The organism is Streptomyces sp. NPDC036822 (assembly GCF_055609145.1).
In genome coordinates this window covers 1-224,837 of record NZ_JBVJPY010000004.1, presented here as the reverse complement: position 1 = coordinate 224,837, position 224,837 = coordinate 1, and the positions used below count along the sequence as shown (strand labels likewise).

Annotated in this window: 208 protein-coding genes, 1 tRNA gene and 2 pseudogenes; 79 read left to right on the top strand and 132 right to left on the bottom strand. The window is 72.8% G+C overall.

Annotated features, from left to right (window positions below):
• Positions 1–17 precede the first annotated feature (17 nt).
• Positions 18–476, bottom strand: coding sequence for a YchJ family protein (locus ACZ68P_RS11640; RefSeq protein WP_471005204.1), 459 nt, complete (start codon positions 474–476; stop codon positions 18–20).
• A 141-nt stretch (positions 477–617) separates the two neighbouring features.
• Here ACZ68P_RS11640 and ACZ68P_RS11635 point away from each other — a divergent pair, with 141 nt between their 5' ends.
• Complete coding sequence (locus ACZ68P_RS11635; RefSeq protein WP_471005203.1) at positions 618–2,408, top strand: hydroxysqualene dehydroxylase; 1,791 nt, start codon at positions 618–620, stop codon at positions 2,406–2,408.
• 32 nt (positions 2,409–2,440) lie between these two features.
• On the opposite strand, the gene ACZ68P_RS11630 is transcribed toward ACZ68P_RS11635, so the two are convergent.
• Positions 2,441–2,830: a VOC family protein gene (locus ACZ68P_RS11630; protein ID WP_471005202.1), complete on the bottom strand. Its 390-nt coding sequence runs from the start codon at positions 2,828–2,830 to the stop codon at positions 2,441–2,443.
• 17 nt (positions 2,831–2,847) lie between these two features.
• Between ACZ68P_RS11630 and ACZ68P_RS11625 the strand changes: the two genes are divergently transcribed.
• A complete protein-coding gene (locus tag ACZ68P_RS11625; protein WP_471005201.1) occupies positions 2,848–4,191 on the top strand; it encodes a 6-phospho-beta-glucosidase in 1,344 nt (447 codons plus the stop codon).
• Between the two features lie 58 nt (positions 4,192–4,249).
• Complete coding sequence (locus ACZ68P_RS11620) at positions 4,250–6,211, top strand: M64 family metallopeptidase (RefSeq protein ID WP_471005200.1); 1,962 nt, start codon at positions 4,250–4,252, stop codon at positions 6,209–6,211.
• A gap of 195 nt (positions 6,212–6,406) precedes the next feature.
• On the opposite strand, the gene ACZ68P_RS11615 is transcribed toward ACZ68P_RS11620, so the two are convergent.
• From ACZ68P_RS11615 to ACZ68P_RS11605, 3 genes are all read right to left on the bottom strand, one after another.
• Entirely contained in the window at positions 6,407–7,213 is an 807-nt protein-coding gene (locus ACZ68P_RS11615; RefSeq protein ID WP_471005199.1) for an SAM-dependent methyltransferase, read from the bottom strand.
• A 78-nt stretch (positions 7,214–7,291) separates the two neighbouring features.
• Entirely contained in the window at positions 7,292–7,528 is a 237-nt protein-coding gene (locus ACZ68P_RS11610) for a DUF397 domain-containing protein (protein ID WP_137992288.1), read from the bottom strand.
• The gene (locus ACZ68P_RS11605; protein WP_471005198.1) at positions 7,529–8,392 is read right to left on the bottom strand and encodes a helix-turn-helix domain-containing protein; all 864 of its coding nucleotides are present in this window, start codon (positions 8,390–8,392) and stop codon (positions 7,529–7,531) included.
• 244 nt (positions 8,393–8,636) lie between these two features.
• Here ACZ68P_RS11605 and ACZ68P_RS11600 point away from each other — a divergent pair, with 244 nt between their 5' ends.
• The 3 genes from ACZ68P_RS11600 to ACZ68P_RS11590 are packed head-to-tail and all read left to right on the top strand — an operon-like array spanning position 8,637 to position 10,250.
• Positions 8,637–9,119 carry an ATP-binding protein gene (locus ACZ68P_RS11600; RefSeq protein ID WP_471005197.1) on the top strand — a complete coding sequence of 161 codons (483 nt, stop codon included), beginning with the start codon at positions 8,637–8,639 and terminating at the stop codon, positions 9,117–9,119.
• 5 nt (positions 9,120–9,124) lie between these two features.
• Positions 9,125–9,571, top strand: coding sequence for a hypothetical protein (locus ACZ68P_RS11595; protein WP_471005196.1), 447 nt, complete (start codon positions 9,125–9,127; stop codon positions 9,569–9,571).
• Positions 9,540–10,250, top strand: coding sequence for a class I SAM-dependent DNA methyltransferase (locus ACZ68P_RS11590; protein ID WP_471005195.1), 711 nt, complete (start codon positions 9,540–9,542; stop codon positions 10,248–10,250). Before ACZ68P_RS11595 ends, ACZ68P_RS11590 begins: the two co-directional genes overlap by 32 nt.
• 87 nt (positions 10,251–10,337) lie before the next feature.
• On the opposite strand, the gene ACZ68P_RS11585 is transcribed toward ACZ68P_RS11590, so the two are convergent.
• From ACZ68P_RS11585 to ACZ68P_RS11495, 19 genes and pseudogenes are all read right to left on the bottom strand, one after another.
• Positions 10,338–10,422, bottom strand: a tRNA-Leu gene (locus ACZ68P_RS11585).
• Between the two features lie 259 nt (positions 10,423–10,681).
• Positions 10,682–11,764 carry a sugar phosphate isomerase/epimerase family protein gene (locus ACZ68P_RS11580; protein WP_471005194.1) on the bottom strand — a complete coding sequence of 361 codons (1,083 nt, stop codon included), beginning with the start codon at positions 11,762–11,764 and terminating at the stop codon, positions 10,682–10,684.
• Between the two features lie 50 nt (positions 11,765–11,814).
• Positions 11,815–13,221 carry a nucleotide pyrophosphatase/phosphodiesterase family protein gene (locus ACZ68P_RS11575; RefSeq protein ID WP_471005193.1) on the bottom strand — a complete coding sequence of 469 codons (1,407 nt, stop codon included), beginning with the start codon at positions 13,219–13,221 and terminating at the stop codon, positions 11,815–11,817.
• Positions 13,218–14,387, bottom strand: coding sequence for a metabolite traffic protein EboE (eboE, locus tag ACZ68P_RS11570; protein WP_471005192.1), 1,170 nt, complete (start codon positions 14,385–14,387; stop codon positions 13,218–13,220). Before eboE ends, ACZ68P_RS11575 begins: the two co-directional genes overlap by 4 nt.
• 12 nt (positions 14,388–14,399) lie before the next feature.
• Positions 14,400–15,248: a TatD family hydrolase gene (locus ACZ68P_RS11565; RefSeq protein ID WP_471005191.1), complete on the bottom strand. Its 849-nt coding sequence runs from the start codon at positions 15,246–15,248 to the stop codon at positions 14,400–14,402.
• On the bottom strand, positions 15,248–15,802 hold the full coding sequence (locus ACZ68P_RS11560) for an EboA domain-containing protein (protein WP_471005190.1): 555 nt from the start codon (positions 15,800–15,802) through the stop codon (positions 15,248–15,250). Before ACZ68P_RS11560 ends, ACZ68P_RS11565 begins: the two co-directional genes overlap by 1 nt.
• Positions 15,796–16,722: a sugar phosphate isomerase/epimerase family protein gene (locus tag ACZ68P_RS11555; protein ID WP_471005189.1), complete on the bottom strand. Its 927-nt coding sequence runs from the start codon at positions 16,720–16,722 to the stop codon at positions 15,796–15,798. Before ACZ68P_RS11555 ends, ACZ68P_RS11560 begins: the two co-directional genes overlap by 7 nt.
• The gene (locus ACZ68P_RS11550; protein WP_471005594.1) at positions 16,719–17,882 is read right to left on the bottom strand and encodes an SCO3242 family prenyltransferase; all 1,164 of its coding nucleotides are present in this window, start codon (positions 17,880–17,882) and stop codon (positions 16,719–16,721) included. Before ACZ68P_RS11550 ends, ACZ68P_RS11555 begins: the two co-directional genes overlap by 4 nt.
• Before the next feature lie 311 nt (positions 17,883–18,193).
• Positions 18,194–19,306: an inositol-3-phosphate synthase gene (locus ACZ68P_RS11545; RefSeq protein WP_471005188.1), complete on the bottom strand. Its 1,113-nt coding sequence runs from the start codon at positions 19,304–19,306 to the stop codon at positions 18,194–18,196.
• Between the two features lie 172 nt (positions 19,307–19,478).
• Positions 19,479–19,664 (bottom strand): annotated as a pseudogene (locus ACZ68P_RS11540) (3-keto-alpha-glucoside-1,2-lyase-like domain-containing protein); the annotation flags it as partial.
• A gap of 348 nt (positions 19,665–20,012) precedes the next feature.
• Positions 20,013–21,017: a sugar phosphate isomerase/epimerase family protein gene (locus ACZ68P_RS11535; protein ID WP_471005187.1), complete on the bottom strand. Its 1,005-nt coding sequence runs from the start codon at positions 21,015–21,017 to the stop codon at positions 20,013–20,015.
• A gap of 13 nt (positions 21,018–21,030) precedes the next feature.
• Entirely contained in the window at positions 21,031–22,230 is a 1,200-nt protein-coding gene (locus ACZ68P_RS11530) for a Gfo/Idh/MocA family protein (RefSeq protein WP_471005186.1), read from the bottom strand.
• 70 nt (positions 22,231–22,300) lie between these two features.
• Entirely contained in the window at positions 22,301–23,338 is a 1,038-nt protein-coding gene (locus ACZ68P_RS11525) for a substrate-binding domain-containing protein (RefSeq protein ID WP_471005185.1), read from the bottom strand.
• Positions 23,339–23,454: 116 nt separating this feature from the next.
• Complete coding sequence (locus tag ACZ68P_RS11520) at positions 23,455–24,459, bottom strand: ABC transporter permease (RefSeq protein ID WP_471005184.1); 1,005 nt, start codon at positions 24,457–24,459, stop codon at positions 23,455–23,457.
• Positions 24,456–25,976, bottom strand: a complete 1,521-nt coding sequence (locus ACZ68P_RS11515) for a sugar ABC transporter ATP-binding protein (RefSeq protein ID WP_471005183.1) — start codon at positions 25,974–25,976, stop codon at positions 24,456–24,458. Before ACZ68P_RS11515 ends, ACZ68P_RS11520 begins: the two co-directional genes overlap by 4 nt.
• 324 nt (positions 25,977–26,300) lie before the next feature.
• Entirely contained in the window at positions 26,301–27,482 is a 1,182-nt protein-coding gene (locus tag ACZ68P_RS11510; RefSeq protein ID WP_471005182.1) for an ROK family transcriptional regulator, read from the bottom strand.
• A 459-nt stretch (positions 27,483–27,941) separates the two neighbouring features.
• Positions 27,942–28,586 carry a class F sortase gene (locus tag ACZ68P_RS11505; RefSeq protein ID WP_471005181.1) on the bottom strand — a complete coding sequence of 215 codons (645 nt, stop codon included), beginning with the start codon at positions 28,584–28,586 and terminating at the stop codon, positions 27,942–27,944.
• Positions 28,587–28,759: 173 nt separating this feature from the next.
• Entirely contained in the window at positions 28,760–29,473 is a 714-nt protein-coding gene (locus ACZ68P_RS11500) for a hypothetical protein (RefSeq protein ID WP_471005180.1), read from the bottom strand.
• A gap of 201 nt (positions 29,474–29,674) precedes the next feature.
• On the bottom strand, positions 29,675–30,622 hold the full coding sequence (locus ACZ68P_RS11495; RefSeq protein WP_471005179.1) for a beta-ketoacyl-ACP synthase III: 948 nt from the start codon (positions 30,620–30,622) through the stop codon (positions 29,675–29,677).
• A gap of 422 nt (positions 30,623–31,044) precedes the next feature.
• Here ACZ68P_RS11495 and fdhD point away from each other — a divergent pair, with 422 nt between their 5' ends.
• Positions 31,045–31,893 carry a formate dehydrogenase accessory sulfurtransferase FdhD gene (gene fdhD / locus ACZ68P_RS11490; RefSeq protein WP_471005178.1) on the top strand — a complete coding sequence of 283 codons (849 nt, stop codon included), beginning with the start codon at positions 31,045–31,047 and terminating at the stop codon, positions 31,891–31,893.
• Between the two features lie 88 nt (positions 31,894–31,981).
• On the opposite strand, the gene ACZ68P_RS11485 is transcribed toward fdhD, so the two are convergent.
• The 3 genes from ACZ68P_RS11485 to ACZ68P_RS11475 all read right to left on the bottom strand — a co-directional run bounded on the left by ACZ68P_RS11485 (position 31,982) and on the right by ACZ68P_RS11475 (position 34,197).
• Positions 31,982–32,365, bottom strand: a complete 384-nt coding sequence (locus tag ACZ68P_RS11485; RefSeq protein WP_365714639.1) for a (2Fe-2S) ferredoxin domain-containing protein — start codon at positions 32,363–32,365, stop codon at positions 31,982–31,984.
• Positions 32,362–32,883, bottom strand: coding sequence for an isochorismatase family protein (locus ACZ68P_RS11480; protein ID WP_471005177.1), 522 nt, complete (start codon positions 32,881–32,883; stop codon positions 32,362–32,364). The genes ACZ68P_RS11485 and ACZ68P_RS11480 overlap by 4 nt, the downstream gene beginning before the upstream one ends.
• 273 nt (positions 32,884–33,156) lie before the next feature.
• Entirely contained in the window at positions 33,157–34,197 is a 1,041-nt protein-coding gene (locus ACZ68P_RS11475) for a bile acid:sodium symporter family protein (RefSeq protein WP_471005176.1), read from the bottom strand.
• Between the two features lie 115 nt (positions 34,198–34,312).
• On the opposite strand from ACZ68P_RS11475, the gene ACZ68P_RS11470 reads away from it, so the two are divergent.
• The 3 genes from ACZ68P_RS11470 to ACZ68P_RS11460 all read left to right on the top strand — a co-directional run bounded on the left by ACZ68P_RS11470 (position 34,313) and on the right by ACZ68P_RS11460 (position 38,542).
• Positions 34,313–35,179, top strand: a complete 867-nt coding sequence (locus ACZ68P_RS11470) for a LysR substrate-binding domain-containing protein (protein WP_471005175.1) — start codon at positions 34,313–34,315, stop codon at positions 35,177–35,179.
• A 411-nt stretch (positions 35,180–35,590) separates the two neighbouring features.
• The gene (locus ACZ68P_RS11465) at positions 35,591–37,420 is read left to right on the top strand and encodes an AMP-dependent synthetase/ligase (protein WP_471005174.1); all 1,830 of its coding nucleotides are present in this window, start codon (positions 35,591–35,593) and stop codon (positions 37,418–37,420) included.
• Positions 37,421–37,747: 327 nt separating this feature from the next.
• Complete coding sequence (locus ACZ68P_RS11460) at positions 37,748–38,542, top strand: aldo/keto reductase (protein ID WP_471005593.1); 795 nt, start codon at positions 37,748–37,750, stop codon at positions 38,540–38,542.
• A 246-nt stretch (positions 38,543–38,788) separates the two neighbouring features.
• On the opposite strand, the gene ACZ68P_RS11455 is transcribed toward ACZ68P_RS11460, so the two are convergent.
• Positions 38,789–39,745, bottom strand: coding sequence for an NADP-dependent oxidoreductase (locus tag ACZ68P_RS11455; protein ID WP_471005173.1), 957 nt, complete (start codon positions 39,743–39,745; stop codon positions 38,789–38,791).
• 102 nt (positions 39,746–39,847) lie between these two features.
• Between ACZ68P_RS11455 and ACZ68P_RS11450 the strand changes: the two genes are divergently transcribed.
• Together ACZ68P_RS11450 and ACZ68P_RS11445 are read left to right on the top strand one after the other, a co-directional pair.
• On the top strand, positions 39,848–40,942 hold the full coding sequence (locus tag ACZ68P_RS11450; RefSeq protein WP_471005172.1) for a GlxA family transcriptional regulator: 1,095 nt from the start codon (positions 39,848–39,850) through the stop codon (positions 40,940–40,942).
• Positions 40,939–41,403 (top strand): RICIN domain-containing protein, encoded by a 465-nt coding sequence (locus tag ACZ68P_RS11445; RefSeq protein ID WP_471005171.1) that lies wholly within the window; start codon positions 40,939–40,941, stop codon positions 41,401–41,403. The genes ACZ68P_RS11450 and ACZ68P_RS11445 overlap by 4 nt, the downstream gene beginning before the upstream one ends.
• Before the next feature lie 60 nt (positions 41,404–41,463).
• On the opposite strand, the gene ACZ68P_RS11440 is transcribed toward ACZ68P_RS11445, so the two are convergent.
• Positions 41,464–42,396, bottom strand: coding sequence for an AraC family transcriptional regulator (locus ACZ68P_RS11440; protein ID WP_471005170.1), 933 nt, complete (start codon positions 42,394–42,396; stop codon positions 41,464–41,466).
• An 83-nt stretch (positions 42,397–42,479) separates the two neighbouring features.
• Between ACZ68P_RS11440 and ACZ68P_RS11435 the strand changes: the two genes are divergently transcribed.
• From ACZ68P_RS11435 to ACZ68P_RS11425, 3 genes are all read left to right on the top strand, one after another.
• Positions 42,480–43,436, top strand: coding sequence for an NmrA family NAD(P)-binding protein (locus ACZ68P_RS11435; protein ID WP_471005169.1), 957 nt, complete (start codon positions 42,480–42,482; stop codon positions 43,434–43,436).
• Positions 43,437–43,712: 276 nt separating this feature from the next.
• Entirely contained in the window at positions 43,713–44,132 is a 420-nt protein-coding gene (locus ACZ68P_RS11430) for a helix-turn-helix transcriptional regulator (RefSeq protein WP_365714647.1), read from the top strand.
• 10 nt (positions 44,133–44,142) lie between these two features.
• Positions 44,143–44,556: a VOC family protein gene (locus ACZ68P_RS11425; protein WP_471005168.1), complete on the top strand. Its 414-nt coding sequence runs from the start codon at positions 44,143–44,145 to the stop codon at positions 44,554–44,556.
• A gap of 10 nt (positions 44,557–44,566) precedes the next feature.
• Here the strand turns inward: ACZ68P_RS11425 and ACZ68P_RS11420 are convergent, their stop codons facing one another.
• On the bottom strand, positions 44,567–45,313 hold the full coding sequence (locus ACZ68P_RS11420; protein WP_471005592.1) for a class I SAM-dependent methyltransferase: 747 nt from the start codon (positions 45,311–45,313) through the stop codon (positions 44,567–44,569).
• A gap of 32 nt (positions 45,314–45,345) precedes the next feature.
• A complete protein-coding gene (locus ACZ68P_RS11415) occupies positions 45,346–45,651 on the bottom strand; it encodes a 4a-hydroxytetrahydrobiopterin dehydratase (RefSeq protein WP_471005167.1) in 306 nt (101 codons plus the stop codon).
• 92 nt (positions 45,652–45,743) lie between these two features.
• Here ACZ68P_RS11415 and ACZ68P_RS11410 point away from each other — a divergent pair, with 92 nt between their 5' ends.
• The gene (locus tag ACZ68P_RS11410; protein ID WP_471005166.1) at positions 45,744–46,568 is read left to right on the top strand and encodes a helix-turn-helix domain-containing protein; all 825 of its coding nucleotides are present in this window, start codon (positions 45,744–45,746) and stop codon (positions 46,566–46,568) included.
• Here ACZ68P_RS11410 and ACZ68P_RS11405 read toward each other — a convergent pair.
• A complete protein-coding gene (locus ACZ68P_RS11405; protein ID WP_471005165.1) occupies positions 46,558–46,971 on the bottom strand; it encodes a hypothetical protein in 414 nt (137 codons plus the stop codon). The genes ACZ68P_RS11410 and ACZ68P_RS11405 overlap by 11 nt on opposite strands.
• Positions 46,972–47,298: 327 nt before the next feature.
• Here ACZ68P_RS11405 and ACZ68P_RS11400 point away from each other — a divergent pair, with 327 nt between their 5' ends.
• Positions 47,299–48,453 (top strand): low temperature requirement protein A, encoded by a 1,155-nt coding sequence (locus tag ACZ68P_RS11400; protein ID WP_471005164.1) that lies wholly within the window; start codon positions 47,299–47,301, stop codon positions 48,451–48,453.
• Positions 48,454–48,514: 61 nt separating this feature from the next.
• Here ACZ68P_RS11400 and ACZ68P_RS11395 read toward each other — a convergent pair whose 3' ends face one another.
• From ACZ68P_RS11395 to ACZ68P_RS11375, 5 genes are all read right to left on the bottom strand, one after another.
• The gene (locus ACZ68P_RS11395; protein ID WP_471005163.1) at positions 48,515–48,994 is read right to left on the bottom strand and encodes a GNAT family N-acetyltransferase; all 480 of its coding nucleotides are present in this window, start codon (positions 48,992–48,994) and stop codon (positions 48,515–48,517) included.
• 283 nt (positions 48,995–49,277) lie between these two features.
• On the bottom strand, positions 49,278–49,433 hold the full coding sequence (locus ACZ68P_RS11390; RefSeq protein WP_471005162.1) for a hypothetical protein: 156 nt from the start codon (positions 49,431–49,433) through the stop codon (positions 49,278–49,280).
• A gap of 640 nt (positions 49,434–50,073) precedes the next feature.
• Positions 50,074–51,429 carry an amino acid permease gene (locus ACZ68P_RS11385; RefSeq protein WP_471005590.1) on the bottom strand — a complete coding sequence of 452 codons (1,356 nt, stop codon included), beginning with the start codon at positions 51,427–51,429 and terminating at the stop codon, positions 50,074–50,076.
• A gap of 210 nt (positions 51,430–51,639) precedes the next feature.
• A complete protein-coding gene (locus ACZ68P_RS11380; protein ID WP_471005161.1) occupies positions 51,640–53,787 on the bottom strand; it encodes a phage holin family protein in 2,148 nt (715 codons plus the stop codon).
• Between the two features lie 243 nt (positions 53,788–54,030).
• Positions 54,031–54,435: a hypothetical protein gene (locus ACZ68P_RS11375; RefSeq protein WP_471005160.1), complete on the bottom strand. Its 405-nt coding sequence runs from the start codon at positions 54,433–54,435 to the stop codon at positions 54,031–54,033.
• Positions 54,436–54,845: 410 nt separating this feature from the next.
• Between ACZ68P_RS11375 and ACZ68P_RS11370 the strand changes: the two genes are divergently transcribed.
• Positions 54,846–55,625, top strand: a complete 780-nt coding sequence (locus ACZ68P_RS11370; protein WP_471005589.1) for an MBL fold metallo-hydrolase — start codon at positions 54,846–54,848, stop codon at positions 55,623–55,625.
• The gene (locus ACZ68P_RS11365) at positions 55,622–56,266 is read left to right on the top strand and encodes a DedA family protein (RefSeq protein ID WP_471005159.1); all 645 of its coding nucleotides are present in this window, start codon (positions 55,622–55,624) and stop codon (positions 56,264–56,266) included. Before ACZ68P_RS11370 ends, ACZ68P_RS11365 begins: the two co-directional genes overlap by 4 nt.
• A 70-nt stretch (positions 56,267–56,336) precedes the next feature.
• Here the strand turns inward: ACZ68P_RS11365 and ACZ68P_RS11360 are convergent, their stop codons facing one another.
• From ACZ68P_RS11360 to ACZ68P_RS11350, 3 genes are all read right to left on the bottom strand, one after another.
• Positions 56,337–57,365 carry an MBL fold metallo-hydrolase gene (locus ACZ68P_RS11360; RefSeq protein ID WP_471005158.1) on the bottom strand — a complete coding sequence of 343 codons (1,029 nt, stop codon included), beginning with the start codon at positions 57,363–57,365 and terminating at the stop codon, positions 56,337–56,339.
• 70 nt (positions 57,366–57,435) lie between these two features.
• The gene (locus ACZ68P_RS11355) at positions 57,436–58,668 is read right to left on the bottom strand and encodes an aminotransferase class I/II-fold pyridoxal phosphate-dependent enzyme (protein ID WP_471005588.1); all 1,233 of its coding nucleotides are present in this window, start codon (positions 58,666–58,668) and stop codon (positions 57,436–57,438) included.
• Positions 58,669–58,860: 192 nt separating this feature from the next.
• On the bottom strand, positions 58,861–60,711 hold the full coding sequence (locus ACZ68P_RS11350; protein WP_471005157.1) for a transketolase: 1,851 nt from the start codon (positions 60,709–60,711) through the stop codon (positions 58,861–58,863).
• A gap of 189 nt (positions 60,712–60,900) precedes the next feature.
• On the opposite strand from ACZ68P_RS11350, the gene ACZ68P_RS11345 reads away from it, so the two are divergent.
• Entirely contained in the window at positions 60,901–61,818 is a 918-nt protein-coding gene (locus ACZ68P_RS11345; protein WP_471005156.1) for a class I SAM-dependent methyltransferase, read from the top strand.
• A gap of 115 nt (positions 61,819–61,933) precedes the next feature.
• Positions 61,934–62,284: a VOC family protein gene (locus ACZ68P_RS11340; protein ID WP_471005155.1), complete on the top strand. Its 351-nt coding sequence runs from the start codon at positions 61,934–61,936 to the stop codon at positions 62,282–62,284.
• A gap of 31 nt (positions 62,285–62,315) precedes the next feature.
• Here the strand turns inward: ACZ68P_RS11340 and ACZ68P_RS11335 are convergent, their stop codons facing one another.
• Positions 62,316–63,239: an arginase family protein gene (locus ACZ68P_RS11335; RefSeq protein WP_471005154.1), complete on the bottom strand. Its 924-nt coding sequence runs from the start codon at positions 63,237–63,239 to the stop codon at positions 62,316–62,318.
• 91 nt (positions 63,240–63,330) lie between these two features.
• On the opposite strand from ACZ68P_RS11335, the gene ACZ68P_RS11330 reads away from it, so the two are divergent.
• Positions 63,331–63,669: a DUF6204 family protein gene (locus ACZ68P_RS11330; protein ID WP_471005587.1), complete on the top strand. Its 339-nt coding sequence runs from the start codon at positions 63,331–63,333 to the stop codon at positions 63,667–63,669.
• Here ACZ68P_RS11330 and ACZ68P_RS11325 read toward each other — a convergent pair.
• Both ACZ68P_RS11325 and ACZ68P_RS11320 read right to left on the bottom strand, forming a co-directional pair.
• Positions 63,657–64,218, bottom strand: a pseudogene (locus ACZ68P_RS11325) (GNAT family N-acetyltransferase). The gene ACZ68P_RS11330 and the pseudogene ACZ68P_RS11325 overlap by 13 nt on opposite strands.
• 148 nt (positions 64,219–64,366) lie before the next feature.
• The gene (locus ACZ68P_RS11320) at positions 64,367–65,794 is read right to left on the bottom strand and encodes an MFS transporter (protein WP_471005153.1); all 1,428 of its coding nucleotides are present in this window, start codon (positions 65,792–65,794) and stop codon (positions 64,367–64,369) included.
• Positions 65,795–65,962: 168 nt separating this feature from the next.
• Here ACZ68P_RS11320 and ACZ68P_RS11315 point away from each other — a divergent pair, with 168 nt between their 5' ends.
• Positions 65,963–66,712: a GntR family transcriptional regulator gene (locus tag ACZ68P_RS11315; protein WP_471005152.1), complete on the top strand. Its 750-nt coding sequence runs from the start codon at positions 65,963–65,965 to the stop codon at positions 66,710–66,712.
• Positions 66,713–66,878: 166 nt separating this feature from the next.
• Entirely contained in the window at positions 66,879–67,970 is a 1,092-nt protein-coding gene (locus ACZ68P_RS11310; protein ID WP_471005151.1) for an adenosine deaminase, read from the top strand.
• Between the two features lie 267 nt (positions 67,971–68,237).
• Here ACZ68P_RS11310 and ACZ68P_RS11305 read toward each other — a convergent pair whose 3' ends face one another.
• From ACZ68P_RS11305 to ACZ68P_RS11280, 6 genes are all read right to left on the bottom strand, one after another.
• Positions 68,238–69,203 carry a S66 peptidase family protein gene (locus ACZ68P_RS11305; RefSeq protein WP_471005150.1) on the bottom strand — a complete coding sequence of 322 codons (966 nt, stop codon included), beginning with the start codon at positions 69,201–69,203 and terminating at the stop codon, positions 68,238–68,240.
• Positions 69,200–71,188: a S9 family peptidase gene (locus tag ACZ68P_RS11300; protein WP_471005149.1), complete on the bottom strand. Its 1,989-nt coding sequence runs from the start codon at positions 71,186–71,188 to the stop codon at positions 69,200–69,202. Before ACZ68P_RS11300 ends, ACZ68P_RS11305 begins: the two co-directional genes overlap by 4 nt.
• Positions 71,189–71,198: 10 nt before the next feature.
• The gene (locus tag ACZ68P_RS11295) at positions 71,199–72,536 is read right to left on the bottom strand and encodes a M20/M25/M40 family metallo-hydrolase (RefSeq protein WP_471005148.1); all 1,338 of its coding nucleotides are present in this window, start codon (positions 72,534–72,536) and stop codon (positions 71,199–71,201) included.
• Positions 72,529–73,362, bottom strand: coding sequence for a M55 family metallopeptidase (locus ACZ68P_RS11290; RefSeq protein WP_471005147.1), 834 nt, complete (start codon positions 73,360–73,362; stop codon positions 72,529–72,531). Before ACZ68P_RS11290 ends, ACZ68P_RS11295 begins: the two co-directional genes overlap by 8 nt.
• Before the next feature lie 78 nt (positions 73,363–73,440).
• On the bottom strand, positions 73,441–75,858 hold the full coding sequence (locus tag ACZ68P_RS11285) for an MFS transporter (RefSeq protein WP_471005146.1): 2,418 nt from the start codon (positions 75,856–75,858) through the stop codon (positions 73,441–73,443).
• A gap of 267 nt (positions 75,859–76,125) precedes the next feature.
• Positions 76,126–76,569 carry an SRPBCC family protein gene (locus ACZ68P_RS11280; protein WP_471005145.1) on the bottom strand — a complete coding sequence of 148 codons (444 nt, stop codon included), beginning with the start codon at positions 76,567–76,569 and terminating at the stop codon, positions 76,126–76,128.
• Between the two features lie 148 nt (positions 76,570–76,717).
• On the opposite strand from ACZ68P_RS11280, the gene ACZ68P_RS11275 reads away from it, so the two are divergent.
• Together ACZ68P_RS11275 and ACZ68P_RS11270 are read left to right on the top strand one after the other, a co-directional pair.
• Entirely contained in the window at positions 76,718–77,746 is a 1,029-nt protein-coding gene (locus ACZ68P_RS11275) for an Rv2578c family radical SAM protein (RefSeq protein ID WP_471005144.1), read from the top strand.
• Positions 77,747–77,805: 59 nt separating this feature from the next.
• Positions 77,806–79,404: an alpha/beta hydrolase gene (locus tag ACZ68P_RS11270; protein WP_471005143.1), complete on the top strand. Its 1,599-nt coding sequence runs from the start codon at positions 77,806–77,808 to the stop codon at positions 79,402–79,404.
• 116 nt (positions 79,405–79,520) lie between these two features.
• Here ACZ68P_RS11270 and ACZ68P_RS11265 read toward each other — a convergent pair whose 3' ends face one another.
• Positions 79,521–80,120 carry a HEAT repeat domain-containing protein gene (locus ACZ68P_RS11265; RefSeq protein ID WP_471005142.1) on the bottom strand — a complete coding sequence of 200 codons (600 nt, stop codon included), beginning with the start codon at positions 80,118–80,120 and terminating at the stop codon, positions 79,521–79,523.
• A 268-nt stretch (positions 80,121–80,388) separates the two neighbouring features.
• Here ACZ68P_RS11265 and ACZ68P_RS11260 point away from each other — a divergent pair, with 268 nt between their 5' ends.
• The 9 genes from ACZ68P_RS11260 to pssA all read left to right on the top strand — a co-directional run bounded on the left by ACZ68P_RS11260 (position 80,389) and on the right by pssA (position 91,324).
• Positions 80,389–82,176 carry a 3-hydroxyacyl-CoA dehydrogenase family protein gene (locus ACZ68P_RS11260; RefSeq protein WP_471005141.1) on the top strand — a complete coding sequence of 596 codons (1,788 nt, stop codon included), beginning with the start codon at positions 80,389–80,391 and terminating at the stop codon, positions 82,174–82,176.
• Between the two features lie 109 nt (positions 82,177–82,285).
• Entirely contained in the window at positions 82,286–83,140 is an 855-nt protein-coding gene (locus tag ACZ68P_RS11255) for a TetR family transcriptional regulator (RefSeq protein WP_471005586.1), read from the top strand.
• A gap of 430 nt (positions 83,141–83,570) precedes the next feature.
• Entirely contained in the window at positions 83,571–84,908 is a 1,338-nt protein-coding gene (ccrA, locus tag ACZ68P_RS11250) for a crotonyl-CoA carboxylase/reductase (RefSeq protein ID WP_471005140.1), read from the top strand.
• A gap of 14 nt (positions 84,909–84,922) precedes the next feature.
• Positions 84,923–86,935: a protein meaA gene (locus ACZ68P_RS11245; protein ID WP_471005139.1), complete on the top strand. Its 2,013-nt coding sequence runs from the start codon at positions 84,923–84,925 to the stop codon at positions 86,933–86,935.
• Complete coding sequence (locus ACZ68P_RS11240; RefSeq protein WP_365714680.1) at positions 86,932–87,894, top strand: HpcH/HpaI aldolase/citrate lyase family protein; 963 nt, start codon at positions 86,932–86,934, stop codon at positions 87,892–87,894. The genes ACZ68P_RS11245 and ACZ68P_RS11240 overlap by 4 nt, the downstream gene beginning before the upstream one ends.
• A 5-nt stretch (positions 87,895–87,899) precedes the next feature.
• A complete protein-coding gene (locus tag ACZ68P_RS11235) occupies positions 87,900–88,424 on the top strand; it encodes a MaoC family dehydratase (RefSeq protein WP_471005138.1) in 525 nt (174 codons plus the stop codon).
• A gap of 2 nt (positions 88,425–88,426) precedes the next feature.
• Positions 88,427–89,632, top strand: coding sequence for an acyl-CoA dehydrogenase family protein (locus ACZ68P_RS11230; RefSeq protein ID WP_361849648.1), 1,206 nt, complete (start codon positions 88,427–88,429; stop codon positions 89,630–89,632).
• 176 nt (positions 89,633–89,808) lie between these two features.
• Positions 89,809–90,465 (top strand): phosphatidylserine decarboxylase, encoded by a 657-nt coding sequence (locus ACZ68P_RS11225; protein ID WP_365714682.1) that lies wholly within the window; start codon positions 89,809–89,811, stop codon positions 90,463–90,465.
• Positions 90,458–91,324, top strand: a complete 867-nt coding sequence (gene pssA / locus ACZ68P_RS11220; protein ID WP_365714816.1) for a CDP-diacylglycerol--serine O-phosphatidyltransferase — start codon at positions 90,458–90,460, stop codon at positions 91,322–91,324. The genes ACZ68P_RS11225 and pssA overlap by 8 nt, the downstream gene beginning before the upstream one ends.
• A 216-nt stretch (positions 91,325–91,540) precedes the next feature.
• On the opposite strand, the gene ACZ68P_RS11215 is transcribed toward pssA, so the two are convergent.
• Entirely contained in the window at positions 91,541–92,554 is a 1,014-nt protein-coding gene (locus tag ACZ68P_RS11215) for a GNAT family N-acetyltransferase (protein ID WP_471005137.1), read from the bottom strand.
• A 64-nt stretch (positions 92,555–92,618) separates the two neighbouring features.
• Between ACZ68P_RS11215 and ACZ68P_RS11210 the strand changes: the two genes are divergently transcribed.
• Positions 92,619–93,491, top strand: coding sequence for an NAD-dependent epimerase/dehydratase family protein (locus tag ACZ68P_RS11210; RefSeq protein WP_471005136.1), 873 nt, complete (start codon positions 92,619–92,621; stop codon positions 93,489–93,491).
• A 60-nt stretch (positions 93,492–93,551) separates the two neighbouring features.
• On the opposite strand, the gene ACZ68P_RS11205 is transcribed toward ACZ68P_RS11210, so the two are convergent.
• Genes ACZ68P_RS11205 through ACZ68P_RS11185 form a run of 5 tightly spaced genes read right to left on the bottom strand, consistent with a single transcriptional unit; the run spans position 93,552 to position 98,439 of the window.
• A complete protein-coding gene (locus tag ACZ68P_RS11205; protein ID WP_471005135.1) occupies positions 93,552–94,826 on the bottom strand; it encodes an ABC transporter substrate-binding protein in 1,275 nt (424 codons plus the stop codon).
• Positions 94,823–95,926 carry a branched-chain amino acid ABC transporter permease gene (locus ACZ68P_RS11200; protein ID WP_471005134.1) on the bottom strand — a complete coding sequence of 368 codons (1,104 nt, stop codon included), beginning with the start codon at positions 95,924–95,926 and terminating at the stop codon, positions 94,823–94,825. The genes ACZ68P_RS11205 and ACZ68P_RS11200 overlap by 4 nt, the downstream gene beginning before the upstream one ends.
• Entirely contained in the window at positions 95,919–96,809 is an 891-nt protein-coding gene (locus ACZ68P_RS11195; protein ID WP_471005133.1) for a branched-chain amino acid ABC transporter permease, read from the bottom strand. Before ACZ68P_RS11195 ends, ACZ68P_RS11200 begins: the two co-directional genes overlap by 8 nt.
• A complete protein-coding gene (locus ACZ68P_RS11190; protein WP_471005132.1) occupies positions 96,806–97,624 on the bottom strand; it encodes an ABC transporter ATP-binding protein in 819 nt (272 codons plus the stop codon). Before ACZ68P_RS11190 ends, ACZ68P_RS11195 begins: the two co-directional genes overlap by 4 nt.
• A complete protein-coding gene (locus tag ACZ68P_RS11185; RefSeq protein ID WP_471005131.1) occupies positions 97,621–98,439 on the bottom strand; it encodes an ABC transporter ATP-binding protein in 819 nt (272 codons plus the stop codon). Before ACZ68P_RS11185 ends, ACZ68P_RS11190 begins: the two co-directional genes overlap by 4 nt.
• 249 nt (positions 98,440–98,688) lie before the next feature.
• Here ACZ68P_RS11185 and ACZ68P_RS11180 point away from each other — a divergent pair, with 249 nt between their 5' ends.
• On the top strand, positions 98,689–99,888 hold the full coding sequence (locus ACZ68P_RS11180; RefSeq protein WP_471005130.1) for an RsbRD N-terminal domain-containing protein: 1,200 nt from the start codon (positions 98,689–98,691) through the stop codon (positions 99,886–99,888).
• Positions 99,889–100,412: 524 nt separating this feature from the next.
• On the opposite strand, the gene ACZ68P_RS11175 is transcribed toward ACZ68P_RS11180, so the two are convergent.
• Positions 100,413–101,579: a glycerate kinase gene (locus ACZ68P_RS11175; RefSeq protein ID WP_471005129.1), complete on the bottom strand. Its 1,167-nt coding sequence runs from the start codon at positions 101,577–101,579 to the stop codon at positions 100,413–100,415.
• Positions 101,580–101,830: 251 nt separating this feature from the next.
• Between ACZ68P_RS11175 and ACZ68P_RS11170 the strand changes: the two genes are divergently transcribed.
• Positions 101,831–102,394 carry an NUDIX domain-containing protein gene (locus ACZ68P_RS11170; protein WP_471005128.1) on the top strand — a complete coding sequence of 188 codons (564 nt, stop codon included), beginning with the start codon at positions 101,831–101,833 and terminating at the stop codon, positions 102,392–102,394.
• Between the two features lie 69 nt (positions 102,395–102,463).
• Positions 102,464–103,180, top strand: a complete 717-nt coding sequence (locus ACZ68P_RS11165; RefSeq protein ID WP_471005127.1) for an SIR2 family NAD-dependent protein deacylase — start codon at positions 102,464–102,466, stop codon at positions 103,178–103,180.
• 38 nt (positions 103,181–103,218) lie between these two features.
• Here the strand turns inward: ACZ68P_RS11165 and ACZ68P_RS11160 are convergent, their stop codons facing one another.
• Both ACZ68P_RS11160 and ACZ68P_RS11155 read right to left on the bottom strand, forming a co-directional pair.
• Positions 103,219–103,713, bottom strand: a complete 495-nt coding sequence (locus tag ACZ68P_RS11160; RefSeq protein WP_471005126.1) for a methylated-DNA--[protein]-cysteine S-methyltransferase — start codon at positions 103,711–103,713, stop codon at positions 103,219–103,221.
• 15 nt (positions 103,714–103,728) lie between these two features.
• Positions 103,729–105,204: an AlkA N-terminal domain-containing protein gene (locus ACZ68P_RS11155; RefSeq protein ID WP_471005125.1), complete on the bottom strand. Its 1,476-nt coding sequence runs from the start codon at positions 105,202–105,204 to the stop codon at positions 103,729–103,731.
• Positions 105,205–105,401: 197 nt separating this feature from the next.
• Between ACZ68P_RS11155 and ACZ68P_RS11150 the strand changes: the two genes are divergently transcribed.
• Positions 105,402–108,158 (top strand): SpoIIE family protein phosphatase, encoded by a 2,757-nt coding sequence (locus ACZ68P_RS11150; protein ID WP_471005124.1) that lies wholly within the window; start codon positions 105,402–105,404, stop codon positions 108,156–108,158.
• Positions 108,159–108,185: 27 nt separating this feature from the next.
• On the opposite strand, the gene ACZ68P_RS11145 is transcribed toward ACZ68P_RS11150, so the two are convergent.
• From ACZ68P_RS11145 to ACZ68P_RS11090, 12 genes are all read right to left on the bottom strand, one after another.
• A complete protein-coding gene (locus ACZ68P_RS11145) occupies positions 108,186–110,258 on the bottom strand; it encodes a SpoIIE family protein phosphatase (protein WP_471005123.1) in 2,073 nt (690 codons plus the stop codon).
• A gap of 118 nt (positions 110,259–110,376) precedes the next feature.
• Complete coding sequence (locus ACZ68P_RS11140; protein ID WP_471005122.1) at positions 110,377–110,904, bottom strand: O-acetyl-ADP-ribose deacetylase; 528 nt, start codon at positions 110,902–110,904, stop codon at positions 110,377–110,379.
• 52 nt (positions 110,905–110,956) lie between these two features.
• Positions 110,957–112,378: a phytoene desaturase family protein gene (locus tag ACZ68P_RS11135; RefSeq protein WP_471005121.1), complete on the bottom strand. Its 1,422-nt coding sequence runs from the start codon at positions 112,376–112,378 to the stop codon at positions 110,957–110,959.
• 168 nt (positions 112,379–112,546) lie between these two features.
• Positions 112,547–113,170: a class I SAM-dependent methyltransferase gene (locus ACZ68P_RS11130; protein ID WP_471005120.1), complete on the bottom strand. Its 624-nt coding sequence runs from the start codon at positions 113,168–113,170 to the stop codon at positions 112,547–112,549.
• 211 nt (positions 113,171–113,381) lie between these two features.
• Positions 113,382–114,914, bottom strand: coding sequence for an NCS1 family nucleobase:cation symporter-1 (locus tag ACZ68P_RS11125; protein WP_471005119.1), 1,533 nt, complete (start codon positions 114,912–114,914; stop codon positions 113,382–113,384).
• A 74-nt stretch (positions 114,915–114,988) separates the two neighbouring features.
• Positions 114,989–115,990: a TIGR03842 family LLM class F420-dependent oxidoreductase gene (locus ACZ68P_RS11120; protein WP_471005118.1), complete on the bottom strand. Its 1,002-nt coding sequence runs from the start codon at positions 115,988–115,990 to the stop codon at positions 114,989–114,991.
• A gap of 11 nt (positions 115,991–116,001) precedes the next feature.
• Positions 116,002–117,405 (bottom strand): dihydropyrimidinase, encoded by a 1,404-nt coding sequence (hydA, locus tag ACZ68P_RS11115; protein WP_471005117.1) that lies wholly within the window; start codon positions 117,403–117,405, stop codon positions 116,002–116,004.
• Positions 117,406–117,521: 116 nt separating this feature from the next.
• Positions 117,522–118,802 carry an aspartate aminotransferase family protein gene (locus ACZ68P_RS11110; protein ID WP_471005116.1) on the bottom strand — a complete coding sequence of 427 codons (1,281 nt, stop codon included), beginning with the start codon at positions 118,800–118,802 and terminating at the stop codon, positions 117,522–117,524.
• The gene (locus tag ACZ68P_RS11105; protein ID WP_365714704.1) at positions 118,799–119,641 is read right to left on the bottom strand and encodes a nitrilase-related carbon-nitrogen hydrolase; all 843 of its coding nucleotides are present in this window, start codon (positions 119,639–119,641) and stop codon (positions 118,799–118,801) included. The genes ACZ68P_RS11110 and ACZ68P_RS11105 overlap by 4 nt, the downstream gene beginning before the upstream one ends.
• A 245-nt stretch (positions 119,642–119,886) precedes the next feature.
• Entirely contained in the window at positions 119,887–121,356 is a 1,470-nt protein-coding gene (locus ACZ68P_RS11100; protein WP_471005115.1) for a UL36 very large tegument protein, read from the bottom strand.
• A 109-nt stretch (positions 121,357–121,465) separates the two neighbouring features.
• Positions 121,466–121,846: a PPOX class F420-dependent oxidoreductase gene (locus ACZ68P_RS11095; RefSeq protein WP_471005114.1), complete on the bottom strand. Its 381-nt coding sequence runs from the start codon at positions 121,844–121,846 to the stop codon at positions 121,466–121,468.
• 33 nt (positions 121,847–121,879) lie between these two features.
• Positions 121,880–122,131 (bottom strand): helix-turn-helix domain-containing protein, encoded by a 252-nt coding sequence (locus tag ACZ68P_RS11090; protein ID WP_365714707.1) that lies wholly within the window; start codon positions 122,129–122,131, stop codon positions 121,880–121,882.
• Between the two features lie 32 nt (positions 122,132–122,163).
• On the opposite strand from ACZ68P_RS11090, the gene map reads away from it, so the two are divergent.
• Entirely contained in the window at positions 122,164–122,931 is a 768-nt protein-coding gene (gene map, locus ACZ68P_RS11085) for a type I methionyl aminopeptidase (RefSeq protein WP_471005113.1), read from the top strand.
• A 64-nt stretch (positions 122,932–122,995) separates the two neighbouring features.
• On the opposite strand, the gene ggt is transcribed toward map, so the two are convergent.
• Entirely contained in the window at positions 122,996–124,837 is a 1,842-nt protein-coding gene (gene ggt / locus ACZ68P_RS11080; protein WP_471005112.1) for a gamma-glutamyltransferase, read from the bottom strand.
• A gap of 104 nt (positions 124,838–124,941) precedes the next feature.
• Between ggt and ACZ68P_RS11075 the strand changes: the two genes are divergently transcribed.
• Positions 124,942–125,682 (top strand): hypothetical protein, encoded by a 741-nt coding sequence (locus ACZ68P_RS11075; RefSeq protein ID WP_471005111.1) that lies wholly within the window; start codon positions 124,942–124,944, stop codon positions 125,680–125,682.
• Here ACZ68P_RS11075 and ACZ68P_RS11070 read toward each other — a convergent pair.
• Positions 125,654–126,922 carry a cytochrome P450 gene (locus ACZ68P_RS11070; protein WP_471005110.1) on the bottom strand — a complete coding sequence of 423 codons (1,269 nt, stop codon included), beginning with the start codon at positions 126,920–126,922 and terminating at the stop codon, positions 125,654–125,656. The genes ACZ68P_RS11075 and ACZ68P_RS11070 overlap by 29 nt on opposite strands.
• A 408-nt stretch (positions 126,923–127,330) precedes the next feature.
• On the opposite strand from ACZ68P_RS11070, the gene ACZ68P_RS11065 reads away from it, so the two are divergent.
• Positions 127,331–128,494, top strand: a complete 1,164-nt coding sequence (locus tag ACZ68P_RS11065) for an Ig-like domain-containing protein (protein WP_471005109.1) — start codon at positions 127,331–127,333, stop codon at positions 128,492–128,494.
• Between the two features lie 125 nt (positions 128,495–128,619).
• Positions 128,620–130,167: an alpha/beta fold hydrolase gene (locus tag ACZ68P_RS11060; protein ID WP_471005108.1), complete on the top strand. Its 1,548-nt coding sequence runs from the start codon at positions 128,620–128,622 to the stop codon at positions 130,165–130,167.
• A gap of 58 nt (positions 130,168–130,225) precedes the next feature.
• Here ACZ68P_RS11060 and ACZ68P_RS11055 read toward each other — a convergent pair whose 3' ends face one another.
• The 14 genes from ACZ68P_RS11055 to ACZ68P_RS10990 all read right to left on the bottom strand — a co-directional run bounded on the left by ACZ68P_RS11055 (position 130,226) and on the right by ACZ68P_RS10990 (position 142,428).
• Positions 130,226–131,098 (bottom strand): amino acid ABC transporter permease, encoded by an 873-nt coding sequence (locus ACZ68P_RS11055; RefSeq protein WP_471005107.1) that lies wholly within the window; start codon positions 131,096–131,098, stop codon positions 130,226–130,228.
• On the bottom strand, positions 131,095–131,739 hold the full coding sequence (locus tag ACZ68P_RS11050; RefSeq protein ID WP_471005106.1) for an amino acid ABC transporter permease: 645 nt from the start codon (positions 131,737–131,739) through the stop codon (positions 131,095–131,097). The genes ACZ68P_RS11055 and ACZ68P_RS11050 overlap by 4 nt, the downstream gene beginning before the upstream one ends.
• A gap of 16 nt (positions 131,740–131,755) precedes the next feature.
• Positions 131,756–132,670, bottom strand: a complete 915-nt coding sequence (locus ACZ68P_RS11045) for a glutamate ABC transporter substrate-binding protein (RefSeq protein WP_471005105.1) — start codon at positions 132,668–132,670, stop codon at positions 131,756–131,758.
• A gap of 15 nt (positions 132,671–132,685) precedes the next feature.
• The gene (locus ACZ68P_RS11040; RefSeq protein WP_471005104.1) at positions 132,686–133,432 is read right to left on the bottom strand and encodes an amino acid ABC transporter ATP-binding protein; all 747 of its coding nucleotides are present in this window, start codon (positions 133,430–133,432) and stop codon (positions 132,686–132,688) included.
• A 130-nt stretch (positions 133,433–133,562) separates the two neighbouring features.
• The gene (locus tag ACZ68P_RS11035; protein WP_365714719.1) at positions 133,563–134,000 is read right to left on the bottom strand and encodes a DUF6278 family protein; all 438 of its coding nucleotides are present in this window, start codon (positions 133,998–134,000) and stop codon (positions 133,563–133,565) included.
• A gap of 145 nt (positions 134,001–134,145) precedes the next feature.
• Positions 134,146–134,925: an exodeoxyribonuclease III gene (locus tag ACZ68P_RS11030; protein ID WP_471005103.1), complete on the bottom strand. Its 780-nt coding sequence runs from the start codon at positions 134,923–134,925 to the stop codon at positions 134,146–134,148.
• Positions 134,926–134,964: 39 nt separating this feature from the next.
• Positions 134,965–135,597, bottom strand: coding sequence for an MBL fold metallo-hydrolase (locus ACZ68P_RS11025; RefSeq protein ID WP_471005102.1), 633 nt, complete (start codon positions 135,595–135,597; stop codon positions 134,965–134,967).
• A 39-nt stretch (positions 135,598–135,636) separates the two neighbouring features.
• Positions 135,637–136,935, bottom strand: coding sequence for a bifunctional 3-oxoadipate enol-lactonase/4-carboxymuconolactone decarboxylase PcaDC (pcaDC, locus tag ACZ68P_RS11020; protein ID WP_471005584.1), 1,299 nt, complete (start codon positions 136,933–136,935; stop codon positions 135,637–135,639).
• Positions 136,936–136,976: 41 nt separating this feature from the next.
• The gene (locus ACZ68P_RS11015) at positions 136,977–137,555 is read right to left on the bottom strand and encodes a hypothetical protein (protein ID WP_471005101.1); all 579 of its coding nucleotides are present in this window, start codon (positions 137,553–137,555) and stop codon (positions 136,977–136,979) included.
• Positions 137,552–138,727 carry an ROK family glucokinase gene (locus ACZ68P_RS11010; protein ID WP_471005100.1) on the bottom strand — a complete coding sequence of 392 codons (1,176 nt, stop codon included), beginning with the start codon at positions 138,725–138,727 and terminating at the stop codon, positions 137,552–137,554. Before ACZ68P_RS11010 ends, ACZ68P_RS11015 begins: the two co-directional genes overlap by 4 nt.
• A 36-nt stretch (positions 138,728–138,763) precedes the next feature.
• A complete protein-coding gene (locus tag ACZ68P_RS11005) occupies positions 138,764–139,591 on the bottom strand; it encodes an ATP-binding cassette domain-containing protein (protein WP_471005581.1) in 828 nt (275 codons plus the stop codon).
• A complete protein-coding gene (locus ACZ68P_RS11000; RefSeq protein ID WP_471005098.1) occupies positions 139,558–140,607 on the bottom strand; it encodes an ABC transporter permease in 1,050 nt (349 codons plus the stop codon). The genes ACZ68P_RS11005 and ACZ68P_RS11000 overlap by 34 nt, the downstream gene beginning before the upstream one ends.
• Positions 140,604–141,623, bottom strand: a complete 1,020-nt coding sequence (locus tag ACZ68P_RS10995; RefSeq protein WP_471005096.1) for a sugar ABC transporter substrate-binding protein — start codon at positions 141,621–141,623, stop codon at positions 140,604–140,606. The genes ACZ68P_RS11000 and ACZ68P_RS10995 overlap by 4 nt, the downstream gene beginning before the upstream one ends.
• Positions 141,624–141,708: 85 nt before the next feature.
• Positions 141,709–142,428, bottom strand: a complete 720-nt coding sequence (locus ACZ68P_RS10990) for a GntR family transcriptional regulator (protein ID WP_471005579.1) — start codon at positions 142,426–142,428, stop codon at positions 141,709–141,711.
• Positions 142,429–142,586: 158 nt separating this feature from the next.
• Between ACZ68P_RS10990 and ACZ68P_RS10985 the strand changes: the two genes are divergently transcribed.
• Positions 142,587–143,597 carry a Gfo/Idh/MocA family protein gene (locus ACZ68P_RS10985; RefSeq protein WP_471005094.1) on the top strand — a complete coding sequence of 337 codons (1,011 nt, stop codon included), beginning with the start codon at positions 142,587–142,589 and terminating at the stop codon, positions 143,595–143,597.
• Between the two features lie 68 nt (positions 143,598–143,665).
• On the opposite strand, the gene ACZ68P_RS10980 is transcribed toward ACZ68P_RS10985, so the two are convergent.
• The 4 genes from ACZ68P_RS10980 to ACZ68P_RS10965 are packed head-to-tail and all read right to left on the bottom strand — an operon-like array spanning position 143,666 to position 147,169.
• Complete coding sequence (locus tag ACZ68P_RS10980) at positions 143,666–144,082, bottom strand: PaaI family thioesterase (protein WP_471005092.1); 417 nt, start codon at positions 144,080–144,082, stop codon at positions 143,666–143,668.
• 4 nt (positions 144,083–144,086) lie between these two features.
• The gene (locus ACZ68P_RS10975; protein ID WP_471005090.1) at positions 144,087–145,265 is read right to left on the bottom strand and encodes a cytochrome P450 family protein; all 1,179 of its coding nucleotides are present in this window, start codon (positions 145,263–145,265) and stop codon (positions 144,087–144,089) included.
• 9 nt (positions 145,266–145,274) lie between these two features.
• The gene (locus ACZ68P_RS10970) at positions 145,275–145,943 is read right to left on the bottom strand and encodes a response regulator (protein ID WP_471005088.1); all 669 of its coding nucleotides are present in this window, start codon (positions 145,941–145,943) and stop codon (positions 145,275–145,277) included.
• Complete coding sequence (locus ACZ68P_RS10965; RefSeq protein ID WP_471005086.1) at positions 145,940–147,169, bottom strand: sensor histidine kinase; 1,230 nt, start codon at positions 147,167–147,169, stop codon at positions 145,940–145,942. The genes ACZ68P_RS10970 and ACZ68P_RS10965 overlap by 4 nt, the downstream gene beginning before the upstream one ends.
• 145 nt (positions 147,170–147,314) lie before the next feature.
• Here ACZ68P_RS10965 and ACZ68P_RS10960 point away from each other — a divergent pair, with 145 nt between their 5' ends.
• Positions 147,315–147,536 (top strand): hypothetical protein, encoded by a 222-nt coding sequence (locus ACZ68P_RS10960; protein ID WP_471005084.1) that lies wholly within the window; start codon positions 147,315–147,317, stop codon positions 147,534–147,536.
• Positions 147,537–147,688: 152 nt separating this feature from the next.
• Here the strand turns inward: ACZ68P_RS10960 and ACZ68P_RS10955 are convergent, their stop codons facing one another.
• Positions 147,689–148,624: a DMT family transporter gene (locus tag ACZ68P_RS10955; protein ID WP_471005082.1), complete on the bottom strand. Its 936-nt coding sequence runs from the start codon at positions 148,622–148,624 to the stop codon at positions 147,689–147,691.
• Between the two features lie 243 nt (positions 148,625–148,867).
• Between ACZ68P_RS10955 and ACZ68P_RS10950 the strand changes: the two genes are divergently transcribed.
• The gene (locus ACZ68P_RS10950; RefSeq protein ID WP_471005080.1) at positions 148,868–149,608 is read left to right on the top strand and encodes an SDR family NAD(P)-dependent oxidoreductase; all 741 of its coding nucleotides are present in this window, start codon (positions 148,868–148,870) and stop codon (positions 149,606–149,608) included.
• A gap of 296 nt (positions 149,609–149,904) precedes the next feature.
• Here ACZ68P_RS10950 and alc read toward each other — a convergent pair whose 3' ends face one another.
• Complete coding sequence (gene alc / locus ACZ68P_RS10945; RefSeq protein WP_471005078.1) at positions 149,905–151,020, bottom strand: allantoicase; 1,116 nt, start codon at positions 151,018–151,020, stop codon at positions 149,905–149,907.
• Position 151,021: 1 nt separating this feature from the next.
• Positions 151,022–152,356, bottom strand: coding sequence for an allantoinase AllB (allB, locus tag ACZ68P_RS10940; RefSeq protein WP_471005076.1), 1,335 nt, complete (start codon positions 152,354–152,356; stop codon positions 151,022–151,024).
• Between the two features lie 336 nt (positions 152,357–152,692).
• On the opposite strand from allB, the gene ACZ68P_RS10935 reads away from it, so the two are divergent.
• Complete coding sequence (locus ACZ68P_RS10935; RefSeq protein ID WP_471005074.1) at positions 152,693–153,502, top strand: IclR family transcriptional regulator; 810 nt, start codon at positions 152,693–152,695, stop codon at positions 153,500–153,502.
• 65 nt (positions 153,503–153,567) lie between these two features.
• On the opposite strand, the gene ACZ68P_RS10930 is transcribed toward ACZ68P_RS10935, so the two are convergent.
• Positions 153,568–154,251, bottom strand: coding sequence for an ABC transporter ATP-binding protein (locus ACZ68P_RS10930; protein ID WP_471005072.1), 684 nt, complete (start codon positions 154,249–154,251; stop codon positions 153,568–153,570).
• The gene (locus ACZ68P_RS10925; RefSeq protein ID WP_471005070.1) at positions 154,248–155,333 is read right to left on the bottom strand and encodes an ABC transporter permease; all 1,086 of its coding nucleotides are present in this window, start codon (positions 155,331–155,333) and stop codon (positions 154,248–154,250) included. Before ACZ68P_RS10925 ends, ACZ68P_RS10930 begins: the two co-directional genes overlap by 4 nt.
• Before the next feature lie 112 nt (positions 155,334–155,445).
• Here ACZ68P_RS10925 and ACZ68P_RS10920 point away from each other — a divergent pair, with 112 nt between their 5' ends.
• Both ACZ68P_RS10920 and ACZ68P_RS10915 read left to right on the top strand, forming a co-directional pair.
• A complete protein-coding gene (locus tag ACZ68P_RS10920) occupies positions 155,446–156,612 on the top strand; it encodes a sensor histidine kinase (protein ID WP_471005068.1) in 1,167 nt (388 codons plus the stop codon).
• A complete protein-coding gene (locus ACZ68P_RS10915) occupies positions 156,609–157,235 on the top strand; it encodes a response regulator (RefSeq protein WP_471005066.1) in 627 nt (208 codons plus the stop codon). Before ACZ68P_RS10920 ends, ACZ68P_RS10915 begins: the two co-directional genes overlap by 4 nt.
• Positions 157,236–157,811: 576 nt before the next feature.
• On the opposite strand, the gene ACZ68P_RS10910 is transcribed toward ACZ68P_RS10915, so the two are convergent.
• On the bottom strand, positions 157,812–159,176 hold the full coding sequence (locus ACZ68P_RS10910; RefSeq protein ID WP_471005064.1) for a pyridoxal phosphate-dependent decarboxylase family protein: 1,365 nt from the start codon (positions 159,174–159,176) through the stop codon (positions 157,812–157,814).
• A gap of 201 nt (positions 159,177–159,377) precedes the next feature.
• Positions 159,378–159,701 carry a DUF5955 family protein gene (locus ACZ68P_RS10905; protein ID WP_471005062.1) on the bottom strand — a complete coding sequence of 108 codons (324 nt, stop codon included), beginning with the start codon at positions 159,699–159,701 and terminating at the stop codon, positions 159,378–159,380.
• A 175-nt stretch (positions 159,702–159,876) separates the two neighbouring features.
• Here ACZ68P_RS10905 and ACZ68P_RS10900 point away from each other — a divergent pair, with 175 nt between their 5' ends.
• The 3 genes from ACZ68P_RS10900 to ACZ68P_RS10890 all read left to right on the top strand — a co-directional run bounded on the left by ACZ68P_RS10900 (position 159,877) and on the right by ACZ68P_RS10890 (position 163,804).
• Positions 159,877–160,512: a nucleotidyltransferase family protein gene (locus tag ACZ68P_RS10900; protein WP_471005060.1), complete on the top strand. Its 636-nt coding sequence runs from the start codon at positions 159,877–159,879 to the stop codon at positions 160,510–160,512.
• A gap of 224 nt (positions 160,513–160,736) precedes the next feature.
• Positions 160,737–162,368: a malate synthase A gene (gene aceB / locus ACZ68P_RS10895; RefSeq protein ID WP_471005058.1), complete on the top strand. Its 1,632-nt coding sequence runs from the start codon at positions 160,737–160,739 to the stop codon at positions 162,366–162,368.
• A 281-nt stretch (positions 162,369–162,649) separates the two neighbouring features.
• Positions 162,650–163,804, top strand: coding sequence for a GDSL-type esterase/lipase family protein (locus tag ACZ68P_RS10890; protein WP_471005056.1), 1,155 nt, complete (start codon positions 162,650–162,652; stop codon positions 163,802–163,804).
• A 54-nt stretch (positions 163,805–163,858) separates the two neighbouring features.
• On the opposite strand, the gene ACZ68P_RS10885 is transcribed toward ACZ68P_RS10890, so the two are convergent.
• Together ACZ68P_RS10885 and ACZ68P_RS10880 are read right to left on the bottom strand one after the other, a co-directional pair.
• The gene (locus ACZ68P_RS10885) at positions 163,859–165,709 is read right to left on the bottom strand and encodes a hypothetical protein (protein ID WP_471005054.1); all 1,851 of its coding nucleotides are present in this window, start codon (positions 165,707–165,709) and stop codon (positions 163,859–163,861) included.
• Between the two features lie 54 nt (positions 165,710–165,763).
• Positions 165,764–166,810 carry a fibronectin type III domain-containing protein gene (locus ACZ68P_RS10880; protein ID WP_471005052.1) on the bottom strand — a complete coding sequence of 349 codons (1,047 nt, stop codon included), beginning with the start codon at positions 166,808–166,810 and terminating at the stop codon, positions 165,764–165,766.
• Between the two features lie 118 nt (positions 166,811–166,928).
• Here ACZ68P_RS10880 and ACZ68P_RS10875 point away from each other — a divergent pair, with 118 nt between their 5' ends.
• Both ACZ68P_RS10875 and ACZ68P_RS10870 read left to right on the top strand, forming a co-directional pair.
• Positions 166,929–167,507 (top strand): hypothetical protein, encoded by a 579-nt coding sequence (locus ACZ68P_RS10875; RefSeq protein ID WP_471005050.1) that lies wholly within the window; start codon positions 166,929–166,931, stop codon positions 167,505–167,507.
• Positions 167,504–168,139, top strand: a complete 636-nt coding sequence (locus tag ACZ68P_RS10870; protein WP_471005048.1) for a TIGR03086 family metal-binding protein — start codon at positions 167,504–167,506, stop codon at positions 168,137–168,139. Before ACZ68P_RS10875 ends, ACZ68P_RS10870 begins: the two co-directional genes overlap by 4 nt.
• Positions 168,140–168,233: 94 nt before the next feature.
• Here the strand turns inward: ACZ68P_RS10870 and ACZ68P_RS10865 are convergent, their stop codons facing one another.
• The 9 genes from ACZ68P_RS10865 to ACZ68P_RS10825 all read right to left on the bottom strand — a co-directional run bounded on the left by ACZ68P_RS10865 (position 168,234) and on the right by ACZ68P_RS10825 (position 176,282).
• The gene (locus ACZ68P_RS10865; protein ID WP_471005046.1) at positions 168,234–168,893 is read right to left on the bottom strand and encodes an aspartate/glutamate racemase family protein; all 660 of its coding nucleotides are present in this window, start codon (positions 168,891–168,893) and stop codon (positions 168,234–168,236) included.
• A 56-nt stretch (positions 168,894–168,949) separates the two neighbouring features.
• Entirely contained in the window at positions 168,950–170,401 is a 1,452-nt protein-coding gene (locus ACZ68P_RS10860) for a nucleobase:cation symporter-2 family protein (RefSeq protein WP_471005044.1), read from the bottom strand.
• Positions 170,402–170,702: 301 nt separating this feature from the next.
• The gene (locus ACZ68P_RS10855) at positions 170,703–172,091 is read right to left on the bottom strand and encodes an 8-oxoguanine deaminase (protein ID WP_471005042.1); all 1,389 of its coding nucleotides are present in this window, start codon (positions 172,089–172,091) and stop codon (positions 170,703–170,705) included.
• Between the two features lie 73 nt (positions 172,092–172,164).
• Entirely contained in the window at positions 172,165–173,589 is a 1,425-nt protein-coding gene (locus ACZ68P_RS10850) for a nucleobase:cation symporter-2 family protein (RefSeq protein ID WP_471005040.1), read from the bottom strand.
• Positions 173,590–173,661: 72 nt separating this feature from the next.
• On the bottom strand, positions 173,662–174,585 hold the full coding sequence (pucL, locus tag ACZ68P_RS10845) for a factor-independent urate hydroxylase (RefSeq protein ID WP_471005038.1): 924 nt from the start codon (positions 174,583–174,585) through the stop codon (positions 173,662–173,664).
• 5 nt (positions 174,586–174,590) lie between these two features.
• On the bottom strand, positions 174,591–174,980 hold the full coding sequence (gene uraH, locus ACZ68P_RS10840) for a hydroxyisourate hydrolase (RefSeq protein ID WP_471005036.1): 390 nt from the start codon (positions 174,978–174,980) through the stop codon (positions 174,591–174,593).
• A complete protein-coding gene (gene uraD / locus ACZ68P_RS10835) occupies positions 174,977–175,492 on the bottom strand; it encodes a 2-oxo-4-hydroxy-4-carboxy-5-ureidoimidazoline decarboxylase (protein WP_471005034.1) in 516 nt (171 codons plus the stop codon). The genes uraH and uraD overlap by 4 nt, the downstream gene beginning before the upstream one ends.
• A 155-nt stretch (positions 175,493–175,647) precedes the next feature.
• Positions 175,648–175,986: a helix-turn-helix domain-containing protein gene (locus ACZ68P_RS10830; protein WP_365714821.1), complete on the bottom strand. Its 339-nt coding sequence runs from the start codon at positions 175,984–175,986 to the stop codon at positions 175,648–175,650.
• A gap of 44 nt (positions 175,987–176,030) precedes the next feature.
• Positions 176,031–176,282 carry a YkoF family thiamine-binding protein gene (locus ACZ68P_RS10825; protein ID WP_471005577.1) on the bottom strand — a complete coding sequence of 84 codons (252 nt, stop codon included), beginning with the start codon at positions 176,280–176,282 and terminating at the stop codon, positions 176,031–176,033.
• A 210-nt stretch (positions 176,283–176,492) separates the two neighbouring features.
• Between ACZ68P_RS10825 and ACZ68P_RS10820 the strand changes: the two genes are divergently transcribed.
• The 4 genes from ACZ68P_RS10820 (at position 176,493) to ACZ68P_RS10805 (ending at position 181,050) form a co-directional block, all read left to right on the top strand.
• A complete protein-coding gene (locus ACZ68P_RS10820) occupies positions 176,493–177,326 on the top strand; it encodes a TIM barrel protein (protein WP_471005032.1) in 834 nt (277 codons plus the stop codon).
• A gap of 39 nt (positions 177,327–177,365) precedes the next feature.
• Entirely contained in the window at positions 177,366–178,256 is an 891-nt protein-coding gene (locus tag ACZ68P_RS10815; protein WP_471005030.1) for a 2-hydroxy-3-oxopropionate reductase, read from the top strand.
• A 164-nt stretch (positions 178,257–178,420) separates the two neighbouring features.
• Positions 178,421–179,878 (top strand): catalase, encoded by a 1,458-nt coding sequence (locus ACZ68P_RS10810; protein ID WP_471005028.1) that lies wholly within the window; start codon positions 178,421–178,423, stop codon positions 179,876–179,878.
• A gap of 506 nt (positions 179,879–180,384) precedes the next feature.
• A complete protein-coding gene (locus ACZ68P_RS10805; RefSeq protein ID WP_471005026.1) occupies positions 180,385–181,050 on the top strand; it encodes a GmrSD restriction endonuclease domain-containing protein in 666 nt (221 codons plus the stop codon).
• Between the two features lie 223 nt (positions 181,051–181,273).
• Here ACZ68P_RS10805 and gcl read toward each other — a convergent pair whose 3' ends face one another.
• Entirely contained in the window at positions 181,274–183,052 is a 1,779-nt protein-coding gene (gcl, locus tag ACZ68P_RS10800) for a glyoxylate carboligase (protein ID WP_471005575.1), read from the bottom strand.
• 224 nt (positions 183,053–183,276) lie between these two features.
• Here gcl and ACZ68P_RS10795 point away from each other — a divergent pair, with 224 nt between their 5' ends.
• Positions 183,277–184,476 (top strand): hypothetical protein, encoded by a 1,200-nt coding sequence (locus ACZ68P_RS10795; RefSeq protein WP_471005024.1) that lies wholly within the window; start codon positions 183,277–183,279, stop codon positions 184,474–184,476.
• 52 nt (positions 184,477–184,528) lie between these two features.
• On the opposite strand, the gene ACZ68P_RS10790 is transcribed toward ACZ68P_RS10795, so the two are convergent.
• The 14 genes from ACZ68P_RS10790 to ACZ68P_RS10725 all read right to left on the bottom strand — a co-directional run bounded on the left by ACZ68P_RS10790 (position 184,529) and on the right by ACZ68P_RS10725 (position 199,067).
• Complete coding sequence (locus tag ACZ68P_RS10790; protein WP_471005022.1) at positions 184,529–185,086, bottom strand: GOLPH3/VPS74 family protein; 558 nt, start codon at positions 185,084–185,086, stop codon at positions 184,529–184,531.
• A 6-nt stretch (positions 185,087–185,092) separates the two neighbouring features.
• Positions 185,093–186,220: a DUF6421 family protein gene (locus tag ACZ68P_RS10785; protein WP_471005020.1), complete on the bottom strand. Its 1,128-nt coding sequence runs from the start codon at positions 186,218–186,220 to the stop codon at positions 185,093–185,095.
• An 11-nt stretch (positions 186,221–186,231) separates the two neighbouring features.
• Entirely contained in the window at positions 186,232–186,639 is a 408-nt protein-coding gene (locus ACZ68P_RS10780; protein WP_471005018.1) for a rhodanese-like domain-containing protein, read from the bottom strand.
• Positions 186,640–186,688: 49 nt separating this feature from the next.
• Positions 186,689–187,630 (bottom strand): NAD(+) diphosphatase, encoded by a 942-nt coding sequence (nudC, locus tag ACZ68P_RS10775; protein WP_471005017.1) that lies wholly within the window; start codon positions 187,628–187,630, stop codon positions 186,689–186,691.
• A gap of 56 nt (positions 187,631–187,686) precedes the next feature.
• The gene (locus ACZ68P_RS10770) at positions 187,687–188,028 is read right to left on the bottom strand and encodes a hypothetical protein (protein WP_471005015.1); all 342 of its coding nucleotides are present in this window, start codon (positions 188,026–188,028) and stop codon (positions 187,687–187,689) included.
• A 2-nt stretch (positions 188,029–188,030) separates the two neighbouring features.
• Positions 188,031–189,281, bottom strand: coding sequence for an ATP-grasp domain-containing protein (locus ACZ68P_RS10765; protein ID WP_471005013.1), 1,251 nt, complete (start codon positions 189,279–189,281; stop codon positions 188,031–188,033).
• On the bottom strand, positions 189,278–190,558 hold the full coding sequence (locus ACZ68P_RS10760; RefSeq protein WP_471005011.1) for an MFS transporter: 1,281 nt from the start codon (positions 190,556–190,558) through the stop codon (positions 189,278–189,280). Before ACZ68P_RS10760 ends, ACZ68P_RS10765 begins: the two co-directional genes overlap by 4 nt.
• 42 nt (positions 190,559–190,600) lie before the next feature.
• Positions 190,601–191,875, bottom strand: a complete 1,275-nt coding sequence (locus ACZ68P_RS10755; protein ID WP_471005009.1) for an ATP-grasp domain-containing protein — start codon at positions 191,873–191,875, stop codon at positions 190,601–190,603.
• Positions 191,876–191,895: 20 nt separating this feature from the next.
• Positions 191,896–193,227 carry a diaminobutyrate--2-oxoglutarate transaminase gene (locus ACZ68P_RS10750; protein ID WP_471005007.1) on the bottom strand — a complete coding sequence of 444 codons (1,332 nt, stop codon included), beginning with the start codon at positions 193,225–193,227 and terminating at the stop codon, positions 191,896–191,898.
• A 35-nt stretch (positions 193,228–193,262) separates the two neighbouring features.
• Entirely contained in the window at positions 193,263–194,582 is a 1,320-nt protein-coding gene (locus tag ACZ68P_RS10745; protein WP_471005005.1) for an ATP-grasp domain-containing protein, read from the bottom strand.
• 7 nt (positions 194,583–194,589) lie between these two features.
• Complete coding sequence (locus tag ACZ68P_RS10740; RefSeq protein ID WP_471005003.1) at positions 194,590–196,101, bottom strand: phosphoribosylamine--glycine ligase; 1,512 nt, start codon at positions 196,099–196,101, stop codon at positions 194,590–194,592.
• A 4-nt stretch (positions 196,102–196,105) separates the two neighbouring features.
• Entirely contained in the window at positions 196,106–197,323 is a 1,218-nt protein-coding gene (locus ACZ68P_RS10735; RefSeq protein WP_471005001.1) for a fatty acid desaturase, read from the bottom strand.
• 31 nt (positions 197,324–197,354) lie between these two features.
• On the bottom strand, positions 197,355–198,146 hold the full coding sequence (locus ACZ68P_RS10730; protein ID WP_471004999.1) for a HalD/BesD family halogenase: 792 nt from the start codon (positions 198,144–198,146) through the stop codon (positions 197,355–197,357).
• 90 nt (positions 198,147–198,236) lie between these two features.
• The gene (locus ACZ68P_RS10725) at positions 198,237–199,067 is read right to left on the bottom strand and encodes a methyltransferase (protein WP_471004997.1); all 831 of its coding nucleotides are present in this window, start codon (positions 199,065–199,067) and stop codon (positions 198,237–198,239) included.
• A 757-nt stretch (positions 199,068–199,824) separates the two neighbouring features.
• Between ACZ68P_RS10725 and ACZ68P_RS10720 the strand changes: the two genes are divergently transcribed.
• Together ACZ68P_RS10720 and ACZ68P_RS10715 are read left to right on the top strand one after the other, a co-directional pair.
• Complete coding sequence (locus tag ACZ68P_RS10720; RefSeq protein WP_471004995.1) at positions 199,825–200,550, top strand: TIGR04222 domain-containing membrane protein; 726 nt, start codon at positions 199,825–199,827, stop codon at positions 200,548–200,550.
• A 22-nt stretch (positions 200,551–200,572) separates the two neighbouring features.
• Positions 200,573–201,118: a GNAT family N-acetyltransferase gene (locus ACZ68P_RS10715; protein ID WP_471004993.1), complete on the top strand. Its 546-nt coding sequence runs from the start codon at positions 200,573–200,575 to the stop codon at positions 201,116–201,118.
• A gap of 55 nt (positions 201,119–201,173) precedes the next feature.
• Here ACZ68P_RS10715 and ACZ68P_RS10710 read toward each other — a convergent pair whose 3' ends face one another.
• Positions 201,174–202,796, bottom strand: a complete 1,623-nt coding sequence (locus tag ACZ68P_RS10710) for an AMP-binding protein (protein WP_471004991.1) — start codon at positions 202,794–202,796, stop codon at positions 201,174–201,176.
• Entirely contained in the window at positions 202,793–204,511 is a 1,719-nt protein-coding gene (locus tag ACZ68P_RS10705; RefSeq protein ID WP_471004989.1) for an AMP-binding protein, read from the bottom strand. Before ACZ68P_RS10705 ends, ACZ68P_RS10710 begins: the two co-directional genes overlap by 4 nt.
• A gap of 127 nt (positions 204,512–204,638) precedes the next feature.
• Here ACZ68P_RS10705 and ACZ68P_RS10700 point away from each other — a divergent pair, with 127 nt between their 5' ends.
• Entirely contained in the window at positions 204,639–205,433 is a 795-nt protein-coding gene (locus tag ACZ68P_RS10700; protein WP_471005573.1) for a helix-turn-helix transcriptional regulator, read from the top strand.
• 198 nt (positions 205,434–205,631) lie between these two features.
• On the opposite strand, the gene ACZ68P_RS10695 is transcribed toward ACZ68P_RS10700, so the two are convergent.
• Positions 205,632–206,747 carry a winged helix DNA-binding domain-containing protein gene (locus ACZ68P_RS10695; protein WP_471004987.1) on the bottom strand — a complete coding sequence of 372 codons (1,116 nt, stop codon included), beginning with the start codon at positions 206,745–206,747 and terminating at the stop codon, positions 205,632–205,634.
• A 307-nt stretch (positions 206,748–207,054) separates the two neighbouring features.
• Between ACZ68P_RS10695 and ACZ68P_RS10690 the strand changes: the two genes are divergently transcribed.
• The gene (locus ACZ68P_RS10690) at positions 207,055–208,179 is read left to right on the top strand and encodes a magnesium and cobalt transport protein CorA (protein ID WP_471004985.1); all 1,125 of its coding nucleotides are present in this window, start codon (positions 207,055–207,057) and stop codon (positions 208,177–208,179) included.
• 53 nt (positions 208,180–208,232) lie between these two features.
• Here ACZ68P_RS10690 and ACZ68P_RS10685 read toward each other — a convergent pair whose 3' ends face one another.
• Positions 208,233–208,367, bottom strand: coding sequence for a hypothetical protein (locus ACZ68P_RS10685; RefSeq protein ID WP_471004983.1), 135 nt, complete (start codon positions 208,365–208,367; stop codon positions 208,233–208,235).
• Positions 208,368–208,451: 84 nt separating this feature from the next.
• Here ACZ68P_RS10685 and ACZ68P_RS10680 point away from each other — a divergent pair, with 84 nt between their 5' ends.
• The 5 genes from ACZ68P_RS10680 (at position 208,452) to meaB (ending at position 214,933) form a co-directional block, all read left to right on the top strand.
• A complete protein-coding gene (locus ACZ68P_RS10680; protein WP_471004981.1) occupies positions 208,452–208,877 on the top strand; it encodes a hypothetical protein in 426 nt (141 codons plus the stop codon).
• A 118-nt stretch (positions 208,878–208,995) separates the two neighbouring features.
• Positions 208,996–209,526 carry an LppU/SCO3897 family protein gene (locus ACZ68P_RS10675; RefSeq protein ID WP_471004979.1) on the top strand — a complete coding sequence of 177 codons (531 nt, stop codon included), beginning with the start codon at positions 208,996–208,998 and terminating at the stop codon, positions 209,524–209,526.
• Between the two features lie 426 nt (positions 209,527–209,952).
• A complete protein-coding gene (locus ACZ68P_RS10670; protein WP_471004977.1) occupies positions 209,953–211,761 on the top strand; it encodes a methylmalonyl-CoA mutase subunit beta in 1,809 nt (602 codons plus the stop codon).
• Positions 211,761–213,935 (top strand): methylmalonyl-CoA mutase, encoded by a 2,175-nt coding sequence (gene scpA / locus ACZ68P_RS10665; RefSeq protein ID WP_471004975.1) that lies wholly within the window; start codon positions 211,761–211,763, stop codon positions 213,933–213,935. Before ACZ68P_RS10670 ends, scpA begins: the two co-directional genes overlap by 1 nt.
• Positions 213,932–214,933: a methylmalonyl Co-A mutase-associated GTPase MeaB gene (gene meaB / locus ACZ68P_RS10660; RefSeq protein ID WP_471004973.1), complete on the top strand. Its 1,002-nt coding sequence runs from the start codon at positions 213,932–213,934 to the stop codon at positions 214,931–214,933. Before scpA ends, meaB begins: the two co-directional genes overlap by 4 nt.
• Positions 214,934–215,031: 98 nt before the next feature.
• Here the strand turns inward: meaB and ACZ68P_RS10655 are convergent, their stop codons facing one another.
• A complete protein-coding gene (locus tag ACZ68P_RS10655; protein ID WP_365714792.1) occupies positions 215,032–215,256 on the bottom strand; it encodes a hypothetical protein in 225 nt (74 codons plus the stop codon).
• Positions 215,257–215,597: 341 nt separating this feature from the next.
• Between ACZ68P_RS10655 and ACZ68P_RS10650 the strand changes: the two genes are divergently transcribed.
• The 5 genes from ACZ68P_RS10650 (at position 215,598) to ACZ68P_RS10630 (ending at position 219,335) form a co-directional block, all read left to right on the top strand.
• On the top strand, positions 215,598–216,032 hold the full coding sequence (locus tag ACZ68P_RS10650; RefSeq protein ID WP_471004971.1) for a hypothetical protein: 435 nt from the start codon (positions 215,598–215,600) through the stop codon (positions 216,030–216,032).
• A gap of 315 nt (positions 216,033–216,347) precedes the next feature.
• Positions 216,348–216,551, top strand: coding sequence for a cold-shock protein (locus ACZ68P_RS10645; RefSeq protein WP_030693997.1), 204 nt, complete (start codon positions 216,348–216,350; stop codon positions 216,549–216,551).
• Between the two features lie 298 nt (positions 216,552–216,849).
• Positions 216,850–218,325 (top strand): DEAD/DEAH box helicase, encoded by a 1,476-nt coding sequence (locus tag ACZ68P_RS10640; RefSeq protein WP_471004969.1) that lies wholly within the window; start codon positions 216,850–216,852, stop codon positions 218,323–218,325.
• A gap of 305 nt (positions 218,326–218,630) precedes the next feature.
• Complete coding sequence (locus ACZ68P_RS10635; RefSeq protein WP_471005572.1) at positions 218,631–218,966, top strand: CBS domain-containing protein; 336 nt, start codon at positions 218,631–218,633, stop codon at positions 218,964–218,966.
• A gap of 57 nt (positions 218,967–219,023) precedes the next feature.
• Entirely contained in the window at positions 219,024–219,335 is a 312-nt protein-coding gene (locus ACZ68P_RS10630) for an SCO5918 family protein (protein WP_471004967.1), read from the top strand.
• A gap of 129 nt (positions 219,336–219,464) precedes the next feature.
• Here the strand turns inward: ACZ68P_RS10630 and ACZ68P_RS10625 are convergent, their stop codons facing one another.
• Complete coding sequence (locus ACZ68P_RS10625) at positions 219,465–219,824, bottom strand: hypothetical protein (RefSeq protein WP_471004965.1); 360 nt, start codon at positions 219,822–219,824, stop codon at positions 219,465–219,467.
• A gap of 248 nt (positions 219,825–220,072) precedes the next feature.
• Here ACZ68P_RS10625 and ACZ68P_RS10620 point away from each other — a divergent pair, with 248 nt between their 5' ends.
• From ACZ68P_RS10620 to ACZ68P_RS10610, 3 genes are all read left to right on the top strand, one after another.
• On the top strand, positions 220,073–220,465 hold the full coding sequence (locus tag ACZ68P_RS10620; RefSeq protein ID WP_471004963.1) for a helix-turn-helix domain-containing protein: 393 nt from the start codon (positions 220,073–220,075) through the stop codon (positions 220,463–220,465).
• A gap of 124 nt (positions 220,466–220,589) precedes the next feature.
• A complete protein-coding gene (locus tag ACZ68P_RS10615; protein WP_471004961.1) occupies positions 220,590–221,108 on the top strand; it encodes a GNAT family N-acetyltransferase in 519 nt (172 codons plus the stop codon).
• Positions 221,109–221,316: 208 nt separating this feature from the next.
• Positions 221,317–221,925, top strand: coding sequence for an SGNH/GDSL hydrolase family protein (locus ACZ68P_RS10610; protein WP_471004959.1), 609 nt, complete (start codon positions 221,317–221,319; stop codon positions 221,923–221,925).
• Positions 221,926–222,040: 115 nt separating this feature from the next.
• On the opposite strand, the gene ACZ68P_RS10605 is transcribed toward ACZ68P_RS10610, so the two are convergent.
• Together ACZ68P_RS10605 and ACZ68P_RS10600 are read right to left on the bottom strand one after the other, a co-directional pair.
• Positions 222,041–222,544, bottom strand: a complete 504-nt coding sequence (locus tag ACZ68P_RS10605; RefSeq protein ID WP_471004957.1) for a DinB family protein — start codon at positions 222,542–222,544, stop codon at positions 222,041–222,043.
• A gap of 114 nt (positions 222,545–222,658) precedes the next feature.
• On the bottom strand, positions 222,659–223,603 hold the full coding sequence (locus ACZ68P_RS10600; protein ID WP_471004955.1) for an NAD(P)-dependent oxidoreductase: 945 nt from the start codon (positions 223,601–223,603) through the stop codon (positions 222,659–222,661).
• A gap of 49 nt (positions 223,604–223,652) precedes the next feature.
• Between ACZ68P_RS10600 and ACZ68P_RS10595 the strand changes: the two genes are divergently transcribed.
• Positions 223,653–224,060 (top strand): MerR family transcriptional regulator, encoded by a 408-nt coding sequence (locus ACZ68P_RS10595; RefSeq protein ID WP_471004953.1) that lies wholly within the window; start codon positions 223,653–223,655, stop codon positions 224,058–224,060.
• A gap of 424 nt (positions 224,061–224,484) precedes the next feature.
• A partial coding sequence (locus ACZ68P_RS10590; protein ID WP_471004951.1) for an acyl-CoA dehydrogenase family protein occupies positions 224,485–224,837 on the top strand: 353 nt, incomplete at its 3' end.

Here is a 224,837-nt window from a genome sequence, read left to right as displayed (position 1 = left end):
CGCGCCGGGGTGCGGCCTCAGTCCGCGTCGACGAAGTCCCCGTCGACGTACACCCATCCGCCCTCGTGGCGCGTGAACCGGCTGTGCTCGTGGAGGGAACCCGGCGTGCCGCCCTGGGTGTAGCGGGCGAGGAAGGTCACCGTTCCCCGCTGGTGGAACGCCGTGCCGTCGGTCGTCTCCCGGATCTCGAGTCCCGTCCAGCGCAGTGTCGGGTCGAAGTCCACCTCGGCGGGGCGTGTCCGCGGCGCCCAGGTGCGCAGCAGGTACGCCTCGTCGCGGACGACGAAGGCGCTGTAGCGGGAGCGCATGAGGAGTTCGGCGGTGGGAGCCGCCGCGGCACCGGAGTGGAAGCGGCCGCAGCATCCTCCGTACGGCGCGGCGAGACCGCAGGGGCAGGGCGAGTCCGCGGTCACGGACGGTGCGGCGGTCATGGACGGGGCGGCGGGCTTCTTGGGGCGGGTGGCGCGTCGGGACATGGGCCCATTGTCGCCCGGGGTGGGAGGGGCGGGATCGCGCCATGTGTACGGGCGGGCTCGCACGACGCTTCCGGGGGCAGGTGGGCGCCCGTATGCTCCTGCGCCGGACGTGAGGGTTACCACCGGTAAAGGGGTTGGGGCATGGAGCGTGCGTCGAGTTCACGTCGGACCTTCGTGGCGGGCGCCGCCGCCGTCACCGGCGGGGTCGCACTCGGCGCCGTACCCGCGGCCCGGGCGCGGGCGCGGACGCCGGCGGCCGTGGCGGGGACGCCGGTGTCCGTCGCCGTCCTCGGCGGCGGGGTCGCGGGACTGACCGCCGCGCACGAACTGGCCGAGCGCGGCTTCGACGTCACCGTCTACGAGCGCCGGGCGCTCGGGGGCAAGGCCCGCTCCATGGACGTCCCCGGCAGCGCGCGCGGCGGCCGGCGGCCGCTCCCCGCCGAACACGGCTTCCGGTTCATCCCGGGCATCTACCACAACCTGCCGGACACGATGCGGCGCATCCCCTTCCCCGGGAACCCCAACGGCGTCTGGGACAACCTCGTCGCGCCCGCGGAGATGGCCTTCGCCCGCACCGGCCGCGAGGACCTGCGCATCCCCCTGCCGTGGCCGGGCCACCGCCCGGCCGAGCTGACCCTCGACGAGATCCGCAGGGCGCTGACCGGCCTCATGGAGACGGCGCGTTCGATCCCGCTCCACGAGGCCGCGTACTTCGTGAACCGTTTCCTCGTCTTCCTCACCAGCTGCGACGAGCGCCGCGACGACACCTGGGAGCGGACCCCCTGGTGGGACTTCCTGCGGGCCGAGCGGATGAGCTACGACTACCAGCGCATCCTGGCCGTCGGCCTCACCCGCAACATCGTCGCGACCAAGGCCGAGGAGGCCAGCACCCGCACGGTCGCCACCCTGCTGGAGGCCTTCGCCTTCAACGCCCTGGGGCGGGGCGCCGACGGGCCGCTCGACCGGATCCTCGACCTGCCCACGAACGAGGCGTGGATCGACCCGTGGGTCGCCCATCTGACGTCGCTGGGCGTGGAGTTCCGCGTCGGATGGACCGTTCGGGAGATGGCCTACGACTCCGGGGCGGGGCGGATCTCCGCCGCGGTCGTCGAGGATCCGCAGGGCGTCCGCCGCTCGGTGACCGCCGACCACTACGTCTCCGCGATGCCGGTGGAACACGCCCGGCGGACCTGGGGCGCCGCGCTGCGGGCCGCGGATCCGCAGCTGGCGCGGTGCGACCGTCTGGAGACGGACTGGATGACGGGCATCCAGTTCTATCTGACCGAACGCGCCCCGCTGCTCGCCGGGCACGCCAACCTCATCGACTCGCCCTGGTCCCTGACCTCGATCCAGCAGGCGGGCCACTGGCCGTCCCGGGACTTCCCTGCGGACTACGGCGACGGCGCGGTCGTGGACTGCCTCTCGGTGGACATCTCGGAGTGGGACCGGCCCGGCATCCTCTACGGCAGGACCGCCAAGCAGTGCACCCCCGCCGAGGTCGCCCGGGAGGTGTGGGCCCAGCTGAAGGCCGCGTTCAACGACACCGGCCGTACGGTGCTGAAGGACAGCGCCCTGCACTCCTGGTTCCTCGACCCCGGCGTCGACGGCCTCGGCACCCCGAACCCGACCAACGACGACCAGCTCCTCATCCACCCGGTCGGCACTTTCCACAACCGCCCGCAGGCCGCCACGCGGATCCCGAACTTCTACCTGGCCGGCGACTACGTGGCCGTCGACATCGACCTGGCCACGATGGAGGGCGCCAACGCCTCCGCCCGCCAGGCCGTCAACGCCCTGCTCGACCGGACGCGCTCGTCCGCCACCCGGTGCACGGTCACGCCGCTCTTCCGCGCCCCCGAGCTGGAGGGCCTCAAGCGGCACGACCGGCTGCGCTACACGCTGGGCCTGCGCAACGCGCTCGACGTGGGCTGAGGGCCCGCGGCCGCCCCGGGGCGGCCGCCCCCTCAGGGCCGGTGGCGCAGCGGATGCCCCTCGGGCACCTCGACCACCGCGATCCGGACGCCGTCGGGGTCCGCGAGCCACATCTCGACCAGCCCCCAGGGCTCCGTCACCGGCTCCCTGATCACCTCGACGTCCTTGCCCCGCAGCTCCTCCCGCACCGCCCGCACGTCGGCCACCTGCATCCAGAGCCGCAGCTCGGGCGGTGCGGCCGGTGCGGCGGCGGCCCGCCCCGACACCTCCAGGAAACCGCCGCCGAGGAAGTAGACCGTCCCCCGCTCCGGTCCTGTGCCGAACTCGCGGTACACCGCGAGACCGAGCGTCTCGCCGTAGAAGCGGCGGGACCGCTCGGGATCGGCCGGGCGGAGGAGAATCCTGCTGCTCAGTACATGCATCCGAGTAGCGTACGACCATGAAACTGACGATTCTCGGAGGCGGCGGATTCCGGGTGCCGCTCGTGTACGGCGCCCTCCTCGGGGACCACGCGGAGGGCAGGGTCGGCCATGTGACGCTGTACGACCTCGACGCCGGGCGGCTCTCGGCCGTGGCCCGGGTCCTCGCCGAGCAGGGGGCCGGGATCCCGGACGCGCCTGAGGTGTCGGCGACGACGGATCTGGACGAGGCCCTGCGCGGGGCCGACTTCGTCTTCTCCGCGATCCGGGTCGGGGGCCTCGAAGGGCGGGCGGCCGACGAGCGGATCGCGCTCGCCGAGGGGGTGCTCGGCCAGGAGACGGTCGGGGCGGGCGGGATCGCGTACGGGCTGCGGACGGTGCCGGTCGTGACGCACATCGCCCTGCGGATCGCCGAACTGGCCCCGGACGCCTGGGTCATCAACTTCACCAACCCGGCCGGTCTGGTCACCGAGGCCATGTCCCGGATCCTGGGAGACCGGGTCATCGGCATCTGCGACTCCCCCGTGGGCCTCGGCCGCCGGGTCGCCCGCATCCTCGGCGCCGCCCCCGACGAGGCGTGGATCGACTACGTCGGCCTGAACCACCTCGGCTGGCTGCGCGGCCTGCGCGTCGGCGGCCGCGACCTCCTGCCCCGGCTGCTCGCGGACGACCAGGCCCTCGGCTCCTTCGAGGAGGGCAGGCTGTTCGGCCCGGAGTGGCTGCGCACGCTGGGCGCAATCCCCAACGAATACCTCCACTACTACTACTTCAACCGCGAGGCGGTGCGCGCCTACCGGGAGGCGGAGCGCACCCGCGGCGCGTACCTCCGGGAGCAGCAGGCCGGCTTCTACAAGGAGATGGGCAAGCCGGACACGCCCGCGCTGGCCACCTGGCGGCGTGTCCTCGCCGACCGGGAGGCGACCTACATGGCGGCCAACCGGGAAGCGGCGGGCGTCGGCGAGCGCGACGAGGACGACCTGGAGTCCGGAGGCTACGAGAAGGTGGCGCTTGCCCTGATGCGGGCGATCGCGCGCAACGAACGCGCCACGCTGATCCTCAACGTCCGCAACCGCACGACCCTTTCGGTGCTCGACGCGGACGCGGTCCTCGAGGTCCCCTGCGTCGTGGACGCGGCCGGCGCGCACCCGGTCTCCGTGGCCCCGCTGCCGTATCACGCGGTGGGCCTGGTGACGGCGGTGAAGGCGGTCGAACGCGAGGTGCTCGCCGCCGCCGAGAGCGGGTCGCGGGGCACCGCGGTCAAGGCGTTCGCCCTGCATCCGCTGGTCGACTCGGTGTCGGTGGCACGCCGCCTGGTCGACGGCTACACCGCGGAGCACGCCGGACTGTCCTACCTCCGAAGCTGAGCCGTACGGCCGACGGACATCTTTACGACCCTGGGGGCACGGCATACGCTCGCGCCCCATGACCTTTCCTGGCACACGCCTGCGCAGGGCGACGGCCGGCCTCGGCGCGGCCGGTCTGCTGACCACCGCTCTGGTGGCGGCCGGACCGGCCGTCGCCGGACCGGCCACCGTCGCGGGCTCCGGCTTCTCGCCTTCCCCCGCCCCCGGACCGGGCTCGGCCTCGGGCTCCGTCACGGAGGGAGCGACCGTCGTCCCCGTCCAGACCACCGGCCCCGCCGACAAGCGGTTCAACCTCGTGGTCATGGGCGACGGTTACACAGCGGACCAGAGGGGCGAGTTCCGGTCGGACGTCGACAAGCACCTGAGCGTCCTGTGGAGCATCGAGCCCTTCGCCTCGTACCGCTCCTACGTCAACGTGTGGGCGGTGGAGGTCCCCTCACCCGAGTCGGGCGTGGACTGCGACCCGGGCCTCGACGCGCCGGCGCGCGACACCCCGCTGAACATGGGCTTCTGGGGCGGCTGCGATCCGGGCAGCGTCCAGCGGCTGCTCACGGTCGACAGCGGCCGCGCCGCCGCGCTCGCGGATCTCGTCCCGGGCACCAGCGGCGCCAACCGGCAGATCGTGGCGCTCGCCAACAGCGACACCTACGGGGGCGCGGGCGGCAGCTACGCCACCGCGTCCGGCGGCAACGCGCTCTCCTCCCTCATCACCCCGCACGAGATCGGCCATTCGCTGGGCAAGCTGCAGGACGAGTACGACTACTACGCCCGGGGCGTCCCCGGCGGCGCGTACTCCGGCCCGGAGCCCGCGTCGGCCCATCACACGCTGCTGACCGAGCGGGAGATGCGCGAGCGGCGCGCGAAGTGGTGGCGGTGGCTGGGCGAGGAGAGCGAGTCGGGCGGGACCATCGGCCGCCACGAAGGCGGGCTGTACAGCACCCAGGGGGTCTGGCGTCCGAGCCGGCACTCCCTGATGAAGACCCTCGGCTACGCCTTCGACCAGGTGGAGCGGGAGGTGATGGTCCAGGCGATCTCGGCGAAGGTGAACCTGATCCAGGACCACACGCCGAACACCAAGCCGATCGGGGCCGACCGCACGGTGTGGGTGGACCCCCTGCACCCGGTCGGGGGCCGGCTCGACGTGGTGTGGCGGCTGGACGGCCGGCCGTTGCGCACCGGGGGCGCGCGCACGGTGGATCTGCGCCCGCTCGGCCTCTCCCCCGGCACCCACGCGCTCACGGCCACGGTGACCGATCCGACCCCGTTCGTCCGGGACCCCGCGGTCCGGGCGTCGGCCGCCCTCACCCGTACCGTCGGCTGGACCGTGGACACCGCGCTGACCACCCCCCGGGACGACGCCAGGGCCGCCTTCGCCGGCCACACCCCGACGGAGTCGCCGGTCGGCGCGCGGTCGGTGGTGTACGCCGACACCACCCATCCCACGCACCGCACGCCCTCCGTGCGGTGGGCCCTGGACGGGCGGACGGTCGCCGTTCGGGGCAACGACCGTGATCTGGACCTGTCTTCGCTGCGGCTCGCTCCCGGGACGCACACGCTGACGGCCCGCATCCCGGGGACGACGGCGGAGTTGAGGTGGACGGTGGACGCCCGTCCGGCCTCGGTGTCGTACGAACTGTCGCCGCCGCTGCGGACGGTGGAGCGCCCCGGACGCCCCGTCGAGTACGTCTACGACGGGGAGTTCACGATGAGGCTGTCGGCCCGGGACGACCGGGAGGGCTCCGTGGTGAGCCAGTTCCGCGTGGACGGCGACGGCTGGTACACGTACTACGGCTGGCCGACGGACGCCGACGGGCCCTTCCGTTTCTCCCCGAGCGGCACGGTCGTCGACGACCTCGTCCACGGCAAGCTCGGCCGGAGCCGCGCCGTCCCCTGGGACGACGCGACGCCGGACTACGGCACGCACCGCGTGGAGTACCGCACGATCGACGCGGCAGGGAACATCGGCCCGGCGAAGAGCTTCCTGGTCACACTGGTGAAGCCGGGGAGCCGGGCCTCGTGACCCGCGGCACGACCCACGCACCGGCCGAGGGGGCCTGACCGACGAGAGGGCACTGACCGACGACGAAGCCCGCGGGCCGTGGGGCCCGCGGGCTTCGTCGGACCGGCGGTAGGCCTCTGGCAACCGTACGGACCGGTCGTACGGCCGGAGCCGGACGTCGGCACCTGCGGTCGAGGCGTGCGGCCGGACCGTCGGTCAGAGCTTGCGGGCGACGCCGGCCCAGCCCGGGATCGGGTCGTCCCCCTGCACCGGAACGGGCTCGCCCAGCTCCGGGTGCCATTCGGCGGTGAGGGTGACGCCAGGCTCGACCGGCTCCATGCCGGCGAAGAACGCCGCCAGTTCGTCGCGCGAGCGCGGGCGCAGGGTCAGTCCCCGCGCCTTGTACATGGCGGCGGCCCGCGCCGCGCCCTCGGGGTCGAAGTCCCCGGTGACGTGGGAGAGGACGAGGTAGCTCCCCGGTGCGAGCTTCTCGACGATCTTGCCGACGAGTTCGTAGGCGCCGTCCTCGTCCCCGACGAAGTGCAGCAGGGCCAGCATCGAAAGGGCGATGGGCTGGTCGAAGTCAAGGACCTTTCCAGCCCTTTCGAGGATGACCTCGGGCTCACGGGCGTCCGCCTGGATGTACTCGGTGGCCCCTTCGGGCGTCGAGCGCAGCAGGGCGGCCGCGTGCGCGAGGACGATCGGGTCGTTGTCGCAGTAGACGATCCGCGACTCCGGCGCGACCTGCTGGGCTATCTGGTGCAGGTTGGGCTCGGTCGGGATGCCGGTACCGATGTCCAGGTACTGGCGTACGCCGTTGGCGCCCAGCCAGCGGATGGCGCGGTGCATGAAGGCCCGGTTGACGCGGGCCATGTCCCGGCCCCGGGCGTCGACGGTGAGGAGCTGGCGGGCCATCTCCTCGTCGACGGGATAGTTGTCCTTGCCGCCCAGGAACCAGTCGTACATCCGCGCCGGATGCGGCTTGCTGGTGTCGATCCGTACGGCTGCGGGGTCCTGGGTCATCGGCGCTCCTGGTCGGCGGAGAGGAACTGTGGTCGGTGGAGCAAGAGTTACGCGACGGTAGGGGTGTGACGGAAGAGGTCAGGTCAACAGAAAGTCGGCTTGACCGGATTTCGCTCCTTGAATGAAGGCGGCGATCTCCCCGTGCGTGTAGATGAGCGCTGGTCCCTCAGGGTCTGCGGACTGTCGCACGGCGACTCTGCCGTCGGCCAGCTTCATGGCCTCCACGCAGTTGCCGCCGTTGCCGCCGCTCCACGGCTTGTGCCATCCCTCGGCACCGAGATCCGCGGCGGGCATGCCGTTGTATATGCGATCCATTCACAGCTCCTTGCGGAGATCCCGGAAGATCTCCTTCGTACGTTGTGCAGTCGCGGCCTGGGCCGCCATGCGGTCCATGACCTCGAGATGGGAGGCCACCTCCGGGCGCGCGTCGAGGTAGACGGCGCCGGTCAGGTACTCGCTGTAGACCATGTCCGGGAGTTCGGGCATGGCGAAGCGGAAGAGGACGAACGGTCCGTAGGTGCCGGGGTGGTGGCCGGACGCGAACTCCGCGATCTGCAGGGTGACGTTCGGCAGCTCGGACGCTTCGAGCAGCCGGTCGAGCTGGTCGCGCATCACCTGGGGCCCGTCGCCGACCGGTCGGCGGAGCACCGTCTCGTCCATGATCACCCAGAACTTCGGGGCGTCGTCCCTGGTCAGCAGGGACTGACGCTCCATCCGCAGGGCTACATGTCGCTCGATGTCCTCGGCATCACTGCCGCCCACCGCCCCGCTGCGCAGAATGGCACGGGCGTACGACTCGGTCTGGAGAAGACCGGGGATGAACTGTGGTTCGTAGGCCCGGATGAGGCTCGCGGCCCCCTCCAGGCTGACGTACATGGAGAACCAGCCGGGCAGCACGTCATGGAACCGCTGCCACCAGCCGGGAAGGTTCGCCTCCTCGGCGAGGGCGATGAACCCCTCCGCCTCGGATTCGGCGATGCCGTACGCCTTCAGCAGCAGCTGGACGTACGGAATCTTCAGCGCGACCTCCGCGGTCTCCATCCGCCGGATGGTGGCCGGGGCGACCCGGAGGACCTTGGCGGCTTCCTCCCGTTTCAGGCCGGCCCGCTCGCGCAGGTCCTGAAGCCGCTTGCCGAGAACGACCTGTCCCACCGTGGGGGCGGACCGCGGCTCGCTCACTCTCAGACCTCCCCGACGCGCTGTTTGGACCGAGTGTGCCATGAAGAGAGGACAGAGAGAACACGGCACTTTGCAATTTTCAGAGTGCCACTTGCCAAGTGTCCGCTTCGGGAGCAGAGTATTCCGGTGAACCAGTACGCGCTGCTGCCGCGCGCCGCCGCGGTGGGGGCGACGTACGGCACTGCTTACCCACTGTTGTGAGGAACCGGTCGTGGCTTCTGGTAACGCGCTCCCCTCAGGCCTTATGAGCCCTCGCGTCACGACCCAGCGCCCACGGACCGATACCGCTCGCAGCGCTTCCCCTCGCACCGGCGCCCCGCGCGCCGACATCCGCCGCTTCGCCTTCGAGCTGCCCGCCCGCACGGTGTCGGTGGCACGCGCCCGCAGACTGGCGGAGGAACGCCTCATTCTGTGGGGCTGCGATCCGGAGATACGCGACACGGTGACGCTCATCGTCTCCGAACTGGTCACCAACGCGGTCGTGCACACCGCGAGCACCCACGTCGTCTGCGAACTCCGCGAGGGCGAGGAGCAGTTGCGCATAGCGGTACGCGACGAGGGCGGACCCGCCGATCCGCGGATACGCGACTGCGGCGAGGAGGAGCGGGGCCGGGGCCTGGTCCTCGTGGACGCCTTGTGCAGCGCCTGGGGCGCGGACAGCACCGGTCACGGGACCGCCAGAATCGTCTGGGCGGAACTGGCCCACGGCACGGGGCAGTCGTGCTGAGGTCGATGGCGACGCTGCTCACGCCGCGCTCCCGCCGCTCCCCCGACGCCGGATCGACGCGCCTGGTCGTCCCCCCGCAGTTCCGTACGGCACTGGGCTGCGACGCCGTCGGCGTTCCGGCCCGCTACGGCTTCCGGGTGCTGTCCCGGCTGCCCGCGAAGGGCTGTGTGTACGCGGACAGTGACTGGTGGTGGTGGCTGGTCCCCGCGGGCTCCGACCTGGATCTGAGGTGGCCGCTGCCGGCCTGCTACGCCCCGGAGGCGGAGATCCCCGACCGGGGGCCCCGGCTGATCCACCACCCGGACGGCACGTCGCCGTACACGCCGCCGATCCCCCTCTATCTGCTCGCCTGCCAGCTGACGGGCACGGCCCCCTCCTGGCCGCCCCTGCGCAGGCCCGCCGACGGCGTAGTGTCGGCCCATGTTCTCCCCCCAGGGCCCGACAGCCCGTGAGCTGGTGGTGCAGGCGCTCTCCTCGGTGGAGCGCGGCTACGACCTGCTGGCCACTCGGTTCGACGCGACCCCCTTCCGCACCTCTGACCGGCTGCTTGCCGCGGTGAGCGACACGCTCCGCCCCCTGGGGCCCTTCGGGTCGGGCCTCGACGTGTGCTGCGGTACCGGCGCCGGCCTCTCCGTCCTCGACGCGGTGTGCACGGACGGGATCACGGGCGTCGACTTCAGTACGGGCATGCTGGCCGAGGCGCGCCGGGCCCATCCGGCGGCCGCCCTGGTCCGTGCGAACGTGCTGGCACTGCCCTTCAGCTCGGCCTTCGACCTGGCGGTCAGTTTCGGCGCCTTCGGCCACTTCCTCCCCGAGGAGCAGGGGCCGCTCTTCGCCCAGGTCCACGCCGCCCTCCGTCCGGGCGGCACGTTCGCCTTCCCCCTGCCGGCCCCGCCGCCCGTCGGTTCGCTGCCGTACTGGACCCTCTTCGGCTTCGACGCCGTCATGCGGGTACGGAACGCGGTGCGGCGGCCGCCGTTCGTCATGTACTACCGGACCTTCCGCCTCGCGGACGTCCGGGCGAACCTGGAGCGGACGGGGTTCACGGTGGAGCTGCTGCCGATGGAGCCCCTGGGGCGCCGGGACGACGGGAGCCCGCAGTGCCGTCTGGTGGTGGCCCGCCGGGCATAGGCGCCGAAGGAAGGCGTGCTACGGCGAAAGCAATGGTGAACGACGAAAAGTGCCGGTCGAGAGAGCTCGACCGGCACTTCTACTGTGTGTCCGAGGGGGGACTTGAACCCCCACGCCCGATAAAGGGCACTAGCACCTCAAGCTAGCGCGTCTGCCATTCCGCCACCCGGACCGGGTGTGCCGCTTCGGGGGTGTTCCCCGCGGCGACATGGATAACTCTACCAGGGGTTCGAGGTGCCTTTCACCGGTGTTTCCCGTGGTCAGTGGGGTGCGGGCACCCCTGAGCCCGTGATCCGGGCCACGGCCGGGCGAGGGTCGCACGGACGGTCATGGTGCGCGTACGCCGGGTAGCGCGACCAGGCCGCACGGCCCCGTGCGCTCCTCGTGGGGGCGGATCGTCCGTTCGCCGGGTGGGTGAGGCCGCTCCCGGGTCAGCAGTCCTTCTCGCGCAGGGAGTGGAGGTGCGCGCCGGACCGGCGGGCGAAGTCGAAGGACTCGACGGGGTTGTCGCGCTCCGCCTGCCAGTGAGGGGCGTGGCGTCCGTGGTGGGTGCGGTTCACCGCCGAGATGAAGCGCCGGTAGTCGATGTCCCCGTCCCCGACGTCCGACATGCGGTAGCCGTCGCGGACGGAGTCGTCGCGTTCGCCGTCCTTGACGTGGAAGAGCGGATAGCGGTGGGGCTGGTCGAGGACGTAGCGCAGCGGGTCGAAGGGGGCGGGGGTGCCGTCGGCACGGCGGGAGAAGCGGTGCTGGGCGACGTAAGCCCAGTAGACGTCCATCTCCAGGTGGACGAGGTCGGGGTCCGTCTCGGCGAGCAGCACGTCGTAGAGGCGGACGTCCGGCTGGTCGGTGGCGAAGGAGAACTCCTCGGCGTGGTTGTGCTGGTAGAACTTCATGCCGCGTTTCCTCGCCGCGGCGCCGTACTGGTTGAACTCCTCGGCGCAGCGCTTCCAGCCGTCGACGGTGGCGCCGTAGCGCCAGGGTCCGGAGGCGGTCCCGATGTGCGGGAGACCGAGCGCCTCGGCGTCGTCGAGGACCCGGGTGAGGTTCTGGGCGAAGGTGTAGGCCGTGGGGTCGGAGGAGGAGTGGCCGACGTGGCTGCCGATGCCGCGCAGGCCGTGGTCGCGGGTGAGCCGCTTGAGCTGCGCGAGGGTGATGGGGCCGGCCGAACCCTGGGTGTAGCCGGCGAACTCGACCTCGTCGTAGCCGTACTTCTTCAGCTCGGCGAAGACGGTGGCGAAGCCGAGCGTGGAGACCTTGTCGCGCAGGGAGTAGAGCTGGATGCCGAGCCGGCCCGGGGGCAGGACGGGGCGGCCCCGGCCGTCGCCGCGGGCGGCGGGGTCGGCGGCGGTCGCTCCGGCGTCCCCCGCGGCGGCGGTCGCGGTCGGGGCGGCGGCGCCCAGGAGCGCCGCGGCCGTGGTGCCGGCGGCGACGCCGAGCATGTTCCGTCTGCTGAGCCTACGGGTGAGTACGGGGTCGGGGGACGTGCTGAGGATACGGCGGCTGCGGCTCATCTGTGGATAACTCCTGATCGTCGGTGGGGAGCTGCTTGACTGGAGTCCGGTCAGCAGAGACCGGCCAGTCGGAGCAGCAGGGACTTCACCTCGGTGGCCGCGACGCGGCCGCCGACGGTGCGGGGGGTGGAGCACAGGATGAGCGGACCTTCGTCGTCGCTCGTGGGGAGGCGGCCATGGCTGCCGCGAATAGGTGAGGGGTCGAGGGGCACGACCGCGAGCCGGTAGCGCATGCCGAGCTTCTTGCGGGCGATCGCCTTCGCCGCTCTGATCCGTACGTACGGGTCGTGCGGGTCCATGAACAGCTCGACGGGGTCGTAGCCGGGTTTGCGGTGGATCTCGACGAGCGGGGCGAAGTCGGGCGCCTTGGTGTCGTCGAGCCAGTAGTAGTACGTGAACCACGCGTCGGGTTCGGCGAGCGCGACGAGCTCCCCGGAGCGGGGGTGGTCGAGACCGTGTTCCTTCTTGCCCGCGTCGTCGAGGAGCCGCTCGATGCCGGGCAGACCGGCGAGGGCTTCACGGGTGGCGGCCATCTCGCCGGGGTCCTCGGGGCGGCGGACGTACACATGGGCCACCTGGTGGTCGGCGACGGCGAACGCGCGGGAGGCCATCGGGTCCAGGTACTCCATGCCGTCCTGGGTGTGGACCTCCAGGAGGCCGGCGCGGCGCAGGGCCCGGTTGATGTCGACGGGCCGGCTCACCCGGGTGATGCCGTACTCGGACAGGGCGACGACCGTGCGTCCTTCGGCCCGGGCGTCGTCGAGGAGTGGGGCGAGTGCGGCGTCGAGTTCGGCGGCGGCGCGGAAGGACCGGGGGTCGTCGGGGCCGTGGCGCTGGAGGTCGTAGTCGAGGTGGGGGACGTAGCACAGCGCCAGGTCGGGATGGCGGGTGCGCAGGATGTGCCGGGTGGCGTCGATGATCCACCGGCTGGAGACCAGATCGGCGCCGGGCCCCCAGAAGTGGAAGAGGGGGAAGGTGCCGAACTCCGCGGTGAGTTCGTCGTGGAGGGCCGGGGGCCGCGTGTAGCAGTCGGGCTCCTTGCGGCCGTCGGCGTAGTAGACGGGACGGGGGGTGACGGTGATGTCGGTGTCGGCGCCCATGGCGTACCACCAGCAAATGTTGGCGACGGTGTAGCCGGGGTGCGCGCGCCGGGCGGCGTCCCAGAGTTTGTCGCCCGCGACCAGGCCGTTGTGCTGGCGCCACAGGAGCACGTCGCCGAGTTCGCGGAAGTACCAGCCGTTGGCGACGATGCCGTGTTCGGAGGGAAGGGTTCCGGTGAGGAAGGTGGACTGGGCGGTGCAGGTGACGGCCGGCAGGACGGTGGAGAGGGCGGCCTGGGAGCCGTTGCTCCCGAGGGCCTTGAGCCGGGGCATATGGGCGAGGAGGCGGGGGGTGAGGCCCACGACGTCGAGGACCAGAAGGGGGGTGGGACGGATGTCGCCCGGCGGGGTGGTCATGGGAGTTCCTTGAGGCCGAGGTCGGTGAGGAGGTCGCGGGCGAGTGCGAGTTCGGCGGCGATGCCGTCGGCGAGACGGGCGCGGGTGCGGGGGCGCTCCGCGGCCGGGAGGGCCTGCCAGGTGTAGGTCTCGACCTCCAGGTGGTGGGTGAGCGGGTGGGGGCCGCCGACGAGAAGGGCGAGGGTGTCCTGGAGCACGGAGAGGGTGGAGGTGAGCGGCGGGGCGGGCGGTGCGTGGAGGGGGACGTGGAAGTGGGCACGCCAGGGGGCGCTCTCGGGGAGGGATCGGCCGGCAAGGGCCTCGGGCAGGTCGTCGGTTCCGCGGAGACCCGCGTGGGTGTCGACGCGGGTCTGGTGGAGGAAGCGGGGTTCGGCGAAGGCGGCGAGCGCGGCGCGGACGTCGGGGAGATGCGGATCCTCGGCGTGGAGCGCCGCGGAGAGCTGGGCCTTGACGACGGGGATGGCGGCGGCGGCGAGGGCGTCCAGGGCGGTGCGCGGGTCCTCGAAGGAGGTGGCGAGGTGGCAGGTGTCGACGCAGACGCCGATGCGGGGGTTCGAGACGGCGGTGAGGGGGGTGATCGCGTCGGCGGTGGTCTCGACGACACAGCCGGGCTCGGGTTCGAGGCCGATCCGGACGCTCTTCCCGGTGAGCTCCTGGAGGGCGTCGAGCCGGTGGGCGAGCGTGGTGAGGGCGGTGTGGGCGGTGTCGGCGGCGCGGGAGTCGAAGGGGGTGCGCCAGGCGATCGGCAAGGTGGAGACGGAGCCGTCGGTGATGTCGTCGGGGAGGAGTGAGGCGAGGAGCCGGGCCAGGTCGGTGGTGTGGGCGAGGCGTTCGGGGCGGGTCCAGTCCGGCTGGTAGACCCGGTATTTCACTTCTTCGGCACCGAAGCCCTCGTAGGGGAAGCCGTTGAGGGTGACGACCTCGAGGCCGCGGCGGTCGATCTCGGCGCGCAGGGCGCGGAGCGAGGCCGGGTCGGTGGTGAGGGAGCGGGCGGCGTCACGGGCGAGCCAGAGGCCGATGCCGAGGCGGTCGCGGCCGAGGCGTCGGCGGACGGGTTCGCAGTGGTCGCGCAGTTGGGCCAGGACGCCGTCGAGGGTCTCGGCGGGGTAGACGTTGGTGCAGTAGGCGAGGTGGACGGTGGACCCGTCGGGGTGGCGGAAGCGCATCGCGTGCCCGCCTCATTCCCCGCCGCGGAGGATGGAGTTGCCCTCGTGGAGGGCCGGGGCGGAGGGGAGGTCGAGCCGGAGGCGGCCGCTGAGGCCGTAGAAGGCGACGGGGTTGCGCCACAGGACCCGGTCCACGTCGTCGTCGGAGTAGCCGGCGGCGAGCATCGCGTCCCCGACCTTGCGGGTCTTGAGGGGGTCGCTCTTGCCCCAGTCGGCGGCCGAGTTCACCAGGACGCGGTCGAGCCCGTGGTCCTTGAGCACCGCGACCATGCGGTCCTCGTCCATCTTGGTGTCCGGGTAGATGGAGAAGCCGAGCCAGGCCCCGCTGTCGGCGGCCTCCTTGACGGTGGTCTCGTTGAGGTGGTCGAGGAGGACCCGGTCAGGGGCGAGAGCGGACTCGCGGACCACGTCGAGGGTGCGGCGCAGCCCGGCGAGCTTGTCGCGGTGCGGGGTGTGGACGAGGGCGGGGAGGCCGTGGTCGGCCGCGAGCTGGAGCTGCGACGCGAGGGCCGTGTCCTCGGCGCGGGTCATGGAGTCGTAGCCGATCTCGCCGACGGCGACGACGTTGTCCTTGACGAGGTAGCGGGGCAGGGCGTCGAGGACGGGAGTGCAGCGGGGGTCGTTGGCCTCCTTGGGGTTGAGGGCGAGGGTGCAGTGGTGGGCGATGCCGTGCTGGGCGGCTCGGAACGGCTCCCAGCCGAGGAGGGAGTCGAAGTAGTCGAAGAAGGAGTCCGGTGAGGTGCGGGGCTGCCCCAGCCAGAAGGAGGGTTCGACGAGGGCGCGGACTCCGGCCTCGTACATGGCCTGGTAGTCGTCCGTGGTGCGCGAGGACATGTGGATGTGGGGGTCGAAGATGCGCATCAGGACGTCTCCGTGGGGGCGGTGAGGGCGAGGACGCGGTGGAGGTCTTCGGGGACGGGGCGGCCGGCGGCGGAGCGTTCGGCGGCGTAGTCGGTGAGCATCCGGGCGAGTTCGCCGTCGCCGCGGGCCCGGTGGGCGAGACCGGCGACGGCGTCGAGGGGGACGCCGGTGAAGAGGCACTTCAGGACGCCGTGGCGCCAGACGTGGGGAGGCAGGTGGGCGGCGGCGTAGGGGCCGAGGGCCGCGGAGAGGAGCGTGGTGTCGTGGGTGCGCAGGGCGTCCTCGACGAGGGGGACGGTCTCGGGGCCGGTGACGAGCGACGGGAGGGCGAGGAGGACGGCGCGGCGCTCGGGGGCGGCGCCGTGCCGGTAGAGACGGGTGAGGGTGTCGGGGTCGGCGCGGGCCTCGCGGAGGAGGAGGGTGCGGACGGAGTCGGCGTGCTCGGGGCCGCAGTGCCGGCCGGCGGAGGCGAAGCGCAGTTCCCAGGCGGGGGTACGGACGGCCGCTTCGGCGAGGGCCTGGTCGAGCCAGTCGCGGGCGGAGTCGGTCAGCATGCCGTGGCCTCCCCGGGGGCGCGTCGGTCGCGGAGGAAGGAGAGGGAGGCGCGGGCGAGGTCGGGGCCCGCGTGGGAGTGGCGGGGCAGTTCGACGACGGTGAGACCGGTGTAGCCGGCGGCGGTGACGTCGGCGAGCGCGGCGAGGACGGGCGGGAAGTCGATCTCGCCCTCGCCGAAGGGGAGGTGTTCGTGGACGCCCCGGCGCATGTCCTCGATCTGGACGTGGTGCAGCCAGGGCGCGGCTGCGCGGACGCAGTCGGCCGGGGAGGCGTCCTCCAGGCACTGGCAGTGGCCGATGTCGAGGGTGAGCCCGAACAGCGCCGGGTCCGGGTCGCCGAGGAGACGGCGCAGGCGGTGGAAGTCGTCCAGCGTGGAGAGGAGATGACCGGGTTCGGGTTCGATGGCGAGGGGGACGCGGGCGGCTGCCGCCGCGTCGAGGACCGGGCCGAGAGCTTCGACGAGGCGCTTCCAGGCGGTCTCGGGGGAGGCTGGTTCGGGGTCGACGCCACTGAAGCAGTGGACGGCGTGGGCGCCGAGGTCCTCGGCGACGCGCACGGCGCGGACGAGCAGCCGGGTCCGTGCGGCGCGGGCGTCGGGGTCCGGGTCGAGCAGGGAGGGGCCGTGCTTGCGACGGGGGTCGAGGACGTAGCGCGCGCCGGTCTCGACGGTGACGCCGAGGCCGAGGGCGTCGAGCCGCCGGGCGACCTGCGCCGTGCGGGCCGCGAGGTCGGGGGCGAGGGGGTCGAGGTGCATGTGGTCGAGGGTGAGACCGACCCCGTCGTAGCCGAGGCCGGCGAGGAGGACCAGGGCGTCGTCGAGCCGGAGGTCGGTGAGGCCGTTGGTGCCGTAGCCGATGCGGAGAGCGGGGGCCGCGGGCGGCGCGGTGGGCGCCTCGGGCGGGTGGGGGGTCGGGCTCATGTGGGGCTCACCTTCCGTGCGAGGCGCCGGGCGAGCGGGACGAGGGTCAGGAGGGCGAGGCCCGTGACGGGACAACCGGAGCGGGCGGCGAGAGCGGCCTGGAGCGGGATCAGGGCACGGATACCGGCGCCCACGGAGCGCTGCGTGAGCTCCGGGGAGGGGTTGAGCGCCGCGTGCAGGAGGGGGGTGACGGGCGCGCGGGCGTAGGCGAGGGCGAAGGCGCCGCAGACGACCCGGGGGAGTAACGCGGGCCACGCCGACGCCCGCCCGCCCGCCGCCACGGGCGCGCCGGGTGCGGCCGGGTGCCGGAAGGGGCCTTGGGCGGGTGACGTCCGGGGGACGCCGAGGGTGGGTGGCTGCCGGGGGGCGCCGGATACGGGCGCCTTGCGGGGGGCGCCGGGTGCGGCCGGGCGCCCCAGGGCGCCGGGAGCGGGAGCGGGAGTGGGTCGGGGGGCGGTGCCCCCGCGCGCGGTGAGGCCGGAGGTCGCCGCGGCCACGGCCAGGGTGGTGGCCAGGGCGAGTAAGGGAGCCCGGGTGGAGCCGCCGTGGGCTTCGTGGCGGGAGACGGCGGTGACCGCGTAGGTGTGGGTGGCCAGCAGGGCGGCGGCGGGGAGGGGGCGGGGGGAGGGAGGGGCCCCCGTGGCGGTGGCTCCGAGAAGAAGGTCCAGGGCCCGGGCCGCCCCCATCGCCGCCGGCCCCGCCGGTGTGTGTTTGAGGCGGAGGTCGTAGGCCCAGACCGTGGCCGCGAGGGCGGTGGCGACCGCGAGGGCCGGGCGGCCGGCGCGGGCGGCGAGGCCGAGGCCCGCCGCCGTCAGGGCGGCGGACGCCCCGAGCGCCGCCCCGGGGCTGATGCGGCCGGAGGGGAGGGGGCGGTGGGGGCGGTCGACGGCGTCCTCCTCGCGGTCGGCCCAGTCGTTGAGCGCCATGCCGGCCTCGTAGAGGCAGAGGGAGGAGCCGATGGCCAGGAGGGTGGCGCTGTTCGGGCGCACCCCCGCGGCGGCGGCGCCCGCCAGGGCGTCGCCGGGCACCGTGAAGAGCGCGGAGACCCGGAGCAGTTCCGCCCACGCGGCCCCTCGCGCCCCGTGCCCGGGCCCGGGCACTCCGCCCTGAGCCGCCGCCGCCCACGCCCCCGCCCCGGCCCCGGCGCCTGCGGCCCTGATCCCGGCCGCTTCCGGCCCGGCCGCCCCGGGTGTCCCGGCCGCCTCTCCCCCGGCCCGCTCCCGTCCGGCTGTCCCGCCGTGCGGTCCGGGCGCCCCGGCCGCCCCTCCCCCGGCCCGCTCCCGTCCGGCCGCCTGCTCGTGCGGTCCGGGCGCCCCGGCCGCCTCCCCGCCAGCCCCTCCCCGCCCAGCCGTCCCGCCGTGCGGTACGGCTGTCCCGCCGTGCGGTCCGGGCCTCTGCCCATGTGCCCCCGCCGCCGCCTCGGGGCCCGCTCCGCCGGGCGTCCCCGGCGCCATCGGGCTTTCCGCGTCGCTCATCGGGACTCCCCCAGGCGGGCGCCGAACGCGATCAGGCGGGCGTACTGGTCGGACAGGGCCGCCGGGGGTGTGCCCTCGGGGTCCTTGAAGTAGAAGGCGAGGTCGTGCAGGGGGCCCGAGAGGCCGGTTTCGTGGGCGCGGGCGGTCAGCCGGGCGAGGTCCAGAACGAGGGGCGCGGCGAGAGCCGAGTCGCAGCCCTGCCAGGTGGTCTGGAGGGTCATGCGGGAGCCGAGGAAGCCGTCGAAGGCGATGTGGTCCCAGGCGGTCTTCCACTCCCCCAGGGCGGGGACGTCGTCGATGTGCACCTCGCCCTCCACCCCGGGTCCGAGGACGTCGGCGAGGACGCGTTCCTTGCCCGCGTTCTTCGCCGCCGCGGCGGCGGGGTCGGCGAGGGCGGCCCCGTCTCCGCCGCCCAGCAGGTTGGTGCCGGACCACGCCCGTACGTCCAGCGCGCGTTGGAGGAACATCGGGGCGAGGACGGAGCGCAGGAGGGTCTGGCCGGTCTTGCCGTCCCGGCCCGCGTGCGGCAGGCCGCTCGCCGCCGCGGCCGCGGCGAGGGCGGGGTGCCGCAGTCCGGTGGAGGGGGTGAAGTTGACGTAAGGGCAGCCGGCCCGGAGGGCGGCGGCGGCGTAGAGGGAGCTGGGAGGGAGCCCGGCGCCCCCCGGCGCCGGCTCGGTCGAGGCGACGTTCAGGACGACGACCCTGGCCAGGTCCCGCCGCCGCCGGAAGTCGTCCAGGTCGGCGGTGAAGGCGGAGACGAGTTCCTCCTCGGTCCGGGTGTCTCCCGGTCGGGGTCCTCCGGGGCGGATCTCCGCTTCGGCGGCGTCGAGTTCGGCGGCGACGGCGGTGGCGAGGCCGTGCGGGAGCACGCCCGCCGCGGTCAGTGCCTCGGCCCGTTTGGGCAGGGGGCATTCCGCCGTGTCGTGCCCGCCGAAGACGAGGGCCGCGAGTGGGGGGAGCCCGGCGGTGGCGAGGGCGTCGGTCTCGGTCACCATGCCGGTCGGCGGGTGGAGGCCCGCCGTCATGGCGGCCCAGCCGGCCACCACCGTCGTTGCGACACTGCCTCTCGCCCCGATGAGCCAGACTCCCGTTCGTGTTCCGGTGGTCACGTCCTGCCTCCCTGGGCTGTGGTGGAGACGGCGGGCGGGGGGTACGGCGCCTCCCCGCCCGCCGCCGGCTGCGCGGGAGCTCCCGGGCCCGTCCGCGGGCGGGCCCGGACCGGGTCCGGGCCGTGCCGGCGCCGGGCCGAAGGGCGGCCTGGCGGCACGTTCCGGACGCTCCCTACGGAGTGAGTTCCTTCAGTCGGTTGTGGCCGAAGGACACCTGGTCGTCGGCTCCGTGGTTCTGGAGGCCGATGTGGCCGTTCTTCAGGCTGCGCGCGGGGCCGGTGTCGGTGACGTCGCTGATCTTCACGCCGTCGAGGAACACCTGGAGCCGTTCACCGCGCACGGGGATCTCATCACTGCTCCGTCGGCGAGCGGTCCGACCGTGAGCAGGGCGGGCGTCTTCCTGGTTCGGAGTCGTATTCCGTGCACGAAGCGTCCTCCGGGGTGGGGCCGGATGTGCGGGTGGGCGAGGACCGGCGGGCGCCGTCGACGCGGTCCCGCCGGGACAGTTACGTCATGTACACATCAGCGAAGGTAGCCGGGTTCGTCCACCGCGGAAAGCCCTTGCGCGCCACCGCGGCCGAACTTTCCCCCGCGAGAGGACAAAGACTCCTGAGGGCAGCCCGGACCGGCCCGGTGGCGTGGGCGCGCCACCCGGCCCGGGCCCGCGCGGGCCGGCCGCCGGCCGACGAGAGGTGCGGAGGGGGCTCTAGCGTTCACCCCCGAAGGCCGCGTCGAAGGAGGCCGACGGGGGATCGAAGTCGTATCTCCGGAGGATGGAGAGCGCTTCGGGCGCGCCGGTCAGCCGGTCCATGCCGGCGTCCTCCCACTCCACCGAGATCGGACCGGCGTAGCCGATCGAGCGGAGCATGCGGAAGACGTCCTCCCACGGAACGTCGCCGTGTCCGGCCGAGACGAAGTCCCAGCCGCGCCGCGGGTCGCCCCAGGGCAGGTGCGAACCGAGCCGGCCGTTGCGGCCGTCGAGCCGGCGCCGGGCCTCCTTGCAGTCCACGTGGTAGATGCGGTCGCGGAAGTCCCAGAGGAAGCCGACCGGATCCAGGTCCTGCCAGACGAAGTGACTCGGATCGAAGTTGAGCCCGAACGCCGGACGGTGGTCGACCGCCTCCAGCGCGCGCTGGGTGGTCCAGTAGTCGTACGCGATCTCACTGGGATGGACCTCGTGCGCGAAGCGGACGCCCTCGGCGTCGAAGACGTCGAGGATGGGGTTCCAGCGTTCGGCGAAGTCCTCGAAACCGCGCTCGATCATCCGCTCCGGGACCGGCGGGAACATCGCCACCAGGTGCCAGATCGACGATCCCGTGAAACCGACGACGGTGTCGACGCCCAGGGCCGCCGCGGCCCGTGCGGTGTCCGCCAGCTCGCGGGCCGCCCGCTGCCGTACGCCCTCGGGCTCACCGTCCCCCCAGATCCGGGCGGGGACGATCGCCTGGTGCCGTTCGTCGATCGGATGGTCGCAGACGGCCTGCCCCACCAGGTGGTTCGAGACGGCCCAGCACTTCAGCCCGTACTTCTCGAGCAGGGCGTGCCGGCCGGCGACGTACGACGGGTCGGCGAGCGCCTTGTCGACCTCGAAGTGGTCGCCCCAGCAGGCCAGTTCGAGGCCGTCGTAGCCGAAGTCGCGGGCGAGTCGGCAGACCTCCTCCAGGGGCAGGTCGGCCCACTGGCCGGTGAAGAGGGTGAAGGGACGTGGCACGGCACTGCCTCCATTACTCCTGTACGGCGGTGTAGACGGCGTTCTTCTGGGCGCTCTCCTCGACGGCGGCCAGGACCCGCTGGACCTGGAGCCCGTCGGCGAAGGACGGGGCCGGAGGGGTGCCGGACGCGACGGCGAGGACCAGGTCGCGGGCCTGATGGACGAAGGTGTGCTCGTAGCCGAGCGCGTGGCCCGGCGGCCACCAGCCCTCCAGGTACGGGTGCTCGGGCTCGGTCACCAGGATGCGGCGGAACCCGGCGGTGCCGGCCGGTTCGGTGTGGTCGTGGAAGGACAGCTCGTTGAGCCGCTCCAGGTCGAAGGCGAGGGACCCCTTCTCCCCGTTGATCTCCAGACGCAGGGCGTTCTTGCGGCCCGCGGCCATCCGGGTCGCCTCGAAGGAGGCGAGCGCCCCGGACGCGAGCCGTCCGGTGAACACCGCCGCGTCGTCCACCGTCACCGCGCCGTACGCCCCGCCCGCCGCGGAACCGGAGAGACCCGCCGACACCCCGGCGAGCAGCGGCCGTTCGCGGACGAAGGTCTCGGTGAGCGCCGAGACCCCGACCAGCGGTTCCCCCGCGAGGTACTGCGCGAGGTCGACGGCGTGGGCCCCGAGGTCGCCCAGCGCCCCCGACCCGGCGTGCTCGCGCTCCAGGCGCCAGGTCAGCGGGAAGCCCCGGTCGACCAGCCAGTCCTGCAGATAGGTGACGCGCACGTGCCGCAGCTCGCCGAGCCTGCCGGCCTCGATCAGCCGCCGGGCGTACGACAGGGCCGGCACCCGGCGGTAGTTGAAGCCGACCATGGCGATCTGGCCGCGGGCGGCCGCCGCCTCGGCGGCCGCGACCATGGCCTCGGCCTCGGCGACCGAGTTGGCGAGCGGCTTCTCGCACAGGACGTGCTTGCCCGCCTCCAAGGCGGCGATGGCGATCTCCGCATGGCTGTCGCCCGGCGTGCAGACGTCCACGAGCTGGACGTCGTCGCGGGCGACGAGAGCACGCCAGTCGGTCTCGGCCGCCGCCCAGCCGTGCCGGTCGGCGGCCGCCCGGACGGCGGCCGCGTCCCGCCCGGCGACGGCGGCGAGGAGGGGGCGCAGCGGCAGGTCGAAGACGCGGCCTGCGGTGCGCCAGCCCTGTGAGTGGGCTGCTCCCATGAAGGAGTATCCGACCATTCCGACGCCGAGCGTCGGCGGTGCGGCCCCGCTCTCCCTCTGTTCCATACGGTTCCTCCGTTTCGTGGTGCGGCAGGGTTCTGCTCCCCGCGGCGGGCGTCCGCCGGGGCAGGGCCGGTCAGCTGAAACCGGTGGGCAGGTACTCGTCGACGTTCTCCTTGGTGACGACGGCCGAGTAGAGGGTGATGGAGGCGGGGATCTCCAGCTCCGACATCCCTCCGACGCCCTTCTTCTGGCCGAGCGCGCGGGCCAGGTCGATGGCGGAGGCGGCCATGGTCGGCGGGTAGAGCACCGTCGCCTTCAGCACGCCGTCGTCGGCCTTGATGGCGTCCATGGCGGCCTTGGCCCCGGCGCCGCCGACCATGAGGAAGTCCTTGCGGCCGGCCTGGGCGATGGCGCGCAGCGCGCCCACGCCCTGGTCGTCGTCGTGGTTCCAGAGCGCGTCGAAGGAGCTCTGTGCCTGGAGGAGCTGGGCCATCTTCGCCTGGCCGGACTCGACGGTGAAGTCGGCGGCCTGGCGGGCCACCTTGCGGATGTTGGGGTAGTTCTTCAGGGCGTCGTCGAAGCCCTGGGTGCGCTGCTTGGTCAGTTCCAGGCTGTCCATGCCGGCCAGCTCGACGACGGTGGCGTTCGGCTTGCCCTTGAGCTTCTCGCCGATGTAGCGGCCGGCGTTGAGGCCCATGCCGTAGTTGTCGCCGCCGATCCAGCAGCGGTACGCCTGCGGGGAGGCGAAGACCCGGTCCAGGTTGATGACGGGGATGCCGGCCTTCATGGCCTGGAGACCGACCTGGGTGAGCGCCTTGCCGTCGGCGGGCAGGATGACCAGGACGTCGACCTTCTTGTTGATCAGGGTCTGGATCTGGCCGATCTGGGCGGCGGTGTCGTTGGACCCCTCGGTGATCTCCAGGGTGACGTCGCTGTACGTCTTCGCTCGGTTCTTGGCGTTCTCGTTGATGGCGTTGAGCCAGCCGTGGTCGGCCTGGGGGCCGGCAAAGCCGATGGTGACGGGGGTGCCGGGCTTGTCGTCGGCGGCCGGGGCGTTGCTCGCGGCCGGTGCCTGGTTCTTGGGTTCGTTGCTGGTGCAGGCGGTGAGCAGCGCGCCGGCGGAGACGGCGGCGGTGCCGAACAGCAGTCCTCTACGGCTGGTTTCTGGCATGGCGATGGATCCCTTCGACGTGGGAGGGGCGGTGTCCTGGGGGGCTGGGGGTGGGGCGTCGGGCGTACGGGCGTGGGGCGCGGGCGTACGGGCGTACGGGAGCGGGCTTCGGGGGATCAGGTGTCGCCGTGGCGCAGGGTGCGTCGCTGGACCAGGACGGCGGCGACGATGATCGCGCCCTTGGCGATCTGCTGGACGTCGCTCTGGAGGTTGTTGAGCGCGAAGATGTTGGTGATCGTGGTGAAGATCAGGACGCCGAGGACGGAGCCGACGATGGTGCCGCGGCCGCCGGTGAGCAGCGTGCCGCCGATGATCGCGGCGGCGATGGCGTCCAGTTCGTAGAGGTTGCCGTTGGTGTTCTGGCCGGAGCCGGACAGGATGATCAGCAGGAAGGCGGCGATGCCGCAGCACAGCCCGGAGAGCAGATAGAGGTACAGGCGCTGGCGGCGTACGTCGATGCCGGCGAGCCGGGCGGCTTCTGCGTTGCCACCGACGGCCACCATGCGGCGTCCGAAGGTGGTGCGGTTGAGGATCAGCCAGCCCGCGACCGTGACGGCGGCGAAGACGAGGACCAGCGGCGGTATGCCGAGGACGTAGGAGTCGGGGATGCCGAGGTCGAGGACGGAGTCGACGGTGACGATCTGCGTGCGGCCGTCGGTGATCTGCAGGGCGAGTCCGCGGGCGGAGGCGAACATGGCCAGGGTGGCGATGAACGGCACCATCCCGCCGTAGGCGACGAGCAGACCGTTCACCAGGCCGCAGGCGACGCCGACGACGACGGCCGTGAAGAGGATGCCGGCGAAACCGTACTCCTGGGTGGCGAGCGTCGTCGCCCAGACGGAGGCGAGGGCGACGATGGCGCCGACGGAGAGGTCGATGCCGCCGCTGGTGATGACGAAGGTCATGCCGACCGTGACGACACCGATGACGGACGCCTGGGTGAGCACCAGTTGGAGGTTGGAGGTGGCGAGGAACTCGGCGGGCTTGGTGAAGCCGCCGACCGCGATCAGGACGGCGAGGACGCCGAGCAGGGAGAGGTTGCGGACGTCGGCCCGCAGGCCGAGCGGGCGCCGGCCGCCCTCCTGTGCGGGCGCGGGTGTCTTGGCGGTGGACAGCGTCATGCCGTCGGGCTCCCTTCCATCACGAGGTCGAGTACGCGGTGTTCGTCGAGGTCACGGGCGGGCGCGGAGTGGACGACCTGTCCCTCGCGGAGGACCAGGACCCGGTCGGCGAGGCCGAGGACCTCGGGCACCTCGCTCGACACCAGGAGGACGGCGAGGCCGTCGTCGGCGAGCCGGCGGATGACGGCGTAGAGCTCGGCGCGGGCTCCGACGTCGACGCCGCGGGTCGGTTCGTCGAGCAGCAGGACCCGGCAGCCGCGCAGCAGCCACCGCGCGAGGACGGCCTTCTGCTGGTTGCCGCCGGAGAGGGTACGGATCCGGGCCTCGGGATGGTCGGGCCTGAGGGAGAGTTCCCGGGTGGCGGCGCGGGCGGCCGCGCGTTCGGCGGCACGGTCGATCCAGCCGGCGCGGGAGAAGCGGGCGAGTGAGGAGACCGAGACGTTGCGGGTGACGGACTCCAGCATCAGCAGGCCCTGGGCCTTGCGTTCCTCCGGGGCGAGGCCGAGGCCGGCGCGCACGGCGTCGCGGACGCTGCCCGGGCGCAGGGGGCGGCCGTCGACGAGCACCCGGCCGGCGGTGGGCCGGCGCGCGCCGTAGATCGTCTCCAGGATCTCGGAGCGGCCCGAGCCGACGAGTCCGGCCAGGCCCACGATCTCGCCCGGCCGCAGGTCGAGGTCGACGGGCGCGAACTCGCCCGTCCGGGCGAGCCCCCGGACCTGGAGGACGGGTGCGGCGGCAGGGGGCCGTGCCGGGCGTTCGGGAAAGACGTACTCGACGTTCCGGCCGGTCATCAGCGCCACGACGTCCCGGGTGGGGGTGGACGCGGCGGGCAGGCCGCCGGCCACGGCGCGGCCGTCCTTGAGGACGGTGACGCGGTCGCCGATGCGGCGGATCTCCTCCAGGCGGTGGGAGATGTAGACGACGGCGACGCCTTCGGCGGTGAGGTCGGCGACGATACGGAAGAGGTTGTCGACCTCGTCGGGGTCGAGGGCGGCCGAGGGCTCGTCCATCACGATGAGCCGGACGTCGTGGGAGAGCGCGCGGGCCATGGAGACGATCTGCCGCTGAGCGGCGGACAGTTCGCCGACGAGCCGGGCCGGGTCGATCTCCGGGTGGCCGAGCCGCCCCAGCAGGGTGGCGGCGGCGGTACGGGCGTCGCGGACGCGGACGACGAAGCCGGCGGTGGTGGGCTCGTGGCCGAGGTGGACGTTCTCGGCGACGGACAGCCCCTCGACCAGGTCGAGTTCCTGGTAGATGGTGGCGATGCCCAGGCGCATGGCGGCGGTCGGGGACTTGAGCTGGACGGGCTCGCCGCACCAGGTGATGACTCCGCCGTCGGGCTGGTGGGCGCCGGCGAGGACCTTGATGAGGGTGGACTTGCCGGCTCCGTTCTGGCCGAGGAGGCAGTGGACCTCTCCGGCGGCGACCTCCAGGTCGACGCCGTCGAGGGCGCGGACGCCGGGGAAGGACTTGGTGATGCCGGACATGGTGAGCAGGGGCGGTTGTTCTGGTGCCATGACGAAGTTCCCCTCGGCGGGTGCGGCCGTAAGTGGCGGGGCGGGACCAGGGCGGGTGGGACGGGGCCCGGACAGGACGGAACGGGGCGAAAGGGACGGGAGAAGGCGCGGGAGGGGACAGGTCGGGAGCGAGCGGCGCGGGGAACGGGTCGGGAAGGGGCGGGACGGACGGAACGGGTGCGGGGCGGCCCCGGCCCTTCCGTGCCCGGTCGAGCCGGTTGGGCGATGGAGCCCCGTGGGGCCGGTGGAGCCGGTTGGGGCCGGTGGAGCGTCCGTGGCCGCCCGTCCCCCGGGCGGATGCGGTGCCCCGGCGGGGCCGTGGGGCTACGCCGGGGAGAAGAGGTGGTCGCTGATGAGACGGGCCGCGCCGATCACTCCGGCCGCCGGCCCCAACTCGCCGAGCACGATGGGGAGATTGCCGGTGGCCAGGGGCAGGGACTGCCGGTACACCTGGGTGCGGACACTGGCGAGGAGGGTGTGACCGAGGCCGGTGACCCCGCCGCCGATCACCACCAGACCGGGATTGAAGAAGCTGACGAGTCCGGCGATGACCTGCCCGACCCGGTTGCCGCCCTCACGGATGAGGTCGAGGGCGGCGGGGTCCCCCGCGGCGGCGGCCGCGGCGACGTCGACGGCGGTGAGCCGGCCCGCGGCCTCGAGGCGGCCGGCGAGCTCCTCCGACCGGCCCGTCCGCGCCGCCTCCTCCGCGTCGCGGGCCAGGGCGGCGCCGCTGAAGTGGGCCTCCAGGCAGCCCTTGTTGCCGCAGGCGCACGGGCGGCCGTCCGGTTCGACCTGGATGTGTCCGATGTCGCCGGCGCTGCCCGTCGTACCTCGGTAGACCTGGCCACCGACGACGATGCCGCAGCCGATGCCCGTACCGATCTTGACGCAGAGGAAGTCGCCGACCGACCGGGCGACGCCCGCGTGCTGCTCCCCCATGGCCATGAGGTTCACGTCGTTGTCGACCATGACGGGACAGCCGAGGTCCTGGCTGAGCGCCTCCCGTACGGGGAAGCCGTCCCAGCCGGGCATGATCGGCGGCGCGACCGGGATGCCCTCGGGGAAGCGGACGGGGCCCGGGACGCCGATGCCGGCGCCGTCGTAGCCCTCGGCGATCCCCGAGGCCCGGAGTTTGGCCGCCATCGCCAGGGCCTGCTCGAAGACGGCGACCGGACCCTCGCGGACGTCCATCGGGTGGTTGATGTGCCCGAGCACCTCCAACTCGGCGTTGGTGACGGCCACATCGATCGACGTCGCCCCGATGTCGATGCCGAGGAAGCGGAGTTCGGGAGCGAGCCGGATGTTGTGCGAACGGCGTCCGCCGCGCGAGGCGGCGAGTCCGTCGGCGACGACGAGACCGGTGTCGAGGAGCCGGTCCACCTCGACGGCGAGCTTGGAGCGGGAGAGGTCGACCTGATCACCCAGCTGAGCGCGGGAGTTGGGGCCTCCGTCACGCAGCAGCCGGAGCAGTCGCGCCTGGTGCGCGTTGGCAGGTCGTGCCGTCATGCGTCTCACGCGCCCCTCCCCTGTCGAATCCGACGTGCCGTGCGTCGTGCTTTCGAGGGGAACGTAGCAGCGGTGTCCCGGGGTGGGAAGAACTAATGCAGGAATCCGACGGGACTTTTTCCCGGCTGAGGACAAAGGCGGGGTACCGGGGGGATGCGCGGCGGTCCCGGTGGGGCCCCGGCCCGGCGGCCCGAGAGGCGGGGGCCGTCGCTCCCGGGCTCGGAGCCTGTCGTCCACGGGGGCGGTGTCTGGCGTGGCAGGGGGCGGGGCGGTGTCTGCCGCGGCACGGTGTCTGCCGTGTCAGGGGGCGGAATTGCCCTCCGAGGGGACGGCCCTGCCGCCCGCAGGGGCGGTGGTTGCTGTACGGGGAGCCGGTGCCGGTCGCCCGAGGGGGCGGTGTCCGCCGTACGCGGGGACGGTCCCGGCCTCCCGGGCGGGCCCGTCCGGGTCCCGCCCGGGTCAGCGCACGGCGACGAGGCGGGCCGAGACCACGACGTTGCCGTCGTATCCCCTTCCCTCCGAGAACTCGCCGCCGCAGGTGATCAGGCGCAGCTCGGGCCGGCCGGTGTTCCGGTAGATCCGCGCGGCCGGGAAGCCCTGCTGGGGGACCGTCTCGACGCCGTACACGGAGAACACGGCGGTCCTGCCGTCGGCGCGGGTGATCTCGACGCGGCGCCCGTGCGCGAGGGCGCCGAGGCCGAAGAAGACGGCCCCTCCTTCCGGGGTGTCGACATGGCCGACGAGGACGGCGGTGCCCTCCTCACCCGGGGTGACGGCGCCGGTGTACCAGCCGACGAGGTTCTTCTCGTACGCCGGCGGGGTGTCGATCCACCCCTCGGCGTCGAGGCCGACGGGCGTGACCGGCGCGTCGATGCGGGCGGCGGGGACGCGCAGGCGCTCGGGGCGTGAGGCGGGCAGCGGCGCGGGGGCCTTCGCCGAGGTCACGGCGGCGGCGCGGCCGGGGGCCGCGGCGGCCAGGGGCTGCGGGGGTCCTCCGGCGCGGTACTCCGCCGTACCGTCCCGCACGAGGTGGACGCCGACGAGCAGGACGATGACCACGACGCCCCAGGCGCCGCGTCTGCCCGGACCGTTCGATCCCTGCACGACCGCTCTTTCCCTGTCGTCCCCGTCGTTCCTGTGGTTCCTGCCGTCCCCGCTCAGGCGTTGCCGCTCCGGCGTCCCGCGGCGGTGCCCTCGTGTGTGTGCGAGGTGCCCCTCCGCCGCGGGCCTCGTCATCCCGCGCGGAGGGGCCGTTTCGGATCCCTCCGTCCCCCGGTTCAGGCGGGGCCGTCGGCTCCGCGCCTGCGGAGCGTCAGCAGGGTGGCTCCGCCGAGAGCGCCCGCGATCAGCGCGGTGCCCGTGACCACCTCGGCCGTGCCGAGACGGCCGGAGGCGCCGCCGAAGCCCGCCCGGACACCTTTGTGCGCGGTCGTGACGGTGTCGGTCGGGGCGCCGGTGTCGCCGACGGCATGCCCGCCGCTCGGGGGAGCCTCAGGCACGTGCCCCCCGGCCGGACGGCTCTCCGGCGGGTGCGTCTCCGGGACCTGCCCGCCGGTCGGATGGCTCTCCGTCGCGGGTCCGCCGGTGGCGCTGCCGCCGGTCGTCCCGCCGCCCGGGGCGTGGCCGTCCTCCGGGGCGGCGATGGTGAGGGGGGTGGTGCCCCGCTCGCCCTCGCAGTCGAAGGTGACCTCGTACCGCGCACCGGCCTTGGCCTCGGCGTCCACCGTGGCGGTTCCCGTGCGCCCTTCGTCGAGCGTGACGGTGTCGAAGACTCCGGACTCGGCGGTCACGAAGGGGACCTCGCACCCCTCGGAGGTGAGGGTGACCGTGCCCCCGGGGGCGACCGTCGACGGCGTGACGGCGAAGGCGAAGGAGGTGATGTCGTTCCCGGTTCCGTCGTCGGCGAAGGCCGGTGAGGCGCCGAGCGCGGCGGCCGTGCCCATGGTGACGGTGGCGAGCAGAGCGGCGGAAGCGACATGTGTGGCGCGCATGGCGACCTCCAGATCACGCGAGGGGTGCATACGGACGGATTCCGCGTGCGGCGGGAGACGACCCCCACCCCGATCGAAGCTAGGTGCGCGCCGGGGACCCCGCCACCGGGCTCCGCCGAACGGGCCCCGCACTCCCCCGTTCGCCCCGCGCTCCCCTGTCCCCGCCCTGCTCCCCGTCGGCCCCGGTGCCGGGGCGGGCGCCTACGGAACGCGGACGACCTGCCCCGCGTACGAGAGGTTGCCGCCGAAGCCGAAGAGCAGGGCGGGTGCGCCGGAGGGCAGCTCGCCGCGTTCGACCAGCTTCGCGAGGGCCAGCGGGATCGAGGCGGCCGAGGTGTTGCCGGAGTCGACGACGTCACGGGCGACGACCGCGTTGACGGCGCCGATCTTGGCGGCCAGCGGCTCGATGATCCGCAGGTTGGCCTGGTGGAGGACGACGCCCGCGAGGTCCTCGGGGGTGATGCCCGACCGTTCGCAGACCTGACGGGCGAGGGCGGGCAGCCGCTGGGTCGCCCAGCGGTAGACGGCCTGGCCCTCCTGCGCGAAGCGCGGCGGGGTGCCCTCGATGCGGACGGCGTGCCCCATCTCGGGGACCGAACCCCACAGCACGGGGCCGATGCCGGGCTCCTGGCCGTCGTCCGTCACCTCGACCACGGCCGCGCCGGCACCGTCGCCGACGAGGACGCAGGTGGTGCGGTCGGTCCAGTCCGTGACCTCGGTCATCTTGTCCGCGCCGATGACCAGCGCTCGGCGGGCGGCCCCCGCCCGCAGGGCGTGGTCGGCGGTGGCGAGCGCGTGGGTGAACCCGGCGCACACGACGTTGAGGTCCATGGTCGCGGGCGAGCCCATGCCGAGCCGGGCGGCCACACGGGCGGCGGTGTTCGGCGACCGGTCGATCGCGGTGGAGGTGGCGACGAGGACGAGGCCGATGTCCTCGGGGCCGAGCCCGGCGGCGGCGAGGGCCTTGCCGGCGGCGTGCGCGGCCAGCTCGTCCACCGGCTCCTCCGGGCCGGCCATGTGGCGGGTCCTGATGCCGACCCGGCTGCTGATCCATTCGTCGCTGGTGTCCACCAGCGCGGCCAGGTCGCTGTTGGTGAGCACCTTGGCGGGCTGGTAGTGCCCGAGCGCGGCGATACGAGTGCCCGTCATGCCCGGGACCCCCTTGGGTTCGAGTGGCGCGTGTTGCAAGCAGGAACCACCCAGTCTTGCCAGCGACTCATGGGTAACAGGACACGTAAACCACCAAGATTCGCCCGTACCTCTTGGGAGACCATGACAACGCGGAGCAAGAAGGGACGTCCCGGACCCCCGCCGGTCCGCCGAACGCCCACGCCGACCGGGGCGGCGGCGCGTCTCGCCGGACGGCGAGCCGTGGCGCCGGGACCGCGCCGGTGACGGCGAGGGGGGGGGAGCGGGCCGCGGCGCGCGCTTCCCCGTGCAGGACAATGAGGTCGTCGGGGTCACCTCGCCGCACGACGAGCCGGTGCGCACGACGAGCCGGTGGCCTGCGGCGACCCTCGCGTCAAGGGCCGTTTCGGCTTCCAACACGTACAGAATCGGGTGTAGCCACCATGGGACGGGTCACCGAGCGACGGCGCGTCATCCGGATCCGCGCGGGGGCCGTGAACGAGCGCCCGGACACGCTGGTGGCCGAGGAGCCGCTGGAGATCCGTCTCAACGGCAGGCCGCTCGCCGTGACCATGCGCACGCCGGGCGACGACTTCGCGCTGGCGGCCGGGTTCCTGGTGAGCGAGGGGGTGCTCGGCGCCGCCTCCGACGTGCGGAACATCGTGTACTGCGCGGGCGCGAAGGACGACGGCACGAACACCTACAACGTGGTCGACGTGCAGCTGGCGCCCGGTGTCCCCGTCCCGGACATCACCCTGGAGCGGAACGTGTACACCACGTCGTCGTGCGGGTTGTGCGGCAAGGCCAGCCTGGACGCGGTACGGACCACGACCCGTTTCCCGATCGCCGACGCTCCCCCGGTCCGGGTCACGCCCGGTCTCCTCGCCGCCCTCCCCGACCGGCTGCGGGCCGCGCAGCGGGTCTTCGACCGGACGGGGGGCCTGCACGCGGCGGCGCTCTTCAGCGAGGAGGGCGAGCTGCTGGACGTGCGGGAGGACGTGGGCCGCCACAACGCGGTGGACAAGCTGGTGGGCCGCGCGCTGCGGGAGGACCGGCTGCCGCTGGACCGGGCCGTCCTGCTCGTCTCGGGCCGGGCCTCGTTCGAGCTCGCGCAGAAGGCGGTGATGGCGGGCGTCCCGGTGCTCGCGGCGGTCTCCGCGCCGTCCTCGCTGGCGGTGGACCTGGCGGCCGAGACCGGTCTGACGCTGGTCGGCTTCCTGCGCGGGCCGGACATGAACGTGTACGCCGGGGAGCACCGGATCGCCCTCGGGACCGAGGCTTCCCGGAACTGACCGGGCGCGGTCGCCCCGCACGGGTCGGGCCGTCGGCCGGCAGGAGCGCCCCTGCGCCGACGGGCCCGTGCCCCGGGCGTGGCGTGCGTCAGTTCTTCGGGGGGTCGATCATCTGGAGGGCGAGGGTGGCGGGGGGCTCGGCGAGTCCGGGGCCGCCCGCGGCGGTCCAGGCGAGGATGTCGTCGAGGCAGTCGTCGTCCACGGTCCAGCCGATCCAGGCGGCCCGGCCGCCGCGGCGGCGCCCCTCGGTGGACGGCTGGACGACGACCACGTTGGCCTGCGCGCACGGGCCGAGGCAGTCGCTGGTCCGTACGGCCAGCCTGCCGCCCGAGGTGGCGGCGGCCTCGCGGAGCCGGGCCAGCTGGCCCGCGTGGTCGGTCCCGGGGTTCTTGCGCGCGTCGCCGCAGCAGCAGCCCCGGCAGACGACCAGGGAGCAGGGCCGGGCGCCGTAACGTATCGGTACCCGGCTCACGCGGGCGTCTCCAGGGTGATGTCCGCGACGGTGGTGACCGTACCGAGGCGGGGGAAGTCGAGGGTCACGGAGGCGTGGTGCTCCTCCGTGGTGAAGGCGGTCATGGCGTCCTCGGCGAAGAGGAGGTCGTAGCCGAGGTCGCAGGCGGCACGGGCGGTGGACTCGACCCCGAGGTTGGTGGCGATGCCGCCGAACACGACGGTGCTGACGGAGCGTTCGGCGAGCAGGTCGTGCAGTCCGGTGTCCTGGAACCCGCCGATGGTGCGCTTGACGACGACGAGGTCGTCGGCGTGCACGGGGGCGGGCACGAGGTCGCTGCCGGAGGGCTGGGCGTCGACGTGGGGGCGCTCCACCCTGATGTGGACGACGGGGGCGCCGGCGGCCCGGAAGGTCGCGGCCAGCCGGGTCGCGGCGGTGACGACGTCGGTTCCGGGGCGGGGGGCGAGGGGCAGCGCGACGATGCGTTCCATCAGGTCGACGAGAACGAGTGCGGTGCGGCCGGGATCGAGTGCGGGCATGGGAGCACGGTAACCTCCCCGTCGATCTTGGCGGGGCGGGTGAGAACGGGATCACGCCACGGCCCCCGGCGGTCGGGGACTTCGTCGCGCTCCGGCCGCGGCTGCCGACGACGGACCGGAGCGGAGTCGGAGGGGCGGACAGGGCGGGGAGCCGGCGGAGCAGGGCCAGGGCCAGGCGGGGCGCGCGGGTTCGTCAGGGCCCGGGGCCGTCCGGGGCCCGGGGCCGTCTGGGGCCCGGGTGTCAGGAACCCGGGTGTCAGGAGCCCGAGGCCGTCAGGAGCCCGGGGTCGCCGCCCGCTTCCGGGGCTCCCGTCGCACGGCGTCCGGGGCGGCCGCCGGCTCCGGGTCGCGGGAGCGGCGCTTGGCGATCACCGCGCAGACCATCAGCTGCATCTGGTGGAAGAGCATCAACGGCAGCACGGCGAGCGAGGCGTGCGCCCCGAACAGCACGCCGGCCATCGGCAGCCCGGCCGCCAGGCTCTTCTTCGAGCCGGCGAACTGGATCGCGATCCGGTCCTCGCGGCCGAAGCCGAGCCACTTCGCCCCGTACCAGCTGAGCCCGAGCATCACCGCGAGCAGCACGGCCTCGACCGCCAGCAGCAGCGCGAGCCGGGCCGGGGTCACCTGGTGCCAGATCCCGGCGGTCATGCCCAGGCTGAAGGCGCTGTAGACGACGAGCAGGATCGAGCCCCGGTCGACGTACCCGAGCACCTTCTTGTGCCGGACCAGGAAGCCGCCCACCCAGGGGCGCGACAGCTGTCCGGCCGCGAACGGGACCAGCAGCTGGAGCACGATCCTCAGCAGCGAGTCGGCCGAGAACCCGGCCCCGCTCCCGCCCAGCAGCGCCGCGGCGAGGAGCGGTGTCAGCAGGATCCCGGCCAAGGAGGAGAAGGAGCCCGCGCAGATCGCCGCGGGGACGTTGCCCCGGGCGATCGAGGTGAAGGCGATCGAGGACTGGATGGTGGAGGGGACCAGGCAGAGGAAGAGGAAACCGCTGGAGAGCGCGGGCGTGAGAACCGTCGGCACGAGCCCCCTCGCGGCCAGGCCGAGCAGCGGGAAGGCGACGAAGGTGCAGGCCAGGACGGTGGCGTGAAGCCGCCAGTGCCGCAGCCCCTCCATCGCCTCGCGGGTGGAGAGCCGGGCGCCGTACAGGAAGAAGAGGAGGGCGATGACCGCCGTAGCGGCCCCGTTCGCGACGTCGGCGGCCGTCCCGGAGGCAGGGAGCAGCGCCGCGAGGCCGACGGTGCCGAGCAACGCTAGGACGTACGGGTCGATCGGCAGCCAGGACGGCAGGAGGGTCGTACGGCGGCTCATGTGCTCCACTGCTCTCGGGCGGGGTCGTGCGCGTCCCATCCTGCTCGCCGCCCGGCCGATCGGGAATCCCGTACAGCGCTCTGACTGTCATCACGGTCCGCGATAGCCTCGGGGCGTGTACGACCCCACGCAGCTGCGCACCTTCCTGGCGGTGGCCCAGACGCTGAGCTTCACGCAGGCCGCGCGCCGGCTCGGGCTGCGGCAGTCGACCGTCAGCCAGCACGTACGGCGCCTGGAGGAGGCGACCGGCCGTCCGCTGTTCACCCGGGACACGCACAGCGTGGAGCTGACGGAGGACGGGGAGGCGATGCTCGGCTTCGCCCGGACGATCCTGCGGGCGCACGAGCGGGCGGCGGCGTTCTTCACCGGCACGCGGCTGCGCGGGCGGCTGCGCTTCGGCGCCTCGGAGGACTTCGTCGTGACCCGGCTGCCGGAGATCCTCCAGTCGTTCCGGAGCGAGCACCCCGAGGTGGACCTGGAGCTGACGGTCGGGCTGTCGGGGACGCTGAACGCCCGGCTGGAGGCGGGGCGGCTCGATCTGATCCTCGCCAAGCGGCGCGCCGACGAGAGCGGCGGCGAGCTGGTGTGGCAGGACTCCCTGATCTGGATCGGCTCGCCGCAGCTGCGACTGGACCCGGACCGACCGGTTCCGCTGATCGTCTACCCACCGCCCGGCATCACCCGCGCCCGGGCGCTGGAGGCGCTGGAGGCCCAGGGGCGGGCCTGGCGGATCGCGTGCACGAGCACGAGCCTGAGCGGCAACATCGCCGCTGCCCGCGCCGGCCTCGGGGTGATGGCCCATACCCGGGGACTGGTCCCGCCGGGGCTGGCACGGGTGCCCGCGCGGGCGGGTCTGCCGGAGCTGGGCGGCGTCGACTTCGTCCTGCGCAAGGGGCGTCGGGGCGGGGCGACCCAGGAGGCGGCGGACGCGCTGGCCACGGCGATCCTGGCGGGCGGGGACCGGCTCCACCGCTCGCACTGAGCACGGGGGCGGGCGAGCCGGGTACGGGGGCGGACCGGCTCCACCGCTCGCACTGAGACGGGGACGGCGTGAGCCGGGCACGGGGGGCGGGAATCCGGATGCGCCGCACGCCGGGAACCGAACCCGGGGGCCGGGCGGCGCGGCTGGGACGGCGACCGGTGCGCGGAGGCGGTGCGGATCGGCGGGGCCGTGATCGGCCCGTACAGATTCCGTGGAGATTCCCGCCCCGCCTGCTTACCGGCGAGTCAGTAACGGACGCCGCCCCGCCGCCACTTGCTCCGCTCCCCCGCGCTGACCTGTGCGTATGCGGAATGTCCCGACTTCGTGAAGGCCCTGCCGTCCGGCAGTCCCGTGGGGTACCGTCACCCGCGCCGTACGGAGCGCGACAACGAGCCGTCGAGGAGCAGGTCTTTGCGCGAGTTCACCGTGCCGCCCGTCGAGGCGGCGCCTCAGGTCGGCGGTCTGGCGGACGCCGTCTTCGAGCACGCCCAGGAGGCGCCGGACCGGGTCGTGCTCGGCCGCAAGGACGCCGAGGGCCGGTGGCAGGACGTGACCTCCGCGCAGTTCCGCGACGAGGTGCTCGCCCTCGCCAAGGGTCTGATCGCGCACGGAGTACGGTTCGGCGACCGGGTCGCGATCATGGCCCGGACGCGGTACGAGTGGACGCTCTTCGACTTCGCGCTGTGGACGCTCGGCGTGCAGTCCGTGCCGATCTACCCCACCTCGTCGGCGGACCAGGTCTATTGGATGCTGCACGACGCCGAGGTCACCGCGTGCGTGGTGGAGCACGAGGACCACGCGATGACGATCGGCTCGGTCGTCGACCGGCTGCCCCGGCTCCAGCGGCTGTGGCAGCTGGACTCCGGCCGGGGAGCCGTCGCCGAGCTGGTCGAGGCGGGCGCGGAGATCGACGAGGACGTGGTGCACCGGCATCGAAGGGCGGTGACGCCCGACTCCGTCGCCACGATCATCTACACCTCGGGCACCACGGGCCGCCCCAAGGGCTGTGTGATCACGCACTCCAACTTCATGTTCGAGACGGACATGCTCGTCGGCCGCTGGGAGCCGGTGTTCCACTCGAAGCCCGGCGACGAGGCCTCGACGCTGCTCTTCCTGCCGCTCGCGCACGTCTTCGGACGGATGGTGGAGGTCGCGGCGGTCCGCAGCGGGGTGAAGCTGGGCCATCAGCCGGCCCTGACGGCGTCGGCCCTGCTGCCCGATCTGGTCGCGTTCCGGCCGACGTTCATCCTGGCCGTCCCGTACGTCTTCGAGAAGGTCTTCCACGCGGCCCGGCGCAAGGCGGAGGCCGGCGGGAAGGCGGGACCCTTCGACAAGGCCGTGGAGGTGGCGGTCAAGTACGCGGAGGCGATGGAGCACAGGGCGTTCGGGCTCGGCCCGGGGCCTTCGGCGGCCCTGCGGGTGCAGCACCAGTTCTTCGAGAAGGTCGTGTACGGGAAGGTCCGCGAGGCCATGGGCGGGCGGGTCCGGCACGCGATGTCGGGCGGCTCCGGGATGGACCGCCGGCTCGGGCTGTTCTTCGAGGGCGCCGGAGTGACGGTCTTCGAGGGGTACGGCCTGACGGAGTCCTCGGCCGCGGCCACCGCGAACCCGCCCGAGCGCGTGAAGTACGGGACGGTGGGACAGCCGGTCCCGGGGACGACGGTGCACATCGCGGAGGACGGCGAGGTGTGGCTGCACGGCGGCCAGGTCTTCTCGGGGTACCTCAACGACCCGCGGGCCACCGCCGCGGTGCTCAACGACGGCTGGCTGTCCACCGGGGACCTGGGCATGCTCGACGAGGACGGCTATCTGACGATCACCGGGCGGAAGAAGGAGATCCTGGTGACGTCCAACGGCAAGAGCGTGTCGCCGGCCGGTCTGGAGGAGCGGATCCGGTCGCATCCGCTGATCGCCCAGTGCATCGTCGTGGGCAACGACCGGCCGTACATCGCCGCGCTGGTGACGCTGGATCAGGAGGCGGTGGAGCACTGGCTGGCGATGCAGGCGAGGCCGCCGCTGCCGGCCGCCGATCTGGTGCGGGACCCGAGCCTGGAGGCGGAGATCCGTCGGGCGGTGGTCTCGGCCAACACCCTGGTCTCGCAGGCCGAGTCCGTACGGACCTTCCGGATCCTGGCGCACCCCTTCAGCGAGGAGCACGGGCTGCTCACCCCGTCGTTGAAGCTGAAGCGGAAGGCGATCGAGAAGGTGTACGCAACGGAGGTCGAGGCACTCTACGGCTGACCGGGAGCCGGTGCGGCCGAGATGCGCGACCGAGGCGCACGGACACACGGCCGCGCGCCGCGAGGCCACTTCGGGCACGTCGGGTGGCGCCCCGGGCACGACGACCACAACTCCGGGTGGCGCGTCCGGCACGACGACCGCTCCGTCGGGTGGCGCCCCGGGCACGGCGACTGCTACCACGGAGACCGGGAACGACGACCGGTACGGCGGAATGCGATCCGGCGCCCGATCGTTGACCCTGGGAGTACCACCCGACGACGATAGGATCGACCCCTCGTGAGCACGGACAACAAGGTCCCTTCCCTCACCCTGAACAACGGCGTGCGGATGCCGCAGCTCGGCTACGGCGTCTGGCAGGTGCCGGACGACGAGGCGGCGCAGGCGGTGACCACCGCCCTGGAGGCCGGTTACCGCTCCATCGACACGGCCGCGATCTACCAGAACGAGACGGGCACCGGCCGGGCCGTCACCGGCTCGGGGATCCCGCGCGACGAGCTCTTCGTCACCACCAAGCTGTGGAACTCCGAGCAGGGCTACGACTCGACGCTGCGCGCCTTCGACGCGTCGCTCGACCGGCTGGGCCTGGACTACGTCGACCTGTACCTGATCCACTGGCCGGTGCCGGCGAAGGACGCCTACGTCGACACGTACCGGGCGTTCGAGAAGATCTACGCGGACGGCCGCGCCAAGGCCATCGGCGTCTCGAACTTCCTCCCGGAGCACCTGGAGCGGCTGATCGGCGAGACGTCGATCGTGCCGGCCGTCAACCAGATCGAGCTGCACCCCCACCTCCAGCAGGCGGAGGCCCGCAAGGCGCACGCCGGCCACGGCATCGCGACCGAGGCGTGGTCGCCGCTGGGGCAGGGCAAGGGGCTCCTGGAGGTGCCGGCGCTCGTCGCCATCGCCCAGAAGCACGGCCGCACCCCCGCGCAGGTGGTGCTGCGCTGGCACCTCCAGACCGGGAACGTGGTCATCCCGAAGTCGGTGACGCCGTCCCGCATCCGGGAGAACATCGACGTGTTCGACTTCGAGCTGGACGACGAGGACATGGGTGCCATCGCGGTCCTCGACGAGAACCGGCGGATCGGCCCGAACCCGGCCGAGTTCAGCGTCGGCGCCTGACAGCCCCGTACCGCCTCCGACAGCCCTGCCGCGACCGACGGCTTACCGCGCCTGACAAGCCCTACCGCGTCAGCGCGGTACGGCCCGGTACGGCGTCCGAGCGGTAGCGCCCCGCCTCGGCGCCGTGCCGCATGCCGCGGGACGCGCCCCGGTGCGGGTGCCCCTCCGGTCGTGACCGGGCGGCACCCGCACCGCCCGCGCCCCTCGCCCCTTCCCGGCCGGTCGGCGCGGGGCGCCGGGTGTCGCTCAGACGACGGTGAGGACGATCTTTCCGCGGGTACGGCCCGACTCCCCCAGCTCGTGTGCCTTGGCCGCCTCCGCCAGCGGCAGGACGGTGTCGACCACGGGCCGCAGCCGCCCGGACTCCACCAGCTCGACCAGGCCCAGGAGGCCGGCGTAGTCCGGCTCGACGAGGGTGAAGCCCGTACGGATACCCCGCTCCCCGGCCGGAGCGGCGTCGGGGGAGGGCAGCGTCACCAGCGTGCCGCCGTCACGGAGCACCGGCAGCGAACGGGTGCCGTAGTCGCCGCCGACGCAGTCCAGGACGACGTCCACGTCCCGTACGGCCTCGGAGAAGTCGGTCGCCGTGTAGTCGATCGGCTCGTCGACGCCGAGCGAGCGCAGGAAGTCCTGCTTGGCGGCGCCGGCCGTGCCCAGCACGTACGCCCCGCGGGCCTTGGCGATCTGGACGGCGAGGTGGCCGACGCCGCCCGCCGCCGCGTGGACCAGGACCCGCTGGCCCGGACGCAGCGCCGCCGTCCCGACCAGGGACTGCCAGGCGGTGAGCCCGGCGAGCGGCAGCGCCGCGGCCTCGACGTGGGAGAGGGAGGCGGGCTTGCGCGCGAAGTGGCGGGCCGGGCCGGTGACGTACTCGCCGTACCCTCCGGCCTGGCGCGGGAAGTCGGGCATGCCGAAGACCTCGTCGCCGGGGGCGTACAGCGTGACGCCGAGTCCCACGGCCTCGACGACGCCGGAGACGTCGTAGCCGAGGACCGGGGTCTCGGCCCACATGCCGAAGCCGCCGGTGGCGCGGGACTTCCAGTCGACCGGGTTGAGGCCTGCCGCGTGGACCCTGACGAGGATCTCGGTCGGGCCGGGCTCGGGGCGGGCGACCCGGGTCTCGGTGAGGACCTCGGGGCCGCCCCACTCGGTCGCGGTGACGACGCGCATGGTGGCGGGGGCGGCAAGGGGCGTGGCGTTCATGTGGGGCTCTCCTGGTGCGGGGTCGCTGGTGTGCCACCAGCGTCGGCGAGACTCACCCCCACCGGTACTGGCCGGATGGCCATGATGTGACAGAATCCGGCCATGACCTCCTGCCGGCCGTCGCCGCCCCGCCCACGGGTCTCCCCGGGAACACCGGCCCACCGGGTGGCCGTCCTCGCCCTGGACGGCGTGATCCCGTTCGAGCTGGGTATCCCCGCCCGCATCCTCGGCTGCCCGGCGGACGAGGACGGCACCCCGCTCTACGACGTGCGCGTCTGCTCGCTCGACGGCGCCCCCGTCCGCACCTCGGACGGCTTCTCGATCGTCACCGAGTTCGGGCCCGAGGAGCTGGCACGGGCCGACACCCTCGTGGTGCCGCCCACCTACGAACTGCGCAGGCTCGCCGAGGACGGCTCGCTCCGCGACCGGCTGGCCGACACCCTGCGACGGGTGCGCCCCGGCACCCGGATCGTCTCCATCTGCACCGGTGCGTACGCCCTGGCCGCGGTCGGCCTGCTCGACGGCCGGCGGGCGACCACCCACTGGTGGGAGGCCGCACACTTCCGGTCGCTCTTCCCGGACGTCCTGCTCGACGAGGACGTGCTGTTCGTGGACGACGGAGACGTCCTGACGTCGGCGGGCGCGGCGGCCGGCGTCGACCTCTGCCTGCACTTGGTCCGCAAGGACCACGGCAGCGCCATGGCCAATCTCGTCGCCCGGCGCTGTGTCGTCCCGCCGTGGCGGGACGGCGGCCAGGCGCAGTACATCGAGCGTCCGGTCCCGGAGCCGACGACGGCCACCACCGCGCCCACCCGCGCCTGGGCCCTGGAGCGCCTGGGCCGGCCGCTGACCCTCAACGAGCTCGCGGAGCACGCGCGGATGAGCGTACGGACCTTCACGCGGCGCTTCCGCGACGAGGCGGGAACCACGCCCGGGCAGTGGCTCACCGCCCAACGTCTGGAGCTCGCGAAGCAGTTGCTGGAGACCAGCGACCTGACCGTGGATCACATCGCGGACCGCACGGGGTTCGGCAGCGGCAACTCGCTGCGCCAGCACATGCGCAGCGCCGTCGGGATCTCGCCGGCCGCCTACCGGCGTACCTTTCACCTGACCGCGGGCGACACCGCGACAGGGGCACACGTCACGGGCGACGGCATCGGGCACGACGTCACGACGGACAGGGGGCACGGCACGTGAGCGGTTCACCGGCACCGGTGGAAGAGGGGCTGTACCGGGTACGGAACGTGGCCAGTGGGCTGCTTCTGGAGGTGTACGAGGGGTCGGGCCGCAGCGGCGCCAACGTGCAGCAGGGCAAGGAGAACGGGACGCCCGGCCAGCACTGGCACATCGCACCGGTGCCGAACGGCGGCGGACTCCATCACCTCGTCAACGCGGCAAGCGGCAAGCGGCTCGACGTGGCGAACGCCTCGACCGAGAACGGCGCCAACGTCCAGCAGTGGAAGGCGAACAACTTCGGCGCCCAGGAGTGGATCATCGAGCAGGACCTCCAGACACCGGGCACGGTCGCGTTGGTGAGCTTCGTGAGCGGGCTGCTCCTCGAGGTCGAGGACGGCTCGGCGGACGACGGGGCCAATGTCCGGCAGTGGGAGGACACCGATTCCCCCTCCCAGTGGTGGCGGCTGGAGCCGGTGGCCTGACGCCGGCCCGCGCGCGCCCCTGCGAGGCCGGGCCCCGCGGTCGCCGTCGGCCCGGCCCGCTCACCGCCGGGTGCGGTACTCCTGCGGGCTGAGCCCTCGCACCCGTTTGAAGGAGGCGCTCAGCGCGAACGCGCTGCTGTAGCCGACCTGCCGGGCCACGGACTCGACGGTGGCGTCCGTCTCGCGCAGCAGATCCGCCGCGAGCGCCAGCCGCCAGCCGGTGAGGTACGTCATCGGGGGCTCCCCCACAAGGTCGGCGAACCGGCGGCCGAGCGCCGCCCGGGACACGCCCGCCTCGGCGGCGAGCGAGGCGACCGTCCAGGGGCGGGCCGGACCGTCCTGGAGGAGGCGCAGGGCCCGGCCCACGACCGGGTCGGCCATGGCCCGGTACCAGGCGGGCGCCCCGGCGCCGGGCCGGGAGAACCAGGCACGGACGGCGGCGATGAGGAGCAGGTCCAGGACCCGGTCGAGGACGACGCTCTGGCCCGGTTCGTCGCGGGAGATCTCCTCGTCGAGGAAGGGCATGAGCGGGCAGTTCCACATCTCCGCCGGGAGGTGGAGCAGCGGTGGAAGCGCGTCCAGGAGACGCCGGCTGACCTCGCCGTCCATCTGGTACGTGCCGACCAGGAGGGTCGTCGACCCGTCGAGGGCGTTGCCCCAGCTCCGTACGCCCAGGTGCATCGACCGGGCGAGCGGTTCGCCGGTCAGGGTGGTGCAGACCCCGCCGGGTCCGATCACCGCGTGCGGCGGGGCGTCGACGGAGTGCGCGACGGTGTACGGCTCCGGGCCGCGGGCGATCGCGATGTCGCCGGGGCGCAGCAGGACCGGGGTGCCCGTGCCGGGGACGATCCACGCCTCCCCCGCCGTGACGCACATCAGGCAGAGGGGTGCGCGGTCCTCGATCCGGACGGACCAGGGCGGCTCCATGATCATCCGGAGGAGGAAGGCCCCTTTGGCCCGCGGTCCGTCGAGGAGTCCGGCCAGTGCGTCCATGGGGCGACAGCGTAGACGCGGGCGTATGGGAGTGAGCCGGTGGAGCATGGGAAGTGAGGCCGCCGCGCGCCAGTCTGAGGGACATGACGACGACGCAGACGAACCACACGCAGACGGACCCCATGCGGACGCACCCCGCGCGGACGGAGGCGGCCGGGACGGAAGGCTCTCGGACGGAGGGGGCCGGGACGGACCGGTCGCCGGCGCACACCGCACGGTCGCTCGGCACGCGGACGGTCCTCGTGACGAGCGCCTCCGGCAAGACCGGGCGGCGCGTGGCCGAGCGGCTCGCGGCGCGGGGCGCGCGGGTGCGGGCCGGGTCCCGTACCGGAACCACGCCCTTCGACTGGGAGGATGCGGCGACCTGGGCCCCGGCGCTGCGGGGCGTGGACTCCGCCTACGTGAACTACTACCCGGACCTCGCCGCTCCCGGGGCGGTCGAGGCCATGCGGACCTTCGGCGAGCTGGCGGTGGCCCACGGGGTGCGGCGGCTGACGCTGCTGTCCGGCCGGGGCGAACCGGAGGCGGTCCGGGCCGAGGAGGCGCTGCGGGCGACGGGAGTGGCGTTGACCGTCGTCCGCGCCGCCTTCTTCGCGCAGAACTTCTCCGAGGGCGCCCTGGCCGAGGGGGTCGCGGAGGGCACCCTCGCGTTCCCGGCGGGCGACACCGCCGAGCCGTTCGTCGACGCGGACGACCTGGCGGACGTGATCGTCGAGACGCTGGCCGAGGACGGCCACGCCGGTCTGGTGCACGAGGTGACCGGACCGCGGCTGCTGACCTTCGCCGAGGCCGCGGCGGAGATCTCGCGTGCGGCGGGCAAGGAGGTGGCGTACGTACCGATGGACGAGGCCGCGTACGCGGAGCTGCTGACCGGCCTCGGGCTCCCCGGGCCCGAGGCGCGGTGGCTCTCGGCCCTGTTCACGATGCTGCTCGACGGCCACAACGCGTCCGTCACGGACGGCGTGAAGCGGGTCCTGGGCCGCGAACCCCGCGATTTCGTCACCTTCGCGTCCGAGGCGTGGGACGCGCGAGGCGCGTGACCGCCGGGCCCGACGGATCGGCCGGGGTCGGCCGGTCCGTCCCCCGGCGGGACGGGCGGGACCGGCGGGACCGGCAGGACTATGGCGGCCGGTAGGACTGTGGAGGCCGGTGAGGGCGGCGGGGACCGGCAGGATCAGCGGGACTGCCGAGGCCGGCAGGGTCGGCGGGACTGCGAGGGCCGGTGGGACTGCGAGGGCCGGTGGGACTGCGAGGGCCGGTGGGGTCCGCGGGACCGTTCGAGCCCGGTGGGAGCGCGCCTGTGCGATCGTGGTGGGGTGACCTTGGAGGACCTCGTCCGGCTGCGCCGGGCCCGTGACCTGATGGACCGCGAGTACGCGAACCCGCTCGACGTTCCGGCGCTGGCGCGCGTCGCCCTGATGTCGCCCGGCCACTTCTCCCGCAGCTTCCGGGCCGCCTTCGGGGAGACGCCGTACAGCTACCTCATGACGCGGCGGATCGAGCGGGCCAAGGCCCTGCTCCGGCTGGGCGAGCTGTCGGTCACCGACGTGTGCTTCGCGGTCGGCTGTACGTCACTGGGGTCCTTCAGCTCGCGGTTCACCGAGCTGGTCGGCGAGACCCCGAGCGCGTACCGGGCCCGCAGCCACGACGAGGGCGCCGCGATCCCGGCCTGCTTCGCGAAGATCCACACGCGACCGGTCAGGAACGGAGAAGCGAAACCTCCCGCGCGCTCCTAGCGTGGTGCCCATGAACATCACGCTGTCACAGTGCTTCATCGCCGTCGACGACCACGACAAGGCGCTCGCCTTCTACCGGGACGTCCTCGGACTCGAGGTCCGCAACGACGTCGGGTTCGAGGGCATGCGCTGGGTGACCGTCGGCGCTCCCTCGCAACCCGGTGTGGACATCGTCCTCGAACCGCCCCTCGCGGACCCCAACGCCTCGCCCGCCGACAAGGCGGCGATGGCGGAGCTGCTGGCGAAGGGTCTGCTGCGCGCCGTCATCTTCTCGACCGACGACTGCGACGCCGCCTTCGAGCGCATCCGCGCCGGGGGCGGTGAGGTCCTGCAGGAGCCGGTCGACCAGCCGTACGGCGTCCGCGACTGCGCCTTCCGCGATCCCGCCGGCAACATGGTGCGCTTCACGCAGGCCCGCGGATGAACCCGTCCCGTCAGGCGGGTGTGACCGGCGCCTTCGCGTAGGACACCAGCCGGTACGCGGGATCGGCGCGGCGACGGTCCGGGTCCGGGAGGGCGGCCAGTTCCTCGGCCAGCGCGGCACTGGCCCGCGGGTCGCCGCCGAACCACGAGGCGTAGTGGCCGCGGCGCAGCTTGTCGGCCGTGCCGCGGGGGTGACCGCCCTGGCCGTGGCCGGTGAAGCGGGTGTCGCCGGACGGCACCAGACCGTGCGCGGCGGCGTACGCCTCGACACGGTCGGCCCGGTCCGAGGCGCGGTCGTGCGAACGGTGGGGAGCGAGGATCCGGTCGATGTCGCTGCCCACGTCATGTGCGGCGTCCTTGTCCACCGTGACGACGAGGACGCCGCCGGGGCGCAGTACCCGGGCGGCCTCGGCGACGATCTCGTCCGCGAAGGGGACGAGGTGCAGCAGCCAGACGGCGCTGACCGCGTCGACCGACGCGTCCGCCAGGGGCAGGGACCGTCCGTCGGCGCGCGCGACGCGGCCGGGGAGTCGCCGCACCGCCTTGCGGGCCATGCCGTGCGCGGCGTCGAAGCCGTAGACCCGCAGGCCGGGGCGGGTGAGCCGCTCGGTGACCAGGCCGGTGCCGCAGGCGACGTCGACGAGCGTGCCGGTGGTGGGCGGGAGAAGGCTCAGGACGGCCTCGGCCGCCGCCGCGGCCCGGGGCACACCGCCCCGGGTCTCGTCGTAGCGGTCGGCCTCGGTGTCGTAGTCCAGCAGCGTCGGGCGCACGGCGCCGATCGTACGGCCCGTCAGTCGGCGCCGTGGCCCGGGGCGACGGCCTCCACCCGCTCCGCGAGCTCGAAGTCCTTCTCGGTGATCACGTCGCCTGCGGAATGCGTGTTCACGGAGACGGCCACCGTGTTGTAGCCGAGCGTCAGGTCGGAGTGGTGGTTCAGCTCCTGCTGGATCTGTGCCACGTGGACGACGAGCGCGGTGGCCGCGAAGTGGTCGCCGAGCCGGTAGGTGCGGGTGATCCGGTCGTCCGTCAGGGACCAGCCGGGGAGCTCTCGCAGGCGGTCCTCGATCTCCTTCTGCGACAGCGGCTCTGTGGGCATGTCCGTACTCCCTCCGGTCGGGGTTGCTGACGGTGACGATACGGTCCCGGAGACTCGATACCCGGGGCCGACACCTGGGATACCGTCAGGTCATGACAACTCTCGTGACCGGTACGGGCGTAGGGCCGCTCCTGAGGGGATGGCGCGAGCAGCGGCGGCTAAGCCAGCTGGAACTGGCGCTGCGGGCCGATTCCTCGGCCCGGCACATCTCGTTCGTGGAGACGGGGCGGTCCCGGCCGAGCGAGGAGATGATCCTGCGTCTCGCCGAGCATCTGGACGTGCCGGTGCGGGAACGCAACGCCCTTCTGCTGGCGGCGGGTTACGCCCCCCGGTACACCGAGACGGCGCTGGACGAGCCGGCTATGGCGACCGTGCGGCAGGGGATCGAGCAACTCCTTGCCGGCTACGACCCGTATCCGGCGCTCGTCGTGGACGGTTCGTACACGGTGGTGGCGGCCAACGAGGGTCTCGGCCTGCTGCTGGCCGGGCTGCCGGAGCATCTGCTGACCCCGCCGGTGAACGCGATGCGGGTGACGCTGCACCCCGAGGGGCTCGCCCCGCGGATCCGCAACCTGCGGGAGTGGCGGGGGCATCTGCTGCACCAGATGGAGCGGCAGATCGCCCTGGCCCGCTCCGAGGCGCTGCGGAAGCTGTACGAGGAGGTGGCGGCGTACCCGCTGCCCGAGGGGTCCGGGGGCGCGGAGGAGGAGCGGGGCGGGGAGGACGCGGAGCCGTACGCGTATGTCGCGCTGCCGCTGCGGATCGAGCACGACGGGCAGGTGCTGTCGTTCGTGTCGTCGATCTCGACGTTCAACACGCCGATGGACGTGACGGTCGCCGAGCTGGCCATCGAGACGCTCCTCCCGGCCGACCCGGCGACGGTCGCTTATCTGCGGTCGGCGCGTCCTACTCCGTAGCCCGCAGGGCCGACCACTGGAGCCCGGCGAACGCGGCGACGACGACGGCCTGCGCCGGGATCCACACCGCGCCGGCGGTGGTGGGCTCCAGCCAGGCGACGAGGGCGACGACGCTGAGGACGGCCCAGAGGGCGTTGACGTCGACGACGAGCTTCACGCCGAGGGCCGGGGGCGCCGGACGGCTCGCGAGCCAGGCGACGCCGGCGGCGAACGCGGTGAGCAGCGCCCCGAGTTCGAGCAGGAGCCCGGAGTCGACGCCGAGCAGCTCGCCCAGCGGCCCGGAGGCGGCGAGGTAGGCGAGCCCGTTGCCGCCCGTGACGACGGCGTCGAGGGCGAGGAAGCGGCGCACCATGGACCGCGGGCGGGTGGTGCGGGAGAGGCCGGCGAGCAGGGTCTGGGACATGACGGATCACGCTCCGTGAGGGAGGGCCGGTGGTGGGCCCGGAGCTCGGACGGAGTGCGCCGCCCGAGTTCCGGTGGACACCACGATGCCGCCGCTGCGGGCGCGGGTCGATGACGTCACAGGTAATGCACCCCGGGCCCCGTCCGTCGGCCTGGAGACCCGGAGACCCGGCGGCAGGATTCCCGTGACCGGGTGGGTGTCGAACGGGCGGGGCGCGCATGGGTATTGTTCGCGCCGGGCGGCCGGGGGGCCGTCGACGGGGAGGGGGCGCGAATGATGCGGGCCAGGGACCGGGCGCGGATGGTGGCGACCGGGGACGATCATAAGGTGACGCCGGCGGAACTCTTCTTCGACCTGGTGTTCGTCTACGCGATCACTCAGGTCACGGCGCTGATGGCGGCCGCGCCCTCGCCGGTGCGGGTGGTCGGCGCGATGGTGGTCCTCGCGCTGCTGTGGTGGTGCTGGTGCTGTTTCGCCTGGCTGGGCAATGTCGTACGGGCCGACTCGGGCGCCCCGTTCGCGGTGCTCGTCACCGTCATGACGGTCGTCTTCATCGTGTCGCTCGCCGTGCCCGAGGTCTTCGCGGACGCCCCCGGCGGCCTGTCGGCCCCGCTGCTCTTCGTGCTCTGCTACGGCGCCGTACGCGTCCTGCACCTGGTCGCGTACTGGCTCTCCGGTCCGGACGACGCGCTCCTGCACGCGACGCTGCGGCGGACCGCGCTGGCCTCGGTGCTGCCGCCGCTGGTCCTGCTGCTGATCGGCAGCGCTCACACCGGTACGGCCCAACTCCTCTGGTGGCTGGGCGCGGTGGCCATCGACTACGGCGGGATCTACGTGACGGGATCGTCCGGCTGGCGGGTCAACTCCCCCGGGCACTTCGCCGAACGCCACAGCCTGATCGTGATCATCGCGCTCGGCGAGTCGATCGTGGCCATGGGGATGGGCATGTCCGGCTTTCCGCTCACCGCGGCCGTCCTCGGCGCCGCCGCGGCCGGACTGCTGCTCTCGGCCGCGCTGTGGCGGCTGTACTTCCGGCAGCTGGGCGAGGCGGCGGAGCACCGGCTCGCGGGCCTCTCCGGCGACGACCGCACGCGGTTCGCCCGGGACGTCTACACCTTCCTGCACCTGCCGCTGGTCGCGGGCGTCGTGCTGTGCGCGCTCGGCATGAAGAAGGTCGTCCAGCAGGTCGCCGACACCGGCCACTACGGAGTCGCGGAGCCGTTGCACGGGGTCGTGGCCTGGTCGCTGACGGGGGGCGTCGGCGTGTTCCTGCTGGGCGCCGCCGCGATCGTCCTGCGCACCACCGGCCGGCGGCCGACCGCCCTCGCCGTGGGCGGGCTGTGCTGTCTGGCGGCCGGCCCGCTGGTGGGCGTGATCCCGGCGCTCGTCGCGCTGGTGCTGCTCGCCTGCGTGCTGTCGCTGGTCGTCGGCGTGCACGGCCGCCGGCCGTCCGCCGCCGCGGTCGCGGCTCCCGGAGCGTGACGGACGGGCCCGCCGGGGCCGCACGGGGTGCCGGAAGGCCGTCGGTCACGGTCCGCCGCGGTCACAGCTCCCGGTGCATGACGTGCAGGCCGACGGGGCCGTGCACGGGGTGCCGGAAGGCCGCCGGCACCGTGCCCACGACGGTGAACCCGAGTGAGCGCCACAGCCCGAGGGCCGGGTTGGTCTCCACCACCGCGTTGAACACCATCGCCGTGTAGCCGTCCTCCTTCGCCGCCACGAGCACGTGCTCGGCGAGGCGGCGGCCCACACCTCGGCCCGCGGCGCCCGGCGCCACCATGAACCCGGCGTTGGCGACACTCGCCGCCGGGCCGCCGTAGTTGCGGCGGACGAAGGCGGAGGCGAGGACCTCTCCGGCCTCCTCGACGACGAACACGCGGTTGCCCGGCGCCATCCACAGCGCTCGCGCCGCGTCCTCTCCAGTGTCGGGGTCCCAGGTGTAGCTCTCGCCGGCGGACACGATCTCGTGCCAGAAGGGCCAGATGCTCTTCCAGTCCTCCGCCACGGCGTCTCTGATCTCCATGGCGCCGAGTCTGCCAAACCGCTCGGGGACGGTTCGGTACGGGACGGGGCGGCTTCGTACGAGGACACGCACGCCTCGCTCGGACGGCCGACCGGCCGGCCGGTGCACGGGCCGGTCGCGGCCGGCCGGTGCCGGTGCCACTGCCGGTGCCGGTGCCGGTGCCGGTGCCACTGCCGGTGCCACTGCCGGTGTCGGCGGACTGAGGCCGGGCAGGTGGTGATTGCCGGTGGATGGCGGGCGGGCGGTGACGGCCGGTGGATGGCGGGTCGGCGGTGACGGCCGGTCAGCGGGTGGCGCCCTCCTTCTGGGCGGGGGTGGCCTGGTTCTCCCGGACCGGGACACGTTCCGGCTCGGGCGCGGGGCCGCGGACGGCCCGTTCCTCGCGGGAGGCCTCCGCGCGCAGCAGGGCGTTGAGCACGGCGAAGTGGTCGATCGGCATGGCGAAGCTCCTTGCGGTGGAGGTGAGCACGGGCGAGAGGGGAGGGCCCCTCAGCAGCGCATCACCCGGCACCGGGGAGTGCCGTCGCGCGGAACGGCCCGCGGGGCGGGCGAGTCGGCCGGGACGCGTGAGACGGGCGGGGCCGCGTGCGGGGGGCGCCCGCCGCGGGCGGCGGCCTTCCGGCGCGACCGGTTCCGGCCAGGGGCGGCGGCTTCGGACTCGGCCGTGTCGTGCGCCTCTCCGACGGGGTCCGGCGGGGTGGACGCGGCCGGTCCGGCCTCGACGCCGGAGGGGCCGGCGGCCCCGCAGCAGACCCCGAAGAGGGCCGCCAGCACGAGGAGGACGGAAGTCAGCGCGGCGCGCCACGGTGTTCGCGCCCCGCGCCGGGCGGGGCGGGGCGGTGGCATCGGCTCCTGTGGGACCGGCGCTCCCCGCCGGTCTCCGCCCGCGCCGGTCCCGACCGCCGGGGCGGCGGGAGCGGCGGGGCTCGCGGACAGGGACCTCATGGAGATCCAAACTGCCCCGGTTCGGCCCCGCTCCTTCCCTGCCCGGCCGGGATACGCCCGGGCGGCCTACGCGGGGGCTCCCGAATTCACCGGACCGGGGGCGTGGCGGAGGCAGCCCGGGAACGGCCGTGCCGTCAGGCCGCGGCGCGGTTCCTGCGGGCCGACATGCACGCGTAGACGAGGACACCGGCGAAGAGGAACAGCACCCCCTGGTAGACGGCCGCGTAGCCGGACCCGGCCACCAGCCACAGGGAGAAGGCGAAGGCCGCCATGGCCAGGACCATGTCGCGGACCAGGCGCCCGCGGTCGACGCGCTCCGGGCGGCCGGAGAGGAGGAAGTGGATCTGGGCGGCGGTGGACAGCAGGTACGGGACCGTCGCGGTGAACGTGGTGACGAGGACCAGGACCTCGAAGACGCGCTGGGTGCCGGCCGTGTAGTTGTAGACGGTGAGCAGCGAGGCGAGGACGACGGTGACGGCGACCCCGACCGTCGGGACCCCGCGCCGCTTGCGCGCGAAGGCCCGGGGGAAGAGACCGTCGCGGGCGGCGGCGTACGGGGTCTGGGCGCTGAGCAGCGTCCAGCCGTTGAGCGCGCCGACCATGGAGACCAGCGCCATGCATGCGATCGCCGTACCGCCCCAGGAGCCGCCGACCATGGCGTTCACGGCGTCGGAGAAGGGCGCGCCGGAGCCGACGAGACGGTCGTGGGCGACGGTCCCGAAGACGGAGAGCGTGCCGAGGAGGTAGATCAGGGCGGCGCCGAGCGTCCCGAGGACGGTGGCGCGGCCGACGTTGCGCCGCGCGTCGCGGACCTCACCCGCGCTGACGGCGGCCGACTCGACGCCGAGGTAGCTGAAGAGCAGGATCGCCGCGGAGGCGGAGACCGCGCCGAGCGCGCTGTCGCCCTCGGCCAGGAAGGGCCCGAGGTTGTCGCTGTCGAAGAAGAAGAGTCCGCCGACGGCCACGAGGAGGAGCGGGACGAACTTCAGCACGGTCGCCACGAGCTGCACGGCCCCGACGTACCGGGTGCCCGCGAGGTTGGCGAGGGCGGGCAGCCACTGGAGGGCGAGGGCCGCCGCGATGGTGGCCGGTAGGGAGCCGTGGAGGGGGACGAGCACGTCGAGGTAGCCGACGGCCGCGACGGCCAGGGCCGCGTTGGAGACCCAGGTGGTGATCCAGTACGACCAGGCGGCGAGGAATCCGGCGAAGTCGCCGAACGCCTCGCGGGCGTAGACGTACGGGCCTCCGGTGCGCGGGTGGCGCCGGGCGAGGCGGCCGAAGACGAGGGCGAGGGCGAGGGCGCCGAGGGTGAGGACGGCGAAGGCGACGAGGCTGATGGTGCCGTAAGGGGCGACGGAGGCCGGCAGCAGGAAGATCCCACCGCCGATGATGTTGCCCATGACCAGGGCCGTGGCGACCGGCAGTCCGAACCGCCGGGCGTGCCTGCCGTCCCGCTGAGCCGGATCGCCGGCGTCCTCCGGTGCGGGCATGCCGCCGTCCTGCCGTGCGGGCTCGCCGCCGTCCGGTGCGGGGTCACCGCCGAGCCGTGCCGGGCCGCTGCCGTCCTGCCGTGCGGGGCCGCCGTGCCGCGGGGCGGGAGGGGTGTCCTGGGGAGTAGTGGCCGTGCTCATGGGGGGTGGGGCGCCTTCCGTCGTACAAAAACCCGACCATGGTCGGACAAGGGCGAACACCCGTCCAAATCAGCTGCTTTTGTCCTGCCCCACCGGCCCATCAACCGGAAGAAATGATTCCGTTTCCAGGGTGGACCGTGAAATCTCCAGCGGAACCTGCGGACCCGCGCACTCCCTCAGCCAGCCCCGCAGCACGCGGTGCACCTGCTCGGCGCCCACCAGGCCGGCCGGCGGCGCCGACAGGTCCAGCGGCGACATGAGGAACGGCCGCGCCTGCTCGCCGCCGAGGCCGCCGTGGGAACCGATCTGCTCCTCGAAGGCGTGCACCCTGCCGGTCGCGGGGTCGTACATCGAGTTGACCATGATGTCCGCGACGTGCGGGAAACCGTCCGTGCGCCGCACCGCCTTCGCCGCGCCCGGCCCGAAGACCGCGAGCGGACCGTCGTCGGCGAGCTCGGCGACCGGCACCTCCGCGCCGTTCCCCGCGAGCACGACCGAACCGTGCTCGGCGCTCGCGACCAGCAGGAAGCCGATGCCGGGGTGGTCGGCCAGGCTGCGCAGCAGAGCGGGATGGCGGCGGTCTATCTCCTCCCTGGTCATCCGGTGCGGAACGCCGGGGAAGGAGATCAGCCCCAGGTTGCCCGAGGCGAGGACCAGCGGCTCGGACGGGCGGCCCGCCGGCCCCTCGGCCGCCGCCTCCTCCTCGTCCGTCGGCCGGTGCAGCGCGCTGCGCAGCGCGTCCCGGGCGGCGTAACTGGCCTCCGAACCGCTGGGCGTGCGCCGGACCCTGCGCGGTACGGGCAGCCCGCAGCCGGCCCGGACGAGGTCCTTGAGGGTGAGCCCGTACGCGCCCTCGAAGGTCTCGCCGGGGCTCTGTCCGTGGTCGGAGAGGAGCACGATCCGGTACGGCCGGGGCGCGTGCTCGGCGACCTTCGCCACCAGGGCGATCGAGCGGTCGAGCCGCGCCAGCACCCGGTCGGTGTCCCGGCCGTGCGGGCCGGAGTGGTGCGCCACCTCGTCGTAGGCGACCAGGTCGGCGTAGACGGCCGTCCGGCCCGCCAGGATGTCCCCGATCACCGCGGCGACCACCACGTCCCGCTCGACGACCGTGGCGAAGGCCCGGATAAAGGGGTAGGCGCCGCCGCGCGAGACCCGCGGAGACTCCTTCCGCAGCCGCGCCCCCGTCGACTGGACGACCTCGCGGGCGGCCTCGGCGACGAACGAACCGGCGGTCCGGACGGCGTTGGCGGGGTCGGAGAAGTAGGCGAAGTAGCCGGCGCGCGAGCGGTTGCGGCGGCCTCGGCGGGCCGCCATCGACAGCACCAGCGCGAGTTGCTCGGCGCCCCCGCTGAACAGATTGCCCCGGGAGGCCCCGTCGACGGTGAGCAGCCCGCCGTCCCCGGTGCGTTCGATCGCCCGCCGCTGGAGCTCGACGGCGGAGGCCGGGCGGTTGCTGACCATCAGCCGCCCGGTGTCCTTCTCGTACCAGCGGAAGGCCGGCACGTCCTCGTTGGAACCGTGCAGGATGCCGAGCTGGCTGGCGCCGGTCTGGCTGGACCAGTCGGTCCGCCAGGGGGTGAGCCGGTGGGTGGTGCCGAGCCAGGCGGCGAGGGTCGGCATCAGCCCGTCGGCGACGGCGTCGCGCAGCACCTGGTGGCCGACGCCGTCCAGTTGCAGGAAGACGGTGCCGTGGGAGGGTTCGGGGCGGCCGGATCCGCCGGGCACGGCCACCACCCGGGGCCGTCTGCGGTCGGCGAGGCGGTAGAGACGGCGGCGGTAGGCGTCGTCGTCGCGGACGGCGAGGCCGGTGGAGGTCGCCGAGGCGACGGCGGACATGACCGCGGCGACCACGACGGCGGTCTCCGGGTCGGCCGCGCCGCGCCCGTCCGGTATCAGCCAGAGCGCGAGGAGCAGCAGCGAGCCGTTGAGGAAGAACACCAACAGGCCGAGGACCAGGGCCGGCACGAGCAGCAGCGCCCGTACGACCACCGGCCACACCAGCGCACCGAGCAGGCCGAACGCGCCCGCGCCCCAGACGGCGGTGAGCGCGGTCCGCGTGATGCTGTCGCCGTCGGGTGACTGGAGTTCGAAGTCGGGCAGCAGCCCGGCCAGGGCCAGCATGGTGAGCGTCGACACCGCCCAGACGACGATGACGCGCACCACGGCACTGCCCGCGGTCCGCCAGCGGCCGGCTCTGCGCCCTCGCCCGTCACCCACGCCTGGTTCACCTTTCACCCGTTTCCTGGCTCAAGCCTGGCACAACGCGCGCCGGGCCCCGGAGGCGCCGGTCGCCCGCTCGCGAGAAGCCCGGGCGTCACGGCCCGGGCGTGGCTCGACGGGCCGGTCCGGTACGTGTGGCGCACGAAGCGCCGTCCGCCGGGAGGGCGGGGCCGGGGGCTCGGGGCTGGGCTGGGGCTGGGGCTGCGGCGGGGACTGGGGCTGGGGCTGGGGAAACGCGACCTAGCAGCCGTCGTAGCCGGCGGTGGGCATGGAGAGTCTGCGGTGCACGTCGGCCTTGCCGGCCGCGTCGTACGACGGCTCGTCGAGGCCCGCCGTCTCCAGCCGGACGCCCCTGCGCTCGCACTCCGCGTAGAAGCCGGGCACGTCGGTCAACGCCCGTGCCAGCACGCGTTCGTTGGGGGCGACGAAGAGGTCGACGGCGTCGGCGTCCACGTCGGCCCAGAGCGCGTCGTGGTCGGGGCGGATGGCGTAGAAGAGCAGCTGCCGCGTGATGACGTAGCCCTTGTCACGGGCCCAACGGTCGCACATCGCGTGCTGGCTGCGGGTGTCGACCAGGAAGGGGTCGCTGTCGAGTTCCTCGAGCGGGGTGAGGCTGGCGATCGCCGCCACCCGAACGTCGTCCATGGGCCGACCCTACTCCGAACACGGGCGGGCGAGCAGGGCGCACTCGGGGCGTCGCGGCGGCGCCGGGGATCACGGCTCCGAGTGTCAGGGAGGGGACGAGTATCCGCAGGTGTGACAGATGCTCCAGCCGTCCTGGGTGACGGCCAGGACGCCTCCGCAGCGCGGACACGGCGCCGAGTGGCCGGTCGTCCCCTTCATGCTCACCGCGGCTCCCCTCGCGTCGCTGACCGATGGCTACCCCGGCGTCCCGCCGTGGACGCCCCGCATCGCATGCGCGGGACATCTACCCTCGTCACTGGGGTAGGGGTACCCAGGCCGTGACAGGGTGGCGGGCGCCGAGGCCGCGCCCCGGTGGAGCCGGGGACGAGCCCGGGGCCGTGCACCGAGGTCGTCGACGAGGAGAGGGCGGGCTGCCAGTGGAGGTCACCTGGTGGGGTCATGCCACCTGCACGGTCGAGGACTCCGGGGTCCGGCTGCTCACCGACCCGCTCTTCGCGCGCCGGCTCGCGCATCTCCGGCGCCGCCGCGGCGCTCCGCCCCCGCCCGAGGCCGCGGTCGCCGACGCGGTGCTCGTCTCGCATCTGCACGCCGACCATCTGCACCTCCCCTCGCTCGCCCGGATCGCGCCCGGCACCCGGCTGATCGTGCCGCGCGGAGCCCCGGGCGCCGTGCCGGGCCTCCGCAAGCTGGCGGGCCGCGGGCTGCGGCTGACCGAGATGGAGCCCGGGGACGAACTGGCCGTGAACGGCGTGACGGTACGGGCCGTGCCGGCGCTGCACGACGGGCGGCGGCTCCCCATGGGGCCGCACCGCTCCCCCGCGCTCGGCTACGTCCTGGAAGGCGAGGCGCGGACGTACTTCGCCGGGGACACCGGCCTCTTCGACGGCATGGCGGACGCGGTCGGGCCGGTGGACGTGGCGCTGCTCCCGGTGGGCGGCTGGGGTCCGTACCTCGGCCACGGCCACCTGGACGCGGGGCGGGCGGCGCGGGCCCTGGCGGCCCTCTCGCCGGCCGCGGCGGTGCCGGTGCACTACGGCACGTACTGGCCGATCGGGATGGACGCCGTCCGGCCCCACGAGTTCCACGCGCCCGGTGACGAGTTCGTCCGGCACGCGGCCCGGCTCGCGCCGAAGGTGGTGGTGCACCGGCTCGGCCACGGCGAGCGGGTGCGGCCCGAGGTCGCCCGGTGATCGACCGGTTGTGGGAGGCGGTACGGCAGCTGCCGCCCGAGTCGACGCAGCAGGCCGTCGGCTACCCCACCCTCTTCCTCCTGGTGGCCCTCGGGGCCCTGGTGCCCGTGGTCCCGACGGGGGCGATCGTCAGCTCGGCGGCGGTGGTGGCCTACCACCAGACGGCACCGTGGTCGCTGCTCCTCGTCTTCCTCGTGGCGTCCTCGGCCGCGCTGCTCGGCGACGTGACGCTGTACTGGCTGGGCCGGCGCGGGGTCGGGTCGAAGAACGGGTCCCGGTGGCTGGAGGCGTTGCGCGGCCGGGCGACGCCGGAGCTGCTGGAGCACGCGCGGGAGCGTCTGGAGACGCGCCAGGTCTCCGTGCTGGTGCTCTCGCGGCTGGTGCCCGCAGGGCGGATCCCGGTGATGCTGGCCTGCCTGCTGGCGGGCATGCCGCTGCGCCGGTTCGTCCGGGGGGACCTGCCCGCGTGCCTGGCGTGGACGGCGACGTACCAGCTGATCGGGATCCTGGGCGGTTCGCTGTTCCCCGAGCCGTGGCAGGGCGTCGTGGCGGCGGTGGGGCTGACGCTCCTGCTCAGCGCGGCTCCCGCGCTGTGGCGACGGCTGCGCGGGGCGCACCGGAACGGTGCCGAGCAGGCCTGAGGCGCACGGAGGCGCACGAAGGGGCCCGGGGCGCCCGGCCCCGGGGCCTTTCTCCGGAGTCCCTTCGGGGTCAGGCGGCGAGCAGGCGCGAGGCGCCGACGGGGAGGTCCCAGAGGTCCTCCCGGGGCAGTCCGGCCCGTTCCCAGGCGGCCCGTACCCGGGTGAGGGGCTCGAGGACGGGTTCGGAGGAGAGCACGAACGTCGCCCAGTGCATCGGCGCCATCCGCCGGGCGCCCAGGTCGCGGAAGGCACGGACGGCCTCCTCGGGGTCGGTGTGGACGTCGCTGAGCCACCAGCGGGGGGCGTAGGCGCCGATCGGGAGCAAGGCGAGGTCGATGCCGGGGTGACGGCGGCCGATCTCGGCGAACCAGTGGCCGTAGCCGGTGTCTCCCGCGAAGTAGACCTGGCGGCCGGACCGGTCGGCGAGGACCCAGCCGCCCCACAGGGAGCGGCAGGTGTCGAGGAGGGTCCGCTTGGACCAGTGGTGGGCGGGGACGAACTCGAAGCGGACGCCGTCGAGTTCGGCCGCCTCCCACCAGTCGAGTTCGGTGACCCGGGTGAAGCGCCGGCGGGTGAACCAGCGGCCGAGCCCGGCGGGGACGAAGACGGGGGTGTCCCGGGGCAGCCGCTTGAGCGTGGGGGCGTCGAGGTGGTCGAAGTGGTTGTGGCTGATGACGACCGCGTCGACCGGCGGCAGGTCCTCCCAGCGCACGCCGACGGGGGTGATGCGGGCCGGGGTGCCGAAGATCCGGCGCGACCAGACCGGGTCGGTGAGGACGGTCAGGCCGCCGATGCCGACGATCCAGCTGGCGTGTCCGGCCCAGCTGAGGGCGACGGCCCCGGGCGGGACGACGGGCAGCGGACCCGGTTCGTACGGCAGCAGCGGAATGTCGCGCAGCCCGTCGGCGCCGGGGCGGATGGCACCTTCGCGGGCGAGGCGGGCCATGGCGCGGACACCGGGGAGCGGCGCGGTGAGGCGGTCGGCGAAGGAGCACGGCCAGTCGTCCCGGATGCGGCCGAGGGGCTGGAGGACGGGAGGGGCGGTGCGCGCGCCGTCGGGTCGCGGGGCCTGTGCCGGCCGTGCCGTCTGTTCCGTCATCTGCGGGCTCCGTTCTCGGCGGCTCGTCGGGGATTCCGGGGTCTGTGCCGGCTCCGGAGTGTCCCCGGGGTCACCGGAGTTCCTCCAGAGCGGCCGCGAACGACGTCAACGCCTCCGCGATGTGGGGCAGTTCCTCGGGCGTGGCCGAGGTGAGCGCCTCCGTCCGCCGCTCCTCCGTCGCGCCCAGGAGCACGCCGGTGTCGAACCGTGCCCGCAGCGAGCCGAGTTCGTCGCCGAAGCGGTGTCCGCCGGGGACCGGCGTGCCCAGCCGCTCGGTGAGGTGGTTCTCCAGCTCCAGGGAGTCGGTGACACCGCGGGCGGTGAGTCCGGCGCGCAGCGGTCCGAGGTCGGCGTAGAGGTGGCGGCCGGATCGCGGGGGCAGGGCGAGCGCGCCGGTGGCGAGGACGGCCCGGTGGGCGGCCGCGGTCACGCGCGCGTGGAGGGCGGCGCTCAGCGCGGCGCGTACGGTCACGTCCTCGGGTTCGTCGAGGGCGTGCGCCGCGGCGGGCCCGACGGGGCCGGCGACGACCGCGCCGAGGGCGGTGAGGACGTCGAGGGTACGCGCCCGGGGATCGGCGTAGCGGTCCGCGCGGGAGGGGGCGGTGGGCGGGAACCGGGCGACGGCGCAGGGCCAGGCGGCGGGGGCGAGCGCGCCCGCCAGGTCGTAGAGGACGGTGGCGTCGTCCGGGTACATCTCGGCGGGGCTGACGAGGACGGTGTCATGGGGGGCGTGCAGGGTGTCGCGCCAGGTCTCGTCGCTGATGATGTGCAGCCCCTCGGCGACGGCCGCCTCGCAGGTCTCGCTGACCAGCTCCGGCGGGGCGACGGTGCCGGTGGGGTCGTCGGCGACGGAGAGCAGGAGCAGCCGGGGGTGGCCGCCCTCCGCGCGGACCCGCCGGACGGTCTCCAGGAGGGCGTACGGGTCGGGGACGCCTCCGCATTCGGCGGGGGTCGGCACGTGGTAGGCGGGGCGGCCGAGCAGGCGCGCCTGGGGGGTCCACCAGGCCGGGCAGGGGCGGGGCATCAGGACGTCGCCGCCGTGGGCGGCGATCAGGGCGAGGAGCAGGGGCTGGCCGCCGGGGGCGGCGACCACGTCCTCGGGGTGGGTCCGCAATCCGCGCCGCCACCAGTACCCGCTCGCGGCCTCGCGCAGCACGGGACCGCCGCCGGGCGGTTCGACGGCGGTGCGGGTGGCCGCATCGGCGAGGATGGCGGCGAGGGCGGGGAGCACGGGCAGGCCGGGCTCGGGGATCGGTGGCCCGTAGCGCACCGGCCCGCGGCCCTCAGGAGCCGTCTCCCGCATGTCCCGTACCTCCAGGGCCTCGGTCTGGCGCGCGTACGGCGCCACTGTCCTTTATACGAAGATTCATGCAGGTTCGCCGCTTCGGCGAACTGCTCAGGGGCGGGCCGCGGGCCGGTCGGCGGGAAGCCGGGACCCGGTCGGGCGGGGAGCCCGGGGCGGTCGGCGGGGAGCGGGGACCCGGTCGGTCGGGTGTCAGCGCACCAGGACCCGCTCGACCATCAGCTCGACCGCCGAGACGATGGCGTCCGCGTCGATACCGGCCTCGTGGAGCTGTTCCTCAGGCGTCGCCGAGGTGGGCATCGAACGGACCGCGAGCCGGGCCAGGCGGGGCACGTCACCGTGGCCGTTGGCGTAGGCCTCGGCCACCGCGTCGCCGATGCCGCCCTCCGGCCGGTGGTCCTCGACCGTCAGGACGCAGCCGGTCGTACCGGCCGCCTGGTCGAGGGTGGCGGTGTCCACCGGCTTGACGGAGTAGAGGTCGATGACGCGCACGGGCACGCCCCGCTCCTCCAGCACGTCGGCGGCGCGCAGCGCCTCGTGCACGGTCACCCCGGCGGCCACGACGGTGGCCCGGTCGTCCTCGCCGTGGCTGCGCAGCACCTTGCTGCCGCCAATGGGGAACTCCTCGTCGGGGTCGTAGAGGACGGGGGTTCCGCCGCGCGTGGTGCGCAGATAGCGGACACCTTCCCGGTCGGCCATGGCGGCGACGAGTTTCGCCGTCTGGTTGGCGTCGCAGGGGTACAGGACGGTGCTGTCGTGCACCGACCGCATCATCGCGAGGTCCTCCAGGCCCATCTGGCTGGGGCCGTCCTCGCCGATGGCGACGCCGGCGTGGGATCCCACGAGGTTGATCCCGGCGCGGCTGACGGCGGCCATGCGGATGAAGTCGTGGGCGCGGGTGAGGAAGGCGGCGAAGGTCGCGGCGTAGGGGACGTAACCGCGCGTCTGGACCCCGACGGCGGCCGCCACCAGCTGCTGTTCCGCGATGTAGCACTCGAAGTGGCGCTCGGGGTGCGCCTTCGCGAAGTACTCGGTGCGCGTCGAGTCGCCCACCTCGCCGTCGAACGCGACGATGTCGTCGCGCACCGAGCCGAGCGCGGCGAGGGCCTCGCCGTAGGCGTTGCGGGTGGCGACCTTGTCGCCGCCCTTCTCGTAGCGCGGCAGGTCGGGTGCCTCGTTGCCGTCGCGGCGCGAAACCCGGGCGGCGGGCGGTGCGGTCACCCCGACCCGGAGGTCGCTGCGGCCGCCCAGCTCGGCGATGGCGGCCTCGGCGTCCGGGAGCGGCTTGCCGTGCATGCCCTCGCGGTTCTCGACGGCGGCGACGCCCCGGCCCTTGCGGGTGGCGGCCAGGATCGCGGTGGGCCGGCCGGAGGTGGCGCGGGCCTCGCCGAGCGCGGCGTCGACGGCGTCGACGTCGTGGCCGTCGATGGACAGGGTGTGCCAGCCGAAGGCTTCGAGGCGGGCCGCGTAGGCGCCGAGGTCGTGCTGGTGGCGGGTGGGTCCGCGCTGCCCGAGCCGGTTGACGTCGACGATCATGGTGAGGTTGTCGAGCCGGCAGTACGAGGCGTGCTCCACGGCCTCCCAGACCGAGCCCTCGGCCATCTCGCTGTCTCCGCAGAGCACCCAGACCTGGTAGGGGACGTGGTCGAGGAACTTCCCGGCGAGCGCCATGCCGACCCCGACCGGCAGGCCCTGGCCGAGGGAGCCGGTGGCGACGTCGACCCAGGGCAGCCGGGGTGTCGGATGCCCTTCGAGCAGGCTGCCGCGCTGGCGGAAGGTGAGCAGTTCGTCGTCGCCGACGACCCCCGCCGCCCGGTACATGGCGTACAGCAGCGGTGAGGCGTGGCCCTTGGAGAGCACGAGCCGGTCGTTGCCCGGATGGTCCGGCCGGTCGAAGTCGTAGCGCAGGTGGCGGGCGAGGAGTACCGCGCCGATCTCGGCGGCCGACATCGACGAGGTGGGGTGGCCCGAGCCGGCCGCGTCGGCGGCTCGCACGGCGTCGACGCGAAGCTGCTGGGCGAGCGCGGACATCGTCTCGTTCATGGCGGACCTTCCTCCACGGACTGCGCGGCGGGCGGGCGGTTCGACGGTGCTCATCACGCGGGTGCCCAGGAAGGCCGGGCGTAACCCGGGGAATCCGCCCACCCGTTGTCCACATGCCAAGATGCGGGTCTCAGCATGCGGCCGGAGCGCGTACCGTGGCCGTACGACCTCAGCCGAAGGAGTCCGGCCATGACGCTCAGCTCCACTCCGTCCGCACCGTCCGACAGCCCGGCCCCGTCCGCCGGGCCGGCCCCGTCCACCGGCGCCGCGCCCTCCGCCGGCTCGTCGCCCGCCGGGCCTCGGGAGACGGCCGTCTACACCCACGGCCACCACGAGTCGGTGCTCCGCTCGCACAGCTGGCGAACCGCCGCCAACTCCGCGGCGTATCTGATCCCCGAACTGCGCCCCGGTCTCGACGTGCTGGACGTGGGCTGCGGGCCGGGCACGATCACCGCCGATCTGGCCGCCCTCGTGGCGCCCGGCCGGGTGACCGCGGTGGACGCCTCGGAGGACGTCCTGGACAAGGCACGCGCTGCGGCCGCCGCGCGCGGCGTGGGCAACGTGCGCTTCGCGGTCGCCGACGTCCACGACCTGGACTTCCCCGACGACTCCTTCGACGTCGTCCACGCCCATCAGGTGCTGCAGCACGTCGGCGACCCGGTGCGCGCGCTGCGTGAGATGAGGCGGGTGTGCCGTCCGGGCGGAATGGTGGCCGCGCGCGACAGCGACTACGGCGCCTTCGCCTGGTACCCGGAACCGCCCGCGCTGGCCGAGTGGCTGGAGTTGTACCACCGGGTCGCGCGGGCCAACGGCGGCGAACCGGACGCCGGCCGGCGGCTCTTCTCCTGGGCGCGGCGCGCCGGCTTCACGGACATCGTGACGACGGGCGCCACCTGGTGCTTCTCCACGCCCGAGGAGCGGGCCTGGTGGAGCGGCCTGTGGGCGGACCGCACGACGGAGTCCGTCTACGCGCGGCTCGCGGTGGACGGCGGCCACACCACGCCCGCCGGGCTGGCCGCGATCGCCGAGGCCTGGCGCACGTGGGGCCGCCAGGAGGACGCCTGGTTCATGGTGCCGCACGGCGAGATCCTGTGCCGGGTCTCCTGATCCGGCACAGCCGGGACTCCGTCGGACGCCCTCGAAACCGCTGGGGCCGCCGGTCGGCAGCGGGCCCCGGTGGACCCGTCGACCGGCTCCGTGAAGGTCAACTAGGCTCGTCCGTATGGAGATTCTGGGAACCACGCTCCGCGTCTGCGTCGACGACCTCGATGCGGCGGTGGACTTCTACGAGCGGCTCACCGGCGGCCGGGCCCTGCGCTTCGAGCGGGCCGGTGTCTCGGTGGCCGCGGTCGGCTGCTTCCTCCTGATGAGCGGCCCCGAGTCGGAGCTGGAGGTGCTGCGGAAGGTGGCGGCGACTATCTCCGTCGACGACGTGGACACCGCGTTCACCTCGCTGACCGAGGCCGGCGCGAAGGTCGTCGCCGGTCCGGTGCCGACCCCGGTGGGGCGCAATCTGATCGCGGTGCACCCGGACGGCTCGGTCTTCGAGTACGTCGACCGGCGCCCGGCGTAGAACGGGCGCGCCCGCACCGCTTCCGTACCTCCTACAGGGACGGCGGGGGTGCGTCGGTGGTGAAGGCGGACACGACCAGGTCGGTGAGGAGCGCGCCGGCGGTTCCGTCGGGGTCGAGGTCGGGGTCGTAGATCGTGACGTTGAGCCCGACGCAGCGCTCGGACCGGACCAGGGCGCCGAACAGCGTGGCCAGTTCGGCGGGCAGCAGCCCGTCCGGGTCGGGGCTGTCGACGGCCGGCATCACACTCGGGTCGAGGACGTCGGCGTCGAGATGGACCCAGAAACCGTCCAGGGCCTCGTTCTCCAGGCTGAGCACGGTCGCGGCGGCGAGCTCCTCCGTACCCCACGCCCGGAGTTCGGAGACGGTCACCAGCGGGATCTTGAGAGCGCGCAGCTCGGTGACCTCGGGATCGTCGTGGAAGGCGTCACGGATGCCGAGGAGGCGGATGTCCTCGTCGCGGAGGTAGGGCCGGAGTCCTTCGAGGTCGGTGAGGTCGTCCTGGCCGCGGCCGGTGGCGAGGGCCACCTCCTCGCCGGCGGCGGCGCCGACGCGGCTCGAGTTCCCGGGATGGCGGAAGTCCGGGGAGGCGTCGAGCGCGGCGAGGCCGTACCGGCCGATGCGACGCAGGGCGAGGGACGCGCCGAGCTGGATGGAGCAGTCGCCGCCGAGGACGACCGGGAAGTCCCCGGCCCGTACGTGCCGTTCGATCCGGTCGGCGAGAGTACGGGTGTAGGCGGCGAGGGCCGCCGCGTGGAAGACGCCCTCGCCCTCCCGCCAGTCACCCCGGTCGTAGCGGGGCGCGACGACGACGCCGCCCTCCAGCGCACCGAGCCGCTGGACGACGCGGTTCTCCCGGAGGGCTCCGGCGAGCTTGTGGCAGCCGGGGACGGTTCCGGGCGCCGGCGGCCGCAGACCGAGGTTGGAGGGGGCGTCGATGGCCACGATATTCCGCATGCGCCCCATCCTCTCCGCCGTACTCTGCTTCTTCAACGGCGACGCCCGTACGGCAGTACGGGCGCCCGGAAGCACGGACGTACGGAGCGAGATGAGCACGGACACCCAGCACACGTACCGCGTGATCGTGCGCGGCACGTTCGACGGCCTGTCGGAGGAGAGCCGGGCGCGGCTGCTGGCCGAGGCCGACGAGCACGGTCTGACGGGGATGCGGTTCACACCGGAGGGCTCGCTCACCTACGACAGGACGCTGAAGCACTTCTCGTACCGGCTGATCGTCGTCTCCGACGCGGCGGACGGCGAGGAGATGGCAGCGGCGATCGCCGAGGACCGGGTGGAGACGGCGCTCCGTGAGCGGGGGCACGGTCACGGGGAGCTGAAGTCGTCCGTGACGGACATGGACACCATGAAGATCAACTACAAGCGCTGAGCGACGGGTCCGGCGGGGGCGGTGATCGCCCGGCGCTCGTGGTCCCGCCACGCGCCGTCGATGTGGAGCATCGCGGGCGAGAAGCCTCGAGACGGAATCCGGCGCTGCGGACGAGGGCGCGGGAAGCTTCATAGCCGGGCCGGATGCCGGCCTCCACACGGTGGACACCCAACGGCCCGAAGGCGTACGGCAGCAGGAGCCCCAACGCCTCGGAACATCAGGCCCCGGCCCGCGGCGTGCGCGAAGGCGCCGTAGCCGAGGGAGCCGCTGAGGAAAGCCCCGCGGACGATGTTGTCGACGTGGACGAAGTCGGCGATCCGGCCGCCCTCGGCCCGCTCGCGGACGCGGAACCCCTCCCTGGTCAGGTCGGCGATCAGCGCCCGTGCGAAGACGTCGTAGGCCCGGGGGGCCGTCCGGCGGGAAGAGCCAGGGGCGGTGCAGCTCGCGGGCGGCGCGGGCGTGGGCCGTGAGCTCCGCCGCGTCGTCGAGCGTGGAGGGCCGCGGGCCCACCCGAGGGCCCGCCGGGTACCGGCCGGGGTCGTCGCTCATCCGGCCAGGCCGGCGGGGCGGGCGGGGCCCGCGGACGAGGCCGCGCGGCGGCCAGGACGTCCTGGCCGCCGTGGCCACCCTGGCCGCTCGGCGGGCGCCCCCGGGCGTCGCCCGCCCGCGGTGGGCCGGCGTCCGCGGACGGACGGCGTCAGTGGTGGGCGAGGACCGGCTGAGGCTCCTCGTCGGGCACGTCGGCCGGGTCGGGGCGCTGGATGAGCAGCGCCGTGACGACGCCGATGCCGAGCAGGGCGAGCGCCGCGTACATCGCGTGCTGGTAGCCGGCCTCGGTGACGCCTCCCGCGTCGCTCCCCACCGTGATCATGGCGGAGGCGAGGGCGATGCCGAGCGAGGCTCCGATGCCGAAGCAGGCGCCGTTGAGTCCGGAGAGCGAGCCCGGCTTGTCCTTGGGGGCGGTGGTGACGGCGAGGCCGTTGAGGCCGGTGAGCATGAAACCGCCGTACGTGACGCCGAGCGCGGCCAGCGAGGCGATCAGGATCCCCTCGCTGTGCAGGAAGAAGGTGGCGAAGAGGAAGATCGCGAAGTTGGCGATCGCGCCGGTGACGACGATCGTGCGCCACCCGACCTTCGGACCGAGCCGCCCGGTCAGCGGCGCGGAGAGCACGCCGATCAGCTGGATCGGCGTCAGGAAGAGGAAGGCGGCGGTGACGGCCGAGAGGCCGAGGCCGACGCGTGCGTCCTGCGAGAAGAGCGGGATGGTGAGGGCGATGGCCCCGAACGCTCCTCCCAGGGTGCAGATCGTGGTGAGGAGCAGCGGCCAGGCGCGGCGGGAGGCCAGGACCTCGATGTCGATGACCGGGTCGGCGGCGCTCTTCTGCGAGACGACGAAGAAGGCGAGGGAGGCGAGTCCGCCCAGCAGGAAGCCGAGGGTCAGGACCGACGTCCAGCCCCAGGCGGCACCCTGGGCGAGACCGACGAGGATGCCGGTGAGGCCGAGCGCGAGGGCGACGATGCCCCGGGAGTCGAAGCGGCCCTCGGGGGCGGTGGCGGGCACGTCGGGGACGTACTTCCGGACGCCGATCAGACCCGCCACGGCAATGAGGGTGGAGCAGACGAAGATCCCGCGGAAGCCGATGGTGTCGGCGATCTGTCCGCCGCCGATGGCGTCGACGCCGGCGAGGCCGCCGTTGACGGCGGTGACGATGCCCGCGGCCTTGCCGAAGCCGGCCGGGGTGAGCAGCTGGTTCAGCGTGAGGAAGGCGAGGGTGAACATCGCGGCCGAGATGCCCTGCAGGACGCGGCCTGCGATGAAGACCTCGATGTTCGGCGCGAAGACGCAGAGCAGGTTTCCGGCGATCAGCACGAAGGCGCAGACGATCATCATCGGCTTGCGGCCGCGTTTGTCGCTGAGACGGGCCAGGGTGACCTGGCCGATGGCCGCCATCAGGAAAAACAGGGTCTGCGAGAGACCGGCGGCGGCCGTGGTGGTGCCCAGCCGCTCGATGACGTCCGGCAGTGCGGGGCTGAGCATCGTGGCGTTGATCTGGTAGCCGAGGACGGCGAGGACCATCGCCAGAAGCATGGGCCCCCGGCCCGTGAGGTCGGATTTGGCTGACATATCGGCCCCTTTGCCTTGGATGTCACGTCGTTGCGCACGCCCCTCGCCAAGCTTGTCTGACAAGTTGCGCCCCGACAGGCTGGACTCTACGCGCGTCACACGTCAAGACCCTTTGACCTGTGAATCCGCATACCGTTGACTTGCCGACAAGTCGGTGAAGGAGGGGCAGTGGCAGTCAGCGGACGGCAACGACGACCGGTCGTGGTGCTCTACGAGCGGATCGCGGACGCCATCCACCACGGCACCTATCCGCCGGGCTCGACGCTCCCCTCCGAGCCCAAGCTCGCCGGCGAGCTGGGGGTGAGCCGTCCGGCCCTGCGCGAGGCGCTGCTGCTGCTCCAGGAGGACGGCCTGCTCTCGGTGCGGCGCGGAGTCGGCCGGACCGTCGCCGACCGTCCGCCGCGCCGCGGCTTCGAACACGTCCAGCCCCTGGAGGAGCTGATCGGGGCGGGCTCGCCGCTGCGCGTACGAGCCCTGCTGCGGGCGGTCGAGGAGCCCACCGACTTCACCACCCAGCACCTGCTCGCCCGGGCCGGATCGGAGCTGCGGTTCTGGGAGTCGCTGCTGGTCGGAGAGGGTACGGCGGCGACGCTCAGCCAGGAGTGGGCGGCCGCGGACGACGTCCTGGACCGCGCGCACCCGGACTTCGCGTACGCCCTCCGGACCGCGCCGGCGCCGGAGCGCGTCTCGATGCTGGCGGTGCTCGCCGACGCCTCACGCGGGGTGTCGCTGGGGGCGCACAGCAGTGTGACCGCCACCCTGGTCGGCCAGCGGCGCGGGGACCAGCTCGGCCGCCCGGCCGACACTCCGGCGGTCCTCGTCACCCAGGTGGTACGGGTCGGAGAGATCCCGGTCCTGGCGGCCAAACACATGCTCCCGACGGGAGCGCCGGCGCTCCCGGTCCTCCAGTCGAACTGAGCCGACCCGGCCGCGCCACCCGGCCGAGCTTCGGGCCGGACCGCTCGGCCGGCCTTTGCCGGGCGGCCCGACGGCCCCTCCGAGCCAGGCGACAAGACCGTCAGGCCGCCGCCCTGTCGCCGCCGTCACAGCGCCGAGGGCCCGCTGTGGCGTACACTTCCGCGCCATGCACTTGTCTGACAACCTCGTCGCCCCCGTCACGCCCGCCGTCTCCGAGTGGATCCGGCGCGCCCCGAAGGCCGTTCTCCACGACCATCTCGACGGCGGGCTGCGCCCCGCGACGATCGTCGAGCTGGCGCGCGAGTGCGGCTACACCTCCCTGCCGACCGAGGACCCCGCCGCGCTCGCGGTCTGGTTCCGGGACGCCGCCGACTCCGGTTCGCTGGAGCGGTACCTGGAGACCTTCGCCCACACCTGCGCGGTGATGCAGACCCGCTCCGCCCTGGAGCGGATCGCGGCCGAGTGCGCCGAGGACCTGGCCGCGGACGGCGTCGTCTACGCCGAGATCCGCTACGCCCCCGAGCAGCACCTGGAGGGCGGGCTGACCCTGGACGAGGTCGTCGAGGCGGTGAACGACGGCTTCCGTGAGGGCGAGCGCCGCTCGGGCGGCCGGATCACCGTCCGCACCCTGCTCACCGGCATGCGGCACACCGACCGTTCGCTGGAGATCGCGCGGCTGACCGTCGCCCATCGCGAGAACGGCGTCGCCGGCTTCGACATCGCCGGCGGCGAGATCGGCAACCCGCCGGCCCGCCACCTCCCCGCCTTCCAGCATCTGAAGCGGCACAACTGCCACTTCACCATCCACGCGGGCGAAGCGGTCGGCGCCGAGTCGATCCACGAGGCCGTGCAGATCTGCGGCAGCGAGCGGATCGGCCACGGGGTGCGCATCACGGACGACATCGCCGAGGACGGCACCCTGGGCCACCTCGCCTCCTACGTCCGCGACAACCGCATCGCCCTGGAGGTCTGCCCGACCTCCAACCTGCAGACCGGTGCGGCGAAGGACTACGCCTCGCACCCGATCGACGAACTGCGCCGGCTCGGCTTCCGGATCACCCTCAACACCGACAACCGCCTGGTCTCCGGCACCACCATGAGCGAGGAGTTCCAGCACATGGTGGACGCCTTCGGCTACGGCCCGGAGGTCTTCGAGGAGTTCACCGTCGCCGCGCTCGACGCCGCCTTCCTTCCCCTCCCCGAGCGGCAGCGGCTGATCGACGAGGTCGTCCGCCCGGGCTACGCCGCCTTGCGCTGACGACTCCCGCGGACGCCCGTCGGGAAGGCGCGTCAGCCGCCCCGGGCGGCTGAGGACGGCCGCCCCCGGCGCCCGGTGCCGAGCCGGGCCGGTGACGTCGCCGGCCCGGCTCGGCACCGGGCTGGGCGAGGCTGCCTTGCACCCCCGGCCTCCGGGCTCGGGACCGGCTTGGGCGGCTGGGCGGCTAGGCGGCTAGGCGGCTGGGCGACGCTGCCCCTCGTCCCCGGCCGCCGGGCTCGGGGCCGGCTCCGGGCGCGGCCCCGGCCCTCAGGTCAGGGCGGGCACGTCGAGCGTGAGCGTGCCCGCCTCGGCGTCCAGCACGCCCGGCACCCCGAGCGGGAGCGTGAGCGCGCTCGCGCCGTGGCCGAAGCCCATCTCCTCCACCACCGGGACGCCGAGCCCGCCGAGGCGGTCGGCCAGCACCGCGCGGACGTCGTCGTAGGGACCGCAGTCCGCCCAGGAGCCGAGCCCGACGGCCGCGACGCCGTCCAGCCAGCCGGACCGCAGGAGCTGGGTGAGGACGCGGTCCAGCCGGTACGGCTCCTCCCCCACGTCCTCGAGGAACAGCAGGCCGCCCCGGGCCGACGGTCGCGCGTGCGGGGTGGCGAGGTCGGCGGCGAGGAGGCTGACGCAGCCGCCGAGGGTGACACCGCGGGCCCGGCCCGGCACCAGCGGCCTCGCGTTCTCGCGTCCGAGCGTCAGGACCGACTCGGGCGCGAACAGCGTGGCCCGCAGGGACTCCTGGGTGCGCCGGTCCTCCAGGAAGGCCGCCGCCGCGACCATCGGACCGTGCAGGGTGGCCACCCCCGCCCGTACGGCGAACGCCTCGTGGAGGGCGGTGAGGTCGCTGTAGCCGACGAAGACCTTGGGCCCCGCCGCCCGCATCGCGGCCCAGTCGAGCAGGTCCACCATCCGCTGGACGCCGTAGCCGCCCCGGGCGCAGATGACCGCCGCGACGCCGGGGTCGCACCAGGCCTGCTGGAGGTCGCGGGCCCGGCCTGCGTCCGTCCCCGCGAGGTAGTCCAACGCGGGGTGGGTGTCGAGGACGTGGGGGGCGACCACCGGCTCCAGACCCCAGCCGCGCAGGATGTCGAGGCCGGCGGCGAGGCGCTCCTCGGGCACGGGGCCGCTGGGCGCGACGACGGCGACCCGGTCACCGGCCCGCAGCCGGGCGGGCCGGATCAGCGGCGCCACCGCGCGTGGCGGGTCCGCCGGAGTCCGGGCCCCCGTCATCCCCTCAGCTCCAGACGGGGGACGTCGGGCCGCTCGATGCCGAAGGTCTGGGCGTACAGCGACAGTTCGGCCTCCAGGGCGCGGATCACGGTCTCGGCGCGCCGGAAGCCGTGGCCCTCGCCCTCGAAGGCGATGTACGCGTGCGGGACGCCCTGCCCGGCCATCGCCGCCAGGAACCTCTCGCTCTGCGCGGGCGGGCAGATCACGTCGTCGAGCCCCTGGAGCAGCAGGAACGGAGCGGAGATCCGCTCGACGTGGGCGAGGGGCGAGCGTTCCTTGTAGCGGGCGGGGACCTCGGCGAGCGGCCCGACCAGCGACTCCAGGTAACGGGACTCGAAGTCGTGGGTCTCGTCGGTGGCCCAGCCGAGCAGGTCGAGGATGGGGTAGAGGATCGTGCCGCAGGCGTAGACGTCGCTGGTGACCAGTGAGGCGGCGGTGGTCCAGCCGCCCGCGCTGCCGCCGCGGATCGCGAGGCGTGCCGGGTCGGCGGTGCCTTCGGAGGCGAGCGCCTCGGCGACGGCCGCGCAGTCCTCGACGTCGACGACGCCCCACTGCTCGCGGAGGCGTTCGCGGTACTCCCGGCCGTAGCCGGTCGAGCCGCCGTAGTTCACCTCGGCGACGCCGATGCCGCGGGAGGTGAAGTAGGCGATCTCCAGGTCGAGGACGAGCGGTGCGTGCGCGGTCGGGCCGCCGTGCGCCCAGACCACGTAGGGCGGCAGTTCGTCGGTGGGGGCGATGCGGTCGGGGTTGTGCGGCGGGTAGACGTGGGCGTGGATCTCCCGGTTGTCGGGCCCGGCGAAGGTGCGGATCTGGGGCTCGGGGTAGTACGCCGGGTCGACCGGGTCGTCATGGGCCGAGCCGATGACGCGGGTCCGGCCGGTACAGGTGTCCAGCTCCACGATCTCGTAGGCGCTGCGCGGGCTCGCGGCGACGCCGGCGACCCGGCTGCCGTGCGCGGCGAGGGTGGGGGCCCACTCGGTCCAGGGGCCGGCCGCGTCGACGACCTCCCCGCTCTCGGGGTCGAGTATTCCGAGGGAGGTGGCGCCCCTGCCGTGGATGACCGCCACGAGGCCGTTCTCCAGGGGGCGGAACCAGCTGAGGCCGATCTTCCACAGCGGGCCGCCGAACTCCTCGGCGCGGGGGCACAGGGCGACCGGCTCGCCGTCCGCTCCGCGGCGGTAGACGTTCCACCACCCGCTGCGGTCGCTGAGGTACAGCAGCTGTCCGTCGGGCGTCCAGTCGACCTGCGGGACCGACTCCGCGGGCCCGCCCGCGACGCGCCGCGCGCCCGCGAAGACGCCGTCGGCAGTCACGTCGGCGAGCAGCACCTCCGTACCGTCCCAGGGCATGCGGGGGTGGTCCCAGGCGATCCAGGCGGCCTGTCCGCCGTCCGGGGAGAGGCGCGGGCCCGTGACGAAACGGTGGGCGCCGTCGGAGAGCTCGCGTACCGCCGCGCGGTCCTCGGCCGCCGATCCGTCCAGCGGGACGGCGGCGACGACCCGGCGCACGTCCGTGGGCGCGGGTCCGGTGAACTCCTCCAGGACGCACCACACCTCGTCCCGCTCCGGGTGGACGACCGGGTCGGCCCAGCGCAGGCCGCCGCCGGTGGCCGCGACGGGGGTGAGCGGCCGGGGGACGGCCGCGTCGCCTTCGGCGTCCGGTTCGTAGGCGTAGAGCCGCTGGTCGGGGAAGTGGCTGAAGACGATCAGCGGGCCGCCGTGCTGCCGCGCGAGTCCGGCCCACGGCTGTCCGCCGTATTCGACGACCCGGCTGCGGACGTTCCAGGGGGCGGGGAGGACCTGTTCCTCGGCGCCGTCGGCCCGTCGGCGCACCAGGGCGCGCCGCCCGCCTTCGGTGGGGCGGGGCGCCGTCCACCACAGCTCGTCGCCGACGGCGCCGAGGTACTCGGGACGCCCGTCGTGGGACGCGGCGAGGGCGGCGTCGATGGGTGAGGGCCAGCTGCCGTAGGGACTCGTGGGTACCATGCCGACTCCCCTACGCGGTCTTCAGATAGTGGTCGAGTACGCGGACGCCGAAGTGCAGCGCGTCGACGGGGACGCGCTCGTCGACGCCGTGGAACAGCGCGCCGTAGTCCAGCTCCGGGGGGAGCTTCAACGGCGAGAAGCCGTAGCCGGTGATCCCGAGCCGGGAGAACTGCTTGGCGTCGGTGCCGCCGGACATGGAGAAGGGGATGACGTGGCCGGCCGGGTCGAAACGTTCCACGGCGGCCCGCAGCTTGGCGAAGGTCGGCGAGTCGACCGGGGCCTCCAGGGGGATCTCGCGGTGGTGGAACTCCCACGCGACGTCGGGTCCGGTGAGCCGGTCCATCGTCGCGGCGAACTCCTCCTCGCCGCCGGGCAGCATGCGCCCGTCCACGTAGGCGACGGCGTGGCCCGGGATGACGTTCACCTTGTATCCGGCGTCGAGCATCGTCGGATTGGCGCTGTTGCGGACGGTCGGCTCGACGAGCGCGGCGGCGGGGCCGAGCTTCTCCAGGAGGGTGTCGACGTCGAGGTCCTCGGCGGTGACGTCGGTCTCGATGCCGTACAGCGCGGCGAGTTCGGCGAGGGCCGCCCGCACGGTCGGGGTGATCCGGACCGGCCAGGCGTGGGCGCCGATGCGGGCGACGGCGGCGGCGAGCCGGGTCACGGCGTTGGCGGTGTTCACCTTCGAGCCGTGTCCGGCCCTGCCGTGGGCGGTGAGCTTGACCCACGCGGTGCCGCGTTCGCCGGCCGCGATGGGATAGAGCGTCATGCCGGGGTGCGGGTGGAAGCTGAACGCCCCGGATTCGCTGATGCCTTCGGTGCAGCCCTCGAAGAGACCTGCGTGCCGGTCGGCGAGGAACCCGGAGCCGTCCTCGGCGCTGGCCTCCTCGTCGGCGGTGTACGCGAGGACGATGTCGCGGCGGGGGCGGATGCCCTGGCGGGCCCAGGAGCGGACCACGGCGAGCACCATCGCGTCCATGTTCTTCATGTCGACGGCTCCGCGGCCCCACACCACGCCGTCGCGGACCTCGCCCGAGAAGGGGTGGACGGTCCAGTCGGCGGGCTCGGCGGGCACCACGTCGAGATGGCCGTGCACGAGCAGCGCGTCGGCGGACGGGTCGGTGCCCTCGATCCTGGCCACCACGTTGGTGCGGCCGGGGGTGCGCTCCAGGAGGACGGGCTCGAGTCCCGCGGCGGCGAGGCGTTCGGCGACGTACTCGGCGGCGGGCCGCTCACGGCAGTCCCCGCCGCCTCTGTTGGTCGTGTCGATCCGGATGAGCTCGGAGGTGAAGGTCACCACCTCGTCGAGCGCCTCGGCGTCGGGCCGCTGTCGGGCGGGCTCAGCCATACTGCTCCTCCACCGCGGCCGAGACGATGGTCGTGACCGCCTTGAACGTGCGAATGCCTTCGTACATCGTCTCGCTGGTGTAGGCGACCCGGCGCTCGCCGCTCCGCGCCACGCCGGGCACGACGGTGGCGGCGGCGGCCAGGTGCTCGGCGTCGAACTCCAGCTCCACCGTGAACGGGCCGCCGCGCACCGGGTCGTGCCGCACGGCGAGGCCCGCGGCCTCCTTGGCCGCCGCCCGGATCTCGGTGGCCGTGCGGCTCGGGGTCCGGCACACCGCCGCGTACCGCGAGACATGGTCCTTGACCGCGACCTTGAGCGCCTCGGGGGCGTACCCGAGGGCGTCCTCACAGGTCAGGTCGTCGCCGGTGACGAGGACCACCGGCACGCCGAACTCCGCCACCACGTGGGCGTTGAGCAGGCCCTCGCTCGCCCGCTCCCCGTTCAGCCAGACGCCGGTGATGGAGTTCGCGAGATAGGTGTGGGCGAGGACGCCCTCGGCGCCCGCGCCCGTGTGGTAGCCGACGAAGGCGATGCCGTCGACGTCGCCGTGCTGCACGCCCTCCACCATGGACAGCGACTTGTGGCGTCCGGTGAGCATCTCCGCCCGCTCGTCGAGGTGTTCGAGGAGGAGGTTCCGCATCGACCAGTGCGCTTCGTTGATGAGCACCTCGTCGGCGCCGCCGTCGAAGAAGCCGAGCACCGCCGCGTTCACGTCCGAGGTGAACAGGGACCGGCACCGTTCCCACTGGGGTGTCCCCGGCAGCACGTCGGCGGGCCAGGTGACACCGGTGGCGCCTTCCATGTCGGCACTGATCAGGATCTTCATGCCTGGAAACCGTACGCGGCGACCGGCGGCACGACCACCCCTGTGGAAAAGTGTCGGCGGACGGGGCGGACGCCGTGGTCAGTCCTCGTGGCCGAGGTGCAGATCCCTTTCGGTGCGGCCGCCGCCCGCGACCTGGAGGACGGTGGCGACCGGCGGGTAGCCGGCGGCGATGACGGTGTACTCGCCCGAGGACAGGTCCACGAAGCGGAACGTGCCGTCCGGCCCGGTCGTCAGGGTGTCGACGACGTTGCCCGCGGCGTCGAGGAGGGTGACCCGGGCGTCCTCGACGGGGCGGCCGCCTCCCGCGCGGACGGTGCCGCGCAGGACGGCGCCGCCGGCCAGCTCGATGTCCTGACGGGTCTCGCGGGACGACTGCACGCTGACGGGGAGGGCGGCGGGCCGGAAGGCGGGGGCGCTGGCGGCCAGGGTGTACTCCCCCGCGACCAGTTCCGTGATCACGTAGCAGCCCTCGCGCCCGCTGCGGGTGGAGGCGACGACCTCTCCGCGCACGTCGGTGAGGGTGACGGCCGCGTCGCGTACGGGTGAGCCGTCGGCGGTGAGGACCGTTCCGGCCAGCCGGCCGGCGCCGCCGAGGACGACGTCGAGCTCGACGGGGCGCTCTCCGACGGTGACGGAGACGGCCTGGGGCTGGTGTCCGCCGGCGGCCGCGATCAGGACGTACGAGCCGGGGCCCGGGACGCCGAGGGCATAGCGGCCGTCCTCGCCGCTGCCGCCGCGGCCGATCTGCCGTCCCTGGACGTCGATCAGGGTCAGCGCGGCCCGGGGGACGCGGCTGCCGTCGTGGTGCCGCACGGTTCCGCAGACGGGAAGTCCCGCGGGGTGGGGGGCGGCCGGGGCCGCGTCCCTGGCCCGGGGGACGGCGGTGTGGGCGTCGGCGGTGGGGGCCTCGGTGGCGGGGGTGTGGTGGGACACCAGCGGTTTCTCCTTGAGGAAGAAGGCGAGGACGAGGCCGAGCACGAGGACCGGCACGAGGTAGAGGAAGACGCGGGGCATCGCGTCCGCGTACGCCTGGATGTAGGCGTCGCGCAGGGCGGGCGGCAGGGCGTGCACCGTCTGCGGAGTGATCGATTCGGCGGCCGGGAGGCCCGCTCCGCCCGTCGTCCTCGGGAGGGAGTCGGCGAGGGCGTCGTCGAGCCGGGAGGCGAAGAGGGTACCGAAGACGGCGGCGCCGACACTGCCGCCGATCTGCCGGAAGTAGGTGTGAGCGCTGGTGGCGGTGCCGAGGTCGGTGGGGCGTACGGAGTTCTGCACGGCCAGGATGAGGACCGGCATGACGAGGCCGATGCCGATGCCGAGGACTGCCTGCCAGACGCTGTGGTGCAGGCGCGGGGTGTCGGTCTCCATCCGGGAGAGCAGCCACATGCCGACGGCGGAGACGGCGCCGCCGAGGACCGGGTAGAGCCGGTAGCGGCCGGTGCGGCTGATGAGCTGGCCCGAGACGATCGAGGCGACGACGATCCCGCCCATCAGGGGCAGCATGAGCAGGCCGGACTCGGTCGCGGTGGCCCCCTCGACCATCTGCAGGAAGGTCGGGAGGTAGCTGGCGGCGCCGAAGAGGGCGATGCCGACGACCGCGCCGACGAGGCTGGTGACGGTGAAGACGGAGTCGCGGAAGAGCCGCAGCGGGATGAGCGGTTCGGCGGCGCGGTGCTCCACGGCGAGGAAGAGCAGGGCCGACGCCGCCGCGCCGCCGCCGAGGCCGAGGATGACCCGCGAGTCCCAGGCGTATTCGGTTCCGCCCCAACTGGTCAGCAGCACCAGACAGGTGGAGGCCGCGGCGAGCAGGAGCGCGCCGAGGACGTCGAGCCTGGCCCTGGTCGTCGGCGTGGGGAGCTTGAGCACGAGGGCGACGACGGCGAGGGTGAGGAGTCCGAAGGGGACGTTGAAGTAGAAGCACCAGCGCCAGGAGACGTGGTCGGTGAAGAAGCCGCCGAGCAGGGGCCCGGCGACGGAGGCGAGGCCGAAGGCGGCTCCGACCAGGCCCATGTAGCGGCCGCGTTCCCGGGCCGGGACGATGTCGGCGATGATCGCCTGGACGCCGATCATGAGACCGCCGGCGCCCAGGCCCTGGACGGCCCGGAAGGCGATGAGCTCGTCCATGGTCCGTGACCAGCCGGCGAGGGCCGAGCCGATGACGAAGACGACGATGGCGAAGAGGAAGACGCCCTTGCGGCCGAAGAGATCGCCGAGCTTGCCGTACACGGGCAGGCCGATGGTGGCGGTGAGGAGATAGGCGGTGATCGCCCAGGACATCCGGTCCAGGCCCTGGAGTTCGCCGACGATCCTGGGCAGGGCGGTGGCGACGATCATCTGCTCCAGTGCGGCGAGCAGCAGCGCGAGCATGAGGCCGCAGAAGACGAGCCGGACCCGGCGGGGATCGAGGGCCGGTTCCGGTCCGGCAGGCGGCTCGTGACCGGAAGGTGGGCCGCCCGCGACGAGCGGCACGTCGTCCTTCACCAGCGTGATCGCACCCACGTGCTGCTCCCCTCGTCACGGCGTCAGCGCCGCGGCCATTCTTCGCATTGGGCGCGAAGGGGGAGCAAGTCGGGCGGGCCGAGCGTTCCGTGGCGCTGCGGGGCGTCAACGGCCCTGCGCCCGGTGGCACTTGGGGCGCTCATCAGCGCGTTTGGGAGAGCCCCCGCGCCCCGGGGGCGCGCGGGGCGCTCGCACGGGGGCGCGGGGAAACCACTCGAATCGGTGAGCGGGGTGGGCCGGGGGTACTACTTCTCGACCTCGGGGGTGCTACTTCTCGACCTCGGCCGCCAGGTTGGCCAGCACGGCGTCGTGGATGCGGGCGAGCCCCTTGGGGGCGAAGGTCTTCTCGAAGAAGCCGCCGATGCCTCCCGCGCCGTTCCAGACGGTGGTGACGACGGTCTTGGACTTCCCCTCGCCGGCGGGGGTGACGGTCCAGGTGGTGACCATGGAGGAGTTGCGGTCCTTCTCGACGAGCTGTCCGTCGGTGGGCTCGGTGACCTCCAGGAGGCAGTCCCTGATCCGCTTGCTGGTCGCCTGGAGCTTCCAGTGGACGAGGGTGCCCTCGCCGTCGCCGCCCTCGCGGACCTCGTACTCGCTGAAGTGCTCGGGCAGCACCTTCGCGCGCGTGCCGTTGTAGTCGGCCAGAGCGTCGAACACCGTCTCCGCGTCCGCCGCGATGATCCGCTCCGTGGTGGCCTCGACCTGCGCCATTGCACTTCCTCCAGCACTCGGTTCCTCAGGGGTGGGGCACTAGCCAACCACCTGCGACCGGGCCTCCCAAATCCGGGTTGCGGCGATCAAGGGAACATGTGTTCTATTGTGGCCACGGAGTCGAGGACGGACGAACGAGGAGGCGGCCATGCGCTGGGACAATCTGGGCGACGACCCCGCCGCTTCGGCCGAGACCGCGCTGTTCGGCGCGGACGCGGTCACCACCCGCACCTTCGACACCCCCGAGTTCCGCGGGATCACCTTCCACGAGGTGCGGGCGCGTTCGATCCTCAACCGGGTGCCGGGGGCCTCCCGGATGCCGTTCGAATGGACGGTGAACCCCTACCGGGGCTGCACGCACGCCTGCGTCTACTGCTTCGCCCGCAAGACCCACAGCTATCTGGACCTCGACACCGGACTCGGGTTCGACTCCCAGATCGTGGTGAAGACCAACGCCCCCGAGCTGCTGCGCGGACAGCTCGCCTCCCGGCGCTGGCAGGGGGCGCACATCGCGATGGGCACCAACGTCGACTGCTACCAGCGCGCCGAGGGCCGCTACCGCCTGATGCCCGGCATCATCGCGGCCCTGCGCGACCGCGCCAACCCGTTCTCGATCCTCACCAAGGGCACGCTGATCCTGCGCGACCTCGACCTCCTGGTGCAGGCCGCCGAGGTGACCGAGGTGGGCATCTCGGTCTCGGTCGGCTTCGTCGACGAGGAGCTGTGGCGCACGGTCGAGCCCGGCACGCCGTCGCCCCTGCGGCGCCTGGAGGTCGTACGGACGCTCGGCGAGCACGGCATCGGCTGCGGGGTCCTGATGGCGCCGGTGATCCCGTTCCTCGGCGACCGGCCGGAGCAGCTGCGCGAGACCGTGCGCGCCGTCGCCGACGCCGGCGCGACCTCCGTGACCCCGCTCGTCCTGCATCTGCGGCCCGGGGCGCGCGAGTGGTTCATGACGTGGCTGCGCCACCACCACCCCCACCTGGTGGGGCGCTACGAGCGGATGTACGCGGACGGGGCGTACGCGCCGACCTGGTATCAGCGGCGGATCACCCGTCAGGTGCACGAGCTGGCCGACGAGTTCGGGATCGGCCCGGCCCGCCGGGGCGCCTCGCGCCGGATCCCCGTACCGGAGGAGCCCGCGCTCGCGGGGCCGACCCAGCTCACCCTCCTCTGATCGGGTGAGCTCTCGGCGGAACAGGTCCTTCCGCATGGGGTTCTGGGCACGGACGCCCTATGAACCCACGCGCAGGAACGCTGATCGCCGCTGGAGCGCTGGTCGCCGGGACGGTCACCGTGCTGCCGGCGTCCGCCGAGCCCCAGCCCGAGCCGACCGTCCGCCCCCTGGCCCCGCTCGTCTGGACCGGCTGCGCCACGTCGGCGTACCCGAGGCTCCAGTGCGCCACGCTGAAGGTGCCGCTGGACCACGCCGAGCCTGAGGGCCGGACGATCACGCTCGCGCTGACCCGCGTCCGGCACACCGCGCAGGTGTCCCAGGGGCCGCTCGTCGTCAATCCGGGCGGTCCCGGCGGCAGCGGCCGGACCCTGGCCGGCTATGTGGCGGCCTCGCTGCCCGCGGAGGTGGCGGCGGGGTACGACGTGATCGGCTTCGACCCGCGCGGGGTCGGAAAAAGCGAGCCCGCCCTCGACTGCAGGCCCGGCCACTTCGCGCCCGTACGCCCGGACTCCGTGCCGGGCGGCGCCGAGGGCGAGGCCGCCGGCGTGGAGCGGGCGCGGGCCTTCGCCGCGGCGTGCGGCGAGAAGTACGGCGACCTGCTGCCCTACATCGACACCGTCAGCACGGCCCGCGACCTGGACGCGATCCGGGCCGCCCTCGGCGCGCCGCGGCTCAACTACCTGGGCTACTCCTACGGGACGTACCTCGGAGCCGTCTACGCCCGGCTGTTCCCGCAGCGGGTGCGCCGCTTCGCCCTGGATTCCGTGGTCAATCCGCAGGGCGTCTGGTACGAGGACAACCTCGCGCAGGACTACGCCTTCGACACCCGGCACAAGGACTTCATGGCCTGGGTGGCCCGGCAGGACGCCACCTACGGGCTGGGTTCGGATCCGGCGGCGGTCGAGGCCGCCTGGTACCGGATGCGCGAGGAGCTGCGGACGAAGCCGGCGGGCGGCAAGGTCGGCCCGGGCGAGCTGGAGGACACCTTCCTGCCCGGCGGCTACTACAACGGCTACTGGCCGAGGCTGGCCGAGGCCTTCTCCGCCTACGTCAACCGGCAGGACGGGGCCCCGCTGGCCAGGACGTACGACAGCATCGCGGCTGCGGACGGCGCGGACGACAACGGCTACTCGGTCTACACGAGCGTGCAGTGCCGGGACGCGGCGTGGCCGCGCGACTGGGGCGTGTGGCGCAAGGACAACTGGGACGTGCACGCCAAGGCGCCGTTCTCCACCTGGAACAACGCCTGGTACAACGCTCCCTGCGCGTTCTGGCCGGTCGAGTCCCTGACGCCGCCGGACGTCACGAACGAGAAGGTGCCGCCGGTGCTCATCCTGCAGGCCTCGGACGACGCTGCCACTCCGTACGAGGGGGCCGTGGCGCTGCACCGCATGGTGCGGGGCTCCAGCCTCGTGGTCGAGGAGGGCGGCGGGAACCACGGGGTGTCACTGGTGGGGAACGACTGCGTGGACGGCCACCTGGAGGCGTTCCTGGCCACCGGACGGGTACCGCGCGGGGCCGCGGGCGCGGAGGCGGACGCGGTCTGCGCGGCCCTGCCGGAGCCCATGCCCGCGAAGGCCCCCCAGGGGCGCGGAAGCGCCGCGGCCCCCCGGCCGGAGGGCGCCACGCTGCACGGTCTGCTCGGCCACGCCGGCTGAGAGCGCGCCCCGCGAGGCCGGTGGGATCCGGGCTTTCCCCCCTGGTCGCCGAGCCCCTCGTCGCCGAGCCCCTGGCCGCGAAGCCTCTGGCAGCGGACCCCCTGCCCGTCGAGCCCCTAGCCGCCGACGCCCTGGCCGTCCAGCCGGTCGAGTGCCCGCCGGGCCGCCGGGGCGAGGCGGGGATGGGGAAGGGCGGCTTCGAGGGTGGGGCGGGCGCGCTCGTCACCGAGGGCGCCCAGGCCCTCGACGCAGGCGAGCCCGACGCGCCAGTGCGGATCGTCGGCGGCGAGACGTCGTTCGAGGACGGTGATCAGGGCCGGCACGGACTCGGGCGCGCGCAGGTCGGAGAGCAGACGGACCGGCAGCAGGGCGTAGGAGACACGCAGTTCGTTGGTGGCGAGGGCGGCGGCCGCCCTCGCCGTGCGCGGGTCGCCGAGCCGCGTCAGCGCGTACGCGGCGGAGACGCAGCGGTCGGGGTCGCGGTGGTTGAGCAGGAGGACGAGGGCTTCGAAGGCGCGCGGGTCACCCGCGAGGCCCAGCCGGAAGGCGGCGATCTCGCGGGCCCAGAGTGGCTGTCCGGGCGCCGTGAGAACGCGCGCGAGCGCGCTTTCGTCATCCCCGGCGGCGAGTTCTTCGAATGCCGCGGAGTCGCCGTGGATCTCGTTCCGCAATCGATCGATCATCGAGCAGAATTCGGGGTCCTGAGCGATATCCATGGCGTTCAGCGTATCCGCGATCCAGATCACATTTTCCGAACTTCCCGGGACTGGCGCGCTCGTTACCCGCCGGTTAATCTCAGGTGAGCGGGTCACCCCCCGCATCACTCACAACGGCCTGGTGACGCAGCCGTCGTGAGATCGAGTTTGTCGGTTCGGCAGTTTTCGACGTGGCTCCGGGACAGAGTCCGTCGCCTTTTCCCGCGCGTTCTCCGCGCGCCCGCATTGCCGCCCTCAGTCGTCACTCTTCTCTCCCTGGAGTCCCCTGATGGACACCCCTCTCTCCACCATCGCCGTCGTCGGTCTCGGCACCATGGGCAGCGGCATCGCCGACGTCCTGGCCCGGGCCGGCCGCGAGGTCATCGGTATCGACATCAGCGACGCCGCCGCCGCGCGCGCCGTCGCGGCCCTGGAGTCCTCCACCGCCCGCGCGGTGGCCCGTGAGCGGATCACCGAGGAGGAGCGCCGCGACGTCCTCGCCCGTTTCCGCACGTTCTCCGACCTCCAGGCGGCCGCCGAGGCCGATCTCGTGATCGAGGTCGTGCCCGAGTCGTACGAGGCCAAGCAGGAGGTGTTCCGGGCGCTGGACTCCATCGTCCGGCCCGACGCGATCATCGCCACCGGCACCAACGCCCTGTCCGTGACGCGTCTCGCCGCCGACTCGGCGCACCCCGAGCGGGTACTCGGGCTGCACTTCTTCACCCCGGTCCAGGCGATGAAGCTGGTGGAGGTCGTCTCCTCGGTCCTCACCGCCCCGCAGGCCGTCCAGACCGTCACCGACCTCGCCCTCGATCTCGGCAAGGAGCCCGTCGCGGTCGGCGACCGGCCCGGATTCGTCGCCGACGGCCTGCTGTTCGGCTACCTCAACCAGGCCGCGGCGATGTACGAGGCGAAGTACGCCTCCCGCGAGGACATCGACGCCGCCATGAAGCTGGGCTGCGGCCTGCCGATGGGGCCGCTGGCGCTGCTGGACCTGATCGGCATCGACACCGCCCGTACCGTCCTCGAGGCGATGTACAGCGAGTCGCACGACCGGCTGCACGCCCCGGCGCCGATCCTCAAGCAGCTCAGCGAGGCGGGACTGACCGGCCGCAAGTCGGGCCGCGGCTTCTACACGTACGATGCGCCGGGCTCGGCCACCGTGGTCCGTGACGCGCTGACGCCCCTGGAGGACTCGGCCACGGGCGGTCAGCGGACCCGCGAGGTCCGCTCGGTCGGCGTCGCCGGCTCCGGGACGATGGCGTCCGGCATCGCCGAGGTCTTCGCCAAGGCCGGTTACACGGTGGTCCTCGCCGCCCGGTCGCAGGAGAAGGCCGACACGGCCAAGGCCCGGATCGCCAAGTCGCTCACCCGTTCGGTCGACAAGGGCCGGATGACCGGCGAGGCCCGGGACGAGACGCTGGCCCGGATCACCCCGGCCGGTTCGCTGGACGCCTTCGCCGAGGTCGACCTGGCCGTCGAGGCGGTCGCCGAGGACCTGGAGATCAAGCAGCAGCTCTTCGCGACCCTCGACAAGATCTGCAAGCCGGGCGCGGTGCTCGCCACCACGACCTCCTCGCTGCCCGTCGTCGCCTGCGCCCGCGCCACCTCGCGCCCGCAGGACGTCATCGGCATGCACTTCTTCAACCCGGCTCCGGCGATGAAGCTGGTGGAGATCGTCCGTACGGTCCTGACCGCCGACGACGTCCACGCCACGGTCCGCGAGGTGACCGCGAAGATCAGGAAGCACCCGGTGGACTGCGGCGACCGTGCCGGATTCATCGTGAACGCGCTGCTCTTCCCGTACCTCAACAACGCGATCAAGATGGTCCAGGAGCACTACGCCACCCTGGACGACATCGACGCCGCCATGAAGCTGGGCGGCGGCTACCCGATGGGCCCGTTCGAGCTCCTGGACGTCGTCGGTCTGGACGTCTCGCTCGCCATCGAGCAGGTGCTGCACCGCGAGTTCCGCGACCCGGGCCTGGCCCCGGCGCCGCTCCTGGAGCACCTGGTCGCGGCCGGCTGCCTCGGCCGCAAGACGGGGCGCGGCTTCCGCGAATATGCCCGACGCTGAGCCGTACGCGGGCTGGGGAGGGTTGCTGATCCCCCCGGGCTCTCCGGGCGGCCCCGGCGACCCTCCCCCACCTGGGCACACTCCCGCACTGATGCAGTACGTTCAGGACATGTCCAAGGCCGCGAAGTCACCCCGTGCCACCTCCCCGTCCGACTCCACGGAGAGTGCGGCGGGCACCCGCGCGGCCGCTCAGCGGCTCAAGATGCGCCGTGAGCTGGCCACGGCGGCCATGGAGCTGTTCGCGACCAAGGGGTACGAGGCCACCACGGTCGACGAGATCGCCGCCGCGGCCGGGGTCGCGCGCCGGACCTTCTTCCGCCACTTCCGCTCCAAGGAAGAGGCGATCTTCCCGGATCACGACGACACCCTGGTGCGGGCGGAGGCGGTGCTGAACGCCGCGCCGCCGCACGAGCACCCGCTGGACACGGTCTGCCGGGGCATCAAGGAAGTCATGAAGATGTACGCGGGGTCCCCTGCGGTCTCCGTGGAGCGATACCGGCTGACCCGCGAGGTACCGACCCTGCGGGAGCGCGAGATCGCGTCGGTGGCCCGCTACGAACGGCTGTTCACCCGCTATCTCCTGGGCCACTTCGACGAGCGCGACCACCACGACGGCAACGACGACCCGCTGCTCGCCGAGGTGGCGGCGTCGGCGGTGGTCACCGCCCACAACCACGTCCTGCGCCGCTGGCTGCGGGCCGGTGGTCAGGGCGATGTCGAGGCGCAGCTGGACCACGCCTTCGCGATCGTCCGGGAGACCTTCGGCTCGGGCATAGGCGCCGGCCGGCCCGCCCAGGCGGCGCCGGTCCAGCAGCCGGCCCCCCGGACCCCCTCGCGGGCGGCGGCCCAGGAGCCGGCGGCGACCGTCTCCGCCGAGGGAGACGTGATGGTGGCCGTGGCGCGTACCGACGCTCCGCTCGACGAGGTCATGCGCACCATCCGGCAGGCGCTCACCCGCGGCTGACCTCTCTTCGCGTCGAAGGCCGCCCCCGCCGGGGGCGGCCTTCGTCCGTTTTCGTCCCCACCCTCGATCGATCATCGCTCATGTGTGACCGGCGGATTGCATCTGAGTGAAATTGTTGGCACGCAGTGCCTTGTCAGGTGACACGCGGTGCCATACGTTGAGGGTGTCCGGGCGGCCGGCGCGCAGAGGTCTCCTCGTGCGCCGGCTGTCCCCACAAGCGATCGTGATTGTGCGCCCGGACGCCTGCGTCACAGGCAACCTCCGCGACCGGCTCGGCTTCCTCGGCGCCTTTGTCACGAGCAAAGGCGGAGTGAGGCGGAGCAGGCGCAGCCACGCACCACCCGCCGAACCGACGGCACACCTCCACAGCACCACCCACAGACGTAACCCACAGCGTCCCCTCGGACGCCGCACCGCCGGAGGCACACCCGTGAAGGAAATCCTGGACGCGATCCAGTCGACGGAGTCCACGTCCGCCGACTTCGCCAACCTCAAGCTGCCCGAGTCGTACCGCGCGGTGACCGTGCACAAGGACGAGGCCGAGATGTTCTCCGGTCTCCCCAGCCGCGAGAAGGACCCGCGCAAGTCGCTGCACCTCGACGACGTGGCGCTGCCCGAGCTCGGCCCGGGCGAGGCCCTGGTCGCCGTGATGGCCAGCTCGGTCAACTACAACTCGGTGTGGACCTCGATCTTCGAGCCGGTGTCCACCTTCGGCTTCCTGGAGCGCTACGGCCGGCTCAGCGACCTCAGCAAGCGCCACGACCTGCCGTACCACATCATCGGCTCCGACCTCGCGGGCGTCGTCCTGCGTACCGGCCCCGGTGTGAACTCGTGGAAGCCCGGCGACGAGGTCGTCGCGCACTGCCTCTCCGTCGAGCTGGAGTCCTCCGACGGCCACAACGACACGATGCTCGACCCCGAGCAGCGCATCTGGGGCTTCGAGACCAACTTCGGCGGTCTGGCCGAGATCGCCCTCGTGAAGTCGAACCAGCTGATGCCGAAGCCGGACCACCTCAGCTGGGAGGAGGCGGCGGCGCCCGGACTGGTGAACTCCACCGCGTACCGCCAGCTGGTCTCCCGCAACGGCGCCGGTATGAAGCAGGGCGACAACGTCCTGATCTGGGGCGCGAGCGGCGGCCTCGGTTCGTACGCCACCCAGTTCGCGCTGGCCGGCGGCGCCAACCCGATCTGTGTCGTCTCCAGCGAGCAGAAGGCGGACATCTGCCGCTCGATGGGCGCCGAGTCGATCATCGACCGCAACGCCGAGGGCTACACGTTCTGGAAGGACGAGCACACCCAGGACCCGAAGGAGTGGAAGCGCTTCGGCAAGCGCATCCGCGAGCTCACCGGCGGCGAGGACATCGACATCGTCTTCGAGCACCCCGGCCGCGAGACCTTCGGTGCGAGCGTCTACGTCACCCGCAAGGGCGGCACGATCACCACCTGCGCCTCCACCTCGGGCTACATGCACGAGTACGACAACCGCTACCTGTGGATGTCGCTGAAGCGGATCATCGGCTCGCACTTCGCCAACTACCGCGAGGCGTGGGAGGCCAACCGCCTGGTCGCCAAGGGCAAGATCCACCCGACCCTCTCCAAGGTCTACTCCCTGGCGGAGACCGGGCAGGCCGCCCACGACGTCCACCGCAACGCCCACCAGGGCAAGGTCGGCGTGCTCTGCCTCGCCCCCGAGGAGGGCCTGGGCGTGCGCGACCAGGAGATGCGCGCGGAGCACATCGACGCCATCAACCGCTTCCGTAACATCTGAGCCCGGGAACGCATATGACAGAGCGTCAGAAGGACCGGCCGTGGCTCATGCGGACGTACGCCGGTCACTCGACCGCCGAGGCGTCCAACGAGCTGTACCGGCGCAACCTGGCCAAGGGACAGACCGGACTCTCGGTCGCCTTCGACCTGCCGACGCAGACCGGCTACGACCCCGACCACATCCTCGCCCGCGGCGAGGTCGGCCGGGTCGGGGTCCCGGTCTCGCACCTCGGTGACATGCGCCGGCTGTTCCAGGACATCCCCCTGGAGCAGATGAACACCTCGATGACCATCAACGCCACCGCCATGTGGCTGCTGGCGCTCTACCAGGTGGTCGCCGAGGAGCAGGGTGCGGACATCACCCGGCTCCAGGGCACCACCCAGAACGACATCGTGAAGGAATATCTGTCGCGCGGGACGCACGTCTTCCCGCCCGGCCCGTCGCTGCGGCTGACGACGGACATGATCACCTACACGGTGAACCACATCCCGAAGTGGAACCCGATCAACATCTGCAGCTACCACCTGCAGGAGGCGGGGGCCACTCCGGTCCAGGAGATCTCGTACGCCATGTCCACCGCGATCGCGGTGCTCGACGCGGTCTTCGCCTCCGGCCAGGTTCCCGAGGAGCGCAGGGGCGAGGTGGTCGCCCGCATCTCCTTCTTCGTGAACGCGGGCGTCCGCTTCGTCGAGGAGATGTGCAAGATGCGCGCCTTCGGCCGCATCTGGGACAAGATCACGCGCGAGCGGTACGGCATCGAGGACGCAAAGCAGCGCCGGTTCCGCTACGGCGTGCAGGTCAACTCCCTCGGCCTGACCGAGGCGCAGCCGGAGAACAACGTCCAGCGGATCGTGCTCGAGATGCTGGCCGTGACCCTCTCCAAGGACGCACGCGCGCGCGCCGTCCAGCTGCCCGCGTGGAACGAGGCCCTGGGGCTGCCCCGCCCGTGGGACCAGCAGTGGTCGCTCCGCATCCAGCAGGTCCTCGCGCACGAGTCGGACCTGCTGGAGTACGAGGACATCTTCGCCGGGTCGCACGTCATCGAGGCCAAGGTCGGCTCCCTCGTGGAGGAGTGCCTGGCCGAGATCGACCGCATCCAGGAGATGGGCGGCGCGATGGCCGCCGTGGAGTCCGGCTACCTCAAGTCGCAGCTCGTCTCCTCGCACGCCGAGCGGCGGGCCCGGATCGAGGCCGGCGACGAGAAGATCGTCGGCGTCAACATCTTCCAGTCCACCGAGGAGAACCCGCTCACCGCCGACCTCGATACGGCGATCATGACGGTCGACCCGGCCAACGAGGCCCGTGTCGTGGCGAAGCTCCACGAGTGGCGCGACAACCGCGACGAGCCCCGCGCGCAGGAGGCGCTGGCCGCCCTCAAGGCCACCGCCGCCGGTGACGGGAACCTCTTCGAGGCCACCGTGGAGTGCGCCCGCGCCGGTGTCACCACCGGCGAGTGGTCCTGGGCGCTGCGGGACGTCTTCGGCGAGTTCCGCGCCCCCACGGGCGTCTCCTCCGCCCCTGTCGCCGTCACGGCCGAGGCCGGCACCCCGCTGGCGCTCGTACGGGAGAAGGTGGCACGCACCGCCGACGAGCTGGGCTCCGGGCGCCTGCGGCTCCTGGTGGGTAAGCCGGGCCTGGACGGGCACTCCAACGGGGCCGAGCAGATCGCCGTCCGCGCGCGTGACGCCGGCTTCGAGGTGGTCTACCAGGGGATCCGGCTGACGCCCGAGCAGATCGTCAACGCGGCCCTCGCCGAGGACGTGCACTGCGTGGGCCTGTCGATCCTCTCCGGCTCGCACGCCGAGCTGGTACCGGACGTCCTCGACCGCCTCCGTGAGGCGGGCGCGCCCGACATCCCGGTCATCGTCGGCGGGATCATCCCGAACGCCGACGCCGCAGATCTGAAGCGGGCGGGCGTGGCCGCCGTCTTCACACCGAAGGACTTCGGTATCACCGAGATCATCGGCCGTATCGTCGACGAGATCCGGAAAGCGAACAAGCTCGACCCCCTGGAGGTCCCCGCATGACGACCGTGAACCGGCTCCGGCCGCGCCGCTCCTGCCTCGCCGTCCCCGGCTCCAACCCGCGCTTCCTGGAGAAGGCCCAGGGGCTCGCCGCCGACCAGGTCTTCCTCGACCTGGAGGACGCCTGCGCGCCGCTCGCCAAGCCCGACGCGCGCCACACCATCGTGAAGTTCCTCAACGAGGGTGACTGGACCGGCAAGACGCGGGTCGTGCGGGTCAACGACTGGACGACCCACTGGACCTACCGGGACGTCGTCACCGTCGTCGAGGGCGCCGGCCAGAACCTCGACTGCATCATGCTGCCGAAGGTCCAGGACGCCCAGCAGATCGTCGCCCTCGACCTGCTGCTCACGCAGATCGAGAAGACCATGGGCTTCGAGGTCGGCAAGATCGGCATCGAGGCGCAGATCGAGAACGCCCAGGGCCTCAACAACGTCAACGCCATCGCGCAGGCCTCGCCGCGCGTGGAGACGATCATCTTCGGCCCGGCCGACTTCATGGCCTCCATCAACATGAAGTCCCTGGTCGTCGGCGAGCAGCCGCCCGGCTACGACGCCGACGCCTACCACTACATCCTGATGAAGATCCTGATGGCCGCCCGCGCCAACGACCTCCAGGCGATCGACGGCCCCTACCTGCAGATCCGCAACCCCGAGGGCTACCAGGCGGTCGCCCGCCGCGCCGCCGCGCTGGGCTTCGACGGCAAGTGGGTGCTCCACCCGGACCAGGTCGCCGCCGCGAACGAGATCTTCTCGCCCTCGCAGGAGGACTTCGACCACGCCGAGCTGATCCTGGACGCGTACGACTACTACACGTCCGAGGCGGGCGGCAAGAAGGGCTCGGCGATGCTCGGCGACGAGATGATCGACGAGGCCAGCCGCAAGATGGCCCTGGTCATCTCCGGCAAGGGCCGCGCCGCCGGCATGGAGCGCACCACCTCGTTCGAGATCCCGGAGGCCTGATCCCGATGCAGTTCGGCCGCACCTACGAAGAGTTCGAAGTCGGCGCCGTCTACAAGCACTGGCCCGGAAAGACGGTCACCGAGTACGACGACCATCTCTTCTGTCTGCTGACGATGAACCACCACCCGCTTCACATGGACGTGAACTACGCGGAGAACACGACGGACTTCGGGAAGAACGTCGTCGTCGGCAACTACATCTACTCGCTGCTGCTCGGCATGTCCGTCCCGGACGTCTCCGGCAAGGCGATCGCCAACCTGGAGATCGAGTCGCTGCGCCATGTCGCGCCGACCTTCCACGGCGACACCATCTACGGCGAGACCACGGTCCTCGACAAGAACCCGTCGAAGTCCAAGAACGACCGGGGCATCGTCTACGTCGAGACCAAGGGCTACAAGCAGGACGGCACCCTCGTGTGCGTGTTCCGCCGCAAGGTGATGGTCCCGACCGAGACGTACATCAAGGAGCGCGGCGGCGAGCAGCCCGGCCGCCCCACGCTGATCGAGCCCTCCAAGAAGACGGAGAAGTAGCCATGGCCCGACTCGCCCAGACCGCCGGGCTCACGGACGTCCAGCAGGAGATCCTGAAGACCGTCCGGGAGTTCGTCGACAAGGAGATCATCCCGGTCGCGACCGAGCTGGAGCACCGCGACGAGTACCCGCAGCAGATCGTCGACGGGCTGAAGGAGCTCGGTCTCTTCGGCCTGATGATCCCCGAGGAGTACGGCGGTCTGGGTGAGTCGCTGCTCACCTACGCGCTGTGCGTGGAGGAGATCGCCCGCGGCTGGATGTCGGTCTCCGGCATCATCAACACCCACTTCATCGTCGCGTACATGCTCAAGCAGCACGGCACGCAGGAGCAGAAGGACTACTTCCTCCCGCGGATGGCGGCCGGCGAGACGCGCGGCGCCTTCTCGATGTCGGAGCCGGCGCTCGGCTCGGACGTGTCGGCCATCACGTCCAAGGCGGTCAAGGACGGCGACGAGTACGTCCTGAACGGCCAGAAGATGTGGCTGACGAACGGCGGAACGTCAACGCTGGTCGCCGTTCTCGTCCGAAGTGACGAAGGACACCCGGAGGGCACCGCCCCCCACAAGTCGATGACGACCTTCCTCGTCGAGAAGGAGCCCGGCTTCGGAGAGGTCCGCCCCGGCCTCACCATCCCCGGGAAGATCGACAAGATGGGCTACAAGGGCGTCGACACCACCGAGCTCATCATGGACGGACTGCGCATTCCGGCCAATCGGGTCCTCGGCGGCGTCACCGGCCGAGGGTTTTACCAAATGATGGACGGTGTCGAAGTCGGGCGGGTCAATGTCGCCGCCCGTGGCTGCGGCGTCGCTCAGCGTGCCTTCGAGCTGGGTGTCTCGTATGCCCAGCAGCGTCACACTTTCGGCAAGGCCATCGCCCAGCATCAGGCGATTCAGTTCAAGCTGGCCGAAATGGCTACCAAGGTGGAAGCCGCTCATGCGATGATGGTGAACGCAGCGCGCAAAAAGGACTCCGGGGAACGAAACGACCTCGAAGCAGGGATGGCGAAGTACCTCGCCTCCGAGTACTGCAAGGAAGTCGTCGAGGACGCCTTCCGTATCCACGGTGGATACGGATTCTCCAAGGAGTACGAGATCGAGCGCCTCTACCGCGAGGCCCCGATGCTGCTCATCGGTGAAGGTACCGCCGAGATCCAGAAAATGATCATCGGTCGCCGGCTGCTCGAGGAGTACCGCTTCCAGGGGTGATGTCGCTTTTGAGTCGGTTCGGCCGCGAAGAAGATCACACCCTGACAGCGTTTGCCGAGGGTTTCCGGCCGACCGACTCGGCTTCTGGCTTGCCCAGTTGCGCCTCGCAACCGATAGCATCGCCCGAAAGCCGCCGTCCCCCGCCAGTGCGGCATCATCCGCTACGAAGGTCATTCATGCCCCACAGCCAAACCTCTGCACCTCGCGACAGCCTCGCTGGCGTACGCCTCGCGCGCGGAGCCTCGCCGTGGCTCCTGCCGACCGTCGCCACCGCGGCCCTCAGCCTCGCCCGGGCGCGCAAGTCCGGGCGCTGGGCCGCTGTCGCCGTGCCCACCACCGCTCTCGCGGCGGGCATGCTGTGGTTCTTCCGCGACCCCGAGCGCGAGATCGCTCAGGGCCGGGTCATCTCCCCCGCCGACGGTGTGGTGCAGAGCATCATGCCGTGGAAGGACGGGCGGACCCGGGTCGCCATCTTCATGAGCCCGCTGAACGTCCACGTCAACCGCGCGCCGCTGGCCGGCACGGTGACCTCCGTGGAGCACATCCCGGGCGGGTTCGTCCCGGCGTTCAACAAGGAGAGCGAGAACAACGAGCGCGTTGTCTGGCACTTCGACACCGAGCTGGGCGACATCGAGATGGTGCAGATCGCGGGGGCCGTGGCCCGTCGCATCGTGCCCTACATCCCCCAGGGGACGAAGGTCGAGCAGGGCGAGCGCATCGGTCTGATCCGTTTCGGGTCGCGCGTTGACATCTACCTTCCGGAAGGTGTCGACGTCGCTGTCGAGGTCGGTCAGACCACGACTGCGGGGGTGACTCGCATTGACCGTGATTGATCCCGACACACGGGCCGGCGACTGGGTCGCCGACGCGGAGGCGGACGGTGCCGAGGACTCCGAGGAGATGCCGCTGTCGCTGAGGCTGTCCATAGCGGACGCCCTCACGCTCGGTAACGCCACGTGCGGCTTCATGGCGGTGTACTTCACCACCACCGGCATCCTCATCCCGCACCTCACGGGCAGTTCCGAGACCGGCATGGCGCGCAACAGCGCCGCCACCGCCGTGATCCTCATGCTGGCCGCGGCGATCTTCGACCTCTTCGACGGCATCGTGGCCCGCAAGCTGCGCAGCTCGCCGATGGGCGCGGAGCTGGACAACCTCTCGGACCTGATCAGCTTCGGTCTGGCCCCGGCCTACTTCGTGCTCGTGTACGGAATGGTCGCGGACGACGCCCAGCAGAAGGTCTCGGCGGTGGCCGCGATCGTGGTGCTGCTCGCGGTGGTGCTGCGGCTGGCGAGATTCTCGTGCGTGACGATGAAGGACGGCATGTTCCAGGGCATGCCGAGCCCATTCGGCGCACTGACGGTCGTCTCGATCGTGCTGCTGGAGCTGCCGTTCATCCCGACGTTGCTCGCGATCATCGGGGTGGCGTGGCTGATGGTGAGCCGGGTCGAGTACCCCAAGCCGCGGGGCGTCCTCGCGGTGGCGATGCTCGCCTGGATCGTCGGCGCCATGGGCATGCTGGCGGCCTGGGCCTTCGACGCCCCGGGCGGGCAGTTCCTGCTCCAGACCGGCTGCGCGCTGCAGGTGGTGATGGGCGCCGTGATCCCCCTCTTCGCGACGGCCCGTCGGGTGAACACCTTCCGCGGCAACCGCCGCGAGAGCCGCGAGGCCCGCGCGGCCCAGGTGCCGTAGCCACGCTCCTGGACGAGTGAGCCAAAGGGGCGCGGCGGTTCCGAGAGGGAGAGCGCGCACAGGCCGTGAGGTACGAGCGGCCGAGCACGGTCGACCCTCGGAGCCGACGTGAGCGCCCCGGAGGCGAACCGAGTCCCCGAAGCTACGGAAGGGGCCCGAACGCGACAGACGCGTTCGGGCCCCTTCCGTATGACCGCCTCCGGCCGGAGCTGCTTGTCAGAGCTGCTTGTAGTACAGCGTCGTGGGGCGCAGGGTGCCCGAGGGGTCGGCGGCGAAGTCAGGGATGGTGCCGGCCCGCGTCCAGCCCGCCTTGCGGTAGAGGCCCTCCGCGGGGCTGTCCGTCCGGGTGTCCAGGATCAGGAGGGTGAGGCCCTCGCCGGCCGCGTACTCCTCCGCCGCGGCGAGCAGACGGCCGCCGAGGCCCTGGCCGCGCGCCGCGCGGTGGACGATGAGCCGGGCGATCTCGCCCCGGTGCCGGCCGTTCGGCTTGTCCGTACGGGAGAGGGTGACCGCCCCGAGGACCTCGCCGGACGGAGCGCGGGCGGCCCAGACCTCGCGGGCGCCCCGCTCCGCCTCCTCGGCGACGGTGAGCCACCACGCGGCCGCCGCCGACGTGTCCAGGGGCGCGAGGAAGCCCAGGGAGGCTCCCCCGTCGACCGCGTCGACCAGGAGCGCGGCGAGGCCGTCGGCGGCCTGGGCGCGGACGCGCGCGGGGTCGAGCCGCTCGACGCGCGCGGCGGGGCTCAGCCGCTTCTCCAGGCACAGCAGGCCCGGCCGGTCGTCCCACGGACGGACCGTCTCGAAGCCGAGCTTTCGGTACAGGGCGAGGGCGTGCTCGCGCCAGAGCCAGACCGACAGACGCACGGCGGGCGCGCCCGCCGTCGCGGCCCGGCGCAGCGCCCCGTCCATCAGGGCCGCCGCCGTGCCCCTGCCCCGGACCGCCGGGTCGACCCAGAGGCGCTTGATCTCCGGCACGCCGTCCGCGTGCGGCGCGGTCAGCACGACGGCCCCGGTGGCGGTGCCCGCCCCGTCCACGGCCAGCAGGAGGGTGTCGCGCGCGAAGGCGGTCGCCGGGGAGAGGACCTCGGCGCGGTAGGCCGGCGGGAGGGCGTCGGGGGAATCGACCGGAACGCCCTTCTCCGCCTCCGTGCCGAGGTGGTACGCGCCGAGGAGGGCGGGGATCCGGGGATCGTCGAAGGTGGCCGTCCGGACCGTGACATGCTCGTTCATGGGCCGAGCATCACATTCCGTTGTTGCCGTCAGGTGACACGAGCGCCGACCCTACGATGATCACATGCGTGTACTCCTCGCGGGCGCCACGGGCGCGGTCGGCCGGCTGCTCCTCCCCCTCCTCCTCGAAGCCGGTCACGAGGTCACCGGCCTGACGCGGTCGGCCGACGGTCTGGACCGGATCAGGGCGAGCGGCGCACGGGCCGTGCGGGCCGACGCGCTGGACGCGGACGGCCTGGGCCGGGCGGTGGCCGAGGCGGCACCGCAGGCGGTGATCCACCAGCTGACGGATCTCTCCGGCGCCGACGGCGCCGCGAACAACCGGCTGCGGCGCGAGGGCACGCGTCACCTCGTCGACGCCGCCCGCGCGGCCGGTGTCGGCCGGATCATCGCCCAGTCGATCAGCTGGGCCTACGCGCCCGGGGACGGCCCGGCCGACGAGTCCGTACCGCTCGACGGCACCGACGAGCAGCCGCGGGCCCGGATCGTGGCGGGTATCCGGGCGCTGGAGGAGACCGTCGCCGAGCTGCCCGAGGCGGTGGTGCTGCGGTACGGGATCCTCTACGGCCCCGGCACCTGGTACGCCCCCGGAGGTCCGGTCGCCGCCGCGCTCGGCGGCGATCCCGGGGCGCGGTTCCTGGGAAGTCTCGCGGCGGACGACTCCGTCAGCTCCTTCGTCCATGTCGCGGACGCGGCACGGGCGGCCCTGCTCGCCCTGGAGTGGCCCGCCGGCGCCTACAACGTGGTGGACGGGGAACCGGCCGCCGGGCACGCCTGGGTTCCGGCCCTGGCGCGGGCGCTGGGCGTGCCCGCGCCGGTCCGGACGGCGGGCGGCGCGCCGTGGGCCCGGGGCGCGGCCGGCCGCCGGGCCCGGGCCCAGGGGTGGACACCGGTGCACCCCTCCTGGCGTGACGGATTCGCCCGCCAGGAGGGGTGAGGATGGGGCCCGGCCGGGGTGTGCGGCGGCTCGTCGCGCACCCCGGCCGGGCCCGGCGGGTCAGCCCGCCTTCGGGGTGTAGCTCTGCGCCGCCTCGGAGACGAAGGGCTCGCGGACCGTCCGCATGCCTCCGGGGACGGTCTTGTCGGGCTGGATGATGACGGACTCCAGCGACGAGGGCGCCTTCGGGTCGCTGAAGTCGTGCTTGATGCCGAAGCCGGCGTCGTAGTCGCCCAGCGTGAGGAGCGCCTTGTCGACTCCCTCGCGGGTGAGGTCCTTCTCGGCGCACGCCTTCTTCAGGGCCTCGCCGAAGACGCTCGCCGCGGTCCAGCCGGCGACGATGCCGTTGTCGAGGCTGTCGCCCGGATAGGCGGCCTTGTAGTCGGCGACGAGCTTCTTGGCGGCCGGGGTGTCCGCGCCGATCGGGAGGCTCGGGGAGGCGAACCAGTACATCTTCTCCAGCGCGGGACCGGCCTGCGTCCCGAGCAGTTGCGGGGCGAACGCCGAGTTGTTGCCGACGATCGGCACCTGGAGCTTCACCGCCGCCGCGACACCCACGAGGGAGGCCGCCTGGCGCGGGCCCGCGCTGATGACGACGGCCTTGACGCCCGCCTTCCGCAGCGCGGCGACCTGCGCCGACATGTCGTTGTCGGTGGGCTTGATCTTCTGCTCCACCACCGTGAGCCCCGCCTTCTCGGCGGCGTACTTGGAGCCGGCGAGGGCGTTCTCGCCGTAGTCGCCCTCGAAGTAGACGTGGCCGAGCTTGTCGCCGGACTTCAGGCCCTTCTCCTTGACCAGGAAGTCCACCGCGTTGATCGTCTCCACGTCGTACGTGGCGCCGACGACGCGGATGTACGGAGAGCCGAGCAGCGAGGCCGACCATGCCTGCGGCAGGACGACCCCCTTGTCCTGGCCGTCGATGCGCTGCTTGACGGCGGCGACGAACGGGGAGCCGATGAACTGGGCGTAGCCGACCACCTTCGGTTCCAGCTCGGTGTACGCCGACAGCGCCTTCTGCGGGTCGTACCCGTGGTCGCGGACCGTCAGCTCCAGCTGCCGGCCGCAGATCCCGCCGGCGGCGTTGGCCTGCTTGACGTACAGCTGCTGGGCCTGCGTGACGCTCTTGCCGAGGGTGGCGTAGACCCCGGTCATGTCGGTGAGCGCGCCGATCGCGATGGTCTTGTCGGTGACGCCCTTGCCGGCCTTCACCCCGCCCGCGCCGGTGCCCTGGTCGTCGCCGCTCTTGGCCTTGGTGCTGCATCCGGCCGCGGTGAGCGCGACCAGGACGGCGAATGCGGCGGTCAGGCCCCGCACAGCCTGTCGTCGGTGGTTCATCTGTCCTCCCCTGAGGATTGCGTGGTGCGTGAGGGTTGTTTGGTGCGCCGTGCGGCCAGCCGGACCAGGCCTCCGGGCAGGAAGAGCACCACCGCGACGACGGCGGCGCCGTAGAGATAGCGCGAGGCCTCCCCTGGTGCGATCCCGCCCGTCCCGGGGGCGGAGACCAGGGGTAGTGCGTCGCTGTACCGGTTGAGGAGCTGCGGCAGCAGGGAGACGAAGACGCCCCCGACCACCGCTCCGGCGACCGAGCCGAGACCGCCGATGACGATCATGGCCAGGTATTCGAGGGAGAGCATCATGCCGAAGTACTCCGGCACGGTCCGCTGGAAGACCAGCGCGAGAAGGACGCCGGCGAGGCCCGCGTACATGGAGGACAGGACGAAGACGGCGGCCCGGTAGCGGGCCACGGGGATACCCATGACGCCCGCCGCGATCCGGTGGTCCCGGATGGCGTTCATGGCGCGGCCGGGGCGGCCGCGCAGCACCCCGCGGGCGAACAGCGCGCCGACGAGCACCAGGACCAGACCGAGGTACCAGAGCTTCTCGGCGGCGCCGAACGGCACCTGGGCGACGAGGAGTTCGCTGTCGTCGAAGGTGAGGCCGAAAAGGCTGAGCGGGGGCACCGCCCGGCCGTTGAAGCCGCCGGTGAGGTCGTGGGCGTTGAAGAGGACGTGCTGGCCGATGAAGATCAGCGCGAGGGTGGCGATGCCGAGGTAGGCGCCCCGGAGCCGTCCCGCGATCGGGGAGAACACCCCTCCGGCGAGCCCCGCGAGCATGACGGCCAGGACGGCGGCGAGCCAGCCGGGGAGGCCGAGGCCGGTGAGCCCGTCGTCACCGTCGCCGGCGAAGGCGCAGTAGCCGTAGGCGCCGACGGCGAGGAAGAAGGCGTGGCCCATGGAGAGCTGACCGGTCGCGCCGGTGAGCAGGTTGATGCCGATGGCGCCGATGGCGGCGGCCATGGCGAACAGGCCGGCCTGGAGCCAGAAGCGGTCCAGGTAGAACGGGAAAGCGGCGAGGACGATGCCGGCGACGGCCCAGCCGTACACCCGGGGACGGGCGACGGCGGCGAACCCGCGGCGGGGCAGCGCGTCAGACACGGGCCAGCTCCTTCGTGCCGAAGAGTCCGGCCGGGCGGATCAGCAGGACCGCGACCATCACCAGGTACGGCGCCAGGTCGCCGATGCCCCGGCCGAGGAAGGTCAGATCGCCCTGGTAGCCGGTGGCGAGGGACTCGGTGATCCCGACGAGGAGCCCGCCCACGAGGGCGCCGGTGGTGGAGTCGAGCCCGCCGAGGATCGCGGCCGGGAAGGCCTTCAGCGCGGCGAGCGAGGTGGAACGCTCCAGGCCGGGGGTCGGGAAGACGGTGAGGAAGAGCGCGGCCACGGCGGCGAGCCCGCCCGCCACCGCCCAGGCGCCGAGCGAGACCCGGCCGAGCCGGATGCCCATGAGCGCGGCGGTCTCCTGGTTCTCGGCGGCGGCGCGCATGGCGACACCCCACGAGGTGTGGCGGAAGGCCAGCAGGAACGCGGTGATGAGCAGCGCCGCCGCGAGGAAGGCCGCGATCCGGGTCTGGGCGATCGTGACGGGGCCGAAGGTGACGACCGCGTCGCCCCACGGGTCGCCGAGCGCCAGGATGTCGGTGCCGATGCGGCGGGTGAGTTCGGTGGCGAGCAGGATGTCGACGCCGATGGTGACGATGGCGAGCACGCTGTGGTCGGAGCCGCGGTACCGGCGCATGACGAGGAACTCGACGGCCGCGCCGACCACGGCCGCGCCGGCGATGCCGACGAGCAGCGCGGGCCAGAATCCGATGTCGTCGTGGAGGACGGCGGTGAAGTAGCCGCCGGCGAGCAGGAGCGAGGCGTGGGCGAAGTTGACGACCTCGGTGGCGCGGAAGATCACCACGAAGCCGAGGGCGATGAGGGCGTAGATGGAACCCAACGAGACGCCGTTGAGCAGGAGTTCGGCGAAGGTGGTCACTCGGCGGTCTCCTCTCCGAGATAGGCGCGGACGACCGCCGGGTCGTTCTGTACGTCGCCGGGGGCGCCGTCGGCGATGCGACGGCCGAAGTCGAGGACGGTGACGGCGTCGGCGAGCCGCATCACCACTCCCATGTCGTGTTCGACGAGGACGATGGAGATCCCGAGGCTGTCCCGCACGCCGGCGATGACGGCGGCGGTACGACGGCGCTCGTCGGCGGTCATCCCGGCGACGGGCTCGTCGAGGAGCAGCAGCTTGGGCTCCATGCACAGCGCACGGGCGAGTTCGGCGAGCTTCTGCTGCCCGTACGGAAGGGATCCGGCGGGCTGCGCCAGCTGCTTCTCCAGGCCGACGAACGCGGCGATCTCCCGGACGCGGGCCCGGTGGCGGGCGTCCTCGCGGGAGGCGGAGGGGAGCCGGAGCCCGGCGGCGACGAAGCCGGTGCGGGTGAGCCGGTGGCGGCCCAGCATCAGGCTGTCCTCGACGGTGGCCATGGGCGGGAGCGCCAGGTTCTGGAAGATCCGGGCGACCCCGAGGTCCGCGATCTTGTGCGGCGGCAGTCCGGTGAGCTCCTGGTCCCCGAACCGAACGGAGCCCGAGGTGGCCTTGTAGACCCCCGACAGCACGTTGAAGCAGGTGGACTTGCCGGCGCCGTTGGGGCCGATGACGGCGTGGACGGTGCCGGGCCGGACGGTGAACCCGATGGAGTCGAGCGCGGTGAGTCCGGCGAAGCGGACGGTGACGTCCCGCACCTCCAGGGCGGGGACGGGGCTGGTGGCGTCCGGTGTCCCGGCCGGTGCGGTGGTGTCGCTCATCGGGCTTCCTCCCAGCGGGAGAGCACGGGGTGTGCGGTGGCGGCGCCCGCAGCGTCGGCGGCGGCGTCCTCGTCGACGACGCCCAGATAGCGGCGGCGCACCTCGTCGGAGGCGGCCAGTTCGTCGGCCGGTCCGGAGAGGGTGACCTCGCCGACCTCCAGGACGTACGCCCGGGAGGCGAGGCGCAGGGCGAGCGCCGCGTTCTGCTCGACGAGCAGCACGGCCGTGCCCTGGGCGTTGATCTCCCGGATGGTGTCGGCGATGCGGGCGGCCATCAGCGGCGCGAGACCGAGCGAGGGCTCGTCGAGGAGGAGCAGCTTCGGCGAGGCCATCAGGGCGCGGCCGACGGCGAGCATCTGCTGTTCGCCGCCGGAGAGCAGCCCGGCACGCTGGCTCCCGCGTTCGGCGAGGACCGGGAAGAGCTCGTGGACCCGGGCGAGGGCCGATGCCTTCGCCGCGCGGTCGCCGGGCGCCCCCAGCGCCCCGGCACGCAGATTGTCCTCGACGGTCATGCGGGCGAAGACCTGGCGCCCCTCCGGCACCTGGGAGACTCCGGCGGCCACGACCCGGTCGGGCGCGAGCCCGCCGAGTTCCCGGCCGCCGAAGCGCACGGTGCCGGAGACGACGGCACCCCCGTGGAACGACAGTGTGCGCGAGACGGCTCGCAGCAGCGTGGACTTCCCGGCGCCGTTGCCGCCGAGGACGGTGACGACGCTGCCTTCCGGCACTTCGAGCGACACCCGGCGCAGTGCGCGTACGGGTCCGTACCCCGCCGACAGGTCCGCTACCTCGAGGGCGAGTGCGGTACCTCCCATGGCTCCCCTTCCGTGGCCCGCCCGGATTCCGTGGCCTGTCCTTGCGTCGGCCTGTCCCGTCGCCGGGACCTGTTCGGATTCCGTGGCCTGTTCAGTGGCGCTCACCCCAGCACCGCGGGGGCCGCCCGTCCACGTCCGGCGGCCGAAACGCTGCCGGTGACCAGCGGGTGCGGCGGCGGGTTGTGCACGGGCACAACAGTGCGTGTCAGGGGCCTGTGGGATGAGCCGGAAGGATGGCATCCTCCGGTCATGGGACGGCGCAGACCGCGGACCGGCGATGACTGGAAGCTGCTGGCGCAGGCGTGCACGGCGCTTCTGGAACGGCTGCCGGAGCTGGTGGACGAGCATCTGAGAGAGCTGCACGCGTACGAGCCGGCGTACGGCCGGATCGTGCCGCACGATCAGCACTGGCAGGAGGCGCACGAGGCGATGCGGATCGGGATCGAGATGATCTCGGCGCCCCGCGACTCGCCCCGGCGCGATCTGGAGCACGCCGACGAGATGGGCCGGCGGCGGGCGGAGCAGGGCATGCCGCTGGAGCTGGTGGTGCACTCGTACCGCTCGGCCGGGCATTTGGTGTGGGAGGCGCTGATCGAGAACGCTGCGGCGGATCCGGCACAGCTGACGGCGCTGATGCAGTCGGCGACCATGGTGTGGCACGCCGTGGACGCGCAGGCGGACACGGCGTCGGAGGCGTACCGGGCGACGGAACTGGAGCTGCGGCGGCGCACCGACGAGCAGCTGCAGGCGCTGCTCGACGCGCTGTTGCAGGGGCAGCGGACGCCGGAGGTGGTCTCGCGGGCGGCGGCGGGCCTGGACCTGCCGGAGCACGGGCGGTACGCGGTGGTGGTGCTGCGCTACGACCGGCGGGAGGTGCCGGAGCCGTTCCACCGGCGGGTGCAGGGTGCGGGCGTGCGGTTCCTGTGGCGGATGCGGGCGGACTGCGAGATCGGCGTGGTGTCGCTGACGGAGGGCACGGGCCTGGACGCGCTGTCGGAGCTGCTGACCGGACGCTGTCCGGGGCCCGGCGGGATCAGTCCGGTGGTGTCGGGCCTCGCGGAGCTGGGCCGGGGCCGCCGCCTGGCGGAACTGGCCCTGCGCACGTGTCCGCCGGAGTCCCACGAGATCGTCCGGCTCGACCGGCGGATGGCGGGCGCGCTGGTGGTCGGCCAGCCGGAGATGGCGGGTCTGCTGATCACGGGCGTCCTGGGCGGGCTGCTCGACCTGGACCCGGCGGACCGGGCGATCCTCCTGGAGACCCTGGACGTGTGGCTCGACTGCGAGGGCTCGGCGGGCCGGGCGGCGGGCCGGCTGTACTGCCACCGCAACACGGTCTTCAACCGCCTGCGCCGTCTGGAACAGCTGACCTCGCGCTCACTGTCCCGGCCGCGGGACCTGACGGAGATGACCCTGGCCTTGGACGCCTTCCGGCTGACGGCCTCGGGCTGAGGGCGGGGGCGACGAGGCGCGGACGCACGCCGGGCGGGGCCGGCCTTGGCCCGCGCGCCGGGCGGAGGCGGCCTTGGCCCGCACGCCGGGCGGGGGCGGCCTTCCTGGCCGGTCACCGCCCAGCCGGCGCGGATCCGGTGCCGGTGCGCCGACGGCGTGCGGGCGGGGCAAGGCACCGCCGGAGCCGGCAGGCCACGCGCGGTGCGGACCTGGCCGTCCTGATGGGGAAGTGGGTCGGGCACGAGCCGGCACGCGCCAGGCGAAGATGTCGCGGGCGACAGCAGGCCGCGCGCGGCACCGCCCGGTCGGCGTGCGCGGGCGTGCCGGCGGAAGGTGAGGGAGTTGCCGGGGCCCGCACGCCGTGTGCGGGGTGCGGGCGACACCAGGCCGCGCGCGGCACCACCCGGTCGGCGTGCAGGGGCGTGCCGGGGGCGAGGGGATCGCCGGGGCGGGCCCGCCGTGTGCGGGGCCGTGGCGGTCGGCGTGAGGCGGGTGGGGGGCCGGCCCCCCACCCGTGCGGGGTGTCAGGCGAGGGTGTCGCGGGCGATGTTCGACGCGACCTGTTCCAGGAGGGGGCCGGCCTCGGCGATGCACTTCGCCGTGTCCGGCTCCAGGTCCGTGAGCGGGTAGGCACGGCGGATGCCGGCCGCGCCGAGCGTCTCGGGGTCGAGCGCCAGACGACCGCAGACCGCGACGACGTCCTTGCCGGCCGCCCGGGCCGCCGACGCGACGCCCGCGGGGGCCTTGCCGTGCAGGGTCTGCTCGTCGAGGGAGCCCTCGCCCGTGATGACCAGGGTGGCCCGCTCGAGCGCGGGGGCGAAGCCGAGGACGTCCAGCATCAGCTCGATACCGGGGCGGAAGCTCGCGTCCAGGCCGACCAGCGCGCCGTAGCCGATGCCGCCCGCGCCGCCCGCGCCCGGCGCGACGGCGCACTCCGACGCCTTGGGGCCGATGGCCTTCTCCAGGACGGTGACGAAGTGCGCGAGCGCCGCGTCCAGGGTCTCGACGTCCTCGGGGGACGCTCCCTTCTGCGGTCCGTAGACCGCCGGCGCGCCCTTCGGCCCGGTGAGCGGGTTGTCCACGTCGCTGGCGAGGACCAGGTCGACGGAGGCGAAGCGGGGGTCGAGACCGGAGAGGTCGGCCGTGGCCAGGTCCCGCAGCGGCCCGCCGCCCGGGGCGACCGGCTTGCCGTCCGCGTCCAGGAACACCGCGCCCAGCGCGGCGAGCATGCCTGCCCCGCCGTCCGTGGTGGCGCTGCCGCCGACGCCGAAGACGAGGGACGTCGCGCCCGCGTCGAGAGCGGCCCGCAACAGTTCGCCGGAGCCGTACGTGGTCGCGGTCAGGGGGGCGAAGACACCGGGCGGAAGCAGCTGCAGACCGGACGCCTCCGCCATCTCCACGACCGCCGTCGTCCCGCGCAGCGCGAAGGCCGCCGTCACCGGCTCGCCGAGCGGCCCGGTCACGCGCACCTCACGGCGCTCGAAGCCGGCCGCCACCGCGGCCGCGACCGTGCCGTCGCCGCCGTCCGCGACGGGCAGCGTCTCCACCTCCAGCTCCGGGACGACCCGTCGCAGCCCAGCCGTGACCCGCTCCGCGACCTGTACGGCCGTGAGCGAACCCTTGAACTTGTCGGCCGCGACGAGCACGTGTGCCCGCCCCTGTGCGACCTCAGTTACTGCTCCGTCCGTCACCTTGCATCCCTTGCTTTCGAACAGGCAGTCGCGCCGAGGCCGACCCTATCCGGAGCGGAAGACGCCATGCCACCCCCTGATGAGGCGATATTCCCTCCCATAAGGGGCGCCGGATGCGCGACGATCGATCAAAAGGCCCGGGCGGCCCGCCCCGGGTCGGCGACGGCGCTCCCCGCCCGCCCGCCCGTCGGCCTTTCCCCGCCGAGCGCGAGGCCGGCCGAGCGGCCGGTGCGGCTGGCTACGCTGACGGCATGACGACGACCGACTACGCCGCGTACATCGCCGGCCTGCCGAAGGTCCTGGCCGGTGCGGCCGCCCTCCTCCGGGACGCGTCCGGCCGGGTGCTGGTGGTGGAGCCGGACTACCGCGAGGGCTGGACGCTGCCGGGCGGGACGATCGAGTCCGACACGGGTGAGACGCCCCGGCAGGCGGCCCGCCGCGAGACGGCCGAGGAGATCGGCCTCGACGTGGAGCTCGGCGCGCTGCTCGCGGTCGACTGGGCGCTCGGACCGGGCCGGCCGCCGATCGTGGCGTACGTGTTCGACGGCGGGGTGCTGGCCCCGGAGCGGCTCGGGGCGATCCGTCTCCAGGAGGAGGAGCTGCTCTCCTGGAAGCTCGTGACCCGCGAGGAGATCCCCGCGCACCTCCCGGGCCACCTGGGCACGCGGGTCCTCGCCGCCCTGGACGCCCTCGGGTCGGGCCGGGGACCGGCGGAGCTGGAGAACGGCCTGTCCCCGCGCCCCGGCCTGTCCCCGCACCCCGGCCTGTCCCCGCACCCCGGCCTGGAGGGCGCCGGCGGGCCGTCGTCCGGCTGACGGATCGCCCGGGGCCGGTCCGGCGAAATACGCTCGCGGGAGCCCGGGGCCGGGTCCTACGCTCCCGTCATGACCATGGTCGCGATACTCACCGGTGCCGGAATCTCCACGGACTCCGGCATCCCCGACTACCGAGGGCCCGACGGGGAGTGGACGCGCGACCCGGAGGCCGAGAAGGTCGTCACGTACGCCTACTACATGGCCGATCCGGAGATCCGGCGGCGGGCGTGGCGGATGCGTCTGGACGGGCCGGTGGGGCGGGCCGAGCCGAACGTCGCCCATCGGGCGATCGCCGCGTTCGAGAAGCGCGGGAACCCGGTCCGGGTGATCACGCAGAACGTCGACGGACTCCATCAGCTCGCCGGGGTGTCCGAGCGCAAGGTCCTCGAACTGCACGGCTCCGCGCGGTCCGTGGTGTGCACACGATGCCATGTCCGGTCCCCCATGGACGAGGCGCTGGACCGGGTCCGGGCGGGCGAGGACGATCCGGCGTGCCGGGACTGCGGGGGCATCCTCAAGTCGGCCACCGTGCTGTTCGGCCAGCGGCTCGACCCGGTCGTCCTCGGCCAGGCGATGTCGATCGCCAAGGGCACGGAGGTGTTCCTCGCGGTCGGTTCGAGTCTCCAGGTCCAGCCGGCCGCCTCCCTCGCGAAGATCGCCGCCGAGCACGGCGCGCGGCTGGTCATCGTGAACGCCCAGCCCACCGCGTACGACGAGATCGCCGACGAGGTCGTGCGGGAGCCGATCGGCACCGCGTTGCCCGCGCTCCTGGACCGGCTGCTCTGACCCACGGCCCCGGGAGTGTCCCCCGGGGCCCGTCCACGTCAGAAGAGGGTGTCGGTCCGCCCCGACTCGAAGGCGAGCAGCCGCTGTTTGCGGCCGAGGCCGCCGCCGTACCCGGTCAGCGAGCCGCTCGCGCCGATGACGCGGTGGCAGGGCACGACGATGGAGACGGGGTTCTTCCCGTTGGCCAGGCCCACCGCGCGGGACGCTCCGGGGTTGCCGAGGGCCTCGGCCAGCCCTCCGTACGTCCGGGTCTCGCCGTACGGGATGAGGCGGAGCTGCTCCCAGACACGGAGCTGGAAGGGGGTGCCGACCAGCTTCAGGGGCAGGTCGAACACCGTGAGTTCGCCGGCGAAGTAGGCGTCGAGCTGGCGGACCGCCTCGCCGAAGGGGCGCGGGTCGGCTGCGCCGAAGGTCTCCTCGGGCGGGCGGTGGCGCTGGTCGGTCATGTGGATGCGGCTGAGGACGCCGTCGACGGCGACCAGGGTCAGCGCGTCGTACGGACTGTCGACGACCAGGTGCTGGACGGTGGGCATGGCAGGGCGGCTTCCTTACGCGGGGAGGTGGTTGATCGGGTGGCTGTCGGTGGCCCAGAGGTACTGCACGGCGTACGCGCGCCAGGGCCTCCAGTGCGCGGCGCGGGCGGTCAGCGCGCCCGGCGTGGCCGGCAGGCCGAGGCGTTCGGCGGCGCGGCGCACGCCCAGGTCGCCGGGGAGGAAGGCGTCGGGGTCGCCGAGGGCGCGCATCGCGATGACCTCGGTGGTCCAGGGCCCGAAGCCCGGCAGGGCCATGAGCCGGGCACGGGCCTCCTCCCAGTCGCTGGCGGGGCCGAGGTGCAGGGAGCCGTCGGCGAGCGCCTCCACCAGTGTGAGGAGGGTGTGCCGGCGGCTCCGGGGCAGCGCGAGCGACGCGGGGTCGAGTCCTGCCAGCGCCCGGGGGGCCGGGAAGAGGTGGGTCAGGCCGCCCTCGGGGTCCTCGACGGGGACGCCATGCGCCGTGACCAGGCGGGCCGCGTGGGTGCGGGCGGCCGCCGTGGAGACCTGCTGGCCGAGCACGGCGCGCACCGCGAACTCGGCGGCGTCGACGGTCCGCGGGACCCGCCGTCCCGGCGCCCGGTCGACCAGCGGCGCGAGCAGCGGGTCGCCGCGCAGTTGGTCGTCGACCGCGACCGGGTCGGCGTCGAGGTCGAGCATCCAGCGGCAGCGGCTGATGGCGTGCGTCAGGTCGCGGGGGTCGGTGAGGGAGAGCCGGCAGGCGATGTGGTCGGGGCGCGGCGCCAGGGCCACGATGCCGTGGCCGTGCGGCAGGGCCAGCGTCCTGCGGTAGGCGCCGTCCCGCCACTCCTCGACACCGGGTACGGCGGTCGCGGCGAGGTGCCCGAAGAGGTTGGACGGGTCGAGGGGCGCGCGGTAGGGCAGGCGCAGCGCGATCACGCCGGGCGTGGCCGGGGCCGTGGGGCGCGAGCGCGTCGCACGGGCCCGCAGTTCTCCGGGCGCGAGGGCGAAGACCTCCCGGACCGTGTCGTTGAAGGTACGGATGGAGGCGAAGCCGGCCGCGAAGGCGATCTCGGCCATGGGCATCGGGGTGGTCTCGATGAGCAGCCGGGCGGTCTGGGCCCGCTGGGCGCGGGCCAGGGCCAGCGGGCCGGCGCCCAGCTCGGCGAGGAGCTGGCGCTCGATCTGGCGGGTGGAGTAGCCGAGCCGGGCCGCGAGGCCGGGGACGCCTTCGCGGTCCACGACCCCGTCCTGGATGAGGCGCATGGCCCGGGCGACGGCGTCGGCGCGGACGTTCCACTCCGGGGAGCCGGGGCTGGTGTCCGGCCGGCAGCGTTTGCAGGCCCGGAACCCGGCGCGCTGGCAGGAGGCGGCGCTGGGGTGGAAGACCATGTTCTCGGCCTTGGGCGGCACGACCGGGCAGCTGGGACGGCAGTAGATCCGGGTGGTCAGGACGGCGGTGAAGAAGACGCCGTCGAAACGGGCGTCCTTCGACCGGACGGCCCGCACGCAGCGCTCGGTGTCGGTATGCATGTGTCCAGGATCGGGGACGCGGGGCACCCGGGCTGGCGAGAAAACGACATCGACCTCGTCTGGCCGGTGCCGCCTCGATTTCCCGGCGCGGCGGGGGCAGCATGGGAGGAAGAGAACTCTGCGGCGCCGGCGAGCCGAGGAAGTGGACGGGTGACAGCCGAGTCCGTGATGACAGCGACGTCCTTGAGAAGAACCCCATGACCGGACGTCTCGGACGACCACGGGGGCTGTGGGTGCGCAGTGTCGCCGGTCAGGTGTTCGCCCTGCAGGCCGTCATCGTGGCGTTGCTGGTGACCGTGGGTGCGCTGGCCCTGGTGTTCCAGACCCGTTACGACAGCGAGCGCGAGGCCCGGAACCGTTCGCTGGCCGCCGCGGAGGCGTTCGCGCACGCGCCGGGCCTGGTGGACGCGCTGAAGGCGCCCGATCCGACGGCCCTGCTGCAGACGCGGGCCGAGGAGGCCCGGGTGGCCGGGGGCCTGGACTTCCTGGCGGTGATGACGCCGGACGGCATCCGCTACACCGACGCCCGGCCCGATCTGATCGGGCAGCGGGCGACGGGGGACATCGCCCGTGCCCGGGGCGGGGAGTCGTTCACGGAGATCTTCACCGGGGAGCCGACCGACGCCGTCCGGGCGATCGTCCCGGTGCGGACCGAGGACGGTGACATCGTCGGCCTGGTCGGTACCGGCATCGAGATCGAGAACGTGTCCAACGTCGTCGAGGGGCAGCTGCCGCTGCTGCTCGGGACGGCGGGCGGCGCGCTGCTGCTCGCGGTGGGCGGCGCCGCGCTCGTGAGCCGGCGGCTGCGTCGCCAGACGCACGGCCTCGGGCCGGTCGAGATGACCCGGATCAACGAACACCACGAGGCGGTCCTGCACGCCGTCCGCGAGGGCGTGCTCATCATCGACGCCGACCGCCGGCTGCTGCTCGCCAACGACGAGGGTCGCCGTCTGCTCGACCTGCCGCCCGAAGCCGAGCAGCGGCACGTCACCGAGCTCGGCCTGGATCCGGCCACGGCCGCGCTGCTCGCCTCCGGGCGGGCGGCGACGGACGAGGTGCACCTGGCGGGCGACCGCCTGCTTGCCGTGAACGTGCGCCCCACGGAGCCGTACCGCGGGCGGCCCACCGGAACGGTGATGACGCTGCGCGACTCCACCGAGCTCGCCGCGCTGTCCGGCCGGGCGGAGGTGGCCCGGGGCCGGCTCCAGCTGCTGTACGACGCCGGGGTGCGCATCGGCAGCACCCTGGACGTGGTGCGCACGGCGGAGGAGCTGTCGCAGGTCGCGGTGCCGCGCTTCGCCGACTACGTCACCGTGGAGCTCCTGGAGCCGGTGCTGAGCGGCGAGGAGCCGTCGGGGGCGTATACGGAGATGCGCCGCGCGGCGCTGACCGGCATCGGGGACGATCACCCGCTCCAGCCGGTGGGCGACCTCATCCGGTGTGTCGTGCCGACGACGCCGATGGCGACGGCGCTCGACCGCGGGCACGCGGTGCTCGTGGAGGATCTGAGCACGGCCGACGGCTGGCGGGCCCAGGACCCGGAGGGCGCCGCCGGGGCGCTCGACTACGGTCTGCACTCGCTGGTGGCCGTGCCGCTGCTGGCCCGGGGGGTCGTGCTCGGCATGGCGAACTTCTGGCGGGCGGAGACCGCCGAGCCGTTCGGGGACGACGACCTGTCGTTCGCGGAGGAGCTGACCGCGCGGGCGGCGGTCTCCATCGACAACGCCCGCCGCTTCACCCGGGAGCACGCGATGGCGGTCACCCTCCAGCGCAGCCTCCTCCCCCGCGTGCTGCCGGAGCTGTCCGCCGTCGACGTGGCGCACCGCTACCTGCCGGCGAAGGCCGGGGTCGGCGGTGACTGGTTCGACGTCATCCCGCTTCCCGGCGCCCGGGTGGCGCTCGTCGTCGGTGACGTCGTCGGGCACGGCCTGCACGCCGCCGCGACGATGGGCCGGCTGCGGACGGCGGTGCACAACTTCTCCACCCTGGACCTGCCGCCCGACGAGCTGCTCGGCCACCTCGACGAGCTGATCGACCGGATCGACCGGCCCGAAACGGGGAACGGCGCGGGCCCGGAGGAGGGCGAGGACACGCCGCCGGGCTCCGAGCGCGACCCCATCACCGGCGCGACCTGCCTGTACGTGATCTACGACCCGGCGAACGGCCGCTGTGCCATGGCGGGCGCCGGACATCCCGGGCCGGCGCTCGTGCACGCCGACGGGCGGGTGGAGTTCCCCGAGCTGCCGGCGGGGCTGCCCCTGGGCGTGGGCGGGATGCCGTTCGAGGCGACCGAGCTGACGCTTCCCGAGGGCAGCCGCCTGGTGCTGTTCACCGACGGCCTCCTGGAGAACCGCGACCGGGACTTCGACGCCGGCCTGGCGCTGCTCGGCGAGGCCCTGGCCCGGCCCGGCCGCAGTCCGGAGCAGGCCTGCGCCGACGTCCTGGCGGCGCTGCTCGTCCCGGCTCCCGACGACGACATCGCGCTGCTCGTCGCCGAGACCCGCCGGCTGCCGGCCGACCGCATCGCCGAGTGGGACGTGCCGGCCGAACCGGCCGCGGTCTCCCGCATCCGCAACGCGGCCTCGGCCCAGATCGCCGCCTGGGAGCTGGGCGACATCGCGTTCACCGCCGAACTGATCCTGAGCGAGCTGATCACCAACGCCATCCGCTACGGCGCCGAACCGATCCGGGTACGGCTGCTGTACGACCGCCGGCTGATCTGCGAGATCGCCGACGGGAGCAGCACCTCCCCTCATCTGCGGTACGCCGCGACCACGGACGAGGGCGGTCGGGGACTCTTCCTGGTCGCGCAGTTCGCCGAGCGCTGGGGGACGCGGTACACCGACCGGGGCAAGGTGATCTGGGCGGAGCTGACCCTGACCACGGCGCCCGCACGGGCGGCGGCGGAGCTGGGCGTACCCGACCTCGACGCCCTGGAGCGGCTGGCCTGGTGAGCCCCGGGCCGGCCTCCACGGGAGGCGCTACGTCACCGAGGTGCGGGCGAGGAGCACCGCGACGTCGTCCCCCGGCGCGCAGGGCAGCAGCTGTTCGAGGATGCCGTCGCAGAGCTGGGAGAGCGGCCGTTCGAGGTCGAACAGCGCCCGGGCGAGCTGGTCCATGCCCTGGTCGAGATCTCGGTCCCGGGCCTCGATGAGGCCGTCGGTGTAGAGGACGAGCACGCTGCCCGGGGGCAGCAGCACCTCGTCGGTGCGGAAGTCCTGGACCCCGGTGCCCAGCGGTGTGCCGGCCGGGCCCTCCAGGAAGGTGATCGTCCCGTCGGCCGTGGCCACCGCCGGCGGCGGATGGCCCGCCCGGGCGACCACGACGCTGCCGGTGGCCGGGTCGTGGACGGCGTAGACGCAGGTCGCCATCTCGTCCTCGCCGAGGTCGGCGACGGCCGCGTCCAGGGAGCGGAGCAGCTCCGTGGGCGGGACGCCGTGCCGGGCGAGGGTCCGGACGACGGTACGGAGCTGGCCCATGACGGCGGCGGCGTGGACGCCGTGGCCCATGACGTCGCCGATGACCAGGGCGGTGCGGCCTTCGGGGAGGGCGATGACGTCGAACCAGTCGCCGCCGACGTCGTGGTCGCTCGCGGGGAGGTAGCGGCCGGTCAGTTCGAGGCCGTCGACCTTGGGCAGGGAGCTGTTCGTCAGGCTGCGTTGCAGGGTCAGGGCGGCTTCCCGCTGGGCGGTGTACATCCGCGCGTTGTCGATGTTCAGGGCCGCGCGGGCGACCAGTTCGTCGAGGAGGACCCAGTCCTGCTCGTCGAACGGCTCCCGGCCGTAGACCCGGGTGACGGTGACCGCGCCGAGCACCCTGCCGCGGGCGATGAGCGGGACGAGGCGGGCGGAGCCGATGTGGGCGGTGAAGTAGTCCCGGAGCGCCTCGGAGCGGCTGTCGGGGAACAGCGCGGGAAGGTCGGAGTGGTACAGGTTCATCGGCCGGCCCTCGGTGACGACCTGTTCGTAGACCGTCCCGAGGGGGATCTGGAAGGTCTGGCCCGGGGTGAGCAGCGCGGTGGGGGCCGAGGGGTCGGGGAAGACGGCGGCCAGCCGGCGCAGCAGCCCCTGGGTGGACGCGCCGGCCGCGGCGGCGGCCTCGTCGGGGGCGAGGACCGCCTCCAGCATCTGGACGTCGGCCGAGTCGGCGAAGCGGGGCACCAGGACGCGGACCACCTCCTCGGCGGTCTGGCGCAGGTCGAGGGTGGTGCCGATGCGGGTGCCGGCCTCGGCGAGCAGGGCGAAGCGGGAGCGGGCGCGTTCGGCCTCGACGAGGGCGCGCTGGCCGTCGGTGATGTCGATGAGGGAGGCGATGAGGCCCAGGCGCCGTCCGGAGCCGTCGAGGAGGGGGGCGTAGGAGCAGGACCAGGTCCGGTCGTGGTCGGGGTCGGCCGGTGTGCGGCCGGTGCGGCGCACGTCGACGACGGCCTCGCCGCGGTCCATGACCTGGCGCATGGTCGCCTCAAGGGCGGAGGCGTTGACTCCGGGCACCACCTCGGTCAGCCGCTTGCCGAGGTGCTCGGCGGCGGAGACGCCGTTCATCCGGGCCAGGGCGTCGTTGACGCGCAGGAATCGCAGGTCGGGGCCGAGGGTGGCGAGGCCGATGGGTGACTGGGTGAAGAGGCTCTGCAGGGCGGCGAGCGAGTCCCGCATGCGCAGGACCTCGGAGGTCTCGACCGCGATCAGCATGGCGCCGGGCCGCCCCCGCGGGTCGGCCTCGGGGAGGATCCACATCTCCATCGTCACGTCGTGGCCGTCGCGGTGCCGGACGGGCAGGGTGCCGACGACGGTCTCCCCGGCGTGGACGCGCCGCGTCAGCTGGGCGGCGAGTTCCTGGTTGGACTCGGGGGCGAGGACGGGGGTCGCGGGGCGGCCGAGCAGCTCCTCGGGGCGGTAGCCGAGGAGGTCCTGCGCGGCGAGGGACCATTCGACGACGGAGCCGTCGGCGTCCTCCCGCCACAGGGCGATCGGCAGCACTTCGCGCAGCACACCCGCGTACCCGACGGCCGCCGGCGGCCGTCCCGGCGTCTCGCTCGGCGACTGATCAGTGTCCAACGCATCGACCTAACCCCGGGGGGTGTCTTTCCTACCCAGTCACCCTATCCGAGCCGTCGTTGCGGGGCTCTGCGAGTGGTCCGTTCGGCAGGGCGGGGCCGGCCCGCGCCGGGCCCGGTCAGGGGGCGTGCCGGGCGAAGGCCGTGTACGCCGTGTCGTCGAAGAGCACGAACCGGACCTCCTCGACGGCCGTCGTCCCTGTCGCCAGGACGGTCTCGACGGCGATGCGGGCTCCGTCGTCCAGGGGCCAGCCGTAGACACCGGTCGAGATCGCGGGGAAGGCGACGGTGCGGGCGCCCAGCTCGTCCGCGACGCGCAGGGAGGCGCGGTAGCAGGAGGCCAGCAGGGCGGAGCGGTCCTGGTCGCGGGACCAGACGGGGCCGACGGTGTGCACTACCCAGCGGGCGGGGAGGCGGCCCGCGGTCGTGGCGACGGCCTGTCCGGTGGGGAGGCCGCGGCCGTGGTGACCGGCGCGCAGCGCGCGGCACTCCGCCAGGATCTCGGGGCCGCCCCGGCGGTGGATCGCGCCGTCGACCCCGCCGCCGCCCAGCAGGGAGGAGTTCGCCGCGTTGACGATCACGTCGACGTGCTGCGCGGTGATGTCGCCGCGCACGAGCGTGATGCCGGGAGGCGTCGTGGAGGTCATACGGCCATCCTCACCCGCCCCGGGACGCGCGCGCTCCCCGTTTTCCGCCGCGTCAGCCGCGTGCCGCGCGCAGGCGGCGCCACACCGCCTTGGCCGCGTTGTGGCCGGACATGCCGTGGACGCCAGGGCCCGGCGGGGTCGCGGAGGAGCAGAGGAAGACGGCGGGGTGCGGGGTGCGGTAGGGGAAGAGGGACAGCTTGGGGCGCAGTACGAGCTGGAGTCCGCGGGCCGCGCCGCAGGCGATGTCGCCGCCCACGTAGTTGGGGTTGCGGGCGGCGAGCTCGGGCGGTCCGGCGGTGGCGCGGGCCAGGACGCGGTCACGGAAGCCGGGGGCGAAGCGCTCGATCTGGCGCTCGATCGCGTCGGTGAGATCACCGTCCCAGCCGTTCGGCACATGGCCGTACGCCCAGAAGACGTGCTTGCCCTCGGGTGCGCGAGACGGGTCGACGAGGCTGGGCTGGGCGGTGATCAGGAAGGGCGTGCGGGGGGCCGTGCCGGAGGACGCCTGCCGGAGCGCGGTGCCGACCTCGGCGGTGGAGGGGCCGATCTGGACGGTCCCGGCGTGGCGGGGCGCCTCGGCCGTCCAGGGCACCGGTCCGTCGAGGGCGTAGTCGATCTTGAAGACACTGGCGCCGTAGCGGTAGCCGTCGTAGTGGCCGCCGAAGCCGGCGATCTTCGCGAGGGCGGTGGGCGACGTGTCGAAGACGTACGCGCGGGCCGGCGGGAGGTCGTCGAGGCGCTTGACGTGGAAGTCGGTGTGGACGGAGCCGCCCAGGTCCTTCAGATACGCGGCGAGGGCGTCCGAGATCGCCTGGGAGCCGCCCCGGGGCATCGGCCAGCCGCCCGCGTGGGCGGCCAGCGCGAAGACGAGGCCGATCGCCGACGTGGCGAACCCGTCGAGGGGTGCGATGACATGGCCGACGAGCCCGGCGAACAGGGCGCGCGCCTTGTCGTCCCGGAAGCGGCGCAGCAGCCAGGTGGAGGGCTGAAGTCCGTCGATGCCGAAGCGGGCGAGCGTGACGGGGTCACGGGGCAGCGCGGTCAGCGGGAGGGACATGAAGTCCCGCGCCAGCGTGTCGAATCGGCCGGCGTAGGGCGCCAGGAGCCGCCGGTAGGTGCCGGCGTCGCGCGGCCCGAAGGAGGCGGCGGTCTCCGCGACGGACCGGGAGAGCACGGCGGCGGTGCCGTCGTCACACGGATGGGCCATGGGCAGCCGGGGGTGCAGCCACTCCAGGCCGTACCGGTCCAGGGGCATCGTCTTGAAGACGGGCGAGTTGACGCCGAGCGGGTGCACGGCGGAGCAGGGGTCGTGCCGGAAGCCCGGCAGCGTCAGCTCCTCGGTCCGCGCGCCGCCGCCGACCGTGGAGGCGGCCTCGAAGAGCGCGACGGAGAATCCCCGTCGGGCCAGCTCCACCGCGGCGGTCAGTCCGTTGGGGCCCGCCCCCACGACGACGGCATCGAGCATCGACGGCACGTTCGGACTCCTTCGTCGGCCACCGGCCGCCGTCCGGCGACCGGCACGACCAAGAATAGGCTCCGGACGCCTCGCGGAACCCGCGAGGGTACGGCAGCCGGACCGCCGCGGCGGCGCCGGCGCGGCGCCTGGTGAAGGCGCCCGCGCGCGGCGGGTCCGGTGGGGCGGTCAGGGAGCGGTGACCGTACCGACGAGGACGAACTCGTTGTACGGGAAGACCTTTCCGACCGACCGGGGGAAGGGGAAGGAGTAGGTCCGCGAGACGCCGAGGCCCGCCTTCTCCGCGTGACGCCGCAGTTCCTCGAAGCCGACGAAGCGCACGTGCGTGGCGTCGGTGCGGTAGCCGGCTTCCTGCGGGGTGATCAGGACGACGTTGCCGCCCGGCTTCACGAGCGGCAGGTACTGCGCGAGGACCGTGACCGCCAGGTCCTCGTCCATGTGCTCCAGCACGTGGGCGCAGAGCAGGCTGTCGAAGGACCCGGGACCGCAGTCCTCGGCCTTGGCCAGCTCGTCGGGGGTGTAGGCGGTCAGGCCCCGCTCCCGGCAGGTGGCGACGGAGTGCTCGTTGTGGTCGACGCCCACACTGTCCGGCCCGCAGTTGAGCAGGTTGCGTCCGAGACCGCAGCCGACGTCGAGGACGCGGCCGAGCTTGAGGCGGCGCAGGTTCCATCTGTAGGGCGCCTGGGTGGGCAGGAACCTCTTGAGTCCCGATTGCTCCAGATGAGCCAGCCGCTGGGTGTACTCGGAGGACTCGGTCCCGGATTCGCGGGGCCTGTCCTGGATGCCGGCCATCGGCAACCGCCTAACTTTCCGCTTTGCCATGGGAAACCACGCTGTGCAGGAGTGATCGCCGGTGTGATCGGCGACACTTCAGGCTAGGGGACGACGAAGCAGAAGGTAAAGGGCCGGACGGCTTTCGGCCCCACGAATCCCGGACGCCTCAGGGGTCCCACGGGAGCGGCCCTGGTCGCGGTGGCGCCCGGGCCGGCGCCCGTACATCCGTTCAGGAGGTGGCGCTGCCGCCCCGGAACCGCCGGGGTGCCATGAGGGCCGTGTAGAGGATCAGGGAGGTCGCGAGGCCCACCGCCCAGCCGTAGTCGGCGAGCGGCCGCAGGAAGGGGATGAGCCCGTCCTGCGGGAAGGGGCCCTTGCCGGGCTCCGAGTGCGAGCCGCCGACCGCCAGGACGCCTCCGACGGTGAAGGCGGCGACCGCGACCGGGTTCCAGCCGCCCGCGTACCAGTAGGGGCCGTGGGGCCGGTAGAGCCCGGCCAGGTCCAGGACGGTGCGGCGCACGAACCAGTAGTCGGCGATCAGGATGCCGGCCACCGTGCCGAGCAGGCCGCCGACCAGACCGAGCCACGTGAAGATGTACAGCTCCGGGGTGGCGGTCAGCTTCCAGGGCATGATCAGCACCCCCACCACCCCGGTGATCAGCGCGCCCTTGCGGAAGTCGATCCGCTTCGGCGCGAGGTTGGCCAGGTCGTACGCGGGCGACACCACGTTCGCGGCGATGTTCACCGAGATCGTGGCGACGAGCACCGTCACCAGGGCGAAGAGGAGCCCGAAGACGTTGTCCGTCCTGGCGGCCAGCGCGACCGGGTCCCAGACGGGCGCTCCGTACACCGCCTGTGACCCGGAGGTGACGAACACCGAGAGCAGCGCGAACAGGGTCATGGTCGTGGGCAGGCCGAGGCTCTGGCCGATGACCTGGGCGCGCTGCCCGGCGCCGAAGCGGGTGAAGTCCGGGATGTTGAGGCTCAGGGTCGCCCAGAAGGCGATCATGCCCATCAGGGACGGGAAGAAGACGGTCCAGAAGTCCGCGCCCCAGCCCAGCCGCGAGGGCTGGTCGAGCAGCGGCCCGAGGCCGCCCGCCTTCACCGCGATCCACACCAGCAGCGCCAGCGCGCCGACGATGACGAAGGGCGCCGCCCAGTTCTCGAAGCGCCGCAGCGCCTCCATCCCCCGGTGGATGATGGCGAGTTCGAGGGCCCAGAAGAGGACGAAGCAGAGCCAGAGCGTCCACGGCTGCCCGCCGACCTGGGCGGCCTGCGCCCAGCCGCCGAAGATCTTGTCGAGCAGGACGAAGATCCCCTGCCCGCCGATCCAGGTCTGGATGCCGAACCAGGCGCAGGCGACCCCGGCGCGGATCAGCGCCGGCAGGTTGGCTCCGCGCAGCCCGAAGGAGGCCCGGGCGAGGACGGGGAAAGGGATGCCGTACTTGGGTCCGGCGTGGCCGGTGAGCAGCATCGGCAGGAGCACGATGACGTTGGCCAGGGCGATGGTGAGGACGGCCTGCTTCCAGTCCATGCCGAGGGCGACGAGACCGGAGGCGAGCAGCCACGAGGGGATGTTGTGGGCCATGCCGACCCAGAGCGCGGCGAAGTTGTACGTCGTCCAGCGGCGCCGTTCGACGGGGACGGGCAGCAGGTCCTCGTTGACGAAGCGGCTGTCGGTCGGGGCCGCGTCGGCTGCGAGTTCGACGCGGCCCCCGGCTATGGCGGGTTCGGGTCTCCCCGGGGGGACGGTTGCGGTCATGGCGGCGGGCCCCTTCTTCGGGAACGGTGCTCGGGTACGGACGAGGCCGCGGGCCGGGGGCCGAAGGCGGCGGGTCAGGCGCCGAGCGCGGGGATGATCTCGGAGCCGTAGGCGTCGATGGTGGACTCCTTGGCGTCGTGCATGGCGTACACGGCGAACTGGTCGACGCCCATGTCGCGCAGCCTCCGCAGCTTCTCCAGGTGCGCCTCGACGGGGCCGAGGAGACAGAAGCGGTCGACGATCTCGTCGGGGACGAATTCGGTGGAGGGGTTGTCGGCCCGGCCGTGATGGCTGTAGTCGTAGCCGTGCCGGTCCTTGATGTAGGCGGTGAGCTCCTCCGGCACCATCCCGGAGTGCTCGCCGTACCGGGACACCAGGTCCGCGACGTGGTTGCCGACCATCCCGCCGAACCAGCGGCACTGCTCGCGGGCGTGGGCCAGGTCGTCGCCCACGTAGGCCGGCGCGGCCACGCAGATGGTGAGGGCGTCGGGGTCGCGGCCGGCGTCGGAGGCGGCCTGCCGGACGGCCTTGACCATCCACTCGGTGAGGAAGGGGTCGGCGAGCTGGAGGATGAAGCCGTCGGCCTTCTGCCCGGCGAGCGCCAGGGCCTTGGGGCCGTAGGCGGCCATCCAGACCGGCAGCCGGCCGTCCTTCACCCAGGGGATGCGGATCGGGCTGCCGTCGACCTCGGCCTCGCGGCCCTCGGCGAGGTCGCGGATGACGTCGATGGCCTCGCCGAGCCGCGCCAGGGTGTTGGGCTTGCGGCCCGCCACCCGCATCGCGGAATCGCCGCGGCCGATTCCGCAGACGGTCCGGTTGCCGTACATCTCGTTGAGGGTGGCGAAGGTGGAGGCGGTGACCTCCCAGGTCCTCGTCCCCGGGTTGGTGACCATCGGGCCGACGGTCAGCTTGGTGGTGTGCTCCAGGATGCGGCTGTAGATGACGAAGGGCTCCTGCCAGAGCACGGCGGAGTCGAAGGTCCAGCCGTAGCGGAAGCCGTTGCGTTCCGCCCGGCGCATGAGGCCGACGACCGCCGAGGCGGGCGGGTCGGTCTGCAGGACGAGTCCGAAGTCCACGTCTGCTTCTCCTAGTTCAGGTACTGACAGGTGGAGCGGGGGATGAAGCAGCCGTGTCCGGCCCGGCCGGTGTACTCCCGCTTGTCGATGACGACCTCGCCGCGCGAGAGGACGGTCTCGACCTGTCCGGTGACGGTCTTCCCCTCGTACGCGGAGTAGTCGACGTTCATGTGGTGGGTCCGCGCCGAGAGCGTCTGCCGGACGTGCGGGTCGTAGATGACGACGTCGGCGTCCGCGCCGGGGGCCAGGGTGCCCTTCTGCGGATAGAGGCCGAACATGCGCGCCGGGGTCGCGCAGGCGATCTCGATCCAGCGGCGGCGGGTGAGGTGCCCGTCGACGACGGCCTGGTGGAGCAGGTCCATCCGGTTCTCGACGCCGGGGAGGCCGTTGGGGATCTTGGAGAAGTCGCCGCGGCCGAGTTCCTTCTGGCCGGCGAAGCAGAAGGGGCAGTGGTCGGTGGAGACGACCTGGAGGTCGTTGGTCCGCAGGCCGCGCCAGAGGGCCTCCTGGTGTTCACGGGGGCGCAAGGGCGTGGAGCAGACGTACTTCGCGCCCTCGAAGCCGGGCTCGGCGAGGTTGTCGGTGGAGAGGAAGAGGTACTGCGGGCAGGTCTCGCCGAAGACGTTCAGCCCCATGTCCCGGGCGGCGGCCAGCTCCCGCACCGCCTCGTCGGCGGAGACGTGGACGACGTAGAGGGGCGCCCCGGCCACCCGGGCGAGCTGGATGGCCCGGTGGGTGGCCTCGGCCTCCAGGAGCACCCGGCGGACCTCGCCGTGGTAGCGCGGATCGGTCTCCCCCCGGGCCAGCGCCTGCTCGACGAGGACGTCGATCGCGATGCCGTTCTCGGCGTGCATCATGATCAGCCCGCCGTTGCCCGCGGAGCGCTGCATGGCGCGCAGGATCTGCCCGTCGTCGCTGTAGAAGACACCCGGGTAGGCCATGAAGAGCTTGAAGGAGGTGACACCCTCCTCGACGAGCTTGTCCATCTCCTTGAGCGTGTGCTCGTTGACGTCGGAGAGGATCATGTGGAACGCGTAGTCGACGGCGCAGACGCCGTCCGCCTTGGCGTACCAGGTGTCGAGTCCTTCGCGCAGGGTGTGTCCGACGGTCTGGACGGCGAAGTCGACGATGGTGGTGGTGCCGCCCCAGGCGGCGGCGCGGGTTCCGGTCTCGAAGGTGTCGGAGGCGGAGGTGCCTCCGAAGGGCAGTTCCATGTGCGTGTGCGCGTCGACGCCGCCGGGGATGACGTAGCGGTCGGTGGCGTCGATGGTCCGCTCGGCGGTCCACCGGGCGGCGGCGTCGGAGCCGTGCGTGGCGAGGGCGGCGATGCGGCCGTCCTCGATGAGGACGTCGGCGTGCAGCTCGTCGGCGGCGGTGACGACCAGTCCGCCGCGGATGAGGGTACGGGTACTCACGGGTCTCCCCCTGACAGGAACCGGGTGGGTGCGCTGGGGTGCGAGGGACTTCAGGGCAGGGACTGGGGGGCACGGGCCGCGGGGCGGCGACGGGGCGAGGGTGCGTGGGCGAAGGGCTACAGGGAGCGGAGCGCCTCTTCGAGGATCGCGGCCCCCTCCTCGGCCTCGGCGACGGTGAGCGAGAGCGGCGGGGCGATGCGCAGGGAGCTGGTGCTGTGGCCGCCTCCCTTGCCGATGAGCAGCCCGTTCTCGCGGGCGGCCTCCAGGACGGCGGCGGCCGCCTCCGGGTTCGCCTCGTCGGTGCCGGGCACGGTCAGTTCGATGCCGATCATCAGGCCGCGGCCGCGGACCTCCCGTACCGCCTCCACCCCGGCGCCGACGGCGCGCAGCCGTTCCAGGAGGAGTCCTCCGACGCGCCGGGCGTTGCCCTGGAGGTCGTGTTCCAGGAGGTGGCCGAGGTTGGCCAGACCGGCGGCCATGGTGACGGGGGAACCGCCGAAGGTGGAGATGGAGTTGGCGTCGAGGCAGTTCATGACGTCGGCACGGGCGACGACCCCGCCGACGGACATGCCGTTGCCGATGCCCTTGGCGAAGGTGAGGATGTCGGGCGGGCCGGCCTGGTCGTGGGCCTGCCAGCCCCAGAAGTGGTCGCCGGTGCGGCCCCAGCCGGTCTGCACCTCGTCGGAGATCCAGAGGATGCCGTGCCGGTCGAGGACGCGGCGGAAGGCGGCGTAGAGCCCGTCGGGCGGGGAGGTGAAGCCGCCGACGCCCTGGATGGGTTCCGCGATCAGCGCGGCGACGTCCCGGGTGTGCCCGAGGAGGTCCTCGAGGTCGGCCACGCAGGCCTCGATGAAACGGTCGTCGGTGAGCCGGGCGTACGGACCGCGGGTGCGGACCCCGCCGTGGACGTAGAGGGTCTGGAGCGGGGAGAGCCCGGTGGGAGACCAGGAACGGTTGCCGGTGATGCCGACGGTGGAGAAGGAGCGCCCGTGGTAGCTGTTGCGCATCGCCAGGATCTGGTTCGAACGGCGGTACGTGGTCGCCAGCAGCAGCGCCGTGTCGTTGGCCTCGGTCCCGGAGGTGGTGAAGAAGACGCGGGCGTCCGGGATGCCGGAGAGGGCGGCGATCCGCTCGGCGAGTTCCACCATCGGGCGGTTGAGGTAGAGCGTGGACGCGTGGATGATCCGCCCGGCCTGCTCGGCGACGGCCTTGGTGACCTCGGGCAGGGCGTGGGCGGTCATGGTGGTGAGGATGCCGCCGAAGAAGTCGAGGTACCGACGGCCCTCGGCGTCCCAGACGTGGCGGCCCTCGCCGTGGGTGATCTCGAGGGGGTCCCGGTAGTACAGGGCCACCCAGTCGGGGATGACCGCCTTGTGCCGGTCGTGGAGGCCGCTCACGGGCTCACCAGCCCGTCGTACGCGTCGGGGCGCCTGTCGCGGTAGAACGCCCACTGCTGCCGGACCTCCTCGATCAGACCGAAGTCGAGGTCCCGGACGACGAGTTCCTCGGCCTTGTCCGAGGCGAGGTCGCCGACGAACCGGCCGCGGGGGTCGACGAAGTAGCTGGTGCCGTAGAAGTCGTTGTCCCCGTACTCCTCCTGGCCGACGCGGTTGATGGCGGCGACGAAGTACTCGTTGGCGACGGCGGCCGCGGGCTGTTCCAGCTGCCAGAGGTGGGACGAGAGGCCGCGGTGCGTCGCGGATGGGTTGTAAACCAACTGGGCGCCATTGAGACCGAGTTGACGCCAGCCCTCGGGGAAGTGCCGGTCGTAGCAGATGTAGACGCCGACCTTGCCGACGGCGGTGTCGAAGACCGGCCAGCCGGCGTTCCCGGGGCGGAAGTAGTACTTCTCCCAGAAGCCCTTGACCTGGGGGATGTGGTGCTTGCGGTACTTGCCGAGGTAGGAGCCGTCCGCGTCGATCACGGCGGCGGTGTTGTAGTAGAAGCCGGAGTCCTCGATCTCGAAGACGGGGACGACGATCACCATGCCGGTCTCGCGGGCGAGCTCGCGCATGCGCAGGACGGTGGGCCCGTCGGGGACCGGTTCGGCCCAGCGGTAGTGCTCGGGCTCCTGCACCTGGCAGAAGTAGGGGGCGTTGAAGACCTCCTGGAACCCGATGACCTTGGCACCCTGCCGGGCCGCCTCCCGGGCGTGCTCCTCATGCTTGGCGATCATGGATTCGGTGTCGCCCGTCCAGGTCGCCTGGACGAGTGCGGCGCGTACGACAGCGGTCATGAGCTGCTCCTTCGGCACGGCGTCAGAGAGCCTCTACGCACGTAGACGCGGTGCGTAGGAGGAGAACGTAAGCCCCGTCACACCCCGGAGCAAGACCGCCGCCGCGAAGCAACGGAGTCGATCATGTTTCATACCCGAGTGGTCCACGTCGGACACGCACCGACACGTCCCGGGCTGTTCCGGTGTGACCGGTGTGACCGGTGCCGGGAGGAGCGGCGCGGGTGCCGCGGCGAGGGACGGGGTCGTCAGACTCCCCCGAATCCGGCGACCCGCAGCGCGTGCGACAGGTCGCGCGCGCACGCCGGGGACACCGACCCGGCGGCGTCGAGGAGTTGCGGCACCAGCGTCCGCGGGTCGACGCCCGCGAGCCGGGCGGCCTCCTCGGGGGTGTGGACCCGGACGAAGGCGGCCAGGAGGGCCCGCGCCTCGCGGTGGCGCCCCTCGGCGCGCAGGGCGGCGCACGCGCCCGCCAGCTCGTCGACGGGACGGGCGACGCCCTGGCGGAGCAGCTGATCGCAGTCCTCGTCCCGGCCCGCGTCCGCGAGCGCCCCGGCGACGGCGGCGAGCGGGCCGGGCGGCAGCGTGGCCGCCTCCCAGAGAAGGGTGGACCAGTCCGCGCCGAGCCCCGCCCGGTGCAGTTCCGCGGCGAGCGCGGGCAGCCAGTCGGGCGGACCGGCGAGCGCCTCGCAGAGCAGGGCGTGCGCCTCGCCGCTGCGGCCCTGGGCGCGCAGCCGGCCCAGGGCGTAGACCGCGTTCCCCGCGGCGCGTGCCGCCTCTTCGACGGCGCCCGCGGAAGGGGTACGGGGCCGGGGAGCGGCGGTGGTCGCGGTTCCGCCGAACCGGGCGCCGCGCGGCGCGGCCGGGGCGTCCATGGCGACCTGGGGCACCGCGACGGCCGGCGGAGCCTCGTCGCCCTCGTCCATCCAGGCGTACCGGGCGCCTCGGGGGCGACGCTTGACCGGGGCGGGGTCCGCGGCCCGGGGAGGGCTGGCGGAGGCCCCACGCCCTCCGGCGCCCGTGGCGCCGCCGGGGGCGGGAGTGGCCCCGGTTCCGGGTGCGGGTGCGAAGTCGGCGCCGGGGAAGGAGGTGATGCCGATTGCGGGGGCAGGTGCGAAGTCGGCGCCGGTTGCGGGGGCGGGTGCGAAGTCGGCGCCGGTTGCGGGGCGGGCGGGGGCTTGGGGCGCCGCCCCGGTTCCGGGGGCGCCGCCCGCCCCGGTCGCGGTGACGGTCAGGCGGGCCAGACGGGTGGTCAGTGCGGCGATCCGGGCCGTCGCCCGGCTGTGGTCGTCCCGGCACCAGGCCAGTTCGTTGCGGAGCCGGGGCGCGTCCGGGGAGGCCGGAGCCGCCCCGAGCCGGGCGCCCAGTTCCAGCAGGCGGCTCTCCGCGTACCGCCGCTCCCGCTCCCGCAGCTCCCGGCGCTCACGCAGGGCCTCCGCGCCACCCGGGCGCCGGTCGTGGGCCGCGGCCGCCGCCGCGTACAGGGCCCTGGCCCGCACGGCCCGGGGGCCTGCGGGGTCCTCGCCCGCGTCCTGAAGGAGGGACGCCACGAGGTCCCAGGGCATGATCTCCGTGCCGTCGAAGCAGGCTCGGAGCCCTTCCGGCTCGCGGCTCACGAAGACGCCGTACCAGCCCTCGTCCGGCTTCAGACGGGCCGCCAGGTCTCTGAGGCAGCGCGCGAACGCCGCCGTCTCCGCCGGGAGTTGATAAACCGTCATACAGCCCGCACCGCCCACACCCTCGAATGGAACCTTCCGGTCCGCGGGTATTCGACCGCAGTGGTGTTACGAGACGGCTACGGACGGTTTTCGTGCGGCGACCCGTCCGTCAGAACGTCACGGCGATGCCCGTGTGCGGCCGCTTGCCGAGGCGGGCGACCATGGCCGGCCAGTCGACGAGCCAGAACTGCCAGGTGTACTTCCGGGCGAGCAGCCTGCGTATCCGGCGCAGCTCCTCCCCCTCCACGAGACGGGCGGTCCCCTCGACGGGGACCGCGCCCGCGTCGACGTTTCCGCGCACGTCACAGGGGGCGACGACGACCCGGGGGTCGTTGCGCAGCCGCTTGACCTTCCAGGAGTCGGTGCGGGTCCACGCGTACAGCGCGTCGCCCTCCACCGCGTACCAGACGGGAGTCGCCACCCCGGTCCCGTTCCTGCGGAAGGTGGTCAGGCTGACGTAGCGGCCGCGTCGCAGCTCCTCGGGCATCATGCGGCCGAGGCTATGCCACCGGCCCGGACGGGATCAGACCGGCACCAGCGCACAGCGCGTGACGACCTCGTCGAGGGAGAGGCCGAGGACTCCGGCCAGGGCCGCGACGGTGAAGAAGGCGGGGGTCGGGGCCCGTCCGGTCTCGATCTTGCGTAGCGTCTCGGCGGAGAGGCCCGCGGCCGAGGCGATCTCGGCCATGGACCGGCCGCCGCGCGCCTCGCGCAGCAGCAGCCCGAGCCGCTCGCCGCGTTCACGCTCTTCCGGGGTCAAGGGGGTGCGCACCATGACACCATTCTAATACCGGTATAGTAATTGGCATGGTGGAGATCAAGACCGACATGTCCCTGCAGGCGATGCGCGAGGCGGGAAGGGTCGTCGCCCACGCGCTGGCGGCGGTACGGGAGAAGGCGGCGCCGGGGGTCACCCTCGTCGAACTGGACCGGGTCGCCCGGGCGGTGCTCGACGAGGCCGGGGCGGGCTCGCCGTTCCTGGGGTACCACCCCGACTGGACCCCGGTACCGTTCCCGGCCGTCGTGTGCGCCTCGGTGAACGACGCGATCGTGCACGGCATCCCGGACGACCGCCCCCTCGCGGACGGGGACCTCGTGTCCATCGACTGCGGCGCCACCCTCGGCGGCTGGGTGGGCGACGCGGCCGTCAGTTTCACCGTCGGCCGCGCCCGGGCCGAGGACACCCGCCTGATCGACACGGCGTACGCGGCACTGGAGGCCGGCATCGGCGCGGCCGTCGTCGGCAACCGCATCGGCGACATCGCCCATGCCGTCGGCCGGGTGTGCCGCCGCGCGGGCTACGGCATCGCGGACGGCTTCGGCGGCCACGGCATCGGCCGCAGCATGCACGAGGACCCGGGCGTCCCCAACGAGGGACGCCCGGGCCGGGGCATGCCGCTGCGCCACGGCATGGTCATCGCGATCGAGCCGATGCTGATCGCCGGCGGCGGGGACCACCACTACACGGCCGCGGACGGCTGGACGGTCCGCACCCTGGACGGCTCCCGCGCGGCCCACACCGAACACACGGTGGCGATCACCGACGGCGGCCCCAGGATCCTGACGGCCCTCTAGAGCCCGGCGGCAGCGACCCCGGGGGAGCTCATGCCACCGGGGCCGCCGGCCGTCCCCCGGCCGTTCACCCCCGGGGCCGTACGACCATCGCCGAGCCGCCGCCCCTGCGTACCGTCTCCGCCGCCGCCACCCAGCGGCCGTCCGGCAGGCGTTGCACGCCCGTCGCCGCACCGATCTCCGGGTTCTGCCGGAAGGCGTGGCCGATCGCCTCCAGCTCGCCCTTCAGCGGGCTGTTCCAGAGGCCCGGTTCGAGTTCCGTCGTCGTCTGGTTGCGCTGACTGGCCCGGGGCGCCGCGATCGCGTCGACGAGAGGGAGCCCCAGGTCGACGACGCCGGTCAGCGTCTGCAGCACGGTGGTGATGATCGTCGCCCCGCCGGGGGACCCCAGGGCGAGCACCGCCCGCCCGTGCCGGTCGAGCACGATGGTCGGGGCCATGGACGAACGGGGCCGCTTGCCGGGTCCGGGCAGGTTCGGGTCGTGGACCGCCGGGTTCGCCGGGGCGAAGGAGAAGTCGGTCAGCTCGTTGTTGAGCAGGAAGCCGCGCCCCGGCACGGTGATCCCGCTGCCGCCGGTCGACTCGATGGTCAGCGTGTAGGCGACGACGTCGCCCCACTTGTCCGCCACGGTGAGATGCGTCGTGTTCTCGCCCTCGTACGTGGTCGGCGCCGCCGTCCCGCCGCTCGCGCAGTCGGCCGGGTGGCGCGGGTCGCCGGGGGCGAGCGGGCTGGTCAGGACGGCGTCGTCGCGGATCAGGCACGCCCGGGAGTCGGCGAACCGCTGTGAGAGCAGGCCGCGTACGGGGACGTCCTCGAAGGCCGGGTCGCCGACCCAGCGGCCCCGGTCGGCGAACGCGATCCGGCTCGCCTCGATGAAGCGGTGCAGGTACCCGGCCTGGGAGGCGGCGGAGAGGTCGGTGCGCTCCAGGATGTTGAGCGCCTCGCCGACGCTGGTGCCACCGGAGGACGAGGGGGCCATGCCGTAGACGTCGAGGCCGCGGTACGAGACCTTCGTGGGCAGGCGCCGTACGGTCTCGTAGGCCCGCAGGTCATGCTCCGTCAGGTCTCCGGCGCGGACGACCCGCGTAGCGCCCTGCCGCACCGGCGGCCTGCGCACCGTGTCGACGATGTCCCGGGCCAGCGGTCCGCGGTAGAGCGCGCCGACACCTTCCCGGCCGAGCTTCTCGTACGTACGGGCGAGATCCGGGTTGGTGAAGGTGGAGCCGACGACGGGCAGGGCTCCGCCCGGCAGGAAGAGCTTCGAGGAGGCGGGGAAGTCGCGGAACCGGGCCTCGTTGGCGGCCGTCTGGGCGCGGAAGGTCGGGTCGACGGTGAAGCCCTCCCGGGCCAGCCGCGTGGCCGGTTCGAGAAGGCGGCGCAGCGGCTTGCTGCCCCAGGCGTCGAGGGCGGTCCGCCAGGTCGCCGGGGTGCCGGGGGTGCCGACGCTCCGGCCGCTGGTCATGGCCTCCTCGAAGGGGAGGGGCTTGCCGTCCTCCAGGAAGAGGCCCGCGTCCGCCGACAGCGGGGCGGTCTCGCGGCCGTCGACGGTGCGCACGGAACGGGTCTCGGCGTCGTAGTGGACGAGGTAGCCGCCGCCTCCGATGCCGGCCGAGTACGGTTCGGTGACGCCGAGGGCCGCGGCCACGGCGACCGCCGCGTCGACCGCGTTGCCGCCGTCGCGGAGCACCTCGATCCCGGCGGCGGAGGCGTCCGCGTCGACGCTGGCGACGGCTCCCCCGTATCCGACCGCGACCGGTACCTTCACCGGGGGCGGGGCGCCGGTCGCGGCGGGCGCCGGGGTCCCGGCCGAGGCCCCGGTGGCGGTCGGCGGGGCCGCCGCCCCCACCGAGAGCAGTACGGTCGCGGCGACGACGAGAGCCGACCCCTTCCGGGCGACGGAACGACGCATCCCTACCTCCAGTCAAGAGCCGTCCGCGCAGCGTAACTTCCGGGAGAGCCCGTCGTCAGGACCGCCTCGAACACGGCGCCGCTCCCCCGCTAGCATGCGCGCCCATGAATGAAGACCTGCGCAATGTCGTCCTCGGCGTGCTCGCGACCGGCGTCAGCGCGTCGCTGGGCTGGCTGGCCCGGACGTATCTCTGGCGCCGCAAGCTCCGGCGCAAGCAGGCGTTCTTCGGCCTGACCGGGGGCTCCGACTGCCTGCTCGTGGTGAACCGCAAGGCGGGCAGCGAGAGGGCGGTGCACAACGTCGACGTGTCCGCGCTGCTCGAACTCTCCGCCCTGATCAAGGACTGCGGTGCGCGGCCGGAGATAGTCCAGCACGACATGGCCCGGCAGGGGCTGGGCGACCGGGCGGAGTTCTGCGTCGGCGGCCCCTACTCCAACCGGCGGATGGCTGCCCACCTCGGGTCCCTGCTGCCGGGACTCACGGTCAACGTGGAGTCGGAGCCGGTCGCGGACCGGGGCATGTTCACGATCGGCGAGGAGACGTACCGGGCCGACCCCGGGAACACCGAGTACGCCCTCCTCGCCCGGCTCACCGGGGGCGAGGGCGGCCTGCCGGTCTTCCTGTTCTGCGGCCAGTACGCGGTCACGAACCAGGCCGCGACGCGGTATCTGGCCCGGCACCACGAGAAGCTGGCGCGGAAGTACGGCTCCGGGCCCTTCGTCCTCCTCCTGAAGGTGGTCAACTCCGAGGCGTACGGACCCGACGTGGTGGAGCTGGTCGCCGACGTGACCCGGCAGGCGCGGGAGGCGCGGACGGCTAGCGCACCCGAAGCGGCAGCGACGTGATGCCGTTGACGAAGTTGGAGACCAGGCGGCGGGGCGGGCCTGCCGGGGTGAGGCCGGTGAGGGTGCCCCGCGCCGCCGCGGCCCTCACCTCCTCGTGCAGGACCCGCAGCTGCAGCCGGGCGAAGTGGGCGCCGAGGCAGACGTGCGGGCCGTCCCCGAAGGAGACGTGGGGGTTGGGGTTCCGGCCGAGGTCGAGCCGGTGGGGGGCGGGGAAGACGCGCTCGTCGTGGTTGGCGGAGGCGTGGAAGACGACGACCTTGTCTCCGGCGGCGATGGCCTGACCGGCGAGTTCGGTGGCGTGGGCGGCGGTGCGCCGGAAGGAGAGCACGGGCGGGTGGACGCGCAGGAGCTCCTCCACCGCCCGGTCCACGGGCACCTCGCCGCTCCACAGCCGTCGGCGCTCGTCCGGGTTCCCGGCGAGGGCGAGCAGTCCGCCGGGGGCCGCGGAGCGGACGGTGTCGTTGCCGGCGACGGTCAGCAGGAAGAAGAACATCTCCAGCTCCGCGTCCCGGAGTTCGCCGGTGGCCAGCGCGGTCATGACGTCGTCCGCCGGATGCCTCCGCTTGTGCGCGGCCAGGTCCTGGGCGTAGGAGAACATCTCGGCCAGCATGGCGGGTGAGCGCGGGTTGACGGGCCGGCCCTCGTGGTCGAGGACGGGCGGCTGGTCGGGGTCCTGGTAGGCGATGACCCGCTCGGTCCAGGCGAGGAGCAGTCCCCGGTCCGCGGCGGGCACGCCGAGCAGGTCGGTGAGGTTGAGCAGGGCGTAGTCGTCGGTGAACTGGCGGACGAGGTCGACCTCCGGCCCCGCCTGCGCCGCGGCGGCCAGCAGCGTCCGGGCCCGCTCGCGGGCTGTCGCCGCGAACCGTTCGATCCGTCCGGGGGTGAACGCCCGGCTGACCAGCCGTCGCAGACGGCCGTGGTCCGGCGGGTCCTGGTTGAGCATCATGCGCCGGATGAACGGCAGGTCGGCGGGTTCGGGGTCGCGGATCTGCGTGGCGCCGAGGTGCGAGGAGAACGTCGAGGCGTCCTTGAGCACCCGTACGACGTCCGCGTGGCGGGTCACGGCCCAGAAGCCGGGGCCGGGGGGCCAGCCGAGCACCTCGTACTCCTCCTGCCGGGCGACCGGATACCGGTCGCGCAGGATCCGGAAGGCCGGGTGGGGCAGCCCTCGGGCGTAGACGCGGGGGTCGAAGACATCGGGGACGCCGGGCGGGCCGGCCACGTCGCTCGCACTCTCCACGGACCACAGCCTGGCACGGGTCACCGGGCCACGGGGGCGATCCCGTGAGCGGGGGCGGATACCTGCCGTGGCGCGGACGCCCGCGTCGGCGCGGAGGGGGACGTTCGAGGGGGACCGCCGCACTGCCGTACATCGACGGGCACGCGACCGTCGACCTCCGCGCGGAGAGCCGGGGCGCGCGTCCCGGTCCGGCGGGCCGTGTCCACCGAGGTCACCGGGACGGGCGGTCACGCGGTGGGGATGCGGCGATGCTGGGATCGATCGCGCGCCGCTGCGGTCCCGGTAGCGGGCGGGGTGGTGTCCCGTCTCACATCCGACATCGGGGAAAAGGATCGGATTGTCGCAACCCTTTCGGTTCCGTGGCCCTCTTGCCCCGCGTAAGAGATCCACACCCGGAGGTCGTCCCACGTGAACCGCATACGCCCGCGCCCCCTGCTCACCGCCGCCGTGGGAGTCGGCCTGGCCGCCCTCACCTCGTGTTCCGGCGGGCCGACGCCGGCCGACGACGGCAAGGGGGCGCCGCCGGTGACGCGGATATCGGTGAACCTCACCGGCGAGCGGGCCCCGGCGGGCGAGCCGGTGGTCGTCCGCCTCGCCGAGGGGCGTCTCGCGCGGGTCGAGGTGACCGACTCCCGGGGCGGGCGGCTCGACGGCAAGGTGGCGCCCGACGGACGGAGTTGGACCTCCGCGCGCAAGGCCGCCCCGGGGACGGCCTACGCGGTCGCGGCGAAGGACGCGGCCGGCGGCAGCGCCACGGCCGGCTTCACCACCGCCCGGGCCGAGAAGGTCAACAAGCTGACGCTGGCGCCCGGCAAGGACACCACCGTCGGCATCGGCCAGCCGCTGTCGATCGTCTTCGACCACCCGGTGAAGAACAGGGCCGAGGTCGAGAAGCAGCTGGTGGTCACCACCTCGAACCGCACCGAGGGCTCCTGGGGCTGGATGCGGGACTGGTCCGGCAAGGACAGGGTCGACTGGCGGCCGAAGGAGTACTGGAAGCCCGGCACCCGGGTCACCCTGGACGCCCGGCTGAACGACGTCGACTCCGGGGCCGGCGGCTGGTTCGTCCGTGACTACACCACCACGTTCGGCATCGGCCGCGCGCAGGTCGTCAAGGTCGACCTCGACCGTCACCGGCTGATCCTGGTGCGGGACGGCGCCGTCGTGAAGGACGTGCCCGTGTCGGCCGGCACACCGGGCGGGGAGAAGGCGTCCTGGCGCGGCAGGACGGTGCTCATGTCCAAGGAGGGCACCATCAACATGCGCTCCGAGACCGTCGGGCTCGGCGACGCCTACGACAAGATGGTCGACTACTCGATGCGGCTGACCTGGTCGGGCATGTACGCCCACGCGGCGCCCTGGAACGCGGCCTACTTCGGCACCGCCAACCGGAGCTCCGGCTGCATCGGCATGAGCGACGCCGACGCGCGGGCCGTGTACGACGCGGTGCGGGTCGGCGACCCGTTCGAGATCACCGGCTCCGACGCCAAGGGGACGCAGGCCCTGAACAACGGCTACGGCGCGTGGAACCTGTCGTGGGAGGAGTGGCGCGCCACGAGCGCGGGTAACTGACACCGCGTCCAATAATCGTTACCGCCACGTAACTTACCGACCAGTTACCCCGGGTAAGGCATCCCGGTTACCGTCGGGTCACTTTCACTGCCCCCCATCAGTGACACCCCAGTGAGGAGTGACCCGTGCGCATACCCCTGGCCCTCGCCGTCTCGGCCGCTCTCGTGGCGGGGACGGCGCTCGGGCTCGCCCCCGTCGCCCACGCCGCGGAGACCGGCATCCGCTTCGTGGACATCGCCAGCGACGGCGGCACCGTCCTCAAGGCCAACGTCGTCACCCCGGCCGGCGCCGACGGCTCCGCCCGCTACCCCGTCATCGTGCTGCCCACCAGCTGGGCCATGCCCCAGATCGAGTACCTCGCCCAGGCCAGGAAGCTCGCCGACTCCGGCTACGTCGTGGTCGCGTACAACTCGCGCGGGTTCTGGCAGTCCGGCGGCGAGATCGAGACCGCGGGGCCCAAGGACATCGCCGACGCCACCAAGGTCATCGACTGGGCGCTCGCCCACACCCCGGCCGATCCCGACAAGGTCGGCATGGCGGGCGTCTCGTACGGCGCCGGGATCAGCCTGCTCACCTCCGCGTACGACAAGCGCGTCAAGGCCGTCGCCGCGCTGAGCGGCTGGGCCGACCTCATCGAGTCGATCTACAGCGGCCGCACCCAGCACCTCCAGGCCGCCGCCCTGCTCGGCGGCGCCGGCCATCTCACCGGCCGCCCCGGACCCGAACTCCAGAGCGTCCTCGGCGACTTCCTCTCCTCCAACCTCGCCAAGGAGGAGGAGATGATCGCCTGGGGAGCGAAGCGCTCGGCCGTCACCCACCTGGACCGGATCAACGCCAACGGCGCCGCAATCATGCTCGGCAACGCCTGGGGCGACACCATCTTCCCGCCCAACCAGTACGCGTCCTTCTACGAGAAGCTCCAGGGCCCCAAGCGCCTGGAGTTCCGCCCCGGCGACCACGCCACGGCCGAGGCGACCGGCCTGCTCGGCCTGCCCAACGACACCTGGACCAACGCCCACCGCTGGTTCGACCGTCATCTCAAGGGCGCCGACAACGGCATCGACCGCGAGCAGCCCGTCCAGCTCAAGCCCCGCTCCGACGGCGGCTACGAGGGCTACCCCGACTGGAAGTCGGTGGGAGCCGACCAGCGCAGGATCGCGCTGGGGGGCTCGCAGAGGATCTGGGCCAACGTCGACTCCGGGGCCAACGGCGGAGTCGTCCTCCTCTCCAACCTCCTGGACCAGTTCCTCCAGGCCCCGCCCGTCGCGTCCATCCCCCTCCTCCCCCGCGCCTTCACCGGCGTCTGGCAGTCCGAGCGCCACGACACCGTCCAGAAGGTGCGCGGCACGGCCAGGCTGCACACCACGGTCACCTCCACCAAGGAGAGCGGCACCCTCGTCGCGTACCTCTACGACGTGGGCCCGCTCGGCCTCGGCAAGCTGGTCAGCAACGCCCCGTACACCTTCCACGGGAAGACGCCCGGCACGCCGTTCACCGTCAACCTGGACCTGTTCTCCACGGCCTACGACGTGCCGGCCGGCCACCGTCTCGCCGTGGTCGTCGACACGGTCGACCCGCTCTACATCGAGCACAACCCGACCGGCGCACAGCTGACCTTCTCCTCGCCGGCGGCCGACCCGTCGTACGTGTCGGTCCCGCTGCGGGAGGAGTGATCACCGGCTGCTGCCGGACGGGTACGGCCCCCTCGCGGGGCGCCGCGGCCGCGGTGCCCTACGCGCCCGTGGGAGGACCCCCGCCCGGCAGCAGCGTCCCCCGGTCGGGCGGGGGGAGGTCCACGGCCTTCGTCTTGGGGTTGCGGCGCTCCTTGCGCGCCACCCAGGTGGCGAACCACGACAGCAGCAGGCACATCCCGATGTAGACCGCCGAGATCACCATCACCACCGGAATGAACGGCAGGTCGTAGTCCAGGTTCGACGCGATCAGCTTGCCCGCGTGCAGGAACTCCTCGTAGGTGATGAGGAATCCGAGCGAGGTGTCCTTGAGCGCCACCACCAGCTGGCTGATGATGGTCGGCAGCATCGCGCGCAGCGCCTGGGGGACGAGGACGTAGGTCATGACCTGCGTCTTGCGCATGCCGAGCGCGGACGCCGCCTCCCGCTGCCCGCGGTCGACCGAGTGGACTCCGGTACGGAAGACCTCCGCCAGCACCGAGCCGTTGTAGAGGGTCAGCCCGGCGACGAGCGCGGGGAGCGGCTGGACCTTCAGCGCCACGAAGATGAAGAAGATCATCACCAGCACGGGCATGGCGCGGAAGAACTCGACGAAGAGGGTCGAGATCCAGCGCAGGACCCGGTGCTCGGAGAGGCGCCCGCAGGCCAGGATCCCGCCGAGCACGAGGGAGAGCACCGAGGCGTAGGCGAAGGCCTTGAGGGTGTTGCCGAGACCGCGCAGCAGCAGCTCCTGGATGCCCTCGTAGGCGAACGGCGCCCACTTGGTCGCGGTGAACTGCCCGGTGTCGAAGAGGAGGTACAGGATCCAGCCGGCGAGGGCCAGGAGCACCACGGTGGAGAGGACGCCGTAGAGCCGGTGGCGGCGCCGGGTGCTCGGGCCCGGGATGTCGTACAGGGCGGTGGACTGGCTCATCGGGCGACTCCCCAGCGCTTCTCCAGGATGTTGAAGATCGCGCTGATGGTGAGGGTGATGATCAGGTAGCCGACGGCGATCCAGACGAAGGTCCAGACGATGTTGTAGCCGAGTTCGCTCAGCGTCTTGTAGGTGCCGAGGAGTTCGGTGACGCTGAAGGCCCCGGCGATGGCCGAGTTCTTGGCGAGCGCGATGAGCGTGGAGCCGATGGGCGGGATGACCGAGCGGAACGCCTGGGGCAGGACGACGGCGCCCAGGGTCTGCCCGAAGGTCATGCCGAGGCTCCGCGCCGCCTCCCCCTGGCCGCGCGGCACGGTGTTGATGCCGGAGCGCAGCGCCTCGCAGATGAAGGCCGAGGTGTAGCAGCCGAGCGCGAGGACCGCGAACAGCTCGAAGGGGAGGACGAGACCGAAGCGGGGCAGGCCGAGCATCACGGCGAAGAAGAGCAGGGTGAGCGGGGTGTTGCGCAGCACGGTCACCCAGACGGTGCCGAAGACCCGGAAGGACCCGACCGGGGCGACCCGGAACGACGCCATCAGGAAGCCGAGGACGAGGGCCAGGGCCGAGGCGTAGACGGTGAGTTCGACGGTGCCCAGGAAGCCCTCGCCGTAGAGGGAGAAGTTCTGTGTCAGTACGTCCATGTCGCCGCTCTCCTCCTCAGTTCGCCGGGTAGCGGTCGATGGCGGGCGGCATGGGGGCGGGCACTCCGGACAGGCCGAGGGTCGCGTCGTACGCCTTCTTCCAGTCGCCGTTCTTCTCGTGGGCGGCGAGGGCGTCGTCCAGGGCGAAGCGCAGGGCGGTGTCGTCGTGGGGGACGCCGATGCCGTAGGGCTCCTTCGAGAACGGCCGCCCGACGACCTCGAGTTCGTCCGGCGCCTTGGCGGCGTACCCCATGAGGATGGTGTCGTCCGTGGTGACGGCGTCGACCTGGAAGGTGAGCAGGTTGTCGACGCAGACCGAGTAGGTGTCGTAGGCGACGAGGTCGGCCTTGGGGTAGTCCTTCTCGATCCGCTGGTACGGGGTGGAGCCTGCGGCGGAGCAGACCCGCTTGCCGTCGAGGTCCTGGGGTCCGTCGACGTCGTCCTCGTCGGCGCGGACGAGCAGGGACTGGCCGGCCATGTAGTACGGGCCGGCGAAGCCGACGAGTTTCCTGCGGTTGGCGTTGATCGTGTAGGTGCCGACGTAGTAGTCGATCTGACCGTTCTGCAGGGCGGTCTCGCGGTTGGCCGAGGCGATGGTGCGGAACTCGACGGAGGCGGGGTCGAAGCCGAGCGAGGCCGACATCATCTTGGCGATCTCGATGTCGAAGCCGGAGTACGTCCCGGTGGCCGGGTCCTTCTCGCCCATGTAGGGCTGGTCCTCCTTGGCGCCGACGACCAGGTGCCCGCGCTCCTTCGCCTTCCGCCAGGTCGCGGAGTCGGGCAGCCGGAAGTCGGTCCGGACCTGGTAGACGGGCAGTTCGTCGGGCTGCGGCCCCTTGACCGGCGGGCTGCCCTCCTTGCCGCAGGCGGCCGCCGCGCCCGCGACGAGCAGGAGCACGAGGGCGGCGAGGGTGCGTTTCGTACGGTGCATGGGCGTCCCTCCCCGTCAGTGTTTGAGGATCTTGGACAGGAAGTCCTTGGCGCGCTCGCTGCGCGGGGCGGTGAAGAAGTCCTCCGGAGTGCGGTCCTCGACGACGCGGCCGTCGGCCATGAAGACGACCCGGTGGGCGGCGGAGCGGGCGAAGCCCATCTCGTGGGTGACGACGACCATGGTCATGCCCTCGCGGGCGAGTTGCCGCATGACCTCCAGCACCTCGTTGATCATCTCGGGGTCGAGGGCGGACGTCGGCTCGTCGAAGAGCAGCGCCTTGGGGTCCATGGCGAGCGCGCGGGCGATGGCCACGCGCTGCTGCTGGCCGCCGGAGAGCTGGGCGGGGAACTTGTCCGCGTGGGCGGCGAGGCCGACCCGGTCGAGGAGTGCGCGCGAGCGCCGGTCGGCTTCCTCCTTGCTGCGCTTGCGGACCTTGACCTGGGCCAGCGAGACGTTGGCGAGGACGGTCTTGTGCGCGAAGAGGTTGAAGGACTGGAAGACCATGCCGACTTCGGTCCGCAGCCGGGCCAGTGCCTTGCCCTCCGCGGGGAGCGGGCGACCGTCGACGAGGATCTCGCCCGACTCGACGGACTCCAGCCGGTTCATCGCCCGGCAGAGGGTCGACTTGCCCGAGCCGGACGGTCCGATGACCACCACCACCTCCCCGCGTCCCACGGTGAGGTTGATGTCCTGCAGGACGTGCAACGTGCCGTAATGCTTGTTGACGTCACGCAGCTCGATCAACGGATCGACGACGGCCATACGCTGCCCTGCCCCATTTCTCAGCGGTGTCGAGGTCAGCGCAAACTATCCAGCACGAAAAGGGACTTGCCGACCGACACGCATAAGAAAGGGATAAGCCGTATTTACTGCACAAGTACGGAGAAACCGGTCAGTACTCGGCGGCTTCGGCGTACACCTGGGAGAGTTCGGGCGACCCGCTCACCGCCCAGTCGAGACCCGCCTCGACCACGTTGATCTCCCGGCCGGAGGCGAGGCGCACGACGGGCTGCCCGCCCGGCCACACCTGCCAGCTCGCGCCGCGCACCGTACGCACGATGACCGTCCCCAGATAGAGCCCGGCGTCGTTGCCCAGCCAGGGCAGCTCCTCCGGGTCGTCGCGCCAGCGCGGGGGCAGTTGGTCGATGGCCGCCAGCGAGCGCGGGGTGTCGTCCAGGGCGACCCCGGCCTCCTGGGCCCTGGCGCGCAGCAGCTCGCACTCGGCGAGCAGCTCCCCCATCCCCTCCGGATCGCGGTCGAAGGCCGCGGCCAGCGGGGTGTCATCGGCTTCACGCCGCTTGCGCCAGTTGTCCAGGAACGGGATGTACATCCGTCCAGCGTCGCACCGCACCCTCGCCCGGCACCACCCGGCGCGCGGAGATCGTCCGGGCGCCGGGGGCGCGGGCCGGCCGGCCGGGGGCTCCTCGCGGGGCCGCACGGGCTGCCCGCGGGGTCGGGCCGTCGGCCCGGCGGGCTCAGACGTCGAGGTCGACGACGACCGGGGCGTGGTCGGACGCGCCCTTGCCCTTGCGCTCCTCGCGGTCGACGTAGCTGTCCTTGACCGCGTCGGCGAACGGCTTGTTGCCGTAGACCAGGTCGATCCGCATGCCCTTGTTCTTCGGGAAGCAGAGCTGGCGGTAGTCCCAGTACGTGAAGGGGTGGTCGTACTTGAGGGGGCGCGGGACCACGTCGGTCAGCCCCGTCTCCCGCAGTCCGGCGAGCGCCGCCCGCTCCGGCTCGGTGACGTGGGTGGCGCCCTCGAAGAGGGAGATGTCCCAGACGTCGTCGTCGGTCGGGGCGATGTTGTAGTCGCCGAGGACGGCGAAGGGTCGCGCGCCCGCCGCGTCCTGGGCGACCGCCGCCTGGAGCGCCTCCAGCCAGCGGAGCTTGTAGGCGTAGTGCTCGTGGGCGACCTCGCGGCCGTTGGGCACGTACACCGACCAGACGCGCACCGGGCCGCAGGTCGCGGAGATGGCGCGCGGCTCCTGCGCGGTCTCGTAGTCGGGCGCGCCGGGCAGGCCCATGACGACGTCCTCCAGGCCCACCTTGGAGAGCAGGGCCACGCCGTTCCACCGGCCGGTGGCGTTGACGACGGACTCGTACCCCAGCTCGCGCAGCTCGTCGGTGGGGAACTGCTCGGCGGTGCACTTGGTCTCCTGGACGCAGAGCACGTCCGTGCCGCTGCTCTCCAGCCAGGCCAGGAGGCGGGGCAGCCGGGCGGTGATCGAATTGACGTTCCACGTGGCGATGCGCATGGCCGCAAGCCTAACGGCGGGGTGTGACAGTCACCGCGTTCACACCTCGGTGGAGTCGCCCGGGCTCAGCCGGCCGTGGTCGGTGCCGCCGAGCGCGCCGATCTGCCGGTCGTAGATCGGCCGGGCGAGGTCCGTGAGCAGGGCGTCGTGGATGTCGTAGGCCCGGCGCGGCTTGACCTCGCGGACGTAGTCGATGACCTCGGAGATCTTGTTCCAGGGAGCCATGACCGGGAGCATCAGCGTCTCGACGGGCTGTTCCGGGACGGTCAGGGCGTCGCCGGGGTGGAAGAGCGAGCCGTCCACCAGGAAGCCGATGTTGGTCACCCGGGGGATGTCCGGGTGGATCACCGCGTGCAGCTCGCCGTGCACCTGCACCTCGAAACCGGCCGCGGTGAAGGTGTCGCCGTCACCGACGATGTGGACCCGCCCGGGGAACGCGGCCGAAAGCTGCTCGGCCACGCTCCGCAGGGTCCAGATCTCGGCCGCGGGGTCGGCCTCCAGGCCGGCCCGCAGCCGGTTCTCGTCGAAGTGGTCGGGGTGCTCGTGCGTGACGAGGACGGCGTCGGCGCCGAGGGCGGCGTCCTCCTCGGAGAACCCGCCGGGGTCGATGACGAGGGACCGGCCCTCCTTCTCCAGGCGGATGCAGGCGTGCGACTTCTTCGTCAGCTTCACGGGGAGCCCCCTCGGACGGCGTGGAACGGCCCGGCCAGCCTACGCCTGGGGGGTGGTCTCCTCCTTGATCACCCGCCGCACGACGCGCAGGGCGCTCTCGGCGGCCGGCATCCCGCAGTAGACGGCGGTCTGCAACAGGACCTCCCGGATCTCGTCGGGGGACAGACCGCTGCGCAGGGCGGCCCGGGTGTGGTCGCCGAGGGCCTCCATGTTGCCGCCGGCGATCAGGGCGGTGAGGGTCACACAGCTGCGGGTGCGCCGGTCCAGTCCCTCGCGGCTCCAGACCTCGCCCCAGGCGTAGCGGGTGACCAGGGACTGGAAGGCGGCGCCGAACTCGTCGTCGAGCACCTGGTCCACATGGGCGTCGCCGAGGACCTCGCGGCGCAGCTTCAGCCCCTCGTCGTACGGGTCGGGCCGCACGGTCTCCGCGTGCTCGGGGCCGGCCGCCGCCGGGGCGATCTCGGCGACGGGGACGACCGGCGCGGAGACGGGCGGCATCGGCGGGGCGGGCACGGCGCTCTGCGTGTCGTGGACGATTCCCGCGAAGTGGTTCGTGAGCAGGTCGGTCACGGCCCCGGGCTGCTCGACGGGGGCGAGGTGGGAGGCGCCGGGGACGACGGCGAGCCGGGCGTCGGCTATCCCGGCGACCAGGGTGCGGGCCTCGGCGGGGCCGGTGACCTGGTCGTCCGCGCCGACCAGGACCAGGGCGGGGATGCCGATCCGCCCCAGGGCGTCGCGGACGTCGAACAGGGCGAGCGCCTCGCAGGCGCCGACGTAGCAGCCGGGGTCGGTGGTGCGCACCATCTGCACGGCCCACTCCACGATCGCCGGCTGGGCCGCGGCGAAGCCCGGGGTGAACCACTGCTCCGGTGCGGTGCGCGCCATCGGTTCGAGGCCGTGGGTGCGCACGACCACGCCCCGCTGGCGGAACTCGTCGGCGCTGCCGAACCGGGGCGAGGTGGCCACCAGGGCGAGGGAGGCGACCCGGTGGGGTGCCCGCAGGGCGAGGTCCAGCCCGACCGCGCCGCCGATGGAGCAGCCGGCGTAGCCGAAGCGCCGGACGCCCAGGTCGTCGAGGGTGGCCAGGAGCCGGTCGCCGAGTTCGGCGACGGAGGTGAAGGGCCGGGCGGGGGCGCCGCCGTGCCCCGGCAGGTCGAAGCGGACGACGCGCCACTGGCGGGTCAGCTCGGGGATCTGCCGGTCCCACATGTGCCAGGTGGTGCCGAGGGAGGGGCCGACGACCAGGACGGGTGCGTCGTCGGGGCCGTCGATCCGGTACTGCAGGGTGGACGGGGGCTGCTGAGGCGGGGGCGTCTGGATCTGGCTCACTCGCTCCAGAGTAGTGAGCGGACCGTCCGGCCCGGGCCAGGGGTCCCGGGTCAGGGGGTGGTGGCGGAGACCACGTAGACGGTCGGTGCGGCGGGGTCGGTGAGGTCGACGGTGATGTCCTGGCCGGGCCGCGGCTTCTTCCGGCTGATGCTGGTGCCCGACCAGTCGCGGTCGGCGGCGAAGTCCCAGCCGACGATCGAGGCGTCGCGTTCGCCGATGGTGACCTCGTCGGGGGTCAGCCCGGAGCGGCTGGAGCCGACCCGGTCGAGGAAGGAGTCGAGCTTTCCGGCGCTGGTCGTGAACTGGACGTACAGGCGGCTGGTGCGCCAGTTGCTGGTCTCGTAGTAGGAGACGTCCCTGCTGCCGGAGGGGATGGGGACCTCGAAGATCCGGCGCTTCATCTGGGAGGGCCAGTTGTCCTGGAGCCCGGCGGCCGAGGACTCGCGTTCCTTGTCGCGCCCGCTGTCGCGGCTCTGGCCGGCGGAGATCAGCAGATAGCCGGCCGGGATGCCGACGAGGAGCACGATGATGATCGCCGTAAGCCAGCGGCGGCGGATCATGTGGCGCCGGTCCTCCGGCAGCTTCCTGCGCTGCTGCTCGGGGGAGGTGGACGGGGACGGAACGGTCATGACGGCGGATCCTGGGTGGTGCGGGAGGCGCGTCCGGCGGTGCCGTTGAGCAGGGCCTGGGCGTAGCGCTCGTAGCGTTCGTGGCGCTCGACCCGGCGCCGGTTGGCGCGGCGGAAGCGGCGGGCGACGAGCCGGGCGAGGTCGGCGGCGCCGACCATGCCGGCCTCGGGTCCGAGCTGGGCCTTGGCGATGCGGGCCTCGGGGCGGTAGCCGCGTCCGGTCAGATGGCGGCGGAAGGCGTCCCGGGCGGGGCCGATGAGGAGGTCGTCGGCGGCGCTGACGCCGCCGCCGATTACGAAGCAGGACGGGTCGAGGGCCGCGGCGAGGTTGGCGATGCCGACGCCGAGCCACTGCCCGATGTCCTGGAAGAGCTCCACGCACATGGCGTCGCCCTCGCGGGCCAGCTCGGTGATGAGCGGGCCGGTGATCTCCGGGACGTTGCCCTGGACGCGGTCGATGATGTTGTACGCCACCGGGGAGTCGGCGGCGGCCAGCTCGCGGGCCTCGCGGACCAGGGCGTTGCCGGAGCTGTACTGCTCCCAGCAGCCGCGGTTGCCGCAGGGGCAGCGGTGGCCGCCGGGAACGACCTGCATGTGGCCGAACTCGCCGGCGACGCCGTACTTGCCCCGCTTGACCCGGCCGTCCTCCAGGATGGCGCCGCCGATACCGGTGCCGAGGGTGATCATGACGAGGTGGTCCTCGCCGCGTCCGGCGCCGAAGCGCCACTCGGCCCAGGCGGCGGTGTTGGCGTCGTTGTCCACCATGACGGGGACGGCGAGCCGCGACTCGAGCGCGTCGCGCAGCGGTTCGTTGCGCCAGGCGAGGTGCGGGGCGAAGAGCACCGTCGCCCGCTCGGCGTCGACCCAGCCGGCCGCGCCGATGCCCACGGCGTGCACGTCGTGCCGGTCGGACAGGTCGAGGACCAGCTCGACGATGGTGTCCTCGACGACCTTGGGGCTCTTGGACTTGTCGGGCGTCTCGGTGCGGAGCTGCTCCAGGATGGTGCCGTCCGCGTCGACGACGCCGGCCATGACCTTCGTCCCGCCGATGTCGATCCCGACGGTGGGCACCTTCGGCGCGGTCAGGTGGGAGCGCCGTTCGCGGGTGCCGACGGTCCGCAGCACGGCGCCCCGGGCGGAGCCGCGCTGGGTGAGGTCGCGGTAGGTACTCATCGGCTCGATTCTGCCAGGTGGGGGGCGGGAGGGCGGTTACGTCGCGGGGGGACGCTCCAGTTCGTGGCGGAGGTCCTCCAGCTCGCTGCCGCCGGCCATCTGCCGGGTCAGCTCGTCCAAAGTGACGGCGTCCGGGCCGGTCTTCGTGTGGCTGCCCGACATGACACCGCGCTTGAGCAGGATGAAGCGGTCGCCGACGAGATACGCGTGGTGGGGGTTGTGGGTGATGAGGACCACGCCGAGGCCTTGGTCACGGGCGGCGGCCACGTACTTCAGGACGACCCCGGACTGCTTCACGCCGAGCGCGGCGGTCGGCTCGTCGAGGACGAGGACCTTGGCGCCGAAGTGGACCGCCCGGGCGATGGCCACGCACTGGCGTTCGCCGCCGGACAGGGTGCCGATGGGCTGGTCGACGTCGCGCAGGTCGATGCCCATGCGCAGCAGCTCGGCGCGGGTGGTGCGCCGCATCCGGTCGACGTCGAGGCGCTTGAGGGGGCCGGCGCCCTTGGTGGGCTCGGAGCCGAGGAAGAAGTTGCGCCACACCGGCATCAGGGGGACGACGGCGAGGTCCTGGTAGACGGTGGCGATGCCCCGGTCCAGCGCCTCGCGCGGATTGGCGAGGGAGACGTCCTCGCCCTCGATCCGGAAGGTTCCGGCGTCGTGCCGGTGCAGCCCGGCGATGATCTTGATGAGGGTGGACTTGCCGGCGCCGTTGTCACCGAGGACGCAGGTGATCTCGCCCGGGTGGACCTCCAGGGAGACCCCTTCGAGGGCGCGGATGTTGCCGTAGTACTTGCTGACGTCGTCCAGCTCGACCAGCGGTGTCGTGGTCACTTGGTCGCCTCCACGCGCTTGCGGATCCAGGCGTTCAGCAGGGTCGCCAGGAGGAGCATCGCTCCCAGGAAGAACTTGAACCAGTCGGGGTTCCACTCCGCGTACACGATGCCCTTGCTGGTCATGCCGAAGATGAACGCCCCGACGGCGGAGCCGATCGCGGAGCCGTATCCGCCGGTGATCAGACAGCCGCCGATCACGGCCGCGATGATGTAGATCAGCTCGTTGCCGACGCCCTCGCCCGACTGGACGACGTCGAAGGAGAAGAGCAGGTGCTGGCCGGAGACCCAGGCGCAGAAGGCCACGCCCATGTAGAGGCCGATCTTGGTCTTGAAGACCGGGACGCCGACCGCGCGGGCCGCGTCGGCGCCGCCGCCGACGGCGAAGATCCAGTTGCCGAAGCGGGTCCGCAGCAGGATCCAGGTGGCCAGGGCCACCAGGGCGAACCACCACAGGATGGTGACCTTCAGCTCGACGCCGCCGACCGTCAGCTGGGAGGCGAAGAGCTTCCGCGCGGAGGGGAAGCCCTCCATGTCGGCGATGGTCTTGGTGGAGACCGTGCCGCTGATCAGTTTGGTGAGACCGAGGTTGAGACCGGTCAGCATCAGGAACGTGCCGAGCGTGATGATGAAGCTGGGCAGTTTCGTACGGGTCAGCATGAAGCCGTTGAAGACCCCGATGCCGAGGGTGACGAGCAGCGAGACGCCGACGCCGACCCAGACGTTGGCGGTCATCTGGTAGCTGAACATCGAGGAGATCAGCGCGGAGCTGGTCACCATCACGCCGGCCGACAGGTCGAACTCGCCGCCGATCATCAGCAGGGCGACGGGCACGGCCATGATGCCGATCGTGGAGGCCGCGTAGAGGACCGTGCCGAGGCTGGAGGCGCGCAGGAAGCTGTCCGCCACGACCGCGAAGAAGAGGAAGACGGCGGCCGCGCCGACCACCGAGCCGAGTTCGGGCCGGGCGAGCAGCTTGCGCAGCGGTGTGGTGTGCAGCAGCCGCTCGTCGACGTGATCGATGCCGGCCGGGCCCGCGGTGCTCATCGGGTGCCCCGCTCGGTGTACTCCTGGAGCGCGGCGGCGTCGTCCTTGGTGATGATCTGCGGGCCGGTGAGGACCGGCTTGCCGCCGCCGAGGACGTCGGCGTTGTACTTGTACAGCCAGAGCAGGTCGACTGCCTCGTAGCCCTGGAGGTACGGCTGCTGGTCGACGGCGAAGCCGAGCGTGCCGGCCGCGAGGGCGCCGGCGACCTTGGCGTTGAGGTCGAAGGTGTCGACCTCGGCGTCGCTCCCGGCGGTCTTCTTCGCCTGCACGGCGGCGTCGGCGAAGGGCGCGCCGAGGGTGACGACCGCGTCGATGGACGGGTCGGCCTGGAGCTTGGCCTCGATGGACGCCTGGACGTCGGGCATGTTGGTGCCGTCGACGTAGAGGTTCTGCAGGTCGCCGCCGAAGGTCTTCTTCGCCCCGCCGCAGCGCTGCTCGTGGCCGACGTTGCCCTGCTCGTGCAGGACGCACAGGACCTTCTTCCGGCCCCGCTTGTCGAGCTCCTCGCCGACGGCCTCGCCCGCGACGGCCTCGTCCTGGCCGATGTGGGTGAGCGCGCCGAAGGCCTTGGACTGCTCCGATCCGGAGTTGACGGTGATCACCGGGATGCCGGCCTTGACCGCCTTGGCGACGGCCGTCTTCATCGCGTCGGGCTTGGCGAGGGTGACGATGAGCCCGTCGACGTCCTTGGCGATGTACGAGTCGATCAGCTGGGCCTGCTGCTGGGCCTCGTCGCTGTGGGCGTACAGGAAGTTGATGTTGTCCTTGACGGCGGCCTGCTTGGCGCCGTTCTGGACGATGTCCCAGAAGGTGTCCCCGTCGCCCGAGTGGGTGACCATGGCGAAGGTCCACCTCGGGGTGTCGACGGCGGCCCTGCCCTGGGCGGCGGCGGCCTTGCGGGCGTCCTCGGCCCGCTTGCCCCCCGTACTGCTGCATCCGGCGAGTGCGGCGGTGAGCGTCACCGCGAGCACGGCGCCGATGGCCGCGCGTACCCCTCCTGTCCGAACCCTGGTCACGAGGCCGTGCCCTCCTTTATGTCCTTCTGCGTGCATTGCAGTATCGGTCATGGGGGTGCGCCCGGCCGTCACCGGGGTTGTCGGGTCAGGGCCGGACCAGCAGCTGGAACTCGAAGGAGTACCGCGAGGCCCGGTAGGCGTGCGAGCCGAACTCCACGGCGCGGCCGGTGTCGTCGAAGGTGGTGCGCTCCATCGTCAGGAGCGGCGCGCCCTCCTTCTCGCCGAGCTGTTCCGCCTCGGCCGCGGTGGCCGCGCGGGCGCCCACCGTCTGGCGGGCGCTGTGCAGAGTGATACCGGCGCCGCGCATCATCCGGTAGAGGCCGGTGGTCTCCAGTCGTTCGGTGCCGAGGTCGAGCAGGCCGGCCGGCAGGTGGTTGCGCAGCCGTGCCATCGGCTCGCCGTGGGCCGCGCGCAGCCGCTCCAGGAAGCGGACGTCGCTGCCCTCCGGAACGCCGAGCGCGGCCGCGACCCGGGCGGTGGCGGGCTCGATCCGGTTGGCGAGGACGAGGGTGGCGGGGCGCCGGCCCTCCGCCTCCAGGTCGTCGTAGAGGCTGCTCAGCTCCAGCGGGCGCCGGACCTGGCTGTGCACGACCTGGGTGCCGACGCCCCGGCGGCGGACCAGGAGCCCCTTGTCGACGAGGGACTGGATGGCCTGGCGCACGGTGGGCCGGGAGAGGCCCAGGCGGGTGGCGAGGTCGATCTCGTTGCCGAGGAGGGTGCCGGGCGTCAGGGCACCGCTCCCGATGGCCGCCTCCAGCTGCCGGGCGAGCTGGTAGTAGAGCGGGACCGGGCTGCTGCGGTCCACGGCGAGGTACGGGAGGGAGGCGGCGGACCTCGGCGGGGGCTGGGACGGCGTGACCACGGACGCGAGGGTAGTCGCAGGAAAAGATGACAGGAAGTGGTGAAGTCCGGTTGTCCTGACAAATCCTTGACAGGGGGTTCCTCCGGCACCACCTTGGGGCCATGCGCATCGGACTGATCGGAACGGGCCGTATCGGGGCCTTCCACGCGGGCGTGCTGGCCCGCCACCCCGCGATCGAATCGATGGTCGTGGCGGACGCCGACCCCGGCCGGGCGGCGGGTGTGGCCGAGGCGGTCGGCGCCGAGGCGGCGCCGACGGTCGACGCCCTCCTGGGCGACGGGCTCGACGCCGTGGTGATCTCCAGCGCCACGGCGGCGCACGCCGAGCTGATCGCACGCGCCGCGGGCGCCGGGCTCCCCGCGTTCTGCGAGAAGCCGATCGCCCTCGACCTGCCGGGGACGCTCGGCGCCCTGCGGGCGGTGGAGAGCGCCGGCACCGAACTCCAGCTGGGGTTCATGCGCCGCTTCGACGCCGGCTACAGCGCCGCCCGCGAGGCCGTGCGCTCGGGGCGGCTGGGCCGGCTGCACACCGTCCGGGCGGCCACCTCCGACCCGGCCCCGCCCCCCGCCGCGTATCTGCCGCTCTCCGGGGGGCTCTTTCGCGACTGCCTGGTGCACGACTTCGACATCCTGCGCTGGGTGACCGGGCGCGAGGTCGTGGAGGTGTACGCCACCGGCTCGGACGCGGGTCCCGCGATGTTCGGCGCGGCGGGTGACGTGGACACGGCCGCCGCGGTGCTCACCCTGGACGACGGCACGCTGGCGACGGCGACGGCGACCCGGTGCAACGGCGCCGGCTACGACGTGCGGATGGAACTGGCCGGTGAGCGGGACCAGATCGCGGTCGGCCTGGACGACCGCACCCCGCTCTCCTCCGTCGAGGCCCAGGGCCCGCCGGTCCCGGAGAAGCCCTGGTCCGGGTTCCTGGAGCGGTTCGCCCCGGCGTACGAGGCCGAACTCGACGCCTTCGTGCGCCTGGTCCTGGGGTCGGCGTCCAATCCGTGCGACGGCCGCGAGGCCCTGCGGGCGCTGCGGATCGCCGAGGCGTGCGAGCGGTCCCGTCGGGAGCGCAGGCCCGTCGCCCTGGCGGAGATCCCCTCGGGCGACGGCTGACCGCGCGCCGCGGGGCCGCGAGCGGGCGCGGCGGGAGCGCCGACCCGTCGCCCGTCAGCCGTCAGCCGTCAGCCGTTCGCGGCGAGCACCGTGCCCTGGGCGACCGCGCAGAGGGTCTCGGTCCCGTCCTCGTCCACGGTCAGCAGATCGCACCGCACCACCGCCTGGCGTCGTCCCGCGTGGACGACGTCGGCGCGGGCGACCAGGGTGACGCCGACGGCCGGGCGGACGTACTGGATGGAGAAGCCGGCGGTCAGGACCGCTCCGCCGAGGGCGGTGCCGGCGGCGAAGGTGAGCGCGTTGTCGGCGGCGTACGACAGCACTCCGCCGTGCACGAAGCCGTTCTGCTGCCGGAGTTCCTCGCGCAAGTCCACCTCCAGGACGGCGGCTCCGTCGCCGAAGGCGGTGAGCCGGGCGCCGAGGAGGCGGCTGAACGGCTGCGCGTCCAGGACCGTGCGTGCGAGATCGAGATCGAGTGCGGTCATGGCATCACCATCTGACGGGGAGGCGGCGGACGCCTCGCATGAGAAGACCGGGCAGCCACTCCAACGCCCCCGCGTCGGCGTCGAGTTCCAGGCGCGGGAAGCGTTCCAGAAGGGTCCGGAGCGCGATCCGGGCCTCCAGCCGGGCGAGCGGGGCGCCCAGGCAGTAGTGGACGCCGTGGCCGAAGGCGAGGTGGCCGCGCGCGCCGCGGTGGAGGTCGAAACGGTCGGCGTCGGGGTAGCGCTCGGGGTCCCGGTCCCCCGAGGCAAGGGAGACGAGGACCGGTTCGTACGCGGGGATGAGCGTCTCCCCTATCCGTACCGGCTCCCGGGTGAACCGGAAGGTCGCGTTCTCCACCGGTCCCTCCCAGCGCAGCGTCTCCTCCACCACGGCGTCGAGCAGACCGTCATCGGCGCGGACGGCGGCGAGTTGTCCGGGATGGGTGAGCAGCGCCCGTACGGCGTTGGTGACGAGGTTGACCGTCGTCTCGTGTCCGGCGATGAGCAGGAGGTAGGCGAGCGCGCGCAGCTCGGCCAGGGAGAGCCGGTCACCGTTCTCGGCGCGGGCGGTGATCAGGTCGGAGAGCAGGTCGTCGGAGGGGCCCGCCGCGCGCTTGTCCTGGATGAGCGCGTCGAGGTAGGCGGCGAGCCCTTCGATCGCCGCGGCCTCGGGGCCGGCGCCGGTCGGGGCGACGATCTCGTTGGACCAGGCCCGGAAGGTGTCGCGGTCGGCGGCCGGGATGCCGAGGAGTTCGCAGATGACGATGATGGGCAGCGGGAAGGCGAAGGAGTCGACCAGGTCGGCGTGGCCGGCCGGCGCCATCGCGTCGGCGAGTTCGCGGGTGAGCCGCTCGATCCGCGGCCGCAGGCTCTCCACCCGTCGGCCGGTGAACTGCCCGGCGACCAGTCCGCGCAGCCGGGTGTGGTCCGGCGGGTCGAGGACGAGCAGGTTGGGGCCGATGACCCGCTCGTCCAGCATGGTCATGCCGACGACGGAGGGCGACTTGGACAGCCTCGGATCGGCGAGGGCGGCGCGCGCCGCGTCGTAGCCGACGACGAGCCACACCCGGGAGCCGTCGGCGGTGCGGATCCGGTGCACGGGCCCGGCCGCGCGCATCTTCGCGTAGTACGGATGGGGGTTGACGGTGAAGTCCGCGCCGTACTCCCCCAGATCGATGTCGGCCATCGGTCCAGCCTAGGCGGTGTCGTCCTCCAGGAGGCCGGCGTCGTGGACGAGGAGGGCGATCTGGGTGCGGTTGTTGAGGCCGAGCTTGGCGAGGACGCGGGAGACGTGGGTCTTGACGGTGGGCACGCTCATGTAGAGGGCGGCGGCGATCTCGGCGTTGGAGTGGCCGCGGCCGACGCAGACCGCGACCTCGCGCTCGCGCTCGGCCAGTTCGGCGAGGCGGTCGGCGGCATGGGCGCGGCGGGGCTGCGGCTGCCGGCCGGCGACGTGGCTCATCAGCTGGCGGGTGACGGCCGGGGAGAGGACGGGGTCGCCGGAGGCGACCCGGCGGACGGCAGCGACGATCTCGGCGGGCGGGGTGTCCTTGAGGACGAAGCCCGCCGCGCCGGCCCGCAGGGCGCGCACCACCTGCTCGTCGGCGTGGAAGGTGGTGAGGACGACGACCTCCGGGGCGCCGGGGCGGGCGCGGAGCCGTTCGGTGGCGGTGAGACCGTCGACGTGGGGCATCCGGATGTCCATGAGGACGACGTCGGGGGCGAGCCCGGCGACGAGGTCGGGGACGTCGCGGCCGTCGGCCCCCTCGCCGACGATCTCGATGTCCTCCGCGCCGCCGAGCATGAGGGTGAGGCCCGCGCGGACCAGGGGGTCGTCGTCGACGATGAGCAGCCGGATGGTCATGAGGGCCACGGTAGCCAGGCGTGCAGGGCGAACCCGCCGTCGGGGGCCGGGCCGTGGTCCATCCGCCCGCCGGCGAGGGTCGTGCGTTCGGTGAGCCCGATGAGTCCCTGGCCCGAACCGGGCACGTGCGGGACGGGGCCGGTGGGGGCCGGGTTTCGGATGTGGACGGTGAGCCCGTCGCCCCGACGGCCGCGGACGGTGACGGTGACCTCGGCGCCGGGGGCGTGCTTACGGGCGTTGGTGAGGCCCTCCTGCGCGATGCGGTAGACGGTGCGGCCGGTGGCGGCGGGGACCGCGCCCGGGGCGTCGACGGTGTCCAGGGCGAGGTCGAGGACGACCTTCATCCCGGCCGCACGGCACTCGCCGACCAGGACGTCCAGGGTGCCGAGGGTGGGCTGGGGCCGGTCGCCGCCACCGCCGTCGTCGTCGGGCGTGCGCAGGACGCCGATGATCTCGCGCAGGTCCTGGAGCGCCTCGTGGGCGCTGTCCCGGATGACGCCGGCGGCCCGGGCGACCTGCTCGGGCGGGGCGTCGGGCCGGAACTCCAGGGCTCCGGCGTGCACGCTGAGCAGGGTGAGACGGTGGGCGAGGACGTCGTGCATCTCGCGGGCGATGGCCTCGCGGGCGAGGCGTTGCGCCTGTTGGGCGCGGAGTTCGGATTCGGCCTCGGCGCGCCGGGCACGCTCGCGCAGTGCCACGACGAGCTGGCGCTGGGAGCGCACGAGCATGCCCCAGGCGGTCACCAGCAGGGTCATGACGATGCCGATCACGACGGCTGCCGCCGGGTGGAGGCTCGGGTCGGGCCGCAGGAAGACCTGGGCGCTGGAGGAGGCCACGGCGAGCCCCCCGATGGCCGCGGTCTCCCGGAAGGGGCGGCGGACGGCGACCCCGAAGAGGGCGGCGAGGGCCGCCCCGCCGGCGACGGGGGCGATCGTGCTGACCACGGTGAGGACGATCGCGACCCCCGCGGGCCAGCGCCGGCGCAGCCAGAGCGCGCAGCAGGCGGCGGCGCCGGCGATCTGGTCGGCGAAGGCGACGATCTCGCTGTTCAGCTGCTCGGTGACGTCGGCGGCGATGAGTCCGAAGAAGGCCGCGAGGAGGAAGAGGAGGGTGTCGACCACCCAGTCGCGGACGGTGCGGCGCGGCCTGCGCCCCTGTGGGCCGTCCGCCGAGAGGTCGGCCACGGCCGAGGGGAGCAGCCAGGCGTGGCGGTCCGTCGGTGTCATACCCACCAAAGTACGCAGGTGGGGGGCGTGGGCCCGGTTGCTGAGCGGTCTTCGCTACCAAAGTCGCGGGACGGGAGACTTCGGTCGCCGTGGCATGTCCGGGGGACCGACGCGGGCGCCGCGCCGGAAGGATCATGCTCGTGCCATGAAGCGATTTCTGGAGGCCGTGGGCGGCCTGACCCTGGTGTGCGGCGTCTGCGGCGTGATCCGCGAACTGACGGACGGTTGGTTCCGCCTGATGGGCCTCACGCGTTTCCTGACGGAGAACGTCTGGTTCCTCCAGGGCCGCGAGCTGTTCGCGAACATCGTGATCGCCGTGCTCGGCCTGGTGATCCTCATCGTCTCGGACCGGGTGAGGAAGGCGTAGGGGTGGCAGGGGTGCCTCGGCAGGACCGGCGAGACGAGCTTGGCGGCGGGACCGGCGATGAGCTGGGGAACGCGTCTCGGCGAGGCGGGTGACCCCGGCGAGGTGTTCGGCCGTGCGGTGGGAGACCGAGCCGCTGGAGGTCGGGACGGGAACTACCGGGCGTCGTCGTCCGCGGCCCGGCGGCCCCAGGTGGTGCCGGCGAGGACCAGGACGGCGCCCGCGAGGCCGAGGACCCCGGGGCGGTCGCCGGCGAGCGCGATGCCGACGGCCGCGGCCCACAGCGGTTCCGTGCCGAGGAGGAGGCTGACCCGGGACGGGGAGGTGCGGCGGACGGCCCACATCTGGACGAAGAAGGCGAAGAGCGTGCAGAAGACGGAGAGGAAGAGCAGACCGGCCCATTCGCGGGGACCGAAGTCGAGGGCCACGGACCAGGGCGAGGCCCCGGTGCCGGGGACGGTGGCCAGGAGGGCGAAGACGACGACCGCCGAGCCGAGTTGGACGGTCGTGAGGGAGAGCGAGTCGGCGCTCCGGACCGCCTTGATCCGGGACATGGCCAGGACATGGACGGTACGGGCGAGGGCGGCGAGCAGCATCAGCAGATCGCCGAGGGACGGCGTGGTGAACCCGCCGCCCTGCGTCAGCAGGACGACGCCGGTGACGGAGAGCGCGGCAGCCAGGAGGAAGGCGCGGGGCGGGCGGGTGCGGGTGACGGCGGCCTCGGCGAGCGGGGTGAGGATCATGGTGAGGCTGATGATGAGGCCCGCGTTGGTGGCGGAGGTGTGGACGACGCCGTAGGTCTCCAGGAGGAAGATCCCGCTGAGGATCAGGCCGAGCACCCCGGCGCCGCGCCACTGGGCGGCGCCGAGCGCGCGCAGTCCCCGCCATCCGGCGACGGCGAGGGCGGGCAGGACGACGGCGAAGCGCAGGACGAGGACCGCGACGACCGTGTGCGTGGTGGTGATGCCCTTGGCCGCGAGGTAGCTGGCGCCCCAGACGACGGCGACGAGGAGGACCGGCAGGTCGGTGAGCCAGGCACGGCGGGGGGCGCGCAGTGGGAGGGACGCTGCGGTGGGTGACGTGGCGGTCATGTGCGGGCCTGCTCCAACTCGTGGGACGGGGTGGAGGCTACAGCGGCTCACACGCGGGACGATCACCGTACCCGGAGCGGCGCGTGGTGGCTACATCTTTCCGCCCCGCACCCGCGCTGCGGCCCCACGCCCCGCCCGCGCCCGGCTCTCGGCGTCCGTTTCCCGCCAGCACCCGGCGGCCCTGCGGACTTTCATTGAACCCGCAACCACTCATGGTCCGGCACGGTTCGACGGAGGTTCGGGATGTCCACGATGCACGGCAAGGCGGTTCTGGTGACGGGCGGCAGCAGGGGGATCGGCGCGGCCACGGCCGTACGGCTGGCGAAGGAGGGGGCGGACGTCGCCTTCACCTACGTCCAGGGCGAGGAGCGGGCGCGGGAGGTCACCGCGGCCGTCGAGGCGGCCGGGCGCAAGGCCCTGGCGCTGCGCGCGGACGCGGCAGACGCCGGGGACGCGGCGGGCGCGGTGGAGTGGGCGACGGACGCGCTCGGGCGGCTGGACGTCCTGGTCAACAACGCGGGTGTGGGGGTGCTCGGCCCCCTGGAGTCGCTGCCGTTGGCCGACGTGGACCGGGTGCTCGCGGTGAACGTGCGCGCGGTCTTCCTCGCGTCGCAGGCGGCGGCCGCGCGGATGGAGCGGGGCGGGCGGATCCTCACGATCGGCTCGTGCGTGACGGCCCGCGTCCCGGGCCCCGGCGCCACGCTCTACGCCCTGAGCAAGTCCGCGCTGATCGGCCTGAACAGGGCCCTCGCCCGGGAGTTGGGCGACCGCGGCATCACGGCCAACATCGTCCACCCGGGCCCGGTCGACACCGACATGAACCCGGCGGCGGGCCCGTACGCGCAGGGGCAGGCGGCCGGCACGGCGCTGGGCCGTTTCGGCACGCCGGACGAGGTCGCCTCGATGGTGGCCTTCCTGGCGGGTCCGGACGCCGGTTACGTGACGGGCGCGGAGTTCTCGGTGGACGGCGGCCACGCGGCGTGACCCACCGAGGCCGGGCCGAGGACGAGGGCACGGCCCGGCCCTGGCCCCGGCGGGTGAACCGAAGGCCCAGTGCCCGGAGGCGAACCGCAGGCACGGGCGCCGGCGAATGAGCCGAAGGGCGCGCCGGGGGAACACGGACGAACGCGCGCAGCCCCCGAGGAACGAGGGGGCGAGCACGTACGGCCGTGTGAGCCCGGCTCTCAGCGCCCGGAGGCGAACCGAGCCCTAAAAAGAAGAGAGGAGGGCGCACCGGTGCTGTCGGGCCGGTGCGCCCTCGCGTGCCGGGCGGGGTGTCGTTACCCGCCCAGTTCCTGGTGGCGGGCGGTCAGGCGCGCCGCGCCCGCTTCGGTCAGGGAGCCGAAGAGGCGGAGGCGGGAGATGCCGCCGTCGGGGTAGATGTCGATCCGGACGCGGGAGCCGACCGCCGGGGTGTCGAGTACGAAGCGGTGGTTGGTGTCCGGCTGGAGGCGGGTCCGGGGCAGGATCTCGGTCCAGTCCTCGGAGCCTTCGGCGGCGACGGAGAGGGCGGCCCAGCCCGCGCTGTTGCCCTTGAGGTACGCCGTGTCGATCTCGAGTGCGCGGATCTCGGACTCGGCGACGAGCTGGTAGCGGATCCAGTCGTTGCCCTTGTCGCGGCGGCGGCGCGTCTCCCAGCCGTCGTCCATCTTGTGGGAGCGGCCGGGCTGGATGGTGTTGGTCGCCGGGGAGTAGAAGCGGTCCGAAGCGTCCTCGACCTGTCCGCCGTTCTCCAGCGCGGCGAGGTCGAAGGTGCCGAGGACGCCGAGCCATGCCGGGTCCGGGGCCACCTCGCCGTATACGCGGAGGCGTGCGATGCCGCCGTCGGGGTGCTGGTTGACGCGCAGGTGGGTGAAGCGCTGCTCGATGTCGACGGCGAAGCCGTTGGCGGCGTGGCCGCCGATCGCGGTGCGCGGGACGAGGGTCGTCCACTTCACGTCGTCGGCGAGGAGGTCCTCGGGGGAGGGCGAGCCGGGGAGGGAGGTCGCCTCGACCGAGACGGCCTGCGGGTAGTTGCCGCGGAAGTGTGCGGTGTCGACGACGATGCCGCGGATGACGCCGGGGGCGCCGAGGCGGACCAGCGCCCAGTCGTGGTCGTCCTCGGTGGGGTGGGGCTGCCCGGCGGAGACGCCGCGGCGGCGGCGGGTCTCCCAGCCGTCCATGATCTTGCCCTTGTGCCCGAAGTGCTCCGGGTCGAACTCCGCGGCCTGCGGCTTGAGCATGTTCTCGCGCTCGGCGAAGAACTCGTCGTTGGCGGCGATGACGCCCGCGCCGAGGCGGCGGTCCGCGAGGTCGGCGTACTGCGTGAAGGGGAAGTCCGCGGTGCGGTAGTCCGCGTACGGGTCACCGCCGCCGTAGGGGCTGGCGTCACCGGTGAAGCTCGGTATGGCGGACACGTCAGTTGTTCCTTTCGAGAAGGCGGCCGGAGGGCTCGGCGAGGGTGCCGCGGTCGGCGATGCGCTCGCCCCGCAGCCAGGTGGAGGTGACGACACCGTGCAGGGTCCTGCCGGCGTAGGCGGTGACGCGGTTGCGGTGCTGGAGTTCGGCGGGGTCGACGGTGAAGGTCGCCTCGGGGTCGAGGACCGCGAAGTCGGCGTCGCGCCCGGCCTCGATGGCGCCCTTGCGGTCCAGGCCCGCGAGGCGGGCGGGGCCGGCGGACATCCAGCGGACGACGTCGGTGAGGTCGTGGCCGCGGCGGCGGGCCTCGGTCCAGATGGCCGGCAGGCCGAGCTGGAGGGAGGAGATCCCGCCCCAGGCGGAGGCGAAGTCGGGGGTCTTGAGGTCCGCGGTGGAGGGCGAGTGGTCGGAGACGATGCAGTCGATCGTCCCGTCGGCCAGTCCGTCCCACAGGGCGTCCTGGTTGGACGCCTCGCGGATGGGCGGGCAGCACTTGAACTCGGTGGCGCCGTCCGGCACCTCCTCGGCGGTGAGGGTGAGGAAGTGCGGGCAGGACTCGACCGTGATCTTGACGCCTTCGGCCTTGGCGGCGGCGATCATCGGCAGCGCGTCCGAGGACGACAGGTGCAGCACGTGGACCCGGGCGTTCAGGCGGCGGGCCTGGTTGATGAGGTTCTCGATGGCGGCGTTCTCGGCGTCGCGCGGCCGGGAGGCCAGGAAGTCGGCGTACTTCCCTCCGGTGCGCTGCGGGGCCGCGGCCAGGTGGTGCGGGTCCTCCGCGTGCACGATCATCAGGCCGTCGAAGCCGGCGATCTCGGCGAGCGAGGAGGCCAGTCGTTCCTGGTCGAGCTCGGGGAACTCGTCGACGCCGGACGGTGAGAGGAAGCACTTGAAGCCGAAGACACCGGCGTCGTGGAGGGGACGCAGGTCCTTGACGTTGTCGGGCAGCGCGCCGCCCCAGAAGCCGACGTCGATGTGTGCCTTGGCGCGGGCGACCTCCTGCTTGATCCGCAGGTGGTCGACGGTGGTGGTGGGCGGCAGCGAGTTGAGCGGCATGTCGATGAGCGTGGTGATGCCGCCGGCGGCGGCGGCGCGGGTGGCCGTCCAGAAGCCTTCCCACTCGGTGCGGCCGGGGTCGTTCACGTGCACGTGGGTGTCGACGAGGCCGGGGAGCACGACGTCGTCGCCGACGTCCTCCAGCCGGGCACCGGCCGGAACCTCCGCGTCGTACGGCAGCACCGCGGCGATGGTCCCGCCGGAGACGGCGATCGACGCGGGGCGCGTTCCCTCGGGGGTGATGACCCTTGTCGAGCGCAGTACCAGATTGACGTCCACCCGTACCCCTTCTTCTTCCACCCGGCAGAAAATTCAACGAACTGTTGAAGGAGTCTTCACTCAGGACGACATGTCGTCAAGGGCACACTTTCAGCATGCCCCCGACGCAACGCCCGGAGCGTGGTCCACTTGGATGTTTCCATGAAGTGGAAGGAGAATTTCGTACAGTAGAACGTAGCTCCCCACATGGGGCGCGGACCCGGCCGCCGATCGGCGGCCGCCGACACCGGACAAACACCCCCCTGACCGGCCGGTACGCCGTCACCGGGGCCGTGTGTCCGACGGGGCGGCCCGGTAGGCTGCTGCCTTGCCCGCCTGCCTCGAAAGGACCTTGACGTGCCGACGTCCAGCGCCAGCACCACCGACGCCGCCAAGCCCGCCGCCGCCGGCGGTGGCGTCCAGTCCCTTGAGCGTGCCTTCGACCTCCTGGAGCGGATGGCCGACGCCGGCGGCGAGGTCGGGCTCAGCGAGCTGTCGGCCAGCAGCGGACTGCCGCTGCCCACCATCCACCGGCTGATGCGCACCCTCGTGGCCTGCGGGTACGTACGCCAGCAGCCCAACCGCCGGTACGCGCTCGGGCCCCGGCTCATCCGGCTCGGCGAGTCCGCCGCACGGCTCCTCGGCACGTGGGCGCGCCCCTATCTGGCGCGGCTCGTCGAGGAGACGGGTGAGACGGCGAACATGGCACTGCTCGACGGCGACGAGATCGTGTACGTCGCGCAGGTCCCCTCCAAGCACTCGATGCGCATGTTCACCGAGGTGGGGCGGCGGGTGCTGCCGCACTCCACCGGCGTGGGCAAGGCGCTGCTGGCCTACACCCCGGCGGACGAGGTCCGCGCGCTGCTGGCCCGTACGGGCATGCCGGCCGCGACCGAGAAGACGATCACCACGCCCGAGGGATTCCTCGACGCGCTCGCGCTGGTCCGCGACGCGGGGTACGCGGTCGACGACAACGAGCAGGAGATAGGGGTCCGCTGCCTCGCCGTGTCGGTCCCCGACTCCCCGACGGCGGCCGCCATCTCGATCTCGGGGCCGGCGGGCCGTGTGACGGAGGCGGCGACGGAGAAGATCGTGCCGATCCTCCAGGAGGTCGCCAAGGAACTCTCCACGGCCCTCGCCAACACGGCGGGCAACGGTGGGGCGTAGGGCGTAACGGCCCGCACTCCCCAGGGGGTCGGGCCCCGGCCCGCATCCCCCGGAGCTGGAAGCCGTCAGACGCGCGCCGTCCGCTCCGTCACGCGGCCGTCGTGGACCTGGACGGTCATCTCCACGCGGGCCACGTGCGCCCTGTCGTGTGTCACCAGGACCGTCGCCGTCCTCCGCTCCCGCGTCAGCGACGCGAGGAGCTCCACCACCGCCGCGCCCCGCTCGTGGTCGAGGGCGCTGGTGGGTTCGTCGACCAGGAGGACGGACGGCTCGTTCATCAGGGCGCGGGCGATGTTGACGCGCTGACGCTGGCCGCCGGAGAGCTGGTGCGGGCGGCGGGCCGCCAGGTCCGCGAGGCCGACCGCGTCGAGAAGGCCCATGGCCCTGGCCCGTACCGCCTTCGGCCTGACGCCGGAGAGGTGTGCCATCACCTGGAGCTGCTCCACCGCCGACAGGGACGGCAGCAGGTTCGGCTGCTGGAAGACGATCCCGATCCGCTCCCGCCGCAGGGCGGCCTTGCCCGCCCGGTCCAGCGTCCCGGTGTCCGTACCGGCCACGATCACCCGGCCCCGGTCCGGGGTCACCAGCGTCGCCGCCACCGCGAGGAGGCTCGACTTGCCGGAGCCGGAGGGGCCGACGACGGCGGCGAGGCACCCGGCGGGCACGTCGAGCCGGACCGAGTCGAGTGCGGTGAGCCGGCCGTCGCCGTCCGGGTAGGTCAGGGTCACATCGTCGAGCAACAGGGTCATCGCGCGCTCCCGAGGGCGGTCAGGGGGTCGACGGCGGTGATCCGCCGGATGGACAGGGCCGCGCCGAGGACACCGAGGACGATCATCACGGCGGCGGGGCCGAGCACCGTCAGCGGTTCCAGGACGAAGGGCACGTCCCCGCCGCTGACCAGCGCGCCGACGGCGACCGCCAGGGCGGTGCCGACGAGGGTGCCGGCGGTGAGCATCAGCACCGCCTGGCCGAGCGCGTCCCTCAGCAGATAGGGGGTGGAGGCGCCCAGCGCCTTGAGGACGGCGACGTCACCGCTGCGCTGGATCGTCCAGACGGTGAAGAAGGCTCCTATGACGAGCGCGGAGATGACGAAGAGGAAGCCGCGCATCAGCTGCAGCGAGCCGTTCTCCGCCTGGTAGGACCCTATGGCGGTGAGCGCCTCGGTGATCGTCCGCGAGGAGGTGCCGGCCGCCTCGTCCCCGGCCGCCAGGTCCGCTCCCTCGGTCGTCGTGAGCGCGATGACGGTGGCCTCCTTCCCGGGGGTGGTGCCGGTGTGGCCCAGCTTCTGCCAGTCGTCGAGCGAGGCCCAGACGACGGGGGTGTGGCTGTACGAGGCGTCCCCTGCGACCGCCTCGACGCGTGCCCGAAGCGGCCCGATCCGTACGGTGTCCCCGGCCGCGACCTCCAGGTCGGCCGCGGCGGAGCGCGAGAGGACGACCCTGCCGGGCCCCAGCCGTCCGCTCTCGGGGGCGAGGCCCGCCGCCGATTCCGTACCGAACGCCGAGACGGCGGCCGTGCGGTCCCCGGCGGCGGCGTTGACGGTGCGGATGCCGAGCGGCCGGGCGCTCGTCACGCCGGGGCGCTCGGACCAGGCGCGCCACTGGCCCTCCGTCACCGTCGAGCCGGTGAAGGAGACGGACCGGCCGGAGGGCGGCGCGGCGAAGGCCAGCCGGTCCGCGGGCAGACCGGTGATCGCCGAGATGTTCTCGCGGGCGAGTCCGGCGGTCAGCCCGGAGAGCAGTCCGACGAGCAGGGTGATCAGCACGATCACCGTGCCCATCAGGGTGAATCGCCCTTTGGCGAAACGCAGGTCTTTCCATGCCACGAACATGGGACCAAGCCTGCTCGGCCGACGCGGGGGCGGGCATCGCGCCACGGATGGCCCCGCCGTCAAACTTTCGGTTGAGTCCGGATCGCCGGCACCGGCCTACGCTGGACGGGTCATGGATCCACGAGCCCTCACCCCCGTCCTGCGCGCGCTGCGCCTCTGTCTGCACCTCCTGACGGCGGGCCTGCTCGCGCTGGCGGCCATCCGGTCGGCCTCCGCGGCGGGTGTGGCCGCCTCGGCGCTCACGGCGGCGGTCTACGCCGCCGGCTCCCTGCTGCCGTCGGTGCGCCGCTCGCAGCGGGCGGCCGCGGTGTGGCTCGGGGTGCTCTGCGCCTCCTGGCTGACGCTGCTGTGGCTGACGCCGGAGGGCCTGTGGGTGGCGTTCCCGCTCTACTTCCTCCAGCTGCATCTGCTGCCCGCGCGCTGGTCGCTGCCGTCGGTCGCGCTGACGGCGAGCGCGGCGATCCTGTCGTACGTACGCCAGGGCGCCCCGCTCAGTCCGGGCGTCTTCATCGGGCCGCTGCTCGGTGCGGCGGTCGCGGTGGCGACGGTGTTCGGCTACCAGGCTCTGTACCGGGAGAGCGAACGGCGGCGGCGGATGGTGGAGGAGTTGGTCGCGACGCGGGCGGAGCTGGCGGCGGCCGAGCGGCACGCCGGGACGCTCGCGGAGCGCGAGCGGCTCGCCCGGGAGATCCACGACACCCTCGCGCAGGGGCTCTCCTCGATCCAGCTGCTGCTGCGGGCGGCCGAGCGGGTGCTGCCCGAGCGTTCGCCCGCGGCGGGGCACATCGAGCGGGCCCGGCAGGCGGCGCAGGACAACCTGGCGGAGGCCCGGCGGTTCGTGCGGGCGCTGTCGCCGCCGGACCTGGAGCACGGTTCGCTCGCGGCGGCACTGGAGCGGTTGTGCGAGCCGGGGCCTGGGATCGGGGTGCGGGCCCGGTTCACGGTGAGCGGGGCGCCGGTGGAGCTGCCGACGCCGTACGAGGTGGCGCTGCTGCGGATCGCCCAGTCTGCGCTGGCGAACACGGTCCGGCACGCGGGGGCGGAGCGCGCGGAGATCACCCTGTCGTTCATGGGCGCCTCGGTGACGCTGGACGTGGTCGACGACGGCCGGGGCTTCGATCCGGCGGCGCCGTCGCCGTCCGGGGAGGGCGGGTTCGGACTGTCGGCGATGCGGGCGCGGGCCCGTTCGCTGGGCGGCACGTTCACGGTCGAGTCCGCGCCCGGCCAGGGCACGGCCGTCGCCGTCGCCCTCCCGCTTCCCGTGGGGGTGCCGGCATGACGGTCCGTCTTCTGCTCGCCGACGATCATCCGGTCGTACGGGCGGGGCTGCGCGCGGTCCTGGACACCGAGCCGGACTTCGCCGTGGTCGGCGAGGCGGCCACGGCCGAGCGGGCGGTGGAGCTGGCCGTGGCGGGGGGCGTGGACGTGGTGCTGATGGATCTCCAGTTCGGCGCGGGGATGCACGGGTCGGAGGCGACGGCGGCGATCACGTCGGCGGCGGGCGGGCCGCGGGTCCTGGTGCTGACCACGTACGACACGGACGCCGACATCCTGGCCGCGGTCGAGGCGGGGGCCTGCGGCTATCTGCTGAAGGACGCCCCGCCGGAGGAACTGGCGGCGGCGGTCCGCACGGCCGCGGCGGGCCGGTCGGCGCTCGCGCCCGCGGTGGCGCACCGCCTGATGGACCGGATGCGGACGCCGGCGGAGGCCCTGACGAAACGGGAGCTGGAGGTGTTGCAGCTGGTGGGCGAGGGCCTGTCGAACCAGCAGATCAGCAAGCGGCTGTTCCTGAGCCAGGCCACGGTGAAGTCCCACCTGGTGCACGTCTTCGCCAAACTGGGCGTGGACTCCCGCACGGCGGCGGTGGCGACGGCGACGGCACGGCGGCTGATCAGGCGCTGACGGGGCGTCGACCGACGGCGAGGGGACGGGCACCGCTGCCGACGGTGACAAGGCGTCGACGACCGACCGGCCCGATGGCGGCGGGGGCGACGCGCCTCGCTGCCGCCGGCGGCGGGGCGTGCGGCGCGGCCCGGCGGCGTGCGGGTGAGGCAGGCCGCGCCCGGCGCAGGGGAGGCGCCTTCGGCCCGCCGGCCGGCGGTACATCCGGCGGCTGGTCGGCCCCCAGCGGGCGCAGTCCGACTTGCCTGCGGCCCGACGACGGCGGGGGGCCGCGCCCGGGGCCAGGGAGGCGACTCCGGCCCGGCGGCTGGTCGGCCCCCAGCGGGCGCAGTCCGACTTGCCTGGGGCCCGACGACGGCGGGGGGGCCGCGCACCGCTGCCACCGGTGGCGGGCGGCGCAGGCCGCCTCCCGCCGCTCAGCCTCCGACGCGCCGGACGACGGTGCATCCGGCGGCTGCGAGCAGGCCGTCCACGCCGCACGGCGCAGCCCCCACCGCCCGCGGCCCGGAGCCTCCGGGCGGCCCGGCGGCTCAGGGGCGGCAGCCTTCCGCGCTCCCCCACCAGCCCCCGGCGGGCTCACGCCGCGCAGGCGCGGTGGATCGCGTCGAGAGCGCGGGTGACGTCGTCGTCGGTCGTGGACCAGTTGCTGACCGAGATGCGCATCACCCGCCGGCCGTGCCAGGTGGAGCCGCTGATCCAGGTCGTGCCGTCGGCGAGCAGGCGGGCGAGGACGCGGTCCGTGCGGGCGTCGCCGCCGAAGTCGGCGCAGACCTGGGTGAAGACCACGTCGTTCAGGACGGTGGCGCCGTCGATCTCGGCGATCCCGGTGGCGAACGCCGACGCGTGGCGGCACAGCCGCTCGACGAGGTCGGCGACGCCCGACCGGCCGAAGGACCGCAGGGCCGCCCACACGGGGAAGGCCCGGCCGCGCCGGGACAGCTCCGGCACCTTGTCGATGGGGTCGCCGAGCGCGTCGTGGATGAGGTAGGCGCCGTGCAGGCCCATCGCCGCCCGGAGCGCGGAGGGGTCGCGCACGATCGCGAGGCCGCAGTCGTAGGGGACGTTCAGGGTCTTGTGCGCGTCGGTCGCCCAGGAGTCGGCGCTCTCGCAGCCCGCCGTCAGCCCGGCGTACCGAGGGGAGGCCGCCGCCCAGAGTCCGAAGGCGCCGTCGACGTGCACCCACGCGTCGGCCTCGCGGGCGGCGTGGATCGCGTCCGGGAAGGGGTCGAAGGCGCCGGAGTGGATGTCCCCGGCCTGGAGGATCACCAGGGTGGGGCGCCGTGGCCCGGCCGCGAGGGTGCGCCGCAGCGCCTCGGGCCGGATGCGCCCCTGATCGTCCGCCTCCACCAGTTCGGGCCGACCGAGCCCCAGGTAGCGCAGCGCCAGGTCGATCGCCATGTGGCGGTCCCGGCCGGCGACGACGCGCACGCCCGGCCCGCCCACGAGACCCTCCCGGTCGACGTCCCGGCCGACGCGCCGCAGGACCTCGTCGCGCCCGGCGGCGAGGCAGGTGAAGTTTGCCATCGTGGCGCCCGTGGTGAAGCCGACGGAGCTGCCGCCGGGCAGCTGGAGCAGATCGAGCAGCCAGGCGCCGGCGATCTCCTCCGCCGCCGCGTACGCGGGGGTGACGGCGCGCATCACGCAGTTCTGGTCCCACGCGCTGACCAGCCAGTCCGCTGCCAGCGCGGCCGGTTCACCGCCGCCGACCACGAAGCCGTAGAAGCGGCCGCCGGGGAACGCGGTGAGCCCCGGTTCACAGGCCGTGGCCAGGAGATCGACGACGTCAGCGGGTGTGCTGGGACCGTCGGGCAGGGCGGGCCCGAGCGCGCGCACGATCTCGTCGACCGAGGCGCGAGCGGGGACCGGGCGGTCGGCCAGGCCGGCCAGCCAGCCCACGGCGTGGTCGTACGCCTGCCGGAGCGCCCTCTCGCGCGCGTCCATACCTCGGACTATGGGACAGCCACCGCCGGCCCGCAAGCCGCGGCTCCCGCACTGCCCGCACGGCCGCACTGCCTGGACCGCCTGGACCGCCTGGACCGCCTGGACGATCAGAGCACGGCGGGTGCCTGCACCTCGCGACCACGCCCGACAGCGCCCGGCCCGTACCGACGCGTCACGCGAGGCCGGGCCCGTACCGACGCGTCACCGCACGTCGCGCGGCGGCTCGCCGAACATCTCCACGGCCTTGCGCACCCCGGCGAGGCCGTTCGCGAGGGCGCTGACGGAGCCGATCGAGCCGGCGATGAGCAGCAGGGAACGGCGCAGGCGGCGCACCTCGGGGACGCCTCCCGCCGCCATGGCGTCCAGGGCGGCCAGTTCATCCTCGGCGATGCCCCGGTCGGCGAACTCGGCACGATGGCCCGCGAGTTCACGACGAAGCCGCGAGACGGCGGCACGCAGCTCCGCCACCCTCGGGTCCTCGTCGCTGCCTGTCGTCACACGCCTCTGCCCCACGCTACGCAACAAGTTCTCCCCCTCGCACGACTCTGTGCGCCGATCTCCAGGCTCCGGACCGACCGTCGAACGGTGGTCAGGCGCCGTGGGTCGCGGGCCAGTTAACGCCATCGCGCGCCCGGCGCGCCACTCCGTGGACGTAATTCAGGCTTCCGTGTCCCTCGTGGGCATGAGGTATGCAGTCCCCATGACACATGCGACGTATCCCCCTTCATCCTCCGCCCCGTCGGCGCCGGTGGTGGCCGGGCTGCTGCTCGCCGCGGGCGGCGGCCGGCGGCTCGGCGGCCGGCCCAAGGCGCTGCTGTCCCACCGCGGCCGCCCGCTGGTCGAACACGCGGTGCGGGTGCTGCGCGAGGGCGGCTGCGAGGTGGTCCACGTGGTGCTGGGTGCCTCGGCCGACGCCGTACGGGAGCGGGCCCGGCTCCCGGGGTGCGTGCTGGTCGACAACCCGGAGTGGGCCGAGGGAATGGGGTCGTCGTTGCGGGTGGGCCTCGCGTCGCTCGCGGCGCAGGCGCTGCCGGTGGACGCGGCGCTGGTCTCCCTGGTGGACCAGCCGGGGATCGGGGCCGAGGCGGTGGCACGGGTCCGGGCGGCCTACCGCTCCCGGGACTCCCTCGCCGCGGCCTCCTACGCGGGGAAGCGCGGCCATCCGGTGCTCTTCGGCGCGGACCGGTGGGCGGAGATCGCAGCGGGCGCGACCGGCGACCAGGGAGCGCGCCACTATCTGAAGAAGCACCGGGATGCGATCACGCTGGTGGACTGTTCGGATGTGGCCGAGCCCTACGACATCGACACGGAGGCGGACCTGGCCCACCTGGAGTGAAGGAGGTGGCACTGAGCGCCACGTTGTGTCGATCCGGAGAATCTCGACATCGACACACCTTGAACTTCCACTATGAGGAAACTAATATCCACTGTTCAGAAGCGCCTGATACCTCTGACGGCGCTCGTGGCCGTATCTCGGCGCCTGCGGCACTCCGTGCCGACCGTGACGCCCGGCGGCCGCAAGGCACCGCCCGTGAAGCCCGCTGAAGGAAGTGACAGTTCATGTCCGCACCAGCGCCGTCCACTCTGGCCGTCGTCGAAGCCGCGCCCCTGCCGAGGCAGGAGGAGGTGCTCACCGACGCGGCCCTCGCCTTCGTGGCTGAGCTGCACCGGCGGTTCACCCCGCGCCGGGACGAGCTCCTCTCCCGCCGGGCGGAGCGCCGCGCCGAGATCGCCCGCACCTCCACGCTCGACTTCCTCCCGGAGACCGCGGCCGTCCGCGCCGACGAGTCCTGGAAGGTCGCGCCGGCCCCGGCGGCCCTGAACGACCGCCGTGTCGAGATCACCGGCCCGACCGACCGCAAGATGACGATCAACGCGCTGAACTCCGGCGCGAAGGTGTGGCTCGCGGACTTCGAGGACGCCTCGGCCCCCACCTGGGAGAACGTCGTCCTCGGTCAGGTCAACCTGATCGACGCGTACACCCGGAACATCGACTTCACGGACCCGAGGTCGGGCAAGTCCTACGCCCTCAAGCCCGCCGGCGAGCTGGCCACGGTGGTCATGCGGCCGCGCGGCTGGCACCTGGAGGAGCGTCACCTGACCGTCGAGGGCCGTCCGGTCCCCGGCGCGCTGGTCGACTTCGGCCTGTACTTCTTCCACAACGCCCAGCGGCTGATCGATTTGGGCAAGGGCCCGTACTTCTACCTGCCGAAGACGGAGTCGCACCTGGAGGCCCGCCTCTGGAACGACATCTTCGTCTTCGCCCAGGACTACGTGGGCATCCCGCAGGGCACCGTGCGCGCCACCGTCCTGATCGAGACGATCACGGCCGCGTACGAGATGGAGGAGATCCTCTACGAGCTCCGCGACCACGCCGCGGGCCTGAACGCCGGCCGCTGGGACTACCTCTTCTCCATCGTGAAGAACTTCCGTGACGGCGGCAGCAAGTTCGTCCTGCCGGACCGCAACGCGGTCACGATGACGGCCCCGTTCATGCGCGCGTACACCGAACTCCTCGTCCGCACGTGCCACAAGCGCGGCGCGCACGCGATCGGCGGCATGGCGGCCTTCATCCCCTCGCGGCGCGACGCCGAGGTCAACAAGGTCGCCTTCGAGAAGGTCAAGGCGGACAAGGACCGGGAGGCCGGCGACGGCTTCGACGGCTCGTGGGTCGCCCACCCGGACCTGGTCCCGATCGCGATGGCCTCCTTCGACGCGGTCCTCGGCGACAAGCCGAACCAGAAGGACCGCCTCCGCGAGGACGTCTCCGTGGCTCCCGGCGACCTGATCGCCATCGACTCGCTGGACGCCAGGCCCACCTACGACGGCCTGCGCAACGCCGTTCAGGTCGGCATCCGCTACATCGAGGCGTGGCTGCGCGGCCTCGGCGCCGTCGCCATCTTCAACCTCATGGAGGACGCGGCCACCGCCGAGATCTCGCGTTCGCAGATCTGGCAGTGGATCAACGCGGGTGTCGTGTTCGAGCACGACGGGAAGACCCTCACGGCCACTCCCGAGCTGGCCCGCGAGGTGGCGGCGCGGGAACTGGCCGCGATCCGCGAGGAGATCGGCGAGGAGGCCTTCGCGGCCGGCAAGTGGCAGCAGGCCCACGACCTGCTGCTACACGTCTCCCTCGACGCCGACTACGCCGACTTCCTGACCCTCCCGGCGTACGAGCAGCTGATCGGCTGAACAGCCACGGCTGACCCTGATCGGCTGGCCGGCTGACCGCACAGCGGCCGAACAGCTCCTTGGGCAGGCTCCGTCCCCGGTGTACGCACAGCACCGGGGGCGGAGCCTGTCCCGTCCCCGCTCCCTGGTCCCCCATTTCGCTCCCGTGCGTTTCACAGGCCATGTGACGCAACCGAGACGCGACGCTACCTAGCGGTAACAAGCCACGGCGTGCGAAATTCCGCATGCCACCGGCCGGCGGCTGTCCCCACTCCTCTGCACCGACGCAGGAGCACACCGCCATGCCCAGCACCCCCCATCGCGTTGTCCGAGGTCTCCTCTCCCTCTCGCTGGCCGCAGCCGCCCTCTCCGTCACCGGCGCCTCCCCCGCCGCAGCAAGTCCCGGCTCCGGGCCCACCGCCGTCGTCTCCATGGGCGACAGCTACATCTCCGGCGAGGCGGGACGGTGGCAGGGCAACAGCCTCACCACCAGCGGCAGCCGCAGCGGCACCGACCGCGCGTGGACGGGGAGTACGTACGACCCGAGCCGGGTCTACGGCTCCACGGCGGCCAACGGCTGCCACCGCTCGGACTCGGCCGAGGTCCGCGCCGCCGGCGGGATCGCCTCGGCACTGATCAACATCGCCTGCTCCGGCGCCACCACCCGGAACGTCTTCCGGGCCGCGAACGGCGGCCTGCCGTACAAGGGCGAGGCCCCGCAGGCCGACCAGCTCGCCGCCATCGCCGCCTCGCACGACGTCGACACGATCGTGCTGTCCATCGGCGGAAACGACCTGGGCTTCGCCGACATCGTCACGAAGTGCGCGACGGACTACATCGTCTGGTACTCGTACTGCCACGACGACCAGCAGGAGGTCGTCGACGCCAGGATCGGCGGGGTGATGGCGAACGTCGCCACGTCGGTGGACGAGATCCGGGCGGTGATGACGGCCGCGGGCTACGCCTCGTCCGACTACCGGATCGTCCTCCAGTCGTACCCCTCCCCCATCCCGCGCGCCGCGGACAACCGGTACGCGGAGAGCGGCTGGAGCCGTACGAACACGGGCGGCTGCCCGTTCTGGAACCGCGACTCCGACTGGGCGCGGGACTCGCTCGTCCCCCAGCTCGCGGACCGCCTCAAGGCCGTGGCCGCCGCCAAGGGCGCGCAGTTCATGGATCTGCGGGACGTGCTCCAGGGCCGCGAGGTGTGCGCGAAGGCCAGCAAGCAGGTCAGCGCCACCGCGCCGGCCTCGGCCGCCACCAGTGAGTGGGCCCGCTGGATCGACCAGAACCAGACCCAGGGGCCGATCCAGGAGAACATGCACCCCAACTACTACGGCCAGGCCGCGCTCGGCCGCTGCCTCGCGCTGATCCACGCCAGACCGACCGGCGATTTCAGCTGCCGCAACACGGCGGGTACGGGCGCCTCGGGGATGTACCTGACGCCCGTCTCCTGACCCCGCCGCTCCGGATCCGCCGTCCGGCGCCCGCTCCTCCGGGCCCCCTCCGGCTCAGCGGGGGCGGCGGCGGCCGCGGCTGCGCGCCCGGGCCTTCCGCGGCGCCGGGACGTCGATCCCGAGCGCGGGCAGGACCCGGTCGGCCCGGTGCGGATCGGCCACCGCCATCTCCCGTACGAGGGCGGCGGCGCCGCCCGGCCAGTCCGCGGCGGCGGCGTCGAGGAGCGTGCGCGCCTCCGCTCCGCGCAGCCGGTCCAGGAGCAGGACGGCCTGGGCGGAGCGGGGGACGCGCGCCTCGTCGGCGGGCTCGCCCCGGGCGTGCAGCACCTCGTACGCGTAGGCGCCCATCGTCGGGTCCGTGAGGGCCTCGCGCAGGGCCTCGGCGGGCATGGCCCCGGTGTCCAGGAAGCCGAAGAGGGCGCGGGTGTCGGCCGCCTCCCAGGTGCCGGCGTTGACGGTGCCGAAGGCCGCCAGCAGCTCGGACCAGGCTTCGGCACCGTCCCCGCGCGCGTGGAGCCAGTCGGCCAGCACGCGCGCGGCGGCGGAGGCGGACCAGCCCTCGGCGGCGGCGACCACGGTGGGGGCGTCCCAGGCCGCGACCTCGGCGGCGCCGGGGGCGGCGACGCGGCCGACCCGCAGGAGGTAGCGGACCACCTCGATGCCCTCGGGGGTGAGGCCGAAGGCGTCGCCGGTGCGGAAGACCATGCCGGTCTCCGCCAGCCGGTCGACGGTCCCCGCCATGGCCCGTGCCGGGGCTTCGAGGCGGCCGCGGTCGGCCTCGGTCACCGAGACCGCGGTGCCGCACAGCCGGGACAGCTCCTCCGCCGACGGGACCTCGTACGTCTCGGGGGCCTCCGCGGGCACCAGGACCGGGGCGTCCTCCTGGCGCGGGTCGACCGGCCAGTCCTCGAACTCGGCGGCCCTGCGGGCGACGGACTCGGCGCAGGAACCGCGCTGATAGAGGGCGTAGAGCAGGTGCGCCGCCTCGCCGTCGAACAGGCCGCCGTCCTCGCCCTTCATCTCGTCGACGGCCGCGGCGAGCCGGTCCGCCGCGGCTTCGACGGACCGCTGGGGGTCGTGGGCCTCCACGGGCGGGGGCGGCAGCGGGGTCCAGGAGTCGCCGTAGTAGTCGAGGTGTTCGTCGACGAGCGTGTCGGCGAGGGCGAGGTGCGGGAAGGCGTCGGGCCCGGGGGCCAGGTGGGCGTACGGGCCCGCGAGGGCTTCGGCGAGGCCCTCGGCGGTCCAGCGGTCGACCAGGAGGCCCGCGACCCGGCTCACGCCGTGGGACACGTCCGCGTCCGGCAGCAGCGGCCCGGCGGGCGACGGCGTCGCGGCGTCGCGGACGTACGCGCTGGTGAGCACGTCGGCGAGCACCATGTCGGCGAGGACGCTCCGGTTCATCAGGTCGGCGCGGTGCAGCCCGTCCGGGGGCGTCACGCCCTGGTGGGCGGCGAGCCAGGCGTGCACGGCCTCGGCGTCGGCGGGGTCGGTGCCGTCGGCCCGCAGCAGGGAGGCGTACCAGCGCTGCCAGGTGAGGTTGCCGGGGTCGTTCATCGCCCGTTCGAAGTCGGGCACCGTCTCGTCGATCGCGGCCAGGATCCGCGCCTGGCGCTTGCCGTTGAGCCGGCCCGCCTCCCGGACGCGCTCGGTGAGGGCGGCGAGCACGGCGGGGTAGGCCGTGAGCTCCTCGGGCAGCGCATACACGAACGCCGGCACGTCCTCCACGAGCAGGTGCCGCACGAGCCCCACGGTCGGCTCGGGCAGCCCGGTCCGCCGGTCCGCCCCTCTCAGCGACAGCAGACCCAGCACGGCGTCGGCGGCGCGGGCGTACGAAGGGCTACGGGACTCCGGGGTTCCGTCGAGGAACGCGTCGAGCCCGGTGTTGGTGAGCACGGTGCCAGCCACCTTTCCCAGGGTAGTTCCGGCGGGGGCCGGACGCCGACGCGCGGGACGGCGCCGTCATGGGACGACAACGGTCCGCTGGGCGGAGAAGTCACCCCAGGTGCCGTCGGGGAGCTTGGCGCGGAGTTTGACGCTGAAGCGGGTGCCCGGGGGGTCGGGGACGGTGAAGGTGTAGGTGGCGCGGCCGGGGGGCGGTGCGGCGCCCCAGACGATGGTGGTGGCGAACTTCTCGTTCAGGTGGAGTTCGTGGGACGTGACGGGCCCGCCGGTCGCGGGCGGGGTCCAGGTGAGGGTGATCGAGCCCTTGGCGGCCGTCGCCCTGAGGTCGGTGGGCGCCGTGCTCGCCGCGGCGCCCGCGGCCGGGGCGGTGGTCAGGTCGGCGGGGGCGCCGTCCGGCGAGGAGTTCTCGGCGGCGTCGCGGGCGCGGACGGTGAAGGAGTAGATCGTGCCGGGGCGCAGGCCGGTGATCCGGGCGGTGGTGGCGGTGCCGGGGACGGTGTGGACGCGGGAGTCGGCCTGGTAGACGTCGTACGCCGTGACTCGGGTGTCGTCCCGGGACGGTTTCCAGGTCAGGGTGGCCGCGCGGGCTCCGTCGGGAGTGGCGCGCAGGTCCCGGGGGGTGGTCGGGGGCGTGCGGTCCTCGGCCGTCGCGGCGAGGGTGGTGGCCGGGACGACGGTGCTGTGCGGCGAGCGGTTCCCGGCGGCGTCGCGGGCGCGGACGGTGAAGGTGTAGGGGGTGGCGGGGGTGAGACCGAGGACGTCGGTCATGAGGGTCGTGGCGGGCAGGTCCTTGACCTTGCGGCCCTGCTGGTAGACCTCGTAGCCGGCGACGCCGCGGTCGTCGCTGGCCGCGCTCCACATGACGTGGACGGTGCGGGCGCTGCCGGAGGCGGCCGTGACGCCGGTGGGGGCGGTGGGGCCGGTGGTGTCCGCCGGCGGACCGGCCTCGCAGGCGGCGAGCGTGAGTGCGGCGGCCAGCACGGCAGCGGCGCGCAGAACCTTGGCGAGCAGGGCCGGGGTGTGCGGGGCCGGGGTGCGCGGGGCCGGGGTGAACCGGTCTGTGGCGAGCGGGCGTTGCACGGGAATGCCTCCGTCCGTCGACATGGTCCAGACCTTTATGGCACCCGGCGGGGCGGCACGGCAAGAGGGCGGCAGAGGGTCGTTGTCAGTGGGGTGCGCTTCACTGGGTTCGTCACTCTCCGTGACGATTCGAGGGGGGACCATGACGGACCGTACGACCTATCTGACGCTCACCGGGTTGCGGGAGCGCGGCTGGACCGACGCGATGGTGAGCGATCTGCTCGGCGCGCCCGATGTGCAGGGGCGCGACCCACGCCGCTGGTCGCTCACGCCGGTGCGGCTCTACCGCCTGGCGCGGGTCGAGGCGGTGGAGCGCACACCGGAGTTCGGCCGCTGCGCCGCCTCGGCCGGCCGGTGCTCGGCGGCGGCGGAGGCAGGGGCCGAGGGCCGACGCCGGGCGGTGCTTGCGGCGATCCGCGCACAGCCCATCGAGGTACCGCGCCTCCCGGCGGCGGAGCTGGAGCGCCGGGCGGTCCGGCACCGCCACCTGCTCGGGGCACGCGGCCCCGGCGAGGCGGCGGCCGGGGCGCTGGTGCGATGGCAGGTGAGCTATCTGCGCCACGCCCTGTCGCGGTACGACACGCTGCTCGACGGCCTGTACGGCGCGACGGGGCGGGCCGAGGCCGAACGCCTGCTGCGGCTGCGCGTGTACGAGGCGATCGCGGCGGCCTACCCCGCCCTGGCGCGCGAGTGCCGGCGGCGGATCGGGGCGGAGCGATGATTTCCGGCGCCCCGGCCGGTCTGCCCTGCATGGAGAAGTCGACGCACATCGATCTGGGAGCGGCCGCCGCGCGCGTGGCGCGGCTGGCGGAGAACATCGACGACCGGCAGCTCGGGGATCCGACGCCGTGTCCGGAGTACGCCGTACGGGAGGTGCTCGCCCATGTCGCCTCGCTGAGCGTGGCCTTCCGGGACGCGGCCCGCAAGGACTTCGGGCCGACGACCGACACCCCGCCCGGCTCGGTGCGGCCCGTCCTGCGGGACGGCTGGCGCGCCGAGCTGCCCCAGGTGCTGGAGGAGCTGGTGGCGGCCTGGCGCGAGCCGGGCGCGTGGGAGGGCGACACCCAGGCGGGTGGCGTCGCGCTGCCGGCCGCCGTCATGGGCCGGGTCGCCCTCGACGAGCTGCTCATCCACGGGTGGGACCTGGCGCGCGCGACGGGTCAGGCGTACGAACCGGGCGCGGAGGAACTGGCCGTGTCGGAGGCCCTGCTGACCCCCGAGGAGGGCGCCTCCCCCGAGGACGGCTTCTTCGGCCCGGTCGTCCCGGTCCCGCCCGGCGCGCCCCCCCTCGACCGCGTGATCGGCCTGAGCGGCCGCCGCCCGGACTGGCGACCCGAGGAGGGAGGGGCCTAGAGGTCTGTTGTCGACCAGCCGGATCAAGGCCCCGAGCCCGGCAAGATAGGCAAGGCACCCCCGGGGAGACCCGAAGGCACGGACGGCGCGGCCGTCAGCGCGCGAGCAGTCGCGTCACCCGGCGGCAGGCCGCCGGGATCGGGGCGATCAGGGGGATCTCGAAGCGGGGGCGCAGGGCCTCCGCCGCGTCGCCGAGGGGGCCGCCGCCGATGACGACGGCGCGGGCGCCGTCGTGCGTGACGCACTCCCGGACCGCCCGGGCCAGGCTCTCGCGGAGCGCCGTCGGGTCGGCCGACAGGGCCTCGGGGTCGCCGGCGGTCAGGCGCAGGCCGGTGAAGAGGCCGGCGAGCCCGAGCCGGCCGACGCCGTCCGCGAGGGGGCCGGCCAGGAGCGGGGTCGTGGTCGCGATGCCGAAGGGGGTGCCGGCGGCGGACGCCTCCCGCAGGGACGCCTCGCCGATGCCCACGACCGGGACCTCCCCCGCCACGGCCCGCAGTCCCTCCAGTCCCGGGTCGCCGAAGGCGGCCACGATCAGGGCCGCGCAGTCCCCGGCGGCCAGGGCGCGGCGGCCGGCGTCGACGACCTCGGGCGCGGCGGCCCGGAGGTGGGACGGGTCGGTGAGCATCCGCGGGCCGCGCCGCACCGTCACACCGCGGAGAGGGAGGGAGGGCCCGAGCGTCCGCCGGGCGATCGCGGTCATCATCTCCGTCGTCGCGGTGCGGGTGTTGGGGTTGACGAGTACGACGGAACGCACGCGGCCGGCCCCCGCGTCGCACGCGGGGGCCGGCTCGTCGTACGGCGGGTGGGTGCTCAGTGGACGTGCGCCGCCTTGGCCGTGCGGACCTCGGAGATCTCCTCGCCCGGCTCCATGGGAGCCGTGACGGTGTCGTCGTCCCGGTGCTTGCCCAGGTGGTTGAAGACCAGGTTCAGCAGGACGGCGGCGACACAGCCGGTCGAGATGCCCGAGTCCAGGATGATCTTCGCGGTCTCGGGGAACGCGTGGTAGAACTCCGGCTCGGTGATCGGGATGATGCCGACGGCCAGCGAGACCGCCACGATCAGCACGTTGTTGTCCTTCTCCAGACCGGCCTTGACGAGGGTCTGGATGCCGCTCGCGGCGACCGAGCCGAAGAGGACGACGCCCGCGCCGCCGAGGACCGGCCGCGGGACGACCGAGATCAGCGAGGCCATCACCGGCGACAGACCCATCAGGACCAGGAAGCCGCCGCCGCAGGCGACCACGAACCGGCTGCGGATCCTCGTCATGGCGACCAGCCCGATGTTCTGGGCGAACGCGCTGCACATGAAGCCGTTGAACAGCGGGCTGAGCGCCGAGCCGAGGGTGTCGGCGCGCAGTCCGGCCGCGATGGTCTTCTCGTCGGCCGGCCGGTCGACGATCTCGCCGAGCGCCAGCATGTCGGCGGTCGACTCGGTCATGGACACCAGCATGACGACGCACATCGAGATGATCGCCGCGAGCGCGAACTGCGGTGCGCCGAAGTGGAACGGCGTCGGGAAGCCGACGATGTCCGCCTCCGTCACCGGGCTGAAGTCCGTGACCCCGAAGGGGATCGCTATCAGGGTGCCGATGACCAGACCGACGAGGACCGCGATCTGCTTCAGGAAGCCGCGGGTGAAGCGGCGCAGCACCAGGACCACCGCGAGCGTGATCCCGGCGAGGGTGAGGTAGGTCGTGGAGCCGTAGTCCTTCGCTCCGGGATTGGGCCCTTGCGCCCAGCCGAACGCGACCGGGAGCAGCGAGACACCGATGAGGGTGATCACGGTGCCGGTCACGACGGGCGGGAAGAAGCGGACCAGTTTGGAGAAGTACGGGGCGGCGACGAAGCCGAGGACTCCGGCGACGATGATCGCGCCGAAGATGAGCGGCAGCGCGTCGGCCTTGTCGTCGGTCGTGTCGACGATCGCGAGCATCGGGGCGACACCGGCGAAGGTGACACCGTTGACGAACGGCAGCCGGGCGCCGATCTTCCAGACGCCGAGCGTCTGGAGGAAGGTCGCGAGGCCGGCGGTGAAGAGGCTGGCTCCGGTGAGGAAGGTCAGTTCGGTGCCGGACAGTCCGACAGCCGCTCCGACGATCAACGGCGGGGCCACCACGCCCGCGTACATGGCGGCCACATGCTGCAGACCGCTGGTGAACATCTTCAGGGGCGGCAGAGTCTCGTCGACCGGATGCTTGATCCGGTCTTCGGTGTCGGCGCCTGCGTCTTGTGCATCATTGCGAAACCTGGGCTTGGCGGCCACGGCGGTTCCTCCGGTCGGGTACACGTCGGCGGTGACGCGGGTGTCAGGGAGGTGGTGCAAGGTGGTGCAGTCGTGCGGGGAAGGCGCCTCACGAAGTGCGGCTCATGAGGAAATACGCTCGCGTCGGCCTGGGGGCGCCGCGCTCGGTGTGTCCGGGGAGGAGTGGACACGATGCGACCGTCCGGGGGGTGCCGTACCTCTTTTCGTACGGGCACCCCCCGTCCGGCCGGCCACGGACCCCGCTCGGGTCCATGGCGACCGACCGAGGGCCGTCCCCCTCGGTCGGACTCCTTGGGGAGGGTCAGGCCTGGGCCGTGATGCGCGCCAGGCGCTGCGCCTCCGCGCGCGCGTCGCGGGCGATGGACTCCTCGTCCGCGAACAGCAGGCGGTTGTTCTCGACGATCTGCTTGCCGTTGACGAACGAGGCGGTCACCGGCGCGGCAGCGCCGAAGACGATCGCTGTCACCGGGTCGGCGATCGAGGAGTGGCCGAGGCCGTCGATCTTCCACAGGACGAAGTCGGCGAGCTTGCCGGCCTCCAGCGAACCGATCGAGTCGGCCCGGCCGAGGACCTGGGCTCCGCCGTACGTACCGAGGCGGAGGGCCTGGCGGGCGTTGAGGGCGGCCTCGCGGTGGGCGCCGAGGCGGTTGACGAGGAGCGCGTTGCGCAGTTCGGTGTGCAGCTCGCCCGACTCGTTGGAGGCGGTGCCGTCGACGCCCAGGCCGACGGGGACGCCGGCCTTGAGCATGTCGGGCACGCGGGCGATGCCGGCGGCCAGGCGCGCGTTGGAGGAGGGGCAGTGCGCGACACCGGTCTTCGTACGGGCGAAGGCCTCGATGTCGGAGTCGTTCATGTGGACGCAGTGGGCCATCCACACGTCCTCGCCGAGGAAGCCGGTCGACTCGAAGTAGTCGGTCGGGCCCATGCCGAACAGCTCGTGGCAGAACTTCTCCTCCTCCACGGTCTCCGAGCCGTGGGTGTGCATGCGCACACCGAGGCGGCGGGCCAGTTCGGCGCCCTGCTTGAGCAGCTGGGTGGAGATCGAGAACGGCGAGCAGGGAGCGACGGCGACCTGGGTCATCGAGTCGAAGGAGGCGTCGTGGAACCTCCGCACCGTCTCCTCGGTCGCGGCGAGCGCGCCCTCGGTCGTCTCGACGGCGAAGTCCGGAGGCAGGAAGCCGTCCTTCTCGCTCATGTCCATGGAGCCTCGGGCGAGGGTGAAGCGCACCCCCATGTCGGAGGCGGCGCCGATGATGGCGCCCGACAGGTCGCCGGAGTTCTTCGGGTAGACGTAGTGGTGGTCCATGGCGGTGGTGACACCGCCACGGGCCATCATCGCCAGCGAGCCCTGGGCGGCGACGCGCACCATCGACTCGTCGATGCGCGACCAGGTCGGGTAGAGCGCGACCAGCCAGTTGAAGAGGTTGTGGTCGGTGGCCAGGCCCCGGGTGATCCACTGGTAGAAGTGGTGGTGCGTGTTGATCAGACCGGGCGTCACCAGATGTCCGGTGGCGTCGATCCTGCGGACCACGTTCTCCAGGCCCTCCGGCGCCTTGCCGGCGCCGATGGACTCGATCTTGTTGTCGGCGACGACGAGATGGCCGGTGGCGTACTCGGTGTCGTTGGCGTCTACGGTCGCGATCGCACAGTTCTCGATGACGATGCGCTGGGCTGCCGAAGGTGCTGCCATGGCGGTGGTTCCTTCATTCCTCTGGGTTGAGTCCCACCACGACGAAGTCGTAGGGGGCGGGCACGGCAGGACCCTAGGAGGATTTGAGTGCCGGGGCCGTGTGACGGCTCCGGGTGCCGAGATGGTGGAAGAACAGGTTGAGCGTGACCGCGACGAGCGCGCCGGCGCTGATGCCCGAGCCGAGCACGGTCTGCGCCCAGGCCGGGAAGTCGGCGTAGAAGGTGGGGGCGGCGAGCGGGATGATGCCCGCCCCGAGGGCGACGGCCACCAGGATGATGTTGGAGCTGTCGTCGAGGCCCGCTTCGGACAGGGTACGGATGCCGGAGACGGCGATCGAGCCGAAGAGGACGATGCCGGCGCCGCCGAGGACGGGCATCGGGACCATGGAGACGACCGCGCCGAGGACGGGGAAGGCGCCGAGGACGAGCAGGGCGCCGCCGGCGGCCGCGACGACGTAGCGGGAGCGGACCCGGGTCAGCGAGACGACGCCGACGTTCTGGGCGAAGGCGGAGGTGGGGAAGCCGCCGAAGACGGGCCCGAGGAGGGTGGCGACGCCGTCGGTCCGCAGGCCCCGGGTGATCGTCCCGCCGTCGCTCCTGCGCTCGCAGATCTCGCCGAGGGCGAGCATGCCGGCGCTGGACTCGGTCATGAGGACCAGCATCACGATGCACAGGGAGAGGATCGCGGCCGGCTGGAACTCGGGGGCGCCGAAGGCGAACGGGGCGGGCAGCGCGGCGACGGGCGCCTCCCGCAGGGCGGTGAAGTCGGCCATGCCGAAGGGGATCGCGGCGAGCGTTCCGACGAACAGGCCCAGCAGCAGGGCGATCTGCTTGACGAAGCCCTTGCCGAAGCGCTGGAAGAGCAGGATCACCACGAGGGTGAAGGCGGCCAGCGCGAGGTACCTGGGGGCGCCGAAGTCGGCGGCCTCCGCGTTGCCTCCCTGAGCCCAGCCCACCGGTACGGGCATCAGGGTGACCCCGATGAGGGTGATCACCACGCCGGTGACCAGCGGCGGGAAGAAGCGGAGCAGGCGGCCGAAGAAGGGGCCGACGGCGAGGCAGAAGACTCCGGCGACCATCACCGCGCCGTAGATGGCGGGGAGCTGGTGGCCGGGAGCGCTGGTCTCGGCGATGGCCAGCATCGGCGCGATGCCGGCGGAGGAGGCGGCGTTGACGAACGGGAGCCGGTTGCCGGCGAAGCGTCCGAAGCCGACGGTCTGCAGGATCGTGGCGCAGCCCGCGATGAGCAGGCTCGCCGCGATGAGCCGGGGCATTCCGGCGGCGTCCAGGCCGACCGCCTGGCCGATGATGAGCGGAGGGGTGACGACACCCGCGTACATGGCGGCGATGTGCTGGAGCGCGGCGGGGACGAGCCGCGAGGCGGAGAGCTTTTCGTCCACCGGGTGGACGGCCGTCGGCGGGACGGCGGTCGTCACGTCGTCCGGCGGGGTGGAACACGGGCCTTCGGCTGATACCGGCCCCGATGCAGGCAGTGCCATGGGAGGTTCCCTCCGGTCTGGTGGCGGCCCCCGCCCTACTGCGGACGGGCGGGGGCGGCCACGCAGTGCCGCTTAGAGGTTGGTCATGTCGACCGGGATGTGCGCCGTGGCTCCGTCACGCAGCACGGTGGCCTCGATGAGGCCGTACATGCGGTCGGCGGCGTAGTAGACCTCGTTGTCGTTCTTGAGCCCGAAGGGCTCCAGGTCCACCAGGAAGTGGTGCTTGTTCGGGAGCGAGAAGCGGACCTCGTCGATCTCCGAACGGTGGTTGATGATGCGCGAGGCCATCTGGTACAGCGTCTGCTGGAGCGAGAGGGAGTACGTCTCGGCGAAGGCCTGGAGCATGTGCTTCTTCGTCTCGGCGTACGACTTCTCCCAGTTGGGCATCCGCTGCTCGTCGTCGCTCCAGTTGAAGCGCCAGCGGCCGGACACCTGCGTGGCCAGGATGCGGTCGTACGCCTCCTGGAGCGTCGTGTACTTGTCCTTGATGTAGCCCCAGAACTCCGAGTTGGTGGAGTTCATCACGACGAGGTCCTTGAGGCCGGAGATGACCTCCCACTGCCGGCCGTCGTACGTGATCTGGGTGACCCGGGTCTCCTGGCCCTTGCGGACGAAGGAGTGGTTCACCTCGTCGGAGCCGATGAACTTGGAGTTGGCGTCCGAGGTCGCGATGCGCTCCCAGGTGTACTCCTCGATCCGGATCCGGGCCCGGTGGATCGGCTCCTGGCTGGTCACGAAGTGACGCGCCAGGTGGATGCCGAACTGCTCGGCCGACTCGATCCCGTACTCCTTGGCGAAGGCGAATACGGTGTTCTTGGTCGTGTCGGTGGGCAGGCAGTGGGCGTTGGAGCCCGAGAGGTGGACGTCGTCGAGGTCGCCGGAGAGGGCGACGGAGACGTTCAGGTCCTTGATGTGGTGGGTGTCGCCGTCCCGCGTGATCTTGACGACGCGGTTCTCTGCTTTGCCGTACTGGTTCTGGCCGAGAATCGTGGGCATGTCTGCTAGCTCCCTCGGTAAACGGAGTAGCCGAACGGGTTGAGCAGCAGCGGTACGTGGTAATGCTCGCCCGGCGTGACGGCGAACGTGATCGCCACCTCCGGGAAGAACGCACCGCTGTCCCTTACGCGGGGGGCGTCCTGCTGCGCCTCGGCTTGCTTCTTGGAGAAGTACGCCTCGGTCTCGAAGTCGAGACGTACATGGGTCGTTCCCTCCGGCAGCGCCGGCAGGTCCTTGCAACGCCCGTCCGCGTCGGTGGCCGAGCCGCCGAGCGTGACCCACTGCGCGTCGGAGCCGCCGCGGGCCGCGAGCGTGATGGCCACGCCCTCGGCGGGGCGGCCGAGACTGGTGTCCAGGATGTGGGTGGACACCGAGGCGGTGGTGTCGGTGCTCATGCGGCGCTCTCTTCCTCTACGAGACGGGTCAGGCGGATACGGTTGATCTTGCCCAGTTCGGCGCGGACGATCTCCCGCTCCTCCTCGGGCGAGTGCTCGATCCGCTCGCGGACCGCGTCGCGCATCTGCTCTCCGGTCTTGCCGGTGGCGCAGATGAGGAAGACATGACCGAACCTCTCCTGGTAGGCCAGGTTGAGTTCGAGCATCTCCGCCTTGAGCTCGTCGGAGGCCCCGGACATCCCGCTCTGTTCGCGGGAGGAGGTCGGGTCCCCGGCCTTCGGACGACCGATCGGCGGGTGGCCCGCCATCGCCTCGGCCAGATCCTCGGCGGTCAGCTCGGCCATGGCGGCGTCGCTGGCGAGGAAGAGGGCTTCGACGGTGGTGTACGGGCGCTGGGCGACGAGCTTGCTCCCCCACGCCGAGCTGGAGCACACCTCGTGGAGCGCGGCGACAGCGTCGCTGTCCGCCGAGGTGTTGAACCGGGCGAGGCCCGGAGTCGTACCTGAAGTCACGGGAAGCCTCCGTGGCTGTTTTTCGCTGTGGGTCGGACGGGCTGCGGATAGCTAACGCCCTGGCGCAACACCACGTCAACACTTTGTTGAAAACTCGGCCACACAAAAGCCGCCGTCCCGACATCCGGACGGCGGCTGACGGTCGACTCGTGGCGCTAGTCGGTCTTGGCGGCCTTTTCCCTGCTCAGGGCAGTCTCCCGGTTCAGGTAGTTGTACACGGTGAACCGGCTGACACCGAGCGCGCCGGCCACCGTCTCCACTCCGTGTCGTACGGAGAAGGCACCGCGTGCCTCCAGCATCCGGACGGCCTCCTGCTTGGCCTTGCGGTCCAGCTCGGCGAGGGGCATCCCGTGCCGCCGTTCCATCGCGGCCAGGATGTGGTCGAGGGAGTCGGACAGCTGCGGCAGGCGTACGGCGAGCACGTCCTCGCCCTCCCAGGCGAGCACCACGTCGTCGGGCTCGGCCTGCTCGGGGACCAGGAGCTCGGCGCCCATGGCGTCGACGAGCGGCTTCACCGCGGCGACCAAGGGGTGTTCGGTCACTTCTCGTCCTCCCCGATCACGTTGACCTGGAGGGAGACACGGGTCGCGCCGGCCGCCAGGGATTTGCGCAGCAGCGCGTCGACGGCGGTCAGCACCTGGTCGGCGGCGCCTTCCGCCGTGTTGCCGAACGGGCCGACGTCCACCGCGTCCAGTTCGGCCGTCTGGATCACCTCACGCGCCACGACCGCGTGAGCCGGTGCCTCGTCGAGGTCGAACGGCTCGGTCGTGAACTCCACTTTCAAACGCACCATGGCCCCACGCTACTGGGCGCGGGGCGCGCCCGGGAGGTCAGGCCCGGGGGGAGGGCGGGCGCCGGAACCCGCGGGCCGGGTGGCCGGTGTGGGGCCGGGTGCGGGCGGGGGCAGGGTGGGGTGCCCCTTGACACTCCCACGCCCCTCCGTGCAACATTCCGTCAGACAGAAACTTACTTCCGCAATACGGAAGGAGCGCCGCCCCTCATGGGATACACGGACCAGCGCTTCGATGTGAACCTGTCGATCCTCTTCACGGAACTCCCGCTCCTGGAGCGCCCCGCGGCCGCCGCCGCGGCGGGCTTCACCGCGGTCGAGCTGTGGTGGCCCTGGATCGACACCGCCACCCCCGACCAGAGCGAGCTCGACGCGCTCAAGAAGTCTCTGGACGACGCCGGCACCCAGCTGGTGGGCCTGAACTTCTACGCCGGGCAGCTACCCGGCCCCGACCGCGGCGCCCTCTCCGTACCCGGTGAGGAGTCGGACCGCTTCCGCGCCAACATCGACGTGGCGGCCGACTTCGCCGCCTCGGTCGGCTGCAAGGCGCTCAACGCGCTGTACGGCAACCGCGTCGACGGCGTGGACCCGCAGATCCAGGACTCCCTCGCCCTGGAGAACCTGGTCCTGGCCGCCCGCGCGGCGGACCGGATCGGCGCCGTCCTCCTGGTCGAGACCCTGAACAAGCCGGAGTCGCCGCTCTACCCGCTGGTGAGCGCCCCGGCCGCGATCGAGGTCGTCGACAAGGTCAACGCCGCCACCGGGCTCGGGAACGCCAAGTTCCTGCTCGACATCTACCACCTGTCGATGAACGGCGAGAACGTCGGCGAGGTCATCGCCCGCTACGCCGACAAGACCGGCCACGTCCAGATCGCCGACAACCCGGGCCGCGGCGCGCCGGGCACCGGCGACCTGCCCCTGGAGCAGCTCCTCGACGAGCTCGCGAAGGCCGGTTACGACGGCTGGGTCGGCCTGGAGTACAAGGCCGCCGACGCCGCCGCGTCCTTCGACTGGCTCCCCGCCGAGGCCCGCGCGGCCCGCTGACTTCTTTCCGTACCACCAGTTTCGAGAGGCACCCTCACTATGAGCACTCTTCCCAAGGTCGCGTGGATCGGCCTCGGCATCATGGGCTCCCCCATGTCCGAGAACCTGATCAAGGCGGGCTACTCGGTCACCGGCTTCACCCTGGAGCAGGACAAGCTGGACCGCCTCGCCGCGGCCGGCGGCACCGCCGCCGCGTCGATCGCCGAGGCCGTCAAGGACGCCGACGTGATCGTCACGATGGTGCCCGCCTCCCCGCAGGTCGAGGCCATCGCCTACGGCCCCGAGGGCATCCTGGAGAACGCGAAGCAGGGCGCGCTGATCGTCGACATGTCGTCGATCACCCCGCAGACCTCCGTGGACCTGGCCAAGAACGCCGCCGAGAAGGGCATCCGCGTCCTGGACGCCCCGGTGTCCGGCGGCGAGGCCGGCGCCATCGAGGCCGTCCTGTCGATCATGGTGGGTGGCGAGCAGGCCGACTTCGACACGGCGCTGCCGATCCTCGAGGCCCTCGGCAAGACCATCGTCCTGTGCGGTCCGCACGGCTCCGGCCAGACAGTGAAGGCCGCCAACCAGCTCATCGTCGCGGTCAACATCCAGGCCTGCGCCGAGGCCGTCGTCTTCCTCGAGAAGTCGGGCGTGAACCTCGAGGCCGCCCTGGACGTCCTCAACGGCGGTCTGGCCGGCTCCACGGTCCTGACCCGCAAGAAGGACAACTTCCTGAACCGCGACTTCAAGCCCGGTTTCCGGATCGACCTGCACCACAAGGACATGGGCATCGTCACCGACGCCGCCCGCAACGTCGGTGCGGCCCTCCCGGTCGGCGCCGTCGTCGCCCAGCTCGTCGCCTCCCTGCGCGCTCAGGGTGACGGCGGCCTGGACCACTCGGCCCTGCTCCGCGCCGTCGAGCGCCTCTCCGGCCGGCAGGTCTGACCCAGATTTCCGGTCGGCGGCGGCGCTGACAACTGTCCTGTCGCGCCCAGGCGCCGCCGCCGACCGGAACACCACCCTTCATCTTCAACAAACTGTTGACGTGATGTTCGAGGCGAATTTACGCTCCTCGCACCGTCTGCAGAGCTCCCGTACGGAAGGTCACGATGTCGAAGCGCGTGCTTACGACCGAGTCCGGCGCACCTGTCGCCGACAACCAGAACTCCGCCACCGCCGGCGTCGGTGGCCCCATCCTGCTGCAGGACCAGCACCTGCTGGAGAAGCTCGCGCGCTTCAACCGTGAGCGCATCCCGGAGCGCGTGGTCCACGCCCGTGGCTCCGGCGCGTACGGCTACTTCGAGGTGACCGACGACGTCACCGGCTTCACGAAGGCCGCCTTCCTCTCCGAGGTCGGCAAGCGGACCGAGACGTTCATCCGCTTCTCGACCGTCGCCGACTCGCTTGGCGGCGCGGACGCCGTCCGCGACCCGCGCGGCTTCGCGCTGAAGTTCTACACCGAAGAGGGCAACTACGACCTCGTCGGCAACAACACCCCGGTGTTCTTCATCAAGGACCCGATCAAGTTCCCCGACTTCATCCACTCCCAGAAGCGCGACCCGTTCACGGGCAAGCAGGAGCCGGACAACGTCTGGGACTTCTGGGCGCACGCCCCCGAGGCGACGCACCAGATCACGTGGCTGATGGGCGACCGCGGCATCCCCGCCTCGTACCGCCACATGAACGGCTACGGCTCCCACACCTACCAGTGGACCAACGAGGCGGGCGAGGCCTTCTTCGTCAAGTACCACTTCAAGACGAACCAGGGCATCCGCTCGCTCTCCGCCGAGCAGGCCGCCGAGGTCGTCGGCAAGGACGCCAACTCGCACCAGACCGACCTGCTGCAGGCCATCGAGCGCGGGGTGAACCCCTCCTGGACCCTGTACGTCCAGGTCATGCCGGCCGCCGAGGCCGTGGACTACCGCTTCAACCCGTTCGACCTCACCAAGGTGTGGCCGCACGCGGACTACCCGCTGCAGCGCGTGGGCCGGCTGGTCCTCGACCGCAACCCGGACAACGTCTTCGCCGAGGTCGAGCAGGCCGCGTTCTCCCCGAACAACTTCGTGCCGGGTATCGGTCCCTCCCCGGACAAGATGCTCCAGGGCCGCCTCTTCGCCTACGCCGACGCCCACCGCTACCGCCTCGGTGTCAACCACACCCAGCTGCCGGTGAACGCGCCGAAGGCGACCGTGGCCGAGAACTACGGCCGCGACGGCTTCATGGCCACCCGCAACGGCTCGCGCACGGACAAGAACTACGAGCCCAACTCGTACCAGGGCCCGGCCCAGACGGACGCGGCGCTCTCCGCCCCGCTCGCCATCCACGGCTGGACCGGCACGCACGAGGCGCCGCAGCACACCAAGGACGACGACTTCTTCCAGGCCGGGGAGCTCTACCGCCTGATGTCCGAGGACGAGAAGAACCGTCTGGTCGCCAACATCGCCGGCGGCCTGTCCCAGGTGTCCCGCGAGGACGTCATCGAGAAGAACCTCGCGCACTTCGCCGCGGCCGACCCGGAGTACGGCAAGCGCGTGGAGGAGGCGGTCCGCGCCCTGCGCGAGGACTGATCCCACGCGGTACCAGACCGCGTGCGGCGGATGACGGGAGGTCAGCCGCCGCACGCCGTCCGGACCGGCGGCCCGGATGAGGGGTGGCCGACGGTACGGACAGCGTGAGGACCGCGGCGGCGAGTGAGCCAGTGCGGTGGTAAGGACGTCCGGATCCTCTTCTTGACCTGAAAGAAGAGGCTGTCCGGGACGCCCGTCACCGCCGCCGCGGTCCCCGACGCCCCTTCGGGGGCACGCACCCCCATGACTCCGCCCGGCGGCGCGAACGTCCTGTCGCGCCAGCCTCGCACCGTCGGGCGGGCTTCAGACGAGAGCGCGGAACCAGGTTTACGGTCCCTGGTTCCGCGCTCTTTCGCGTGTGCGGCGCGATGCGGCAGCGTACGGCCGCCCCCGCCGGTGTACGGCCGTCAGCGCATCGTTTCTGCGGTGAAGATCGACACCCTCACGGGCGAACGCCCCCGCGATTCGTCCGCGCGCGCCCCGCCCGCGCGGCTATCCACTGCCTCATGATCAAGAACCTGATGCGCGGCCTCACCCCGCTCGCCCTGATCCTCTCCCCGCTCGCCGTCCCCTCCCCCGCCCTCTCCGCGAGCGTCGGGCTGCTCCCCGACGCGCTCGGCGAACTCGACGTGACCACCGAGGACGCGGCCGGCTTCCGGACGTCCGCCTTCCGGCACTGGAACCGCGGGCTCGATCCCGCCGACGGCTGCGACACCCGTGGCGAAGTCCTCCTGGAGGAGGCCGTCGACGCCCCGAAGGCGGGCGCGGGCTGCACGCTCACGGGCGGCAGGTGGACCTCGTACTACGACGGTCAGAGCGTCACCGACCCCGCCGCGCTCCGCGTCGACCACATCGTCCCGCTGGGCGAGGCATGGGAGTCGGGCGCGTCGGGGTGGAGCGCGGCGCGCCGGGAGAAGTACGCCAACGACCAGGGGGCTGCCGCCACGCTCGTCGCGGTGACCGCCCGCAGTCAGAAGGACAAGGCCGGCCGGGACCCCGCCGAATGGATCCCCTCGGCGTCCAGCCAGTACTGCCGTTACGCCGCCGAGTGGGTGGGCACCAAGCTGCGGTGGGGCCTGTCCGCGGACAAGGACGAGGTCGAGGCGCTCAAGCTGCTGGCCGACGGGCCGTGCGAGGACACGGTCGTGGTGAGGTCGCCGGCCCCGCGGTGACGTGCGGCTGCCGGGGTAGGCCCCAGGAGTCGTGGGCCGCGGGCATGCCGAAGGACCGCGCGCCGTGGTGAGATGCCGCGCGGTCGGCTCGGTCGTGCGAAGTTCCGGGGTGTCCCGGCGGTGTGGCGGCGGTGTGGCGGCGGTGTTCCGGGGCTCCGGACACGCCGCGGCCCCCGCCCCGGTGCTCGCGGGGCGGGGGCCGTCCGGGCACCCCAGGGGTGGATCAGACCGTGAGGGCCTTGATCGCGGTCGGCGCGTGGCCGGGCTCGGTCGCGAGCTCCTCGAACTCGGTGACGTCGCTCATGTCGACCGTCTTGCTCATCGCGATGTTGGTGACCCGCTCCAGGATGGCCTCGACGACGACCGGGACCTGGTGCTCGACGGCCAGCTTCTTGGCCTCCTCGAACGCCTCGCCCAGCTTCTCCGGGTCGGTGACCCGGATCGCCTTGACGCCCAGGCCCTCGGCGACCTTGACGTGGTCGACGCCGTAGACGCCGATCTCCGGGGTGTTGATGTTCTCGAATTCGAGGTTGACCTCGAAGTTGATGCCCAGGCCGCCCTGCGCCTGACGGATCAGGCCCAGGTAGGCGTTGTTCACCAGGACGTGGACGTAGGGGACCTTGTGCTGGGCGGCGACCGCCAGCTCCTCGATCATGAACTGGAAGTCGTAGTCGCCGGAGAGCGCGACGATCGGGGTCTCCGGGTCCGCGGTGGCGGCACCGATGGCGGCCGGGATGGTCCAGCCGAGCGGGCCCGCCTGGCCGCAGTTGATCCAGTGGCGCGGCTTGTAGACGTGGAGGAACTGCGCGGCGGCGATCTGGGAGAGGCCGATGGTGGTGACGTAGCGGGTCTCCGGGCCGAACGCCTTGTTCATCTCCTCGTAGACGCGCTGCGGCTTGATCGGGATGTTCTCGAAGTGCGTACGGCGCTGCAGCGTGGCCTTGCGCTCCTGCGCGGAGGCCGCCCAGGCGCCGAAGTCGGGCAGCCTGCCCGCGGCCTTGAGCTCCTTGGCGATCTCGATGAAGAGCTCCAGGGCGACCTTGGCGTCGGAGGCGATGCCGTAGTCCGGGGCGAAGATCTTGCCGAGCTGGGTGGGCTCGATGTCGACGTGGACGAAGGTGCGCCCCTTGGTGTACGCCTCCATGTTGTAGCCCGTGTGGCGGTTGGCCCAGCGGTTTCCGATACCGAGGACGAAGTCCGACTCCAGGAACGTCGCGTTGCCGTAGCGGTGCGCCGTCTGCACGCCGACCATGCCGGCGGCCAGCTCGTGGTCGTCCGGGATGGTGCCCCAGCCCATCAGGGTGGAGATGACGGGGATGTTGGTCAGCTCGGCGAACTCGACCAGCAGGTCGGAGGCGTCGGCGTTGATGATGCCGCCGCCGGCGACGATCAGCGGGCGCTCGGACTCCAGCAGGAGGTTCAGGGCCTTCGCTGCCTGGGCCCGGGTCGCGGACGGCTTGTAGACCGGCAGCGGCTCGTAGGTCTCCGGGTCGAACTCGATCTCGGTCAGCTGGACGTCGATCGGCAGGTCGATGAGGACCGGGCCGGGACGGCCGGAGCGCATCAGGTGGAAGGCCTGCTGGAAGACGCCCGGGACCTGGGCGGCCTCGAGGACCGTGGTGGCGGCCTTGGTGACCGGCTTGGCGATCGAGGCGATGTCGACGGCCTGGAAGTCCTCCTTGTGGAGCTTCGAGACCGGGGCCTGGCCGGTGATGCACAGGATCGGGATCGAGTCGGCGATCGCGGAGTACAGGCCGGTGATCATGTCGGTGCCGGCGGGGCCGGAGGTACCGATGCAGACACCGATGTTGCCGGCCTTGGCGCGGGTGAAGCCCTCGGCCATGTGCGAGGCCCCCTCGACGTGGCGGGCGAGGGTGTGGCTGATGCCGCCGACGTTCTTGAGCTCGCGGTAGAAGGGGTTGATCGCCGCGCCGGGCACGCCGAACGCGTTGGTGACGCCTTCGCGCTTGAGGATCTCAACGGCCGCTGCGGCGGCGGTCATACGAGGCATGGGAGGGCTCCTGCTTCGACCAGGCGGAACCAAGCTCCTCGGCTCGACGAGCTTGTTTCCGTAATGCGGAAGTATTGTTCTGCTATACGGAAGCAATGTAGGTCGAGGGGCGGAGAGCCGTCAAGGGAGCCGGAGCGGCCGATGGCCGAACTCCCTCCCCCGGACGGCCGGATTGGTGGACGATGGGGTCGGACGACAGGGGGTTCGGTGTGGGTGTGGGTGAGTCGGTACCGGTGCGCTGTCCGGAATGCCTCTGTACGCAGAGTTACGCGCCACCGGTCTATCCGTGTGTCTGCGGCACTCCGGTCGAGCCGCCGGTGATCGCGGGGGCGACGGCGGAGCCGATCACGCACCGCAACTGGACGGACGAGTGGGTCCTGGTCCGGTGCACGGCGTGCGGCCGCGAGGACGAATGGCCCCATCCGGAGCTGGGCTGCGCGTGCGGCACGGTGCTGCGGGTGCCCGTCCGTCCCCCGGACGCGATCCGGCCGGCCGGCGACGGCCTCGGGAACGCCGCCGGCCGTGCGGGCGGCGGCTACGACGGCCTGAAGGACGCCTTCCGTGACGCGCTGCGGGGCGAGGGCGTCGGGTCGACGGCCCGGCCGGAGCACGGGGGCCGCCGGGACGACGACGGCCCTGCGCGGACGGACGGCGGGAGCGGCACGGGCGTACGCCCCGATGCCGGGCCGCGCGCCGCCGGCCGGGACGACGACGGCCACGACGGCCACGTCCAGGCGGACGGCCGGAGCGGCGCGGGGGTGCTGCCCGAGGCGGGCCCGCAGGTCGGCGGGCGGGACGGGGTGACCACGGCCGCGCGGGGCGGGAGCGGTGACGTCCGGCTCGGCGGCGGGATCCCGGCGGACGGCCAGGGCGGTGCGGGCCGCCGGATCGACGGCTGGGACGGTGCGGACGCGCCACCGGCCCAGGAGTCGCCGCTCCCCGCCGCGCACGGCGACGCGCCGCTCGCCGGCTGGGACGGCACCGCCGGTCAGGGCCCGGGTCCACGGATCGTGCCGATGGTCGCGGGCGGGCGGGACGTGTTCCGGCCGGTCACCATCCGCACGGCGCGCGACGCCGTCGCCGCGTCGGCCGGGTATCTGCGGTGGCTGGGATTCCGGGACGTGGTCCAGCCCGAGGAGCGGTCCGTCTCGGGCGTCGACCTCCGGGGACCGGGCCTGGTCGCCCAGGTCGACCCCAGCACCCGGCCGTCCACGCTCCGCGCCGTCGAGTGCCTCTGGCTCAACGGCCTCAGCAACGCCGCCGTGAGCGTCTTCTTCTCCCTCGCGGGCTACACCCCCGAGGCACGCTCCCGCGCCGACGGCCTCGGCGTCCCGCTCTTCGTCCTCGACCTGACCGGGACACCGCAGGCCGTCAACTCGCACGCCGAGGAGCTGATCTCCGCCACCGCCCACTGACCCGGAGACCCGGTCGGCGCGCGGGCCGGTGACGCGCGGCGCGCCGGCCGGGTCACCCGGGGAAGGCCAGCCGGTACGTCGCCGCCTTCATCGCCGAGGCCACCGCGTCGGTGATCGGCCCGGTGGCCGCCGGGCCGGGGCGGCCCCGGCACGGGTGACGGACGGCGTCCAGCAGCTCCGCGAGGACCTGCCCGCGCCACCCCTCGACCTGCCGCCCCTGGCCCCGGTCCCGTGCGCCCGCGGGTACGTACTCCCGTACCGGCACCACGCCCATCACCCGCCGCCGCACCGGCACCAGCAGCCCTCCGGCCACCAGGTCGCACCGCGTGGCGTCGAGGAGCTCGGCGCCGAGCCGTTCGACCCATGCCCGGGGGCCGCGGGCCCGTTCCGCGAGCAGCAGGCGTTCGAGCGTCAGGTCCACCGCCCGGTCGGGGCAGCGCTCCGCGCCGCAGACGAGGATCCCGGCGGGCGCCGCGGTGATCCTTCCCGTCAGGGCCAGCTCATGCAGCGCCGCGCCCGCCGTGGCGTAGCCCAGCTCCGTCCTCCGCAGCGGTGACCGCAGGCTGTCGTGGCTCGCCCGCAGCACCAGCTCCGCCGGCAGCGACCGCACGGCCCCTCAGACCCCGAGCCGCTGCTTGACGTCGGCGAAGAAGGGGATGTGGCGGTAGTCCCCGGCCTCCTCGTCGTAGTCGGTGTACCGGTTCGTGAAGTCCAGGAGCCCGGTCTTCACCTCGGCGACCGACGCGGTGTGGATCCGCCGCTCGACGGCCTGGATCTCGCCCAGGAAGCCCGCGAGGACGTCGGGCAGCTCGGGTCGGAGATGGATCTTCTCGTCGCGCAGGGCGATCCCGCCGTGCCGCGAGAGGTAGTTGAAGAGCAGCTGGGAGGCGACGGCGTCGTAGTTGGGCCGGGGGATGCCCTCCACCGCGTACCGCAGCAGCCGCTCGGCGAGCATGTACTCGTACGCCCGACGGGCCTCCTCCGCCGGGAGTTCGGGGTCGTTCAGGCACACCAGCATCGAGGAGACGTCGACCCGCAGCTCCTCGAGACCGGCGAGGGGCTTCAGCTTCTTCGCGTGGAGGTAGTCCGGTATCGGCATGTCGCCCTGCCGGTGGTGGTACTCGTGCAGCCGCACCCACCAGGACGACGCCGCCTCGACGAGGTCGTCGTCGGCACCCTGGACGAGCGGGAAGCTGCCCGGTGCCATCACCTCGTCGATCATCCTCCGCGTGACGCGGTTGTGCCGTTCCACGAACTTGTCGATGAAGTAGAAGATGAGGTCGTCGGGGTCCTGCCGGCCGTCGATGTGGTTCTCCGGGAACAGCGCGACGACCACCCGGGATTCGAAGCCGTCCGAGCACGCGGTGATGTTCACCGGCATGGTGTTGCTGCCGTAGCGCCGGGCCAGATGGGGATGGGTCGGCAGCGTCTCGTAGGTGAGGTAGTCGAGGGAGAGGCGCGGGAAGTAGGAGGCGTTGAAGAGCGAGAAGAGGTGCCGGTCCCGCTCGATGTTGATGTGCTCCTTGGTGCGGCTCAGCCGCCGCTCCGGCAGGCCCTCGCGCAGGTCCTCACGGAGGTCGTCCATGAAGGCCTGTGCGGCCGGCTGGTGGCGCAGGTGCTCGGTCTCCTCCAGGTGGCGCAGGAGTTCGGCGAGGAACGCGGGGCTGGTGACGTCCGTTCCCGGGGCGATCCGGCGGCGTATCTCGTTGACCTCGTCGATGACCGGCTTGATCTCGTTCGACACCGCTACCACCGCTACCGCCTCGCCTTCGTCGTGGGATGGTTCTGCCGTTTCCAGTACTCGAGGCCGCCGATCATCTCCTTGACCCGGAAACCGGCCGCCGCGAGTGTCGCGGCGGCCCTGGAGCCCGCGTTGCAGGCGGGGCCCCAGCCGTAGGTGACGTAGACCGGCTCGGGGTCGAGCCCGCGCAGAACGGCGTCCGTGAGGTCGGCGTGGGGCAGGCCGAGGGCGCCGGGCAGGCACTCCTCCTCGTACGCGGCCGTCGCCCGCGCGTCGACGAGGACGAAACCCGTCACCCCCGCCGTCAGGTCGTGGTGGACGTCGTAGGGGTCGGTCTCACAGGCCAGCCGCGCCGTGAGGAAGTAGCCGAGCGCCGTCTCCGGGGCGGCGGCGGGAATGCCCAGGACGCGCGAGCCGGGCACCTCGGGACCGGGAACTCGGGAAGGGGAGTCCCCGCCCGCCGCCTCGGCGTCACCGCTCCGGACCGCCTGGGGCCGTGTTCTGCGTGGTGTTCTCATCCGCGTTCCCGTTCTCCGCAATCCAGCTCTCGATGAGGAATTTGCCGATGGAGTCCGGCCGGTAGCCGTGGCCGGCCTCGATGTGCTCGCGCAGTTCGGCGGGGGTGAACCAGCGGGTCTCGACCAGCTCCTCGCCGTCGGCGGCCGTCTCGTCCGAGACGGCCTCGGCGCGGAAGGCGACCATCAGCCCGGCCGGGAACGGCCATGCCTGGGAGCCTTGGTAGACGACGTCCTTGACCACCGCGCCGGCCTCCTCGAAGACCTCGCGACGGACGGCGTCCTCCAGGCTCTCGCCGATCTCGACGAATCCGGCGAGGGTGGTGAAGGCCTCCGGTCCGGAGCCGGCGTGCCGTCCCAGGAGGCACCGCCGGGGCTCCCCGGCCCCCTCCACCAGGACGATCACCGCGGGCTCGATCCGCGGGAAGAGGAGCTTGCCGCAGTCCCGGCAGACCCGCACGTGTCCCCCGTCGCGGCCGTCGGTCGGCCCGCCGCAGGCGCCGCAGAACCGCTGTTCGCGGATCCAGTGCGTGATGCCCCTGGCGTAGGCGAACAGACCCGCCTCCGCCGTCCCGATGGTCGACACGAGGGCGCGCACGTCCTGGACGGCGTCCGCGCCCGCCAGGGTGAGCGCCTCCTCCCGGGGCAGGCCGGACAGGTCGGCCGCGAGGATCGCGGTCTCGCCGTCCATGCCCAGGAACACCGGCTCGGGGGCCGCGTCGAGGAGCGCGCGGGCCTCGACCGTTCCGAGGGTGACCGGCGCGCCGCCCCGCACGAGGCACTGGTCGCGCCAGAGCGGGACGATCCGGGTGCCGGGCCGGGCGGCGAGGCCCGTGATCCACGCGGCGTCGGTGCGTCGGCCGCCGGCCCGGTCGATGTCGAGCCCGGTGTAGTGCACGGAGGTTCTCCTGTCGTTCCTCGCCCCGCCGAGGGCCGGGGCTGGGGGTGGGTGGCTCACCCCTGGCCGCCCGCCGTGGCGGGATCCGGCTCGCGGGCACGGTCCGCGAGGGACGCGCCGAGCGCGGCGAAGGCGGCGGCCAGATCGTCCGGACAGTCGTCCAGGAGGCCGGCGACAGCGTCCCACACCACTCGCGCGGCCCTGACCAGCAGACGGTCCTGCGGGGGCGTCAGGAAGTGCTGGAATCCGAGCATCTCCAGCGGGGCGGACATCTGGACCAGGACGTGGTCCGGGGTCTCGATGAGCCACCCGTCGAACCGCTCCGATTCGACAATGCGTTTCACCGCGGAGCGGACCGATGCGATGTCGACGGAGTCGTGGCGTCGTCTGCGGAGCACGGTCAGTCCTCGTAGCGGATGGGCTCGTAGGAGGCGAGCCGTTCGAAGTCGCGGTAGAGGGTGGCGTAGTCGTGGTTGCGGACGAGGAACGTGCCGCCGTTGTCGATGAGGGAGGCGCCCTGCCTGATCTCCTCGCCGACCCGGACCTTCCACTTCATCTCGACCTCGCTCTCCACGTCCGGGGCGACCAGTTCGGCGACGATCCCGGGCCGCTTGGGCATGACCGCGTCGAAGCAGTACATCTGCTCCTGGTCCCAGGGGTGGCTCGCCAGTCCGGCCTCGATCTCGAAGGCCAGGTTGAGGAGCGCGACGGCGTAGTTCTGCTGCATGGCGGCGAGCCCGGCGAGCCCCTTGAAGCGGGCGCCGACCTCCAGGAAGACCAGTTCGTCGTCCTTGGTGTGGAACAGCTCCAGGTGGGAGGCGCCGTCGAGCCTGCCGAGCGCGTCGAGGACCGTCTCGGCGAAGCGGATCATGCGGGGGACGCGCGGGTCGGAGTCGATCAGGTTGATGTCGGCGTTGACCCGGCCGCGTTGCACCTCGGTGGAGTTGACCAGGTACTCCGTCACTCCGCCGAAGACGGTCCGCCCGTCCTGGACCACGAGGTTGACGCTGAACATGGTGCCGTCGATGTGCTCCTCGTACTCGTAGCTGCGTCCGAGGTCGCGCGGCAGGGCCAGGAACTCCTCCGCCGTGAAGACCTTGTACACCCCGTCGGCGGAGGCGGCGTCGACCGGCTTGAGGACGAACGGCATGCCGACGTCGGCGACGATACGGTCCAGGCAGACCGCCGGATCGTCCTGGAAGGCCCGCTGGTCGAAGCGCCCGAAGCGGGGCACGCGCAGGCCGGTTCCGGCCAGTTTCTCCTTCATCAGGCACTTGTCGCGGTAGGGCAGCAGCTGCTCGTAGGTGGGCCCGGGGAGCCCGAGCTCCTCCCGCAGTTCGGCCGTCAGCAGCAGGTTGCGCTCGTCGAAGCAGTGCAGGGTCAGCTCGCCGGGGCCGGCTCCGGCGGCCAGCTCCCGGACGATCCTCCGCGTGGCCGCGGGGTCGACGATCGAGGACTCGGTGTACGACGGGTCCTCCAGGCCGCACGGGACGACGTGGATCCGGTGGAAGTAGGCCCGCTCGGCGTCCGAGACGTTGGCGCTGTCCTGCTCGGAGAAGATCCCGACGAAGCGGACCTTCTCCGGCTCGACCAGCAGGTCGTGGCGGAAGACTCCGAAGCCACGCGTCGATATCACTGCGACTGTCCTCATGCGTTCTCTCCGATCGTCTTCGTGGTGTGCGCTCGGCGTTCCAGCACCAGCAGCAGCGGGATCGCCAGCAGGCTCAGCCCGAGCAGGAAGAGCATCGGCAGGACCTCTCCCCTGGCCAGCAGGAACGTGAGCAGACCTGGCGCGGCGACCTCGCCGACGGTCCAGGACAACTGGTAGGTGGCCAGATAGCGGCCGCGGATGTGCGCGGGGGCCATCGACACGCTGAGCGTCTCGACGGCGGGGAACGCGATGACCTCGGCCAGCGTGAAGACGACCATCGCCAGGAGGAGTCCCGCGTAGGTGACGGCGTCGGGCGTCGTGTAGAGGAGCGCGAAGAGGCCGAAGGCGGCCGCGTTGAGCACCGCCGCCAGCATGATGACCCGGGTCATCCGGGACCCTTCGGTCCGCCGGGAGACGAGGGTCTGGGTGAGGGAGACCTGGACGGCGTTGACGACGATCAGGGTGCCGGCGGTCCAGGCGGGCAGGTCCAGCGCGTCGACGATGTAGATCGCGAGCAGCACCTTGATCAGCATCTGCCCGAAGACCAGGGTGGCGTTGACCCCGATGAGCAGGGTGTACGAGACGTCCCGCAGGACGGTGGCGTAACTCGCCCTGGCCTGCTCCACCTGCTCCCCGACGCCGGCGGGTGTCGCGTGCTCGGGAGGCTCCCGGCGTACCGGCTTCCACAGGAACAGCAGGGTGGCGGCCAGGACGTAGCTGACCGCGTTCCCGACCACGATGGCGTGCAGGGCGGTTCCCTCGCCCAGCGTGAAGGCGAAGGCAGCGAGCGCGCCCCCGATGCCCATCGCCGTGTTGCGCAGGGCCGTCATGAAGCCGAACCAGCTGGTGCGCCGGTCCTCCGGCGAGGCCAGCACCACCAGACCGCTGCTGGAGGTCCAGTAGGTGGTGTGGCCCACCTGCACCAGGAAGACGACGACGACGATCTGCCAGACGGAGTGGGCCATGAGGAAGCCGAGGTAGCCGGCGACCGAGACGAGGTTGCCCCAGGCGGCGGTCCGGCGGGCGCTGAAGCGGTCGATCAGCGGCCCCACGACGAGCGACGCGGGCAGGGCTATCAGCCGGGCGACGGTCATCGCGGCGCCGATCGCCGTCACCGAGACCGAGGTCGTCCTGGCGAAGTACACCAGGGTGAACGCCATGATCAGCCCGGTGCCGAGGCTGTCGATGAGGCTCGCGGAGACGAACCTGCCGTTGCCCTTCAGTCGGGGTATGCCGAGTCTCTGCCATACCGTCTCGGGTGCGAGGGTGGTTGCCACTGTCCCGGCTCTCTCTCGTTGGCTCGTGGGGGGCGCGCGGGCTCAGCCCGCGGCGGGGCGGGTGACGACCCGCACCCGGCCGATGAGCGCGTCGATGCGCTCGATGGCGGCCGCGGTGGTGCCGGCGGTGACCAGGACCTGGACGTGGCGGCCGAAGTTGTCGCTCATCGGCTCGATCACGTCACCGGGACGGACGTGGACGTCGACGCCGAACACTCCCTCCTCGGCGCGCAGTTCCTCGACGCCTTCGACGGTCTCGACCGTGCCGGGCTCGCCGTTGACCCACTTGGTGGCGGCGCCGAGGACGGGCCTCGGGCGGTCGGTGAGGGCGGGCAGGACGCGCGTCGGCCAGCCGGAGGCGTACCGCTCGATGTCGAAGCCGTGGGTGACGGCCATGAAGTCCAGGAGCCGGTCGCCGGCCACCCGATCGTGGCCCTCGATGATCCGCGGGCCCTTCGAGGAGAGCTTGATCTCGGTGTGGCCGACGCCGTGCCTCAGCCCCATGGCCGTGAGGAAGCCGACGACGTGGTCCACGATGGTGGACTCGTCCTCGTCGCTCAGGATCGCCGGCAGGGCGTGCCCCATCTCGACGCAGCCGTCGTGGAACTTGTCGGTGATCGAGACGACGATGTGCCGGCCGTCGAAGGAGAAGCTCTCGACGCTGTACTCGACCCCGTCGATGTACTCCTCGGCGATGAAGCGGTCCACGGGGTAGAAGGTGGCCATCGGCAGGTCGTCGCGGCCGCGCAGCCCGGTCAGCTCCGCCCACGCCTCGTCCGCCTCCTCCGGGCCGTGGATGACGGCGATGCCCCGGCTCGCCGTGCCGTCCAGCGGCTTGACGATCACCGGGAAGCCGTACCGGCCGGCGAAGTCGCGCACGTCGGCGGCCGAGGAGACCTCGGCGCAGCCCACCGACTCGAAACCGGTGCTGTGCAGCCACTCGCGCATCCGCAGCTTGTCGTGGAAGCGGCGCGCCACCTCGTACGACGTGCCGTCGAAGCCCAGCATGTCGTTGATGCGGCCGGCCAGTTCGGTGGCCTGCTCCACCAGGGTCATGACCGCGGTGAAGCCGTACGCCTCGTGGGCGGCGCGGACGATCGGGCGGGTCACCTCCCAGTCGAGGTAGTCGACGAGCAGCAGCACGTCGGCCGTCTCGGCCTGGCCGGGCAGCAGACGCTCCTTGTGCTGGAGGAAGACGATCCGCAGACCGAGGTCCTTGGCCTTCCGCAGCGCCTCCAGGCGGCCGCCGATGATGAGGATCGTGGCGGGCGCGTCGCCCTCGCCGCTGCCGGGGGCACGGGGGGTGTCGGTGTCCATGGGGGCCGCTCCTTCGCTCGTCATGAGGTCGCCGCCACCGCGGCGCGTCCGTCGGTCGCGGGGCGCCGGCCGGCGCCTTCCGCCTCGTCGTAGAGGGCCTCGACGAGGATCTCCAGGCCCCGCAGCAGGCTGCTGTCCTCCGCGACCAGCGGGGGCAGGATCTTGACCACCTCGCTGTCGCGGCCGCAGGTCTCCACGATCAGTCCGTGGTCGAAGCAGCGGCGGGAGACCTTGGCGCCGGAGATGCCCGTGGCGCTCAGGTCGATGCCCTGGATGAGGCCGCGGCCTCGCAGCCGCGTGGCGAACCGTGCGACGACCTCCCGGCGGAGGAAGTCGGCGACCAGCTCGCCCTTGCGGCGCACCTCCGCGCCGAAGGCCGGGTCGGCGCCGTCCGCCCAGTGGGCGCGGACGGCGGCGGCGGCCGCGACGAACGCGAGCTGGTTGCCGCGGAAGGTGCCGTTGTGCTGGCCCGGCTTCCAGATGTCGTACGCGGGCTTGAGCAGCAGCAGCGCCATCGGCAGCCCGAATCCGCTGATCGACTTGGAGAGGGTGATCAGGTCCGGCTCGATCCCGGCCCGCTCGAAGGAGAAGAAGGAGCCGGTACGGCCGCAGCCGACCTGGATGTCGTCGACGACGAGAAGCACCCGATGGGTGTCGCACCAGCGGCGCAGCCCGGTCAGGAACGTGTCGGGGGCGACGTACACGCCGCCCTCGCACTGGACGGTCTCCAGGAGCACGGCGGCCGGCTTCTCGACCCCGGAGCTGGTGTCGCCCACCAGCCGGTCGAGGAGGTCGAGGCTGTCGAACGGCCCCATCGGGGAGTCCGGGTAGGGCACGTGGGTCACGCCGGACAGCGTCGGGCGCAGGCCCTGCTTGTAGAAGTCGGAGCCGACCGCGGCGAGCGCGCCGGTGCTCATCCCGTGGAAGCCGCCGCCGAAGGCGATGACGTTCGTCCGCCCGGTGACCAGGCGGGCGACCTTGAGCGCCGCCTCCACCGCGTTGGTCCCCGACGGGCTGCAGAACTGCACCTTGTGGTCGAGGCCGCGCGGGGCGAGCACCAGGTCCCGGAAGACCTCCAGGAAGTCCTGCTTGGCGGTGGTCGCCAGGTCGAGGCCGTGGGTCAGCCCGTCCCGCTCCATGTGGTCGATGAGGGCCCGCTTGGCGAAGTGCGGGTTGTGGCCGTAGTTGAGCGCGCCCGCCCCGGCGAGGAAGTCGAGGTAGCGGGTGCCGTCCGCGCTGACCAGGAACTCCCCGCTGGCGGTCTCGAACGTGGCGGGGAAGGACCGCGCGTAGGAGCGGACCGCCGATTCACGGTCCTCGAACACCTCGGCCAGGCCTGGGCCCTGGTTCATGGTTCCCTCTCTGTCGCATGCGGGTGCGGGTGCGGTCACGGCCGCCGTCCGTCGGGCGCGGGCAGGTCCCGGCCGATGTACTCGGAGAAGGCGACGATGTTGTGCGGGTTGTCGCCGAGCCGTACGCCGTTGACGACGACCTCCCGGCGGGCCGCGAGGCCGAGCCGGTGCGCCTCGGCGGCCGTGGGCGCGGTGACGATGAACATGCCGACGGCGTCGAGCTGGTCGGCGCGGCCGCTGAGCCGCTCCCCCGGGCTCTTGGTGGCGCGGGCGGCGATGCTGCCCTCGGGGAACTGGATGGTCCGGAACTCGGTGGTGCCCGGCGGGGGCAGCACCACCATCTCGACGGCGTACCGGGGCGGCCGGGCGGTGAAGCCGAGGTCGGGCGCGATGCCGCACCCGACGTCCACGAGGACGCTCGCGTAGTCGAGCCCGTACGCCTCTCCGATGGAGACGGGGGAGGCGAACCCGGCGGGGCGCGGGTTGAAGTCGATGAGTTCGGCGGTGCCGTCGCCGGCGACCATGAACTCCAGGTGCGTCCCGCCGTGGTGGAAGCCGAGGCACTCGTGGACCGCCCGCGACGTCTCGGCAAGCCGCGACAGGTGGGGGTGGTGGTACGGGGTCTGCATGCCCTGCTCGACGACCGGGTCGGAGGCGAGGACGTAGCGCCCGGTCAGGGTGACGAAGCCGACCTCGCCGCGGTGCACCACGGATTCGACGGAGAGCAGCTCGCCCTCGGCCTTCTCCTCCAGGACGAAGCCGCCGTGCGCCCGGATGTAGTCCCGCATCAGCGGGTTGACGACGTCGGCGGTGCGGACGCGCTCCGCGGCGGCGTGCAGCTCGGCGAGCGTGGAGACCTCGAAGCAGAGCGCGCTGCCCGTGCCGTTCGCGGGCTTGAGGACGGCCGCTCCGACGAACTCCCACTCCTCCCAGGCCAGGGCCTCGTCGAGCGGGACCCCGCGCAGGGCGGAGAGCCCCGCCTCGTACAGCGTCGCGCGGACCCGGGTCTTGTCGAGGATGCCCAGCAGGGTGCCGGGGTCGGTCGTCGGGAGTCCGGCGAGCTGCCGCAGGGTGGCCTGGTGGGGCAGGGTCGGCTCGAACATGCTGTGCGTGCCGGCGATGTCGTACCGGCAGGACAGGTCCTTCAGGACGGTGTCGAGGGCGGGGGTGTCGGCCCAGAAGGCGATCGGGACGAGTTCGTCGACCAGTCCGTCCGGGACGGTGAAAGGGCCCGTGGCGCACAGCGGGTTGTGGTTGAGGGCGACGATGTCGAAGCCGCGCGCCTTCGCCTCCTGCGCGGTGTGGAGCATGGCGTTCATCAGCTCGAAGAGGACGAACGCTCTTCTGCGGGGCATGGCGTTCTCACTTCCCTGTGGGGACGGCGTCGGCGTGCGGCGTGGCGGCCGTGACCGGTTCGGTCCCGATGTCGGTGCGGTAGCGCATGCCGGGGAAGGAGATGCGCTCGATGCGGGCGTAGGCCCGGCGCCGGGCCTGCTCGGGCGTCCGTCCGGCGCCGACGACATGGACGACGCGGCCGCCGGTGGTCCGCGGGACGCCGGACGCGTCGCGGCGGACGCCCGCGCAGAAGACGAGCGTGTCGGCGAGGTCGCCGGGCCCGGCAGGGCCGGCCTCGTCGCCCGCCGCGTGGCCGGCGGTGCGGTCGAGAACGCCGGTGCCGGCGGGGCCTGTGGTGCCGGTGGTGCGGTCGGGACCGGCGGCGGTGCGGGGCCCGTCGAGGCCGTGGACCGGCTGGCCGGTGGCGTACGGGCCGAAGGGCCAGCCCACCAGGGCGTCCGGGTCCGCCGGGTCGAGGCAGCCCTGGACCAGGGCGACGGAGCAGCGGGCGAGCCCGTCGGTGTCGAGCCGGCGGCGGGCGAGGTCGCGGGCGAGGACGGCGCGGCACAGCTCCGTGAAGTCGCCGCGGACGCCGGGCAGGACGACCTCGGCCTCGGAGTCGCCGAACCGGGCGTTGATCTCGATGACGACAGGGCCCCGGGGGGTGAGCATGGCGCCGACGTAGACGAAGCCGGTGAAGTCGAGGCCCTCCGCCCGCAGTCCGCGCACCAGCGGGTCGACCAGCGTGGCCCGCAACTCCTCGCGCAGCGCGGGGCTGTCGTACGGGTGCGGGGCCACGGACCCCATGCCGTCGCAGTTCTTGCCCGCGTCGGCCTCCAGGGTCCGCTTGTAGTCCATGGCCGTCGGGAAGACGAGCGCGCTGTCGCCGTCGAGGAGGGCGAACACCGAGATCTCGCGACCGGTCAGGCGCTCCTCGACGACGAGGCGCAGCCCGGGGCCGGCGCCGCCGCCCCGTTCGGTCCCGGCGGCCCGGTCGGCCTCGGCCGCGAACCGGTCGATCGCGGCGAGGGCCTCGCCCGGGGAGTCGCAGACCACCGAGCCGTCGCCGTCCGGGGTCAGCCCGTCCGTCTTGACGACACAGCGGTACGGCCGTGAGGCGACGTACTCCTTCGCCTTCGCCGCGTCCGTGAACACCTCGAACTCGGCGACCGGGATGCCGTGGTCGCGGCAGAACTCCTTGCCGCGGGTCTTGCTGGACTCCAGGGCGGCCGCGGCCGCCGTGGGGCCGATGACCCGGTGGCCGGCCCGGCGCAGCTCGTCGACGTACCCGAGGGAGAGGGCGTCGATGTGGGAGACGAAGACGAACTCGACGGGGTGGACGGCCAGGTAGGCGAGGGCCGTGCGCGGGTCGTCCAGGGAGACCGAGCCCGCGGACACGATGCGCGGGTGGTCGACGACGTCGCATCCGGGGCCGTAGTGGACGGTCACGTGCGGGTCGGTTCGGGTGAACAGGTCGCAGATCGCGTGGCCGCGTCCGGTGCCGTCCACCACGAGGACCGCGTGGGGTGTCTGGGTCACCGGGTCACCCCGTCCTGGTCGCGGTGAGCGGAGCGGAGGGGGCGGCGGTCCAGTCGCGGACGCTGTTGCCGACGTACACATGGGTGAGCAGGCCGCCCCACGCCTCGAAGTAGCGGTCGGCGTTGCCGGTCGCCAGGTCCTCGTTGCGTATCCACGAGGAGTTCGCCCAGTCGACCTTGGGGCGGACGTGGTGCAGGTCGTGCTGCACGGTGTCGCCGACGAGGATCCACATCCGGTACGGCGCGTAGAGCAGCACCATCCGCAGCCACCAGCCGGTCCAGGCGCCGCAGCGGGCGAGCGGCCCGGCGCCGGCGGTGTCCGGGACGGGCGCGCCGCAGAAGCGGCCGAAGGTGAGCTGGTCGCGCTGCGCCTTCGTCAGCCGTTCGGCGTTGTCGTGCAGCCACCAGCGGTGCTCGCTGAGGGTGTAGAGCAGCGTCTGGTTCTGGAAGAAGAAGGTGGCGGGCAGGAACCAGAAGAGCAGCCAGGGGAGCCACCAGCCGGTGAGCGTGAGGAGGACGGCGGTGCCCGCGAGGTAGGCGTACGCCATGACCATGCGGTAGAGCGGCGACCTGGTGAGGAAGTTGGCGCGGATCCGGCCGGCGAGGAAGCCCCAGTGGTGGGCCGGGGACAGGACGGCCTTGAGCAGATAGCGGCGGAACTCCCGCCGGCTCATGCCGGGGCGGGCGCCGGTGCCCTGGAGGTAGACCGTGTCGCCGTCCTTGAGGGAGCAGGGGAAGGCGTGGTGGGTGAGGTGCTCCTGGCGGTTGCCGTCGTAGGGCGGGCGCCACAGCAGGGTGGTGACGATCTCGCTGACGACGCGGTTCCCGGCGGTGGAGCCGGTGAACATCCGGTGCAGCGTCTGGTGGACGACCACCACGTCCAGGCGGCGCATGCCGCCGGCCGTGGTGGGCCAGGAGAGCAGGACCAGCGGGACGAGGACGTACCAGGGGCCTGCCAGCGCGTACACGCCGAGGGCGATGCCGAAGGCGGTCTGGACGGCGCCGGCGACCAGGGCCAGGGTGGGGCGCCAGAGCACCCGCGGCCGGGACCCGGCCAGCGGCACGCCGGTCACCCAGGTCAGGAAGGGCTGGAGGGCGCGCGGCAGGCCGCGCATCGTCTCGCGCGGCTGTGTCGTCTCACGGGGCGCGGTCCCCCGGGGCTTCGCCTCGGCCGGCGGCGTCGGCTCGGGTGCCCGCGTCGGCTCGTGCTCGTGTGGGGGCATCGACGGCTCCTCGGTGGACGGCCGCATCGCTTCAGCCGGCACTTCGGGGGTCCCGGACGCCGCCGAAGAGGGTGTCGTTGGTCTCGTGGGTCATCGGCTTGGTCAGGTCCTCGGTGCTGGCCAGCGTCATGTTGACGATGGTGCGGCGGCCCTCGCCCCGGATGGGGTGCACGCGGTGCATCGTGGTGTTCGTCTTCACGACGTAGGCGTCGCCCGCCTCCAGCGCGTACGAGCGGACCTGGCTGCTGATGAGGGCGCCGTAGACGTCCGGATTCTCCTTGTCCCAGGAGGTGTGGGGCACGGCCTGGACGAATCCGCCCTCGGTGTAGTGCGGCGCTTCGAGGACCAGGATGATGCCGTAGGTGTAGTCGTCCCAGTGCCAGCCATGGGTGTCGCCCGACTTCCCGAGGCGGCTGATGACGTAGTGCTCGCCCGCGTACGGACAGGAATGCACCTGCTCGCCCACGATTCCGGAGACGAATCCGAGGAGTTCGGAGGAGAAGTAGAACGCGTCGATCAGCGGACCCTCGTCCTTGATGACCGGTTGTCCGACCGTGGTCATACTGCGCGGGGTGTTGTCGGTGATCTCGAAGACGAGATCGTGATTCACCCCGTACCTGTCCATGATGGAACAGGCCTCGTCCTTGATGGGCGCGAAGAGTTCGGGCGGACAGAGCTGCCGGAGCGGGACGATGTGTTCCGATGCGAACTGTTCGCGCAGCGCGGCCCTTGCCCCGTCGTCGAAGTTCTCCGTGAAATGGCGGCCGAGCAGCCCGTTCACCTCGGCTGCCGTGACGCGCAGCGTGCTTCCCTCAGCGGTCATCTGTTTTCCCTCGTGGTGTGGTGTGCGGTGCGGAGCTCTGCGAGCGGAATACCGGGTCAGGGCCCGGATTTCACAGGGGATTTCAGCGGCTCACAGGGTGGCGTCGGCCGGGCGGCGGAACTCGAGGGCGTGGACCGAGAACCGCTCCCCCTCGAATTCGGCGCTGCCGACGGCCCGCTGCGCCTCCAGAATGCCGAGCATGGTCTCCTTGTGTTCGGCGTAGGCCAGCAGCGGAATGTCCATCTCGCACACTTCGAGCGTGCGCCACTCGTATCCGCGCGTTTCGAGATCGGCGATGGTGCGCGGGACGTCGGCCAGCGAGGAGTGCGCCATGATCAGCCGGCCGCCGGGGGCGAGGAGATCGTCCATCCGCGCGACGACCGCGTCGTACAGGGCCCGGCCGTTCCGGCCCGCGACGAGCGCCGTCTCGAGGCCGTTGTCGGTGGCGTAGCTCGGGTCGTGGGGCAGGTGCGGCGGGTTGGTGACGACCAGGTCGAACTTCCTGGGCGGCGTGTACTGCGCCAGGTCGGCGGTGACGCAGGACAGGCGGCCGGTGTCCAGGCCGTTGAGCTCGACGTTGGACCGGGTCTCGGGGGCTGAGGCCGCGTTGATGTCCAGCGCGGTCACGTGCGCGGCGCCGGCGGCGAGCAGCGCGACGGTGTAGAGGCCGGACCCGCAGCCCACGTCGAGCGCGTGCACCCCGTCGAGGTCCAGCGCGTGCTCACCGTCGAGCGCGGCGACCAGGCTGAGCCCGCAGTCGGTGGGGAAGAGCACCTCGGAGGGGTCGCTGACGCCGATGCGGAGCTTTCTGCCGCGGAACTCGAAGATTCCGAAGGACGGTCGCGCGGCCCAGAGGGATCCGTTCTCGCCGATGGGCAGGACACGCTTCCGGGTGAGCACCTTCGTGGGGGCATGGGTCATCTCGGCCGGGACCTTTCGAGTCGTGTGCGGCGGACAGCCGGAATTCACTTGCGCCCGGAAATGGTCCGGACCAAGGCAGGGCTGAGCGGAAATCGGCTAGCCAGAAAAGGGGTGCGCGGGCAGGGCGAAGCGCGACAGAAAAGCTGGGAAAAGGGCACCATGAAGGGCATGGGCATGACACGTCTCAAGGCGCATGAGGGTGTGCGGGAAAAGGGCACACAAAGAACGCCGGACGCGCGGAAGGTCCGTGATCGCAGGGGGTGGGTCGTCTCTCGGGACGACCGTCAGAACACCGCCGACTGGTTCACTTCAGAGGCCACTGCGAAGATCAGTGGAGCCCAGCGGGGGCGAGGAAAGTGCGTGACGTGCTGAACGGGTGGGGGGAACGCCACGAGCGCAAACCCACCCGTTTTCGGGTGTTCATACAACGTACTGCCTCCGGCTGGCGGGTGACCGTAATCGGACCTGCGAGGAAGGGGTGATCCTCTGCGGGGAGTTGAGCAGTATTTCGATGAGTGCGGCCGGGCATGGTGTGCGCGGCACGCACAAGCTAATGATCGGCAATGCCGTACGTCAACCTCCCGCGATCGCCCAATTACGCTACCGGAAAGTTGTGCGGTGGCTGGAATAAATGATTCCGACCTCAGAACAGGTGGATACCACCACATAGTCGCGCGTTACGGGCCATGGGTTCCGGCCATGCGGCGCGTGACGATCAAGCTTCTCGTGGGCACAACTCCCTTGGGGGGTGGGCGTGATGCCGATCGAGATGTGGTGGTTCCTCGCCGCGGCCTGCGGTCAACTGGCCCTGGCGGCCTTTCTGTCGCGAAACCGCAGCCCGCGAGGGGTGGAACTCTCCCCGCAGGCGCTCGCCCTGCTGCGCGGAGGACGGCGGGCCGCCGTCACCGTGGCCCTCGTCGCCCTGCACCAGCGGGGTGCGGTGGCAGCCGGGCGCAAGGGCACCATTCGCGCCAACGGCGGGCCGGGGCAGACCCGCGACCCGGTGCAGCTCGGGGTACACCGCTCCCTCCAACGCGCTGTAGACGTAAGGGCGTTGACCTCCAGGCCGGCGGCGCGCCGGGCCGTCGACGCGCTCCTGTCCGAGCTGGGGCGGGCCGGACTGGTGCGCCCGCCGGGACGGACGCCGGTCGTGCGGGCCCTCCTCGGCTGCGTACCGCTCACGGTCGCCGCGGGGCTGCTGACGGCCAGGCCGTCCGGGTCGGCGCTCGCGCTCACCCTCGGCCTGGGCACCCTGCCGGTCCTCGGCGCGGCCGCCCTGTGCCTGCTCCCGCCCACCTCGCGGGCCGCGCACCGGCTCCTCGCGGGGCTCCGCGAGCGCCACCCGCTGCCCGCGGACCGCGCCGAGGTCACGGACGGAGAGCTGGTCCAGCTGTACGTCGCCCTGTACGGCGACCCCGCGCTCGCCCTCTTCCTCCCCCGTTTCTCCCGCGACGGAGGTCTGCTCGCCCGGGACAGTCCGTGACCGCGCGCGCCATACTTCCCGTATGCGCATCCGAGCGGCCGCGCCGGCCGAGCTCCCGTTGCTCCAGGACATCGAGCGGGCCGCGGGCGAGCCCTTCCGCTCCCTCGGCATGGCGGTCGTCGCCGACGACGAACCCCTCCCCCTGGACGTCCTGGACGCCTACCGGCGGGCCGGCCGCGCCTGGGTGGCGGTCGACGCGGCGGACCTCCCGGTGGGCTATCTGCTCACCGACACCGTGGACGGGGCGGCCCACATCGAACAGGTCTCGGTGCACCCGGCCGCCGCCCGCCGCGGCATCGGACGCTCGCTCATCGAGCACCTGGCGGCCGGGGCGGAGCGGCAGGGCCTGACCGCGCTGACGCTGACGACCTTCACCCAGGTGCCGTGGAACGCCCCGTACTACACGCGCCTGGGCTTCCGCGCCCTCGCCGACACGGACCCCGCCCTCACCGCCGGACTGCGCGCCATCCAGCGGGCCGAGGCGGCACACGGGCTGGCGACCTGGCCGCGGGTGTGCATGCGCCGCGAGCTGAGCACCGCCTCCCACCTCCGGCCCTCGGACGGTTGACGGCGCCGCCTCCCCGAGCGGGCCGGGGCGACGAAGCCCGCTCCGGGAGGCCCCGTCACTCCCCCTCCGCGCCCCCGTCCCCGTACCGCCGGCGCAGTTCGACCTTCCGCACCTTCCCGCTCACCGTCATCGGGAATTCCGCGAGGATCTCCACCCGGCGCGGGATCTTGTAGTGCGCGAGCCGGTCGCGGCAGAAGGCGGTGACGTCCTCCAGGGTGGGCGGGTCCGCCGGGTCGCGGGGGATCACACAGGCGAGGATCTCCTCGCCGTAGCGCTCGTCGGGGACGCCCACCACCTGGACGTCGGCGATCTTCGCGTGGCCGTAGAGGAACTCCTCGATCTCCCTGGGGTACACGTTCTCGCCGCCCCGGATGATCATGTCCTTGATGCGGCCGACGATCCGGACGTACCCGTCCTCCCGCATCAGCGCGAGGTCGCCGGTGTGCATCCAGCGGCCCTCGTCGATCGCCTCCGCGGTCTTCTCGGGCTCGTTCCAGTAACCGAGCATCACGCTGTAGCCCCTGGTGCACAGCTCGCCCGCCGTCCCGCGCGGCACGGTGACGCCGGTGGCCGGGTCGACGATCTTCACCTCGACGTGCGGCATGACCCGGCCCACGGTCCCCGTCCGGCGCTCCAGGTCGTCGTCGCGGCGGGTCTGGGTGGAGACGGGCGAGGTCTCGGTCATGCCGTAACAGATCGACACCTCCGCCATGTTCATCTCCGCCACGACCCGCTTCATCACCTCCACCGGACAGGGCGAGCCCGCCATGATCCCGGTGCGGAGCGTCGAGAGGTCGTACGTCGTGAAGTCGGGGAGGTTCAGCTCGGCGATGAACATCGTCGGTACGCCGTACAGCGAGGTGCACCGCTCCCGCTCCACCGCGCGCAGGGTGGCGACGGGGTCGAAGGACGGGGCGGGGATGACCAGACAGGCACCGTGCGAGGTGGCCGCGAGGTTTCCCATGACCATGCCGAAGCAGTGGTAGAACGGCACGGGGACGCAGACGCGGTCCCGATCCGTGTAGCCGATCATCTCCCCCACGAAATAGCCGTTGTTGAGGATGTTGTGGTGGGACAGGGTGGCGCCCTTGGGGAACCCCGTCGTGCCCGAGGTGTACTGGATGTTGACCGGCTCGTCGCAGGACAGCTCCGCCGGCCGCCGGTCCCCCGCCGGCCGGGCGAGCAGCGTGTCCCAGCTCGGGTCCCCGAAGTAGACGGCCTCGCGCAGCTCCGGACACCGGGCACGCACCTGCTCGACCATCGCGCGGTAGTCGCTCGTCCTGTGGCTCACCGAGGCGAAGAGCAGCGAGATCCCGGCCTGTCGGAGGACGTACGCCAACTCGTCCGCGCGATAAGCCGGGTTGATGTTCACCATGACGGCGCCGATGCGGGCCGTCGCGTACTGCACGAGCACCCACTCGGCGCAGTTCACCGCCCAGATCCCCACCCGGTCGCCCTTGGCGACCCCACTGCCGAGCAGCGCGTCCGCCAGCCGCTCCACGTCCGCGCCGAGCTCGGCGTACGTCCAGCGGCGGCCGGTGGGGACGTCGACCAGCGCCTCCCGGTCCGGCCAGGCGGCGACGGTCCGGTCCAGGTTGGCACCGATGGTGTCACCGAGCAGCTCGGTGGTGCTCGCCCCGTGGGCGTACGACAGGCTCCGCGTCCCCGACGGGCTCATGCCGCGTCCCCCTCGGTGAACTCGGTGCCCTCGCCCTTCGCCGTACGCTCGCGCAGCTCGATCCGGCGGATCTTGCCCGACACGGTCTTCGGCAGCTCGGCGAACTCGATGCGCCGCACCCGCTTGTACGGGGCGAGGACGGCGCGGGAGTGGGCGAAGAGCGCCTTCGCCGTCTCGGCGTCCGGAGCCCAGCCCTCGGCGAGGACGACGTAGGCCTTGGGGACCGCGAGCCTCAGCGGGTCGGGGGCCGGGACGACCGCCGCCTCGACGACCGCCTCGTGCTCCAGGAGGGCGCTCTCCAGCTCGAACGGGGAGATCTTGTAGTCACTGGCCTTGAAGACGTCGTCGGCGCGCCCGACATAGGTGAAGTACCCCTCCGCGTCCCGCGATCCGATGTCCCCGGTGCGGTAGAAGCCGCCCGCCATCGCCTCCGCCGTGCGCTCCGGGTCGCCGTGGTAGCCCGTCATCAGTCCCACCGGGTCGTTGGAGAGGTCGAGGCAGATCTCCCCCTCGTCCACGTCCGGGCGCCCGCTGACCGGGTCGACGAGCGTGACCCGGAAACCGGGGCTCGGCCGGCCCATGGAGCCCTCCTTGAGCCGCTGGCCCGGACTGTTGGACACCTGGACGGCGGTCTCCGTCTGACCGAAGCCGTCCCGGATGGTGACGCTCCAGGCCCGGCGGACGGCCTCGATGACCTCCGGGTTGAGCGGCTCGCCGGCGGCGACGACCTCACGCGGAGGGCGCGTGAGCTGCGTCAGGTCGGCCTGGATCAGCATCCGCCAGACGGTGGGCGGCGCGCAGAAGCTGGTCACCCCGTTCCGGTCCATCTCGGCCAGGAGCCGGGCCGGGTCGAAGCGGGTGTAGTTGTGGAGGAAGACGGTCGCCTCGGCGTTCCACGGCGCGAAGAGGTTCGACCAGGCGTGCTTGGCCCAGCCGGGCGAGGAGATGTTCAGATGCACGTCACCGGGCCTGAGACCGATCCAGAACATGGTGGCGAGATGGCCCACCGGATACGAGGTGTGGGTGTGCTCCACGAGTTTGGGGCGGGCGGTCGTACCGGAGGTGAAGTAGAGCATCAGCGGGTCGTCGGCGAGCGTCTCGCCCTCGGGCTCGAACGTCCCCGAGGCGTCGTACGCCCGCTCGTAGCGGAGCCAGCCGCCGTCGGGGCCGCGCCGGTCACCACCGTCGGGGCCCGCCTGCCCGTCGCCGGCGCCGACGACGACGCGGGTGTAGTCCCCCGGCACGTCGTCGAACTTGGCCGTGTCCTCGGCGCGGGCGATCACGTGCCGGGCGCGGCCGCGCTCGACCCGGTCGCGCAGGTCGGCGGGGCCGAGGAGAGGGGTCGCCGGGATGACGACGGCGCGCAGCTTCATGGCGGCGAGGGCCGTCTCCCACAGCTCGGCCTGGTTGCCGAGCATGACGATGATCCGGTCGCCGGCGCGCACGCCCTGCGCGCGCAGCCAGTTGGCGGCCCGCGCGGAGCGGTCGGACATCTCGGCGAAGCTCAGCTTCGTCTCGGAGCCGTCCTCCTCGACGAGGTGCAGGGCGGTCCTGTCGTTGCCGGCGGCGATGACGTCGAACCATTCGAGGGCCCAGTTGAAACGGTCGGGGCGGGGCCAGGCGAAGCCCTCGTACGCCGTCGCGTAGTCCTCGCGGTGCTCCAGCAGGAAGTCCCGGGCGGCCCGGAACCTCTCCGTCGCGCTGGTGGCCGTCATGTGTCCTCCTCGTTGCGGGACCGGTCACGGACATCGTGTAATCGGTGACCCAGGTCTCACTACCCCCGTTCGGGGGTGAAGGGGTGGTTCCGTGCCCGAGCAGACGCGGCGGACGCACGAGGGGGAGATGCGCGCGGCCCTGCTGCGGCTGCGTCGGACCACCGGGCTGCAGGTGGTCTTCGGCGGTCTGCTCCATGACGGCCGGCGGCTGCGGATCGCCGAGGTGGACGGCGCCGTGACACCGGCCCTGCACGGTCTGTCGATCACCGCCGGGAACGGTCTGGGCGGACGGTGCCTGGCCCTGTCGCGGCCGTGCGCGGTCACGGACTACGCCTCCGCCCGCCACATCACGCACGAGTACGACGTGCCGGTGGCCGCGGAGGGGCTGCGCTCCGTGGTCGCCGTCCCCGTCGTCGTACGGCGGACGGTGCGCGGTGTGCTGTACGGGGCGCTGCGCGAGGCCGTCCCGATCGGCGAGCGCGCCCTCGACGCGGCGGTGGCGGCGGCCCGCGACGTGGAACAGGCGCTGGCGGTACGGGACGAGGCGCCGCGACTCCTTGCCGGCGGCGGCCCGGCCCCGGGGCCCTCCTGGGAGGAGGTGCGGCAGGCGCACGGAGAGCTGCGGGAGCTGGCGCCGCTGATCGGTGACCCCGAGGTGCGGGCGCGGCTCCTCGCGGTGTGCGGGCGCCTGGAGACGGCGCCGGCCGGGCCGGGGCGGCCGACGGGAGTGACGCTGACGCCGCGCGAGACGGACGTGCTGGCGGCGGTGGCCTCGGGGGCGACCAACGCGGCGGTGGCTCACCGCCTCGGGCTGCGCCCGGAGACAGTGAAGGGCTACCTCCGCTCGACGATGCGGAAGCTGGGGGCGCACAACCGGCTGGAGGCGGTGGTCGCGGCGCGGAGGTCGGGGCTGCTGCCCTAGGGACGACCCTGGTCGTGTCCGGGGAGTCTCGCCTGGGGCGCGGCGGTCTTCGGGCGGGCCCCGGTACGTTCCGGACACTCCCTCAGGGGTGTCGTGCCGATCGTGCCGGGGTCGCGGCGGCCGGGCCGCTCTCCCCGGTCCGGCCTGACCGACGAGACATCCCCCGGGAACGCGCGCGGCCGGCCCGCCCGCGTGCGGTCAGGCGGCCACGACCCCGAACCGGATCTCGTACGGAAGCCCTTCCCGCGCCATCACCCCGAGCAGGCGCTCGGCCTCTCCGGTCAGCTCGGCGCGCTGCTCCTTTCCCGGACGGCCGAAGGGCTCGATGGTCATCGTCGTGCGCTCCTTGCCCTCCTCCAGTCGCCACAGCCCGGCGACGAGGCCGTCGAGCAGGAAGACGCAGTACGCCTGGTTCCCCTTCCAGGTGCGGTCCTTCGCCCCGGCGGGCACGAGCCGGGAGCGGTCGGCGTGGGAGAGCAGCAGGTTGTCGAACTCGGGGAGGAAGCGCGCGGGGGCCGGGGTGTCCTCGTCGGGGCGCGGGGCGTCGGGCAGGTCGAAGAGTTCCACGCCGTGCTCGTCGCGGAAGGTGAGGAGCCGGGGGCGCAGGCGCTCGAAGGCGTCCCGGAGCCGGGTGAGGCCGGACCAGGTCTGCATGTCCTTGACGGAGGCGGGACCGAAGGCGGCGAGGTAGCGCAGGACGGTCCCGTCGGGGGCGGGGGCCGGCGCGGCGGTGCGTCCGAGCCAGGTCTCGGCGGTGGTCAGGCAGACCTGTCCGCTTCTGCGCCACAGGCCACGGGGGGTGACCTGGACCAGCGGCAGCAGGCAGCGCGCGGCGATGCCGAGCGCCTGCGGGTCGGCGTTGGGCCACTCCACGAGGAGCGCCTCGCGGATCTCCTTGGGGGTGCGGGGGCGCTCCTCGACGAGGTCGCGGGCGAGGACGGCGAGCCGGTCGAGGTCGACACCGACGAGTCCCTTGCGGAAGAGGGTGAGCTCGCGGTCGCGGGCGGCCTGGACCAAGGGCCGCAGGGTGAGCACGTCCTCGGCGGTGTGGGTGTGGATGGTGGAGCGCATGGTGACGATGCGGGCGGCCTTCCGCGTCTCCATCAGCGTGGAGAGCTCCTCGGGCCGGAAGCCGGAGAGCCGGGCGGCAAGGGCGTAGTACGGCGGCTTGGTGTTCTGCGCCTGCAAGCCGAGCAGGTGCGAGACGGCGTCCTCGGCGGACAGCTCGGCGGGGCTCAGCAGCAACTGCCGCGCGAGCGTGGCGCGGCCGAGGGCGCGGGCGGTGAGAACCGGGGCGTTCGTCGTGGAGGCCATGGTCGGCACGTTACTGGGGCTTGCGGACAGTTACGGTCCGCAAGCCGCGCCGTGGGGGGCGTACGGGGGCCCGTGCCGTCAGAGGTGGGCCGGGCCGTGGAGGGGGACGCGATCCGCCACGCCGGCACGATCCGCCGCGCTCCCACGATCCACCCGGCGGGCGCGATCCGCCGGGCGGGGACGATCCGCCGCACTGCCACGACCCACCCGCCGGGGCCGCGATCCGCCGCGCCGGCACGACCCTCCCCCTATATCCTGCCCGGAAACCCTGGTACGAGCCGATCCCGACCGTGAAGGTGGACCCACGATGCCGGAGCGCCGCCCCCGCGCGGCATGGCGGCGTCAGCCGGAGCCGCCGGCCGCCGCCACTCCCGCGCTTCCTGCCACCGCCGAGGAGGCTCCGGCGGACCGGCCGAGCGTGGTGCAGGGCACGCTGTACCGCGACGGACACCGGGTCGCGTCCCCCGGCTCGCTCGCCGAGACCTTCCGTCAGCTCCGCAAACACCCGGACGGCATGGCCTGGATCGGGCTGCACCGCCCCTCGGAGGCGGAACTCCACTCCCTGGCAGCCGAGTTCGACCTTCACGAGCTGGCGATCGAGGACGCGCTGGAGGCCCACCAGCGGCCGAAGCTGGAGCGGTACGGCGAGACGCTCTTCGTCGTCCTGCGCGCGGCCCGCTACCTCGACGCGCAGGAGGAGGTCGACTTCGGCGAACTGCACGTCTTCGTCGGCCCCGACTTCGTGATCACGGTCCGCCACGGCGCCGCCCCGGACCTCTCGGCGGTGCGCCACCGCATGGAGGAGAACCCCGAACTCCTCGCCCTCGGACCGGAGGCGGTCCTGTACGCCATCCTCGACGCGGTCGTGGACGGTTACGCCCCGGTGGTGGCGGGCGTGCAGAACGACATCGACGAGATCGAGACCGAGGTCTTCGGCGGCGACCCGGCCGTCTCCCGCCGCATCTACGAACTCTCCCGCGAGATGGTCGAGTTCCAGCGCGCGACCCGCCCCCTCGTCGGGATGCTGCACGGGCTGATGGCGGGCTTCGCGAAGTACGGGACGGACGAGGAACTTCAGCGCTACCTCCGCGACGTCGCCGACCACGTGACCCACACCAGCGAGCGCGTGGACGGCTTCCGTCAGGCCCTGACGGAAATCCTCACGGTCAACGCGACCCTGGTCACCCAGCAGCAGAACGCGGAGATGCGCGCCCTGGCGGAGGCGGGTTTCGAGCAGAACGAGGAGATCAAGAAGATCTCCTCGTGGGCGGCGATCCTCTTCGCCCCCACCCTGGTCGGCACGATCTACGGCATGAACTTCGACGCGATGCCGGAACTGGACTGGGCGTTCGGGTACCCCTTCGCGATCCTCCTGATGGCCGTGGTGTGCACGAGCCTGTACTTCGTCTTCAAGCGGCGGGACTGGCTGTAGGAACCGGCCGAGCACTCGGGTGTCCCTGGGGAACGACCACAGTGTCCGTGCCATCAGCCGTCCAGGAGGATGTCGCCGGTCACATCGACGACCAGGGCAACCACGCCGAGGCCGAGGAGGAGAAGCCCCAGGGAAAGGACCACACTCACGCCGGCGACGCGGTGCACGGTCCCGGGGCGAGCCGTCACCCTCGCCGCACTCCTGATGTGGACCTGCCATTCGACGACAGAACATAGGCTGCGCGGAGGTCGTCGTCGCGCAGAGGAGTCCGCATGTCCTCCACCAGCACCGTGCGTGTCCGGGCCGCGGTGATAGCCGGTGTGATCCTGCTCGTCTCCTTCCTGGTCGGCCTCTTCCTCCTCGTGAGCCGTAGCGTGAGCCCCCTCGAGGAGTCCGCTGCCGGCTATCTGGGTCACCTGAGTACGTCGGACGAGGACGCCGCCTGCTCTGCCATGACGCGCATGGCTCAAGCCGAACTCGCCGCCACGTACCGGACCGTGGACTGCCCCGCGGCCGTGCGGGAGTTTCTCGAACCCCTGACTTCCGCCCAGCGGAACGAGCTTGCCCGTACCGACACCCGATACCCCAAAGCCTCAGGACTCACCGGATACGTCGACCTCGGCGGCAACCCACTCGGCCTCACGCGCCTGGTCCTGACGGAGGTCGACGGCACGTGGCTGATCGCCGAACTCGACTGACGACACGCCAGGGGTGCGTTCCCCGAGGCAATCCGCCCGTCCAGGGAACCGTGCGGGTTGCTAAAGCGTGCTCGCGTCAAAAGACGCCATCACACACGCCCACGGGGGACACACCCGCATGACCTTTCCGCCCCAGCAGAACCCCGGTCCGTACGGCCGGCCCGGCCCGTACGCGCAGCAGCCGCCGCAGGGGTACCCGCCCCAGCCGGGATACGGGTACCCGCAGCAGCAGCCGTATCCGCCTCAGCAGCTGATACAGCCGGCTCCTCAGCAGCAGCAGTGGAACGCGCCGCCCGCGCCGCCGGCCCGGAGTGGGGGCAGGAGCGTCTGGAAGATCCTGAAGGGCATCGGCCTCGTGGCCGTGCTCATCATGTGCGCGGTGGGCTACTTCGCGAGCCAGGACGACGCCGATCACGCGGAGGCCGGGGACTGCCTCAGGAACACCGGTTCCACGGTGACACCCGACCTGCAAGTGGTCGAGTGCGGGGGCACCGAGGCGACGTACAAGGTGGTCGAGGTGATCAACGACACCCTCGACACCAGCAGGTGCGAGGGCAAGTCGGACGTCGGCTACCTCGAGCAGACCCGCGGTGGGCGGCGCAGCTCCGGCAAGCAGTTCGTGCTCTGCCTCGACGAGCTGAAGAAGTAGCGGCCGATGGCGGGGAGAAGCCCGGGGCCCGCTGCGGCCCGGGGCTTCTCCCCGCCCGGGAAGCAGACCTCCGTGGTGACCGGTCCGGAACACGACAGCGCGGCGGAAGCGGCGGCCGTGCTCGGCCCCGACGGCGCGTTCGCCTCGTCCTGGCTGTGGGAGAAGACGGTGGCGCCGGTGCCGGCGGGCGCACGGGTCGGCGGGGACCTGGCCCGGCGGATCGCGGCCGGGTGCCGTGCCGTCGGGGCCCCGTACGTCCTGGCGACACGGCTCGCCGACGGCCACGGGGCGCCGTTCCCCACAGAGGCCCGCCCGCGCCGGCGACATAGAACGAATGCTCCCGGAGCTTCAAGACCGTTCAGGAGAGGGCAAGGTCACAGCTGTGCGCACTGCTGCTCCTTTGTTCACCTGACCTAGCATCCGAGCATGACAGTCCTCCCCGACGACGGGCTTGCCCTCGCCGCCGATTTCTCCGACGCGACCCGCGAGCAGTGGCAGGGCCTCGTGGCCGGCGTCCTGCGCAAGTCGGGCAAGGAGGTCTCCGGAGCCGCGGCGGAGGACTTCCTGTCCACCACGCTGGAGGACGGGCTTCGTGTCCGTCCTCTGTACGCGGCCGACGACACCGCGCCCGAGGCCGGTCTTCCTGGTTTCGCGCCGTTCACGCGCGGAAGCCGGGCCGAGGGGAACGCCCCCGGTGGCTGGGATGTCCGCGGGTGCCACACGGCGCCGGACAACGGTGCCGTGCTGTCCGATCTGGAGAACGGCGTCAGCTCGCTCTGGCTGGTCGTCGGCGAGGGCGGCATTGCGGTGTCGTCGCTCGAAGGGGTACTGGACGGTGTCTACCTCGACCTCGCGCCCGTGGTCCTGGACGCGGGGGAGGAGACCGAGGCCGCCGCGGAGGTGTTGCTGCGGCTGTACGGGGAGCGGGGCGTCGCCCCGGAGGCCGTACGCGGCAGTCTGGGTGCGGACCCGCTCGGTTTCGAGGCGCGGACGGGTGAAGCGCTGGACGCGGGGCCGCTGGCCGGTCTGGCCAGGCGGTGCGCCGTGGAGTTCGCGGGGCTGCGGGCGTTCACCGTGGATGCTCTGCCGTTTCACGAGGCCGGGGGTTCGGCGGCACAGGAGCTGGGGTGTTCGCTGGCGACGGGTGTCGCCTATCTGCGGGAGCTGACCGGGGCGGGTCTGAGTGTGGAGCAGGCGTGCGGGCAGGTGGAGTTCCGTTACGCGGCGACGGCTGACCAGTTCCTGACGATCGCGAAGCTGCGGGCGGCGCGCCGGCTGTGGGCGCGGGTGGTGGAGGCGTGCGGGGCGGGCGGCGCCGGTGGGCAGGTGCAGCATGCGGTGACGTCGCCGGTGATGATGACGCGTCGTGATCCGTGGGTGAACATGCTGCGCACGACGGTGGCCACGCTGGCGGCGGGGGTGGGTGGTGCTGACGCGGTGACGGTGTTGCCGTTCGATCACGCGCTGGGGCTGCCGGACGCTTTCGCGCGTCGTATCGCCCGCAACACCTCCTCGATCCTGATCGAGGAGTCGCATCTGTCGCGGGTGATCGATCCGGCGGGTGGTTCCTGGTATGTGGAGCGTTTGACGGACGAACTGGCCCGGGCGGGCTGGGAGTTCTTCCAGGAGGTCGAGCGGGCGGGTGGTCAGCAGGCGGCGCTGCGGTCGGGGATGATCGGTGAGCGGCTGGCGGCGACCTGGTCGGCGCGGGGTGCGAAGCTGGCCACACGGCGTGAGCCGGTGACCGGTGTGAGCGAGTTCCCGCATCTGGCCGAGCGGCCGGTGGTGCGTGAGCCGGCGCCCGCACAGCGTGCGGGCGGGCTGCCCCGGGTCCGCCGCGACGACGCGTTCGAGGCGCTGCGGGCCCGCTCGGACGCCCACCTCGCCGCCACGGGCGCCCGGCCACGGATCCATCTGTCCACCATCGGTCCGGCCGCGGCCTTCACGGCGCGGGCCACGTTCGCCGCCAACTTCTTCCAGGCGGGCGGCATCGAGGCCGTCACCGAAGGCTCTTTCGAGGAGAGCGGGGCGAGCGAGACCTGCCTGTGCTCCAGTGACGCGCTCTACGAGGAGCAGGGCGAGACGCTCGCCGCGCAGGTGCGGGCGGCGGGGGCCGCGCACGTGTTCCTCGCCGGCCGTCCCGGAGCGTATCCGGGTGCCGACTCGTACGTCTTCGCCGGCTGTGACGCTGTGGCCGTGCTCTCCGCCACGCTCGACCGCATGGGAGTGTCTTGATGTCCATCCCCGATTTCTCCGCGATCGAGCTGGGATCCCCGGCCGCCGACGGCTCCACGGAGGCGTGGCGCGCGGCGGTGAAGCAGGCCGGCGGGGGTGAGGACCCTGTGTGGGAGACCCCCGAAGGCATCGCCGTCAAGCCGCTCTACACCGGGCAGGACCTGGAGGGTCTGGACTTCCTGGGCACCTACCCCGGTATGGCACCGTATCTGCGCGGCCCGTACCCGACGATGTACGTCAACCAGCCCTGGACGATCCGGCAGTACGCCGGTTTCTCCACCGCCGAGGAGTCCAACGCCTTCTACCGGCGTAACCTCGCGGCCGGCCAGAAGGGCCTGTCGGTCGCCTTCGACCTGCCCACCCACCGCGGCTACGACAGCGACCACCCGCGGGTGACCGGCGACGTCGGCATGGCCGGCGTGGCCATCGACTCCATCCTCGACATGCGTCAGCTCTTCGACGGCATCCCTCTGGACAGGATGTCGGTGTCGATGACGATGAACGGCGCCGTGCTGCCTATCCTCGCGCTCTACATCGTGGCGGCCGAGGAACAGGGCGTGCCGCCCGAGAAGCTGGCCGGGACCATCCAGAACGACATCCTCAAGGAGTTCATGGTCCGCAACACCTACATCTATCCGCCGAAGCCGTCGATGCGGATCATCTCCGACATCTTCGCGTATACCTCGCAGCGGATGCCGCGCTACAACTCGATCTCCATCTCCGGCTATCACATCCAGGAAGCGGGTGCGACGGCCGACCTGGAGCTGGCCTACACCCTGGCCGACGGGGTGGAGTACCTACGGGCCGGGCGTGCGGCGGGTCTGGACGTCGACGCGTTCGCGCCGCGGCTGTCGTTCTTCTGGGCGATCGGGATGAACTTCTTCATGGAGGTCGCCAAGCTCCGCGCGGCGCGTCTGCTGTGGGCGAAGCTGGTGGGCCAGTTCGACCCGAAGAACGCCAAGTCCCTTTCCCTGCGCACCCATTCACAGACGAGTGGTTGGTCGCTGACCGCGCAGGACGTGTTCAACAACGTGACGCGTACGTGTGTGGAGGCGATGGCCGCCACCCAGGGCCACACCCAGTCACTGCACACCAACGCCCTCGACGAGGCCCTGGCCCTGCCCACCGACTTCTCCGCGCGGATCGCCCGCAACACCCAGCTGCTGCTCCAGCAGGAATCGGGCACCACCCGGGTCATCGACCCGTGGGGCGGCAGCGCCTACGTCGAGAAGCTCACCTACGACCTCGCGCGCCGTGCCTGGCAGCACATCCAGGAGGTCGAGGCCGCCGGCGGTATGGCCCAGGCCATCGACGCCGGCATCCCCAAACTGCGCGTCGAGGAAGCCGCCGCCCGCACCCAGGCCCGGATCGACTCCGGACGCCAGCCCGTCATCGGCGTCAACAAGTACCGGGTGGAGACCGACGAGCAGATCGACGTCCGAGCGGTCGACAACTCCGCCGTCCGCGCCCAGCAGATCGCCAAACTGCGCCGGCTGCGCGCCGAACGCGACGAGAGCGCCTGCCAGGACGCCCTCGACGCCCTGACCCGCGCCGCCGACGGCGAGGGCAACCTGCTCGAACTCGCCGTACACGCCGCCCGCGCGAAAGCGACCGTCGGCGAGATCTCCGACGCCCTGGAGAAGGTCTACGGACGCCACGCCGGCCAGATCCGTACCATCTCGGGCGTGTACCGCAACGAAGCAGGCCAGTCCCCCACCGTGGAACGCACCCGCACCCTGGTCGACGCCTTCGCCGACGCCGAAGGCCGCCGGCCGCGGATCCTGGTCGCCAAGATGGGCCAGGACGGCCACGACCGCGGCCAGAAGGTCATCGCCACCGCCTTCGCCGACCTCGGCTTCGACGTCGACGTCGGCCCGCTGTTCCAGACCCCGGCCGAGGTCGCCCGCCAGGCCGTCGAGGCCGACGTCCACATCGTCGGCGTCTCCTCACTGGCCGCCGGACACCTCACCCTCGTCCCCGCCCTGCGCGAGCAACTGGCCGCCGAGGGACGCGAGGACATCATGATCGTCGTCGGCGGAGTCATCCCCCCACAGGACGTCCCCACCCTCCTGGAGATGGGCGCGGCCGCCGTCTTCCCGCCCGGCACGGTCATCCCGGACGCCGCGTACGACCTGGTGCGCCGACTGTCGGACGGCCTCGGGCACGACCTGTGATCGACGTCGACGCGTACGTGAAGGGTGTTCTCGACGGGAAGCGGGCGGTCATCGCCCGCGCCATCACGCTCGTCGAGTCCACCCGCCCCCAGCACCGGGCGCTCGCCCAGAAGCTCCTGACCGCACTGCTGCCGCACAGCGGCACAGCGCGCCGGATCGGGATCAGCGGTGTCCCGGGGGTCGGCAAGTCGACGTTCATCGACGCGTTCGGCACCATGCTCACCGGCCTGGGCCACCGCGTCGCCGTCCTCGCCGTCGACCCCTCCTCCAGCCGCACCAAAGGCTCGATCCTCGGCGACAAGACCCGCATGGAACGCCTCGCCGTCGACCCCGCCGCCTTCGTCCGCCCCTCCCCCACCGCCGGCACCCTCGGCGGCGTCGCCAAAGCCACCCGCGAATCGATCCTCGTCATGGAGGCAGCCGGCTACGACGTCGTCCTGGTGGAGACCGTCGGCGTCGGCCAGTCCGAGACCGCCGTCGCCGACATGGTCGACTCCTTCCTCCTGCTCACCCTCGCCCGCACCGGCGACCAGCTCCAGGGCATCAAGAAGGGCGTCCTCGAACTCGCCGACATCGTCGCCGTCAACAAGGCCGACGGGCCCCACGAACACGACGCCCGCACCGCCGCACGCGAACTGGCCGGCGCACTACGGCTGATGCAGAACAGGCACCCCGCCTGGACCCCACCCGTGCTCCACTGCAGCGCCCGCGAGTCGACCGGCCTGGACACCCTCTGGGAACGGCTCGAACAACACCACACCCTGCTCCACACCACCGGCAGCCTCGCCGCCCGCCGCCGCGACCAGCAGGTCGACTGGACCTGGACCATGGTCCACGACGAACTCCTCGCCCGCCTCCACGCCGACCCCACCGTCCGCACCCTGGCACCCGACCTCGAACAGCAGCTCAGAAACGGTGAGTTGACGGCGACCCTGGCCGCGGAACGCATCCTGAGGGCCTTCGAGAACACGGACCGGACCGAGGCCGGCGACACCTGACCGGGCCGCCCGCTGACGCGGGCCGTGCCCTGAGTCGCTCCGTTCGACATGTCCGGGGCGTCACGGTCACGGCTCCGGTCGGACGGTCCTCCGGCGGGTCAGGCCGAGGCGGGCGCCGCGGTCAGCCGGTCCAGCGCGCCGGCCTTGGCCTGCGCCACGAGGTCGGCGAACTGCTCCTCGCTCATCTGCACGTGCTGTCCGAAGTCGTCGGTGATGCGCACCCGCTTGTCCTCGGGCGCGTCGGCGTCCACGAAGAGCTGCGGGCAGCCGCAGTCGCACTTCCCGCAGAAGGTCGCGATCGGTTCCGGGCTCGTGTCGGGCATCTGGGGCACCTCGCCGCTCGGGTTTCCGGGTCGTTCCCGTACGCCCCATGGATGCCCAGCCGCGGATCCGTGGCAAACCCCGACGCCCCCCTCTTCACGGGCTCGGCTCGCCTCCGGGGCGCTTGGGGCGGCCGTCGACGGTCGACGTGCTCGGCCCCTCGTTCCTCGGGACCTGTGCGCGTTCTCCCTCTCGACGGCCGCGCCCCTTCGGCTCGCTCGCGGGATCACGGCCCCGGCGGTGGCAATCCGTAACGTTGCGGAGTCACGGTCTTCGCCCGCTCCGGCACAGTGGCACCCCGAAGAGGGGGCCGGACGGCGGCCCCGCGCCGAGAGGAGCCACCGTGCCCACAGCCAACCCGAGCAGAAGCGGTCTGGCCTTGCTCGCCACCGGTGCCGTCGTCGCCGGCGCGCTCGCCCTCGCGCCGTCGGCAAGCGCCGCCGGCGGCTCGTGCTCCGGCGCGGGCCCGACGACGCCGTGGGGGAAACCGACGGTCTACTGCGACACCTATGTGACGGCGAGCGTGCACCAGGGCGACACTCCCTTCGAGGGCGACTCCCGTGAGGTCGGCATCCTGTACGCGGGGCGCAACTGGTTCGTGTGTCAGAGCAAGGGCCGGGACAACCCGGTGATCCAGGGCGCGCAGAACAACTGGTGGCTGACGACCCTGGCCGACGTCGTCACGCGTCCCGGCGCCTCCGGCTGGGGCTCCTTCCCCGCCACCGCGGTGGTGCAGGGCGGGGCCTGGGAGCCCGTCCCCGGCGTGCCCTTCTGCTGACCGCGACCGAGGGCATTCTCCGCGCCCCGACCGTCAATATCTGTGACCGCGGAGTGAGAAATGGAAACAAGGCGCGGTAAGGGTTTCTCACACCCGCGGCCAAGTGGAATTACTCACCGCGCAAGGCCGATGTCGCCGTGCTAGTGTCGATGCCAGTTGCAGTTGTGGTTCCCAAAACCCAAGCGCCCCGACGGCTTTTTCCGCCGCGGGAAGCGCTTTTGTATTTCCGGTCTTTTTTCCGGGCGGGGCAATCATCGCGGCGACGCGGAGTCCGCACAGTGCGCACTCCGGGCACTGCCCCGAAGGAGATTTGACATGGCATCTGGCACCGTGAAGTGGTTCAACGCCGAAAAGGGCTTCGGTTTCATCGAGCAGGACGGCGGCGGCCCCGACGTCTTCGCCCACTACTCGAACATCGCCGCCCAGGGCTTCCGTGAGCTCCAGGAAGGCCAGAAGGTGAACTTCGACATCGCGCAGGGCCAGAAGGGCCCGACGGCCGAGAACATCGTTCCCGCCTGACGCTCGCAGTCGTAAGAGCTGGGGCCCGCACCTTGGGGTGCGGGCCCCAGCTCGTTGCATTCAAGGGTGGTCCGCGCTCGGCGGACGCCCCGTACGGCGGACGTACCGCCCGGCTCCGGACGCACACCCACACCCACTCGGGTCTCCGCTCCGGATCCCCCCTCTGACGCACGGCCCCGTCCGCGTATTCCCGCGACGGTCCCGTCGTTTCTCCTGTCGGCTCGTTCTCGCAATTCTCCGTGCGGCTCATCTGCTGCGGGAATTCCCTGATACGTGCCCGCATCAAGGAAGGTTCCGCATGAACCGCACACGCACGAACAACCGCACGAGCAACCGCACCAACCACTCGAACGACCGGGTCAGCGAGCGCGCGGGCACCCGCTTCCCCCGTACGCGTCCGGCCGGCAACAACCGCCGGCCCGCACCCGTGCGCGGCGAGTTCGCCCTCCCCCGCACGACCACCCCCGCCCTGCCCGCCGTCGAGTCGTTCGCCGACCTGGACATGCCCGGGCAGCTGCTCGCCGCGCTGACCGCCGAAGGGGTGACCGTCCCGTTCCCGATCCAGGGGGCGACACTGCCGAACACCCTCGCGGGCCGTGACGTCCTGGGCCGCGGCAGGACCGGCTCCGGAAAGACCCTCGCCTTCGGCCTGGCGCTGCTCGCCCGTACGGCGGGACAGCGCGCCGAGCCCCGCCAGCCGCTCGCCCTGGTCCTCGTCCCCACCCGCGAGCTGGCACAGCAGGTGACCGACGCGCTGACCCCGTACGCCCGCTCCCTCAGGCTGCGGCTTGCCACGGTCGTCGGCGGGATGTCGATCGGCCGCCAGGCCGGTGCGCTGCGCAGCGGTGCGGAAGTGGTCGTCGCCACCCCGGGCCGGCTCAAGGACCTCATCGACCGCGGTGACTGCCGGCTGAACCAGGTCGCGATCACCGTCCTGGACGAGGCCGACCAGATGGCCGACATGGGCTTCATGCCGCAGGTCACCGCGCTGCTCGACCAGGTGCGTCCCGAGGGGCAGCGGATGCTGTTCTCGGCGACCCTGGACCGCAACGTCGACCTGCTGGTCCGCCGCTACCTCACCGACCCGGTGGTGCACTCGGTGGACCCGTCGGCCGGTGCGGTCACGACGATGGAGCACCACGTGCTGCACGTCCACAGCGCCGACAAGCAGGCCACCACGACGGAGATCGCCGCCCGCGACGGCCGCGTGATCATGTTCCTGGACACCAAGCACGCCGTCGACCGGCTGACCAAGGACCTGCTGGGCAGCGGGGTCCGGGCCGCGGCGCTGCACGGCGGCAAGTCGCAGCCGCAGCGCACCCGCACGCTGGCGCAGTTCAAGACGGGGCACGTCACCGTGCTCGTCGCCACGAACGTCGCCGCCCGCGGGATCCACGTCGACAACCTCGACCTCGTCGTCAACGTGGATCCGCCGACCGACCACAAGGACTACCTGCACCGTGGCGGCCGTACCGCCCGCGCGGGTGAGTCCGGCAGTGTCGTCACCCTCGTCACGCCGAACCAGCGCCGCACCATGGCGCGCCTGATGTCGGACGCGGGGATCCGTCCGCGGATCACCGAGGTCCGCTCCGGTGAGGACGCGCTGCACCGCATCACCGGCGCCCAGGCGCCTTCGGGCGTCCCGGTCGTCATCACGGCGCCGCCGGCCGAGCGTCCCCAGCGGGGCGCCTCCGGACGCCCGCGCCGCCACCGCCCCTCCCAGGCCACGCGCCGCGGCACCCAGCGGCGCCCGGCGCTCGGCCCGGCCGCCTAGGCAGTGGCTCCGGGGCCTCGCCAGGGCCCGTGCCTCGACGCCTCGCCCGCCGCCCGCGCCGCCTTGTCGTCCGGGCCGGCTCGGGCGGCGGGCGACGCGAGCCCGGCACGACGGTGAGACACCCCCTCGGGCGTTCCCGGCCGGCTGGATCCCGCCGGGCCGGTTGGGGCACGTTCCGCCCCGGCGAGCCCGGCCGTTCCCTCTCCGCTTCTCTCCGCAGGAGGCTTTTTGTGACACCGGTTCAGACGCGGCTCCACCCCCTCCCGTACACGGCGCCCCTGCGCACCAGGACGGTGCTCGACGCGATGGGCGAGGCCGGACCGCAGGTCGGTGACGACATGACCGTCGAGGTCGCGCTCTCCGTCATGGCGGGCGCGCGCTCCGGTCACCTGCTCGTCCGCGACGACGACGGCCGGTGCACCGGTCTGCTGACCGAGGCGCAGCTGGTCGCCGTACGGGACGGCTCCGCGTACACGGACCGGGTCCGACTGCGCGAGATCGCCGGGGACCGCGGCCCCTTCGCCTCTCCCCTGGCCACGATGGCCGAAGCCGAGCACTCCATGCGCCGCCGCCGGGTCGGGGCGCTGCCCGTGGTCGACGAGCACGGCTGCGCGCTGGGTGTCCTCACCCTCGCCCCCTGAACCTTCCCCTCCGCGTCGGTCCGCCGGGCCGTCCCCCTCTTCTCCCTGTGAGGCCCCATGCGCTGCGTCATCGCCCGCTTCCCGTTCGACCTGACGAAGAACGACGTCCTGGACGCGATGAAGGGAATCAAGCCCGAGCCGGTCACCGGCGAGTCCGTGACGATCGGCCGCCGTTCCTATCCCGTCAAGCAGGTGGGTGAGGTCATCACCCGGCAGGACCGCCGCGACTTCAGCGCCGGCGAGGTCGTGCGGGCCATGACGGCCCTCGGCTTCACCTGCCGCCTCCGTCCGGAGGAGGCGGCGCCCGCGCCCGTCGGCGGCGCGGTCCAGCGCGCGTCCGTGCTGCTCGGCGCTCCGACCGCCGCCTGACGGACCGGCCGGCGGCGTGAGCCGCACGGCCGGACGAGGATGAGGGCCCGACCGGCGCGCGCCGGTCGGGCCCTCATCGCGTGCCGTCCGATCCCCGTTCCCGGTCCCGGCGGCGGTGGAGTCGTCGGTTCAGTGGTCGGAGTAGCTGAAGTCGCCCATCGTCCACGCACTGACCTCCTCGATCAGGACGCGGTACATCCCGCCCGTCTCCGGGATGCCCACGGTGCCCTGGAGGATGCGGGCGACGTGGAAGTGGAGATAGCGGGGCGGTCCTTCCTTCTCCCTCGAGGTGCTGAAGATTCCGGAGAACTCGCCCAGGCGCTCCGAATCCGTCAGGACCTCCGAGACACGCTGTCTCCACACGGCTTCGGGAGCCAGCCGACCGGTGATGACCGTGCCACCCGTGACCACGGTAAGGGACATCTGGTTGCTCTTTCCGGACTCCACCAGGGCGGCGATGTCAACGAGCAACTCGTCAGGCTTCGACATGAAAGCCGATTCTATTCGCGGTCGCGCCCGGCGGGGTGCGGCAGGGCCACCTGTACGCGTCCGCCGGGGCACGGGGGGCGGCCGGTGGCGGGTTCGCGTCCCCCGTCCTGCGTCCCTCGTGACGGCGGGACCGCGGCCGAAACACAGGTCGGCGCGGCACCGGGGCGGACGGATGGTGTTGAATTCCTCGGGGCGCCGGTGCCATGGGGCATCGGGGCCCTTGACGCGTTCTTGATGAAGAGGTGCAGATGACAGCGGATGACGCGCTCGGCGGCCGCCTGGACGACGACGACTACCCCGCCTACACGATGGGCCGGGCGGCGGAGATGCTCGGCACCACGCCGGGCTTCCTCCGTGCTCTCGGCGAGGCACGGCTGATCACCCCGCTCCGTTCCGAGGGCGGCCACCGGCGGTACTCCCGCTATCAGCTGCGGGTCGCGGCCCGCGCCCGCGAGCTCGTCGACCAGGGCACCCCGATCGAGGCCGCGTGCCGCATCGTCATCCTCGAGGACCAGCTCGAAGAGGCTCAGCGCATCAACGCGGAGTACCGCCGCGCGGCGGCCCGGGGGAAGGCGGGCGGGGACGAAGACGCCGGCGCGGAGGGTGACGGGAGCGACGAACGGGACGGGCGCTCCGGCTGAGCCGTCCGTGGACGTACGTGTGGCCGGGGGCGCGGGGGCGTGACCGGTCCGGCGTCCGTCCCTGTGACACCGTGAGGACGGAGCCCGACCGGCGAGGCGGGGCTCCGGGAGGAGCGAGGACGCGATGACGAGCCGTACCGGCACCGGGCCGGATCTGACGATCGTGCCGCTCACGGCCGAACACGCCGAGCGGGTCCTGGCGATCTACCAGGCGGGCATCGACGAGGGCGACGCCACCTTCGAGACCGAGGCCCCGGGCTGGGAGGCGTTCGACGCGGCCCGGCTGCCCGGGCACCGCTTCGTGGCTCTCGACGCCGAAGGGACGGTGCTCGGCTGGGTGGCCGCGAGCCGGGTGACCGACCGGTGCGCGTACGCGGGAGTCGTCGAGCACTCGGTGTACGTCGACCCGGGCGCCCGGGGCCGTGGTGTCGCGTCGGCCCTGCTGAAGGCTCTGATCGACTCGACGGAGGCGGCCGGGATCTGGACCGTCCAGTCGGGCATCTTCCCGGAGAACGCCGCGAGCCTCGCCGTCCACGCGCGCGCCGGGTTCCGCGTCATCGGCACCCGCGAGCGCATCGGCCGCCACCACGGCCGCTGGCGCGACACGCTCCTGGTCGAACGGCGCAGCCCGGCCGTCGACTAGGGAGTGCCTTGTCGATCAGGCCGGACCCGGGCGCGATCGGCACGACACCCCCTACGGAGTCCGGACGGTGTCGGCGCAGGCCCGGTGGCCCGGCCGGGACTTGACGGGCACCGCCCACGCGCGGACGATCTTGCGCGGGCAGGATGGCCCGACGACGGGACGCCGTGGGCGCCCCGGAGTCGCGGCGACCGGGCGGGAGGAGCACGGAATGATCAGGCTGGCGGACGGCCCCATGACCTGGGTGGCGACGGGGGACAGCATCACGCAGGGCGTCCTGCACACCCACGGCGCCCGCGGCTGGGTCGAGCACCTGCACGAGCGGGTCCGCTGGCAGTTGGACCGGCTCACCGACATCGTGGTGAACACCGGCGTCTCGGGCTGGAGCGCGGTCGACGTGCTGGCGGCCCACGACCGGCTCGTCGGTCGTTTCGATCCCGACGTGCTGTCCGTGTCCCTCGGCACCAACGACTGCCTCGCCGGGGAGGACGGCCTGCCCGCGTTCCACGACGCGATGCGCCGGATCGTCGCCGGGGTGGGCCCGGGGACGCAGGTCGTGCTGCACACGCCCGCCCTGGTCGGCTTCTCTGGCCGGGAGCGGCGCGCGGCGCTTCCCGCCTACTGCCAGGCCGTACGGGAGATCGCCGAGGACACCGGCGCGCTGCTCGTGGACCACGAGAGGCACTGGCGGGAGCACCACGGCACGGCCGACCCCATCGCGTGGCTCGACGACGCGGCCCACCCCAACGCGGTCGGCCACCTGCGGATGGCCGACCACACCCTGCGCACGATGGGCCTGGGCGGGCTGGACCCCCTCTGAGGCTGCGCGTCATATCCGGCGGGGCGCGCGGTGCGGGCCGTCCCGGCCGTGGGGCCGCCGACACGGGGGCTGCGTGCTCCGCGCCCTGCCGACCGGGAGCGGCCCGGTCGGCGTCCTACTCGCCGACCTCTCCGTCGATCGCCTCACGGAGCAGGTCGGCGTGGCCGTTGTGGCGCGCGTACTCCTCGATCATGTGGGTGAGGACGTAGCGGAGCGAGATGACCTCGCCCCGGAAGTCCACGGTGTCGTCGAGCGAGTCGAAGGCGTCCGCGGCGGCGCGGGAGGCCTCGCACGCCTCGCGCCAGAACGCGAACGCCTCGTCCACGTCGGCGCCGTCCACCCGGAACTCGTCGGACTCGCCGTCGGCCCCCGGCCAGAGCGCCGTGACGTCCTCGCCCTTCAGCACCAGCCGGAACCAGCCCCGCTCGACCCCGGCCGCATGCCGTACGAGGCCGAGGAGGGACAGACCCGAGGTCGGGACGGCCTTCCGCCTCAGCTGTTCGCCGGTCAGCCCCTCGCACTTCATGGCGAGTGTGGCGCGCTGGTAGTCGAGGAACGAGGTCAGCGAGGCACGGTCACCGGCCACCTTGGAGGGATGGACGCGCTTGTCATCGATCATCGGGTGATCATGCCAGGGGGCCGAGGCGCGCGAGCTCCGCGTCCGGGGCGTGGACGAGGGGGCCGCGCGCCGGTCAGCCGGCGGACGCCGGGGCGGGGGTCGGACCGGGTCCGGTCAGCCGGTGGACGCCGACGTCGGCGCGGTGGCGGGGGCCGTCGGCGATCCCGCCGCGGGGCGGGGGATGCCGAACTCCTCGATCAGCACGGGGTACTGCTCCCCACCGTGCCCGGCGGCGATCGCGCGGTCGGCCATCGCCTTGAAGAGCCTCGGCAGTTCGGCGTTGACGCCCACCGCCTCGCTCTCCTCGATCAGGTGCGCCATCGCCCGTGCGTCGGTTTCCAGGGCCGACACCTCGGCCGGGAAGGAGCCGCTGTCGATCTGCTCGGCGTACCCGGGGAGCCAGTCGGCCACGCCGGCGGCGATCTGCCGCGCGAACGGCGCGTACGTCACGGCGTCGACACCGGCCGTCCTGAGCAGGGCGGTGCCCTGGAGCCAGGCGTTCAGGACGCTCCACATCATGGCCAGGCCCGCCACGTCGTACAGGGCCGCGAGGCCGTGGTCCGCGCCCAGATGGCTGACGGTGCCGAGAGCCTCGAGCGCCGGCCGGTGCGCCTCGAAGTCCGCCTCGGGGCCGCTGTGCAGGATCACGGCCTCGGGGGTTCCGATCGCCGGCGGGACGGCCATGACGGCGCCGTCCAGGTAGCGCGCGCCGTGCCGCTCGGCCCATCGGGCGGCCTGCCGGGCCTGGGCCGAGTCGCCCGAGGTGAGGTTGATCAGTGTCGTGCCGGCCAGCTCGGCCTCGCTCGCTCCGAGCAGCTCGTAGACGGCGTCGTAGTCGGTGACGCAGACGATCGTCAGGGCGGAGGCCCGGAGCGCGTCGCCGACCGACGACGCCGGCCGCGCGCCCTCGGCCACCAGCGCGTCGGCCTTGGAGGCCGTGCGGTTCCACACGGTGGTGGGATGGCCGGCCTTGAGGAACGCGCGGGCGAGCGCCTGGCCCATCAGGCCGAGTCCGATGACGGTCACGGGAGTTGAGGATGCCTCGGTTTCGTTGGACATGACAGCATCGTCAACGTTCACACCGATGTGAAGGTCAAGCGAGGTTTCCATGCGGATCGGCGAACTGAGCCGTCGGACGGGCGTCAACGCCCACCAGTTGCGCTACTACGAGGCGCAGGGCCTGCTGGAGGCGGAACGCGGCGCGAACGGCTACCGCGACTACGACGAGAGCGCCCTGCTCCGGGTGCGTCAGATCCGGCACCTGCTCGGCGCCGGCCTGTCGTCCGACGACATCGCGTACGTGCTGCCCTGCGCGGTGGGCGAGGAGCCGGAGCTGGCGGGGTGTCCGGAGCTGCTGACCGCGATGCGGTCACGGCTGCGGCGCCTGGAGGACCGGATGAGCACGCTCGCCCGGTCCCACGACGCCCTGACGCGGTACATCGACGCGGCCGAGCGCACCGCCGGTGACCGCTATCCCCCGTTCGACGGGAGCGGCCTCGCGTCCGTCCCGGCCTGACCGCCCCCGGGCAGCGGCCGGGGGCGGCGCCGCCGCCCCTGCCGGCAGCTCCCCCCGCAGCCCCTCCTCGACGCCTGCGACGGCCCCGGGCGCTTCGGCCGATCCGGCCCCACCGCCCGCGCGCTTCGGCCTCCTCGCACCGCGCCCGCACCGCTGCCGCTGCCGCTGCCCTTGGTCGGCGAGTTCGTGGTGAAGAACGTGGTGCTGCTCGCCGGCGCCGTCGTCGTGGCGACCTGCCCCGCGGCCGCGAGACCTGGGGCGCCGGGCGTTCACGCTCCCTGACCTGGGCTTTTCCTTTCCCCGCGTGCCCGTCGGGACGCCGATACTGGCATCATGGCACTGAGTGTGTTTTGCTGAGGGTACTCAGTGCCATATGCGTTGCCACAAGCGTCGCCGACACGCGTTCTTAGGGGAGTTCCAGATCATGGGCAAGGACTTCGACCTGTACCGCCCGTCCGAAGAGCACGAGATGCTCCGGGAGACGGTCCGCGCGCTGGCGGAGGCGAAGATCACGCCGTTCGCCGCGGCGGTGGACGAGGAGGGCCGGTTCCCCCAGGAGGCGCTGGACGCGCTGGTGGCGGCGGACCTGCACGCGGTGCACGTGCCGGAGTCCTACGGCGGTGCGGGGGCGGACGCGCTGGCGACGGTGATCGTGATCGAGGAGGTCGCGCGGGCGTGCGGCTCGTCCTCGCTGATCCCGGCGGTCAACAAGCTCGGCTCGCTGCCGGTCATCCTGTCCGGCTCCGAGGAGCTGAAGGCGAAGTACCTCGGCCCGCT

Bases quoted from the DNA above. Each gene is read 5' to 3' on its own strand.
- ACZ68P_RS10595 (WP_471004953.1), top strand. From the start codon at position 223,653: ATGCGGATCGGCGAACTGAGCCGTCGGACGGGCGTCAACGCCCACCAG.
- ACZ68P_RS11255 (WP_471005586.1), top strand. From the start codon at position 82,286: ATGTCCAAGGCCGCGAAGTCACCCCGTGCCACCTCCCCGTCCGACTCC.
- ACZ68P_RS10915 (WP_471005066.1), top strand. From the start codon at position 156,609: ATGACGGTCCGTCTTCTGCTCGCCGACGATCATCCGGTCGTACGGGCG.
- ACZ68P_RS11425 (WP_471005168.1), top strand. From the start codon at position 44,143: ATGAACATCACGCTGTCACAGTGCTTCATCGCCGTCGACGACCACGAC.
- ACZ68P_RS11360 (WP_471005158.1), bottom strand. From the start codon at position 57,365: ATGACGGAACAGACGGCACGGCCGGCACAGGCCCCGCGACCCGACGGC.
- ACZ68P_RS11640 (WP_471005204.1), bottom strand. From the start codon at position 476: ATGTCCCGACGCGCCACCCGCCCCAAGAAGCCCGCCGCCCCGTCCATG.
- ACZ68P_RS10960 (WP_471005084.1), top strand. From the start codon at position 147,315: ATGAAGCGATTTCTGGAGGCCGTGGGCGGCCTGACCCTGGTGTGCGGC.
- ACZ68P_RS11330 (WP_471005587.1), top strand. From the start codon at position 63,331: ATGAGCACGGACACCCAGCACACGTACCGCGTGATCGTGCGCGGCACG.
- ACZ68P_RS11590 (WP_471005195.1), top strand. From the start codon at position 9,540: ATGTTCTCCCCCCAGGGCCCGACAGCCCGTGAGCTGGTGGTGCAGGCG.
- ACZ68P_RS10620 (WP_471004963.1), top strand. From the start codon at position 220,073: ATGACAGCGGATGACGCGCTCGGCGGCCGCCTGGACGACGACGACTAC.
- ACZ68P_RS10710 (WP_471004991.1), bottom strand. From the start codon at position 202,796: ATGAGCCCGTCGGGGACGCGGAGCCTGTCGTACGCCCACGGGGCGAGC.
- ACZ68P_RS11295 (WP_471005148.1), bottom strand. From the start codon at position 72,536: ATGGCTGAGCCCGCCCGACAGCGGCCCGACGCCGAGGCGCTCGACGAG.
- ACZ68P_RS10655 (WP_365714792.1), bottom strand. From the start codon at position 215,256: ATGCCCGACACGAGCCCGGAACCGATCGCGACCTTCTGCGGGAAGTGC.
- ACZ68P_RS11610 (WP_137992288.1), bottom strand. From the start codon at position 7,528: ATGGATCGCATATACAACGGCATGCCCGCCGCGGATCTCGGTGCCGAG.
- ACZ68P_RS11130 (WP_471005120.1), bottom strand. From the start codon at position 113,170: ATGGCCGGCATCCAGGACAGGCCCCGCGAATCCGGGACCGAGTCCTCC.
- ACZ68P_RS11440 (WP_471005170.1), bottom strand. From the start codon at position 42,396: ATGGACGCACTGGCCGGACTCCTCGACGGACCGCGGGCCAAAGGGGCC.
- ACZ68P_RS11305 (WP_471005150.1), bottom strand. From the start codon at position 69,203: ATGACGGGGGCCCGGACTCCGGCGGACCCGCCACGCGCGGTGGCGCCG.
- ACZ68P_RS11500 (WP_471005180.1), bottom strand. From the start codon at position 29,473: ATGCGCGCCACACATGTCGCTTCCGCCGCTCTGCTCGCCACCGTCACC.
- ACZ68P_RS10615 (WP_471004961.1), top strand. From the start codon at position 220,590: ATGACGAGCCGTACCGGCACCGGGCCGGATCTGACGATCGTGCCGCTC.
- ACZ68P_RS11620 (WP_471005200.1), top strand. From the start codon at position 4,250: ATGACCTTTCCTGGCACACGCCTGCGCAGGGCGACGGCCGGCCTCGGC.
- ACZ68P_RS10925 (WP_471005070.1), bottom strand. From the start codon at position 155,333: ATGTTCGTGGCATGGAAAGACCTGCGTTTCGCCAAAGGGCGATTCACC.
- ggt (WP_471005112.1), bottom strand. From the start codon at position 124,837: ATGCGTCGTTCCGTCGCCCGGAAGGGGTCGGCTCTCGTCGTCGCCGCG.
- ACZ68P_RS10705 (WP_471004989.1), bottom strand. From the start codon at position 204,511: ATGACGGCCACCAGCGCGACGGAGAGGTTCCGGGCCGCCCGGGACTTC.
- ACZ68P_RS11555 (WP_471005189.1), bottom strand. From the start codon at position 16,722: ATGAGCCCGACCCCCCACCCGCCCGAGGCGCCCACCGCGCCGCCCGCG.
- ACZ68P_RS10815 (WP_471005030.1), top strand. From the start codon at position 177,366: ATGAGCACTCTTCCCAAGGTCGCGTGGATCGGCCTCGGCATCATGGGC.
- ACZ68P_RS11055 (WP_471005107.1), bottom strand. From the start codon at position 131,098: ATGAGCCAGTCCACCGCCCTGTACGACATCCCGGGCCCGAGCACCCGG.
- ACZ68P_RS11215 (WP_471005137.1), bottom strand. From the start codon at position 92,554: ATGAACGAGCATGTCACGGTCCGGACGGCCACCTTCGACGATCCCCGG.
- ACZ68P_RS11375 (WP_471005160.1), bottom strand. From the start codon at position 54,435: ATGGACGACGTTCGGGTGGCGGCGATCGCCAGCCTCACCCCGCTCGAG.
- ACZ68P_RS10965 (WP_471005086.1), bottom strand. From the start codon at position 147,169: ATGACACCGACGGACCGCCACGCCTGGCTGCTCCCCTCGGCCGTGGCC.
- ACZ68P_RS11185 (WP_471005131.1), bottom strand. From the start codon at position 98,439: ATGGGAGGTACCGCACTCGCCCTCGAGGTAGCGGACCTGTCGGCGGGG.
- ACZ68P_RS10930 (WP_471005072.1), bottom strand. From the start codon at position 154,251: ATGACCCTGTTGCTCGACGATGTGACCCTGACCTACCCGGACGGCGAC.
- ACZ68P_RS10980 (WP_471005092.1), bottom strand. From the start codon at position 144,082: ATGACCGCACTCGATCTCGATCTCGCACGCACGGTCCTGGACGCGCAG.
- ACZ68P_RS11225 (WP_365714682.1), top strand. From the start codon at position 89,809: ATGCCCCACAGCCAAACCTCTGCACCTCGCGACAGCCTCGCTGGCGTA.
- ACZ68P_RS11410 (WP_471005166.1), top strand. From the start codon at position 45,744: ATGACAACTCTCGTGACCGGTACGGGCGTAGGGCCGCTCCTGAGGGGA.
- ACZ68P_RS11310 (WP_471005151.1), top strand. From the start codon at position 66,879: ATGCACTTGTCTGACAACCTCGTCGCCCCCGTCACGCCCGCCGTCTCC.
- ACZ68P_RS11165 (WP_471005127.1), top strand. From the start codon at position 102,464: ATGACCATGGTCGCGATACTCACCGGTGCCGGAATCTCCACGGACTCC.
- pucL (WP_471005038.1), bottom strand. From the start codon at position 174,585: ATGCCCACGATTCTCGGCCAGAACCAGTACGGCAAAGCAGAGAACCGC.
- ACZ68P_RS11045 (WP_471005105.1), bottom strand. From the start codon at position 132,670: ATGCACCGTACGAAACGCACCCTCGCCGCCCTCGTGCTCCTGCTCGTC.
- ACZ68P_RS11240 (WP_365714680.1), top strand. From the start codon at position 86,932: ATGACGACCGTGAACCGGCTCCGGCCGCGCCGCTCCTGCCTCGCCGTC.
- ACZ68P_RS11205 (WP_471005135.1), bottom strand. From the start codon at position 94,826: ATGAACCACCGACGACAGGCTGTGCGGGGCCTGACCGCCGCATTCGCC.
- ACZ68P_RS10645 (WP_030693997.1), top strand. From the start codon at position 216,348: ATGGCATCTGGCACCGTGAAGTGGTTCAACGCCGAAAAGGGCTTCGGT.
- ACZ68P_RS11390 (WP_471005162.1), bottom strand. From the start codon at position 49,433: ATGCCGATCGACCACTTCGCCGTGCTCAACGCCCTGCTGCGCGCGGAG.
- ACZ68P_RS11015 (WP_471005101.1), bottom strand. From the start codon at position 137,555: ATGACCGTTCCGTCCCCGTCCACCTCCCCCGAGCAGCAGCGCAGGAAG.
- ACZ68P_RS11230 (WP_361849648.1), top strand. From the start codon at position 88,427: ATGGCCCGACTCGCCCAGACCGCCGGGCTCACGGACGTCCAGCAGGAG.
- ACZ68P_RS11635 (WP_471005203.1), top strand. From the start codon at position 618: ATGGAGCGTGCGTCGAGTTCACGTCGGACCTTCGTGGCGGGCGCCGCC.
- ACZ68P_RS11385 (WP_471005590.1), bottom strand. From the start codon at position 51,429: ATGCCCGCACCGGAGGACGCCGGCGATCCGGCTCAGCGGGACGGCAGG.
- ACZ68P_RS10875 (WP_471005050.1), top strand. From the start codon at position 166,929: ATGACGGACCGTACGACCTATCTGACGCTCACCGGGTTGCGGGAGCGC.
- ACZ68P_RS11415 (WP_471005167.1), bottom strand. From the start codon at position 45,651: ATGCCCACAGAGCCGCTGTCGCAGAAGGAGATCGAGGACCGCCTGCGA.
- fdhD (WP_471005178.1), top strand. From the start codon at position 31,045: ATGGGACGGGTCACCGAGCGACGGCGCGTCATCCGGATCCGCGCGGGG.
- ACZ68P_RS11155 (WP_471005125.1), bottom strand. From the start codon at position 105,204: ATGCATACCGACACCGAGCGCTGCGTGCGGGCCGTCCGGTCGAAGGAC.
- ACZ68P_RS11405 (WP_471005165.1), bottom strand. From the start codon at position 46,971: ATGTCCCAGACCCTGCTCGCCGGCCTCTCCCGCACCACCCGCCCGCGG.
- ACZ68P_RS10600 (WP_471004955.1), bottom strand. From the start codon at position 223,603: ATGTCCAACGAAACCGAGGCATCCTCAACTCCCGTGACCGTCATCGGA.
- ACZ68P_RS10635 (WP_471005572.1), top strand. From the start codon at position 218,631: ATGGGCGAGGCCGGACCGCAGGTCGGTGACGACATGACCGTCGAGGTC.
- ACZ68P_RS11575 (WP_471005193.1), bottom strand. From the start codon at position 13,221: ATGACCACCCCGCCGGGCGACATCCGTCCCACCCCCCTTCTGGTCCTC.
- ACZ68P_RS11455 (WP_471005173.1), bottom strand. From the start codon at position 39,745: ATGAACGCCACGCCCCTTGCCGCCCCCGCCACCATGCGCGTCGTCACC.
- ACZ68P_RS11010 (WP_471005100.1), bottom strand. From the start codon at position 138,727: ATGAGTACCTACCGCGACCTCACCCAGCGCGGCTCCGCCCGGGGCGCC.
- uraH (WP_471005036.1), bottom strand. From the start codon at position 174,980: ATGAGCACCGACACCACCGCCTCGGTGTCCACCCACATCCTGGACACC.
- ACZ68P_RS11300 (WP_471005149.1), bottom strand. From the start codon at position 71,188: ATGGTACCCACGAGTCCCTACGGCAGCTGGCCCTCACCCATCGACGCC.
- ACZ68P_RS11000 (WP_471005098.1), bottom strand. From the start codon at position 140,607: ATGAGCACCGCGGGCCCGGCCGGCATCGATCACGTCGACGAGCGGCTG.
- ACZ68P_RS11170 (WP_471005128.1), top strand. From the start codon at position 101,831: ATGACGACGACCGACTACGCCGCGTACATCGCCGGCCTGCCGAAGGTC.
- ACZ68P_RS11345 (WP_471005156.1), top strand. From the start codon at position 60,901: ATGACGCTCAGCTCCACTCCGTCCGCACCGTCCGACAGCCCGGCCCCG.
- ACZ68P_RS10750 (WP_471005007.1), bottom strand. From the start codon at position 193,227: ATGAACCAGGGCCCAGGCCTGGCCGAGGTGTTCGAGGACCGTGAATCG.
- ACZ68P_RS11615 (WP_471005199.1), bottom strand. From the start codon at position 7,213: ATGACCCAGGACCCCGCAGCCGTACGGATCGACACCAGCAAGCCGCAT.
- ACZ68P_RS10880 (WP_471005052.1), bottom strand. From the start codon at position 166,810: ATGTCGACGGACGGAGGCATTCCCGTGCAACGCCCGCTCGCCACAGAC.
- ACZ68P_RS10715 (WP_471004993.1), top strand. From the start codon at position 200,573: ATGCGCATCCGAGCGGCCGCGCCGGCCGAGCTCCCGTTGCTCCAGGAC.
- gcl (WP_471005575.1), bottom strand. From the start codon at position 183,052: ATGACCGCCGCCGCAGCGGCCGTTGAGATCCTCAAGCGCGAAGGCGTC.
- ACZ68P_RS11245 (WP_471005139.1), top strand. From the start codon at position 84,923: ATGACAGAGCGTCAGAAGGACCGGCCGTGGCTCATGCGGACGTACGCC.
- ACZ68P_RS11190 (WP_471005132.1), bottom strand. From the start codon at position 97,624: ATGAGCGACACCACCGCACCGGCCGGGACACCGGACGCCACCAGCCCC.
- ACZ68P_RS11035 (WP_365714719.1), bottom strand. From the start codon at position 134,000: ATGTACATCCCGTTCCTGGACAACTGGCGCAAGCGGCGTGAAGCCGAT.
- ACZ68P_RS10850 (WP_471005040.1), bottom strand. From the start codon at position 173,589: ATGGCACTGCCTGCATCGGGGCCGGTATCAGCCGAAGGCCCGTGTTCC.
- ACZ68P_RS11435 (WP_471005169.1), top strand. From the start codon at position 42,480: ATGACGACGACGCAGACGAACCACACGCAGACGGACCCCATGCGGACG.
- ACZ68P_RS10870 (WP_471005048.1), top strand. From the start codon at position 167,504: ATGATTTCCGGCGCCCCGGCCGGTCTGCCCTGCATGGAGAAGTCGACG.
- ACZ68P_RS11600 (WP_471005197.1), top strand. From the start codon at position 8,637: ATGAGCCCTCGCGTCACGACCCAGCGCCCACGGACCGATACCGCTCGC.
- eboE (WP_471005192.1), bottom strand. From the start codon at position 14,387: ATGCGCTTCCGCCACCCCGACGGGTCCACCGTCCACCTCGCCTACTGC.
- ACZ68P_RS10605 (WP_471004957.1), bottom strand. From the start codon at position 222,544: ATGATCGATGACAAGCGCGTCCATCCCTCCAAGGTGGCCGGTGACCGT.
- ACZ68P_RS11260 (WP_471005141.1), top strand. From the start codon at position 80,389: ATGGACACCCCTCTCTCCACCATCGCCGTCGTCGGTCTCGGCACCATG.
- ACZ68P_RS10695 (WP_471004987.1), bottom strand. From the start codon at position 206,747: ATGGCCTCCACGACGAACGCCCCGGTTCTCACCGCCCGCGCCCTCGGC.
- ACZ68P_RS11050 (WP_471005106.1), bottom strand. From the start codon at position 131,739: ATGGACGTACTGACACAGAACTTCTCCCTCTACGGCGAGGGCTTCCTG.
- aceB (WP_471005058.1), top strand. From the start codon at position 160,737: ATGTCCGCACCAGCGCCGTCCACTCTGGCCGTCGTCGAAGCCGCGCCC.
- ACZ68P_RS11355 (WP_471005588.1), bottom strand. From the start codon at position 58,668: ATGCGGGAGACGGCTCCTGAGGGCCGCGGGCCGGTGCGCTACGGGCCA.
- ACZ68P_RS10975 (WP_471005090.1), bottom strand. From the start codon at position 145,265: ATGGCCGACATCGATCTGGGGGAGTACGGCGCGGACTTCACCGTCAAC.
- ACZ68P_RS10630 (WP_471004967.1), top strand. From the start codon at position 219,024: ATGCGCTGCGTCATCGCCCGCTTCCCGTTCGACCTGACGAAGAACGAC.
- ACZ68P_RS10805 (WP_471005026.1), top strand. From the start codon at position 180,385: ATGATCAAGAACCTGATGCGCGGCCTCACCCCGCTCGCCCTGATCCTC.
- ACZ68P_RS11560 (WP_471005190.1), bottom strand. From the start codon at position 15,802: ATGCTGACCGACTCCGCCCGCGACTGGCTCGACCAGGCCCTCGCCGAA.
- ACZ68P_RS10830 (WP_365714821.1), bottom strand. From the start codon at position 175,986: ATGGGCGCCGAGCTCCTGGTCCCCGAGCAGGCCGAGCCCGACGACGTG.
- ACZ68P_RS10720 (WP_471004995.1), top strand. From the start codon at position 199,825: ATGCCGATCGAGATGTGGTGGTTCCTCGCCGCGGCCTGCGGTCAACTG.
- ACZ68P_RS11395 (WP_471005163.1), bottom strand. From the start codon at position 48,994: ATGGAGATCAGAGACGCCGTGGCGGAGGACTGGAAGAGCATCTGGCCC.
- ACZ68P_RS11520 (WP_471005184.1), bottom strand. From the start codon at position 24,459: ATGACGCTGTCCACCGCCAAGACACCCGCGCCCGCACAGGAGGGCGGC.
- ACZ68P_RS10950 (WP_471005080.1), top strand. From the start codon at position 148,868: ATGTCCACGATGCACGGCAAGGCGGTTCTGGTGACGGGCGGCAGCAGG.
- ACZ68P_RS10755 (WP_471005009.1), bottom strand. From the start codon at position 191,875: ATGGACACCGACACCCCCCGTGCCCCCGGCAGCGGCGAGGGCGACGCG.
- ACZ68P_RS10680 (WP_471004981.1), top strand. From the start codon at position 208,452: ATGTCCTCCACCAGCACCGTGCGTGTCCGGGCCGCGGTGATAGCCGGT.
- ACZ68P_RS11460 (WP_471005593.1), top strand. From the start codon at position 37,748: ATGCCGCAGCTCGGCTACGGCGTCTGGCAGGTGCCGGACGACGAGGCG.
- ACZ68P_RS11335 (WP_471005154.1), bottom strand. From the start codon at position 63,239: ATGCGGAATATCGTGGCCATCGACGCCCCCTCCAACCTCGGTCTGCGG.
- ACZ68P_RS11625 (WP_471005201.1), top strand. From the start codon at position 2,848: ATGAAACTGACGATTCTCGGAGGCGGCGGATTCCGGGTGCCGCTCGTG.
- ACZ68P_RS11150 (WP_471005124.1), top strand. From the start codon at position 105,402: ATGACCGGACGTCTCGGACGACCACGGGGGCTGTGGGTGCGCAGTGTC.
- ACZ68P_RS11030 (WP_471005103.1), bottom strand. From the start codon at position 134,925: ATGCGCATCGCCACGTGGAACGTCAATTCGATCACCGCCCGGCTGCCC.
- ACZ68P_RS11450 (WP_471005172.1), top strand. From the start codon at position 39,848: ATGACCTCCTGCCGGCCGTCGCCGCCCCGCCCACGGGTCTCCCCGGGA.
- ACZ68P_RS10900 (WP_471005060.1), top strand. From the start codon at position 159,877: ATGACACATGCGACGTATCCCCCTTCATCCTCCGCCCCGTCGGCGCCG.
- ACZ68P_RS11280 (WP_471005145.1), bottom strand. From the start codon at position 76,569: ATGGCGCAGGTCGAGGCCACCACGGAGCGGATCATCGCGGCGGACGCG.
- ACZ68P_RS11095 (WP_471005114.1), bottom strand. From the start codon at position 121,846: ATGATGCCCGAGGAGCTGCGACGCGGCCGCTACGTCAGCCTGACCACC.
- ACZ68P_RS10640 (WP_471004969.1), top strand. From the start codon at position 216,850: ATGAACCGCACACGCACGAACAACCGCACGAGCAACCGCACCAACCAC.
- ACZ68P_RS11100 (WP_471005115.1), bottom strand. From the start codon at position 121,356: ATGACGGTTTATCAACTCCCGGCGGAGACGGCGGCGTTCGCGCGCTGC.
- ACZ68P_RS11235 (WP_471005138.1), top strand. From the start codon at position 87,900: ATGCAGTTCGGCCGCACCTACGAAGAGTTCGAAGTCGGCGCCGTCTAC.
- ACZ68P_RS11140 (WP_471005122.1), bottom strand. From the start codon at position 110,904: ATGACCTCCACGACGCCTCCCGGCATCACGCTCGTGCGCGGCGACATC.
- ACZ68P_RS11275 (WP_471005144.1), top strand. From the start codon at position 76,718: ATGCGCTGGGACAATCTGGGCGACGACCCCGCCGCTTCGGCCGAGACC.
- ACZ68P_RS11350 (WP_471005157.1), bottom strand. From the start codon at position 60,711: ATGAACGAGACGATGTCCGCGCTCGCCCAGCAGCTTCGCGTCGACGCC.
- ACZ68P_RS11320 (WP_471005153.1), bottom strand. From the start codon at position 65,794: ATGTCAGCCAAATCCGACCTCACGGGCCGGGGGCCCATGCTTCTGGCG.
- ACZ68P_RS11265 (WP_471005142.1), bottom strand. From the start codon at position 80,120: ATGGATATCGCTCAGGACCCCGAATTCTGCTCGATGATCGATCGATTG.
- ACZ68P_RS11515 (WP_471005183.1), bottom strand. From the start codon at position 25,976: ATGGCACCAGAACAACCGCCCCTGCTCACCATGTCCGGCATCACCAAG.
- ACZ68P_RS11180 (WP_471005130.1), top strand. From the start codon at position 98,689: ATGGGACGGCGCAGACCGCGGACCGGCGATGACTGGAAGCTGCTGGCG.
- ACZ68P_RS10690 (WP_471004985.1), top strand. From the start codon at position 207,055: ATGCCGGAGCGCCGCCCCCGCGCGGCATGGCGGCGTCAGCCGGAGCCG.
- ACZ68P_RS11340 (WP_471005155.1), top strand. From the start codon at position 61,934: ATGGAGATTCTGGGAACCACGCTCCGCGTCTGCGTCGACGACCTCGAT.
- ACZ68P_RS10810 (WP_471005028.1), top strand. From the start codon at position 178,421: ATGTCGAAGCGCGTGCTTACGACCGAGTCCGGCGCACCTGTCGCCGAC.
- ACZ68P_RS10910 (WP_471005064.1), bottom strand. From the start codon at position 159,176: ATGGACGCGCGCGAGAGGGCGCTCCGGCAGGCGTACGACCACGCCGTG.
- ACZ68P_RS10920 (WP_471005068.1), top strand. From the start codon at position 155,446: ATGGATCCACGAGCCCTCACCCCCGTCCTGCGCGCGCTGCGCCTCTGT.
- ACZ68P_RS10625 (WP_471004965.1), bottom strand. From the start codon at position 219,824: ATGTCGAAGCCTGACGAGTTGCTCGTTGACATCGCCGCCCTGGTGGAG.
- ACZ68P_RS10820 (WP_471005032.1), top strand. From the start codon at position 176,493: ATGGGATACACGGACCAGCGCTTCGATGTGAACCTGTCGATCCTCTTC.
- ACZ68P_RS10700 (WP_471005573.1), top strand. From the start codon at position 204,639: ATGCGCGCGGCCCTGCTGCGGCTGCGTCGGACCACCGGGCTGCAGGTG.
- ACZ68P_RS10890 (WP_471005056.1), top strand. From the start codon at position 162,650: ATGCCCAGCACCCCCCATCGCGTTGTCCGAGGTCTCCTCTCCCTCTCG.
- ACZ68P_RS10675 (WP_471004979.1), top strand. From the start codon at position 208,996: ATGACCTTTCCGCCCCAGCAGAACCCCGGTCCGTACGGCCGGCCCGGC.
- ACZ68P_RS11525 (WP_471005185.1), bottom strand. From the start codon at position 23,338: ATGCCAGAAACCAGCCGTAGAGGACTGCTGTTCGGCACCGCCGCCGTC.
- ACZ68P_RS10730 (WP_471004999.1), bottom strand. From the start codon at position 198,146: ATGACCGCTGAGGGAAGCACGCTGCGCGTCACGGCAGCCGAGGTGAAC.
- ACZ68P_RS10985 (WP_471005094.1), top strand. From the start codon at position 142,587: ATGCGCATCGGACTGATCGGAACGGGCCGTATCGGGGCCTTCCACGCG.
- ACZ68P_RS11480 (WP_471005177.1), bottom strand. From the start codon at position 32,883: ATGCCCGCACTCGATCCCGGCCGCACCGCACTCGTTCTCGTCGACCTG.
- ACZ68P_RS11595 (WP_471005196.1), top strand. From the start codon at position 9,125: ATGGCGACGCTGCTCACGCCGCGCTCCCGCCGCTCCCCCGACGCCGGA.
- ACZ68P_RS11580 (WP_471005194.1), bottom strand. From the start codon at position 11,764: ATGAGCCGCAGCCGCCGTATCCTCAGCACGTCCCCCGACCCCGTACTC.
- ACZ68P_RS10765 (WP_471005013.1), bottom strand. From the start codon at position 189,281: ATGAGGACAGTCGCAGTGATATCGACGCGTGGCTTCGGAGTCTTCCGC.
- ACZ68P_RS11290 (WP_471005147.1), bottom strand. From the start codon at position 73,362: ATGAAGATCCTGATCAGTGCCGACATGGAAGGCGCCACCGGTGTCACC.
- ACZ68P_RS10610 (WP_471004959.1), top strand. From the start codon at position 221,317: ATGATCAGGCTGGCGGACGGCCCCATGACCTGGGTGGCGACGGGGGAC.
- scpA (WP_471004975.1), top strand. From the start codon at position 211,761: ATGTCCATCCCCGATTTCTCCGCGATCGAGCTGGGATCCCCGGCCGCC.
- ACZ68P_RS11565 (WP_471005191.1), bottom strand. From the start codon at position 15,248: ATGCGCATCTTCGACCCCCACATCCACATGTCCTCGCGCACCACGGAC.
- ACZ68P_RS11475 (WP_471005176.1), bottom strand. From the start codon at position 34,197: ATGAGCCGCCGTACGACCCTCCTGCCGTCCTGGCTGCCGATCGACCCG.
- ACZ68P_RS11040 (WP_471005104.1), bottom strand. From the start codon at position 133,432: ATGGCCGTCGTCGATCCGTTGATCGAGCTGCGTGACGTCAACAAGCAT.
- ACZ68P_RS11160 (WP_471005126.1), bottom strand. From the start codon at position 103,713: ATGCCCACCGTCCAGCACCTGGTCGTCGACAGTCCGTACGACGCGCTG.
- ACZ68P_RS11075 (WP_471005111.1), top strand. From the start codon at position 124,942: ATGAATGAAGACCTGCGCAATGTCGTCCTCGGCGTGCTCGCGACCGGC.
- ACZ68P_RS11530 (WP_471005186.1), bottom strand. From the start codon at position 22,230: ATGGAACAGAGGGAGAGCGGGGCCGCACCGCCGACGCTCGGCGTCGGA.
- ACZ68P_RS10855 (WP_471005042.1), bottom strand. From the start codon at position 172,091: ATGGCAGCACCTTCGGCAGCCCAGCGCATCGTCATCGAGAACTGTGCG.
- ACZ68P_RS11270 (WP_471005143.1), top strand. From the start codon at position 77,806: ATGAACCCACGCGCAGGAACGCTGATCGCCGCTGGAGCGCTGGTCGCC.
- ACZ68P_RS11210 (WP_471005136.1), top strand. From the start codon at position 92,619: ATGCGTGTACTCCTCGCGGGCGCCACGGGCGCGGTCGGCCGGCTGCTC.
- ACZ68P_RS10725 (WP_471004997.1), bottom strand. From the start codon at position 199,067: ATGACCCATGCCCCCACGAAGGTGCTCACCCGGAAGCGTGTCCTGCCC.
- ACZ68P_RS11495 (WP_471005179.1), bottom strand. From the start codon at position 30,622: ATGACGGGCACTCGTATCGCCGCGCTCGGGCACTACCAGCCCGCCAAG.
- ACZ68P_RS10970 (WP_471005088.1), bottom strand. From the start codon at position 145,943: ATGACCATCCGGCTGCTCATCGTCGACGACGACCCCCTGGTCCGCGCG.
- ACZ68P_RS10955 (WP_471005082.1), bottom strand. From the start codon at position 148,624: ATGACCGCCACGTCACCCACCGCAGCGTCCCTCCCACTGCGCGCCCCC.
- ACZ68P_RS11105 (WP_365714704.1), bottom strand. From the start codon at position 119,641: ATGACCGCTGTCGTACGCGCCGCACTCGTCCAGGCGACCTGGACGGGC.
- ACZ68P_RS11630 (WP_471005202.1), bottom strand. From the start codon at position 2,830: ATGCATGTACTGAGCAGCAGGATTCTCCTCCGCCCGGCCGATCCCGAG.
- ACZ68P_RS10735 (WP_471005001.1), bottom strand. From the start codon at position 197,323: ATGCCCCCACACGAGCACGAGCCGACGCGGGCACCCGAGCCGACGCCG.
- ACZ68P_RS10670 (WP_471004977.1), top strand. From the start codon at position 209,953: ATGACAGTCCTCCCCGACGACGGGCTTGCCCTCGCCGCCGATTTCTCC.
- ACZ68P_RS11090 (WP_365714707.1), bottom strand. From the start codon at position 122,131: ATGGTGCGCACCCCCTTGACCCCGGAAGAGCGTGAACGCGGCGAGCGG.
- map (WP_471005113.1), top strand. From the start codon at position 122,164: ATGGTGGAGATCAAGACCGACATGTCCCTGCAGGCGATGCGCGAGGCG.
- ACZ68P_RS11510 (WP_471005182.1), bottom strand. From the start codon at position 27,482: ATGACGGCACGACCTGCCAACGCGCACCAGGCGCGACTGCTCCGGCTG.
- ACZ68P_RS11125 (WP_471005119.1), bottom strand. From the start codon at position 114,914: ATGACCGCAACCGTCCCCCCGGGGAGACCCGAACCCGCCATAGCCGGG.
- ACZ68P_RS10745 (WP_471005005.1), bottom strand. From the start codon at position 194,582: ATGCCCCGCAGAAGAGCGTTCGTCCTCTTCGAGCTGATGAACGCCATG.